This window comes from Sphingomonas sp. T1, assembly GCF_902506585.1.
Taxonomy (GTDB): Bacteria; Pseudomonadota; Alphaproteobacteria; order Sphingomonadales; family Sphingomonadaceae; genus Sphingomonas; species Sphingomonas aerolata.
The window spans coordinates 3,632,844-3,832,886 of record NZ_LR733875.1; the positions used below are offsets into that span (position 1 = coordinate 3,632,844).

Here is a 200,043-nt window from a genome sequence, read left to right on the forward strand (position 1 = left end):
CGATCTGAACGAGCGGTTCGAGGCTCCGGATATCGACATCATCATACAATATAATCTGGCTGAGATTATAATCATCCGCACCTGACAAAAGCTAACGCGCACTGCTCTGCCGAGTTGGTGACGTTCCTCTGGAACGCACCCAGTGATGTCGTTGGTGGTGTGGACTCTCAAGCGTGAGGTAAGGGCAATTCGTGGATGCCTTGGCATGTACAGGCGATGAAGGACGTGGCACGCTGCGATAAGCGCGGGTGAGCTGTGAGCAAGCTTTGACCCCGCGATTTCCGAATGGGGAAACCCACCTATCCCGATTAATCCGAACTGTGTGGTAACGCGCAGCTTGGGTTAATTAGGTTAGGTATCACTTAGCTGAATAAAATAGGCTTCGTGAAGCGAACCCGGCGAACTGAAACATCTCAGTAGCTGGAGGAAAAGACATCAACCGAGATTCCGTTAGTAGTGGCGAGCGAACGCGGACCAGGCCAGTGCCTGAATTTCAACTAGTAGAAGTCTCTGGAAAGTGACGCCATAGCGGGTGACAGCCCCGTATACGAAAGTGAGAATTCAGGACTCGAGTAGGGCGGAACACGTGAAATTCTGTCTGAACATGGGGGGACCACCCTCCAAGCCTAAATACTCGTACATGACCGATAGCGAACTAGTACCGTGAGGGAAAGGTGAAAAGCACCCCGATGAGGGGAGTGAAACAGTACCTGAAACGGATTGCCTACAAGCAGTTGGAGGGCTTTTATGGCCTGACAGCGTACCTCTTGCATAATGGGTCTGTGACTTAATGTATCAAGCAAGCTTAAGCCGATAGGTGTAGGCGCAGCGAAAGCGAGTCTGAATAGGGCGCCAGAGTTTGATGTATTAGACCCGAAACCCGGCGATCTAGGCATGACCAGGATGAAGGTGCAGTAACATGCACTGGAGGTCCGAACCGATTAACGTTGAAAAGTTACCGGATGAGTTGTGTTTAGGGGTGAAAGGCCAATCAAGCCGGGAAATAGCTGGTTCTCCGCGAAAACTATTGAGGTAGTGCCTCGCACGAACACCTTAGGGGGTAGAGCACTGGATGGGCTAGGGGGTCGCGAGATCTACCAAACCTAACCAAACTCCGAATACCTAAGAGTGATATGCGGGAGACAGACGGCGGGTGCTAAGGTCCGTCGTCAAAAGGGAAACAGCCCTGACCTACAGCTAAGGCCCCCAAATCGTATCTAAGTGGGAAAGCATGTGGGACTTCCAAAACAACCAGGAGGTTGGCTTAGAAGCAGCCATCCTTTAAAGAAAGCGTAACAGCTCACTGGTCTAAACAAGAGGTCCTGCGGCGAAGATGTAACGGGGCTCAAGATACGTGCCGAAGCTTAGGGTGTGCCACTTATGTGGTACGCGGTAGCGGAGCGTTCCGTAAGCCTGTGAAGCGATCTGGTAATGGGTCGTGGAGGTATCGGAAGTGCGAATGCAGACATGAGTAGCGATAAAGAGGGTGAGATGCCCTCTCGCCGAAAGACCAAGGGTTCCTGCGCAAGGCTAATCCGCGCAGGGTGAGCCGGCCCCTAAGACGAGCCCGAAGGGGGTAGTCGATGGGAACCACGTTAATATTCGTGGGCCTGGTGGTGTGTGACGGATCATGTGTGTTGTCATCCCTTATCGGATTGGGATGGCTTCGAAATGGTTCCAGGAAATAGCCCCACCGTATAGACCGTACCCGAAACCGACACAGGTGGTCAGGTAGAGTATACCAAGGCGCTTGAGAGAAGTGTCCTGAAGGAACTCGGCAAATTGCCTCCGTACCTTCGGAAGAAGGAGGCCCTCACTATGCGCAAGCACTTTGAGGGGGCACAGGCCAGGGGGTAGCGACTGTTTAGCAAAAACACAGGGCTCTGCTAAGTCGGCTTCAAGACGACGTATAGGGCCTGACGCCTGCCCGGTGCCTGAAGGTTAAGTGGAGGGGTGCAAGCTCTGAAATGAAGCCCAGGTAAACGGCGGCCGTAACTATAACGGTCCTAAGGTAGCGAAATTCCTTGTCGGGTAAGTTCCGACCTGCACGAATGGCGTAACGACTTCCCCACTGTCTCCAGGACATGCTCAGCGAAATTGAATTCTCCGTGAAGATGCGGAGTACCCGCGGTTAGACGGAAAGACCCCGTGCACCTTTACTGCAGCTTCAGAGTGGCATTAGGAAGAAACTGTGTAGCATAGGTGGGAGGCTTTGAAGCATCGGCGCCAGCTGATGTGGAGCCATAGGTGAAATACCACCCTGTTTGTTTCTGATGTCTAACCTCGTTCCGTAAGCCGGAACAGGGACCCTCTGTGGCGGGTAGTTTGACTGGGGCGGTCGCCTCCTAAAGAGTAACGGAGGCGCGCAATGGTGGGCTCAGGACGGTCGGAAACCGTCTGTTAGAGTGCAATGGCATAAGCCCGCCTGACTGCGAGACTGACAAGTCGAGCAGAGACGAAAGTCGGTCATAGTGATCCGGTGGTCCCTCGTGGAAGGGCCATCGCTCAACGGATAAAAGGTACGCCGGGGATAACAGGCTGATAACCCCCAAGAGCTCATATCGACGGGGTTGTTTGGCACCTCGATGTCGGCTCATCACATCCTGGGGCTGGAGCAGGTCCCAAGGGTTTGGCTGTTCGCCAATTAAAGTGGTACGTGAGCTGGGTTCAGAACGTCGCGAGACAGTTTGGTCCCTATCTGCCGTGGGCGTCGAAATTTGAGAGGAGTTGACCCTAGTACGAGAGGACCGGGTTGAACATACCTCTGGTGTACCAGTCGTTCTGCCAAGAGCGCAGCTGGGTAGCTATGTATGGACGGGATAACCGCTGAAAGCATCTAAGCGGGAAGCCTCCCTCGAGATAAGATTTCATAGAGCCGTCGGAGACCACGACGTTGATAGATCGGATGTAGAAGTGCGGTAACGCATGGAGCTAACCGATACTAATTGCTCTATTCGCGCTTGAGAGTCTCACACCATCAATGACAACACTGGGGTAACCCAGCGTCATGACGGTGCGGATGATTAAGACGACGCCAGATTGCCAATCCCCTCGCCGTCGAGGGATTGGTTACAAATACCACTATACCCAAGCACGGTATCGATTTTAAAACCCTCAAGACTCGCCGCAAGGCTAGCCTCGAGGGACCCAGATATCACAGTGACGCATGTCGCACCGGCTCCATTGCCTGGTGGCTATAGCGTCGGTGTCCCACCCGATCCCATTCCGAACTCGGCCGTGAAACCCGCCTGCGCCAATGGTACTATCGCTCAAGCGATGGAAGAGTAGGTCGTCGCCAGGCATTGAAGCCCGTGCGACATGCATCACACGATATCAAAACCCATTCACAATCTCATCTACCCACGTCCCTAACCGGACCGTCGCGGGGTGGAGCAGCCCGGTAGCTCGTCAGGCTCATAACCTGAAGGTCACAGGTTCAAATCCTGTCCCCGCAACCATCTTGATTTGCAACACCTCCGAGGGAATACCCGCGGAGGCTTTTTGCGTTTCTAGACACACGCATAGCTCGAGCATTGACGCTAACTCGCCGCGAAGGTTNGCGGGGTGGAGCAGCCCGGTAGCTCGTCAGGCTCATAACCTGAAGGTCACAGGTTCAAATCCTGTCCCCGCAACCATCTTGATTTGCAACACCTCCGAGGGAATACCCGCGGAGGCTTTTTGCGTTTCTAGACACACGCATAGCTCGAGCATTGACGCTAACTCGCCGCGAAGGTTGATCGTCAACTTACTGTCCTCCAGTGTCAGCACTACCATCTCGGTGCGCTGAAGGCGCAGTCGCTCAAATGCCTGCGCCTTCAGCGCATCGATCGGAACGCCAGGGTAAGCTGTTCTACCTTGCCGCAATATCCGCGGCTGAGGTCGGGGTGCAGCAGTTCGGCCCCCGTGGACATGGCCTGCGTAGCGTTCTGTTCGGCGAACAGAAACTGGCGCCGCTCGTTTCAGACTTTCATGTCTCCGACCAAAATGGCCGCATCGACGCCTTTCAGGATGGCTGCCTTGGCAAAGACGATCTGCTGGTCGAGATTCGCGAGTTCGACTTCACGCTTCGGACGGGTGCTGACCGTCTCGGCCGCCAAGCGCCGGGCCTCCGCCTCATACGCTGTACAATGAACCGATATTTCCAACGACGGCGAATAGTTGCCGGGCTGCTGGCCGTCGTGGCCGGGATCGCGGCGATAGCCGGTGCTGGCCTAAGCTCGGCGGTATCGGCCCTACGCGGGTTACCTGGCCAATCGGCAACAGCGGATCCTGCGGTCATCGACGCGCCCTTCGACGAAATTCTGCCTGACGGCACGCCCAAGCAAAGGGCCCAGCTGAAGCTAATCGCCAAATCCGGTCCATACTGATCTGGATGCCTTTCACGCACAGTTCCGGAACGCACACTAACGTTCATACGTCCTGGTGTTGCTGCCGTCGATCGACCGCGCGGGGTTGGAGGCATTGCGTGTCGAGCAGGTGAAGCAGGCAGACCGTGCCTCGCGGCGGATCGTCCAGGGGCTGGCCGACGCGGCTGAGGCGCTGACACCATCACAGCGCGTCCGATTGGCTGCTCATCTCAAGGCGGTCCATCACAAGGGGGCAGGACTGTGAGCCCCTTTTTGGTTGGCGTATGCATACTGGCCGTCTCAGGCGACGCCAGCGCAGCGCCGCGCCGCTGACGTTGCCATCAAGCCAGCCCCCGATACAACGCGTCAGCGTTGCATTGCCGCGATGAACAGCTCTGCCGCAATGCCGCCCGAAAAGAGGCCGGGAATCTAAACGAACGGACGACCGAAGTTTGGGGAGCACATAGGGCGCGAACGCCCGCTTGTCGGTCAAATTTGCGAAAACGACGCCGGACTTAGGATCTGGTTGTCTATTCCGGTGGTGATTTCGCGGTCGGTAAGCCCCGGCGTCGAGATGAGCCGGCGCCAAGCGGGATCCGACCCGAAGGTACGCCAGTTTCGCTCGCGGGTCGCAAGGTCGGGAAAGGTCAGCAGGTAGGTCAGGCTCGGCAGGCGGGCTCCGGTAAGGTCCTGGGCGAAAAAGATCGGCGTCAGGCCAGTCCGACGGAATATCTCGATCTCACCGCCCGTGTCGAACATCCCGATCTTGGTCATTCCTGCCGCGTCGCTATGGCTGAAATACGTCCGGAGTTCGAATATGCGCGGCGTGTTGCTGCTCGAGGCGTCGGTCAATTCGAGCCGAGGAAAGTGAGGGAACGCGCGCATCAACTTCACTTCAAGGGACGTGTATGGCGGCGCGTCTGGCGTCGCCTTCAAAAACGACCCGGCAGCCTTCGTGTAGCTCGGATCGGCGGTGAGCCTGCCGGGCAAAGCCACGAAATCCTCGATCGAGGGATAGGGGACGAGAACATGGACGCTTGGACTTGCGGACCCGATCGCCACCGTAAATACACCCACCGGCCCGCAACCCGCGCGTCGTGCTGCTGGTATAAAGGCGTTCCTGAGATAAGCGTCCAGACGGTCCTTCATGGGGCCGTTTACCAGCCGATAGGTCCGCAGCTCATAGATCTCCAGGGTTGCTGCCGCGTCGCGGGGCTGAGCCTGAGCCTCGACAGTTGCAAGCGCAACGCCGCCCATAGCGGCACCTGCGAGCAACGAACGTCGATCAATTGGATATGCCATCATGCCCTCGCAAAGCCGTCCGGGCCAGTCGAGCGCAAGCCGCAACCGTCGTCAATCCGCGATGTCTGCCTGCTGGTGATCGACCTACGCCGACTTCGCGGCATTCCTGCGTCAAATGTGCCAGCTGGGTGGCGTCAACTGGTTCAGCGCCTTGATATAGAGATAGATGCTGACAGCGCTTAATCATCGAAAGTAGCTGTCCAGCTAACATGTAAGTGCGACCAAAGTTGGGGATCTGGGACTGGTTACCGAATGGCCGACCTCGGTCATCGCATGGCAGCGATTGGCAAGAGCCGCTGTCGAGCGCGCGGCGCAGCGGTCCCCCCTGTCGGCATAGGCGGCCAGCCGGCTTATGCAGCTGGCAGCCGATAGGGTGTACGGTAGCGGGGCGTGATTAGTCGGTTCGCTTCTGCGTCATCCCTGAACTGACCTGATGCAGCATCCCAATTCACCTTGCGGCCTGTGCGCAATGCGATGTTTCCCATCTGGCACACGATGGCGGTGTTGGACGCCGCCTCAATCGTACACGCTGGCGTGCGCGTGCGATCTTTAACGCAGGCAATGAAGTCGGCTGTGTGCCGGTCGAGCCCCTCGTCCTTGGCTTTCGTGACCGGGATCTCCCGAGTCATGGCTCTGCCATCGCTTGTTTCTGGCGTGACACGCCACTGGCCACGATCGACGACAAGGGTGCCGGTCTCGCCGACGAAGGCGACGCCGTGGTCGCGACCGCCATAGGGGCCCTGACTGATGCCGACCGCATGCTCCCATTCCACGGAATAGTCGCCAAAGTCGTAGATGGCGGTCTGCGTGTCCGGAGTTTCCATCGCAGAGCCCGGATAGCCATAGGCACCGCCAAGCGAACTGACCGAACGAGGTGCCTCTGCCTTCATGCCCAACAGCGCGATGTCCATCAGATGGACGCCCCAGTCGGTCATCAGGCCGCCCGCATAGTCCCAGTACCAGCGCCAGCTGAAGTGGAAGCGATTGGAGTTGAAGGGGCGCAGCGGTGCGGGGCCCAGCCAGCTATCATAATCGACGCCGGCGGGTGGGGCCTGATCCGGTTGGGGAACGACGCGCTTCATCCATCCCATGTACGCCCAAGCCTTGACCTTTCGGACCCGACCGATGCCGCCGGACTGAACATGCGCGATCGCGTCTGCCCAGTGCTGGTTGCTGCGTTGCCACTGACCAACCTGAACCACACGATTGTGACGCTGTTTGGCGGCGACCATGGCACGGCATTCGGCAATGGAGTTTCCGAGCGGCTTTTCGCAATATGCGTCCTTGCCCGCGGACATGGCATCGACCAGCTGAAGCGCGTGCCAATGGTCGGGCGTAGCAATGATCACCGCGTCTATCGACTTGTCGTCCAGCATCCGACGATAGTCGTCGTAGAGCTTCGGCGTGCGGCCTGAGACCTTCTTCAATTCGGCACCGCGTGCCGCAAGGACCGTAGCGTCGACGTCGCAAAGGGCTACGGGCGCCACGTCGGCCCGCTTGCACATGGCTGATAGATCCGACCAGCCCATGCCCTTGCAACCTATCAGACCCACCTGGACCTTGTCGTTCGCCGAGACTCGGCCGCGGCGCTGGGCAAAGGCCTGGCCAAGCGGCACCACGGTAGCAGCTGAGGCTGCAAGGCCGCCAACCAAGAGGGCGCGGCGGTCGAAGCTGGTGGTCATGTTGGTCCTCCCCAATCTGTCCTGACGGTATTGGTAGCGCCCAACCGCCCCTTCGCAAGACCACAGACGCAAAGGGAGTGCGCCGCAAAACGCAGTTCCAGCTCCTGAGCAGGGTCATCCAGACGAAAAGCAGTGTTCGGTCGGCCATGACCAAGAGCGTCACGCATCGTCGAAAGAATGACCCGAATGATAGATCAGTGCTCAACCTCTTTGATGGCAGTTGGGCACCCGCAAGATCTGATGCATGTTGGCCTGGTCGATGAGAATGATACCCTTCCTGACGAAGCCGCGCCTGCATTGGCGCTCCTCGCCCACGCCGACACTGACCGTGCTACCTGTAATGACGTGCTCTAAGCCATCTCCGTCTGGCTGGCGGCCGTTGCCGGTGGTTCGACGGCAGCGTTGGATCAGGCCGCCGCGCTTGCGACGGCCCTTGTCGAGGAGTTCGAGGTCGCGACGCTCACTTTCACACCAGGATTGCGCGCAAGGTGCCCAGTTCGGCGTCTTAACTTAAAACGCTACCTTGAACTGGCCGCCGATGATCCGCGGCTCGTTGATCATGCCCGTCAGGTTGTTGAAGTCGATCGCGCTGATGCTGCGATACTGGTTGGTAATGTTGCGCACGAACGCGCCGACCTCATACCCCTGCGGCGATTTATAGCCGACCTTGAGCCCGCCTTCGAGCGACGACTTGCCGGTGAACTCTACCGCTTCATACAGGAAGAAGTTGACGCGGCTGCGATAGACCCAGTCGGTATAGGCATAGACCTCGCCGCCATTGGCGAGCGGGATCCCGTAGCGCGCGGTCCAGTTGGCGATCCAGCGTGGCGCCTGGGGCAGGTCGTTGCCGTCGATCATCGCAAACCCGTTCACGATCGGATCAAGCACGGTGCAGGTCGCGCAGACCCCCACGCCGATCGAGCGATCGCGGATCTCGGTGAAGTTGTAGCTGCCGCTTGCGGTCAGCGACAATTCGGGCACCGGCCGTGCCTCGAACTCGCCCTCGACGCCATAGCCGATCGCCTTGTTCGCGCTGATCAGACGGGCCGAGTTGCTGCTGCCGCCGACCGCAGTGATCTGAAGGTCCTTGGTGTTGTACCAATAGGCGTCGAGCGAGAAGTTCACCTTCCGGTCGAGCAGCGTCCCCTTGAAGCCGCTCTCGCCCGAGAAGGTCGTCTGTTTCGGTGCGGTGCTCTGGACGCTGCCGAACGTCACGCGGTCCTGGATCGCTGGCCCTTGATAGCCGGTGGCAAGCCGCGAATACACGTTGATCGCGGGGGTCAGCTCATAGGTCGCGCTCGCGTCCCAGGTCACGTTCGAGCCACGGACTACCGCACGCGCGGGCAGTGTGTCGCTGATCCCGGTCCCGGGGATCGGTGCGGTCACGAGGTCGTTGCGATAGTCGTGCGAGTAGCGGACGCCCGCGCGCAATGTCAGCAGCTCGGTCGGCTTCGCCTCGATCGATGCAAACGCACCGTAATTCTCGTTGCGATTGTCGTGGAAGATGTCCTGCGTCAGGTCGGTCGCACGCGATCCGGTACCGCCGAACGCATAGTCATATTGATGATAGCGCAGCGTCTGGTAGAAATAATACAGCCCGCCCTGCAAGCGGATGCCGTTCATGTCCTCGCTGGCGTAGCGCAGTTCCTGGCTGAACTCCTTGGGCTTGGTGAGGCCGCCGGTGTTCGACGGGAACAGCCCGACGCCGATCGCGCCGATCGTGCCGCCCGTGAACGGGTAGCTGTTGCCGCCATCGACGTCGCCAGTGCTCTCGACCTTGGCCTGTTCATAGCCGGTGACCGAATAGAAGGTGCCGATGCCGTCGAGGTGATAGTCGAGCCGCAGGTTGGTGCCCCATTGCGTCAGGCTCTGGCTGGTATAGCCGTCGAGCGTGACGTGCTTGGGGTCGAAGCCGGTGTTGAAGTCGTTGGTGCCGGGCTTGAACAGCCCGGCGCGGAAGATGCGCGGCGAGCCCGTGAGATCACGGACGTGGACGTTCAGCAAGGCGTTGAAATCGCCGCTGGTATAGCCGAGCTGGAAGCGGCCGGCGACATCGCGGTACCCTTCGAGCTTGCGATCGGCATTGCCCGTCGTGGAATCGTTGGTGACCCAATCGTCGCGCGACTGGATCAGGCCCGATGCACGGAATGCGAAGCCGTTGCCGATCGGCAGGTTCAGCGCCGCCTCGCCGTTGATCGTGTTGTAGGTCGCCCAGGATCCGGTCGCATAGCCCGAGGCCTTGTCCGGATCCGGCTTGGCGGAATTGATCTTCACGACGCCGGCTGGCGTGTTGCGCCCGAACAGCGTGCCCTGCGGCCCGCGCAGCACTTCGACGCTTTGCAGGTCGAACACCGGGAAGGATTTCAGCATCGGATTTTCGAGCGCGACGTCGTCATACACCACCGACACCGGCTGTGCGGCGTTCGGATCGAAATCGGTATTGCCGAGCCCGCGGATGTAGAAGCGCGGGAAGGTGCGGCCGAACGAGGATTCCACCTGAAGGCTCGGCGTGCGACCAGCGAGGAACCGGATATCGAGCCCGCTTGAGTTAAGGACGTCGAGTTTCTCGCCGCTGATCGCGGTGACCGCGAGCGGCACGTCCTTCGCCGATTCGCGACGGCGGGTCGCCGTGACGACGATGTCGCCGACGCCCTGTTCGCCGGCCGGATCGCCGACGGCTTGCCCCGTCGGCGCCTGGTCCTGCGCGACGGCGGGTGTGGCACAGACGAATAACGGCGCGCTGGCGGCCAGCAGTCGGGCGATGGCAGACGTACGAACGGGCAAGCGAATCATGGATGGTCCCCCCTTGGGCTTCGAACATCCTCCTGCGTCGATCCGTGTGGCCCGGATCCGTCCCCGACCGGTAACATCACTGCAACGTGCGGCAATAGACACGATCGGTGGCGATGCATTTTTGCGGCGCACCGCGACATCTTTGCCCCAGTTGGCGCCGCAGTCATCCCCGACGATTGGTTGCGGGGAGCGCAATGGCGAAGCTATTGCGGCCCGGCAGACGCGGCGATCGTGCCGGACCGGGGAATAGATATGCGCGTGCTTCTCATCGGGCTGGGTGACATCGCTCGCAAAGCATATCTTCCGGTTCTGTCGACGCGAGCTGATCTCGACATTCACCTGGCGACGCGCGATGCAGGCGTCCTCGACGAGGTCGGCCGCTCGTTTCGTATCGGGCATCGGCACACCAGCGCTGCAGATGCGCTTTCCACCACATCCTTCGACGCCGCCTTCGTCCACGCGTCGACGCAGGCACACGGCGAGCTCGTCACGCTCCTTATCGAGAGAGGCGTCCCGACCTTCGTCGACAAGCCGCTCGCCGATAATCTCGGCGAGGTCGAAGCGCTTGTCGCCTTGGCCACGGACCGTGTCGTTCCGCTCATGGTCGGCTTCAACCGGCGGTTTGCGCCAGATTATGTCGCATTGCGAGGCATCGACGCGAACCTCATCATCCTCGAAAAGCACCGCTACCGGCAACCCAACGAACCGCGGAAGGTCGTCTTCGATGACTTCATCCATGTCGTCGATACGCTGCTGTTCCTGGCCCCAGGACCGGTCTGCCGACGCAACATCGAAACCCATGTCGTAGACGGCATGCTCCACACGATCACCCTCACGCTGGCAGGCGACGGGTTTACCGCCATCGGCACAATGCATCGCGACAGTGGGCTCGATGAGGAACGCCTGGACGTCATTGGCGGTGGGGCCCGTCACACCGTGCTGAACCTTGCTGATCGCGTCGAGACAAGCGGGACACAGCGCTTACATCGACGAGGCGATTGGGTCTCGGTAGGACAGCAGCGCGGCTTTGCGGCGATGTGCGACGACTTCCTGCTTGCGGCGCGTGAGCGAAGGCCGGTCGATGCAGCCGCAATTCTCGCAACGCATGAAATTTGCGAGGCCATCGTCCGTCACACGGAGGCGTGATTCCGGGACACGCCTCCCGGAATTTGAAGGCGTCGGCGCACAGCCCGCATCGCACCGATAAGGTCGCCCCCACTTATGTACGCCAGTGCCGACAACCGCCTAAATGGCGGCATGCAGTGGCTTAGCCGGAAACCTCATTGAATGAGTGTCCGCAGCTCGGCGGGGGAAGGCCCTGCAACGTCTGCTTGTGGGTCGTAGGTGAAAGAAGGTCGTGCGTGGCGGCAGTCCCTCGGACTGCCATGGGCCAGGTCTGTAGCGAATTGCGTTGCAGAACGACCCAAGGGTTATTGGCCGGCATTTGGACGACGCGAGTGATCGTGGTGGACCCGTCAGATGCTACGATCACCGTCACGCCGTCGCGTAAGCCCCAGAGCGGGTTGCGTGTCTTCAGGGAAGCGTCGAACGAGTCGTTGGGCGGCCCGGTCGGCTGACCTGCACGGTGTAAGGGGCCGTGCAGGAACAATGGATCGCCCTCTCGAAACAGGCGGGCGGCCCCGGCGAGCGACCCGAGCATCGCCGACCACAGGCCGATATAGACCATGTTGATGCACGATATCGGCCCCGCGCTTGCGATCGGTCAGTCTTCGACGGCAGTGTCGAGACCGCGGTCGAACATTGTCTGCCTTGTCGCACCACGCAACGGTCGAGAGGCGGGCGGCTGACTCCGGATCGCTTGGTCGCCATCGGCGTCACAATCCTGCAACAATATCATACTAATCTAATGGGGTATGGAACCGAACAGCCCCGCGCATATGGCGCGAAGGATTCTCATTGGGAGGATCGAGACCCTGAGCATCGGCCAGCCCGGTGCAGCCCTCAGCTTCGAAGGGAGGCTGGCCGCAGAGAACGGATGGACCGGGTCGTTTGCAGACCGGGTCGCGATGGAATATCGTCACTTCCTCGCGCTGGTCGCGATCAGCGATGAGCAGCTTACGCCGTCGGACGCAATTGATCAGGCGTGGCATCTGCATCTAGCCTATACCCGCGATTATTGGCACGGCCTCTGCCGCGATATCGTCGCGCGCGATATTCATCACGAGCCGACATCGGGTGGCCCCGAGCAATGCGAGCACTATCGTGACCGGTATGCGCGTACGCTCAATATATACCGGGACACCTTTGGTGCTGCGCCGCCCGCAGATGTTTGGCCCGATCCCTCCGAACGATTCTCGGGAAATTTCCAGCGGATCGACCGGACCAGAAAGGTACTTCTGGGCGCGGAAGAGGCGACGTTGGTCGGGTTCACTTGCGCCGGCCTGGTTGTCCTGATCGTTCAAGATATGGTGGCGCTGGTTGCCGTTTTCCTCCTTGCCGTCGCGATCGTCACTTGGATCCAGGGTGCGCGACTAAAGGCCGGCAGAGCTGGTCGTCGTTTCGATCTGAACTTCGACGGTGGCGCTTGCGGGTCGGACGGGTGCGGTAGCGGCGATGGCGGGTGCGGCGGGGGGTGCTCATGATCCCCCCCCCCTCTTGCAACGGGCGACGAGGAGGGGCGCGCCGCCGCCAAGCGAGACATGCGCGTCGACGGCGGTGCACGCCAGCACCAACCCGAATACTGTAAAGCTGTTCGCACTATCTTTGCTCCGGAGTGGGGCCCGCGGGATTTGCCGCCATGCGCACTGCGTCCTGATTCGCGCACGAGCGGCAGAGGTGAACGGACGTCCGCTTTCGGCTGCTCAAAGACACTGCTCCAGGAGTGGCTCTGGGTCTTTGGGATGCCGTCTTTCGAGCGGGAGTGAGCTGCAAGTTTCCAGCTGTGCAAGCGCTGGGGGGCTCGAATGCGCGCAGGTGAGGCGACTGGCCTCCTTCCGAAATGTGATCCCTAGCTTTGGGTGTCGACGAAGCTACGCTGACCGTCATGGATCTGGTCTTTGGCTGGCGCACGGCTGTCCTCACGGTGGCAGCGGCAATTTTGCTTCCGCTGGCGGTCGGCTTGTCGGCGTCGTTTCACAACCGGCTGGCCGCGCGCGCGCTCGCCGCGCTGCTGATCGTCATGACCGGCGTCTTCGTGCCCTGGCTGATCGGGTTTGCCGGCTTTTACGATCGCTGGTGGTGGCTGACCTTCGCGCCTTTCTCGAACGCGCTGCTGGTCCCGCCGCTCCTCTATCTGCACGCTTATGCTCTCGTCACCGGCCGCTGGTCGCCCGCGGCATGGCGACACCTGCTGCCGGGCGCGATCCAGTTCGCCTATCAGGCTGCCGCCTTCCTCCTGCCGACGCCGCTGAAGCATTACTGGGCGGATCTTGCTTTCACGACCGGCAATGCGATCGTCGCATCGCTGCTCGCGATCAGCTTCGTCGTCTATGGCGCGTGGACGATCCGGCTGTTGCACGGCTACCGCGACGCTCTGTCGCAAAAGCGCAGCGACGACGCGCGGTTCGCGACGGCGTGGCTCAGCCGCACCGCCGTCGCCTATCCGTTGCTGGCGATCGTCTGGGCGGGCTGGCTGCTGGTCGATGAAGCCGCTCGGCTATAGGGGGCTGATGCCGCTCTACGCCGCGATCGCGGGGTTCGCATTGTATCTCGGGATCGCAGGATGGCGGTATCTCGCGTTGCCGTTTCCGGCGCTCGACACACTGGAGCATCCGGAGGTGCGATCACCCGCCGTTCGAAACTGGCAGGCGCAAGGGGAGGAATGGGCGACGCGGATCCGCGATAACGGGTGGTATCGCGACGACGCGCTGACGCTGCGGCGGCTGGCGAGCCTGCTCGCGACCAACGAGACCTATGTGTCGCGGGCACTCAATGAGGGGCTGGGCGTCGGCTTTTCGGACTTCGTCAACGGTCTTCGCTGCGAGGACGTGGCCGCGGCACTGGCGGCGGATGATTCCCGGCCGGTCTTGGCGATCGCGCTCGACGCCGGGTTCTCGTCGAAGGCGAGCTTCAACCGCGCCTTCCAGCGGCGCTATGGTCGCTCACCGAGTGCGTATCGGGCGTCTCGCAAACGATAAATCGCATGGCATGGGCGATGATGAGGCGACGCGTACGCGCTCGGCCATGCTTGAAGGGGGTATCCATAACGTCGGAGCCGACATGACCGCATCGCCACCGTCCCGCCGCACCGTGCTCGGCGGCCTCGGCGCCACCTTTGCAGCCTCGCCGCTGCTCGCCCGGACCTCATCCAGTCCGACGCTCCTCCGCGCCGCGGCGATGCGCGAGGACGTCGCGTTACTGCGCAGGGCATATGCCGAGCTCCACCCCGGCATCCACCGTTACAATACGCCCCGGGAGATCGATGCCCGCTTCGCAGCGCTGGACCGAGCGGCGGCCATTCCCATGACGCTACGGGCGTTCTACCTCACGCTGTCGCGCTTTCTCGCGACCGTGCGATGCGGCCATAGCTATGCCAATTTCTACAACCAGCGACGCGAGATCGCCGTCACGTTGTTCGAAGCACCGGATCGGTTGCCGTTCGACTTCCTCTGGATCGGCGGCGCGATGGTCGTCACGGCCGATCCATTCGCCACGGGGATCTCGCCGGGAAGCCGCATCCTGGCGGTCAACGGCCGATCCGCGAGCGCCATTCTCGCCGCGCTCATGCCGCTCGCGCGTGCGGATGGGCACAACGATGCCAAGCGTCGCCGCCTTCTCTCGGTCCAAGGAGACGACCGCTACGAGACCTTCGACATCTTCTTCTCGATGCTGTTCGGGCAGGACCGCTATCAGCTGACGGTGGAAGACCCCTCCGGACGGCGACGTACCGCGACCGTTGCCGGCGTCTCGCTCGCGCAGCGCCGTACGACCGCGCACGCCGGCGTCGATGCGAGCGGCGAAACACCGGTCTGGACGATCGAGCGGCGCGGCGACGCCGCGCTTCTGTCGATGCCGAGCTGGGGTCTCTACGACAGCAAGTGGGATTGGCGCGGCTGGCTCGATCAGGCGATCGACCGGCTGGTCGCCGAGCGGGTGCCGCGATTGGTCGTCGATCTGCGCGCGAACGAGGGGGGGCTCGACTGCGGTAACACGCTTGCCGAACGGCTTGTGAACCGCGAGACGCCGTTCGAGGAGGTCCAGAGGCTCGTCCGCTACCGCACCGTGCCCGGGGACCTGCGGCCTGTGCTCGACACGTGGGACCGCAGTTTCGACCATCTGGGAGAGAATGCGACCAGGATCAACGACCGGTTCCTCCGGCTCGATACGCAAGGCGACCGGGTGGACCCGATCAGACGGCGCGGTACGCGTTATGAGGGCGACGTGCGCGTTCTGATCGGGCCGCAAAACAGCTCGGCGACGTTCCAGTTCGCGGATTTCGTCCGCCGCAATCGCCTTGCAACGCTGATCGGTGAGACGACCGGCGGCAACCGGCGCGGGATCAACGGTGGCTGCTTCTACTTCGTGCGACTGCCTGCGACCGGGCTGGAAGCCGACCTGCCGCTGATCGGCCGGTTTCCGACGACCCCGCAACCCGACCGGGGTGTTACGCCGGACATAGCAATCCCGATCACGCGGGCGGACATCGCGAAGGGCACTGATGGCCAGTTGATCCGCGCACTTGCGTGACGAATGGCGACGGCTCCGAGCGCCTGCGTCCGAGATGAACGAACGACCGGTGTTGGTAAGCCGGAATCACTGCGAATGTCCGGGTCTGGGGTACCGCTGCCGTAGTCGTCGCGAGGTCGACCAAGATAGAGGTCTCAGCTACCTTCATCATCATGATTGCGTGATCCGATCAGACCGCCAATCTCTGCCTCGATCAGGACAGGACCGAACTCATCGACTAGGCGCTGGATGACGCCGCGCAAACTTACCTTGAGGGTGCCTTGCTGCGCTTCCGACGGACGGGCCGGGCGTTCCGATCGGGGAGAGACGCAAGCTTAAGCCGTTTCTAGAAGTCGCTGGACCGATCGGTGGGAGAGCCGCCACCGCGTTCGGACGCGACGCGCGTCCTAAACATGACGCTGAGAACTCGCTCCTGGCTGAAATGATCAGCCGGGTCGAAGGCGCAGCGGAGCAAGCTCCAGCTTCAAATCCGGGCGGCTCTTGCAGGCAAGAGCGCGATTTGTTTGACGTAATGAACAGTTTTGAATTTATGCAGCCGGAACTGGTCCGGCTGCTCGCGACGACGGTGAGCAGTCACCTACCAGCATGCGCCATGAAAACCGAGAAGCGATCAAACTTAGAACATGAATTAGCAGCGATTTGTGGGAAGCGGGTAGGCTGATCTAAGTGTCATCTATTGGGTCTTACCAGCTGCAAAGCGGACCGGTAGCTAGCGCCCAATGCCGGACGTTCAGAGTGGCTATACGGGCAACCCATAACGGCCATTCGTTAAGCGCCATCTCTCCCGCTTCTTGTCGCCGACAGGCCATTCGCGAATGCGCAATTGGGACAGGCATTGGAAGTACGGCTGCGTCTACGGACGACTTCGCTAGGCGGCCAGCCGCATCCTGTTGCGACCCTCGTTCTTTGCACCATACAGCGCATCATCGGCTCGCCTCAGCAGCGCGTCGCAAGTCTCCCCAGGCGCCATTTCAGCCACGCCAATGCTCACCGTGACGCCCGGCGTACAGTTGTCCGTGCCGATCGCATGACGCACCCGTTCGGCGACCTTGCTTGCCGCATCCGCTGCGGCATCCGGTAACACGATCACGAATTCCTCACCGCCGAAGCGACCGAGCGTATCGCCGCTGCGCAGTTCCGCGGCAGCGCCTGCTGCCACCCTCTTTAGCACCTCGTCGCCTGTGTGGTGCCCGTAGGTGTCGTTGATGCGCTTGAAGTGATCAATATCGAACATCGCGACGGACATTGGGTGCCCGGTTTCGCGGGCGAGCAGCAACGTCTGCTCAAGCACAAAGCTGGTACGGCGCCGGTTTGCAATTCCGGTAAGCTGGTCTGTTTCGGCAAGAATTATCGCGTTGCGGGCGGCGGTCTCAGCACGAGTGCGGGCCCGTTCGATCTCGGCTTCATGCGCAACCTGGGTCGTTATGTCCTGGATAATGCCGAACAGGCCAATCGACTCATTGACGCCGTTTCGGTCAATCTCACCCTTCGAAAACACATGGCGTACCTCCCCGTCGGGGCGGACGATGCGAGCGGTGAATTCAAAACCCACGCAGTGTTCGAGGGAGCGCCCGATATGTGCCGAAACCGCATCCCTATCGTCAGGGTGATAGGCGTCTATCGCGGTGTCGAGTGACGGCGGAACGCGGTTCTCCACACCGTGAATGCGAAAGACTTCGTCCGACCATGTTATAAGCTGGGTCAACAAATCCAGGTGCCAATGACCCACGTGCGCCGCACCTTCGGCAAGCTCGAGCAACCGCAGCTTGTTCGCGTTGCTATCGATCAGCTGTTGTCTAGTCGCAAGCAAGGCGGCAATCGGCAGGGCAGCCGCGAACAGGGCCAGCAGATAGAATTGCAGAAAGATGCTACGTGCATACGCCTGACCATCAGCGATTGCCTGCGGATCAGAGCCGAAAATATGGGCCAATGAGCTGGCCGTGGCAACGATCAGCACACTTCCGGCGGCGCCAAACGGACCCATTCGCAACGCTGCCAGAAGGACTGCAAGCATCGGCAGGAAAAGCAGCGAGTAGTTGACCTGAGAGAAAGCGATTATCGACACGCTGGCCACGAGCAGAAATATCGCGATGGCTTGCGGGGCTGCTGCCAGGCCATCGCGAAACCTTTTGCGATAGAAGGCTCGGCCCGAGATCAGGATGAGCGGGGCAACGATTAGAATTCCCAGCAGATCAGTCGTGAACCACGAAAGCCAGAAGCTGATCCCGACAGCCGTTGTCGCGCAGGCGGCGATCGTCGCGCTCAACGCTGCCGCGGCCGCTGCGGCGATGCAGAACCAGACCAAGCCCTTTGGATCGGTGAATGAATCACGACGCCGCGTTCGGTTTCGTAAAAGCCATGCCGCAAATCCGGACTCGGACACGTTAGCGAGCGTGAAACCGATCGAAAGCAGGACGCCATTCCCGCCGCCGAGGTTGGCAGCGAGACTGGCCATTGCTGCGGCGCCTATGTGCCACACGATGCGATTCCGAGGTTCGACCAGTAAGGCTGCGAACAGAATGCCGCTGGGCGGCCACAGCATCGCGATCCCGTCAGCACCGCGGGTGAGGTAGAGGGACGCGAAGGCCGCCAGATAGTAACCAACGCCTGTGGCGATCGGTAGCGCTGCAAAACGTGTGAGCTCGGTTACACGGTGGGCTATTCGGTTCATGCGCAAAATGTAGGAGGCGACGGTTAACGGATCATAAGGACTGGTGTATTTTCAATCGGTTGTGAAGCCTGCTCCAAATTTGGCTCCATCGCCGATAGCGAGGTTCGGCCGGCGCGATGCGAAACAGAGCAGGCCGTCTGATCTGCGCACCCGCCCTTGGGGATGCCAACGCGGCGTTATGTAAAGATTGCGGCGCAGAACCCGCCCGCCGCGGATCTTCAGCGTCTCAAGTTGATCCAGGGCAGCGTGGGTTTCGCAAAGCGTGGGGCCACGACGGCTTCCAACTTGTTTGCTAGAAATCTAGGCAGCACGGTTGGGGCGGCGGTGCCGGGCACCGTGCTCGATGCCCGCCTCGCACGCGGACACGCTGGGGCGCCGCAACAGATTTAGCAGATGCTCGTGGACCAGGGGTCGGCGGCAAGCGCAGTGACGAGCCGGGCAGGGCTAGCGCACGGCCGGCCCCTGACGTCCCGGGGCATCCTTATGATCGCAGGCGTCACGCTGGCGTTCTCGGTGTTCGTACCGCAAGCGACGGAGGAGCACGGCGCGCCAACCTAAAGCGATGTCTGAGCGCAAGCAGCTGAAGCAGCGGCATCAAAGTCTGCCTGTGGGTCAACATCGCAAAGGCGCGCGGGCACATTCCTCCCAAGCCTATCCCTCTCGCTACCGCTCAAACAGACGCCGCAGGAACACGGTTTCCACCTCGCGCCGCAGATCGTTGTTCGGCTTTTTGAGAAAGCCGTGCCCTTCGTCGGCGAACACCACATACCAAGCGTCGTTGCCGTTTGCGCGCAGGCTCGCCACGATCTGGTCCGATTCCGATTGGGGTACACGCGGGTCGTTGGCACCCTGCATCACCAACATTGGCTTGGTGATCCGCGCGACATTCGTGAACGGCGACACCCGCGTTAGTACCGCGCGCATCGCCGGATCGCGCTCGTCGCCATATTCTGCGCGGCGATTGTCGCGACGATAGGCCTCGGTGTTCTGGAGGAACGTGTTCCAGTTGCTGATCCCGTAGCGCTCGACCCCGCCGACCAGCCGGTCCGAATAATGCGTCATGACGGCAAGGCTCATATAGCCGCCATAGGACTGACCATAAACCGCGACACGGCCTGCATCGAGGCCCGGCTGCGTGCCGATCCAGTCGAGCAGGGCGCCGATATCCTTGACCGAGTCCTCGCGCTTCACGCCATTGTCGAGGTTGAGGTAGCGCTTGCCATAGCCGTCGCTGCCGCGGACGTTGGGAAGGATCACCGTCGCCTTCAACACATCGGCAAAATATTGCGCGCCATAGTTCCAGATCGGGCGCGTCTGCGCCTCCGGGCCCCCATGGATGTCGATGATCACCGGCGTCCGCGTGCCTGCCGGCAAGCCCTTGGGCCGATAGACGAACGCCGGGACAGACAGGCCGTCGAAGGACTTGAAGCGTACGAGCTCGGGCTCGGCAAGCGTGGCGGGATCGAGTTCGCCCAGCTCCGACACGGTCCAGCGTGTCAGGCCGCCTCCGGTCACGCCCCAGCTCCACACGTCACCGGCGGAAGTGGCCGAGGTCAGGCCAATCGCCAGATTCCTGCCGTCGGGCGAAAAACTGAGCGCGGTCAGGACGCCGCGCGGCAGCACCGGTTGCGGTAGCGCGCGGCGGGTGACCCGATCCTGCACCACCACGCGCGAGAAGCCGTCCTCGTTCACGGAATAGGCGAGCACGCGCCCGTCATCCGTCAGGTCAAAGCTCTCGACGTCCCATTTCAGGTCCGGCGTCAGGACCGTCTGCGCGCCGCTGGCGATATCGATCTCGACCAGTCGGCGCGTGTCGCTGCCGGAATCGGAGATGGCGATCAGCTTTCGTCCGCCCGGCAGATAGCGTGGGTCGGCATAGACGGCAGCGTCTGCCTTCGGCGCGATCCGGTCCGCCTTGCCGGTCTTAAGATCCAGCTCGAACAGCTGGTCCTCACGGTTGGAAACGCTGCGCACAAATATCAGCCGCGCAGCGTCGGGCGCGATATCGGCGGGCGCCACCGCGCCGTCGGACTGGTAAAGCGAGCGCGGGTTGCCGCCCGCCTTTGGGTCGACCCCCAGGATTGCATAAGCGGCGCTTCCCTTGGTCGCCCGCGCCCATGCCATCAGCGCGCCATCCTTGCTGAAAACCGGCGACTGGTTGCGGGTGCCGGCTTCGGTCACCGGCGTGGCTACACCGGTGAGGCCGCGCGTATAGAGTTGAAACCACTCGTCACCGCCCGTGTCGCGCGTCATCACGAAACGATCGCTGCGGGGGATCGTCGTCGCGGCGGCAATCGGCTCGGCGCCGAACGTGATCTGTGTGCGTGCGCCACCGAGGGTTGCGACGTGATGCAATTGCTGCGTCGCGCCAAAGCGCGTGGCGATCAGCATCGAGCCGTCCGGCAGCCAATCCTCGAACTGCGCCGCCCGACTATTCTGATAGCGCTGCACCGCCTCGCGCACCTCGACGGGGATATTGGGCACGCCAGAGAGCGTGGCGCTGCCGACCTGCTGCGTCGGCACGGTCTGCGCTGCGGTTCCGGTAGCGAGCGCGAACAGCGCGACGGTTGCGACGAGAGGCTTGATCATTCGCCGGTTGTCGGTCGCCGGGCACCGTTAGGTCAAGGGCGGGTACAGCGGGTCCGCTGAATTGCTAGCGGTCTCGCGTGATCGACATCGTGATTTATCGCCCCGATTCTATCCTCAGCCGATCGGCGAACATCTCGCGTCCATCGCAGGGAGTGCGATTTGCGTCTCAACAATAGAACGCTCGATGATCGCAAGCGTCGCCTACAGCTTGAGCCAAAAAATGGTCTTTATCGCAGTTCCAGTCGCTTCTCGACGCAAGCCGATATAGTTAACTGCTAACTTCAGCATCGATGGAATGCGTAGCCATGGCGGCGCTTCTCCTCCATATATCTAGGACGCCCATGCTGCTTGAAGCAATGTGACCCAATGCAAGCTTTGACGGCAGAACCACGCTTAAGACGAGGCACATCGACGTGCCGCCTTCGCTTACCGCTTAGGAGTGTCTAGACAGGTCGTGACCGGACCGACGATGGCGCGAACAACCGAGCGCGATCCGTGTCCGGTAAGCCCGGAGGTGGGCATTGGGGTCGGTACCGGATGGGCGACCGGCGCCAACTTCTATTTCAGCACATAGCGCGGTATCAATCTGCATGGCTCGTGCGCAAAAGCTGAAGGTTTACAGGACGGTCGCTGGCTTCAATGATGCCTATGTCGCTGCAACGAGTCAGAAGGCTGCCCTCGAAGCCTGGGGCAGCGAGCGAGACCTGTTCGCGCGAGGGATAGCTGAGCTCGTCACAGACCCCGCGCTGACCGCAGAGCCTTTGACGTCGCCAGGCGTGGTCGTGAAGCATTCTCGGGGCACGACCGCGGAGCAGATCAAGGCCATGCCGGCCCCCGAACCGCGGACGGCGCGGCGAGATGTTACGGGTCATCCCGAAGCGTCCAAACAGCCGCAAAAACCGAAGTCTGCACCGAAACCGAAGCCCAGCAGCGCGAAGCTCGAGGCGGCGGAGGCTGCGCTGGAGACGGTGGCGGCCGATTACGGCGGCAGGATGAAGGGGTTGGCGGACCGGGAGGCCAAACTGGCCCGCGAGCGACGTGAGCTTGAAGAGCAACACCGCGCAGACGTCGGCGCGGCAGCGGCTGCAGTTGAAGTTGAGCGTCAACGATATGACGCCGCCATACGACAATGGCGAAAAGCAAAAAGCGACACTTGAGTCGCAGCTGCCTACGGGCATGGTCTATCACGCCCGCAGCGTCCTGTGTCGCGACGCTGCTATTCATGGTTACCGCTTCGCTAACCCTCAATATCCGGAACGATCATCCTTCGACACGGCTTCTGGATCCGTGAGCAAACCGAACTGTCGACAGGAATCATCATGAGCACGACCCTCGTATCAGCCGTTTTCGACAATCACGCCGATGCAGAGCGCGCCGTTTCAGAGCTGCGCGCTGCGGGCATTAGCGACAGCGCGATTTCGGTCGTGGCGCAGCACAATGGCAAGAACACGACCACAGACGGCAACGGCGACACGCAGGAGTTTGTCGGCAAGGTCGCAGCCGGCGCTGGTATCGGGACCCTGCTCGGTATCGCGGCGCTCGCAATACCCGGCGTCGGCCCTCTCGTTGCAGCGGGCGCGATCGCGTCGGCAGCGATCCCCGGTGCAGCCGTCGTCGGTGCGGCGCTCGGTGGCGCCGTCGGGGGGCTGGAAAAAGTCATGACGGATCATGGCGTCAGCCGGGTCGATGCCAGCTATTATGAGGGGCGCATCAACGAAGGTGGCGTGTTCGTGTCGGTCGATACCGCCGGGGCAGGGGTCGCTCCCGAGGACGCAGCCGATGTGCTGCATCGCTCCGGCGGTCACACATCGACGCGTGCCAAGGTCGCGTCGGCGTAATCCTCTCTGATTTGCTGGCTCGAAGAGACGGGGCGTTCCGAACGGGGCGCCCCGTCTCGGCATTGGACAGCATCGAAGGCGAGCATCGCGGTGCCTGAGCTGAAGCTGTGTGCGCATCCCGCCATTTGCCAATGTGACCAGGCCCGCTACAGGCCGCCCCGCAATGGCGCATGTCAGGACCTCATGATGATCAGTACACCCCGCTCGATCGACGACCGCATCGCAGAGGTAGTCACGCACGGGGACGCGGCTTGGTTCGACAATAATCCTGATCGACGCATCCGGATACGCCAGGCCGTTGCAGGGGAGTTCGCCGAAAATATCGGACAGCCGCCTGTCGGAATGCGGTGGTTCGTACTCGTCCTCGAGGCGCAGCCCGGTGCTCGCCTTCGTCAGCCCATTGCCTTGTCGATCGGGTTTGACATCAGCGGTTTGGACGATGGCGCGCTGTTCAGCCTGTTCAAACAGGCGGCCCCCGTGGAATCACGCGATCTGCTCAACAAGCTCCGCGCGGCGAAGCTACCAGGGATCGCAAAGCCGGCGAGCTGAAGGTATCCCAGGGCTCGACGATCTTCTCGCGGGCAGAAGCCTTCCCAAAGGGCGCTTGGGGTAAGGGCAGTCCACCGCTACGTTCACGAAGGCGTTGGCCGGGGAAGGGCATCGAGCGCTGCCGATACCTGCAGGCGCAAATCGTCGTCCCGGGAAATCTCGAGCATCGCGCTAAGACTGTTGCGGGCGCCGGCAACATCTTCTGCGACCAGCTGAAGTCTGGCTCGCTCCCACCAACCATGGGCGTGCGTGGGCGCCACGATCGTCATGCGGTCGTACAGGACTAGCGCGCGCGCGGGATTGCCGGCCTGCTCGGCACGCGTCGCCTGGTTGAGCAGCAGTCGAACAAGCGCCGATCGGTTCGACAGGGGCAGCATCCCGTCGGAAAACCGTGTCTGGCCCGTCATCTGCTCCAACAAGGCTTCCACCTGTTCGGGGGCGACGATGCGACCGTCATTGAAGGGATCGATGATCAGCGCATCCGGTGCGTCGCCAAAGCGGACCAGGACGTGACCGGGGGTGTTGAGCGGCATCGCCGACCATCCAAGGCGTCGGGCCATTGCCACATAGAGGATCGACAGACTGATCGGCAGACCGAGCCGTCGATCGACAACAGCGATCAGGTCCGCGTTCTGGGGATCGTCGTAGTGCGTGCGGTCGCCGGAGAATCCGAAATCCTCAACCATGACGCTGCGCAGGGCCTGGGCCTGAGCGACGCTTCCTGCTGCGTCGCCGTCCGCAGCGCGCAGGGCCAATTCTATGCCAGCCAGTTCGTCGATATATTCATCGAGATCGATACCGGGATGATCGAGCGCTGCGAGTTCCAGGGCGGCCAGATCGAGCTCGATCTCGCCGTCTTCCATGAGCCCGAGATGAAGAATGCTATTGGTCATGCGACGCTAGATGGGGACTCTTCTAATCGTTCCTATGCCCGACTTGACAGCCGGCATGATCAGCCGAGCGACAACCGGAACGGCGTCGAGGATTACACGCCGCCACCGATCGGACTGGCGTGAAGGCTGCGCCGACCCGAACGAAACTTACCCCGGAGCCGGCGCGTTGCGGCGGTGCCGGAGCAGTCTGCTTCGCAGCCATTTGCTTAGCGAGGATACTATCATGGGCCTGTTTTCCAAAGACATCGTGACGTTCGACGACCTGTTCCTGCACCAGTTGCAGGACGTGTATTACGCGGAAAACCAGATCACCAAGGCGCTGCCGAAGATGGTGGCCAAGGCAACGGCGCCAGCCCTGAAGCAGGGTTTCGAAACCCATCTGCGTGAGACGGAAGGCCAGATCACGCGCCTCCAGCGGATTTTCGACCTGCTTGGCGAGAAGGCGAAGGCCGTGACCTGCCCGGCGATCGACGGCATCATCAAGGAAGCCAACGAAGTCGCCGGCGAGATCGAGGACAAAGCCGTTCTGGATGCCGCGCTGATCGCGTCGGCACAGGCTGTCGAGCATTACGAGATCACGCGCTATGGCACGCTGATCGCTTGGGCGAACCAGCTCGGCCGCGCCGATATCGCTGCGATCCTGAAAGAAACGCTCGATGAGGAATATGCGACCGACGACAAGTTGACCGCGATGGCAACGTCGAGCGTGAACGTCAAAGCGGAAGCGGTCACCGCATAAGCGTTTCGGTGTCGGGGGGCCAATGCCCTCCGACCATATTTAAACCATGAAAGGCACGTTCGATGGCTGATGATATCGCGTTCACGCTTCCCGAAGCCTTGCGTGCGCAAAAACACATGCGTGATGCACTGGGCCTGGGTGAGGAACGGTTCCCGGTCCCCGCCTTCATCAACATGGTAAGCGACGAGATCGAGCAGCTGCGCAACGCCGGGAAGACCGATGGCGAAATCGCCGCGCTTGTTGAAGAGTCGAGCGGTCACGCCCTCACCGAAGCGGAGATCGCGCGCTATTACACGCCGGCCGAAGACCGGCATTCCAACGAGCACTGAAACCGCCCCAACCAGCTCGGGAATTGTGCCTCTTGTTGAGGGCAGGGGACACAGATTTTCTGTCCTGAACAAGACCGCCACTTCCAGCGTCGAGCGTCCTACCGGTCCTGATACTGTGATCTACGCGTGGGTGGGCGATCATGAGCAACGGCGATGCGACCCATCTCAGGGCGATACGCCATAGGCTGCGAACTCGTCGGCGGGTGCGCTTCGCGGTGAACATGCCGCCCTTTAACGTGACACGGCGGCGATATTCGATGCCCGCGACTGTTCTGGCGATATCGTTCTTGCGGCAACAGGACCGTGTCCACCGTGCGCGTATGCTGTGGATAGGGGACGGCGTACGGTGCGTCACCGTCGAGCCCGGCGTCGCGGGTGAAAGCAGCACGATAGCCGGTCCCCATCCCGTCGGTTGGATACCAGTCTGAGGTCCAGTTCGTGCGCGCCTTACCCGTCATCGAAAGGCGTCGCTCGCCCGTCTTCGGATCGAAGCTTCTGGCGGTCGAATCGACATCGACAAAGTTGGATTTGCTCTTCCAATAGTCTCGCAACGCCCGGTCGCGCGCATCGCCGACCAGCCTGTGCTGGTGATCATGGCGAAGATGATCGGGTCGCACCCCTTGCCGGACCTGGTACCCGATGGGCGGCAGGCTCAAGACCTATCCAGGCTATCCACATGACACGCCGACGTCATCAACGCTGACATGCTGGCGTTCATCCGCGGATGAGCGACGGGCGCAGGCGGGATACGTATCGCGCCTGCCAACCCTCTACCGAAACAGGTCGATGCCGGCGATGGCCATATACGTCTTGGGGGATGCAAGACCGATGAAGGTCATGCGGACGTAGACGGCGTCGATTTTCGTGTCGAACACGATGCGTTGCGGCGAGAGCGCGTTGGCGATGTTCGAGAACTCGTCGGCAGCCGCCTTGACCCATGTCCTCCCGTCGAGGCTTGTCTCGACAAGGAATCGCTTCGGTGGCGCGGTATCCGTCATCACCGCGCGCGAGGGCGTCAGGATAAAGCCAGCCAAATGCTGAGGCGTGGTCAATTTGAATGTGACGGTCGGCCGATCCGCAGTCGACGCAACGGGAACCTGCCAGACTGTGTTCGAATCATTGTCGAGCACGGCGCCGGCAGTCTGTCCCGATGCCGAGACGATCGATATCTCGGAGGGCTGCAGCACATCGCGGCTACGCGCGGCGGGCAGCGCGACTGCGATCGGGGCGATCTGGCGGAACAGCGCGATCTCGCTGATCGCCGGGCACGCCTGCGCTGCGACGATCCGCAGGCGCAGCCGTCGTGCGACGACGGGCGCGGGCAGGCGGACGACACGCTGTGCGGCGATGCACGTGCCCGATGCGATCTCCGACCACCCCTTGCCGCGATCGACATCGATCGCAAACCGGTCGACGCGGACGCCAAGCGGCAGGAACTCCCGGATCCGGACGAGATCGAAGCTGCGGCCGGGCGGAAGGTCGAGGACAAGGGTCGGCGTATGGACGGCGTCGGGGGTCGACCAATAGCTTTCAGGACTCCGATCGAGCACATTGGCCGCCGCAAAGCCCGGTCCGCGAATGTGATCGGCTGACGCGATCGCGCCGGTCGCACGATTGTCCGCGAACGTCGCGCGCTGCGCGATACCGAATGCTTGCAGAACGGCGACGTCGGGATCGGCCAGACGCCCGCGCCGGTCGGGTGGCAGGTTCAGGATCAGATTGGTGCCACGCGCGATCGATTCGTCGAACAATTGCAGCATCCGTTCGGGATCCTTGACCTTCGCATCCTCGTCGGCGTGGTAGAACCAGCCCGGGCGGATCGAGGTGTTTGTTTCGGCGGGCCACCATAAGGGGCCGTTGCGAAGACCGGCGTTGCCGTCCGCTTGGCTCGGCTTGCGGTTGGCCATGGTCGGCCAGCACGGATCGCCGGCGACACCATCCTCGTTGCCGACCCACCGCACGTCGGACCCTAGCGGTTCGAAGGTGCAGGCCATGGGCTGATGCTGATGCACCAGGGCGAAGATCGACGGCCAGTTATAATAGGTCTCGGAGTTGATCTTCCGTGTCTCGCGGGCGCCGCCATAATAGCCGTCGCCGCCGTTGGCGCCGTCGAACCAGAACTCAAACAGCTGGCCGTAGCGCGTACAGAGTTCGACGATCTGTTTGCGGTAATAGTCGAGATAGCCGGGGCGGCCATATTCGGCGTGATTGCGGTCCCAGGGTGACAGATAAAGGCCGAAGTCTAGGCCGGCGCGCCTAGCCGCTTGCTCGAATTCGCGGACCACATCGCCTTTACCATCACGAAACGGGCTGTTCCTGACGCAATGCTCGGTCAGCATCGTCGGCCACAGACAGAATCCGTCATGATGCTTGGCGGTAAGCACGATCCCGCGCAGGCCGCCGGCCTTGGCCGCTCCGACGATCTGATCCGCCGAGAAGTCGGTTGGTGCGAACAATTTGGGGTCTTCGTCTCCATAGCCCCATTCGCGATCGGTGAAGGTGTTGATCGAAAAATGGACGAAGGCGTATTGCTCGCGTGCGTGCCAGGCCAGCTGGCGCGGGGAGGGGGTTGCTCCCCAGGGCGCGGGTGAAGTTCCGGGCGATGGCTTGCGCGCCCAGCCGCTAGACGACGCTGTCGATGCCAGGCCGGAGGCGAGCCCCGAGGCAAGCATAGCGCGGCGGGTGATGATCGACATGGAGACTCCTGGAACGTTTCGGGTCATGTGGCATCGCTCTGGCGTGGCGTGCTGCTGGCGGCGCCCGGAGCGGTTCTGCGTAGCGCGACGTCGTAGCGTCGGCCCTTCACAGTCTCGAACGTGATAGACTGTGCATCCTGCTCGAACCGGACGATCGTCCCCCGCTGAACAACCTTGAGCGGTTCGAACCCTGACGGCAATCGGACTGAAAGGCGCGTGTCGCCGGCAATTACCGTCGCGTCGACATGGCCATCGCTCCACGCGATCGCAACCTCGTGACCGCCCCGCGCGCGGAGCCCGACGACGCGACCGTTGGTCCATTGCGGGGGCACCGCAGGCAGCAGCGCGATCTCGGTTTCGCGGCTCTGTAGCAGGATCTCCGCGATCGCCGCAGTGATGCCCAGATTGCCATCGATCTGGAATACGGGCCGTGGCTTTGCCGGATGCGTGTCGAGCAGGTTCGCTGCGACGCTGTCGGCGATGAACGCGGAAAGCGATCGCCCGGCCTGCGCGCCGTCACCCAGCCGGGCCCAGACCGCGGTCGCCCAGGCACGGCTCCAGCCCGTGCTGGCACCGCCATGCGCCTCGCGGCGCGCGATCGACACGCGCGCAGCCCGGGCGAGCGCGGGCGTCCGGACGGGGTCGATCGCATCGCCAGGATAGAGCGGATAGAGATGCGAGATGTGTCGGTGGCCCGGGTCCTGCTCGGCGAAGTCGGTCGCCCATTCCTGAAGCTGGCCATATCGGCCGGTGCGATAGGGCTCGAGTTGCTTCAGCAACCCGGCGAGGCGCACCGTGAGCCCGTCGACATCACCGATTACCGCCATCGCTGCGATGCAGTTCGTGAACAGTTCGCGGATCAGCGCGAGGTCCATCGTACAGCCTGCCGAGATCGCGGCGGACTTGCCGGCCGCGGTCAGAAACAGGTTCTCCGGCGAGATCGACGGGGCGGTCGTGAGATGGCCGCTTCGCGGATCGCGAACCAGCCAGGCTGCACAGAATTCGGCGCAGCCTCGCATCAATGCAAAGCCGCGCGTCTTGAGGAAGTCGCGATCGCCGCTGAAGCGGTAATGATCCCAGACGTGCTGTACCAGCCATGGGCCCGCCATTGGCCAGTTCGCCCAATTGGGATCGCCGACGCCCGCGCCGACGGGGTTGCTCATTGCCCACAAATCGCTGTTATGATGCACACACCAGCCCGGCATTCCGTAGAATTGCCGCGCGGTGCGGGCGCCGGTGACCGCGAGTCGTTCGATATGATCGATCAGCGGAAGATGGCAGTCTGCGAGATTGCAGCTCTCGGCGAGCCAATAGTTCATCTGCAGATTGATGTTGGTGGTGTAGTTCGAGCTCCAAGGCGGGCGCACCGCGGCATTCCACACGCCCTGAAGATTGGCGGGCATCGTATCGGCACGAGAACTGGCGATGAGGAGATAGCGGCCGAGCTGGAACAGGCGTTCGGCACGCGGTGTATCCCCGTCCCCGATCGTGCCGTTGAGTTCGAGTGAGGCGCGGCGGTAGAGCGCCTGATGATCGCTGACGTGACGCTTTACTAGTGTCGTATAGTCATGGCGTCTGGCAGCCGCGAGGTCGCGTTCGGCCGAAGCGCGGACCGCGGCGACGGGTGTGTCGGGCGCGAGGTCGAAGCGGCGAAACCCTGTGGCGGCGGCGATGCGGACGATCGCGGTTGTGGCGCCGCGGATGTGCAGCGCGCCCTCCGACGCGGTGATCGTGCCGCCATCTGCTTCGACCGACAGGATCGTCGCGAACGCCATGCCCCGACCGGGGCTATCCGAATATCGAATGGGATCGGGAACGTCGCGGTAATCGGGCTCGCTCTGCGTCGGCGCCTTGCCGAGCAGGGTGATCTGGTTGCTGCCTGATTGTGCGGTAGCCGTCGCCGTCGCGCGCAGCTTGCTCGTCAGCATCAGGCGGCAATTGATCATGCCGCGCCGATCCGCGGTAAGCCGCAGCACGATCACGCCATCGGGGTGCGAGGCGAACAGGTCGCGGCCGAAGCCTGTCCCGCCAGAGCGATACGTGACGGATGCAACCGCGCGATCGAGGTCGAGCATCCGGCGATAGTCCTGCGGGGCTTCGCGATGGTCCATCTCGAGGTGGAGATCCGCCATCGGTGCATAGCTCGCACTGAATGGCCCCTGGAGCGCATGGCTCAGTTGATCGGCGCTGACCGGATCATCGGCGAACACGGCGCGGCGAACTGCAGCGAGTGCGTAAAGGTTGCGAGGATCGGCATGGTCTCGATCGACGCCCGCCTGCCCGGGGTTGACGTCGGGCTGGCCGCTCCACAATGTATCGTGATTGAGCGACAATATGTCGCGTACGACCCCGCCGCCCATCATCGCGGCGAGCCGGCCGTTACCCACGGGGTGCCCGAGCAGCCACTCGCTCGCGGGCTCGGTCGCCGCAATCCGGTTGCGCTCGTCCGCGCCGAGGGCGTTGGCTTCGGCGGCGCCCAGCCCAGTGAAGAGCCCGGCGAACATGGAACCGGTCCCTGCTGCCATGACGCGGCGACGTGATACGCTGGCGAATGCGTCGGCGACGCCCGGTGGTTGACCCGTCATGCTTTCCCTTCCCGCATGGCGGCGCGTCCGGTGGCGCCGCCATGCCTGGCTACGGCCCTAGAAATCCAGGGTCGCCCCGATGTTGATAGACCGGCCGAGCGCATCATAGACCGAAGGCGAGGTGTTGACGCGCTCCGCCGCCTCGAGCGGGGGGCTGGGACGAACCGGCGCCGCCCGGTTGAGCACGTTGTTGACGACCATTCTCAGCGTCAGCGCCCGCGATACGGTGACGCTCCCGCTCAGGTCGAACACGTCATAGGCGGGCAGATACTTATATGCATCAGGCACGCTCGGATCGTCCTCGCCGAAGATCGGATTTCCATCGAGGCGCGAGTTCTTCAGCCCCGAATTATGCCTCCAGTTGACCGAGACCAGCGCCTGGGTCTGCGCAGCTTCGGGCGAGCTGAGCGTAAACCGGAAATTGTGCTGATACCGGCGATAGCCCTGCCCGGCATAGGGCCCGAACAGCCCGACCACGTTGAAGTCGGTGTCGGGGAGGCCGAGATCACCGCCCTTGGCGGTCTGCAGCGTCGCGACATAGCTGGTGGAGAACCGCGCCCAGTTGCCCATCCGCGTGTCGTAATTGGCAGAGAAGTTGAACCCGCGGGCATTCGTTCGGCCAAGGTTGCTGTATCCCTGGTTGATATAGCCCGTTGCTGCTCCGGCGTTGCTGAACAGCGTCCCGTCGGCGTTGCGCTTCAACTGTCCGCAGAAGAAATCATAGCCGGTGTTCGCGCAGGTCTGCAGGAAATCGATTGCGCGGTAATAGCCGATGCCGTTCTGGATCTCGATGCTGTAATAATCGGCGGTCGCGGAAAAGCCGCGCAGCATGCGGGGCGTCAGGACGAGGCCGTAGGTGTAGGTGTGCGCGACTTCGGGCGTCACCAGACCTTCGGAACCGTTGCGGACAGTGCACAGGAAATCCGGACATTGCTGGATCGCGCCATATTGTGCGGCGGTCACGCCGGTGCTTGCGCAGACCTCGCGGCTCGCAACGGGGCTCGTCCCTGCGCACGGATCGCCCAGCGTGTTCGTGTCGAGCACGCCGTAACTGGCGTTGGCGTTCGACGAAAGTTCGTAGATGCTCGGTGCGCGGGTTGCCTTGTTGTAGCTCGCCCGGAACAGCAGGTCCTCGATCGGCCGCCAGCTGCCGTCGATCTTGTATGTCGACCGCACCCGCTCGACGCCGGAATATTTCGATCCACGGATCGCGGCGCCGATACTCAGGTCGCGGATCAGGGGGCGGTCGCTAACCAGCGGCACGTTGACCTCACCGTAGAGGTCGACCGCGTTGTTGGACAATGTCGAAGGCGTCGACCCGAACGCAGCCTGATAGGCGGCGTCGGGGCGCGAACGATAGCCGCTCGACCGATATTCCCCGCCAACCGCGATGTTGATCCCCTTGGTCGAAAACGGGCTTCTGATGCCATATTCGCCGAGGTCGCCGGTGACGTTGGCATTGCCCACCCATTGCTCATACCGCTCGCGGAACACGCCGCCGCCCTGCGCGAACGACAGATAGTCGACGGCCGCGGCGCTTGGCCCGTTGGTAGAGAAAATGTCGAGCGGGACGCAGCTCGGGTCGGATCCGCTGACCACCGCGGCGCAGGTCGGCGTGCCGTTGACGTCGACCACCTGCAGTGCGGTGGCGACCTTGGCGGGGTCGATGCGGCCGAGCTGTTGCTGGCGGTAGAGCGTGGTCGAATAAACGCCGCCTACGTCGTAATGCCATGCGCTGCCCAGATCGCCGCGAAACCCCGCCACCGCGCGATAGATCTCGTTGGACGACAGCGTCGACTGCGCGTCGGTAAAGCGGTAGCGGACATCGGTGCGGACGTTCGTTGCCGTCCCCGCGGCAGTACCGCACAACGCGCCTGCCTGCTGCTGCGATAGAAGCGGGTTGTCGCAGTTGATGTCATAGGGGATCGAACCGGGCTGGATGGTAGCGGGATCCGACTGGCTCCGCGACTCGGACCTCAGATAGAGCCCGTTTGCGTAGAGCTGCAGCGCGGGGGAAACCTCGTAGTTGAGGAAGACGGCGCCGTTGTATCGCTTGTTCTCGCGCTGGAAATAGAAGCTGTCGTTGTAATTGTAGCCGTTGGCCCCCGTGAACGGGACGAATTCGCGACTCCCACCCGCCGCGTTCGTGAGGACGGAGCCGTTCTGCGCCGGCCCGGACAGCGCTTGGAAATAGCCAGCCGGCGTTGCCGAGGACGGTGAGGCGCAGACGACCGACTGCCCCGACAAGGTGATCGGGCAGACGGAAAACGACCTCGACGATGCGAGGACCGGCTCGACCTGGCTATAGGCCCCGAAGAGCGAGATGTTGCCGCGGCCGCCGGCGAAATTTTTGCCCATGCTGATATTGGCGTCGAACCGGCCGCCATCATTGGCCATGCCGCTGGGCACGGCGAAGCCTGCGGCACGCGCGGCCTGCGCGGCGATGTTGTCGCGATTGTCGGCGTTGTAGAAGCCGTAATTGACGTTCGCGTTGACGCCCTCGAAATCCTTGCGGAGGATGAAGTTCACCACGCCGCCGATAGCGTCCGAGCCATAGACGGCAGATGCGCCGCCGGTCAGCAGATCGACGCGCTCGATCAGTCCGACCGGCACGACGGACGCATCGATGCCCTCGGTGACACCGATCCGCTGACCGTCGATCAGGGTTAGCGTCCGGTTGGTCCCGAGCCCGTGGAAATCGAACTGCTGGCGTCCGTTGCCGTTCGATAAATTGGTGTCATTGTTCTTGATCGCCGGAACGCGGTTCAGCACATCCTGGACGCTGAAAGCTGCCTGCAGCTTGATGTCCGCCTGGCTGACGCTGGTCACCGGCGCGGTTTCGACGAGATTTTTCGAGCGGATGCGCGATCCCGTCACGACGATGTCGCCACCAGGCGGCGTCGGACCCGTCGTGTCGTCCTGTTCCGTGTCGGGCTGGTTCGCCGGGCGTTGCGGCAAAACCTGTGATTGAGACCCCGTCATCGACACGCGCATCGGAGCGGCGGGGCGTGCGATCACATAGACGCCCTGTCCCGTTCGCGACGTGACGAGACCACTGCCCTGCAGGAGCCGGTCGATCGCCACGTCCGGTGTCATCGATCCGCTGATTGTCGGGGATACGCGGTCGGCGAGGAGGGTTTCGTCGAACACCATCTGCACGTGCATCTGGCGGCCGAGCAACCGCAGCGCCGGGCCGAGTGGCTGGGCCTTGATGTCGACGCGAACCACCCGCTGCGCCTGTGCCGGAGAGACCGCCATCACCGTAGCGATTGCCACGCAGCTTACGCCAAGAATTCGTCGGTCCCTTAACATCATCGATCGCCCCTCTTCCTCTGTTATACTTTTGTGACGTACGAGGGTGTCGAACACTCACTTCATTACGAAAATTATCTTATAATTTCGCTTTATCTCGGTTTCAGCGACGGCGGCTCAAGCGGATCCCCTCGCCGTCAACGGCAGCATCGACCGGGAAGGTTGTGGCGATTGCGTCGGCAAAGGCATCGACATCGCCATTGTTGAAGACCCCGCTGACGCGAATGTCCGCGGCACCCGGATCGACGATGATCCGGCGGCGCTGGGCATAGCGGTTCATGCGTTCGGCGGCGGCGACGAGTGTCTCCGACGTGAAACTCACCTGCTCTGCGCCCCAGCCGTCGTTTCCAATCGATGAGCTCACGGATCCGACGAACCCCGATACCGGCAGGCCGATCTCATGACCCGGGGTCAGCGCACGCTCTGCGGTCAGTTGGTGCCCACCCAGCCGGACGACCTCGTTCATCTGCCCCTGGGGGGTATCACGCAACACCGCGACCCGACCCTCGAACAGCGCGACCCGCACTTCGCGGCTGAGCCTTTCAACCGAAAACTCGGTCCCGGTTGCGATCACCACGTTTCGCCCGCTGCGTACGGCGAACGGGCGCAGCGGATCCTTTGCGACCTTGAAGCGCGCGCGACCCTTCTCAAGGACGATGTCGCGGCGTTGCGGGCTGAAGGCGACCGTGACCATGCTGTCGGCGTCGAGCGACAGACGCGAGCCATCGGCCAGCGCGATGACACGTCGTTCACCGATCGCGGTGCGATATTCGTCGCGGCCGCCGTGGCGCCACGCCAGCGAGCCCAGCGAAAGCGCAAGCAGGAGCACAGCCGCGATCGCCCAAGCCACAGGTCGGGACACCATCGGCGTCCGGATCCAGCGACGCTGCCCCGCGCGATGTACGGCACCGAGCGCTTCGCGGCGTAGCGCGAGCATCTCCGGAGCGTCGGCATTTTCCTCAACCGCGTCCCAGGCGGCAAGCGCTGCGCCCAGGCGCTCGCCCCGGCGCGGGTCGTCGGCCAACCATGCGTGCAGGTCGGTGCGCTCCTGCGGAGACAAGGGGCCGTCGGACAACCGCAGGCACCAGTCGATGACGGGGTCCGCATCGGATTGCGGCGCGGTCATTACGAGTCTCCCATGGCGGCAAGCAGCGCGCGCATTGCGTTCGCGATATGTTTCTCGACCGCGCTCACGGAAATGCCGAACGCATCGGCGATCGCCTTACGCTGCATGCCTTCCAATCGGTAGAGAATGAAAATCTGGCGAGTCCGGTCAGGCAGGCCGCCCAGCGTGCGCGCGACGCACCCGACGCTCTGCCGCGCGGACAGCAACCGCTCGGCGTCGATCGGATCGACGCCGAGGTCAGCATCGGTCGCTCGCGATTGCTGATACCGGTACCGCGTCGCGTCACGTCGATATTGATCGCGCAACAGGTTGGCGGCTGCCTGAAAGATATAGCCTTCGGGATTGTCGGTGGCCGGCCCCCTCATCGTCGCCATGCGGATGAAGAGATCCTGGATCAGATCTTCCGCCTGCACGGGATCGCTGAGACGACGGACGAAGAACGCCATGAGCGCCGGCCGCATGCGTTCCATGGCCGCCGACAGATCGCGTGCCGGCATCGCGCCGGCCGGAGGCCTATGCTTCATCATGCTAGATAGACGGGCAGGCGCGCGATGTGCACAGTTTAAAAAGCCGCTTTGGTTATGGGGTTCGTCAGGCAACTCCACGATCAGCAGCGCGTACCGCGGGCGGGGTGGGTAGATACATATTGCCAGCTCGGCGAGAACGGCCGAACGCAACGTCTTGGCGCGAGAGCGTGACCGCGGACTGAGAGCCCTGCGGCGCATGCGACGACGAGGATGGCGATGAAGCAGAGGATGATCCCGGTTCCCCGTCTGACGACTTTCGTTGCAGTGCCGCTTGCGCTGCTGCCGTGCGCCTGCGCGGGTGGACCGAGCACCGCGTCGATCGCCGCGCAACCGGCCTTTGTCGCTGAACGGTTCTTCGCCGGGCGGCTGGACGGAACGGGCGTGCTCAAGATCGCATTTCGGGCGCCGGTCCGGACGCATGTCGCGAGCGTCGGTCGCGTCGCTCCCGACAGAACATTGATCCTGGACCAGCATATCGAGCAGCAGGGCAAGCCGCCGCGCGATCGGCAATGGCGGATCGTTCCGCTCGGGCACGGGCGCTACACGGGCACGCTGACTGACGCGTCCGGACCGGTGATGGGCGAGGCGGTCGGCAATCGCCTGCATCTGGCCTTTCGTATGCGCGGCGGCATGATGGTCGATCAGTGGCTGACGCTGTCACCCGATGCCCGGGTCGCGCAGAACCGGCTGATCGTCCGCAAACTCGGCATGACGGTGGCGACGCTCGGCGAAACCATCAGGATACTGCCATGAGCGCGCATCGCGAACGTCATCTCGTATCGCGGAGCGGCTGGCTTCGTGCCGCGGTGCTCGGCGCGAATGACGGGATGGTGTCGACCGCGAGCCTGATCGCGGGCGTTGCCGCATCAGGTGCAACGACTGGCGCCGTGTTCGTGGCCGGCGCGGCGGCGATGGTCGCGGGGGCAATGTCGATGGCCGCGGGCGAATATGTGTCGGTCAGTTCGCAGGCCGACAGCGAGGCTGCCGATCTGGCGCGCGAGCACGGCGAACTCGCAAGCGACTGGATGCATGAGCATGACGAGCTCGCGCAGATCTACGTGGCGCGCGGTCTCGATGCGACGATCGCGAGCGAGGTCGCGCGGCAATTGATGGCGCATGATGCGCTCGGCGCGCATGCCCGTGACGAACTCGGCATCTCCGAAATCGTCATGGCACGCCCGCTCCAGGCGGCATTCGCGTCCGCTGTCAGCTTCGTCGTCGGCGCGATACCGCCGCTGCTGGTGGCCATCCTGACGCCTGCGCCACACCGGCTGCTAGCGGTGACGGCAGCGACTCTGGTCTTCCTCGCGCTGCTGGGGATTGTCGGGGCGCGGACGGGTGGCGCAAGCCCGTGGCGGCCGGCGCTTCGCGTCCTGTTCTGGGGTGCGGCGGCGATGGCCGCGACGGCCGTGATCGGGCATCTCGTGGGTCGCGCGGTCTGATACCTGGCCCCGAGCCGGGTGCGGATTTCCGCGGCTCGCGTGAAAGTGCGCGCGGCGGCTTCGACGAAAGGGCGCCAATAGCGGCGTTTTTGATCGTGGGTGCGACTGGTAACCGCCTCCTATCGGCGTATACGACCGGATCGTAGACGGAAGGGCCGGCGATCGGCCCGCAAGGAAAGATGCTGCTGCACCCTTATGGATTCTGCTGATCAGACCCTGGAACAGCTTGGCTGGGACGCACATTTCGAGAGCCAGGTCTCGGCGACCGAAGTTGCCTATTGTCATCCCGCCAGGGTCATGGCCGTCCACCGCGGCCAGATCGCCGTGGCAGGGGCGGGCTGGGCTGGCGATCTGTCGCCCTATATTGCCGGTGCCACGCCGTCGGACGATCACCCGACCGTGGGCGACTGGCTGCTGACCAGCGCGGACAGGGCGCAGGCGCTGCGTGTGCTCGGTCGCAAGAACCTGTTCAAGCGCCGTGCGCCGGGTGATCCGCGCGGTGAGCAGATGATCGCCGCGAATGTCGACACGGTCTTCCTCGTCGCGTCGTGCAACCAGGATTTCAGCGTTGCGCGGCTGGAGCGGTATCTCGTGCTGGCACGCGAGGTCGGGGTCGATGCGGTCGTGATCCTCACCAAGATCGACCTGACGGACACGCCGGAGACCTATGTGGACGCGGTTCGCGCGATCGAGCCCGGGCTGATCGTCGAGACCGTCGACGGCCGCGAACCTGACGCTGTGGCGCGTCTCGCCGCCTGGTGCGGTATCGGCAAGACCGTCGCCTTTCTCGGGTCGTCGGGCGTCGGCAAGTCGACACTCGTCAACACGTTGCGCGGATCCGCCAGTATCGCCACCCAGGCGATCCGCGAACATGACGGGACGGGGCGGCATACGACCACGGTGCGCCAGATGCACCGGCTCGACCAGGGCGGTTGGCTGCTCGATTTGCCGGGCATGCGCGAATTGCAATTGTCCGACGCGGCCGCGGGCATCGCGGAAGTGTTCGATGACTTTACCCTCGCAGCGCAGGAGTGCCGGTTCTCGAACTGCGCGCACGGCGGCGAGCCGGGCTGTGCGGTGCGCGCGGGGATCGACGCGGGCATTTTGACGCCCGAACGCTTTGCGCGCTGGCGTGCGCTGGAAGCGGGCGAGACCGCCGCCACCGCACGCACCTCCCGACGGCGTTCTCGCTAGCGCCGCGTCGGGGGGCTTGAAACCGCGGTAGAGCTCGAAAACGGTCGCGACGATGCGCTCTTCCCCCATTGCCGGTTCGGCCGGGCGCTCATCACGAACCGCAATTTGCCGCCCTGTCGGATCTCATCATCGCGAAGATAGGCACGGGTGAGGGGCTGGCCGTTCAGGGTGACCGACTGGACGTAGCGATTGGCGGTCGAAAGGTTGTCCGTGCTGATCACGAACCGCTTGCCGCCGGGCAGCATCAGCGTCGCCTTGGGCAGGAAGGGGCGGCCGATGACATATTCGTTCGCGCCCGGCGCGACGGGGTAGAAGCCGAGTGCGGTGAAGACGAGCCAGGCGGACATCTGTCCGAGATCGTCATTGCCGCTCAATCCCACCGGCGTGTCGGCATATTGGCTGGCGACGATCTGCCCCAGCCGCTCCTGCGTCCGCCAGGGAGCCCCGGCATAGCTGTAGAGATAGGCGACATGATGGCTCGGCTCGTTGCCGTGGATATACTGGCCGATCAGCCCGGCGATGTCCTCGGCATGGCTGTAGTCGATCTTCGACAGGTCGAAATCGAACATCGCATCGAGCTTCCGGATCGTCTTGGCGTCGCCGCCCAGCAGGCGGAACAGCCCCGCCTGATCCTGCGGCACGAACCAGCTATATTGCCAGGCATTGCCCTCGGTATAGTCGGAGCCGTAGTTGATTGCGGTCGGGTCGAAGGGGGTGCGGAACTGGCCGTCGGTCTTGCGCGCGCGGAGCCAGCCCGAGGACGCGTCGAAGCTGTTGCGCCAGTTGCCCGCCCGCTTCTCGAAGCGCCCGGCGATGTCCGCCCGGCCGAGTTTCCGCGCCATCCGCGCGATGGTCCAGTCGTCATAGGCATATTCGACGGTCTTGGAGGCGGCTTCGGGTTCCTTGTCGATCGGGACATAGCCGCGCGCGATATACTCGCCGAGCCCGCCATAGGCGGCGTGATCCGCGCTCGCGACCATCGCGTCGAGCGCGGCGTTGGCATCGAAGCCGCCAATGCCCTTCATATAGGCATCGGCGATGACGGGGACGGCGTGATAGCCGATCATCGTCCACGTCTCGCGCCCGGCGAACTGCCAGACCGGGAGGATGCCGTCGGGGCTGTGCGTCTGGCTGGCGAGCAGCGAGCGGACGATGTCGGTATTGGTCTTCTCCGGCTGGATCAGGGTCAGCAGCGGGTGTTCGGCGCGGAACGTGTCCCAGAGCGAGAAGGTCGACCGGACCGTGAAATCGGTCGCCTGATGGATCTGGTCGTCGGGCCCGCGATAGCGGCCGTCGCGGTCGCTCCAGATGCTCGGCGCGAGCAGGCTGTGGTAGAGCGCGGTGGCGAAGATGCGGCGCATCGGTGCCTCGGCCTCGAACGTGACGGCGCCGAGCGCGGTGTCCCAGGCAGCCTGCGTCTGCGCATGGATATCGTCGAAGCCGCCCGCTTCACCGTCGAGATTGGCGAGCGCGCCGGCTTCGTCGACGCCCGAGATCCCGACCTTCACCTCGAGCGGTTTCGTCAGGACGCCGAAATCGAGACGGGCCTCGAGCGCCTGGCCGAGCTTTTCCGCGAGCGCGTCGCTGTCGCGGCCCGGCCCCTGGAAACCCTTGTACGGGATGGCGGTCTCGCGGTTGACGAGCGCGTGGCCGGTCAGGGGGGCGGAGAAGCGCATCGCGAAAAAGAGCTTGCGCCCGGGTGCCCATCCGCGGGTTTCGCGAAAGCCGGTCAGGACACCGTCGTCGCGCAGGTGCAGCCCCGACCACAGGATCTTGCCGGGATAATTGTAGAGCGACGAGCGGAGGTCGAGGACGAGATGCGCCGCCTTGCCCGCGGGAAAGCTGTAGCGGTGCACGCCGACCCGCGAGCCGGCCGTCATTTCGGCGCGGGTTCCGCGATCGGCGAGCGTGACGGCGTAATAGCCGGGCTTCGCGGTTTCGGTGGCGTGCGAGAAGCGCGATCGGTAGCCGGGGGCGGCGGGCGTGCCCGGGTCCATCGGCACGTCGTCGCCGGCGACCGGCATCACCAGCACGTCGCCGAGATCCGAATGGCCGGCGCCGGAGAAATGGGTGTGGCTGAAGCCGACGATCGTCGGGTCGTCGTAGCGATAGCCGGCGGCGTGCGGATAGCAGTCGCGGAGGACGCAGGACGTGTCGGTGTCGGGCGAGAGCTGGACCATGCCGAACGGGGCGACGGCGCCGGGGAAGGTATGCCCCTCACCACCGGTGCCGATCAGCGGATCGACCGAGTCGCTCGGTCGCGGCGCGGTCTGGGCGAGGGCGGGGGCGGTGGCGAGCAGGGCGAGCGCCGATCCGGCGAGGCAGAGACGCTTGAGCATTGGCATGGCGGTCACCCGGTCTGGGAGGGGAAGGGGCTCCGGAGTCTGGGGCCGGAGCGGCAAGGCCGGGTGCTGATACCGGCCAAGTTGAAGACGACAGCATTCAGTTTGCGGGGCGATTTGGCAAGACGGCCCGCCGCCGGCGAACCGCTCGGCAGGATTAGTGCCGGTTCGGCCAAGTTCCGAGCCGCGGCGAATGTTGCGAATGTTGAGACCGAAACGGCATAAATCTGCTCCGCATAATCCATTTGACAATTTACTTTTATAATTGGCAAATAGGCAAGCAAAGACGACGTACCGTGATGATCCGATGAACCGGACGTCCCACCCGAATACGGGGGCAGGCACGCGATCGGCAGGGAGACGTGAGGGGGCAAGGACGTCCCGCACGCCGAAAAGGGGAAGTCTGATGAGCGCAACCAAGACAATATATGCCGTTCCGTCGCATCGCCGCCGCGCGCTGCGGTTTCTGCTCGCGGGCGCAAGCCTGAGCGCGGCGCTGGCCGGGACGGCGGGCGCGCAGGATGTCGCGCCGCCATTGCCCGCAGCCGCCACGACACCGCAGACCGGCGACACGACCGGAGCGCCCGACGCGGTAACGCCCGCATCGACGGCGACCGCGCCCTCGGGCCAGACGGCGGACACCGCGTCGGCCGTTGCGGGTGAGCAGGATATCGTCGTCACCGGCTATCGCCGCTCGATCGAGAAGAGCCTGAACCAGAAGCGCGAAGCCAACGCGTTCGTCGACGTCATCACCGCCGAGGATATCGGCAAGTTCCCCGACAAGAACGTCGCCGACGCGCTGCAGCGCGTGCCGGGCGTGGTCATCACGCGCGACGGCGGCGAAGGCGCGCGGGTCAGCATCCGCGGGCTCCAGTCCGACCTGACGCTGACGCTGCTCAACGGCAACTTCCTGGCCGGCGCGGACAGCGGCGATCCACAGCGGTCATTCAACTATGTCCTGCTGCCGTCGAGCTTTATCGCCAGCACCGAGGTCTACAAGTCGCCCGAGGCACGGCTGGAAGAAGGCGGCGTCGGCGGCACGATCATCCTCAACACACGCAAGCCGTTCGACGTCCCGGCCTGGTCGGGCTTCGTCTCGACCGAGGGCACCTATTCGGACACCACCGAGAAGTTCGAGCCGCAGCTCGGCGGACAGCTGTCGTGGAAGAACGAGGACGAGACGTTCGGCCTGCTGGTCGGCGGCGTGTGGCAGAAGCGGACCAACCGCGAACTGCGCAGCAGCTCGGAAAGCTGGCTGTGGTGGAGCGACCGCGACGCGCAGGGCAATGTCCTGACGCCCGCGACCGACGTCAACGGCAAGCCCTTCGCCAATGACGACGCAATCTCCTATTGGCCGGGGCAGGGCACGACCGCGCGCGACGGCACGCATTATTCGGGCTATTGGGCGCCGCAGTCGGTCAATGCGCAGGTGTTCGACCAGGAACGCGAACGCTATGGCATCCAGGCGACCGCGCAGTTCCGTCCGTTCGAGAATGTCACGGTCACGTCGAACTATTTCCGCTTCGGCTATAGCAGCGACTATACCGCCAATAATCTGAAGATCCCCGAATGGGGCTATAACGACTTCTTCACCGGCGCGACGCTCGACAAGTCCGGGACGATCTTCCAGTCGGCCAATTTCGCGGTCCCGGCGGCGGGGACGGGCTGTCTCGCGCGAGCGACCCCGTGCACGATGGAGACGCCGCAGATCGGCGGCACGTACAGCCGCGAAAAGCAGGTCTCGAACACGTTCGAAACCGAAGTGAAGTACAGCCAGGACCGGTTCGACGCGGTGCTGAAACTCGGGAAGACCAAGTCGAGCGGCGGCCCGTCGGCGCGGTTCAGCGTCGCTTCGAAGCCGCGGCTGACGATCCCCGGCCAGGAGCAGAACGGCAATCTGGTCAGCAACTGGGACATTTCGAACGGCATCGCCGATTTCACCTTCTCGCCCGAATTGCAGCAGAACATCCGCAACGGCATCGCGCAGATCGACGTCGGATCGACCAATTCGAGCTTCACGAACAGCGATCTGGCGCAGCGGTATCTCCAGCTCGACCTGACGCGCCGGTTCGACGGGTTCCTGAAGTCGGTGCAGATCGGCGGCAAATGGCGTGACCTGAGCATCCACCGCGAGACCGGACGCAATGAATGGTATGCCGATGCGGCCAACGAGATCCGCTATCAGGATACCGCGGCCGGCGCGGTCGCGCGGCCCGAATTCTTCTATGAAAATCCGATCGGCAACATCAACGGCGGGTTCAACGCCAACGTCGTGCCGGGGATCAATTTCGACAAGTATCTCAGCTATCTGAACGCGACCTATGGCGACGCGGTCCGCGTCAACGAGCGCGACTTCGTCTATGATTTGGGTGAGCGCGTGTTCGCGGGGTATGCGCAGGCGAACTTTGGCACTGGCGGTCTGCGCGGCAATATCGGTGTGCGCATGGCCAATACGCGTCAGTCGGGCAACACGTCCGACCGGCTCCAGTATCTGAACGACTATTGCGTCAACGGGCCGAACGGGTCGTTCGATCCGAACCGCCCGCTGGGCGCGGACGGCAATTGCCAGGTCCTGCCGCTGAGTGTCCGCGAGACGATCGTCAACACGCGGGCCGACCAGACCAAGACCTACACGGACTGGTTGCCGAGCTTCAACATCTCGTACGAGATCACCCCGGACCTGCTGGTCCGCGGTGCGGTCGCCAAGGTCATTTCACGGCCGTCCTTCGCCAATCTCGGGTCGGAACGGTCGCTGACCTATCGCTCGCCGCAATATGCGTTCGATCGCGGCCAGTTCGGCGAATTCGAGGGCTGGTCGGGCAGCGGCGGCAATTCGGAGCTCAACCCGTTCTCGGCATGGCAGTATGACGCCGGCATCGAATGGTATTTCCATCGCGGCTCGGTGCTGGGCGCGACGCTGTTCCGCAAGGACGTGTCCGATTTCGTCGTGCCGCTGGTGCTGAACGTCACGCGCGAGGTGGCGGGGGAGCAGGTGCTGATCCAGCCCTATTCGACGGTCGCGAACGGATCCAACGCGCGGTCGCAGGGTGTCGAGCTCTATGCGCAGCACACGCTGTCCTTCGGGCTGGGTGCGCAGGTCAACTTCACCTATAACGACACGTCGGTCGCCGACGTGACGCTCGACGGCCAGTCGGTCGGCTCGTCCGCGCTGGTCGGGAGCGCGAAGACGCAGATGAACGCCTCGGTCTTCTACGAGCATGGCAAGGTGCTGGTCCGCGCATCGTACAACCGCCGCGGCGAGGTCGTTGGCGGGCTTCAGTCGGGGCTGAACGTCTATACCAGCCCGTATGAACAGGTCGATCTCAACGCCGCCTATGCGCTGACCGACCGGCTCAACATCACCGCCTCGATCATCAACCTGACCAAGTCGGAAGAGAGCCAGCATCTCGGCAACGATACCAAGGATCGCTTCGTCTATCGGAATTACTTCGGGCGCCGTGCCTATGTCGGCGTGTCGTTCAACTTCTGATGGCGGGGACAAAACCTTCCTCTCCCCTGGTGGCTCCTTCGCGGAGCCACCGTTCTTTTGATAGATATCCCCGCGTCCTGCGCCGGGCTCTGACGCTGGCGGGCCTGCTCGCCTGTGGTGCGGCGACCGCGTCTAACCCGATCGTGCCGGGCTGGTATGCCGATCCCGAGATCCGCGTGTTCGCGGGGCAATACTGGATCTATCCGACCTATTCCGACCATGCCGGAAAGCCGGTCGCGCCGAGCCGCTTCACGCCCGCGCAAAAGGCCGCCCGACTGCGCAAGACGGTTCGCCCGTCCTATGGCATGCAGACGTTCTTCGACGCGTTTTCCTCGCCCGACCTGGTGCACTGGACAAAGCATTGCCGCGTGTTCGACGTGCAGGATGCGGGCTGGGCCGCCTATGCGATCTGGGCGCCGTCGGTGCTCCAGGCGAACGGGCGCTATTACATGTTCTTCAGCGCGAACGACATCCAGAGCGATGCCGAGCTCGGCGGGATCGGTCTGGCGGTCAGCGCGACGCCGGGCGGTCCGTTCAGGGATGCGCTCGGCAAGCCGCTGGTCGGCGCGTTCCATAACGGTGCGCAGCCGATCGACCCGTTCGCGTTCCGGGATCGCGACGGGCAGGTCTATCTCTTCTACGGCGGCTGGAAGCATTGCAACGTCGTCCGGCTGAGCCCTGACCTGAAGCGCGTCCTGCCGTTTCCCGACGGGACGATGTTCAAGGAGATCACGCCCCCCGGCTATGTCGAGGGGTCGTTCATGATCGAACGTCGCGGGGTCTATTATCTGATGTGGTCGGAGGGCGGGTGGACCGGGCCGGACTATAGCGTCGCCTATGCGACTGCGCCGAGCCCGACCGGGCCGTTCACGCCGAAGGGCAAGATCCTGTCGCAGGACCTGCGCATCGCGCGCGGCGCGGGGCATCATTCGGTCGTCAACGTGCCCGGCACCGACGACTGGTACATCGCCTATCACCGGCGGCCGCTCGACACCGATCGCGGCGAACACCGGCAGATCGCGGTCGACCGCATGGTCTTTGCCGCCGACGGTACGATCGAGCCCGTCGTCATGACCGATACCGGCGTCGCGCCGCGGCCGATCCGTGCCGGGTCAACCGCTTCAGGGCGCGACGAACATTCATCTGGGAGAGCGATGTGAGACACAGGGTAATCGCCGCATTGCGCGGCACGGTGGCGGCGGTCGCGTCGATCGCGCTCGTCGCACCGGTGCCGCTGTCGGCACAGGCTGCGGCCAGCGCCGACGCGCAGCCGTCGGTCGACCTCGTCAACCCGCTGATGGGCACCGATTCCGACTATACGCTGTCGTACGGCAACACCTATCCCGCGGTCGCGGTACCGTGGGGGATGAACTTCTGGACGCCGGTGACGGGCAAGCCCGGCAGCGGCTGGGGCTACACCTATGACGGCAACAAGATCAACGGCATCAAGCAGACGCACCAGCCCAGCCCGTGGATGAACGATTATGCCGCGTTCGCGCTGATGGCGACCACCGGCGCGCTGAAGGTCAAGGCGGACGAACGCGCCTCGTGGTACAGCCACAAGGCGGAGGAGAGCCGGCCCTATAGCTACAAGGTCTATCTCGCCGATTACGACGTGACCGCGGAGGTCGCACCGACCAACCGCGCCGCGCAGTTCCGCTTCACCTTCCCCGAAAGCGACGACGCGCACATCATCCTCGACGGCTATGCGGGCGGATCGATGGTGTCGGTCGACCCGGTCAAGCGCCGGATCACCGGCTATGTCCGCAACAATCACGGCGGCGTGCCCGGCAATTTCCACAATTATTTCGTCGCCGAATTCGACCACGCCTTCACGGTCAGCCGGACCTGGGACGATAACGGCCAGATCGCCGCGACGCCGGTGCGCGAGGGCGATCATGTCGGCGCGGTCGTCAGCTTCAAGACGCGCAAGGGCGAGCAGGTCGGCGTCAAGGTCGCGTCGTCGTTCATCAGCCTCGAGCAGGCCGAGCGCAATTTGCGCGGCGAGATCGGCGGCGATGGCTTCGAGCAGACCAAGGCGAAGGCGAAGGCGGTCTGGCAGCGCGAGTTCGACCGGATCGAGGTGAGCGATCCCGACATCGACAACCGACGCACCTTCTACTCAGCGCTGTACCGGATGCTGCAGTTCCCGCGGATGTTCCACGAGGTCGATGCCAAGGGCCAGACGGTCCATTACAGTCCGTATGACGGCAAGGTGCATCCGGGCTTTCTCTATACCGACAACGGCTTCTGGGACACGTGGCGCGCGGTCTTCCCGTTCTTCGCGCTGATGTATCCCGAGCGCGACAGCGAGATCATGCAGGGGCTGGTCAACACCTACAAGGAGTCCGGCTGGCTGCCCGAATGGGCGAGCCCCGGCCACCGCGACGTGATGATCGGGTCGAACTCGGCGAACCTGATCGCCGACGCGTATCTGAACGGCGTGCGCGGGTTCGACGTCGAGACGTTGTACGAGGCGATGGTCAAGAACGCGACGACCTCGCAAGGCCGCCCGGTCGACAAGAAGGGCGAGGTCGTCGGCGCGGTCGGGCGCGAGGGCGTCGAATATTACAACCGGCTGGGCTATGTGCCCTATGACGTCGGCATCAACGAGAATGCCGCGCGCAGCCTCGAATATGCGACTGCCGACTTCTCGATTTCGCGGCTGGCGAGTGCGCTCGGGAAGACCGAGGATGCGAAACTCTATGCCGCGCGGGCGCAGAATTACCGCAAGCTCTACGACACGCAGAGCGGGTGGATGCGCGGGCGCAACCAGGACGGCAGCTGGTCGACCCCCTTCAACCCGTATAAATGGGGCGACGCGTTCACCGAGGGCAATGCGCTGCATTACAGCTGGTCGGTGATGCAGGACGTGCAGGGGCTCGCCGACCTGATGGGGGGCAAGGACGCGTTCGTGAAGCGGCTCGATTCGGTGTTCACCACGCCGCCGATCTTCGACGACAGCTATTACGGGCAGACGATCCACGAGATCCGCGAGATGCAAATCGTCGACATGGGCCAATATGCGCATGGCAACCAGCCGATCCAGCACATGCCCTATCTGTATGACTGGGCGGGGGCGCCGTGGAAGACGCAATATCATGTCCGCGACGTGATGAAGAAGCTCTACGCGCCGACGCCCGACGGCTATCCGGGTGACGAGGATAATGGCCAGACCTCGGCCTGGTACGTGTTCTCCGCGCTCGGCTTCTATCCGGTCACACCGGCGGTCGGCCAATATGCGATCGGCAGCCCGCTGTTCCGCACCGTCAAGCTGACGATGCCGGGCGGCAAGAGGCTGACGATCGAGGCGGCGAACAACGGGCCGGGCAATGTCTATATCCAGTCGGCGAGCTTCAACGGGACGCCGCACGACAAGCCGTGGCTGACGCGCGAGGCGCTCCAGAAGGGCGGTACGCTGCGCTTCGTGATGGGGCCGACGCCGAACCGCAAATGGGGTGCGGCCAGCAGTGCTGCGCCCTTCTCGATGAGCGCACCGGTGGCCAAGCCATGAGCGGCGCGCGCTTCACCCCCCGCCGCCGCGACGTGATGACCGGCGCGGCGGCGCTCGCACTGACGACCGCGCTGCCCGGCGGGGCGCTCGCCGCGCCGCTGGCGAGCAAGCGCCCGCCGCGTGGCGAGCGTCGCTTCGTCAGCGCCGCGGTCGAGACCGAGATCGCGCGCGTGAAGGCGAAGATCGCCGACCCCGAGCTCGCCTGGCTGTTCGAGAATTGCTACCCCAACACGCTCGACACCACGGTCCGGCTGGGCATGGTCGACGGCAAGCCCGACGCGTTCGTCATCACCGGCGATATCGAGGCGCTGTGGCTGCGCGACAGCTCGGCGCAAATGCAGACCTATGTCCATCTCGCGCCCAAGGATGCGGGACTGCGCCGGGTGTTTGTCGGGCTGATCGCACGGCAGGCGCGCTGTATCCTGATCGACCCGTACGCCAACGCGTTCATGGACGATCCGACCGCGAAATCGAACCTGGGCGCGCGGACCGACCAGACCGAGATGAAACCCGGCGTCGCCGAGCGGAAATGGGAGATCGACTCGCTCTGCTACCCGATGCGGCTCGCGCACGGCTACTGGACCGCGACGCGCGACAAGACGCCGTTCGACGACCTGTGGGCGCAGGCGATGGTCCGTGCGGTCGCGACCTTCCGCGAACAGCAGCGCAAGGACGGCAAGGGCCCGTATCATTTCCAGCGGCTGAACGTCTCGCCGACCGAGACGCTGATGTTCGAGGGATACGGCGCACCGACGCGCAAGGTCGGGCTGATCCATTCGATGTTCCGTCCGTCGGACGATGCGTGCCTCTACCCCTTCCTGATCCCGTCCAACCTGTTCGCGGTGTCGGCGCTGCGCATGCTGGCGACGGTCCAGCGCGAGGCGCGCGGCGATACCGCGGGCGCGGCGGGCAGCGAGGCGCTCGCGACCGAAGTCGAGGCGGCGCTGCGCGCACATGGCCGGATGCCCGACGGGCAGGGCGGTGAGGTCTGGGCCTATGAGGTCGACGGCTTCGGCAATGCGATCTTCATGGACGACGCCAACGTGCCGAGCCTGTCGGGCCTGCCGCTGCTCGGCGCCGCGGACCGCGCCGACCCGCTGTTCCGCCGCACCGCCGCGCTCGCCTGGAGCGACCGCAACCCCTATTTCTTTGCGGGCAAGGCCGCACAGGGAATCGGCGGGCCGCATATCGGCCTCGACATGATCTGGCCGATGTCGATCGTCACGCATGCGATGAACAGCGATGACGACGCCGTGATCCGCCAGTGCCTGACATGGCTGAAAACGACGCACGGCGGCACGGGCTTCATGCACGAATCCTTCCACAAGGATGATCCGACGAAATTCACGCGCAGCTGGTTCGCCTGGGCCAACGGGCTGTTTGGCGAGCTGATCCTCGACCTCGAGCGGCGCAAGCCCGGCTTGCTCGCCGCGCGCTACTGACATGGACCCACGGGAGAGACACATGACCACCGCCAACCGCCGCCAGGTGCTCGCCACCACCGGGCTTGCCGGCCTTGCGGGCGTGCTGCCCGCCGCCGCTGCCACCGCGCAGGGCCAGCGCCCGACCGCGGGCAAGCCCGATCTGTTCATCGGCACGGGCGGGCACGGCCACACCTATCCCGGGCCGTCGCTGCCGTTCGGGATGGTCCAGCTCGGCCCCGATACCGACAACAGCCGCTGGGACGCGTGCTCGGGCTATCACCAGGATGACGGCTCGATCATGGGGTTCAGCCACACGCATCTGTCGGGGACGGGAATCGGCGACATGCTCGACGTCCTCGTCGTGCCGACGCGCGGGCCGCTGAAGCTGAAACCCGGTGCGCTCGACAAGCCGCAGGACGGCTATCGCCAGCGCTTCTCCGACGAGCTGGCCGAGCCCGGCTATTACCGCGTGAAGCTCGAATCGGGCGTGCTCGCCGAGCTGACCGTGACCGAGCGGACGGGGCATCACCGCTATACCTTCCCGCAGGGCGCGGGGCACATCCTGATCGACTTCGCGCACATGATCCTCGACGTCTGGGACAAGGGTGTGCTGATCGACGAGGCGTCGCTGGCGCTGTCGCCCGACGGGATGCTGACCGGCAGCCGCCGCGTCCACCGCTGGGCGAAGGGTCGGCGGATCCATTTCGCGATGCAGCTGTCGCGCCGTCCCGACCGGGTCGAGTTCTTCGGCGACGACGACACACCGGCACCCGCGGGCGCGAAGGCGATCACCGGCAACCGGCTGAAGGTCGCGCTGTTCTTCGACCAGGCGGGCGGCGAACCGATCCTGATCAAGACGGGCATCTCCGCGGTCGACGTCGCGGGCGCCAAGGCCGCGCTGGCGGGCGAGGCCCCTGGCTGGCAGTTCGACAGCGTGCGCCGGTCGGCGGCGCGGACCTGGCAGACGCAGCTCGACTGTATCCGTGTCGAGGGCGGCACGCCCGATCAGCGCACGATCATGGCGAGCGCGCTGTATCATACGTTCCTGTCGCCGACTCTCTTCACCGACCGTGATGGCCGCTATGTCGGGCTCGACCGCAAGGTGCACATAGCGGCGGCGGGCGACACCGCGTACAGCACCTATTCGCTGTGGGACACGTACCGCGCGCTGCACCCGCTGCTCAATCTGGTCCAGCCCGACAAGGCCGCGCAGTTCACGCGCGATCTGGTCCGCCAGACGATCCAGAGCCCGGCGGGTTCGCCGGTCTGGCCGCTCCAGGGTGTCGAGACCGCGTGCATGATCGGCTGGCATTCGGTGTCGGTGCTCGCCGAGGCGTGCGTGAAGGGCGTGAAGGCGGACTATGCCGCCGCCTGGCCGCAGATCCGCCGGCGCGCGTTCGACCGCAGCTTCCGCGATCTCGAAAGCACGCTCGGCCGCGGCTATTATTACGACCTCGGCTTCATCCCCGCCGACAAGGTCTGGGAATCGGTCAGCCGGACGCAGGAATATGCGTATGACGACTGGGCGATGGCGGTGCTCGCGGACGCGGCGGGCGCCTCCGCGGACGCGCAGGCGTTGCGCAAGCGCAGCCTCAACTATCGCAACGTCATCGATCCGAAGATCGGCTTCGCGCGGCCGCGTTTCGCCGACGGGACGTGGTGGGCGGACTATGATCCGATCCAGCTTGGCCACAACCCCGACAAGCACCGCGATTATACCGAGGCGAATGGCTGGCAGGCGACGTTCCTCAACCAGCACGACATCTATGGACTGATCGACCTGTTCGGCGGCGATGCCGGGTTCGTGAAGAAGCTCGACGCGCTGTTCGCGGCGCCCTCGACACTCCCCAAGAATGCGCCGCCCGACATTTCGGGGCTGGTCGGCCAATATGCGCATGGCAATGAACCCGACCAGCATGCCGCGTACATGTATGCCTATGCCGGTGCGCCGTGGAAGACGCAGGCGATGGTCCGGCGCCTGTGCACCGAGATGTACAAGGCGGATCCCGACGGCGTCATCGGCAATGACGATTGCGGGCAGACGAGCGCGTGGTTCATCTTCTCCGCGCTCGGCCTCTACCCGGTCGATCCGGTCAGCGCGGTCTATGTCTTTGGCTCGCCGCTGTTCGATGCCGCGGAGGTCGCGCTGGGCGGCGGGAAGACGCTCCGGATCACCGCGTCGGGCAATGGTCCGCAGGCGCCCTATGTCCAGTCGGTGCGGTGGAACGGCAAGCCCTGGACGAAGAACTGGATCGGGCATGCGGATCTTGCCCAGGGTGGCGAGCTCGCCTTCGTGATGGGGGACAAGCCGTCACGGTTCGGCACGGCGAAGGCGGATCGTCCGCCATCGTACCACCCCGGACCGCGCCCGACGCGGGCTTGAGGGCGACCGCGCCGCGCCGGGTGCTGCTGCACCGGGCGCGGCGCGGGGGTGCGTCAGCGGACGACCAGACGCGTATAGAGGTGCCAGGTCGCATAGCCGAGCCAGGGCAGCACGACCGCCAGCCCGATCGCGAGCGGGATCAGCCCGAGGACCAGCAGCCCGGCGACGCGCGCACCCCAGCCGAACACCGCACGCGGGTTGCGTCGCGCCGCCGCGAGCGAGGTGCGCAGCGCAAGGCCTGCATCGACCGGCTGATCGACCACCATCGGGAACGCGACCAGCGCGAAGACCAGCGTGGCGATCGCGAAGGGTGCGCCCGCCAGATTGCCGAGCAGGATCAGCGTCCACCCCTCCTGCGTGGTGAACAGGCGGCCCGCGACGTCGCCGATCCGCAGCGGCGCGGTCGCACCGAAGGTCAGGTCATAGACCGCATAGGCCGTCGCCAGCCATCCGACCATGAGGGCGGCGAGGCCGGCGGTGAGGATCGCGAGCGGCAGGCGGCTGCGCCCGTTGAGCGGATCGAGGAAATGCCACCAGCTCGAGTCGCGCCCCTCTTCACGGCGGCGCGCGAGTTCGTAGAAGCCCGAGGCGGCGGCGGGGCCGAGGATCGAGAGCCCGGCGACCAGCGGGAAGAACAGCGGGAGCAGTGGCGCGTTGTACGTCACCACCGCGGCGACCAAGCAGACGATCGGGTAGAGCAGGCCGATCACGATCAGGTCGCCGCGCTTGGCGAGAAAGTCCTTCCACCCCTCGGCGAGGGCCCAGCGCAGGTCGGCGGTGCCGATCTCGCGGATCTCGGGGATGGCGGGTGCTGGCGCGATGAAGCTGTGCGGATGGGTGGCCATGATCTGCTCTCCGTTCAGGGGGTGGCGTATATCCTCGTCATGCGGGGTATCGTTGGGCGGCGAGTCCGAACGGCTGGTTCAGCCGCACGATCGCCCAGTTGAGCCAGGCCGCAAAGCTGACCCACAAGAGATAGGGCGCGATCAACAGGCTCGCGAAGCGGTCGATCGGCCACAGCCCGACGACCAGCGCGACGAGCGACGCCCAGAGAAACACGACCTCGATCAGCGCCCAGTCGGGGCGCCGGGCGCGGAAGAAGAGCGGGCTCCACAGCAGGTGGAAGACCGCGTTGACCGCAAACAGCGTGACCACCTCCGCGCGGGTCGCGGCGTCGGGCGCGGCGGTCCAGGCGATCGACGCGGACCAAGCGGCCAGGCCGAGGATGATCGTCCAGGCGGGACCGAACAGCCAGTTCGGCGGCTGCAACCGCGGCTTGCGCAGCGTGCGGTACCAGGGGCCGATCGGCGTCATCAGTCCGCCGACGACGCAAAGCGCGATGGCGGCACTGCCGCTCACGACAATCGGGTTAAGCATCACATTGTCCATCTTGCCGAGTGTCCAATGCGTGTTACACCTTTGGCATGCGCGTGTCTTTCCCCTTTTCGGCGATCGTCGGTCAGGACGAGATGAAACGCGCACTGCTGATCGCGGCGGTCGATGCGCGGATCGGCGGGGTGATGGTGTTCGGCGATCGCGGCACGGGCAAGTCGACCGCGGTGCGCGCGCTCGCCGCGCTGCTGCCGCCGGTGCGCGCCGACCAGGCGGGGTATCAGGACGGAACGCCGCGCAGCGGGCAGGTGCCGGTGCCGTTCGTCGACCTGCCGCTCGGCGCGACCGAGGACCGGGTGGTCGGCGCGCTCGATCTCGAACGCGCGCTGGGGGCAGGGGTCAAGGCGTTCGAGCCGGGGCTGCTCGCGCGCGCCAATGGCGGTTTCCTGTATATCGACGAGGTCAATCTGCTCGAGGATCATATCGTCGACCTGCTGCTCGACGTCGCCGCCTCGGGCGAGAATGTCGTAGAGCGCGAGGGGCTGAGCGTCCGCCACCCGGCGCGGTTCGTGCTGGTCGGGAGCGGCAATCCCGAAGAGGGCGAATTGCGGCCGCAATTGCTCGACCGGTTCGGGCTGTCGGTCGAGGTTCGCACCCCGCAGGATCTGGACCAGCGCGTCGAGATCCTCCGGCGCTGCGACGCGTTCGAGCGGTCGCCGGCGGCGTTTGTCGAGCACTGGGCGGCCGACGAGCGCGCGACGCTGGCGGCGATCGCGCGGGGGCGGGCGGGGTTGCCGATGGTCGCGCTGCCCGACGCGGTGCTCGCCTTCGCGTCGCGGCTGTGCATCGCGGTGGGGGCTGACGGGTTGCGCGGCGAACTGACGCTGATGCGGGCGGCGCGGGCGCTCGCGGCGCTCGAGGCGGTGTCGGAGGTGACACAGGCGCATGTCGCGACGATCGCGCCGATGGCGCTGCGCCACCGGTTGCGGCGTAACGTGCTCGACGAGACCGGGTCGACCGCGCGGATCCTGCGCGCGCTGGAGGAGGTGGCGGGGTGACCGGGCGGGCAGCGGGGGCGCCGGATCCGCTGGCCGATGCGCTGATCGCGGCGCGGCTCTGTGCTGCCGATCCCTGGCTTGGCGGCATCGCGCTGCGCGGCGGCGGCGAGCTGCGCGATGCGGTGATCGCCGCGCTGCGGTCGCATCTGCCGGCCGATGCGCCGCTGCGGCGGGTGCCGGTCCATGTCGACGACGACCGGCTGTTCGGCGGGCTCGATCTGGTCGCGACGCTGGCCCAGGCGCGCGCGGTGCAGCGCGCGGGGCTGCTCGTCGAGGCGGCGGGCGGGGTGCTGGTGCTGGCGATGGCGGACCGGCTGTCCGATGCGGTGGCGGGGCGGATCGTCGCGGCGATGGACGGCGGCGGCGTCGGGCGAGCCCTTGTCGTGGCGCTCGACGACGGGGACGGTCCCGACGAAGGGCCGCCCGCGGCGCTGCTCGAACGGCTCGCGTTTCGCATCGACCTGCACGACGCGAAGCCCGTGGCGGCGATGCAGGACGATGCTCGGTTCGAGGACGCGGGCACGCCGCCGACGCCCGACGCGGTCCTTGCGACGCTGGTCGCGACGGCGGCCGCGCTCGGGATCGAGACCGCGCGCGCGCCGCTGTTCGCGTTGCGCGCGGCGCGGGCTGCGGCGCGGTGTGCGGGGCGCGATGCGATCGGCGACGAGGATCTGATGCTCGCCGCGCGGCTGGTGCTCGCGCCGCGCGCGACGCGGCTGCCGGCCGAGCAACCCGACGACTCGCCGCCGCCCGAGCCGCAGCCGCCTGACGCGCCGCCGCCGGACGCGGGGGATCGCGACCAGCCGGACGGAGAAACCCGGCCGCTCGACGACGTCGTGCTGGAGGCCGCGCTCGCGGCGCTGCCGAAGGATGTGCTGGCGCAGATCGCGGCGGGTGGCGTCCGGCGCGGCAGGACGCGCGCGTCACGCGGCGCGGGCGAGCGGCGTCGATCGCCGGCGCGCGGCCGGCCCGTCGGGGTGCGCCCGGGCGTGCCGGGCGGGGGGCAGCGCCTGAGCCTGATCGACACGCTGCGCGCGGCGGCGCCGTGGCAAAGGTTGCGGCGCACGGCGGACAGCGCGTCGCGGGTGCTGGTCCGCCGCGACGACCTGCGGATCCGCCGGTTCGAGACGCGCGCGGAGTCGGTCACGATCTTCGTCGTCGACGCGTCGGGATCCGCCGCGCTGTCACGACTCGCGGAGGCGAAGGGCGCGGTCGAATTGCTGCTCGCCGATTCCTATGTGCAGCGCGCGCAGGTCGCGCTCATCGCGTTCCGGGGCAGCGGCGCGACCGTGCTGCTCCCGCCGACCCGGTCGCTGGCACGCGCGCGGCGGTCGCTCGCCGAGCTGCCGGGCGGCGGTGGCACGCCACTTGCGGCCGGACTGCGCGCCGCGATCGACGTCGCCGATGTGGCACGCGCGCGCGGCCAGACGCCGTTCGTCGTCCTGCTGACCGACGGGCGCGCGAACATCGCCGCGGATGGGCGGGCGGTGCGCAGCGTCGCCGCCGCGGATGCGAGCGCTGCCGCCGCCGCGCTCGGCCGTGCGGGAATCGCTGCGGCATTCCTCGACATCTCCGCACGGCCGGGACCCGAGGGCGCGGCGCTCGCCGCGGCGATGCAGGCGCGCTATCTGCCGCTGCCGCGCGCGGATGCGACGCGGATGCACGCGGCAGTCCGCGCGGTGCAGCCCGCATGAGCGCGCCGCGCTGGAGCGTCGAGGGACGCGACTGGCCCAATCGCGCCACCAGCCGGTTCGTCGCGGCCGGCGGCCTGCGCTGGCATGTCCAGACCTTCGCGCCCGAGGCGCCCGAGGCCCGCGACGCGCCTGCGACGATCCTGCTGCTCCACGGCACCGGCGCGGCGACGCATAGCTGGCGGACGCTCGCGCCGTTGCTCGGCCAGCACTACCACGTCGTCGCGGTCGACCTGCCCGGGCATGGCTTCACCACCGGCCACCCGGTCGGCGGCCTGTCGATCGCGGGAATGGCGGGCGCGGTCGCGACGTTGCTCGGCACGCTGCAGGTCACGCCGCAGGTGATCATCGGCCATTCGGCGGGGGCGGCGATCGCGGCGCGGCTGGCGATCGACGGCAGGGCGTCCCCCGCGGCGATCATCGGGTTAAGTGCGGCGCTGCTGCCCTTTCCGGGGTTGGCCGCGACACTGTTCCCGACGATGGCGCGCGCGCTGTTCGTCAACCCGATCGCGCCGCATCTGTTCGCGCGGATCGCCCGCACCCCGGGCGAGACGGGTCGGTTCCTGTACCGGTCGACCGGATCGCGGATCGATGACGCGGGCGTGGCCTGTTATGCGGCATTGCTCGGCACGTCGGCGCAGTGCGCGGGCGCGATCGGCATGATGGCGGCCTGGGATCTGGTCGGGTTGCGGCGGGATCTGGCGCGGTTGAAGACGCCGGTGCTGCTCGTGCATGGCGACGCCGACCGGGCGATCCCGTTGTCGAACGCGCGCGAGGCGGTGGCGGCGGTCGGTGACGGGCGGCTCGAGGCGCTGCACGGGCTCGGCCATCTCGCGCATGAGGAACGCCCCGAAGAGGTTGCGGCGATCATCCGACCGTTCATGGAGGCCCGTATATGACCGGCGTTCTCGGCCTGCTCGACCTGATGATCGCGGGCGCGCCGGTCATCATCTTCTGCGTGTGGCAGCTCGTCTCGGTCAATCGGGCGATCGCGAAGGACCGGACCGCGAAGGACCGGTCGCCGCCGCCCGCCCCCGCTTCACCAGAAGGCGCGGGGCATCCGGTAGGGGAGCATCGACTGGACGATCGGTGATCGGAAGCGGCCGAGCGCGAGGCTTTCGTGCACGGCGCGCACCTCCTCGCCGAACAGCCGCGTGGCGAGCGCGGAACGGGCATAGAAGGGGGCATCGATCCATGTCTTCACCACGCGCGGGCGATGTCCCGCGTCGGCTCGCGTCGCGCGCTTGATGAGCCAGCCGGTCCGGGGCAGGGCCGCCGGGGCGGGCTGGACGACGTCGTGCCACCGGCCCTGCGCATCGAATTTGAGCGCGAGGTCGAACGGCGTGCCGTCGCGCCGTCGCCCTTCGTACAGCACTGCGACGTCGCTTTTGAGATGCGCGCGTGACCAGTGCCAGTCGTCGAACCCTGCCTCGAGCGGTTCGTCGCCGAAGTTCGAGTCGAAATAGCCGGGGCCCGACCAGCGGACGCCGGGATGCGTCATCGCGACCTCGACCTGGGCGCGCGGTGCGACCGGATGCCAGCGATGCCGCCCGCCCGGATCGAGCGCGAAGGCGGTGGTGCCGATCATCGCGGGGCTGACGCGGATCGTGCCGCGCACAGGGTAGGGCAGCGGCGCGGATCGCTCGCGGATCTCGATCACCAGCGTGTCGCCGTCCCAGCTGAGGCCGCTCGGGCCGACGACGAGATGATCGGTGCCCCGGTCGACGCGGTGCGCGGGACGTTCGGTCATCGCCCAGGCGCTGCCGCGCGGGCCGGTCAGCGCGACGTTGATCGCGCAGTGGTTTTCGGGGGTCTTCCGGCCGCTAAGCTTGTAATAGGGCGAGAAGACGCTGCCGATGAAGGCGATGATCGTCAGCCCGTGGGCGCCGTCCGCGCTGGTCGCGTCGACATACCACCAGGCATAGCCCTGGGCATCGACACGAACGTCGAAGCGTGGTCCCTGAGCAGGCAGTCGACGGCTAGCCGGCCGGAAAGCGCCGCCATCGGGACGCCCGCGCCGGGGTGGGTGCTCCCGCCCGCGCAATAGAGCCCAGGGATCCGAGTCCGGCTGCCCTGCCGGCGGAAGGACGCCGCCCACCCGTGCGAGGCCCGTCCATAAAGGGCTCCACCCGTCGAGGGACACAGTGCCTCGAACGCGTGCGGCGTCGTCATGACGGTCGAGGGCGCCAGATCGAGCGAAAGTCCCGCCTGCGAAACGCCCTCGAGCATGCGCCTCGTCCATGTCGCGATCTCCTCCTGGCTGGTGTCCGGTCCGTCGCCGGTGGGCGGCGCGTTGACGATGATCTGCACGCGTTCGGGGCGGGCCGGGGCGCGCCCGCCGCGGCGGTCGTCGTCGCCGCTGTCGCTGCGATCCTGCGCGCAGACATAGACGCTCGGCCGGGCGGCGGCGCGACCCGCCGACAGCGCGGCGAATTCTGCCGGATAGTTGTCCGAGAAGAAGACGGTGTGGCGGGCGAGCGGAAAGCCCTCGGCCTGCACGTGTCCGGTCCACACCATCGCGCTGAGCGATCGGTGCGCGGCTGGGACGGGGGCGACCGCGTGACGGACCGCGGCGCCGAACCGGCCGACGGCGATCGCGGCGGGATCGGCGTTGCAGATCACCGCCGACGCGGCGATGCGCTCGCCGTCCTCGAACATGACCCCGGCGGCGCGGCCCCGCTCGATGAGGATCGCGCGAACCGGCGCGCGGTAGCGGAAGCGGACGCCGTTCTGCCGGCCAAGCGCCTCCAATGCGAGTGCGAGCCGATACATGCCGCCGTCGATCAGCCACACGCCGCTCGCCTCGACATGCGCGATCAGCATCAGCGTCGCCGGGCACTGCATCGGCGATGCCCCGCAATAGGTCGCATAGCGCGCGAACAGCTGGCGCAGCCGCGGATCCGCGAAATAGCCGCCGAGCGCGTGCCACAGCGACGTATAGGGGCGCAGCGTGCAATAATCGCCAAGGCCGCGCAGGCCCATCCGCCAGCCCAGCGTCAGCGGCCCGGGGCGTGTCGCGTGGAGAAGGGGCTGGTCGAGCGCGGTGAACAGCCGTTTCGCCTCGGCCCGGAACGCGCGATAGCCGCGGGCATCGGCCGCGCCGGCAAAGGCGCCGATCGCGTCCTCGCTCGCGGCGGGATCGGCGAACAGGTCGAGGCGGGCGGGACCCCAGGCATGGCGGGCGAGCAGCGCGGCGGGGCGCATCGTCACGTGCCGGTCGAGCGTGTCGCCGCATGCCGCGAAGACATCCTCCATGACCGATCGCAGCGTGAACACCGTTGGTCCCGCATCGATCGCGTCGCCATCGACCGCGATCGTGCGCAGCTTGCCCCCCGGCCCGGGTTGCGCCTCGACGACCGTCACGGTGCGGCCCTGCGCGGCGAGCAGCGCGGCGCTGACCAGCCCGCCGACCCCCGCCCCGATCACCACCACGCCCGCATCCGCCACCGGCATCCTCCAATTGACGCGATGCTAACACCTGTCCACAAATATGGACACATGAAAACGTATCATCATCTTTTCGCCCGGGTGCGGGAGCGGTGGCTGGACTGTCGCAACCGCCTGCTCGCCGATCCGCGCGTCCAGCACGCGGCGCAGCGCTTTCCGATCAGTCGGCCGATCGCGCGTCGTCGGGCGGGCGCACTGTTCGATCTGGTCGCAGGGTTCACTTACTCGCAGATCCTTGCCGCCTGTGTCGAAACCGGGCTGCTCGCGCTGCTGGCCCGCGGCCCGGCGGACGCGCGGACGATCGCGGATCAGCTCGACCTGCCGGTGGCGGGCGCCGAACGGCTGTTGCGCGGTGCGGCGGCGTTGCGGCTCGTCGAGCCGTGCGGGGCGGACTGGGCGCTCGGCAGCGACGGCGCGGCGCTGCTCGGCAATCCCGGCATCACCGCGATGATCGCGCATCACCGTCTGCTCTATGCCGATCTGGCCGATCCCGTCGCGCTGCTGCGCCGCGGGGGCGGGGGCGGGGCGGTGTCGGATCACTGGCATTATGCCGAGTCGGCGGGGCAGGGCGATGCCGCCGCGGTCTCTGCCTATTCGACGTTGATGGCGGCGTCGCAACCGATGGTCGCAAGCCAGACACTCGCGGCCTATCGGTTCGACCGGCATCGTCGCGTGCTTGACGTCGGCGGTGGCGAGGGGGCGTTTCTCTGCGCGCTCGGGGCGCGGTTCGCGACGCCCGGTCTTGGGCTGTTCGACCTGCCCGCGGTCACCGAGCGCGCGCGCGGGCGGTTCGACTCGGCAGGGCTGGGGACGCGCGCGACGCTGCACGGCGGCGATTTTCTCGCGGATCCGCTGCCCGAGGGCTATGATCTGATCACGCTCGTGCGCGTCCTGCATGATCATGACGACGCGGTGGCGCTGACGTTGCTGCGTCGTATCCATTTCGCGCTGCCCCCCGGCGGGACTTTGTTGATCGCCGAACCGATGGCGCAGACGCCGGGTGCGGAGCGGTCCGGCGATGCGTATTTCGGCTTCTACCTGCTCGCCATGGGCACCGGCCGACCGCGCAGTGTCGCGGAGATTCGCGCGATGCTGCACGTCGCGGGTTTCGGCCAGGTCCGCACCCGGCGCACCGCGCTGCCGCTGATCGCCTGTGTGATCACCACGACACGATAATGTGTCCAATCAAGTTGACAACATGATCTGTCTAGAGCAGATTACGACCATGATCTGATGGAGGACGGAGCGGTGGGCAACGGACGTATGGACGCACTGGCGGTCATACTGGAAGCGCCGGAAAGGCTTGCGCTCCGCACCCTCTCGCTCACGCCCATGGGCGACGCCGATCTGTGCGTCGAGATCGACTGGAGCGGGATCAGCACCGGCACCGAACGGCTGCTGTGGAGCGGCCGGATGCCCGAATTTCCGGGCATGGGCTATCCGCTGGTGCCGGGATATGAATCGGTCGGGCGGATCGTCGATGCCGGCGTCGAGGCGCGCGCGCGGATCGGCGAATATGTCTTCGTCCCCGGCGCGAATTGCTATCGCCAGGCGCGCGGCCTGTTCGGAGGGGCGGCGCGGCGGGTGATCCTGCCCGGCGCGCGCGCGGTGCCGATCGACGCGACGCTCGGGCGCAACGGCGTGCTGCTCGCGCTCGCCGCCACCGCGCACCACGCGATCGCGGTCGGCGGCGCGCCCGACCTGATCGTCGGGCATGGCATATTGGGGCAGCTAATCGCGCGGATCGCGGTCGCCTCGGGGGCGGGTGCGCCGACGGTGTGGGAGGTCCAGCCGGCGCGTCGGATCGGATCCGGCTACCGCGTGATCGACCCAGCCGACGACGAGCGCTGCGACTATCGCACGATCTGCGACGCGAGCGGGACCGCCGATATCCTCGACCTGGCGTTCGCGCGGCTCGGCAAGGGCGGCGAAGTGGTGCTGGCCGGCTTCTACGACCGGCTGTCCTTCGCCTTCCCGCCGGCATTCCTGCGCGAGGCGCGGATGCGTGTCGCCGCCGAATTCACGCCTGCGGACATCGCCGCGGTGCTCGCGCTGATCGAGACCGGGCTGCTCGAACTCGACGGCCTGATCAGCCACACCCGACCCGCCGGTGAGGCGATGGACGCCTATCCACAGGCCTTCACCGACCCCGATTGCGTCAAGATGGTCCTCGACTGGAGAGCGCTATGAGCATGTTCGATCCCGGACCCCTGCGGCGCGAAGCCGAACAGGAGCCGGATCCGGTCCCGACCGGCCCGGTCACCAAGGAGACGCAGATCATCGCGATCTACGGCAAGGGCGGCAGCGGCAAGTCGTTCGCGCTCGCCAACCTCAGCTACATGATGGCGCAGCAGGGCAAGCGCGTGCTTCTGATCGGCTGCGATCCCAAGAGCGATACCACGTCGCTGCTGTTCGGCGGCAAGTCGACCCCGACGATCATCGAGACCAGCTCGCGCAAGAAGCTCGCGGGCGAGGAGATCGGGATCGAGGACGTCTGCTTCCAGCGCGACGGCGTGTTCGCGATGGAACTCGGTGGGCCGGAGGTCGGTCGCGGATGCGGCGGGCGCGGGATCATCCACGGGTTCGAGACGCTCGAGAAGCTCGGGTTCCATGAATGGGGCTTTGACTATGTCCTGCTCGACTTCCTGGGCGACGTGGTGTGCGGCGGCTTCGGCCTGCCGATCGCGCGCGACATGTGCCAGAAGGTGATCGTCGTCGCGTCGAACGACCTGCAGTCGCTCTATGTCGCGAACAACGTCTGCAAGGCGGTCGGATATTTCCGCAAGATGGGCGGCAATGTCGGCGTTGCGGGGATGATCCTCAACAAGGACGACGGCACCGGCGAGGCGCAGGCGTTCGCCGCTGCGGTCGGCATCCCGGTGCTGACCGCGATCCCCGCGAACGAAGACATCCGCAAGAAGAGCGCGAACTACCAGATCATCGGCAAGCCCGGCGGGCAATGGGCGAGCCTGTTCGAAGAGCTTGCGGTCAATGTCGCCGAAGCCCCGCCGCTGCGGCCGACGCCGCTCGACCAGGACGGGCTGCTCGGGCTGTTCTCGGCGGATGTGACGGGGGCGGATTATGCGCTGAAGCCCGCGAGCCAGGCGGACATGCGCGGTGTGGCCTATGTGGCGAAGCCGACGCTCGAGGTCGTGTACGATGCCGTCTGAGCTGGGCCTATCTTCCTCTGCTTCGAAGCCCCTCCCCTTCAGGGGAGGGGTTGGGGGTGGGGCCGTGCCTGCTTCCGGCGGCGTGTCTGCTGAACTGCCCCACCCCAACCCCTCCCCTGAAGGGGAGGGGCTCAAGTGCAGTAGCTCGCCAACCCTCCGCGAAGCCGCTGAACTGGCCGGAAAATCCGACATCCTAGCCCGCTACGACGCCGACTACCCAAAAGGCCCGCACGACCAGCCGCAATCGATGTGCCCCGCGTTCGGCTCGCTCCGCGTGGGGCTTCGGATGCGCCGCACCGCCACGGTGCTTTCGGGCTCGGCCTGCTGCGTCTACGGCCTCACCTTCACCTCGCATTTCTACGGCGCGAAACGCAGCGTCGGCTATGTGCCCTTTTCGTCCGAGACGCTGGTTACGGGTAAATTGTTCGAGGACATTCGCGACGCGGTCCACCAGCTCGCCGATCCGGCTTTGTACGACACGATCATCGTGACCAATCTGTGCGTGCCGACCGCGAGCGGAGTGCCGTTGCAATTGCTCCCCGACCAGATCAACGGCGTCCGCATCATCGGCATCGACGTTCCCGGTTTCGGCGTGCCGACGCATGCCGAGGCGAAGGACGTGCTGGCGGGCGCGATGCTCGCCTATGCACGCAAGGAGGCCGAGAGCGGCCCCGTCGCCGCGCCAAAGCAACGACCGGACCGGCCGAGCGTGACTCTCCTTGGCGAGATGTTCCCGGCTGACCCGCCAGGAATCGGGCTGTTGCTCGAACCGCTGGGCCTTGCGGCCGGCCCGGTCGTCCCGACGCGTGAATGGCGCGAGCTCTATGCGGCGCTCGACTGCGCGGTGGTGGCAGCGATCCACCCCTTCTACACCGCCAGCGTGCGCGAATTCGAGGCGGCGGGGCGGACGGTGGTCGGCTCGGCTCCGGTCGGCGCGGAAGGCACCGCGGCGTGGCTCGACGCGATCGGCGCGGCGTGCGGGATCGCGCAGGACAGGGTCGATGCGGCGAAGAACCGTGTCCTCCCGGCGATCCGCGGCGCGCTTGCGGCACGGCCGATCAAGGGGCGGATCACCGTGTCGGGCTATGAAGGCTCCGAACTGCTCGTCGCGCGGCTGCTGATCGAGAGCGGTGCGGACGTGCCCTATGTCGGCACCGCCTGCCCGCGCACGCCGTGGTCCGAACCCGATCGCGACTGGCTGGTGAGCCGCGGCGTGCAGGTCCAGTATCGCGCGAGCCTCGAACAGGATCTGGCCGCGGTCGACGCGTTCGGCCCCGATCTCGCGATCGGCACCACGCCGGTGGTCCAGCATGCCAAGCAGAAGGCGATTCCGGCGCTGTATTTCACCAACCTCATCTCGGCGCGGCCGTTGATGGGGCCGGCGGGGGCGGGGAGCCTCGCGCTGGTCGTCAACGCGGCGCTCGCCAACCAGGCGCGGTTCGACCGGATGACCGCTTTTTTCGACGGTGTCGGCACGGGCGCGACCGCGGGTGTGTGGGAAGACACGCCGGTCGACCGGCCCGAATTCAAGGCGAAATACGCCGCCAAACGCATCGCTGCGGCGAAGGCCGAAGAAAGCGTCGGGGTATGACCCTCATCCTCGATCATGACCGCGCGGGCGGCTATTGGGGGGCGGTCTACGCCTTCACCGCGATCAAGGGATTGCAAGTGATCATCGACGGGCCGGTGGGGTGCGAGAATCTCCCGGTCACCTCGGTGCTCCATTATACCGACGCGCTGCCGCCGCACGAACTGCCGATCGTCGTCACCGGTCTGGGCGAGCAGGAGCTTGGACGCGACGGCACCGAAGGCGCGATGAAGCGCGCTTGGGCGACGCTCGATCCGGATCTGCCCGCGGTCGTTGTGACGGGGTCGATCGCCGAGATGATCGGCGGCGGCGTCACCCCTGAGGGCACCAACATCCAGCGCTTCCTGCCGCGCACGATCGACGAGGATCAATGGCAGTCGGGCGACCGCGCGCTGACCTGGCTGTGGACCCAGTTCGGCCCGAAGAAAGTGCCCGCGCCGCGTCCGCTCAAGGACGGCGAGCGCCCCAGGGTCAACATCATCGGGCCGATGTACGGCAGCTTCAACATGCCTTCCGACCTTGCCGAGATCCGCCGCCTGATCGAGGGGATCGGCGCGGATGTGGGCATGGTCTTCCCGCTCGGCAGCCATCTCGCCGATGTCCGCAAGCTCGCCGACGCACAGGTCAATGTCTGCCTGTACCGCGAATTCGGGCGCGGGCTGTGCGAGATACTCGAGCGCCCGTATCTGCAGGCGCCGATCGGGCTGGAGAGCACGACGCTGTTCCTCCGCAAACTCGGCGAGCTGCTCGGGCTCGATCCCGAGCCGTTCATCGCGCGCGAGAAGCACACGACGATCAAGCCGCTCTGGGATCTCTGGCGCTCGGTCACGCAGGATTTCTTCGGCACCGCGAGCTTCGGCATCGTCGCGACCGAAACCTACGCACGGGGTATTCGCAACTTCCTCGAAACCGACATGGGACTGCCCTGCCACTTCGCGTTCGCGCGCTCGGCGGGGGTCAAGCCCGACAACCAGGCGGTGATCGAGGCGATCCGGAGCAATCCGCCGCTGATCGTCTTCGGCAGCTTCAACGAGCGGATGTACATGGCCGAGGCCGGCGCGCGGGGCGTCTATATCCCGGCGAGCTTCCCGGGCGCGGTGATCCGCCGCCATACCGGCACGCCGTTCATGGGCTATGCCGGCGCGACCTATCTGATCCAGGAGGTGTGCAACGCGCTGTTCGACGCGCTGTTCACCATCCTGCCACTCGCCGGACAGCTCGACCAGGTCGAGGCGACGCCGGCGCGGATCGACCGCGACGTGGCGTGGGACGACGATGCCAAGGCCGCGCTCGACGCAGTGATCGAGCGCGAGCCGGTGCTGGTGCGGATCTCTGCCGCCAAGCGCATCCGCGACGCGGCCGAACGCGGCGCGCGGCGCGCGGGCGAAGCGTCGATCAGCACGGACCGCCTCGCGCACGCAATCACCGAAAGCCGCGGGCAATGACCCCGGCGCTGCCTTTCCCGTCCGGCCCGAGCGGTGCCGATGCGGGTGACTCCTTCCTCGCGGGCATCCGGTCCGCCTGGATCCAGGGAGCGCGATTCACGCTCCCCTTCTCCTCGGGAACAACGGAGACGTCATCATGAGCGACCTGAGAGACAAGGACGAGAGGATGGGGCTTGGCACCTACCTCACGCCCGAAGAGGCCAAGGAATTTCACAAGCTGTTCATCACCAGCTTCCTGATCTTCACCGTCGTCGCGGTCATCGCGCATTTCCTGGTCTGGAACTGGCGCCCCTGGTTTTGAGCCGCACGCCCTAATCGCAAACCAATGAGAGGAACCACGTCATGTGGAGAATCTGGCTGATCTTCGATCCGCGGCGTTCGCTCGTCGCTCTGTTCACGTTCCTGCTGGTGCTGGCATTGCTGATCCACTTCATCCTGCTCAGCACCGATCGCTTCAACTGGCTCGATGGCCCGCACAAAGCGCCCGCCGTCACCGCGCCCGCGGGCAGTTGATGCGACGATCGGCGGTTGCGGAGGACGGGGGCAGACCGAACCCGTCCTCCCATACCCCCTGGCTCCACCGCAGTCCCGACCCCGGCTGATCGGCACGGGGTGATGGGACGGCGTGACGGGATGCCGTGACGAAACGGGGAAACGGAGACGTGCCATGGCGCTGTTGAGCTTCGAGCGAAAATACCGGGTGCGCGGCGGGACGCTGCTTGGCGGCGACCTGTTCGACTTCTGGGTCGGGCCCTTTTACGTCGGCTTCTTCGGCGTCACGACCGCGATCTCCGCGTTGCTCGGCACGTTGCTGATCTTCTACGCCGCCTCGCTCGGGCCGAGCTGGAATCCCTGGCTGATCAGCATCGCGCCGCCCGACATCGCCTATGGTCTGGGGCTGGCGCCGTTGCGAGAGGGCGGGTTCTGGCAGGTCATCACGATCTGCGCGATCGTGGCCTTCGTGTCCTGGGCACTGCGCGAGGTCGAGATCTGCAACAAGCTCGGCATGGGCTATCACGTGCCCTTCGCCTATGGCTTTGCGATCTTCGCCTATGTCTCGCTGGTCGTCGTCCGACCGTGGCTGCTCGGCGCATGGGGCTTCGGCTTTCCGTACGGGATCTTCAGCCATCTCGATTGGGTGTCGAACACCGGCTACCAATATCTCCACTTCCACTACAATCCCGCGCACATGCTCGCGGTGAGCTTCTTCTTCACGACCGGGGGCGCGCTGGCGTTCCACGGCGCGCTGGTGCTGTCCGCGGTCAACACGGCGGAGGGCGAACCGGTCAAGTCGCCGGAATATGAGGACGCGTTCTTCCGCGACACGATCGGCTATTCGATCGGGACGCTCGGCATCCACCGGCTGGGCTTGTTCCTTGCGCTGTCAGCAGGGTTCTGGAGCGCGATCTGCATCATCATCTCGGGGCCGCTCTGGACGCGCGGCTGGCCCGAATGGTGGACGTGGTGGCTCAACCTGCCGATCTGGTCCTGAAGGGGGTATGGCGATGGCGCGCTATCAGAACATGTTCACCCAGGTGCAGCTGCGCGGTCCGCTCGAGGCGGGACCGCGGCTTCCCCCGGGCAGCTTCCCGCGGGTCGGCACGGGGACCTATAATTACTGGATGGGCAAGCTCGGCGCGGCCCAGATCGGTCCGATCTATCTCGGCAGGCTGGGCCTGGCCTCGCTGATCTGTGCGTTCCTGTCGTTCGAGATCATCGGGCTGAACATGGCCGCCAGCGTCAACTGGGATCCGGTCCAGTTCGCGCGCCAGCTGCCCTGGCTCGCGCTCGAGCCGCCCGGCCCGCAATGGGGGTTCAAGCTGCTGATGCCGCTTTCCGAAGGCGGCTGGTGGCAGATGGCGGGCTTCTTCATGAGCGCGTCGCTGATCCTGTGGTTCGTGCGGACGTACATACGCGCGCGCGCGCTCGGCATGGGGACGCATGTCGCCTGGGCGTTCGCGGCGGGGATCCTGCTGATCCTGACACTCGGCTTCATCCGGCCGATGCTGATGGGCAGCTGGGCGGAGGCGGTGCCGTTCGGCATCTTCCCGCATCTCGATTGGACCGCCGCCTTTTCGATCCGCTACGGCAATCTGTTCTACAACCCGTTCCACTGCCTCTCGATCGCGTTCCTCTATGGCTCGACGATGCTGTTCGCGATGCACGGCGCGACGGTGCTGGCGATCGGCCGCTATGGCGGCGAGCGCGAGATCGAGCAGATCACCGACCGCGGCACCGCGTTCGAGCGCGGCGCGCTGTTCTGGCGCTGGACGATGGGGTTCAACGCGACCGCCGAGTCGATCCATCGCTGGGCCTGGTGGTTCGCGGTGCTGACCCCGCTGACGGGCGCGATCGGGATCCTGCTGACCGGGACCGTGGTCGACAACTGGTATCTCTGGGCGGTGCTGCACGGGTATGCGCCGGGCTATCCGGACACCGGCGTCGTCGATCCCGCCTTGCTTCCGGGAGGTCTACGATGACCGCATTACCCACCAAAACGCCCATACAGATGATGGTGCTCGGCGTGGCGCTCGTCCTGCTCGGGGGCTGCGAGATCGGCCCCAAGACAGCCACGCAGACGGGCTATCGCGGCGCCGGACTGAACCAGATCATCAACCCCAAGCTGATCGCGGCGGCCAGTGCGATACCCGAAGCGCCCTATCCGTTGCCGCCCGAGGGCGGTCCGACGGCGGGCGAGAGCTATGAGAATGTGAAGGTGCTCGCCGGGCTGGGTCGCGAACGGTTCGACCATCTGATGGCCGAGATGACGCAGTGGGTCGCGCCGCCCGAACAGGGGTGCAATTACTGTCACAACCCGGAAAACATGGCGTCGGACGAGAAATACACCAAGATCGTCGCGCGCCGGATGCTGCAGATGACGCAGGCAATCAACGGTCGCTGGGCGAGTCACGTCAAGCAGACCGGGGTGACCTGTTACACCTGCCATCGCGGCAATGCGGTGCCCGCGTATAAATGGGCGATCGCCGAGGGGACGCCCGAACCCGGCAAGGTGCTGGGCAATCGGCATGGCCAGAACGCGCCGAACCCGAATGTCGGCTATGCGTCGCTGCCCTATGATCCTTTTGCCGAATATCTCGGCGGACGGGCGCAGATCCGGGTCGCCAGCAGCAGCGCGTTCCCGAATGCCAACCATATCGTCTCGATCAAGGCGGCGGAGAAATCCTATGGGCTGATGATGCATGTCAGCGGCGCGTTGGGGGTCAATTGCACCTATTGCCATAACAGCCAGTCGTTCCGTTCGTGGAACCTCAGCAGCGCGCAGCGGGGCACGGCCTATTACGGTATCCGCATGGTCCGCGACATCAACCAGACCTACATCACGCCGTTGCAGCCGATCTTCCCGGCCAATCGCAAGGGGCCGCATGGCGATCCCTACAAGGTCAACTGCACCACCTGTCACCAGGGCATCAACAAGCCGCTGGGCGGGGTCAGCATGATCGACCAGGCGCCGATCCTGAGGGGCGCGTTGATCGCCCGCGCGGTGCCCGAGGGCGGACCAGGTGCCGGCGTCGCGGTGCCGGCCGCCTTTGCCCGGCCGGCGGCGATGACGGACACAAAGTGATGTGGTCCGCGCCGCCGGGGGCGCGGATCTCACCGCCATCGGCCGGGCGGGCCTGACGATGCACAATCACCCGCTGCGCGCCGCGCTGGCCGAAGAGATGCATCTTCGGCGACTGCCGCGCTTTGCCGCGCCGTGCCGGCTGGTGCAGATCGTGACCGTGCTCGAGGAGGCGGCGGCGGACGCGGCGCGCGCGCATATCGCGACGCTGGCCGAGCAGGGCCGCGAGATCGTCCCCGTGGCCGGAAAATATGGCGTGCTGGGCCTGGGGCCGGTGGCGCTGGTGTGGGAGCGCCATACGGAATTCGCGACCTATACGCTGTTGCGAGGCGGTGCGGGCGATGCAGGGGCTGGGACAGAGGCTGAAGCAGAGGCTGAGGCCGCCGCCGGCACGCCGTCGCGATACGCGCCGTCGCTGTTCGATCCAGGCGCGTTCGAGCCCGCGCTGTCGGCCATATTCAAGGACCTGCCCGGTGCGATCATCCGGGCAACGCAGATCGCGCTGGTGCCGCGCGCGGCGGGCGATCCGACACCCGACGATCTCGAACGCTGGTTTGCATCGGAAGCGACGATCCTGTGCGATGTCGCGGACGGCGCAGCGCGGATCGTGTCGGATTTCCGGCTTAACCCCGACGGCTATGGGCGGCTGCTGGTGCTCGACCGCGGACTCGAGCGGGACGAACCGGCGCAGCTCGTCATGCGGCTTCAGGAACTGGGCAATTACCGGAACATGGCGCTGCTCGGCCTGCCGCTGGCGCAGCGGCTGACGCCGAGCGTCACGGATCTGGAATCGCGTCTGGCGCATCTGACCCAGGCGGTCTCCGAACGGACATCCGAAGACGACCGGCTGCTCGACGAGCTGACGTACCTGTCCGCCCGTCTCGCGCGGCTCGTCGCGGAGACACGCTATCGGATGAGCGCGACGCGCGCCTATGCGCAGTTGAGCACCGACCGGCTTGCCAGCCTGCGGATCGGCGGGGTGCGCGGCTATCAGACACTGGGCGATTTTACCGAACGGCGGCTGGTGCCGGCGGTCCGGACCTGCGATTCCTTCTCGGCCCGGCTCGAGGATCTGTCGCAGCGCGCGGCCTGGACGAGCGAGCTGCTGCGGACACGCATCGACATCGCGCTCAGCAAGCAGAATCGCGACCTCCTCTTGTCGATGGATCGCCGCGCGACGGTGCAGCTGCGGCTGCAACAAACGGTCGAGGGGCTGTCCGTCGTCGCGATCAGCTATTATCTGGTGTCGCTCATCGGCTATCTGCTGACCGCCATTCCAGGCGTCCATCATGACGTCGCCACGGCGGCGGCGGTGCCCGTGGTAATCGCGCTTGTCGCGCTGGGGCGCTGGCGGATGCACAAACACCTGGCGGCGTGACGCCCGCCGGCACCGGAGGCGGTCCCGTGCCGTCGGCGCCCCTTAGACGCCGACGGCACCGGGTCAGGCCGCCATCGCCCGCCGCGCCAGCGCGCATTGCGACCAGATCTCGCTGAGCGCGGTCACCAGCGTGTCGATATCGGCATCGCTATGCACCGGCGACGGCGTCAGCCTGAGCCGTTCCGTGCCGACGGGGACGGTCGGATAATTGATCGGCTGGACATAGATGCCGTGATGTTCGAGCAGCCAGTCGCTGATCCGTTTGCACTTGTGCGCATCGCCGACCATCACCGGGATGATGTGGCTTGGATTGTCGACCGTGGGAATGCCGGCGGCGTCGAGCCGGCGGCGGACGGTCGCGACGCGATCGCGGTGCCGCGCACGCTCGACCTGGCTCACCTTGAGGTGGCGGATGCTCGCGGTCGCGCCCGCGGCGAGTGCGGGGGGGAGGGCGGTGGTGAAGATGAAGCCGCTAGCGAAGCTGCGGACGAAATCGCACAGCGCCGCCGACGCCGCGATATAGCCGCCCATCACGCCAAAGGCCTTCCCGAGCGTGCCCTCGATCACCGTGACGCGGTCCATCAGCCCCTCGCGCTCGGCAACGCCGCCGCCGCGCGGACCATAGAGACCGACGCCGTGCACCTCGTCGAGATAGGACAATGCGCCATGCGCCTCGCACACGTCGAGCAGCTCGGCGATCGGCGCGATGTCGCCGTCCATCGAATAGACGCTTTCAAAGGCGACGATCTTGGGCCGCGACGGATCGAGTTGCGACAGCCGGCGATCGAGATCCGCAGGGTCGTTGTGCGTGAAGACCTGCACCTCGGCGCGGCTGTGGCGGATGCCCTCGATCATCGACGCATGGTTGAGTGCGTCGGACAGGATGACACAGCCGGGCAGCCGCGCGCCGAGCGTACCCAGCGCGGCCCAATTCGAGACATAGCCCGACGTGAAGAGCAACGCCGCCTCCTTGGCGTGGAGATCCGCCAGTTCGGCCTCGAGCAGCACATGGCTGTGCGTCGTCCCCGAGATGTTGCGCGTCCCGCCCGCGCCCGCCCCGCACCGGTCGATCGTCGCATGCATCGCCTCAAGCACCGCGGGGTGCTGGCCCATGCCGAGATAATCGTTCGAGCACCACACCGTCACCGGTCGCCGGGTCCGGCGGATGACCTGTTCGGCGGCGGGAAAGGCGCCCGCGGTGCGCTCGAGCTCGGCAAACACCCGGTAGCGCCCATCGTCGCGAAGCGCCGCGAGTTCACCTTCGAAAAATGCCTCATAGTCCATGCGATCGTCCCCGTCCGTCGGTGATGGCGGCCTGTGCCGCTCGTGTGGAGGAAGCGGCCCAGCGCCAGAGGCGCGCATCGCGCATCGGCAGGACCAAAAACAGATGCTCGACGAGCCCGAGAACCGCCAGTCCTGCGAGCAGCGTACCCGCGGCCGCAGCGCCGCTGCCGGCGGGGGCGGCCTCTGCGGCCGTCCAGGCCCACGCCGCGATCGCGCCACTGGCGAGGATCGAGACCGGGAACAGCGCGTTCAGCCGGCGCTTGCGAAAATAGCTTTTGAGATAAGCCAGATGCGCGGGAAACACCTCGTCGCTGAGATTGGGCACGCCCAAGTAGAGGTTGAACTTGGCCGACAGCCGCAACACGAACAGCAGCAGGAAGGTGAGCGGCGCGGCCTGGTTCGGCCCGCCCCAGCTGACCGCGAAGAGCAGGATCGCGGTCGCGGCGATCGCGAGCTCGTGATGGATCACGGTGGCGGTCGCGGCGCGGAAGCGGGGCCAGCCGGTCGCGTCGGGGGGACATTCCGTCCGGCGCGGGCCCGCGACCGCCCCCATGAGAAAGCTCATTTCGTGCCACCCCCAGATCAGGATCGCCGCGGCGAACCCGGTATAGGCGGCGCCGGCGCTCGCATCGTCGGCGATCGACCCGACCAGCGCGACCGCGGCGATCGCGACCAGCCCGGCCAGCGTCAGGCTGGTGCGGAAGGTCGCCGCCGGACGGCTGTCGAGCCAGACCACGGCGGCGGTCCCGATAAACCACATCAGCAGCGCGAAAAGCAGCGGGGGGATGCTCACCACGCCGGGACCAGCCGCACCGTCGCGGGCGCGGTGTTGCGCTTGACCGGCGTGAGATACAGCCAGGCGAAGCTGACAGCGGCGGCCGCGGTCAGGCCGAGGCTCTGGATCCCCCCGAGCACCCCGCCGCGCGCCTTGGCCGCGTCGATCGCCCCCGCGATCCGCCGCATCCGCTCGAGCCCGGCGCGAAAGCGCGGGCTGTCGGTGTCGAGCACGACCGGGAACACCTGCCGCGTGATCGCCGAGCAGATCGCGAAGACGCGCATGTCATAGCCGGTCGGGTCGATCCCCAGCGCCTTGTGGAAGGCGGGCCGGTTGTGATCGCGCACGTACATCGTCGCATAGACCGCGACGAGGAAGAAGCGGATCCACCATTGGTTGACCCCGCGCAGCAGCTTCGGATCGGTGCGCATCAGGATCGCAAAGGCGTCGCCGTGGCGGAACTCGTCATTGCACCAAAGTTCGAACCAGTCGAAGATCGGGTGGAAGCGCAGCTCGGGATGCCGGGCGAGATGCCGGTAGATGGTGATGTAGCGCGCATAGCCGATCTTCTCGCTGAGATAGGTCGCGTAGAAGATGAATTTCGGCCGGAAATAGGTGTATTTCTTCGTCCGCGTGAGGAAGCCGAGATCGACGCCGATGCCTGCATCCTTGAGCGTGTCGTTGATGAAGCCGGCATGGCGGCTCTCGTCGCGGCTCATCAACTTGAACAGCTGTTTGACGTCGGGGTTGGTCACGCGCTTGGCGATCTCGGCATAGAGAATGCAGCCGGAGAATTCGGCGGTGAGCGAACTGACGAGGAAATCGGTAAATTCTTCGCGGAGGCCGTCGGGGAGGCTTTCGATCACGCCGTCGAATGCGGCGGTGCGCTTGAAATGGAGGCGGTTGGGGTCGCTCGCCATCTCGCCGATCAGCGCATCCCATTCGCCGCGGACCGCCGAGACGTCGATCCGGTCCATCGCGGCGAAATCGGTGGTGTAGAAGCGGGGTGACAGGACGGTGTCGGCGCGGGCGATCGCGAGTGTATCGGGCAGGGGCGTATCGGGCAGGGGCGCGGGCGACGCGGCGGGGGCGGCGGCGAGTGGCGCGGGGGTATCAAAACCCATTCACAATCTCATCTACCCACGTCCCTAACCGGACCGTCGCGGGGTGGAGCAGCCCGGTAGCTCGTCAGGCTCATAACCTGAAGGTCACAGGTTCAAATCCTGTCCCCGCAACCAAATCCTACGACAGCCCCAAAGCGAAAGCTTCGGGGCTGTCGTCGTTTGTGGACTTCTTTTTCTCCCTCGACCGACCGTGTGACAAGGACGCCAAACCAGCCGTGCCGGTGGGAGGTGTTCGTTTGTGCCCTCCCGGTATCAGGGTACTGCGCGTCGGTATCGCTCGACTGCAGGCCCAGGGGGCAGATGATGCGCCTGATCGGTGAAGGGCCACGCGATCTTGGTGCGAGGGGCAGGCCGGCCACCGGCCTGCCCCTGTGCTCGTTCAGAAGCGCATCGTCCCGCCGAACGCGACGGTGCGGCCGCTGACGGTGTTGGTCATCACCCGCTTGGCGGTGCCGTCGGCATATTGGACGATCGGCTCGTCGGTGATGTTGATCACGTCGAGCGTCAGCTTGAACCGCGGCGTCAGATTGACATAGGCCGAGGCGTCGAGGTTCGTGGTGCCCTTGATATACTCGCCGATATTGCCGTTGCCGCCATCGCCCCAGCGATAGCGCGAGCGCGTCGCGATCGAGCCACGCGCGCCCCAGCGATCGGTGTCGTAATAGAGCGTCGCGTTCGACGAGAATTTCGACAGCGTCGGCAGCGGCAGGCGAACCGGCACGCCGGCATAGAAGACGTCGGTCGACCCGCTGGCGACCGTGACGTTGCCGAGTATGCCGAGCTTGTCGAACGGTGCGGGCAGGAAGTCGAAGTCGCGCTTCGCGGCGATCTCGATCCCCTTGATCGACGCGCCGGGGCCGTTGATCGGGCGCGTATAGTTTACCAGCACCGCAGGGTCGACGCCGACGGGCAGCAGCGCCGCGGGATAGCCGGTCGAGGCATAGGATACGAGCCGCGTCTCCGACGTGATGTACGAGTCCATGTGCTTGTAGAAGGCACCGATCGCGAGCGATCCGCGCGTGCCGTCATAATATTCGAGCGAGGTTTCGATCGAATCGGCGATGAACGGCTTCAGATTGGGGTTGCCGGCCGCGATCGTGCCGCCGAACGAGGCGAGGTTGAGCGTCCCGGCCGCGCGCATGTCGCTGAGCGCCGGGCGGCTCAGATTGCGATTGCCGCTCAGCCGGAAGACGATCGACCGGCTGAGGTCGAAGGCAAGGTTCGCCGCGGGCAGGAAACCATCATAGCGGTTGGTCACGCTGACCGGGACGAGTGCGCTGCCGACCAGCGCGGTCCCCGCGGATCCCAGATCGGTATGGTAATAGCGCACGCCGACATTGGCGCGCAGGCCGATCGCGCCGAGCCGGGTGGCGAGGTCATATTGCAGATAGGCGCCATAGGTCCGTTCGGTCAGGTCATAGGCGGTGCCCGCGACGGTGCTGTTCGCGTCGACGGTCATGCTCTGGCCGAGCAGCGCATAGGTGCCGGCGACATCGCCAATCACATAGGGGGCGAGCGTGCTGTCGGTCAGGACGCTGGTCGGGACGTCGGGCACGCCCGGCTTGTTCTCGTAGCTGGGCGCGACCTTGCGCTGCCAGCCGCCATTGGTGAAGCGCTTGAACCCCGCGCCCGCCTTGATCGTCGACCCCGTGGCGACGGTCCAGGCAAGCTCTGCCTTGCTGTTGTAGAATTCGCTCTCGATCCGGTCGGCGCGGGTTTCGAGGCCCTGCAGGTCCCATTGCGATGCGTCGGTGGTGTCGAAGCCATAGTCGGTCCGCGGCGAGGCGGTGTTCAGACCCGAAAAGGAATAGCTCTTGCCGACCGCCTCGAGATAGACCTGGGCATAGCGCGACGCGAAGGTCGATCGCGACCAGCCGCCCAGGACGTTGAGCGTCAGGTTGCTGGCGAGATCGGTATGCGCGTTGAGCGCGGCCTGCCAGAAGGTCGTCTGGTCATGCGTCACCTTGGATTCGGTGCGCATGTCGACACGGTCGAACGACGCGCCGACGATGTCGTTGAAATCGTCGAAGGTGACGCCGGTCAGCAGCTGCGTGCCGGTCACGTTGTTCGCGGCGACACCGTTGGTCCCCGCGGCGCCGATCACCCCCGAGCGCCGGTCATTGTTCAGCCGGCCATAGAGCAGGTCGAGCGAGACGTCGGTGCGGTCGTCGGGATGATATTGGAGCGCGGTGGTGACGCCGAGGCGTTCGCGCTTGTTGAAGAAGGTCGCATAGGTCTGCGCACGGCTGTTCCAGACGCGCGCGGCGCCGGTCGCCCCCACCAGGAGCGCACGGTCCGCCGCGGAGACGGCGGGCCCGACATTGGCCGCGCCGAAATTGATCTGCGACCAGTTCCAGTTGCGATAGCCGAACTCGACGGTCTCGGCGGTGCTGTACGCGACCGACGCGAGGACGCCGAAATCCCCCCAGCGATCGGATATCAGCCCGACGAGGCGCGGTGTGACGGTCTTGGTATATTGGTTCGCCTGGCCGCGGGCAGACGCGACGACGGTGAGCCCGTCATAGTCGAACGGCTTGGCGGTGTGCAGCCCGACCGTGCCGCCGATGCCGCCCTCGTCCTGCTGCGCCGCATAGGATTTCTCGACGACGACCTTGTTGAACAGCTCGGATGCGAAGATGCTGTAGTCGAACGCGCGCGACCGGCTGACCGACGAGCGGCTGTCCAGCCCCGACGAGGTATTGGTGAGCACCTCCATGCCGTTCAGCTGCGTGCGGGTGAAATCCGCGCCAAGGCCGCGTAGCGAGATCTGGCGACCCTCACCGCTGTCGCGGGTGATCGCGACGCCGGGGATGCGCTGGAGCGCCTCGGCGAGGTTCTGGTCGGGAAACGCGGCGATGTCCTGCGCCAGGATCACCTCCTGCGACCCGGTTGCGGCCTTCTTGATCTGCTGCGCCTTGGCGACGCTCTGGCGGTAGCCCCGGACGACGATGTCGGCACCGTCATCGGCGAGCGGGTCAGGCTGCGTGGCCTGCGCGATTCCCTGGGCTTCGGTCCCGCCGGGGGACGCGGCAGGAGCGTATGCCGTCGTCACCGGCCCCATGTGCCGCGCGACGGTGACCGTGCCGCCGACGATCCTGCCGTCGACCGCGCTGCCCGCGGTGATCCGCGCGAGCGCCTGTTCCGCGGTCATCCGCCCGCGCAGGCGCTGGCTGCGTGCGCCCTGTAGCAGCGACGGCGACGTCGCGAGCTGCAGCCCGGTCAGCCGCGAGAAGGCGAGGAGCGCGTCGGCGAGACCCTGTGCGGGAACGTCGAAGCTGAACTGGCGTGGTGCCGGTGGTGCGGTCTGCGCAATCGCAGGCGCGCAGACAAAGCCGGACAGTGCGACGGACGCGAGCAGACGCCGCGCCAGACGAATTCTATGAAACATGATTTCCCCCCGAGATGGTTCGAGGACAAGACGGGCAGGCGCCCGGAAACCCGACAAAGTATCTGGTTTCAGTTATATGACAGAGAAGTCTGATGCAGGTCGGTGTTTATACTGACGGTGGTGCTGCGCAATTTGGGGGATCGGGCAGCGTCCGCGCGAACTCCTTGTCGCACCCTCTCCGAAATTGTCACAAACGCGGCCTAGGTCGCCGGGATCAACAACCCGGACGAGCCATGCCAGCGACGCTTCCCCAGATCGACACCCGCGCGGGCGAGCCCGCGGTCGAGGACTGGCGCGCGATCGCGGCGACGCTGAGCCGCTATGTCCGTGCGCGCACCAGCCGGGTCGATGTCGTCGAGGACGTCGTGCAGGAGACGCTGTCGCGGCTGGTGCACCAGGGGCGCGTGCAGAAGCTGGTCAGCATCTATGCGCTCGGCTTCCGGATCGCCGCGAACCTGCTGGTCGACCATCATCGCAGGGACCGCCGCTATGTCGCCGAACGCGCGGAGGAGCCCGTCAGCCAGGCGCCCCTGCCGGACCGGGTGCTGGTCGGCCGCGAGGCGGTCGCGATCCTCCGGGACGCGCTCGACGCCATGCCGCCGCTGCGCCGCGACGTGCTTGTCCGCCGCCGTTTGCAGGGGCAAAGCTGCGCGGCGATAGCGAGGGATCTGGGGTTGAGCCCGAAGGCAGTCGAGAAACACATCACCCGCGGCCTGGCAGACCTTCACAAGGCGATGCCGGGAGAGGCGATCGCGTGCGGACGCGGGCGATGAGCCGCGAAAGCCAGATCGCCGAGGACGCGGCCGCGTGGATCGACCGGCTCAACCAGCCGGCGTTCGATGCCGCGGCGGGGCCGGATTTCGATGCGTGGATGGCAGCGTCGCCGCGGCACCGCGCGGTCTTCGCCGAGATGCAGGCGCTCTGGCAATCGGAGGCGCTGGTCGAGGCGCTCGGGACCGCGGCGTGCGCCCCTGCGGCCGCGATCCCGCCGGCCCCGCGGGTCGATCGCGCGCGTCGGGGGCGGCGATCGGCGCCGTGGCTCGCCGCTGCGGCCTGCGCGATGCTGCTTGTGATCGCACTGCTCGGGCCGATGCTGGCGACGACGCGCTATCGCACCGGCCCTGGCGAAAGCCGCACCGTCGTGCTCGCGGACGGGTCGCGCGTCGACCTGAGCGGCGACACCGAGCTGCGCGTGCGAATTCTGCCGTGGCACCGCGGTGCCGAGCTCGTCCGCGGCGAGGCCTATTTCGATATCCGCCACGAACGCAGCCGGATGTTCCGGGTCGCGAGCGGCACCACGTCCGTCCGCGTGCTGGGCACCGCGTTCAACGTCGATCGCCAGTCGCCGACGCGCACCGCCGTGGTCGTCTACCGCGGTGCGGTCGAGGTCGGCGTCGCCGGGGAAGCGGATCTGGTGCTGCACAAGGGCGACGGCGCACGCGTCGTCGACGGGCAGGTCACGGCGCAACCGCGCATCGCGGCGAGCGCGCCCGAGTGGAAGTCGGGGTGGTTCGAGGCGTCCGACGTTCCGCTCGCGGTGCTGATCGGCAAGGTTCAACGTTACTCGGCGCGGCCGATCCTGTTGGAGGATCGCGGCCTGCAGGCGCTTCCGATCAGCGGCCGCTTTCATATTTCCGATACCGACCGCGCATTGCAGGCGGTGCAGGCGGCCTATCAGGTCGATGTCGCTTACGGGAAAGACGCGATCGCCATCCGCCCGGCGGGCGGGCCCGGAAATCCCTAGGATCGCCACCGCCCGTTCTTTTGTTTGTCGGGTTTTGCCCGGCTGCTCCGTCTTTCCGGCATAGCAGGTCGCGCTGCGACGCCGGTCGGGCGCTGCAGGCGGGCGCTGCCGCAGGGAGTGTCCTTATGGCTCAGTTCGATCGCCGCAATCTGGTCAAGGCCGGCCTCTCGCTCGCAATGCTGGGCGGGGCGGGGGCGCCGCGGTTGCTGGCGAAGGCGACGTTCACGCGCGATCCGTTCACACTGGGTGTCGCCTCCGGAGACCCCTGGCCCGACGGGTTCGTGATCTGGACCCGGCTGGCGCCCGAGCCGCAGACCCCGGACGGCGGCATGCCGCCGCATGATGTTCCGGTCCGCTGGGACATCGCCGAGGACCCCGGTTTCCGCAAGATCGTCCGGACGGGATCGGCGGTCGCCGACGCGACGCTTGCGCATTCGGTCCATGTCGAGGTCGACGGGCTGCGATCGCACCGCCCCTATTGGTATCGCTTCCTCGTCCAGGGCGCCGGATCGAGCCCGGTGGGGACCGCGCGCACCGCGCCTGCGGCGGGCGCGTCGCTCGATCGGCTGCGGCTGGCGATGCTGGGGTGCCAGGATTTCGAGACGGGCTTCTTCACCGCCTATGCGCATGTCGCGCGCGAGCCCGATCTCGACGCGGTCTTCCATTATGGCGACTATATCTACGAGATGGCGACCCGGACCGAGCCCAGTCCGCGCAAGCATCTCGGCGCCGAGACCTATACGCTCGACCAGTATCGTCGCCGCTATGCGCAGTACAAGGCGGATCCCGACCTGCAGGCGGCGCACGCGGCGGTCGCGTTCATCATGTCGTTCGACGATCACGAGATCGACGACAATTGGGCGGGTGAATTCGACAAGGACGGCAACCCGCCGCCGGTATTCGCCGCGCGCAAGGCCGCGGCGTTGCAGGCCTGGTACGAGCATGTCCCCGTCCGTCGCGCGCAACGGCCCGGGACCGGGCGCGCCTATCGCCGGTTCGATTACGGCACGCTGGCGCGGATGCACGTGCTCGACACGCGCTCGGCCCGCAGCGACCAGCTCTGCGAGCGGCCCGGGATCGCGCGGGGCGAACTCGACGCCTGCGTGCCCGTCGACCGGCCGGGGCGCACGATGCTGGGGGCCGCGCAGGAGCGCTGGCTCGACGACGGGCTCGCCAATGACGCCCGGTGGAACTTCATCGCGCAACAGGTGCTGTTCATGCCCTATGACGCGCGCAAGGACGGCGCGACGACGCCGGTGGTCGGCAAGGACAATTGGAACGGCTATCCGCTCGCGCGGCAGCGGCTCGTCGACGGCATCGCGCGGCGCGGGCTGACCAATGTCGTGATCGGCAGCGGCGACCTGCACCAGAATGTCGTCGGCTCGGTCCCGCGCGACGCGAACGACCTGGACGGTCCCGCGATCGCGACCGAGTTTCTCGCGACCTCGATCTCGTCGGGCGGCACCGGCGGTGCGCGCTATGCGGGCGAGACGCGCGCGCTCGACCATAATCCGAACGTCAGCCTGCTCAACAACCAGCGCGGCTATCAGCTGTTCACCGTGACGCCGGACCGCTGGCTTGCCGAGGTGAAGGTGATGGATCAGGTCGATCGGCCGGGCGGGTCGATCTCCACTTTCGCCAAGTTCGTGGTGGATCCGAAACAGCCCGGGCCACAGCCGGCCTGACGCGGTTGCGCGACCCCGTGCGGACGCTCAGGGGTTTTCGATCGAAGCCTGCGTGTCCGTATGCGGCGCCTCGAACGTCGCCCAGTCGCCTTCGCCATCCGGGTCGGGGCGGGGCGGTGGCCCCGCAATGCCGTCGTGATCGGGGCGGTCGCCGGTCCGCGCGCGGTGGAGATGGACCTTGGCGATCATGTTCGCCGAAATCGGTGCGGTGATGAACAGGAACAGCGAGATCAGCAGCTCGTGCGCGGTCCAGACGCCGAGCCGGACCTGGAAGAATACGACCGACGCCAGCAACAGCCCGCCGAGCCCGAGCGTCGTCGCCTTGGTCGGGCCGTGCAGCCGCTCCATCGTCGAGGGGAGGCGGACCAGCCCCCAGCTGCCGATCAGCACGAATGCCGCGCCGAGCAGGATCAGGCCGGCGATGACGATCTCGACGATGCCGCTCATTCGACGATGTCCCCGCGCAGGAGGAACTTGCAATAGGCGATGGTGCTGACGAACCCGACCATCGCCAGCAGCAGTGCGGCCTCGAAATAGGTGTCGTTGCCGCCCATCATGCCGATCACGACGATCACCGCGATGACGTTGATCACCATCGTGTCGAGCGCGAGGATCCGGTCGGCGAGCGCGGGCCCGCGGTACAGCCGCCAGCCGTTGAGCAGCAACGCGAGCGCGATGGCGATGGCGGCGATCTGCAAGGCTATGGCGATCATGCGAAGATCCTTAGCAGCGGCGCCTCGTAGCGGGTCTTGATCCGCGCGATCTCGGCGGCCGCGTCCGCGACGTCGAGGGCGTGGACCAGCAAAAAACGACCGTCGGCGGAGACGTCGGACGAGACCGTCCCCGGCGTCAGGCTGATCGTCGCGGCGAGCACGGTGATCGCCTCGGGCGACGACAGCGCGACGGGCACGACCAGCCAGCGCGAGCGGAGATCGCGGTTGCGCCGGAACAGGATCAGCCGCGCGACCTCGAAATTGGCGACGACGATGTCGTAGAGGACGAGGCCGACATAGCCGAGCAGCGCGCGGCCGAAGCGGACGCGCGGGCGATCGGGCCAGAAGGGCTCGGTGAACTTGGGCAGGACGATCCCGAAGACCAGGCCGAGCAGGATCCCGCCGACCGTGATGCTGTTCGCCATCAGCAGCCAGACGACGACCAGCATCGCGGTCAGCGCGGGGTGGGGGAGGAGGCGCTTGATCATCGCGTTTCCTCCGTCAGGACCGCCGCCGCATAGCGATCCGGGGCATAGATCTGCGCGGCGGTCGCCTCGGCCTGCGCGGTCGCCCAGCCGGCACCGAGCGTCAGCAGCGCGAGCAGCGCGAGCAGCGTCGCTGGCGCAATCAGTTCGGCCCGCGACCGGTCCGCGCCGGCGATCGGGTCGGCATCGTCGGCCGCCTTCCAGAACAGCGTGCTGCCGCTGCGGGCAAAGCCGACCACGCCGATCAGCGTGGTGCCCAGCACCGTCGTCCAGATCAGCGGCCATGGCGCGGCCGTGACGCTGGTCTGGAGGATGAACAGCTTGGCGACGAACCCCGACAGCGGCGGCAGGCCGACCGCGGCGATCGTCGCGGCGAGGAACAGCAGCCCGGTCGCCTGCTGGCCCGCGAAGCGCGGACTGGGGACGATCGCATCGCCATATTGGCCGCGTCGGCGCAGCGTCACGTCGGCGACGAGGAACAGTGCCGCGCCCGCCAGCGTCGCGTGGACGAGATAGTAGAGCGCGGCGGCGGTCGTCGCCTGCGTCCAGCACGATACCGCGAGCAGCAGCGTCCCGGTCGAGCCGAGGATCGCGAACGCCGCCTGTTCGCGCATCGCGCGCGCCGCCAGCACGCCGACGAAGCCGATGATCGCGGTCAGCACGGCGGCGGGCAGCAGCCAGGGCGCCGGCACCCAGGCGGCGGCGCCCGCGGCATCGCCGAAGATCAGCGGCACGACCCGGATCATCGCATAGACGCCGACCTTGGTCATGATCGCGAACAGCGCGGCGACGACCGGCGCGGTCGCGGCATAGGTGCGCGGCAGCCACAGGTGCAGCGGCACGACCGCCGCCTTCAGCGCGAACACCGCGAGCAGCAACAGCCCGGCGAGCCGGATCAGCCCCTGGTCGGCCGCGCCCAGTGCGGCGATGCGCTGGCCGAGATCGGCCATGTTGAGCGTGCCGGTCAGCCCGTAGAGCAGCCCCAGCGCGATCAGGAACAGCGCCGAGCCGACGATGTTAACGACGACATAGGCAACGCCCGCCTTCAGCCGCGCCGCGCCCTGACCGTGGAGCATCAGCCCGTAGGAGGCGATCAGCAGCACTTCGAAGAACACGAACAGGTTGAACAGGTCCCCGGTCAGGAACGCACCGTTCAGTCCGAGTAGCTGGAACTGGAACAGGGGGTGGAAATGCCAGCCCTTGCGGTCGACCGCGGTGACGACCGCGTGGAGCATCACCACCAGCGCCAGCACCGCCGCGAGCACCAGCATCATGGCGGACAGCCGGTCGAGCACCAGCACGATCCCGAACGGAGCGGGCCAGCCGCCGAGCGGATAGGCGCGGATCGCGTCGTCCTGCGCGATACCGAACAGCGCGAGCGCCACGACGAGCATCGCGACGCAGCCGGCGAGCGACAGCGCGACGCCGACATGCCGCCGCCGCCGCATTACCGTCAGCGTCAGCGGCGCGATGATCGCGGGGATCACGACCGGCGCGATCACGAGATGGTCGAGCAGCGTCATGCGCGATCCTGCTCCGGGCCGGGGACGGCGTCGGCGATGCCGTCGACCTGATCCGATCCGCTTTCGAGGAAACTGCGCAGCGACAGGATGACGACCAGCGCGGTCATCCCGAAGGTGATCACGATCGCGGTCAGCACCAGCGCCTGGGGCAGCGGATCGGCATGGTCGGTCACGCCCTTGGCGAACAGCGGTGGGCGGTCGACGACGAGCCGGCCGATTGCGAACAGGAACAGGTTCACGGCGTAGGACAGCAAGGTCAGCCCGAGCACGACCTGAAAGGTGCGGCCGCGCAGCGCGAGATAGACGCCGCCTGCGGTCAGCACCGCGATTCCGCTGGCGATCAGGAATTCCAGGCTCATGCCGATGTCTCCTCGTCGGCCTGATCGCGGTTGCGCGCCGCGCGCTGCGCGACGTGGCTGAGCTGGGCGAGCGCCATCATCACCGCGCCCACGACGACGCAAGCAACGCCCGTATCGAAGAACATCGCGGTCGCCAGCTCGACCTCGCCGACCAGCGGAATGTGGAAATAGCCGAAGCTGCTCGTCAGGAACCGCGCGCCGAACACGAGCGAGCCGAGACCCGTCGCGGTCGCGATCAGCACGCCGACCGCGATCAGCGGATGTTCGCCGATCCGGCGGCGGCCGTCGGTCCAGTCGAAGCCCGAGGCGAGATATTGCAGCAGGATCGCAATCGAGACGACCAGCGCGGCGATGAACCCGCCGCCGGGCTGGTTATGCCCGCGCAGGAAGATGTAGAGGCCGACCAGCAGCGCGAGCGGCAGCAGCAGCCGCGTCGCCATCACGAACATCATCGGGTGGCGCTCGGGCGAATGCGGCATGTCGTGCCGCCATTCGCGCAGCCGCCGCCCCGCCGTGCCGCGCGCCGCGGGCTCGAGCAGCGCATAGATGGTCAGCCCCGCGATCCCGAGCACGACGATCTCACCCAATGTATCGAACGCGCGGAAATCGACCAGGGTCACGTTGACGACATTGGTCCCGCCGCCGCCCGGATAGCTGTTCGCCCAGTGGAAGGACGAGACCGTGTCGCGCAGGTCGCGCGTCATCACCGCCCAGGCCGCCCAGCCGGTGCCGATCCCGGCGACCGCCGCCAGCAGCGCATCGCGGCTGCGGCGCGGCAGGCTCGAGAGTTGCGGCGGAACCTTGGGCAGCAGGTGCAGCGCGAGCAGCATCAGCAGGATCGTCACGACCTCGACCGCGATCTGGGTCAGCGCGAGGTCGGGGGCGGAAAGATGGACGAAGGCGAGCGCGATGACGAGGCCGATGACGCTGATGAAGACCAGCGCGAGGAAGCGCTGGCGTTGCATCGCCACGACGATGCCGGTCGCGACGACCAGCGCGAACCAGGCGACGACCGCGACCGGCGACGCGGGCAGCGTCGCGCGCGTCCCCGCGGGCAGCCCGCCGGTCGTCAGCGCGGCGTCGATCCCGAACAGCACCGCCACCGCGAACAGCACGAACAGATAGCGTTGCAGCGACGGCGCGTGGATCGCGAGCGAGGCGTCGCGGCTGCGCGCGACGATCGCCGCCATCGCGCCGTCGAACAGCCGCTTCGCATCGAGCGTTCGCCGCCCGTCCAGCCAGCGCGCGACCGGCGCGCGCCGCCACAGCAGCAGCGCACCGATCACCACCGCGAGCGCACTCATCCCCAGGGCGGGGTTGATCCCGTGCCACAGCGCCAGATCGAGCGCGGGCGGGCTCCCGCCGATCACCGCCCCCGTCGCGGCGCGCACCAGCGGCCCGGCGATCGTCATCGGCAACAACCCGAAGCCGAGCGCGACGAGCACGAGCACGATCGACGGTCCGATCATCGCCATGCCGGGATCATGCGGCGCGGCGACATCCCCCGTCGCGCGAGGCCCGAAAAACTGTGCGGTGGCGTAGCGCAGGGAATAGGCGACCGACAGCGTCGCCGCGATCGTCGCGAGCAGGGGCACGAGCCAGGACCGGCCATCGTGCGCGGCATGCAGGCTCTGTTCGAGCATCATCTCCTTGGAGATGAACCCGCCGAGCGGTGGCAGCCCCGCCATCGCCGCGACCGCGAGCGTGCCGAGCGTCGCGGTCAGCGGCATCAGCGCGGCGAGCCCGCCGAGGCGACGGATATCGCGCGTCCCCGTCTCGTGATCGACGATGCCCGCGTTCATGAACAGCGCCGCCTTGAACGCGGCATGGTTGAGGATGTGGAATACTGCCGCCGTGGCGGCCGCGGGCCTGCCGAAACCGAGCAGCATCACCATCAGCCCGAGTTGGCTGATCGTCGAATAGGCGAGGATAGCCTTCAGATCGTTGCGGAACAGCGCGACGCCCGCGCCGAACAGCATCGTCACGAGCCCGGTCGAGGCGACCAGATAGAACCACAAGTCGCTGCCCGCGAGCACCGGCCACAGGCGGGCGAGCAGGAAGACGCCCGCCTTCACCATCGTCGCGGAATGGAGATAGGCGCTGACCGGCGTCGGCGCGGCCATCGCGTGCGGCAGCCAGAAATGGAACGGGAACTGCGCCGATTTGGTGAACGCGCCGAGCAGGACGAGCGTCAGGATCGCGGGATAGAGCGGCGACGCCTGGACGGCGGCGCCGCGCGTCAGGATCGTCGCGAGCTCATAGGATCCCGCCGCCTGGCCGAGCAACAGCATCCCCGCGATCAGCGCGAGCCCGCCGCCGCCCGTCACCGCGAGCGCCATCCGCGCGCCCTGCCGCGCGTCCGCGCGGTCGCGCCAGAAGCCGATCAGCAGGAACGACGACAGGCTGGTCAGTTCCCAGAATATCAGCATCAGCAGGATGTTGTTCGACAGCGCGATGCCGATCATCGCGCCCTGGAACAGCATCAGGAACGACAGGAACCGCCCGGTCGGCTCAGCCTTGGCGAGATAGCCCTGCGCATATATCACGACGAGCAGGCCGATGCCGAGGATCAGTCCGGCGAACAGCAGCCCGAGCGGATCGAGCCACAGGCTGAGATCGAGCCCGAGCGCCGGGATCCACGCGATCCGCGCGGTCAGCGGGGTTCCCGCGAGGACCGCGGGCGCGGCCAGAAGCAGCAGCGCGAGCCCCGCCGCGCTCGCACCGGCGGCGATCCCGACATGCATGCGACGGCCGCCACGTGCGCCGAGCGCCAGCATCAGCGCCGCCGCGAACGGCAGCACCATCAGGAGCATCAGGGGCATGGCAGATCGTTTCCCGGCGACGTCACGAGACTTGCCATCGCACGATATGGCTTCCGGGTCGACCGGACTACGCCCAGCGGCCCTGACGATATCCCGGGGGCATCGACCCGCGATGCGCGTTGGTGCCGCATCGGGACTCACGCAGACCCGGAATAGCGGAGCGACCATGCGCACGATCGACTTCAGTTCCTGGCAGACCACGTTGCTGACGCTGTTCGGGCTCGCGCTGGTGACGGCGATCGGCGTCGGCATCCGCCTCGTCACGATGATGACGATCCAACAGCGCCGCGAGCGGATCAACCGGCAGATCAACGAACGGCTGCGTACGCTGATCGCGGCCTACAAGACCTTGGGCGGCTCGTTCACGGGCACGCTGACGGTCGACCCCGCGCATCGCCGCGACCTGCGTCGCCGGGGCGAGGCGGTCCCTGCCGATGCCGCGGATGTCGCGATCGACACCGGATCGGACCGCGGCCGGCGGATCCGCGACGCAGTCGAGGCGGCGCTGTCGGACATCATCCTGCTCGGCACCGACGAGCAGGTCCGGCTGGCGGCGCAGGCCGCGGGCGAACTTGCGGCAGGCCGCCCGGTCCCGACGCATGCGCTGGTCGTGTCACTGCGCGATTTCGTGCGCGCCGCACTCGATCTGGCGCCCGTCCCGACCGACCTGGTCCTGCCCGCGCAGGGCCCGACGCGGCCGGCCGCCGGCGGCGGACGCGGCAAGGGCGAGCGCGAGGGGGCCGCTGCAGGCCGGGGGGCGGGCGACCAGCCTCGGCCTCCTTCAGGATGCCGATGATCTGCTCTTCCGAAAACTGCTTCCGCTTCATCTGTCCGTCCCTTTCCGGGGTCGGACTCTAGCTCCAACTGGAGGAAAAAACGGGGGTCACGTCAACTAACCACGTCCGCAGCACTGCCGCATCGACAAGGGTCGTCTGCCAGAACGCTTGCGCCACATTGGGGCGATCAAGCAGCAGGGCTGTCAGGCGTTCGCGTGTTGCAGTGCCGATTGTCACCGGCGTGAGCGCGACTACGCTATGATCCAAGCGCTTTAGAAGCGTTGTTTCGCCGTTGCAAAAATCACCAGGCATTAGGAAGGCGGTGGTTTGCCGCGATCCGTCTACTAGAGTCACGCAGTGCGCTGCCCACCCGTCGATTATGATATGCACATGTTCGGGTTGTTCACCTTCGCGTAGGATGTCTCGGCCTCTTTTAAAATAACGCGTATTGCTGAAGATCGCTAGCAGGCTTGATCGATCATCATCTGATAGGGCGATAACCCTCTGCAGCTTGGCAATTAATTGGTCCATGCTCAGTTCAGAGCTTCATTCACTTTAACAAGCAAGCTCATTCTAGCGGGTTGGGATTTAGCAGCCTTATAGCCGACGGCCACTACCGCGGTCGTCAGCGTCAGGCGACGGCCGCTAACGCCCTCAGGCTCCTCAATAGCGGATGGCCGCTTCTCTCCATTATCGCCATTCAGCGGTCAGATATGTGAAACCCAGTCGCAATCACGACTGTGCGATAAATAGGTGTTTTCAGACGGCAGCCTCCCGACCGTCGCAAAACGCCGTCGCCAACCACCATTGGCGACTACCATGTGTTTGTCGTGTAGTCGCGATTGAGACCGTATTTCTTACATACATACTCGTTGAACGGGGATAATGGAGAGGGAACCGCAGCGGCGGGTTTCGTGCGGCCGAATCGCGTTAGCCATATTGCGGCACTATTGTCGGGCGGTAGGATTCTGGGCAAGCAAATCGCTATGCGCTCGGCTGAATGCAAATTAGTCGAGCTCGCCTTCTATGATCAGTGGGTTACTCCAGATGTGATCATCATTGACTATTGCTGGCGAAGAGCGCCACTCTGCACGGCAACGACGTAGAATGTTTCCGTTTCAAAGCGGACGCGCTCGGTTAAGCGTCCCAAGATCGACCTTGCAGATATAGCAAATCCGGCGCGCCGGCGCTCGATAGTATCTAAGTCCCATTCCGCGAGGAATGACAGCCAATCAGAACGCAAGCGGTCAAAATCGTTAGCCGCAGCTATCCATAATTGTAGTCGGGAATCATTGATTTGACCCTGGCTGAGGCCGCCTAGTAACGCCTCCTCGTTGTGGAGGTGGGCTTTGACAAGGTTATTCAAATTATCCAAGCCAGTGAACAGGGTCCGGCTCAGAGTTTCCGTACCTTCAAGGCTGTCGCATATCAAAATAGCCGCGGCTTCGATGTCTAGATGCTCGGTGACTAGGTGATTGTAGGTAAGCTTAGTGTCCATAGCTAATCACCTTCCTCGTCACGTTACGGTCCGCGAATCGCGATAGAACCCTACTCTAGCCCAATTGCCTTTGCTCGATAAAAAGTCGCCACGCCGCCCGCGTCGTTTGCGATGAAAAAACTTAAAAGGTTTGTATCCCCACATAGAGGGCAGCTGGCGGGCGGGACGCGCGCAGATGCTGCTAAACGTAGGTTAGTACTCGTAGGACGAGATCAAGAGTGTTGTCCGGCACCAAGGGTTATCCCAATGCTACACTGACATATATCATGGGAACCCAATTCGAGGTCAGACACTTCTATCTTTAGAATATTTCTTAGGAGACAAGAAATGCGCATTCTGACTTCGATCGCCGCTATTTCCCTCATCATCCCAAGCGTTGCCATGGCCCAGGCCGGCGGCACGTCCGGTAGGGCCGAGAGCACGACATCCGGCGGCACTATGGGTAGTTCCACTACTAGCGGCAGCATGGGCGGCGGCCAGTTGGGGACGTCAGGTTCGATGGATCAATCGGGAGCCTCGACAAGCGGTTCCAGCACGGCCAGCAAAAACACAACCCGTTCGTCACGCGGTAAGTCGTCAAAAAGCCGCACGCGCGGTACGTCGGGGGCCGGCAGCACAACGAGCGGCACCAGGAGCATGGGCACCGATGGCACGGGCGGTAGCATGGACGGCACGTCGACTATGGGTTCAATGGGTGGCACCGGCACAGACACTTCTACAACTGGCGGCACGATGAGTGGCTCGGGAACGACAGGCTCGCCCCCCAGCGGCGGTACGACGCCGAACTGACACAGCCTAACAACTGTCCAAGGGGGCCGGGCGAGCGATCGTCCGGCCTTTCTTTTTGTTCGACGCGTTGACCATTCGTCCGGTTACGTGGCGTTGTATGTCATTGCTAAGCGAGGCACAGCATGCCTCCATCTTCATAATGCAGAAATCACTGATCTTGCATCAGCGTGTGATATGTTTGCGAAGCAATTCGGCGGACGATCGTAGGCCTGTCTAGATGTTAACCATATTTCGGTAGGAAGGCCTGGTTGTGTCAGGCAGCAATGTCGAAAGGTGCCTCCGTAGTTGGCGCATCGCGCAACACGTAGCCGCGTCCCCATACCGTCTCGATGTAATTGTCACCGCCACATGCCAAACTGAGCTTCTTGCGCAGCTTGCAAACAAAAGCATCGATAATTTTGACTTCAGGCTCTTCTATCCCGTTATAGAGATGATTGAGAAACATATCCTTTGTTAGCGTCGTGCCCTTGCGTAGCGACAGCAGTTCCAGCATCGCATATTCCTTGCCGGTCACGTGGACACGGCTACCGTCGACTTCCACCGTCTTCGCATCCAGGTTCACCCCCAGCTTGCCGGTGCGGATAACCGATTGGCTGTGTCCCCTCGAACGACGCACGACGGCTTGGATGCGGGCGATCAGTTCCTCGCGGTGAAACGGCTTGGTAATATAGTCGTCGGCACCGAAGCCGAGCGCGCGGACCTTGGAGTCCATCTCGCCGATACCGGAGAGGATCATCACCGGCGTCAGAACCTTAGCTGCACGCAGCTTCTTCAACACGTCGTAGCCGTGCATGTCCGGCAAGTTCAGGTCGAGGCAGATGATATCATAATCGTAGAGCTTCCCAAGATCGACGCCTTCCTCACCCAGATCGGTCGTGTCGACGTTATACCCTTCGACCGAGAGCATAAGCTCAATGCCCTTTGCGGTCGTCGGCTCGTCCTCGATCAGTAAGATACGCATTGTTCTCTCCTCGAAGGCCCAGTTTCGCCGGGTAAACCCTTTATGTCCCGAAACAGTTAACACGGCCGTAACTTTAAGCCAAAAGCCAACGACGCGTAATATTTCTGCTCGGACGGTTTGCGTAGCCGTAGCGATCGCGTGACGAGTTTGTCACAAACGACTTTCTTTCATTCAAATGAAGGATCGCACCATCAAACCGTGGGATCAAACACCTAGGCTTCTAGGGGGCCAACTTCGAAATGCTCATCATCCGGGGAATGGTCTACAATACCGACAGCGTGCCGTGGTGAAGGCTGTTCGTTGTTACTTGTCTTGCCGAGGACATCATCCCGACCGCGCCGATCGCGGTCCGCACGACGGTTAACGTTTATTCGATAAGCGGATGACTTGAGGGCTTTAAGACTTAAAGCTTAAGTCAAACTCCCTGCCCGTCCCAGCTGGGGCGGCATCGTGACGAGCAGGGAACCCTTCACGGGGAGGCAGGGCCTCGTCTACCGAATAAGGCTTTGTGGTTAAGATTTAGTTAACGGCCTGTATCGAAGCGCCGTGTAAACACACGGCGGGCAGGCCAGAGCGGGCGAGGAGCCGTCCGGCCTTGGGTAACAACCGAACCTCAGAATTGCTTCATTGCTGGAGAAGCATAATGATGACGGCATCAGAACCGCCTTGGCTTTGCCATTCGGGCAAACTGTCAACTCGAACTGCACCGGCCTGCCGGTTTTTGCCTGCACGACGATCGCCGGGTTCGGACATAGCCACCAAGGACGATGTCGCCGATCCTCATCTTCACTACATCACAACTACGCAGTTTGCTGTCGATCGGCAGGTCGAGCACCGCCCAATCCGTAGTCGCTGATGCTGATCGAGGAAGAAGCGAATGGCCCAGACCTGTTGCGGCTTGAGCGCACACTTGGCACCCACTTTGCGCCCGCCGTTCCAGGGGCGGCGTCCGCCTGCAATTGGATCGAACTCTGACGTACCCATACCCGCTTCGCCTTCCAGCGGGGGGTAACTGCTCTGAATTGCTTGATACATCGGGGTTGAACTGTGGCATTCGAAAAGCAACCGTTCCGCAGCCGCCCAATGGCGGATATTTGGCTTTTATTGTATGAGTTGCGAATGAAACCTGATCGATATGAATGGCTGAACGACGAGCGCGAACGTTTCGCACCTGAAGGTACGGGGGCTCGGCACGTCAGCTATGTATACGCCGAGCATTTAAAGCGCGCTGGTGGCATGATGCTCGCGATGCTCCTTATAATCTTCATTATAACGGGACTTCCCCAAACTCCTGACGGTCCTGTGCAGCGTCGGGCGGCACTTGTAACCGGCATCGTCTTCGTGGCATTCTCAAGTGCGGTTTTAGGTTGGCTGAAACCTGCCGGAATTATGTCAAACTGGGCACTATGGACGACCTTAGGGATGGGGTGCTTAATGGTTCTAATAGGGCTTCTGACTTAAATAGCCTCTGCTTTTGCCCGACGTGTTGAAATAGTCGGCTTTGCAGTAGTGTCGGCGGTCTGACTCAATCTTCGCAAGGTGATCAAAGACGAGCCGATGATAAGCGAGCGAACGGTAGCGCAAGAAGCGCTGTTCTACAGCTTCAGTTTGGAGCGGCATGTTCCTGCGGACCACATGCTGCGTTCAATCGACCGGTTCGTCGACCTGTCGGGAATCCGCAAACATTTCAAGCCGTTCTACAGCGAGACGGGACGGCCATGGCGCGGTCATAGCACCGGATGAAGTCGCATAGCTGATCTGCTCGATCACGACGTCGGCCAGACGCTCGTGACCGTCCACCAGTAGCTGCTCATGCTTCGCGATGTTGAAGCGCGCCCTGCGTCTTGTCGACGCCGAAGTGCTGGCCATTAACCTTAACCGCTTTATTTGCGGCAAGGTTGGCGCGTATGCCGCATCATCTCGGTACAGCTCACGCGGCTTGGGGCGGTTCAAAGCTATCGCAACGATATCGTAACGGTGGTGCGGATACGCTTCCTTTCATGAGCATAGTTGCCGCCCGTAATAACGCCGTATCAGCCCTTCGCGGCATTGCCATAGCGATGGTTGTTCTCGGACATATCAACAGAGGTTTGTTGGAAAAGCGTGCCGGAGCGCTGGAACTATCGCTCAACACCTTAGACTTCGTTCTTTATACCGTTCATATGCCAATCTTCTTTTATCTGGCGGGATATTTTACCTCGCAATCACTCGCGAACCGAACGTCAGCGATCTTTACAAAAAGCCGATGGCCCGCAATCGTTTATCCTTATCTGCTCTGGTCTGTCATCATTGTAGCCACGAATTTCGTGCTCTCGAGTGTCGTCCACATCAATCATATTGTTCCGCCGGCTGCGCTTTCGCGGATAGCCTGGAATCCGATAAATATTCTTTGGTTTTTGTATGCTCTGCTTTGTATGCAGTTGGTCGCTATCGTGTTTCGGAAGTACCCATATCTGCTTCTGGTCATAGCGCTTGGCGCATCACTCGTTGCGACGCTGGGTGCTTCGTTCTTCCAGGCCAACGTTGCCAGCAAAGTTGGAGCCCATGCTCCGTTTTTTGCCCTCGGTTTCGCGCTAGCCGCTGCCGGGATCCAACCAATCCCGGTTACTATAAGGACAAAGTGGTTCGCTGCGGCGGCGCTCGCCGGATGGATCGCTACGTGTTTGGTCGCTTACACGTATGGGATGCAAAACCCGACGACGTTCGCTTTGCTACCAGTCTCGATACTGGGCATCGCTGCGCTGGCGTCGTTCAGCCTGATCGTTACCGGGTCCGGTAAATCCGTAGTTGGGAGACATCTCGCACGAATGGGCGATGCGTCACTGCCGATCTACCTCCTCCACTCTTTTGCCCTCGCTCTTATTCCGCGTACCCTGAGGGTGCTCAACGTCCAGTCACCGTTGCTCGAACTCGCTGCAGGGTTCGCGATCGGCGTGTACCTTTCTTGGGGCATTTATTGACGTCCCCCCTGTTTTTTAGTCCATTTTGAGCGAGAGTTTTCCGGCCTTGAGAAGCCTTCGGGCAAGGAGCTGGAAATGAAGAAATCTAGGTACACGGACGAGCAGATTGCCTTCGCGCTGAAGCAGGCGGAAACCGGCACACCGGTGGCCGAAGTCATCCGGCGGATGGGGATTTCGGAGCAGACGTTCTACCGCTGGAAGAAGGTGTACGGCGGTCTCGGGGTTGGCGAGCTGAGGCGCCTGAAGCAACTCGAGGATGAGAACCGGCAATTAAAACAGCTGGTTGCCGACCTGAGTCTGGACAAGCACATTTTGCAGGATGTCCTGTCAAAAAAGCTCTGACGCCTGGACGACGACGCGAACTCGTCGCGTACGTCCAGGCGTCCCATGCCGTGAGCGAACGGCGCAGTTGCTCGGCGCTGGGCGTCGAGCGGTCGTCGGTGCGCTACATCTCGCACAAGCCGGACCAGACACCGCTGGTGATGCGCATCCGTGATCTGGCGGCGACGCGGACGCGCTATGGCTATTTCCGGATCTACATCCTGCTGCGCCGGGAAGGATGGGTCGTGAACCACAAACGCGTCTATCGGCTATATCGGAATGATGGACTGAGCCTTCGGCTCAAGAGGCCAAGGCGCAACGTCAGCGCTGCCAACCGCGAACGCCAACCTGCGGCACTGGCGGCGAACGAGATGTGGTCGATGGATTTCGTCTCGGACGCCCTGTTCGACGGCCGGCGGTTAAGAGCGCTGACCGTGGTCGACGCCTTCACCCGCGAAGCGCTGGCGATTGACGTCGACCAGGGGATCAAGGGCGAACAGGTCGTCGCCGCGATGGCACGGATCTCGTCTATCCGCGGCGTGCCCAAGACCATTCGCGTGGACAATGGTCCGGAGTTCATCTCGAAGGCGCTCGACCGCTGGGCGTACGAGAACGGCGTGACGCTGGACTTCAGCCGACCAGGCAAACCGACCGACAATGCCTTCGTGGAGTCGTTCAACGGCCGCCTTCGCGACGAGTGCCTGAACGTGCATTGGTTCCTGTCCATCGCCGACGCCCGAGCCAAGATCGAGGCCTGGCGACAGGACTATAACGAGAGCCGTCCTCACACATCGCTTGGCTGGATGACGCCGGTCGAATATGCTGCTGCAGCGGCCGCAAAGGCGGCCGAATGAACGCTGGAAACTCACCCTCAGGTTGGATGAGAAACCGGGGGACCCTCATTATCTGCTGATCAGGAAGGTAGGGGTGGATGGGCTACTGGGGTTTGACTCAAAAAAGGTGCCTCGGCTTCGCAAGGCGTGATAGCTCACTTCGTCAAATGCTGGGCCGGCGCGATTTGCACCGAACCGTTGCGTATCGACACCTCAATGCGGCCTAGGTGTTTAGTCCCGGCATCTGGTGGATCGGGTCAACGATGAACCGGTCTGGTTCTGAAGTCCAGATTTTGGCGATGTATTCGTAGGGTGTGAGACCGCTGAGCGTCTTAAGCCGGCGGGCAAAATTATACGCAGCCATGAAGTCGGCGAGGTGCGTCTGTAGCTGCTCGTGGCTCTCGTAGTGGAAGCGTTTAACGGTCGCCTCCTTGATGGTGCGGTTCATCCGCTCGACCTGACCATTAGTCCAAGGGTGGTTCGGCTTTGTGAGCCGGTGCTCGATGTCGTTCGCCTCACAGATCATGTCGAAGCGCATCTGCCGCGACCAGCCGGTGTTGCGGTTGCGCGGCTGCTCAGCGAACTGGACGCCGTTGTCGGTCAGGATCGTATGGATCCGGTACGGCACCGCTTTCAGCAAGTGTTCAAGGAACTCCCACGCCGTTCGCCTGTCAGCCTTTTCGACGAGCTGGGTGACCGCGAACTTACTCGTGCGGTCGATGCCGACGAACAGGTAGAGTTTGCCTTCGGCTGTCTGAACCTCGGCGATATCCATGTGAAAGAAGCCGATCGGGTAGCGCTTGAAGCGCTGTCGCTTTGGCTTGTCGCCCTCAATATCTGGCAGACGGGATATGCCGTGCCGCTGCAGGCAGCGGTGCAGCGTTGGCCGTGTCAGATGCGGGATCGACGGCTGCAATGCGTAGAGGCAGTCGTCCAGCGGTAGCAACGTGTGACGCCGGAATGCGACGACCGCTGCCTCCTCGGCTTCGGTCAGAGTCGTGGAGTGAGGGGCCTTCGGCCCGGTCTTTAGATCCTCGACCGTCGCCCGCTTGCGCCACTTCGCCACCGTCTTCGGGTTGATCCCGAGCTCTCGGCTCAACGTCGAGAGCGAAGCTTGCGATCGCTGTATTGCTGCTCTGACGGCGTGCGTGGTCGTGGCGCTCCCGTGACGTACCTGTCCCACATGGCTTCCTTCCATTCTAACGAAAGGATCGCACCATCAAACCGTGGGATCAAACACCTAGCTGGCCTCCGCCCTTGGAGGCGAAACATTGCCGGCGTGGCCTTCCAAGAACCGGCACGGCCGCTTCTGCGCTTGCGACCTGCATCGCATGCTATTCGAGCAGGTGGGGGACATCGCAGAATGTCTTTCCGGGCGCACGCTAAGGGCGATTGGCTGATCCCGGCCAAAACCGCTCCCGAGGTTTGTTGATCTCGCTCCACAGATAGTCGCCGGTGAGGATGATATGCTCCCAGCCCAGCGGGGCGACATGGGTGAATAAAGTGTCGGGCACGTCGATGACCGGTCGCGCAGGTGGCGGGCGGCACGATCAAGATAGTCAACTCGCGGCCATCCACTGATCCAGAGCGCAAGCCTGTTAAGACAAGCGGACCCTCCTTTCTACTGCCAGCGTTGGTAGAGAATTACATAGCGCCGAACTACCTGTAGCGCTTTAACAATTTCCAGGCTTACGAAACACATCGACAGCGCTGACTGTCCTATCTAAGAAGCCACGAGCAACGCTCTGATACAAAACTTTCACTATCTAACAGCGATCTTCGCGTTCCCGTCACTGGGATGAAAGGTAACCGGATTTGGACACGATATGCGCGGAGAGCAGTGAGTTCATAACCCCACGCCGAGTGCTCATCTCCTCTAATTATCGTGCATGGCCCGAGGTCTACAATGGACAGTCATACGGCTTTCTAAACGTCATATCGCAGATCGAGACCTGCGACTCAGTACAACCCGAACCGGCCTCATATTCAATTGGACGAGGCCTTAGGCCCAATGCCCCATTCTTGGTTGGCGAGCTACGGCATCGTATTGCATCACAGACTAGGCGCGCTCTTGGACGCCCACGCACTTCCAACTGTGCAGTAACAGAGATTGCGCAGGATTATGACGTATTTATGTTCATGTGCCAATTTCCGCTTGAGCTCGGGGCGCTAGAACGGCTTAAGGGTTGGAGAAAGCACTCGAAGATTGCGGTTGCATATGTTTTGGAGACATGGTCTTATGCGCTTCATGAAACACGTCACGAGTTGGCACTTCTGAACGACTTTGATCATGTCTTTGTTTTGAACGCTCAAAGTATTGAAACCCTAAGTCGCTATGTTACGGTCCCAATCTCGTTTCTGCCGTCGGCAACCGATTGTCTTCTCGCCACGCCTCCCATCCCAAGCGTAGAGCGTGTAATTGACGTTTTTAGTTTCGGCCGCCGCGCAGCGCCTATCCATCGGCATCTCCTCGGACTTGCAAAAGCCGATCCCGAATTCTTTTATATATTCGACACGGCTAAAGGTGGAGAAATTACAGACTTTGCGGAACACCGCATGCAAACCGCCAATCTGCTTAAGAGATCCAGGTATACCATAGGCTATAACCCTCGAGATCTCGGCGTATATCATAGGGAGGGAGCGCCCCGTGAGGATGCGCTATCGACGCGCTACTTTGAAGCGGCAGCCGGAGGCGCTATCACGCTTGGATCTGCTCCGCTTTGTGACGAATTCAACGATCTATTTGACTGGCCAGACGCCGTTATTAATCTGCCGACTTCAACGAAGAACCTAAAGGAATTTTTAGACGAACTTGAGCAAGAGCCGGAGCGGCTTTTGGCGGCTCGCCGCAATAATATATACCAATCTCTTCGGCGTCATGACTGGTCACATCGATGGCGTGATATTCTCACAACTATTGGCTTGTTACCTACGTCTCAACATGTGGAACGCATTGCAAAACTTGATCGGCTTGCGAATCTCTTTTTAAAAAGCGAGCAGCCCCACCAAGTAGCTCGGGCTGATAGTTAGTGCATTTCAGGCAGAACAGTTTTAGGCCAAAAGCCGCTCCTTGACAAGTTGAGCGATAGCTAATGAGGCAGTAAGCCCGGGTGACTCTATTCCAAATAAGTTCACTAGTCCTTGCAAGCCATGTACTTCTGCTCCTTGAATTGCAAAGTCTGCGGCTGGATCCTCGGGGCCGCTTAGCTTCGGGCGAATGCCAGCGTAACCAGGTGTAAGACGGGAAGCATCAATATCGGGCCATATCAATCTTGCTGCTGCCAGGAAGCTTGCGCCTCGTGTTGGGTCAACGTGATAATCAGCTTCATCTATCCATTCGACATCAGGCCCAAAGCGCCCGGAGCCTGCCATATCGAGAGTGAGGTGGGTTCCAAGACCGCCGGGAACTGGCACCGGATAGATAAGTCGGCGAAATGGAACCGGGCCATAATTAAAGTAGACGCCACGGGCAAAGCGTACTTGCGGCACCGTTTCAGCCGCTAAGCCTTCTATAGCACGCGCAAGAACGTGTGCAGTCAGCCCGGCTGCGTTGACTATACGGCCTGCAGTGATTACCGGCTCGCCCTCACCGCGCATATAGACACTCCAGCCTTTTGCGTGCTTCGCTAAATGTGAAATCGAAGTTTGTGCAACGAAGGTGGCGCCTGCAGCTTCTGCATCTCCGAGCAGCGCAAGCATATAAGCATGCGAGTCAATAATGCCAGTAGACGGCGATAAGATTGCCTCGTGGCACGGCAAAGCCGGCTCTAAACTCAACACCTCATTTCCGTCTATTCTAATGAGGTCGTGTACACCTGCAGCCTTTCCCCGATCCATGATCATGTCGAGGGAGGTTGACTGTTCGGGAAGGTTGGAGAAGATCAGCTTTCCCGTTCGTCGGTGGGGCACCCCCTTATCGGCACAGAAGGCATAAAGCATCTCGCGTCCCGCAGTACACAGACGCTCCTTCAAAGTCCCTTGTGGATAGTAGATGCCGGCGTGAATGACCTCGCTGTTTCGCGAGCTGGTCCAAGTCCCAAATGTAGCTTCCCCGTCAACGACAAGAGTATTTAGCCCTGATTGAGCAAGCTCCCGCGCGACGGCGAGCCCGATAACACCTGCGCCGATGACAACGACCTCAACGTGCTCCACCAAAGCCTCCCAAACACGATCGGATTGTCGAGAATATTTCGACGGTCAAGGATTTACGCATCTTTTAGCCGAGCTTGTTCTGCCCCACGTGGAGCCACCGGTTGGAGGAAAACTTAGATAAAAAGTCGTCAGAAGAGCGATGGGTTATCTGGATCGAGAAGGGGCCAATTTTCGTCCTTGTCTGAAATCACCGAAATAGGAAGAGGCCACTTAATCGCCAGCAATGGATCATTGTAACGTACCCCTCCCTCGGCAGAGGGTGTGTAAGGAGCAGACACCAGATACGTTACTTCAATATCGTCAGCCAGCGTCTGAAAGCTGTGAGCAAAGCCCGGAGGTACGTAGAGTTGCCGGCGGTTATCGGCCGAGAGTTCGAACGCTTCGTGGCGCAGATAGGTTGGCGAGCCGCCGCGTAAATCTACGATCACATCCATGATTGATCCGCGCGTGCAACGAATAAGCTTAGCTTCAGCATGTTGCCCTCGCTGGAAATGCATACCGCGCACCGTGCCCTTCTGGGCAGATACAGACATGTTCTGCTGCACATAATTTGCAACCATACCGCGTGAACCGAACTCGTCGTGGCAGAAGGTTCTGGCGAACGAGCCTCGGGCATCACCACGGGGCTCTATATCGATAAGCCACGCGTCTTTTAGGCGAGTTTCAGAGTAAATCATTTTTAGGTCTCTCAGGAACTGCGAGTTTCGCTTGAGAAGCGATCACGCTGCTCAGCATAAAGAAGGTCTATTAGTCGTCCCTCAGGAAGCAGAATGTCATCGAATACAAGCGCACGGTCTTTCAGGACAGGTCGGATCACTTTGGCGCCGAGGGCAAGCCCTAAAGGCAGCAAGTTTTCCGCATCGATAACGTCGCTGTTTTCTGCAACGCCGTAAGCCTCGTAGCCGCCTAATTCACTGATCACCGTTTCCGGTGCTAAGTCCATCTTGGCAACGGCGATTACACCTACGCGTGGCCCGCCGATCGGCGCTAGCACCGCGTCACCGAAAAGCGCTGCGCGAGCTATCGACGTGGGAACTTCAAAATGACACAGGTGGTACGGGGTGTAGAAACAGTAGTATGGCCCTGTGCCCAACTTATAGAGGTTGAGAAAATGCTGCTGCCGTGGGTCGTCGTGCGTACCTAATACAAACACGCCAGGTCCGGGCCGTGCGCCCACTACATAATCGACGAGTCCTCGATCAGCTGTAGCAAGGACGTCCGAGAAAGAAGCGACCGTCTCCTCAAGTGGGACTAGCGGCGCCGTGGGATCGCCGCCTGAAAAGTCCGGACCGAGCATGCCCCGTTTTGCTACCTGGAATCCCGTTCCATTGGCTACGATAGCCTGCTCGAATGAAATCTTCGTACCGTCGGCGAAAGACGCGACCATCGCAGGCTTCTGGCCCCATTTTTCCGCAAAGGAGCGCTGGGTCGTCGGGTTTCGATAAGGGTCATGCAGACCTTTTATGTTGCCGCACAAAACTGGCTTAACCCCGAGACCAGCAACGAACCGATACAAATTCATCTGCACGCCAGGCTGATCACCATCAGAAAAAGTGTAAATGACGCCCGCGGCATCGGCTTTGGCCTTTAGTATCGGACCAACTGTACCGTCCAGTTCCGCGTTCATGTGCACAACGTGCTTACCAGCCTCGATTGCGGCCACTACAACACGTGCTGCATACTCAATTGAACCGGTTACTTCGACAAGAACATCAACGCCGTCCGCGCATGCCATCCCGATCGCATCCTCGGTCGCAATGCATTCGCCCGCTGCGATCGCGTCTTCAATGGAAACCTGGCCCGTTCGGATCGCAGGCTGAATTCCCACGTCGGTCAGTGCGCGAACCGCCGCATCTACATGGCGGTTGACGACGCCAACAATTTGCATTCCTCTCGTCGCGGTGACGATCTGGCGAACAATCGCCGCCCCCTGAAAGCCAGCTCCGACGAGTGCAACTCGGATTGGCCGCCCCTCCGCTTCCCGGCGGATCAGTGCTGTATCGACAAGTATCACCCGACTACTCCCAAACTTTCCATGGAGCGCCCGCTATCCATTGTTCCTCGAGCAGGTGGCGGTCACGAAGCGAATCCATGCTTTGCCAGTAACCGTCATGTGGATGGCTTGCCAGCTTCCCTCGCTGAATAAGTCTTTCCATTGGCTGACCTTCCAAAACGGTCTCGTCACCGTCAATCAGGTCAAGCATCGCCGGCTCACAAACAAAGAACCCGCCATTAATTAGCCCGCCGTCATGAGCACCCTTCTCCCGAAATCCCTCCACATGCGCTCCATCATCACTCAACCTGAGGGACCCATAGCGGCCGGGCTGGACCACCGCAGTCATCGTGCACCAGGCGTCGGTGGACCGGTGAGTTTGCAGGAGGGTCGGAATGTTAACATCGCTCAGGCCATCACCATAAGTGAGGCAGAAAGTGTCGTCCGCAAGCAGATGCCGAGCACGACGTAGTCGTCCCCCTGTCATTGTCTCACTTCCGGTATCGATCACGGTGACACGCCAGTCTTCCGCAACGGCCTCTGCCCATTCAACACCGCCGGACTTTAGGTCGATCGTGAAGTCACACTCATTCGCCCTATAATTGAGAAAATAGTCTCGGATATACTCGACCTTGTAACCGCCCAGTATTACAAAATCTCGCAATCCATAGTGTGCATAAAACTTCATAATATGCCACATTATCGGGCGACCGCCAATTTCAACCATAGGCTTGGGCTTTATTGTTGTTTCCTCGCTCAGGCGAGTACCAAAACCACCTGCGAGCAGTGCTACCTTCATGCGTCAGCTGCCTTACCCGAGAACCGACTCCAAAAAAGATCCTCTGTTAAGCGCTGTTTCTCAAGATGGTCCTGCAGCACCCGGAGGCGGATCATCGAAGACGTCCGGAAATTCTCATCACCGAATTGCAATTCCCGCAGGCCCTTGATCAAATTGCGAATAGAGTCATCTAGTGCCATTATCGGCTGATGTTGCGGTGCGAGTTGCGCATATTTTGCGAAATTAACCTGATAGGAGCGACTGTCAGCCGGCGCGTCAGTAGCAATGCTGACTTCGGTCCCGGGAAGTGCCTCTGCAACCGCAGCCGCAAGGTCACGGACCTGGTAGTTTGCTGAATCTGTTCCTGCATTCACGACTAGGAAGCGGCCACCATTCGCGACGGAGCGAGTTGCCGCCCACTCGATCGCACGTGCCATGTCTTCAGTATCGATCAGTGGGCGCCATGGCGTGCCGTCGCTAAGGACGCTAATTCTGCCAGACGTAAGCGCCGCAGCAACAAAATCGTTAAGCACAAGGTCAAGCCGCAGGCGACTAGACATGCCACATGCCGTGGCAAATCGAAGACAGGTGATTGTCATCCCCCCCTCGACTCTACCAAGACCTTGCTCGGTTCCGATCTTCGAAGCGGCATAAGCAGTTATCGGATTGAGGGGATCTTCTTCCCGGCGAGGGCCTCCGTCGGCAACGCCATAGACACTGCAGCTAGATGCGAAAACAAAGTTCTTGACACCGGACTTGCTCGCCAGTTCTGCAAGAGAGATCGAAGCATCTTGGTTTATGGCCTGCGTGACATCTGAAAAACGACTCCCCATGGGATCATTTGAGACCGCTGCAAGGTGTACAACAGCGTCAAACCCTTCTAGGGCATCTGGACTGATTGACCGGATGTCACCAAAGCTTTGATTGTTCAGCAAGCGCTCAGGCAGCGCTTCAACGTCAGTCAGGCAGTGGGCGAAAAATGCGGAATCGAAGCCATGCAAATATGCGTTAGGCATTGTTGCCCGCAACCTACGGACAACAGCTGGCCCGACATAGCCAAGGTTACCAGTGATCAATACTCGCATTTTTGTCCTTGCCCTTACCCAAGACTGACCGCTCGGAAGCGGTAAATGAATGAAACACATCCAGCACTATCGGATACGCCACCCAATAGCGAGCAGCAGATGCTCGCGTATAATCCGCTCTGATCGTCTCGAACTTGCTCCCCAGTTTGAGGTGCTATGCCTCCGTAAAAGGTGCGCGCGCGCAAAAGCCACCACTCCAGCTTTCCCAAGATGGAACACAAATTGTAAGAAAACTCGCTGGCCCGCCGCCACCTGACGTTCTTTTCGTGAAAGCGGATCGGAGGGCGCCGAAAAGTGGCTCCGCTTGTCTGAAGAGGCTCGCGCTCTGGATAAGTGAATGGGCGCGGCTGATATCGAGCTGCTGCGCTTGGCGGGCCAGCGGCAGCGCATGGTCACGGTCGATCATCGCTTTGCGCTCCGGCAACAGACCGGCTTTCCCGAGCGCACCGGCCAAAAAATCGTTCGCCAGCGTCAGCTCGCCAATCTTGGCGTGCAGCACGGTTATATCGACTGCGGGTTCGCTCGTTGCCGGCGCCGCGCCGAACACGTCTGCCGCCCCCTCCAGCAGCTGCGCCCGCCACTGGTTGATGAGGTTGGGATGTACGTCATACTGCTGCGCGAACTCGGCTAGCGTCTTCTCGCCTCCCACGACAGCCAGCGCCACCTTGGTCTTGAATGCCGGGCTGTGGTTCCGACGGGGTCGCTTGCTCATCTTGCTTCCTCTTCGCGGCCAGCATGGCCGCTGTCAGATCGGCAATCCACTTATCCCCGCTATTCAGATCCTAGAGCCGGCAGGCGTTCGCACGGCGTGGTCGTGATCTGACGTCGGATCAGGTCGAACGGCTCGATGCCCTGCTGCGCATCGGGGGAAGACCCACCCGCTCGTCCCTGGCCTGGATACGCGACTGGCCGGAAGCCCCCGGTGCCGCCAACCTCAACAAGGGCGAAGCCCGCAACGCGCTCGCCCGCGCCGTCTTCTTCAACCGGCTCGGCGAACTGCGTGACCGCAGTTTCGAGAACCAGCGGCACCGTGCCTCCGGCCCCAGCCTCATGGTCTCGGCCATCATCCTGTGGAACACCGTCTATCTCGATCGTGCCGCCCGTCACCTGCGCGACCGCGGCATCGACGTGCCCGACACTTTATTCACCCACGTCGCACCGCTGGGCTGGGAGCATATCAGCCTCACCGGCGACTATCTGTGGAGCGAGATCGACAAACCCTGGGAGCGGTTCAGGCCGTTGCGAACTACGGGATCAGCTAATCGCCCTTAGCGTACGCGTGGAAAGACAGTCTGCGATGACACCAGGAAGATACTGCGCATCATGGCCCACACGCTTCGCAGCAGCCAATCGGCACGCATCGCCCGTCAGCGGGATTCAGACGGCCACCCGTTCGCCGCGCGCAAAGCGCAGCCCGCCGGCCGGCTGCGGCGAGGCGGGACGATCAAGCGCAAAGCCATGTTTCGCAAACTTCGCAACACGACCAACCTGAAGGCTGGGTCGACCGACACCGAGGCGTGAGTCGGGTTCAGCGGACGAGCTGCGCGTATCGCTCGCGTGCACCAAGAGGGGCTTGAAGATGCGCCGACGAAAGGCACGAAACCCGTCCGATACGCGCAACGTGTACTGCTTGGCGACACCGATGCGGAGCGGCAAGAATTATTCGACATTCTGCTCAATTATTGCGCCGGCAGAAATGCCTATCAAAAAGATGATGTCAATTTGCCTGCTGAAAACTTGAAACGTACTACTGAACGGCAATAACGGCCCGTTTATGCGTAACCAGGCACAAAAATCTATCTGCTTACTTGCTTGGTCAAATCACTTGAGGGTAATTTGCTGAGGCAAGCTATAAACGACCATAGCAAAGCGGCAGTTTTTATTGAAAATGTAGCTGTCCCACCAACAGTAAGCCAAGCCAAAATATAGATTGCGGCACTCCAAGATCCCCTGCGCTGCTCCTCCGACCCGTAACGTGGATAATAAGTCAGGAAAAGAAGATAAACAAAACCTCCAAAGAGGCCGATTGATGCCAAAATAAAAGCGTATCCGCTATCGAATGTTTTCTCTACCTTCAACGGATTTCCAGCAATTATTTCTGAAAGGTTAAATGTGTTGAGGAGGCGATATGTAACGCCTAACCGACCAGTTAGATCATCTCCAACGGCGTTTTGAAGGTGAGATCCTAATGCGAATATGGCGCCTACGATTATGAATGGTATTGCAAGAACGATATTCCTATTAATCCACGGAAATATGAAATACCCTATTGGCATAAGAATGCACATAAGAGCGCCCATTCTCGCGTTGTTACTCGCAATTATCAGACCAATTGTTGAAATCTGAATGGCCTTTTCTTTCCAATTAAGACGTAGCCAAGATCCATTCAGAAACGCCATACAAACAATTGCGTATGAGTTGATCGAAACCTGCTCAAGAAATATTGAGGAGGTTCGGCGCCCCGAAAACAGTCCCAAACTAAAACGGCCTTCAAAAACGATTGTCCCGACACTCAGGCCTGAGTCATCAAACTCATTTCTTGCAGTCCCCCGTGTCAGCTCATAGTAGCGCGCAGGCGAGAAAAAGGCAGCATAACTCTCTACGGAAGTTATCTCCCAAATCAAAACGACAAGCGTCATTGTTGATGCTATAAAGAATGCACGCCGGATAAACTTGTAGTCCATCCTTTGTCCAAGCATACTAAAGACGGTTATCAGGGCAAAATTTCTGATACTGCCAATGTAAACTTGGTCAAAAGATATTGACGCAACTAGGGCTAGCGCCCCAATAAACCAGAGCAGGGCCAGCGGCATCACGTCACGGCCAGAAATACCAGTTGAGAGTGATAAGCCCAGGCAACCGAACGTTATAATGACTTCGACTGCCGCTACGCTAGAATAGCCTAGCGTGATTCCCCGCGCCACCAGAGCCGCTAATATGGCATTGTATAAGACGGCTACCACAATCAAAGCTAAAGCAATTCTATTGCCAGTAACATTGAAAGTCTTGGAGGTTGCACCAGGCAAACCACTGACGAACGCGGTTGGGCGAACCCGCCGCCCTGCCATCACCATGCTTCGCACTCGCTACAAAGCCTTTTACCCTCCGGTTTTTTTCTACCACAATAGCAGGTATCTGACGCAAGTTGGATGCGATTATCCAAAGCGTTCTTGTCGTAGAGCTTTCCGGGCCATAGAAAGACTTTTCTGAGCACTTCTCGAACTAACATGCCGGTCTCCAGCTAGCCCTGCAGTCCGCGAGGCGCTCTTTGCCCCTATGCCGTCCTCGCCGGCAGATCAACGATGCAACTCAAACACGCTAAGCTAGACCCCCTGCCCACCACCCCGCCGGCGTGTGAGATGGGGCGAAATGCTTGCAGGCGGAAGGCTGACAAGATCACGTGCGCGGCCGGGAGGGGTGACTTCACGGCCGGGCAAACAGATTTCGTTGGCGGTGCCGACACCGTCGGGATGGGGTGCCCGTCCTTGTTACAGCTACAGACAGGGCGACCAGCTCGTGACGCATACCAGCAATCTGCAGGTGGCAGATAGCCAATGAACGACTGCGCCGATTTGAAGGCCTGCTACGCTGGCGCTCCTCGTTGATGCCGGCGAACGCCATAAGATACCTGCGTGCCATGGAGTCACGCTCCGCCGAAACCACGTCGCACATATCGAGCGTTAGCGGAATTCTGACGATGGGTATTTGGCGGCTCGCAAGGCGCAATCTGCTTGCCGCTGCGGCGGGACGATAAAGGGGACGGCCGCGTTCCGAGAATTGTGCAACACGCCCAGACCCAACCCTGGGTCGGTCAGCTTCAACATACGAGCCCGGTTCAGCGGGAGGACTCCGCAAATAGCATCTTCAGTTAAACGCTTTATTGAAAAGGTTAGATCCCCATATCTCTATAGTCTTTAAACTTATAGCAGCGGCTGTAAATGAGATACCAATGCCGCCAATTAACATACTGTATGCCAGTATAGAGCTATTATTACCGATAGATATTGTATCCTGGTTCAAAAGTTTTGGTACCAATACGCGAAACAACACGGTAGCTATCACGCCATGCCATAGATACACGCCGAATGAGTATGTGCTTATTCTCGTAAGGGCTTTTGCCGATAAAGGACTATTTATGTTGTTGCTATCTGCCATTACTATTGCAGCTATAAATACGTAGATCAATACAAGCCTGATAAAACCATGTAGAGGCGTATCAAATCCAAATAATAAAACAAAGGCTGTTATCATAGACGCGATAATGACAGTTTTCGGCGTTTTAGTTTTATCAATTTTCCCTATAACAAGCCCTACAACAAAAGATGGTAACACTCGCACGATGCCTATACCAATAAATTGAGACCTTGTGATATCAATGTCATTATAATCAGCAATAATCAGGCAAATAGCCATTGTAAAAATCGCAAATGTTACCAACAAGAGGCGGGAGCGCCTAAACGCCATCGCAGCGAATGGCAGTACTAAGTATGAGGTTGCTATCGCACTGATCATCCACGATGGATAATTCATGGCCATAGCAGGTCCGAAACCCCAAGAATGCGTTAGAGTCAAATGAGGAAGCACGGCTGAAAAGTCGTATCTCGACCTATCTTCCACCTTTACAACGTTTAATACTAGAAGAGCGGAGACAGATATATAAAAAGCTAAAGTTGCTAAATGCAGAGGATATATTCTGGATAATCTTTTAACCAAGAAGCTTTTAAGGTATGTTATTGTCCACACATCTTTGAGATATCTAGCCGAGAACAGACCCGCTAATACCGCAAATACGTCAGTGAAATAAGAGAAGTATCTAGATGCCAGATATTCGGGGTCGTTTCCGCTAAAGAAGTATGGTATGAAATGGTAAAGCGCGATACCGACGCACATAATGTTACGCAGCCCGTCTATACTTCGGAGTCTCGTCTCTTGACTAATCACCGTCATAACGTTCGCTCCGAAGCACTTAGCTATTATTTGTTTCGGTCAAATGACGAGCGTGTCGCTCATCGCCGGCCGTACAAGAAATTCGGCCCGTATCAAATCGAGACGATGTCGACTTGTAAATAAAAGTGGGTTCTCGCTACTTCACATTTCTGACGGTGGACCGAGTGTGAAACCCGATCCCACACCTAAGCATGATGGCGCTGCCGTGACCTGACCGACGACATGACGGCGTGACCGAGCAGTCAACCTTCACCGCTGTCAATCTATCGCGCCTGCCTGCGCCGGCCATCGTTGAGACCCTAGATTTCGACACGATCTACGGCCAGATGCTCGCCGCGCTGCAGGCGCTCATGCCGGCGTTCGATGCGACCGTCGAGTCCGATCCCGTCATCAAGCTGTTGCAGGTCGCCGCGTACCGCGAGTTGCTGCTTCTCGCGCGGGTCAACGATGCCGCCCGCGCCATCATGCCGGGCTATGCAAGTCGGTGCAGACCTCGACGATCTGGCGGCGTTAATGGGCGTCGTGCGCCTGCTCATCACCCCCCGCGAACGCCCAGACCAACGCCCCCGCGGTCTACGAAAGCGACGAGGACTTCCGGCGCCGCCTGGTGTTCGCGCCTGAAGGCCATTCTGTCGCCGGCCCCGAGGGCACCTACATCTTCCACGCGCTGTCCGCCGCGTTGGGCGTACGCCCAACGAAATCATGCGAATGTGCCCCGACCAGCTCCTGCTGCTGCGCAGGGCGAACACCCACTCGCGGCCGAGAAAATCCGCTACTACGATCAGCGTGAGTTCGCTGCGCTGTTTGACCATCGAAGGCTTCGTCGACGATCCACCCCTCGCTGCCCCGACTGGCCTCGGTGACAAGCTGCTCACCGGTCAGCACAGCCTTGGCGACCGTCTCACCCCTGGCGCCGATCGCATCACCCAGCACGCTTGCCGCGGCAGCCGTGGGCGCAAAGGCCCGGACCTCATAGCCTGCGCTGCGCATCCCTTCAGCATAGGTAGCGAGCACGGTGGTCGTCTTGGCGGTGCCGGCATAACCCTGCACGCCCGTTACCTGGTCCTGCCCCGTCAGCAGTCCGACCGTCGCCGACTGCTGGCCTTCCGTCCACTTGTGCCCCCGCGCCTCCGCGCCTCCGCGCCTCCGCGCCTCCGCGAAGAACGCAGTGGTGGTGACGATGCGCGCCGGCTCCTGCCGATCGTGCGACATGTCGGCAGCGCCGCGTGCGCTGTGCTCGATCGCCAGCATCCGGCGCTCAGTCGCGACCGCCTCGCGCGTAGTGAAGCCCTGCCCCGCCGCCCCGCGATGCCGCCCGACCAGCTCGCCGCCTGCCCGTGCCCGGTCGACAGCTGCGGCGATCTTGGTCGCGCTTGCCCGCCCGGCCGCATGCTCACCCTCGATCTGCTGCCAACCGTTCAGGGGCCGTTGCTTCCGTAACGGAGCATATGCGCAATGTCGGCTGTTAGGCGTTCCTGTCGTCGCAAAAGGGACCCCTTTTGCGACGCGGCCCGAGTAGCTTCGATTCTCGAAATAGGATCGATTCCGGGAATGCCCCGGCTTTCTCGATCGCCGTTCGTTTGTGGGAAACGCGGCACCAGTTCCCCTGGCAGGATGCCCGATTAGGATGCCCCTACTTAGCATCCGTATCTAATCTTAACGTTTCGAAAGCATAGCGGCAGGATCATATCCACGTCTGACGGCCAAAGGCCGATCCAAGTTAATGGTCCTATCGCCAAGTAGAATATAGGGAGCCATTGGATTCTTTTTGGCTGCGGCCGCAGCCACCTGGAGAGCCTCATCAAAACCCATAGGATCCTGCCTGATCCGCTTCTCATCCCAGCCGGGAAGTCCGCCATTGGTAGGATCAGCATAAGGACTAACCAATGCAGTAGTCTGCTTACGCTCTTCCCTTTCAACCTTTTCAAGTAATTCTCGTTTCTCTTTTTCGGTTGCCTCACCTTTCTGCGCTTTGTCCTTTAGTTCATGGAACCGGGATCGCTCGGCGTTACGATCCTGCCGATCACGAGCCTCTTGCCTTTGATCGCTTCGACGCTGCTCAACTCGGCTTTGACTTGTAGTGTCTGCACTACGAAGCTGCGCACTCGTGATGGTCTGGCTCTGCCCACCGCGTGAGATGTACCTGCCGTACCGCTCCGTTACGGGGCCGCTGCGGATATCCTCGTGATAGCTGCCACCTCTTGCAATCCGAAGAGTGTCCTTCAGACTGCCCATGCCGCCGATATCAACGGTATGAATCGACGTGGTTCCAATTCCGCGCCGCTCAATAACCATGAGGACACCCGCTTTCTCGCGATTGGCTGCCAATAGTGCGTTAGCTCGCTCATATACTTGCGTCTGGGTACGTTCGCGAGCGTGAGCCGCTCCAAATGCGTTTGCAGTTTCAATGACTGCTTTTGCAGCGCTGCCAGCAGCTCGACCATTATTCGATGGTCCGCTAGTGCTCGGCCGAGTGTCGATCAAACTTCCGGCATTTTGGGCGGATGCGGCACCACTGATTGTTAGCAAAGCAACAACTGCTACACGGCGGAAAGCGTTATAAGTCACGGCAACCCCCTATCCGCGCTAGACCTGTCAGATCTGCGACGAATCACCTTTTACATGCGGCGAGATGAATGGCGGTGGACCCTTTCATTCATCTGAGAGAAATATTTGAAGCATTCCGCATTCCGCATTCCGCATTCCGCATTCCGCATTCCGCATTCCGCATTCCGCATTCCGCATTCCGCATTCCGCATTTAATTGGGCCTTGAGACCGGCAACTTTGTTAAGTCAAGATCGTATGCAGCATATTTCCAAATAACCGGTCGACTAGTGAGTAAAACATGACGGACGAGTCCGAGATATCATGCGTAAAATGTCACGCTTCCACTGTTTTCGTCGAGATTGGTCTGACTGACTCTATCTACTAGATGCTGCTTGCGTCGAACGTACATGCTTAGTGAATGGGCATCGACATCCTTTCACCACTTGCCCGCTCTCCTTATCGATGACGTCTTTTCCGTCTCGATTCACCATCGGCTCCGAGAACGCCGCTGCCTTCTCGCCCGTCGTTCGTTTGTGGGAAGGAGCGGCGCATTGCTGCTATTCAATCTTCGCCCTGATCGTCATTCCCAGAATGACTGATCCTCCCATATCGCGGCGTGCGAAGCGGCGATTTTCGGCGAGCGATCTGCATGCAGTTTATCACCAATAGATCGCATAACAATCCGCGATTTGACTGGCATAAGTCGATGTATTCTCCCGCCCGCCGTTGCACCGGCGAGGAGAATGCGGCCGGGTTTCAAAAGCGCTGTCTGCTTCGAACTCACCTTGGCCCAAGCGGAAGCGTATATGCCGGCCAAACTGGCGTTGTCCGCGACGCGGAACGGGACGGCATGGATGTACGCCACTGTTGCGGGATCGACCTTGGCGCTCTTCAGCAACGGTAGAAGGTTGTTCCGCCAAATTGGCCATGATGGGTACAGCTTCGCCGCGACCGAGTTGAGGCGGTCGAACGCCTCAACGCTGCCGTCGTCTCTTATTGCAACGAGCGTATCCCGTTCTTCCCTATTCGGGGTGTCGGTCCCGCCGCCAGGGTTCATGCCGATCACGAGTGTCCCCGTGCCGTCAATTGGATAGTCTAGGCCAAGAAATCCCGGATGCAGCAATGTTGCCGTAGATTGGGCCGCCAAGTCCGCGAGATCGGGATTCCGGCATACATTTGAGACCCAATGCCACAGCGATGCCGCTTCCTTCCGAAACTCCTGATCCTGCATATGGACGCTCCTTTCAGTTACTTCGTCTATTCGCTATCATGAGGGGGAGGTCAGGTGGCAAGCTTGGCCATTGCCAAAACTCGCTTCCAGTCGAGATAACGCCGGTCGTCTTGACCGCCGTCCCTTATGGGAACGGCAGCCGCGCTGCGCATTGTCTTATATGCCTTACACAGGCAGTTCGCTTGCAATCGCGGTGTGCAGCTTTACCCATCGTTCGGACGGGGAGTGAGTATGACACCGAAAATCATTACGATCTTTAACAACAAGGGTGGAGTCGGAAAAACCACGCTCACTTACCATCTCGCACATGCGCTCGGTGAAATTGGCCGCAAGGTTTTGCTGATCGACCTAGACCCTCAATGTAATCTTACCATAGTTTCAATGGATATGGAGAGTATCCATGACATATGGGCAATAGAAGATCCATTCATTGAAGACTTTGCCGCAACTCGTGCGAAAAACGGCGAAGTCGCATTCGCAGGTATAACGGCGTCACCTAGATCGATCCACTTCTTGTTGAAGCCGACGGAAGACGGGACGGCCGAACTGGATCGGCTACCGCCGCCAATTAGCTTGGACCCAAACGTCGACTTGATTCCCGGACGCCTTACTCTCCATTTATTCGAGGCTAAGATAGGCGAGCGGTGGAGCGGTATTTACCAAGGTGACCCCCTGGCAATTCGCACGGCGACCCGCGTCCGCACTATGGCCTATGAATATGCAGCACGGAACGGGTACGAGATCGTCATATTCGACACTTCGCCGAGCCTTGGCGCACTTAATCGACACCTTCTATCTCTGGCTGACGGCTTTATCATTCCATGTGCGCCAGATCTCTTCTCCGTATACGGCATTCGAAATATTGGCGATGCGATGCGCACTTGGCGGAAGCAATTCGAAAGTATATTTCACTTTATATCTGACGAGAAGCGATCGAACTTTCCTTCCTCCTTCGTCAAGTTTATGGGATACACGCTTTATAATGCTAAGCGTTATAGCAAATTTGATGATAGTCTGAACCTGGCTAAAGCTCATCAGAATTACGCCATTCAAATCCCTACTACAATCCACGGTGCTATAGCAAAGAATAATATGATTCCGATGGAAACTGTCGCTGATAAATCAATAGGCGACAACGCTATTATTCATAGTCATAACACCTTTCCGAGCATGTCGCAAAAATACCATATGCCGATGTGGAAGTTGCCTGATAGCGGCGTTTTAGAACCTGCGGATCGTAGTACCATTGGCGGCAACCAGCATGCTTTCCGGGAGACAAAAATTGCGTACCACAAGTTTGCGGGCGACTTCCTTTCGAGAGTCGCCCTCCTGTGACCGCCGATGGAGTCACACCTGCTGATCCGCAGACAGTCGAGATCGACGTCGTAATTTTGGATGAGGAGACCTTAGTTCGTTTCGACAGTATGAAGCACGAGCTGGGCATCTTTATGGATGGCGTCCTCCGGTATTTGGGCGACCATCCAGACCTCCGAATTGGCGGAAAGCAGATCGTCCACTCCTACAAAAGTCGTTTGAAAGATCGAGAACATCTGCGATCGAAGTTAGCCAGAAAACGTGCAGAGGGCCGACCAGTTGCACCGGATGATTTGTTCCGGCGCGTTACTGACCTAGCTGGTGTCCGCATTATTCATCTATTTCAAGAGCACTTCTCGCAAATTGATCGGCTGATTAGGGGTAAGGTGGTGGCCGGTGACTGGGTCTTAGATGAACGAGCTACTGCGTACACTTGGGATCCCGAGGCAGCGGACTACTTTGGCGCATTCGACTTGAGTGTCGTGCAGAAGCCCACCTCGTATACAAGCGTACACTACCTCTTACGCCCTAGAGCTGATTCTCCTCTATGTTGCGAAGTTCAGGTTCGCACGTTGTTTGAAGAAATCTGGGGCGAGGTGGACCATCAGATCAATTACCCTGTACCCACTAAGAGCCTTGCCTGTGGTGAGCAAATCAAGGTTCTTTCAAAACTCGTAGGCGCGGGTAGCCGCCTTCTGGATTCCCTCCATCGGGTGCATCAATCATCAATAAGTGAGGAAACCGCTCCGCGGTAATTTACATTGAGGTGCTGGTTAACGAAAATGGCTTTCAACTACGACGCTAAGGCCAAATGCGAGACGCTATGGTAGCGGCATCCCCCCTTCGGATTGGCCACGTGCCGCCACTTCCAAACATTCCCTAAACTCGTTCCAGAGCGTGCGAAAACTCGGCTGCCAGATTCCCTCGGCATGCTGACGGGTGTATGCTTTGGTGATGGCATATATCGAGGGTCATGCGCGTGAGCAGGCGCTGCTACTACCGGCGTCGGTCGAGGATTACGTGGCGGCGGACAATCCGGTGCGGTTCATCGATGCCTTCGTTGACGATCTCGACCTGGGTGAGGCTGGTTTCCTTCGATCGCGACCGAAGGCGACGGGCCGGCCAGGCTTCGATCCGGGGGATCTGCTCAAGCTATACCTGTACGGCTATCTCAACCGGGTGCGATCGAGCCGGCGCCTTGAGGCAGAGGCGATCCGCAATCTCGAGGTGATCTGGCTGCTGCGCGGGTTACGGCCGGACTTCAAAACTATCGCAGATTTTCGGCGTGACAACCGGGCGGCGTTCAGGACCGTATTCCGTGCGTTCGTGGCTCTGTGCCGCAAGCTCGATCTGTTCGGGCGTGAGCTGCTGGCGGTGGATGGCACGCGGCTGAAGGCGGTGAACAGCCAAACCCGTAATTTCACACGGGCGAAACTGGAGACGTACCTCAAGTCGGCTGACGAGCGGCTTGAGCGATATCTGACGCAACTCGACGACATCGACCGCGGCGAGGATGACGGTGTGAGCGGACCTGCCGAGGCGCTTGCGACCAAGATCGCCAAGGTGCGTGAGCGGCGCGAGGTCAGCGAAGCGATGCTGGACCAGCTGAAGGCCAGCGGCGAGAGCCAGATCTCGCTGACCGATCCCGACGCGCGCGCGATGGTGACGCATGGCAAGACGACCGTCGGCTACAATGCGCAGGTGGCGGTCGATGCGAAACACAAGCTCATCGTCGAGCAGCATGTTACTAACGCCGGCAGCGACCTCGGCTTGCTGGCCCAAACCGCTGGCGTGGCCAAGGCCTTGCTCGGCGTCGAGCGTATCGATGCCGTGGCAGACATGGGATACTACAAGGGCGAGGACATCGAAGCGTGCGAAGAGAACGGCATCACGCCCTATGTCGCACGTCCCCAGCGGGGCATCGCAGTCAGCAACGGCCACTTCCCCAAGGAGCGGTTCCACTATGATGCCGGAGAAGACGCGTATCGCTGCCCCGGCGGGCAGCGTCTCGACACCCGCTACAACTCCGTCGTGCGCGGGCATGTCACAGTGCAATACTCCAACCCGAATGCCTGCGCCGCCTGTGCCATCAAGGCCCGCTGTACCGGCGGGCGCTACCGTCGCATCAACCGCTGGGAGAACGAGGCGGTGCTTGACCGCATGGCGGAGCGGCTGGCCGCCCGCCCGGATATACTGGCGGTGCGGCGCGAGACGGTCGAGCATCCGTTCGGCTCGATTAAACAATGGATGAACCAGGGCGCATTCTTGACGCGCGGCCTCGAAAAGGTGCGCGCCGAGTTCAGCCTGACCGCGTTCGCCTACAATCTCAGACGGGCGATCACCATCATCGGCGTGCCGGGGATGATACGGGCCGTTCAGGCCTGATTTCGCTCGAAATAACCGCCTCGCACGGTCAATAAATTGGCGTTCGCCTCTACCCGTCGGTTATTGGCCTGATGGCCCGACCTGCGCGTATGCGCGCCCAGCTCGTCGTCGCCGCTCAAGCGGCCCTTATCTAGCCCACAGCGAGTTTTCGCACGCTCTGGTTCCTTTTCGGGAAGGGCGGGATCGGCAGAAAGCGCCCATTAGCCGACATTGACATCAATCATCGATCGAGGTGATCTTTGGGTCAGGAGGACACATGCCCATGACAATTTCACAGCCTATCAAGGGATTGTTGCTTGGTGTCGGAGTAGTTGCGCTCGCACTTTTCGCGTATTCTTCGGGGTACGGCGTCGGCAAGGACATTGCCGTAAGAGAACGGACAGCCAGCGCAAACGTCCCCTAACCACGGTGGGTTCAACGGGTGGTCGCAACACTTCATTCTTTGAGGAGAAGGAGTGTGGGGATGAAGCAGCGTCAGCGGATTTATTACTCGGCGGCACAGCGATCCGAGATTTGGGACCGGTGGCAGCGCGGGGAGTCGATGAGTTCGATCGGCCGGCGGTTTGATCGGCAGTCGTCGTCGATTTTCTCGGTGCTGTCGCCGTCTGGCGGCATTCGTCCGGCGGAGCGCAGGCGGTCGGGCCGATCCCTCAGCCTGAGCGAGCGCGAGGAGATATCGAGAGGTCTTATCGTCGGCCGCTCGCCCAGAGCGATCGCAGCCCAGCTTGGTCGGGCGCCTTCGACGATCAGCCGCGAGGTCGGCCGGGGTGGCGGTCGGGATCGGTATCGCGGGACCGTCTCGGATCAGGCAGCGTGGGATCGCGCGCTGCGCCCCAAGCCGTGCAAGCTGGCTTGCCATCCCGACTTACGCCGAACAGTATCACGCAAGCTGCGCCGCAGCTGGTCGCCCGAGCAGATCGCTGGCTGGCTCAAGCGCAGCTTTCCGGACGAAGAGCAGCACCGCGTGTCACACGAGACGATCTACAAAAGCCTGTTCATCCAGGCGCGTGGCGTCCTGAAGAAGGAGCTGCTCGAGCATCTCCGGGCGAAGCGCACGATCCGCCGCTCGCGCCACGCCAGCCTGAAGCGTGACGGGCTTGGCCAGATCAAAGATGCGATATCGATCAGCGAACGGCCGGCGTCAGTCGAGGACCGCGCCGTGCCCGGACATTGGGAGGGCGATCTCATCTCGGGCACGCGAAACAGCCATATCGTGACGCTGGTCGAACGCCAGTCACGCTATGTGATCCTGGCCAAGGTGGCGAACAAGGAGACCGCCAGCGTCGTCTCGGCCCTGATCAAGCAGGCGCGCAAACTGCCTCGCGAGCTCTATCAGTCACTGACCTGGGATCGCGGCAAGGAACTTGCCGATCACAAGCGCTTCACCCTGGCGACCGAGGTCGACGTCTATTTTTGCGATCCGCAAAGCCCGTGGCAGCGCGGTACCAACGAGAACACCAATCGCCTGCTGCGCCAATATCTGCCCAAGGGAACGGATCTGTCGCTCCACAGCCAGGCCAAACTCAGCGCCATCGCTCGCCAGCTCAACGAGCGCCCCAGAAAGACCTTGATGTATCAGACACCGGCTGAAATGTTCGCCGAGCGTGTTGCGGCGACCCGTTGAACCCACCACCAAACCCGGCCATTCCCTGAATCCGATCGATTCCGGGAATGCCCCGGCTTTCTTGATCGCCGTTCCCGACCGGGAAGGCAGTCAGGATGAGAGGAATGCTGCCAGTGACGCTGCGTCCGTAGCGCAGTGCCCGCCATAGAGCGGGTGCCACTCCGTCTTGACGCCGTGCTTGCGCGCCATGTCGACAAGCCGCTGCGTGCCGTCGAAATTGCCATAAACGTCGTACAGGCCGTTCGAAAGGTAGAGCGCCGGATAGGCCGGACCCGCCCGCTCGATCAGGGCGAGCGGCGAGACACGCTGCCACTCGGCATCGTTCGCCGCATATTTCCGCGCCATCATCCATACGCCGAAGATGATCTTGGGGTTCGCACCCGTGCGCTGCATCGTTGTGCGGATCGTGGACAGCGATGCGAACGGCGAGGTCGAATATACGCCGGGGCATAGCGCCGCGACCTTGGCGAACCGCGACGGATAGGAGAGGCCGGCGATCAGGACGTTGAGGCCGCCCATCGACTCTCCCATCAGGAGGCGACGACGTGGACGCCCGACTTTCCCCTCGATCGCCGGCAGACGGGCCATCAGATCATCCAGCAGTCCGCTGTCGGGTGTCTCCCCTTTCGGCGTTAGCAGCCAAGTCGAACCATAGGATACGGTCACAACGGTGGGCGGCAGCTCGGGGCGGCGCTGCCATTCCGACTGGATTAGCGCGGTGAGATAGGTGTCGTCGTTCCAGATGCGCTCGTCGAGGTTGCGACCATGCATATGATAGACGACATCGCCGTTCGTCCCCCGCCGATCGCGATAGACGCAGTAGCGCAGCGATCCGGACGTGCCGCACGCTTGCTCCGCTGGGCGGAACAACACCTTTTGAGCGCCCCGAGTTCGAGTGATTTCTCCCCATGCGTAGTAGATCAGGGCGGCAATGAGCGCCGCGACGAGCCAGTATCGATAGGGGCGCGTCAGTATAGACCCCGCCCCGCGACGGAGCCTGTCGCCAGCAGAAGCCCCCAACACGCGCTTAGGCCAGTGCGACGAGCAGATGCCGGTCGGACGGCGATCCATCCGTTGTGCCGGATGTTCTGGGACCGACCCCGGCGGAGGCTCCTACCAGCTTCGGCAGCGCCAAGAGGCTCAATGCATAACCAATGATGGCGCTGCCGCCATAACCGACGATCGGCGTCGGGTAGTTACCAAGGGCAGCCGCCATGATAGCGGCGAACCAGACTGCGCCGAAAGCGGCGTAGGTCGCGCGGTTTTCGGCATCGCGAGCCCAACCGACGATGGCTGGGACCAAGAGCAGCGCCAAGCCCCCCAACACCGCGAGACCGGCGCCGGCGTGAACGTCGAAGGACGAGTAGAGGATCTGGTCGACGTAAGGGGCTGCTGGCAGCGTATCGGCACGAGCCAGCGTTGCCCCGAAGCCGGCGACACTGGCGGCAAGCGCAACGGCGACATGCCTGTCACGGCGTACGACCAGCAGGGCAGCGAGGCATAGTACGAGCATCCCGGCCATCGCCCGGTCGGGTTGAAGCGCCATTGCGGCAGCGGCAGCGATGACGCCGGCGGTCGCCAGCACGCTACGGGTTCGGCAAAAGGCGACGAGCATCACCGGCAACAGGATCAGGCTCGGTTGGATGGCCAGTCCTCCGAGGCTTACCCAGCGCGCCGCGCCTTCGACCTCGGAGCCGAGAAGAGCGGTCGCGAGCAGAGTGCCCGCCATCACGATGATCGCACCGCCCGTCCATCTTTGACCCGCCGCTACTGTGCGGCCGAGCAGCACCAGCATCGTCAAGCCGATCACCAATGCGCCGGCGTTGATCCCGAGATAGCGCATCGGCGCACCGGCGATCGCCATATAGGCAACGCCGAGAACTACGGCACTGATCGCACAGATAATGCCAAGAGCGCGAGGGCGACGCATCGTGGCGTCCAGGATGTGCATGGTGGTCGATCCTTTGGAGAACGGAGCGCCATCGCCGATCAGCGAAGCGAAGGGTTGAAGAAGGTGCGACGCGACCGCGCGCGGCATGAGCCCGCACAGGCTATCGAGCGTGAACAGGAGCGCCTTGGTATCGTCCGGGATACTGGCCGCCTCGCAGCGAACCGCCCATCCCCACGCGTGCAACGAAGGCGGCAACGTCGCTTGCAGGGCGCGGCAGGCCAAGTCGGTAAGACCCCGGCGAAGGCCCGCGCTCATATAGTCGCCTGCCGGCGTGGCACGGCAGATGTCGCCGTCTGTCTCGGGGGATTGGCCCGGGCGAGCTGCACGCCGCTAGCCGTCAGCCGGTAAGCATGTCGCGGCGGTCGCCCTCCTTCAGCTGGCTGCTGCCATTCCGCTTCAAGGTAGCCTTGTGTCTCCAAGCGGATCAGGAGCGGATAAAGGGTGCCGGTTTTTACATTGGCGAGCCGTGCCAGTTCATATCCGTGAGACCATTGGCCTCCGGCATCGAGCAGGACGGCGAGAACCATCCGGGCATGGGGTGAGAGCGCACGTGTTCGAGACATTCACACAAAATCTATCTAGATAGACTTATAGTCAAGCGTTGATTTCGATCCAGTCTGGGCGGTGCGGGCTAGGCAAATTTCTCACGACGTCGGCTTTCAAGAAGCGCTTTCCGTTCTCGATTAAGCATCCTTTCCGAGAAAGCGGGAGTGACCAGAAGTATCATTTACGGCCGTTTGAGTGGCTACTGCTGTTCACTCCAAGCGGGCACGCTCCCAGGCCACACGAACGGAAGCGAGCCTAATACGAAACCTAAAAAAGTCGCTTGAAGAGAAACCGCCAAGCCAAATGCAGGTATGGCTAGGACGACTAGTGCATACGTATTCGCTATGACGTCGGAGATCATTATCGCTGCCGCTAAAAGCAGACCCGATCGCCTAAATCTAGATAAGATCAGAGCGATAGCTAACAGGTCCAGTAAGATCAACGACGTCCAAAATGCTTCAAGAAGAAGCGGCCCCCAACTGTAGGGTCGCCAGCCATATACTAGAAAGTCGCGGGCATGGTTGGACGCGCCTACTCCGAAGCAGGCGACATAAATCGCTAGCACCACCCGGCTGCGGACGTTCGAGCGTGATCCCATAGCAAATGATATTATCGACTCATTCAACCGTTTCATCCGCGAAAGAACAATGTCGCGATCCAGGCGAGCAGCACCGATCCGATGATCGCAGTCGGGACGGCGAACCGACGACGCCGCTCGGCGGCCGCATAATGTGCCTTGAGACTGAAGTAGAAGCGGCCGGTGGCTGCTTGGCGGACGATGCCGCGTGCGCGCAAGCGATTGAACGCTGACTGCTCGCGGGGATCGCGCGGGACGAAGGCGATTGCGTCTTCCGCGTGGATCGCATGCTGCGCCAGGAACAGCCCAGGGATGATCCCGCGTATCCGGTGCGGGCGGGTCTCCATCGCCAATGGCGCAGCGGCATTAGGCCGAGGCCTACGCTGGTCCTGGGGTCGCGCTTCGGGCAATAGCCTATTTAACAAGCGCGAGCACCGTGGCAGCGGCGACCGCACTGGCGACGACACCCGACGTCGCCGTAATCGTTGTCGCACGCCGCCGTACCGTGCCGCGAAACGCACCGAGCTTGCCTGCATCAAGACAATAGGGCCCCACGCCGTTGTCGATGGTCGCGCCATAGCCGCATAACCGTCTAGACGTCCGCGCATTGATGGCTTCATAGGCGATCGCGCGTTCTGCCCCCGTCGCCTTGGCTGCAACGAAGTCGTTCACAATCCGTCTAGACCCAGTACCCATGGCAATCCCCCCGCGTCGATTTTGCATAAAGCGTGGGGGTACGCAAATCCTACCGCCACTTGCCCGAATAGCCAATACCTACCGGCCGACCACGATGCTTAATCTTGCGAGGTCACACCAGCTTTTCAACGAGCATCATGGCGATGCTCGACATCGTCACGACCGAAGCCGATAGCGGCGTGACTGTCGGCGGCTTGTCGCCATCGCGTCGAGGCTGGGCCGCATTCTTCCCCATGGGCATCTCCAAACGATTCCGAGAACGCCTGTGCCATGTCGCGCCATGACATTTACCGCTGACAAAGGGTGCCAATTAGCGCTGACATCTACAACCAAGGCGTCGGTTATGAGCCTCATAAAACGATCCTTTTCGAGAAAAGGCAGCTGAGCCACACGATGGCAGCTATCGAACATTCCTCCCCGAGAACGGTCGGATCGCTTCTCACCAAGTGTCGCCGTTCACTATCCGCTCGCTCCTAACGTACGCAAAATCCACTTTCGTGTTGTGATCCCTCGTTGACGGTTTCGCCGCGCTCAACAAAGTTCAAAAGGCGCCTTCCAGTTATTTACCGGTTCAATTCAGCCTTTTGCCGGACGGACCACGGTCATCGACCTTTCAGGAGCCGCTCCAGCACGATCTGCGCCTCGGTCACGGGCACAAAGATGCGCGTCTTGTAAGCGATGATCTCGGAGAAGCAGCCGATCGACTTCAGCCATGCGTGTTGTGGCTGCGGCGCATCGACGATCTCGACCCGCTGCTTGCCGTTCACGATCGCCCGCCGGATCGTCATCGGGAAGGGCCGGACCACGTCGACGGCGCGCCCAGACAGAACCGAACTGGCAATGGCGTCGATCGGCAGGTCGTCGGTCTTGGCGATGCCGAGCTTGGTGTAGAGCTGGACGACGTGCTTGTCGAAGACCAGGCGGCCGAGCCAGGAATTGCCGTGTTGATCCGCGATGCGGTTCACCGCGAGATGATCCGACGGCAGCGCCGACCAGATCGGTAGCAGCAGGCCGGTCGCGAGCCGGATCGTCTCGGTATCGACCTGATCCGCCGCCTCGGTGACCTCCGCCGTCCATTTGGCGATGAAGGTCGCCTCGTCGACGACGTCCCATGCGCTTTCCAGCAGGTCGGCTGCGTGCATGTACTCGCGCCGGCAGGGCCGCTGCAGCTCGATACGGGCGATCGGCTGACCCTCGTTGTCCATCCAGGACGGTGCCTTGCTCCTGAGCGCCACCCGGCCGGAGCGGGCATTGACGACGAAGGCGGCGTCACGCTGCCATGTCGCCATGTTGAGGATGCGCTCCAGCGAAATCGGGCTGCGACGCCGGGCGATCTCGATCGTCAGCAGATGCGACGTCGCACCTGATAGCGGATCGGTGCGCAGCAGTGTGTCATCGATGACGGTCGCAGTATCGGCGATGATCGTCTCGACCCCGACATCGAGCGTGCCGGCCTCGCGTGCTGCGGCGACGCGGGTTTCAACCAGCGCCAGGAACTCGTCGAAGATCAGGTTCTGGATGCCGATCGGCAGCGCCAGCAGCCGGTTCAGCCAACGCTGGATGGGCGGCAGGTCCTCCTTCAGGACGCCGTCGTTATCGTACAACTCCAACCCGGTGCGCGAGCAGAAGTCCTCCATCGTCGTGCTGGTCAGCTTGCCGGCGTCGAGCAGCGCGAACCAGGTCAGGAGCGCGTCCTTGGCGTACTCGCTTTCGAGGTTGTCGGCGGGGTCAAACAGGTTCTGCCCGCCGGTCTGGCGCTGGCCGCGAGTGAGCGCACCCAGGCTGTCGAGGCGCCGCGCGATCGTCGAGGTGAAGCGCAGCTCGCCCTTGCAGTCGGTGGTCACCGGCCGGAACAGCGGTGTCGACGCCTGATGGGTACGGTGGGTGCGCCCCAGCCCCTGGATCGCGCGATCGGCACGCCAGCCCGGCTCTAACAGGAAATGGACGCGCTGCTGCTGGTTCTTGGCATCGAGGCTGGCGTGGTAGGAACGCCCGGTGCCGCCCGCGTCGGAAAACACGAGCACCCGCTTGGTCCCGGCCATGAACGCCGCGGCTTCGACCTGACTGGAACGGCCCGAGCGCGTCTCGATCTTCTGGCGGCCGTCGGAGGTCGGCACCAGACGCCGCGAGCGGCCAGTCACCTCGGCGACCATGTCGGTGCCAAAATGCTCGATCAGCGCGTCGAGTGCGGATTTGATCGGTGGCAATGCGCAGATGTGTTCGAGCAGCTGGTCACGCGCCGCGATCGCGTCGGGGTTGTGGACCGGATTGCCGTCGAGGTCGCTCATCGGCGCCGAGCGCGCGGTGCCGGTGTCGTCGGTGTAGGTTTTCATCTGCCGGGTCGGGAAGGCGCGCATGAGGTAGTCAGCAACATACTCGACTGGCGATAGCTCGATTTCTGGATCGGCGCGCTCTTCTGCCGACATCTGCGACAGGCGGCGATCGAGAATCGCTTCGGCGGTGGTGACCAGCTGCAGCACGACTGACTGGTCGGCTTTTAGATGCTGTTCGACTGCGGCGATGACGGTCGGCAGCTTCATCGAGAGGAGGACCTGGCCGAAGAAGCGCTGCTTGGTCGATTCAAGGCGCGAGCGTGCCGAGGCCTTGGCGCCGCTATTCAGCGTCTCGTGCTTCAGGCCGTCGACGACGCCGGTGAGTTCGAGCGCGGCTTCCATGTTCTGATGGATGACGCTCCATGCGTTGGCATAGGTGTCGTAGATCTCGATCTGCGCAGGCGTCAGCGCGTGGCGCAGCACGTCGTACTCGACGCCGGCGAAGCTGAGCGCGCGCGAGGTGTAGAGCCCCAGTGCCTTGAGGTCGCGGGCGACCAGTTCCATCGCGGCGATGCCACCTTTGCGGATCTCGGCGATGAAGGCCTCGCGGTCGGCAAAGGCGGTTTCCGGACCCCACAGGCCAAGCCGCACTGCGTAGGCGAGGTTGTTGACGTCCGACGCCCCGGTCGCCGATGCGTAGAGGACGCGGGCGCCGGGAAGATTGTTCTGGAGGAGGACACCGCAGATGCCCTGCTGCGACCCCTCCTTCTTGCCCATCGCGCCTTCGCCGCCAGCGACGCCGCCCATCTCGTGCGCCTCGTCAAAGGCGATGACCCCGTCGAAGTCGGTGTCGGCCCAATCGAGGATCTGCTGCAGCCGGCTGTTGTCCGAGCGCATCGAGCGCAGCATCGGATAAGTGACGAACAGGACGCCCTCGGCAAGGCGGATCGGCTCATCGATCTTCCAGTTCGAGAGCGGCTGCACGTCACCGGTCATGCCGCCAAGCGCGGTCCAGTCACGCCGCGCGTCTTCGAGCAGCGGCTCGTTCTTCGACACCCAGATGTGCCGGCGCCCGCCTTGCATCCATTGATCGAGGATGCAGGCGGCAACTTGCCGGCCCTTGCCGGCACCGGTGCCGTCGCCGAGGAAGAAGCCCTTGCGGTAGCGGCTGCCCGCCTCGTCGAAGCTCAGGCCAACGCCATTCTCGGCCGGCTTGAAGGTGCCCGGCAGCAACTGGCTCCAGGCGTGGCCGGCATAGACCACCGTCTCCAGCTGCGACGACGACAGCATCCGCTCGGCAACGGTGCGTTCCGGCAGGTGGGCGATATGGGTCGGGATCGGTGCCGGGATCGAGCCCATCGCCACGGACTCGACCAGTGCGGTCGGATGGTCGCCGGCGGTGTCGAAGACTATCCGGCTCGGTCGGTAGGGCAGGTAGCAGCCGATCTGATCGGCGAGCGGTGCCGGCGTCGACAGCGTCCGGTAGCCGACCGGCAGCACGTTGTTGCGGATCGGTGCGTGATAGGTCCGGGCAACCGTCGCCTTGGCTTGGCGCATCGTGCCGAACAGGCTGGGCTTGCTCACCGGCAGCGTGGCTATCGTGGTTTCGCCCACCAGCGCGGCGCGCGGGGGCACGGTCACTGCATCAAGGAACTCCGCGACCGAGCTGCGCTGGATGACGACGTGGCTTGTCCCGCCCGCCACCTTGTCGATGACGTAGAGCCGCACCGCGATATCGGTGCCGTGCTTGCGGTAGCAGTGTTCCAACCGGAGCGAGGTCCGCACCGTGCAGCCGGTCAGCACCGCCTCATAGGCCGCCTTCAGCCGGGCGGAGGCTGCGAACCAGTCGGGCATGACCGCCACCACCCGGCCACCTTTGGCGACGCGCCGGATCGCCGCCTGCAGATGACGAAGGGCGGCGAGGTCGTCGTCCCCGCGGCCTATGCTGCGCGAGAACGGCGGGTTCATCACCACCACCGTTGGTTTGGGCAGGCGGGCGTGCAGGCTGACCAGCGCCGCGCCGTCGTGGCCGGTGACGACGGCATCCGGGAAGATGCCGGCGAGGCGTTCACGGCGCTTGGCGTCGATCTCGTTCAGCTGCAGGCTGGCGCACGCCGGGGCCTGGACGATCAGCAGGCCATTGCCGGCGCTGGGTTCGAGGACGATGTCGTCCGGACCGATCGCCGCCATCAGCACCGCGATCGCCGCGATGTCGACTGGGGTCGAGAATTGCTGGAGATTGATCTGCTCCTCGCTGCGCACCGTCTGGGTCGGCAGCAGCTGCATGATCGCGGAGGCGGCGTGGACGTCGGCGAGGTTCGCGATCTGGTATGGCCGCGCCGCCAGGTGGAGGGCGATCGCATGTTCGAGCATCTCGAAGCTGTCGCGCTGCGTCCAGCGGCCATCGGCATCCGACCCAACAAACGCCGCAGTCATTGCCTCATTTAGATCGCGGCGTGCGACCGGCGTACCGGCTGCGAGCAACCCGGCAATTTTTGCCGCAGCGGCGCGATCGGTGACGGGTGGAATATCGAGAAGGTCGAACATGGCAGGGTTCCTTCGGCTTCGCTGCCAATCCGACAGCTCACCGCCCCCTTCCCCCTCCCCTCTCCTTGGCCTCGAGTGCCCCGGCCCAGTCCTTGTGGCCCACGGGGAAGTCGACCTGGATCACCCGGTTGTCGCCTGCGTAGCGGGCAATGCTCCGCGACACCGCCCGGCGTCCGGCCAGGTCATTGTCGCCGGCGAGGATCAGCTTGGTGACGCTGTCGGGGATGGTGATGATATCGAGCCGGCGCGAGCCGAGCGTTGCCCAGCAAGGCAGGCCCCGGATCTGTGACCATGCCCGCGCCGTCTCGAAGCCCTCGGCGAGCCCAATCGTCGGTCCTAGCCCGCCGCCCCGCCATGCGCCGGTGCCAAGCGTCCCGAGCGTCGCCTTCTGGGTGTAGCCACCATCGGGATTGAGGAAGATGCGCTGGAAGGCGACCAGGCGCTGACCTTCACGTACCCCGACCAGCAGCGCCGGCTTGAACACCGTCGTCGGTTTGGGACCAAGCGGGCAGCGCGGATGGAAACGGACATCCGTCGGCGCCGGCAGCAGGCACCGCGATGCCAGATAGCGCTCCGCGAGGTTGCCGGACACGCTGCCCGCCTCGCTCCATAGCCGATCGATATTGGCGGTGCCGGTCGCCTGGGCCGGGGCTGGTGGTTCATAGCGGCGACCGAGCGGGATACGATCGAGTTCGCGGAGGATGTCGCTGGCGTTGCAGCCGGCAAAGCAGGTCACCAGCAGTCCGCGGTCACCCTGCCGGATCGACAGGCTCGGCGTGCCATCGGCATGGGCGGGGCACCGGCACGTCGCGGTATTGCCGTGCCAGGTGCCGCCAAGCGCGCCGACCAGGTCGACCATGTGCTGGGATGGTCGATTGGCGATGAGTGTCATGGCCGGACCAATCAGCGTTCGTCGCCGGCGACGCCGACGATGGCGTAGTCCGCGGACTCGCTGGCGAAATAGGCTTCGATCGCGCCGTCATCGTTGGCGGCGTGTCGGGTGGTGAGAAGTCCTGTCCGTTCCCGGACATAGGCTGCGAGGGCCCGGCGCGCGGTGGCTTCGTCGGGATGGACGTCTGCGATGGGCACGTCGGTGCCGTCCCGAATGACAAGGATGACGCGTTGCATGGCGGAGGCCTTTGGTTTCGGGACGCCTTTACCGGCTGTCCCTGGTGCGAAGGGTTGAGGCCGCTCAACACGACCCTTCTCTCACCCTCCCTCTCCACTCCATTTTGACGGGCCAACGATGCGCGCCGGTCGTTTACCGGGCGCTAAAGCGTGCCTGTTAATCTGTCCGGGAACTACAACCATTCTGCGCTGGTTTCTGGCCAGTGCTCCTTAAGATGAGGTGTCCGTGAACCAGTTTTCGCAAATCGAGATTGCCAACTGGATCGCCATCTATCTGTCGGCGGGCATGTGCTGCGCGATCGCGATGGTAATGTCGGTCAGCGTGACAGTACATGGCCTGTGGCAGGACAAGGCGTGGCAGGACGTTCGCACCGTCCGTGGCGCGGTTTTGTTTCTGCCGAAGGCGTGGTGGCGCTGGCAGAAGCTCTATCTGCTGTCGACGCCGGTGACGCTTGGCATCGTGAGCTATTTCGCCGCTACGATGACCTGGGCCTGATCGCTTAGTCCGATCGCTAAAAAGCTAGAAATGCCCGCTAAATAACTGGAAATGGAGCGCTGTAGGTTGGTTACTGCGAGTGTAGGTTCCCGCCTATTTCGGGCGTACGGTCATTGCTAGATGGGGGCGGCATATAGAACGGACCAGCGGCCACCGCTCCTTCCGCGAGCCGTTGTGCGTCCCGATTGGGATTGAATTTTGGGAACGAGCAGGTTGCCCCAAATGGCAGGAAGCCAAGCCAGCTTGCCGCGTGAGGACGGCGCTTCTACCGGCTTGGCACCGCTACCCAAGCACCGCTATCAGGGATCCTGAGCTAATGGTGGGGTAAGCGGTGGCGATCGATTTTGCATTTAGAAGAAAAGCAGTTCGATCGCTCGTCAATCAGATCGGTGTCTACGTCCTGTGCGATCTCAACAAAGTTCCGATATACGTTGGGCAGTCTACGGACGGCATTCGCAGCCGCGTCGCTCGACATTTGACCTCTGCCCGTTCTGATATCATTGCCAATCGACAAATCGACGTTTGGGAAATTGCTTGGGTGCTCACGTATCCCGTCGAAACAAAGGCCGAAATCACCCCCCTTGAAGGACTTCTTTTTCACCATTTCAATGCGAAGTCGCAGCTTATGAACGGCTCGATTCCGCCGGCCCCTGCCAAGGGCACCAAAATTCCTAAGCCAGCTCAGGCAATCCAAGTCATGTCAGACGAGGAAATCGTCGACAAAATCGATCCGTCCCAACGGCTGCCACGCCAAGCTGGGCACTATACTCAGATTGTGGGCCACTTTCTGACCGTCAAAAATTCACCGCAGGTAGCGCGGGCGATGGACGCCCATTTTAAGCGTCTGGCGCGCTACCACGGCGAACTTCTTGGCCTCACTGGTGAGTCAGACCCTGGAGACGAATAAACGGCTTGGCCTAAATTTAGAACATATCTAGAACACTATAGACAAGGTGAAAAGGTGGCGCCAGAATGGCGCCATGACAATTTCTAAACCTGCGACGGTTCGTGATCTCGACCGTATCAACCTGCGGCTCTCAGCCGACACGTTTGCAGCGATCGATTCACGGCGCGCCGATCGCCCTGGCAATGTCTCGCGCAACTCCTGGATCACAGAAGCAATCGCGGAGAAGCTTGCCCGTGAGGCAAGCGCGAACGATCTTCGTGAGGAAAGCCGGGTCTCCCATGGCTGAGTTTTACGAGTTTTTTGCCGGCGGGGGCATGGCACGAGCCGGGCTAGGCGCTGGCTGGACGTGTCTGTTTGCTAACGATTTTGATCATAAAAAGGGTCTGACCTATCAGGCAAATTGGGGGACAAAAGGCGAACTGAAGGTAGGCGATGTGAAGCAGCTCACTGCCGCTGATCTGCCCGACTGCGCTGATTTGGTCTGGGGATCCTTCCCCTGTCAGGACTTGTCGCTAGCCGGCGGCGGTGCCGGCTTGCGTGGCGAACGCTCGGGCACTTTTTACCCTTTCTGGGACATAATTAGAGGGCTAATCGCGGACGATCGCGCGCCTAAGCTGATCGCGCTCGAGAACGTGTGCGGCACGCTGACTTCACACGGCGGTAAAGATTTTGAAGCGATCTGTCAGACCTTTGCGGACGCGGGCTATCGCTGCGGCGCGCTAGTCATCAACGCCGCTCTGTTCCTTCCGCATTCGAGGCCACGGCTCTTTGTGATTGGCATTCATGCCGATGTTGAGGCGGACCCCGCGCTGATTTCGCCCGGTCCGATCGAGCCTTTCCACACGCGAGGGCTCCGAAGCGCCGTGGAGCGCTTGCCCGCAAAGTTGCAAGAAACGATGCTGTGGTGGAACGTGCCTACGCCTGACCGGCGCAACTCGACATTCGCAAGCATGATCGAAGAGAATCCGACAAGCGTATCCTGGCATACACCTGCGGAAACCCAACAACTTCTCAGCATGATGTCTCCGCTCAACCTCGCCAAGGTGAACGCCGCCAAACGCGCTGGGCATCGCATTGTAGGAGGGGTCTATAAGCGCACACGGGTCAACGAGAAGGGCGTGAAGGTGCAGCGCGCCGAGGTCCGTTTTGATGACGTATCAGGATGCCTTCGCACGCCTGCAGGAGGATCGAGTCGACAAGTGATTGTCGTCATCGACGGTGCTAAAGTTCGATCTCGCTTGATCTCCGCACGCGAGACGGCGCGCCTGATGGGCCTCGATGAAAGCTATAAGCTGCCCCGCAACTACAATGAGGCTTACCACCTCACCGGCGATGGCGTAGCAGTTCCGGTGGTCCGACACCTTGCTCATCATATTCTTGAGCCGCTGTTGGGCATGGCGGAGGCGGCCGAACGAACTGCCGCATGAGCGTTATACCCTGTAAGCAGAACGAGAATCTTCGCGCGCAAATCGAGCGGTTCGCCGAGGTATTAAAGACTGAGGCGCATCGGCTTGGCGATCACGGGTTGGACGAACGCGACTTCTACAATTCAGGGCTTTTCCGTGGCGCTGTCGAACGGGTCAGAGGCCAGTTTTCGGCAACGATGCGCGCAAAACGTGAGTTCGTTCAACACGTCCTCAACCATATGGAGGACGAAGGTTTTATTGCGGGGTGGGATCTAACTGAGGATTCTAGCCGCAACGACTATTCGGTTCGCCTCCCTAGCGGGCGCAGCGCCGTAATCGACTTGAAGGGGTGCCTAGACGGAAACAACACCAACATTTTCGAGCGTCCGGCCGGTGCCGACGAATTCATAATTTGGAGCATCTGCACAAACCTAGGCGCCGATCCCCGACGCAATGCTTGGTCCGGGATTCATACCCGCCTCAGCGCTGAGATGATCTCGCGAAACCAACGTGTGGATGGCCTGATAGTATGGGACATGGTGTGCGGCACCATCGGTCGTCCATGTCCGAAAATTGCCGGCGACGCCAACGAAGAACGGCTTACAGATATTGGGCCATTCCGCGTTCCGCCAGTGTGCATCTACTTATTTCCCAAGACCGTGCCGTCGATCGCCATACCAGCGGTTTCCTCGCAACCGATCGATACCGTCGAGCTGTTGTCGGCCTTTCACCGGTGCTTCAAAGGCCATGATGCCGAACTGAACCATGTTGATTTCAAGCTGCACACCGGCCCCGAGTTAATGCGACAAACGACAATCCGCCGCGCTGGCGTTGTTCAGAAAGTCTCAGAAATGACTCCTATTCGGCGGGTCTAACTGATCGCGGATCATAGCTGTTGGCCCTCGTAATCTTAGCGACCCCGGCCAGAAATCAACGTTTCCTGCTCAGATAGCCTCTCATTTCGACTTCTGAATGTAGCGTTCAGACCGCGTTGGGGCGCTACCTGCCCATTATCAAAAACGAACCGCGATCGAGACGGCCAGCGCTGTCCCGAATGCGATGGTATGTTGGGAACGATAGCATGGCGCTCTGATGAACGGATGTCCGGACTATCTCGCAATTCTGGCGGTCAAGATGTTAGCCTGCCTGATAGCGTCAGGGAGACGTTTGGCCGTCAAACGGCCCGCAAAGGCCGGGCCGTCGTTCCACCGCGCGGCTGTAGACACATCGGGAACGACCCCTCCAACCTCGTTGCTGCCGTCCTTACGGAAGCGAGCGCAGTTTGGCATCGAAAGCTCGGCTGTGCTGTGGGAAAGCACGATAGGATCATCGCCATAGAGATGTCCGCATCCTGCGCCGCCAGTTCGCGTCCCCATGACTATCGCAGCGGCATTGTCCTGGAGCAGCGCCGCGAATTGTTCGGCAGCGGACCAAGTCTCGTCGTCCACGAGGACAACGACCGGCCCTTTCCAAACGCTATCCCGATAGGGAAACTGGGCAGCACTGAATACTTCCGGTGCCCATGTCCTGCCGTCGAGCCGCCCCGCGGGAAGTTCGGCGATCAGGCCACTGGCGAAACCCGCCGGCACAAGGCGAGAGCAGGTCGACGTCGGGCACGACATCGAACTCTCGGCGAGTGCGTCCGCCTGCCCTGCCAAGACCAGCAACATTGACCGATCGGCGCGGGACGACCGCTTGGCCTGCTGTCGCAGCTTATCTGCCAAGGTGTGCCAGCGCCCGCCCCATGCCTCGTCGCGGATCACGCTGATCGCCGCAGAGTGCAGGGGCACGGGTGATACGATCCGAGCCGCTGCTTCGGCCCATTCTGTGCCGCCACCATTCCGCGACAGATCGACGAGCAGCGTCTGCGCGCCCAAGTCACGCAGCCGCTCAACAGCCGCCATGAGGTTGCGGGTCATCAGGACAAAGACCTTCGTGAGCAGACGGTCCTCGCAATCGGCTTCGCAGAGCGCGGAGGGCAAGATTTTCAAGCTCGTCGCGGCTTGCTCGCACAGAATCGGGTACGATTGCGGCGCAAAGGAGCCTATCCGGATGATCCCAACCGCGGTGCCACCGGCATCGATCAAGCCGGGCCGGAACGGGTTCTGGTCGTCGATGGCTCGGTAGCCCGGCATCGAGGCCGCCGTACCGCGCGTAATCTGTCCGCCCTGAAAGCCTCGCGCTGCGCAGAACGCGTCAACAGTCGCCGGTTTTGCTGTCGTGACGGTTACTTGATCGCTATTCCGTCCCGCCACCGGCTTGGGCCATCGCAGTTCGAGATGGCCGTCCTGGAAACGCCTGACCAGATTGTCCATCGCGAGCCGTGCATCGGCGTCATTGCCACCAGCCCGGATGGTCGCCGCAGCGCTATCGAACCATCGATCAAGCGAAACCTCCCGCTCGTTCGTCAACCAGTCGCGGTTGGGATAGCGCCGATCAATGGCGGATCGGAATTGCTGGAGGTCGCCTAGCCACGCGGCCGCGTCATAGCTCGGTCTGTCCTCGGCAGGTGCGGCTGCCGGAGCAACGACGAGGACTATCAACGCAGTGACGACGGAAGCCCGTCGGGAGGCGGCGCGGATGGAGTGGATCACGCGCTTTAGCGGAATGAGCATACAGGTGTCCTAACCGCCCGCGTGAGGCAGGCCGTTGCAATAAGGTAATTCTGGCCAGTGGATCAGGGGCGAGGTGGCCCTTGCCAGTAGGTCACGAACGACAGACGCCCATTAGGACCGTCATCACTGCTCGTATTCAGTCCACGGTTAACCAGCCCGGCTTCCTCCAGGTTTCTGAAGATCGGTGCGCCCAATGCCTGCTTCAGCCTCACTTCTTCTGTCGACGAGGACGGTTGATGATGAACGGCATAGACCTCGCACAAGGTACGTCCGCACTGGACACGGACCGCACCAGCCAAACTCGTCTTGGTGAGGGCAGGCGCGTAGGTTCTGGTGAGCAAGGTTTCCATGCGTTCCGCCCAGACCGGATCGAGCTGCTCGGCCTTCAGCGCCGCGTGCAGGGTGCGTGGATCCTGGATGGACGAGCCGAGAGCCTCGATAACTAGATCGGTCGTTGCCGTAATCGCCGGATCGAACGGGTTGACCTTGGAGTGTTGATGCCAAGCGATAACGCTCAGGGCGAGGATGACTGCTGGAACCACGATGACCGCCTTCCGACGAATGGACCGGGCCGTAGGGAGGCCGGCTTCCGGATGCTCGGTCTGGTCAACGGGAGCGCCGGACGGAACCTCAATTTTCTCGGCCCAATTTTCTTGGGTGGCGATCAGTCGAGCCAGTTCACGGCTGCTTCCTACCCCGGTCTTGCGGCGCGCTTCGCGCAAGCGGTCGTTGACAGCATTGACGGATAACCCGCTTCGCTCCGCGATGCTCTTGGCCGTGTGACCGCTCGCTAGAAGGCGGAGTACGTCCAACTCATGCTGGTTCAGCACGAGCGATGGGTCTTGTTCGGTTCTCAAAGGCCGTTTCCGCTATGGACCTGCAACATCTCCGCATGACGATAGCATCATGACGTGCAGTCACCATTGAGAATGCCGCAACGGTCGTTGGTCGATGCTGCACAGGAGGTGGTGCCCCGCTTCCCGACTGGGAAGGATGGTCAGGACGGCTGACGGTCGCAAGGCACGCCGGACGGCAACAAGGTGGCCGTTTTCTCAAAATCTGTTCCTGATTGCTCTTTCCTGAAATTGACCGTTAGAGACGGAGAAACGGGACGGTCAAACGTATGAGAAGAAGCCACCTTTGGCACATCTGCCGGAACGCTGATGTTGGCAGTCAATTCGAGCCGGGTGCCATCCGCCAGCGGTAAATAGCGGGATTAGGAAATTGTGCCGACGGCGAGCGGACGTTGCTATGTTTCGAGCTGCGACACCTACGTGATGGCCACTGTTTCCATTTTTTGGTGACAAATTTCTAATTTAAAAATGATTTAGAACCGCCGCTCCGCCGTAGCATTTCCAACTATCTCGCGGACGGACCATCGCTTTTCCCGGGAAGCCACGAACCAGAGCCGAACAATCAGATATCGAGCGTCCGCAAGATTTTCCGGACGGCAAGATCCTGCTCTACTTCGGATGGATCAAGGGTCATGAGGTCGCCAAGCGTCTTCATGCGGGGATGGGTGACCGCCTTTGCCGCCTCATAGTCGTCACTATCGAACCCCATTGCCTCTACCACCAACGTCTTCACCTCGCCGGTCATCCGCGACCTCGCCTCCAGCATGAAGTCGGGTCGGCAGGGACCATCCGGCGTCATCATATCGAACAGCGGCTTGCCGATCGCGACGTCGACGCCCTGGACGTGAAGCTCGCGCTGGGCGGCGAGGATGGCGCGCAGGGTCTTGCGTTCGAAGTCGGATTCGACCGGCACGAACATGCGACCGTTGTGGATCGGCTGGGCATAGGCGCGCAGCGGCGCATAGCCACGCGCCTCCGGATACTCGCCGGCGACGACCAGGACGATGAAGGGGCCGGTGATGCGGTTACCCCGTATCGAGGGTGACTGGACCCGGGTGGCGATCCGGATCGGGTCGCCGTCGGGGACATGGATCTCGTTACCTTTGATCGTCTTGGCGTAGAGCGCCACGAAGCCCTGCGGTGCGTGGGTCTTGGGCCATTTCGGGGCCAGCACGCGGAGCGTGCCATAGACCACGTTGGTCTCGAGCGGTCGCGCATGTGTCCAGAAGGCGCGGGCCAGCTCGATGCCGGGGGCGATCTCGATCTTGGCGGCCGCGCGACCGAGCGCAGCAAACTCCTCTTTGATCGACCATTCCTGACCGATCATGAGCGGCGCGATCTGGTTGCAGCCGGCATTGTCGAGCAACCGCCAGAGCAGGCGGGCAAGGCGCGGCGTCGAGGCGTTGCGGGTGCGGTCATCCTGGCTGTCGTCCTCGGGACGTTGCGCGAGCTTCTCCGGCGCCGGCCGCAGCACCTCGAAGAACCCCGCAGGCGGATCGGTCGGCATGTTGCGCGTCCGGACCTCGGTGAGGCGGTTGGTGGCCTGATCGCGGAAGAACGGGCAGTCGGGACGATGCTCGGGACGCTTGGTGCTGGTCAGCCGACGGAGGTAATAGGTTTCGGCCTCGGAGAGGTAGGCCGGCGTCAGGATCGGGGGTGCCTCGTCGGTGCCAAGGCAGTCACAGGCGATCCAGCGTTCGCCGACCCGGGCGTTCTGGACCAGCGTCACCCCAGCCTGTTCGTCGTGATACGAGCCCTCGCCGACGTACCAGCGCACCAGCGCCTCGCGCAAAGGTGGCGGTAGCCGGATTCGGTCTCGGCTGTTTCCGTCGGTATCGCGGTGGATCAACCACATGTTCGAGTGACCTTGAGGCGCTGATTTGAGGCAGTTTCGGCAGGTCCGGTGGTCTTGACAAGCGCTAACTACCGGACCTCAACTCTTGAATACCACGTCGTTTGGGGGTTTTCCGTGCGTTATCCAGTCGCTGTTGTTGGCCTTTGCGCCGGTCTGATCGTCGGCTCGCAGGCGCTTGCCGCGCCGAAACGTGGCCTCGTCCGCAAGGTGCAGCTGATCTCCATGATGGGCAACGCTCCGATCGAGGACGAAGCAATAGAGCCAGACAGTGCAGCGCCGCTGCAGGCGGTCGATGCCCCGCCCCTGCCGGCGTCCTTCGCGGTCCATGATCTCAGTCGCCGGTATGTGCAGTTTCGCATGCAGCAGGAGATGGCGGCAGCGGTAGCTTCGCCGGTTGCGACCACCAGAGAGCCAGCGATCGTGGCGGCGTTCTCTTCGATCCCGGTGCCGGGTTGGCTGCGTGGCGGCATCGGCGCCATTCAGCAGGTGCCCTTCAAGCCCGGCTGCGCGCCGCTGGCGTATCAACCGTCGGGTTTCCTTGGCCGCGGTGCGGAGGCACGCCGGGCAGCCTATTACGGGATGATGAGCGCGGTCGCCTGCGAGCAGGGCATCCCGACCGGATTGTTCGACGCGATGATTATTCGGGAAAGCGGCTACAATCCGATCGCGACGTCTACCGCCAACGCCTACGGCCTCGCGCAGCTGATGCCCGGCACCGCGGTCGGGCTCGGCGTCGATCGCTACGATCCCCTCCAGAATATGCGCGGCGGGGCCCGCTATCTCCGCCAGCAACTCGACCGCTTCGGGCAGGTCCACCTCGCCCTGGCCGCGTACAATGCGGGTCCGGGGAGGATCAGGAATGGACTGGTGCCGCGTATCACCGAGACGCAAGCCTATGTGACCAGCATCATCGCCAACTGGTCACGCCTGACCTCGCCACCGGGATCGCCCTCGACGATCTCGACCTTGCCACGAGGGTACACGCGGATAGCTGCGATGACGCAGTTCTGATCCAGAGATCGCCGCGATCGCAACAGGTTGGAATAAGCACAGCAGAATCCGCATGCTCCACTCGGGGAGCATTGTGGCGGCGTAAGCCGACACTCCTGGCGTTTCGTCTGGTTGCCAGCGGTTGTTGTTTTGGTCCGGGGTGGCGGTCTCCTCCAATAAGTTACGCGTTGGCCGGCTTAGGCCAACTCTGTTTGACGTATATTTAATGAATCCATTAGCGGTTCCGAACCATTGTGAGCCTCACGTTCAGCACGATCGACGCCAGCACCGAGCCGAGCCAGCATCTGGCCGAGTGGGCCGCTGACCGTGGCTTCCGCCAGCTCCTTGCACGACAGCGTGTCGAGCATCGCCTTCGTTACTTCGATCTGTTCGATCTGGCGCTCCTCGGCGTCGACCGGAACCGGTGCCGCCCGCATCCAGCGGGGCAGGATCGCCAGTACGCGGGCGGGCAACAGCGGCCGGTAGGCATTTGAGGTCTGCACGTAGCGGGGACCACGGCCCTCGCCAGCGATGCGCTTGAAACGGCGCTGGCGTACGATGAAGCCGATATCCTCCAGCACCGACAGGGCGCGGGTGATGGTCGCACGGCCGTAGTTGGTCCGCTCGGCGAGATACTCGTAGGTCGGAAAAACCTTGCCCTTGTTAAGGCGGGCCAAGGTCAACAGCTCCTCGAACACGCGAACCATGCTTGCCTGCAACGCGGCGATCGCGCGCTCTGCGACGCTGAGCTTGCGTTCACCCTTGCGTGCCACCCGGCGCAGCCCCCTCGCAGCGTCGAGGGTCTTGCGGGCGGCATTCAGCAAACGGTCGGTTTCACCGGCGCCGGGGATCGCGAAAAAGCTCTCCTCGAACGTACCAGCTTCCATGCTGCCCCGCAGGACGGGAACGCCAGTGCGACGCACCGCACCAGACCGCGCAGGCTTCGACCTGACGGGCATTCCGGACAGGGCGCTCGTAAGCGCCCCTCCAAAGGTAATAGCTTCCATTGCCTTCCTCCTTGATGGAGGCCGGACCAGGCAAAGCGATAGCGTGGCGCGAAACGCGCATCCTTGATTCTTGGGTCAGGAGCGGTTATGTCTGGCTTTATTGAGGAGCCGTTGGCGTTTGGCGACGCTGACATAACCGGTAGGGACTCGTTCCCAACCACTGACTTGGGGATGCCCGGCTTCGGCCGGGCTTCTCTTTATTTGGTCACAGCCAAAAACTCCTGCTGCAGAAACATGTCGGTGCCGATGCGCTCGAGTATGGCGTTGATCGTGGCTTCACGAGAATCCAGACCGAGCCGTTTTCGAGCGCGATCGAGCACGTCTACGGCATCGGGCGTCAACCAGAAGCTGTTACGCTTCCATCCCTGCTCACGGCGATTGTCAGCCTTGCGGCGCATCGATTTTGCAGCGTGGGTGTTTGAGACCGATTCCATAAGAATCGCAGGCTTAACGCACATATTTGGAAAGCGCAATTAAGCGCTTAAGCCTCGTAGGGATTGTGCGTGTTCCGGCGACGGCCCTGGCACCTCGCCTCCGGGCTCGCCGCAAAAAGTCAGCGGCCAAGCCCTGGTGAAATCAAAATTTGGTGTAGTCGATCCGCGCATCTTTCCGTTCGGTAAGATCGGTATAGAGCGACTTCAACATGTCGTAGATTGCATTGTGTAGCTTAATGCCATGTTCTTTCCGAATATCGGACGATTCAAATCCGTCGATCACGTCCAACAAAGCGGCAATCTTTATTGGCAGGCCATCTACCATCACTGCAACCAGCGACAACACAATCCCCATTTCATCAGCATTTATCGAAGTGTTCTTGTTGATTACCTCATTGGCGAGTGCCACCTCCAGTGGCCCGACGCCCATCGATGCAAGGATCGTGTTAGCCTCTACGAGGCTGATCGGTCGTCGATCTTCGTCGCGTAGTATTCGGTTTACCCTGCTTCTGCTGTAGCCCGTGTTTGCTGCAATCGTGCGCTGGCTGAGGCCATCCGCACGAGCTCGGGCATTGATATAGTCGGCGATTGTATACGGACCTCTGGACACCTTTGTGTCCGATCCGATCTCATGATCTAGAGCCCCCACGCCGTAACCTCCCGGAAATACGCGTTAAGGGTTATTCAAAAAACAGCGCTTTGCAACCTTCCGTTAGCGGAAGGTTAACCATCTGACGGATTTACAGTCGTTTCGTCTGCGTTATCTCTTGAAAGGAATGACGTTCGACGGCGTTCTTTTTAGTATTCGTCGGTATTTCTCGGCTTGCTCAGATGATAGGCCAAGCTTTGTCAGAACCTCTGTCTTCGCTTCCTCAACTATAAAGTCATACATCATTAGCGAAAGGGCATCGGCAAATTCGATTGATCGGCCTAGCGCCTCCTGCAGGATAGTCGCTGCCTGATCTATGCTTGACGCACTTGTTTCAAGAATGGTAAATTTTAAAGAAATATCTCCATCGGTCGGAATAACAAATAGATGCTCCTGCATATCGTCAGCAGCATAATAATCCTTTAGCTCTGCCGCCAAACCCGCTCTATCTTCGATTACTTGCCGCAGCTCGCATAGGGCCAGTGACTTGTTGGAGAACAAGCGGATACTCTCCGTCGTTAACCGGAAATAGAACTCCGAGACGTCAAGTTCGCAATTTCTCTCTTCAGCCAGCATGGATGTATTACCCGATCTTCTCAAAATCACTCGCGTTCCACACGATGCCCTTTGATAGGCTACGTTCGCTATGGGTAAACAGGGCGAGCCCGAACACCGAAGCGGGATTTGTATAGAATTCCATCTTGGTCGCTCTGCAACACCTCTGGCGCAAATGCGAGACACCGTGACCCGGATATGAGCCACCGTGTCTCATATCCGGGTCACGGTGGCTCATATCCGGGTCAGTGTGGCGCATATCCGGGTCAGCAACGCTCAGAAGCGGCGAAAATATGCGGGCTAACGTCAAAAATAACGGCCGGCGCTAAAGTTCCCGCCGATCTCGATTGCCGCTCGGCAGCTGAACATCCAGCCTTCTTTTGGGCGCGCCGAAATGCGCTCGATCGAAGGAGACTCCTATCATGAAGACCATGCTCAAGATCGGCCGTCGCGCCGAGACGACCGCCCTGGCGGTCATCGGCGCCGCAGCCGCGGCCGCTGTCCTTGCCACCCCGGCGCTGGCCGGTGCGGACGCCACGTTCAACACCGCCCTGAATGCCTTCACCGGCTTCCTGGAAGGTTCGGGCGGTAAGATCATCACCGTCCTGTCGCTGGCTGGCGGCGTTGTCGGTCTGGCCTCGGGCCGCTTCTCGCTCGGCCAGGTCGCGATCCCGGTCGGCGTGGGCGTCGGTGCCGGCACCGGTATCCCCATCGTCACCTCGACCGTCACCGCAACCATCTGACCCGACCCGGTGCCGGCGTTGATAGCAGCTTCGCCGGCACCGTCCTTGAAGGTGGCGTGATGTCAGCCGATAAGTACGTGATCCCATCGCATCTCGACGACCCTGAGCTGATCGGGTTCTGGACGCTCGACGAGTTCCTCGCGATGGTCATCCCCTTCACCTGGGGGATCCTGTCCCAACACATCGTCATCGGGATCGGCCTCGCCGTCCTGGGCTGGTGGGCCTTGCGAAGGGCCAAGGCGGGACGGGCGACTTCGTGGTTGATCCATCTGGCCTATTGGCATCTGCCGGGCGGCTTCCCGTCGCTCAAGGCGACGCCACCTTCCTATCTTCGACTGATGGTGGGCTGACATGGACTTCTCCTACCAGCACGCGCAATCCCAGCGCGTCCTCCGCCAGCGTAACCTCCTCGGTATCGCCGCGTTGGTCCTCGCCGGGGTCGTTGCGCTGCTATTGCTGATGTCGGCGACCCGCAGCCGCGAGATCGTGTTGCAACCGGTGCTCGGCTCGCCGGTCACGCTGTCGACCTCCGGCGTCTCGCGCGAATATCTCGAACTCATCACCCGCGATACCGCGGTGCTGACCCTCAACCGCACGCCGTCGAGCCTCGACTATTGGATGAAGTCGGTCCTCGCGATCGTGTCGCCCAAGTCGCAGGGCGCGATCAAGGCCGACCTCCTCAAGATCGTCGACGAACAGCGCGGCTCGAGCATGTCGCAATACTTCACGCTGGAAGGCATGGAGATCGATCCCAAGGCGCTCCAGTCGACCGTGTCCGGCAAGCTCAACACGGTGATCGGTCAGAAGATCGTTTCATCCGAGCAGCGCACCTTCGTCTACGACTGGGAATATGCCGGCATGACCCTGAAGCTCGTCGGCTTCAGCATGGTCCAACCCAAGACCCGACCGGGAGCCGCGATGTGACCGCGATCTACGCTTTTGGCAGTGCCGCGCTCGGCACTGCCCTCTCCACCCGCACCTTCTGCTGGCTGAGCCGCATCGCGGGCTTGGCCCTCATCGCGGTTGCGGTCTTCGTCTTCGCAGCGCCGGCCTTTGCCGCTGGCGATCAGACGTTGATGGCTGCTGACGGCGCGCAGGTGTCGTGTACTGCGTCCTCAAAGGACCTCACCCGCATCAGCCTCGTCGGCGATGAGTTTGCAGGCGTCTCCAAGATCAATACCGGCAATCCGTCCGACGACTTCTCGGTCGTCAACGAGCCGGTGCGCGGCGACATTTACCTGTCGGTCCCGGAAGGCTTCGGCCGGCAGGTGCTGTCGTTCTTCGGGACGTCGAAGCGCGGCTACGTCTACAAGTTTCAGTGCCGGATCAGCGGCGACCAGGCAGTACAGGTGTTCGTCTCGAACCCCGCGATCGCCAAGGCCGATGCAGCGGAAGCCGGCACCACCACCAAGGTCGCACAGACGTCCACGCCGGAAGAAGCCGCGGTGACGCTGGTGCAGGCGATGTACGCCAACAAGAGCGTGGACGGCTTCGAGATGCGTCAGCGCTCGCTGAAGCCGGTCTATGTCGGCAACCTCAAGGTGCAGATGATCGCGGAGTATCGCGGCGAGGCGATGACCGGCCGCGTCCTGCGCATCGAGAACAAAGGCACCGTTGAAACCACGCTGACCGAATCCACGGTGGCACCGGCCAGCGCGCTGGCGGTGTCGATCGCCGAGCCCAAGCTCGCGCCGGGTCGGGTCACGACCGCCTACCTCGTCTCGCGGAACGGAAACTAAGCCATGGGCCTCAAGAACATTTTTTCACGCGAGCGTAAGCCGCTCGACGCACCGGAAGCGGTCGACGCAGACGGCGTCTCGCCGGTCGCATCGGAACTCGATGGCAATATCGAGACCCGCAAGAAGCAGCAGATGAAGCTCGCGGCCGGCTGCGGCGTCGTCCTGGTGGCGTCGTCGTTCTGGATCTTCGGCGGTGATGACGCGGTCAAGAAGATCGACCCCGATAGCGCGGACAAGAAGACGGTCTCGGTCAGCGACATGACCAACAAGACCAAGTCCGAGCAGGAGTGGATGGCGCAGTCCGAGAACCGCTTCCAGTCGACCGAGAACCAGCTGAAGGGCGTCGACGGCACCAATGCCCGTGTCGCGCAGCTGTCCGAACAGATCGATGCGCTCCGCGCTCAGAATACTTCGATGTCGTCCGATGGCCAGCGGGTTGTGTCGGCTTATCAGGCCGAGAACGATCAGCTGCGCCGGCAGGTCAACGAGCGTGCTGCAGCACCGGCACCGATGCCGGGACCGCAGGCGATGTACGGTCCGGGCAGTGCTGCCATGTACGGCAATCCCGGCGCTTCCGGCCCCGGGATTGCGCCCGCGCCCGCCCGGCTGAGCGAGGTCAAGATGGTGTCATTTGGCACGACCGAGACCGGCAACGCCTCCAAGGTATCGAAGGGCAGCACGGTCTATACCGACAGCCCGAACTATCTGCCGGCGAACAGCTTTGCCTCCGCCAAAGTCGTGGTCGGCGTCGATGCCTCGGCCGGGGTCAACAGTCAGGCGGATCCGCTGCCGGTGGTGCTGCGCATCACCGGGCCAGCACGCTCGGTGCTGCAGAACGGCAAGCTGCTGACGACGAAGATCCAGGGCTGCCTCATCAATGGCGCGGCACGCGGCGATCTGTCGAGTGAGAAGGTCTACATCAAGCTACAGAAGATGACCTGCCCGCAGCCGGGCGGGCGGTACGCGGAGTCCGAGGTCAAGGGCTTCATCGCCTTTGGCGGCAAGACCGGCGTGCGTGGCCGCGTCGTCAGCCGCGAAGGCTCGCTGGCGATGCAGGCATTCTTTGCCGGTCTCGTCGGCGGTGCCGGCACGGCGCTCAACTCGGCGTTCACGATGCCCGTCGCGACCATTGGCAGCGGTGCGAACGGTGGCATCAACCAGACGCCGAACCTCGGCAATGTTGGCCTGCGGGCGATCGGTGGCGGTGCGCAGGAGTCCGGCAAGGACCTCTCCAAATACCTGATCGAGCGCGCCGAGCAGTACCAGCCGGTCATCGAAATGCCGACCGGCGTCGATGTCGAAATCGTCTTCCTGGAGGGTGTCTATGTCCGCAACTGATAGCGCGCCGAAATGGCACCGGAGCAAGGGCGCGATCGCCGTCGCGTTCGCCGTCTCCGTTATCGGTGGTGTCGCCTTCCCCACTGATCGCAGTCCCGAGACAAGCACGATCGAACGTCTCAAGACTCGCCTGCCAAAAACGCAGGTGAGCAAGGTTGACTGCAAGGTTGTCGACGGCCTGTGTGAGGTCACCGCCGGTAACAACCTGTTCTACGTCGATCGTAGCGGCCGCTATCTCGTCATCGGTCGGGTTTACGACATGGAAACGCGTCAGGACCTGACCGCGACCCGTTTGCTCGAGATTAACCCGGATACGCTGGTTGGCGGGGCCGCCAAGGCCAACGCTGCCCCCGATCGTGGCGACGCGCCTCTGACCAGCGCCGATCGGCCCGCAGTGCCGACCACGCCGAAGCATCTGTCGTTGGCCGGCCTGCCCAAGGACGGTGCCATCGTCTGGGGCAACCCACAGGGCAAGACGGTCACCGTCTTCAGTGATTTCGAGTGCGGCTACTGCAAGGCGCTCAGCAACGCGCTGGTGTCGCTCAACGTGCGGGTGGTCGAGCGGCCGATCTCGGCGCTCAACACCCGTGCGCTGTCCAACCAGGTCTACTGCGCCAGGGACCGGGTGAAGGCGTTGCATAGCGCTTATGCCCGCGAGCCGCTCGGCACCTCGGCAAGCTGCAACACCTCCGGCCTCGACGCCAATGAGCGGTTCGCCAAGGCGAACGGGCTGCAAGGGACGCCGGTGCTGGTGCGCGGCGACGGCGCCGTCATGGAAGGCTTCCGCTCGGCCGAGCTGACCGCTGCCTTCATCGCGGGCAGCAAGTCGTGAGCCGCGCCCGCCTCCTCCTCGCCGTTCTCGCGGGCGGCTCCGCGGTCACCGGTTGCACCACGCTCGACGGCAACGTGAAGGGCAGCTTCAACTGCACCGCACCGGATGGCATCTGCGCGCCAAGCTCGTTCATCGACGATCGCGCGCTGGCGATGATCTCTGGCGAGGACGGCGATCGCCTCATCACGCCGGCGGGTCCCTACCCCGCGCCGCGTTCCGAAGGCCGTGGCTTCCAGACCGCGGCGGTTGCACCCGCCCGTAGCCAGGAGCGCGTGCTGCGTATCGTCTTCCCGGCGCAGATCGATGGTGCCGGCCGGCTCCACGAGCAGACCGCAGTTCATGCTGTGGTCGAGCGCGGTGACTGGCAACAAGCGCTTGCTGATAACGCCGTTGCAACGACGCCGGCAGAGGTTCGTGCAGCGACTGGCGGCGATACGTTGCTGGCCGCGATCGATCGCGCCGATCAGCCGCTGGTCGCGGATGGCGACACCTTGGTCGATCCCGACCTGCCGAGCGCTGCGGCGGTTGCTGCCGCCCGCGCGCAGGCGGACCCGGTCGGCGACATCAAGGATCAGGTGGCGCGCCGGCTGTCGCGGACCGCGCGTCGCCCGGCGCCGTCGGCATCCGCCGTACAAGCGCCAATCGCAGTGCCCGGGACCGTCCGGCCTGCCACGACCACCCCCGTCGCGGTCGGCATGACGACCGCGCCCAAACCCCTACCCTCATCCGCGCCTGTTCGCTCGGTCACGCCCACTGTCTCGGCACCTGTGGCGATTTCAGCGACCTCGGGCATCGTTGTCCCGAAGTACGCAACGCCGGCAGGCCGTGCTGCGATCGCATCGATAGCCCGCAACCCTGCGATCCGCTCGGGCCTTGCCCGTGCCGAGCCGGAGGCGCGCGAGGCGGCCAAGGCTGCCAGCCCACTGCCAGTGCTGCGCGCATCCTCGTTCCCCGGAGTAGATCAGTGAGCATCTTCAGCGGCCTGCTATCGACCGTCCTTGGCGACTCCAAGAAGCCGGAGAACAGCCGCCCGGACACTACCGTCCCGCGGTTCGTCCACTGGCTGCCTTACCGTAGCTACGACCCTAAGACGCACATCTATTACAACAGTGCCTCGCGCGGCTTCTTCCTCGAAGCGACGCCGATGACTGGCGCAACCGACCAAAGCCATGAGATGCTGGCGCAGCTGCTGTCCGAAGGCATTCCGACACCGGGGGCCTTGCAGGTCCATGGTTGGATGAGCCCGCGGATTAGCGAGAAGCTCTCGCAGTGGTATCTGCCGCGCTATTCTGCGTCCGGCATCTACGAGCGGATGGCCCGGCACCGCACCGACTACCTGATGGGTGGTGTCTGGAAGTCGCTGTCGGCATCGGCTCCCTTCTGCCTGCGCAATCACCGTCTCGGCCTGTCCTACTCGACGCCGGAATCGAGCCGCGTATCGAACGAGGAAATCACCTCGGTCATGGAAGGGCTGATTTCGGCGCTTGAATCGCTCGGCGTCCATGCGCGTGCCGTCGATCCCAAGGGGCTGATCTCGTGGATCGATGACATCACCTCGCCGACCACGGCGCCCGGTGATGACATGATTACCTACAATCCTTTCGATGCGATCGCCGACCAGGCAGTGCGCCACGATCTGGAAATGAAGATCGAGCCCGACCGCATCCTGCTGCGCACCGAGCGCTTCCGGCCGACTGGCAAGATCGTCGACAACGCGCCCGAGATCGGCGAAATCTACCCGGACACGTTCGATGTTCGGTCCTTCTCGGCGCGCAACTTGCCGAAGCGCTGGGCACCGTGGGACATGGCCAAGCTCATCGGCGATATGTTCGCCGACAAGCTGCGCATGCCCTGCCCGGTTTCGACCAACCTGTGCCTCGACTTCCCCGATGCAGAGGCTTCCGGGCAGCGCGCCGGCCGCAAGTTCATGCGCACCACCAGCCTCGCCGACAGCAAGTCGGCACGGATGCTGCCGCAGCTGCACGACCAGTCGAAGGAGTGGCGCCACGTCAAGGACGAGCTGAGCCAGGGCCGCAAGCTGGTGCAGGCGTTCTACTCGGTCACCTCGTTCAGCCCCAAGGGCAAGGGCGACGCCAATGAGCGCATCCTGAAGTCGGTGTACCGGGCGGCGGGCTGGGACCTGCTCGACGATCGCTATCTGCAGATCCAGGGCCTGCTCGCGGCGATGCCGATGACGATGGCCAATGGCTTGTCCTTCGACCTGAAGAACATGAAGCGGCTGCGCACCGTGCTGACCACGACGGCCGCCAGCCTCATGCCACTGCAGGGCGAGTATCTCGGCGGCAACAACCCGCACCTGATGCTGATCGGCCGGCGCGGCCAGCCGTTCTTCTGGTCGCCGTTCGAGAACACCGCCGGCAACCACAACGTCGCCGTGTTCGGCAAGTCCGGCTCCGGCAAGTCGGTGGCGCTGCAGGAGCTTTGCTCATCGATGGTCGGCGCCGGTGCCAAGGTCGTGGTGATCGATGACGGCCGCTCGTTCGAACACTCATGCAAATTGCAGGGTGGCGCATTCGTCGAGTTCACGATGGCGTCGGGGTTCTGCATCAATCCGTTCAGCATGATTGATCCGGTCCAGGCGGAAGCCGACGAGGATTATCGTATGGATTGCTTTGCGATGCTGAAAAGCATCGTGAACCAGATGGCGCGGCATATCGACAAGCTGAACGACACCGAGCGCGGCCTGATCGACGGCGCGATCAACGAGGTCTGGGCAGAGCATGGCCCAAAAGGGTCGGTCAATGATGTCATCACCGCGCTCGATACCACCGGCAATCAGATCGGCATCGATCTCGCGATCGCGATGCGACCCTTCTCCTCAAAGGGCACCTATGGCCGCATGTTCGAGGGCCAAGTGTCGTTCGAGCTAAAGAACAACCTCACCGTTTTCGAGATGTCCGACCTCTCGTCGCGCGAGGAGTTGCGTTCGGTCGCGCTGACCGCGATCATGTTCCTCGTCAGCCAGTCGATGCGCCGCGACGATCGCTCGATCCGCAAGGCGCTGCTACTCGATGAGGCATGGCAGATGCTGAAGGGCGGCTCGATGGCCGACTTCATCGAAGCGTATGCCCGGACCTGCCGCAAATATGGCGCGTCGCTCGTCACCGCCACGCAGAGCCTCAACGATTATTATAAGTCGGACGGGTCCAAGGCGGCGCTCGAGAACAGCGACTGGTTCGTCATCCTTCAACAGAAGGAAGAGACGATCGCGGACTTCAAGAAGCATGATCGCTTTCAGATGGACGACCACACCGACGCTCTGCTCCGCTCGCTGAAGCGGCAGGGCGCCGAGTATTCCGACGTGATGATCAAGGGCCCGGAGACGTTGGCGGTCGGCCGCCTCGTTCTCGATCCCTATTCCGCGACGGTCTACTCGTCCTCACCCCTCACGTTCGCCGCGATCCATGATCTGCTTGGCCAGGGCCTGACCATGGAAGAGGCGATCGAGCGGGTCGCCTACCCCAACAACCCCGAGAAGTGGACCGATCCCAGCGTCGATGACGCGCTGCCGATCGCCGCGGAGTGACCAGCATGGCAACCGTTCTCCCAATGCCCCGTAGCGGCCGCAAGGTCGACTATGGCTATGGCCTCTACTTCGGCCTGCACATGGCGGGCTTCCTCACCACCACGCTGCTGATGACGTGGGGCCTGTTCCTGTTGTTCTTCCTCGCGATCGGCGGCTTCTCGCTGGATGGCATGATGAACCACGTCCAGAACCTCACCAGCCGCTACCTCGCCGCGGACGCTGGTCGGGTCGACCAGTTCAAGCTGATCGTCGGCGGGGTCCACCTGGCGCTGAGCGCCGCGATCATCTTCTTCCGTCGTCACGCCATCCTGCCGCGTGACGCTGGTTGCCAGGAGCGCACCGCATGAGCGACACCGTCGATACTCCCGTGGTGGCCCCAGTCACCGCTCCCGTAGCTGTTGCGGCGAGGCCCAAGGCCGTATTCGCTGGCTATACCGCCGGTCAGCTTTTCATCGGCGCAGCAATCCTCTTCGCGCTGGTATGGGCGATGTGGGTGACCCGGACGGTAACGGCCGACAAGCCACAGCACATCGTCAAGGCAGACTTGTCGCGGATCGTCGGCGACTACGTGCAGGCACAGGCGCGCAGTGCCACGCCGCCCGATCAGGTGCAGGCGCAGATGCGCGCCTTCATGGCGTCGCTCGACACCGAGCTGCAGCGCCGCGGTGCCGATGGCCAGGTCATCCTCGTCGGTGAGGCAGTGCTTTCCAAAAGCGTGCCCGATATCACCTCCGACGTCGCCAAGGCGGTCTATGCCTCAGGGCTGAAGGCGCCGGTGCCGGCGACGCCGACGCAGATGGGCGCGATGATGCAGGGTCAGGTGCCGACCGCGCCCGCGATCGCACCGGTTGTGACCGCGCAGGTTGCTCCGGCCGCACCGGCTGCCAACCCCTTCGCTGGCATGCCAGTCCCGGCCGCAGGGCAGGACGTGGCAGCGGTCGATCCGGCCGCAGGCGGCGCGTCGGTCTCGACGTTTGGAGGCACCGGTGTCCAGTAACGCCACCACCCTCCCGGCACCCGCCGAAGGCTTCCGGCCGCGCAAGCGGCTGTGGGCGGCGCTCGGCCTGTTCATCGCTGGTGGCATGGCGTTCAACACCATCACCGAGTGGCGTGACACCCACGGGCTGCTCATCAACGCCTCGGAATCGCTGCCGAACTGGGCGTTCGTGATCCACAAGACCGCCGTGCCCAAGCGCGGCGAGTATGTGTTCTTCGTGCCGCCAGCCGTGCCTCTGGTCATCAAGCATTTCGGTGCGAAGAAGCAGATGTTCGGCAAGATCGTCTACGGCATGCCGGGCGACACCGTCGTCCACCGCGGCGCCGACGTGTTCGTCGCCGGCAAGCTGGTCAGCCACATGAAGCCGGTCACCAAGTCGGGAGAGACGCTGGTGGCGGGTCCGACCGGCGTGATCCCGCAAGGGTGCTACTATGTCGGCAGCCCGCACAAGGACGGCTTCGACAGTCGCTATGCCGCGATCGGCTACGCATGCGCCGACAAGATCGTCGGCGTCGGGCAGCCGATCCTGTGAACCGGACGCTGGAGTCCTTTGCGATCGTCGCGCTGCTGTCGGTGTCGCTGACCTCGGCGACCCGCGCGCGTGACCATGGCGTGGTCGGACAGGCGTTTCCGATCATCGAGCCGGATTTGCTCGCGACGATGGAAGCTAAGCTCCAGCATCTGCAGGCCACCGGCGGCATCGACCGCATGAATACCGAGTTCGCGCGCCGTGCCGAAGCCCGCGTGCGCCGGCCCAAGCCGGTCGACGGCATCACGGCTGCGACCGAGACGCGGGAATGGGCCTATGACCCAACGATCGTGATCGAGCACGACGTGCAGGACCAGAAGGGCAATTACATCGCCCGTCGGGGCCAAGCGGTGAATCCGCTCGACTTCACCGTGGTCCGGCAGGTGCTCATCTTCGTCAACGGCGACAGCGCCGCGGAGATGGCCTGGGCGACCAGCCAGTACAGCGACCTGAAGGCCAAGATCATCCTCGTGAACGGCTCGCCGATCGAGGAGATGACCGCCCGCAAGCGCCGCTTCTACTTCGACCAGGAAGGTCGGCTCACCGGCAAACTCGGCATCCGCCACACCCCCGCGATCGCGGTCCAGGACGGCCGGGTGATGAAGCTCTCCGAAATCAAGCTCAAGGGAAACAGCTGATGCCGCTCTGGCTCGACCTGCTGCGCACACCGATGGCAGCACCCGAAACCGACGACCTGCGCGTGATGCGCCGGACCTTTCAGGTGCTCTGCGTCCTCTCCGGGCTTGGCGTGTTGGCGATCTCGCCGCTGGTCGCCCTGTTCGGTCGGCCAGCGTCGTTCGTTGTCGCAGCACTGCTCATCACCACGGCGTTGCATACCGCTCTGTACGTCTTTCGGAAGAACCGCGCCGATAACGCCTTCCTCGACGCTGCGGTGTCGGAGGAGGCGTGAGCCAGCTCGCTGACTTTCAGACCGTTCCGGCTACCGGATGGGGACGCGGCTTGAAGTTTCTCGCTTCATGCCTGCTCTGGCTGAACGTCGTTCATCTGTTCTTTGTCGCCCTCGTCATTCGCTGCGCGATCGCGGAATGGCTCGATCCGACCGATGTGACGATCACCGCCCGTGATCTGCACTTTGTCGCACTGAATATCGCCGTGCTGGCTGGCGTCTATGTCTGCGTTGCCAAGCTCGCTGCCTTGAAGGTCCGGTCATGAAGACGCTGCGCCTGCTGGCGGTAACGCTGGCCTTCCTCCTCGTATCGGTTCTGCTCAGCCCGCGCGCCGATGCGCAGGCGCCCGCACCCGCGGTGCCAGCGGCGAAGTCGACCTGCACCGGCAAGTTCGTCAATCCGATCACCGACGTCTGCTGGTCTTGCATGTTTCCGCTCTCGGTCGGCGCGCTGAAAATCTGGCCAAGCACGCGACCCGACACCGACAATCCGGACTTGCCGGTCTGTGCCTGTGGCAGCCCGGTGCCGCGCATCGGCATCTCCGCCGGCTTCTGGGAGCCGGTCCGTCTCGCCGACGTCACCACCAAGCCGTGGTGTTTCGTGAATCTGGGCGGCACCAAGATTTCGCCCGGTTTCGATATCGGCCAAGGTCAAATGTCCGGTCCGTCGCAGACGGGCGGAAATGGCCAGAACACCAGCAAATGGCACGTCCACTGGTACGTCTATCCGCTGCTCTACTGGATGGAGATCCTCGCCGACTTCGCGTGCTTCGAGGCGTCGTCGTTCGACATCGCCTACATGACCGAGGTCGATCCGCTCTGGCAGGATGACTCGCTGACCGCGCTCATCAATCCGGAGGCGGTGCTGTTCTCGTCGCCGATCGCGCAGGCTGCGTGCGCCGGCGACTGCATCGCGTCCACCGCCAAGCTGCCGCTCGATGCGACCTTCTGGTGCGCTGGCTGCCAGGGGCCGATGTATCCGGTCAACGGCAACATTGCCGCCTCGATCGGCCATGTGCAGGCGTCGCGCCTCGCGCTGGCTCGCTTCGCCTTCAAGATCCACCGCGAAGGGCTCGCCTGGGGCACGATGGGCGCCAAGGGCCTGTGCAACAAGTACCCGATGCCCGTGCTGCGCAAGCAGCAATACCGCACCCAGATGGTCAACCCGATTCCGACCGTGAACGGCAAGGCCGCCTGCCTGCCGCTCGGCGCCTCGACCATGCCGCCCCAGGCCGGTCGTGCCTTCCCGGTGAAGGGCGAGGACATGGGTTACCTCGTCTGGCGCAAGCGCAACTGCTGCGTGCTTTGAGGAGACACTGATATGCGCCGCCTCACCATTGTTATCGCCGCTCTTGCCGGTTTTGCCGGTATCCAGGCGATCGCGCAGACCGTCGACGGCCTCGACCTCGAGGCGATCAAGCGCCGCGCGGCCGCTATGCAGGGCGATGCCGACGTCTTCGCCGATCATGTCCGCAACCGTGGCGATGCCTTCCGCGAGGAAGCTGTCGCGGTTCAGGCCAAGGCGACGGGCAACCTCGTCAATCTCGCCAAGGCCGATCTGCCGATGAACGGTGATGGCGCGTTCGACTTCGACGAAATCATCAAGGGCGCCAGCCAGAACGTGTCGTCGACCGGTCGCGGTGAGGCCCCGCAGTTCATCGCGTTCGCCAGCCTGTCGATGCCGATCCCGGCGTTGCGCCAGTTGATCGCGGACACCTCCAAGGCAGGCGGTGTCGTCGTCTTCCGCGGCTTTCCGGGCAACTCGATGAAGCAGTTCAGCGCGATGCTGGCGAAGGTCGTCAACGAGAAGGACCAGCTCGCCAATGTCGGCATCGATCCGCGCCTGTTTCGCGCCTTCGATGTCCAGGCGGTGCCGACCTATGTCGCGGTATCCAGCGACTTCGATCTCTGCTCCGGCCTCGCCTGCAAGACTGTGGTGCCGGCGCATGATCGCATCACTGGCAACGTGTCGGTGCGCTACGTGCTGGAGACCTTCGTCGCCGGCCGTGGTCCCGGTGCCGGCGTTTCGTCGGTTGCGCTGCGCAACATGGCCAAGGGCGCTTAGGTGAAGCGCGTGGCCGTCTCCTTGCTGCTCGCTGTCCTCGCCGGCGCCACCAGTGGCGTCGTCGCGCAGACGACGATCGAGGAGGCGCGCAAGCAGGGCGCGGACCTCGGCAAGACGATGCGTGCTGACGCGAGCCTGGGGCCGAGCGAGGCGAAGCTCTCCGAGCTCCCCGGTTATGGCGGCACCGACCTGCCAGAGAAGGTCTATTTCGACGATCCTGACCGGCTTGCTGCCGATGGGGGCATGAAGGCGGGCACCAACGACGCGTTCGGCACCGTCACTGATAAGGGCCGCACCCGGCCGACCTTCAGCAACGCCGAGATCTTAGCTGCCACCTCGCGCGGCACGATGATCGAGAAGGACCCGGAGGCTTATCTGGGCGGTCAGAGCATCGGTGGCACTGAGGGCACTTGCACGCCGCTCCCGCCATCGGTCGGCTCGAAGGGTTATTACGAGGCGACCTGCAACAAGGGGTCGAAAGTTACCGACACTGTCGAGGCCTGCCGCGGAAACCTTGTGCCGACGGTCATCAACACCGCGCGCTGGTTCTACTACGGCGTTCTCGACAAAAACGATGGCTACGGGTTCGCCAAAAACAGCGTCATGCAGGCGAAGGTCAATGCCGGCGTTTGCCGTGCAGAGCCGGTCTCCAAGCACATCTGCGACGCACAGATCGATCTTGGGGCCGGTGGGAATGACGTCGAAGGCTACCGCAAATATTGCAAAAAGAATGTCAGCGGCACGGCGCAGCTGTATTCCTGCAATCCCGAATTGTCGGCCCCTGAGATCGGGACCCATCAGAACTATGCGACTGGTACTGTATATCTGAAAAAGGAAGGGACGGTCAGCGTTACCGTCGCCCGCAACGAGGGCACCTGCCCGGCGCTGGCTGCCGACACAACGTGCGTCCCGCAAGCGACAGAGGTCTGCACCGAAGGCCCTGAGACCCGCGTCATCGAGGGCGTGCCGGTCACGCAAGCATGCTGGGCCTGGTCGCGCACCTTCACCTGTCAGCGCCTGACCCCGGCGAGCGATTGCAGCGCCCTCGATGGCAACCGCCTGTGCAGCTTCCTGCGCGACGAATGCCTCGACGAACCGCAAAGCGGGGCCTGTCAGGTGTCACAGCGCGTCTACAGCTGCCCGTTGCCCGACGATAAGGCGCCGACCGATAAGCAGTATGTCTGTGGCGGCGACGTCTATTGCCTGAACGGCAACTGCGAGACGATCGAGCGCGAAGCGTCGACCGAGTTCAAGGATGCACTGGTCGCACTCCACGCAATCGGCGACGCCGGCAAGCAGTTCGATCCCGCCAACCTCACCGTGTTCTCGGGCGAGCGCGGCACCTGCACCAAGAAGATCTTCGGTGCGTCGAATTGCTGCTCGGGCAGCGGCGTGCCGCTGCTGACGCCGTGGCTGTGCAGTTCGGCCGAGAAGCAGCTCGATGAGAAGGACGACAAGGGGCTCTGCCACAAGGTCGGCTCCTACTGTTCCGACAAGGTGCTGGGCGTCTGCGTTACCTCCAAGGATGCCTATTGCTGCTTTGGCAGCAAGCTCAGTCGCATCCTTCAGGTCGAGGGCCGCAAGCAGATCGGCAAGGCGTGGGGCAAGCCCAAGGATGAGACCTGCAAGGGTTTCACCATTGAGGAGTTCCAGCGCCTCGACCTTAGCCAGATGGATTTCTCCGAAGTCTACGCCGAGTTCATGGATGCAGCCAAACTGCCCGATGAAGTCTCGGTGATGGCCGACATTCAAACCAAGATTCAGGGGTATTATGACCTTCACGGGCGCTAACGATGTGGAAGGCCCGGGGGGGCCGTGCGCGATCGACATGTCGGTGTTCGAGCTCGCGATATTTCTTCGCATCCACCGCTCGGCACGAGGGACCTCGGCCGGCGAGGTTTCGTCGACCATCTCGCACTGGTTCCAGTGCGACATCGATCCTCAGGCTATCGAACGTGCCTTTCCGGACATGGTCGAGAAAGGTTGGCTGGTCCGCCGCGAGACGGGGATGCGCGCGACCATCAAGGGCCGCAAGCACGGCCGTAGTCACCTGCGGGGCATCGTCCGCATGCTCGATCAGGGCACACGGATGCTCGATGTCGCCGCGATGATGTCAGTTCTCAAACTCGCAATGATTGAGCTCGACGGGGAGCATGATGATGAAGACGATCAGGATTAAGCGTAGCAGCCGCTTTGCTGCCTCCCTCCTCATGTTGCTGGCGGCGACCGCACCAGCCTCGACGCCGGCGATCGCGCAGACAATGGATCTGCAAAGTGCCGCGATGGCTGAGGCGATCGACGACGGCGCGCAAGCGAGCGAGGCAGTCGTCCAGCCCGCATTCGCGGCAGATGCCGGCGAGCAACAGCGCGGCGACGACTTTTACTGTGGTGAGCGCCGTCTCGGCCAGTGGTTCTACTGCGAACGTCCGAAGGCCAAGCCGTCGACACCGCAGACGCCCGCGCAGCCGCAACAGTCGTCGACGGCACAACTGAAGGCTATCACGCGCCAGCTCGACGAGTTGAAGGCGCGCGCGATCCTTGAGCCGACCGAGGCGAATGTGATCGCCTATGTCCGCTACCAGCGCGAACAGCTCGATCGTGCGTCCACCTTTTCGGACACCTGGCAGCGCGCGCTCTGGCAGAACCCGGATATCGACTATACGCTGCAGCGGCCGGTCTCGACCGTCGGGAAGCGCGCATGGACGGACAATCGGTCGGCGACCCGCGACCAGGTGCTGTCGCGCCTCGGCCAGCGCTACGGCATGTTCTACTTCTTCGCTCAGTCCTGCGCGGCGTGTGAGGTCTTCTCCCCGATCCTGCGTTCGGTCGCCGACAGCCACCGGATCACGGTAATGGCGGTATCGACCGATGGCGGTCCTAGCCGGCAGTTCCCGAATTACGTCGTCGACAGCGGCCAGCGTCAGCGCATGGGCGTGCCGCTCGCAACGCCGGCCCTGGTCCTGTTCGATACCGTCACCCGCAAGACGGTGCCGGTCGGGTTCGGCGTCATGTCGGCCGACGAAGTGATGGAGCGGATCTTCATGCTCACCAATTCCAAGGTCGGGAGCGATTTCTGATGAACACCCCCTCCCCTCGCCCTTCCCCTCTCCGCGCCCTTCTTCGTCGGACCGCTGCGATCGCCATGACGCTGGGTGCCGCCAGCATGGTGCCAGTCGGCATTGCACGCGCGGACGTCGCTGGACAGATGAACAGCTTTTTCCAGGATGCGGGCGGGGCCGCCAACGTCACTGGACCGAGCGCCTATCAGGGCCAAAGCGCTGGCTATTACTCGATGGGCAACGTCTGGACCCGCTTTCCGCAAAAGAGCGTGCAGCCGTTCAACCTGCAGATGCCCAAGGTCTCTGCCGGTTGTGGCGGCATCGACCTTTTCACCGGCTCGTTCAGCTTCATCAACGGCGCCGAAATGGTCGCCATGTTGAAGGCGACGGCCAACAATGCGCTGGGCTTCGCCTTCCAGCTCGCGATCGACAGCGTGTCGCCCGAGATCGGCAAGGTCATGGATACCATGGCCAACAAGGCACAGCAGATGAACCAGATGAACATCTCGTCGTGCGAGGCGGCGCAGGGGTTGGTCGGGTCGGTTTGGCCAAAAATGGCAGGCGCGCGATCGACGGTCTGCGCCGCGGTCGGCAATTCACAGGGCAAGTTCTCTGACTGGGCACGGTCGCGTCAGGGCTGCGGTAATGACGCTGAGGCGCAGGCAACGCTCGACGGCAACACCGATCCGGCGATGGCCGATAAGATCCCCGGCAACCCGCGCAATTACACCTGGGATGCCATCAAGAAGTCTAACAAGTTCGGCAGCGACCGTGAGTTCTCCGAGTTCCTCATGACGCTGGTCGGCACGATCGTCATCAACCCGAAGGCGACGGAGGGCGCGATCGTCGGGTTCGTCGGACCGGCCGAGGATGCTGTCGTCACCGCGCTACTCGACGGGCCGGGCACTGGTACGCCGGTCAAGATCCTGCACTGCGACGATGACGAGAAGTGCCTCAACATGACGGAGCAGACGCTGCGGCCGGGGCCGGGGTTGCGCTCCAAGATCAAGACGATGATCGATTCGATCAACGCCAAGATCCGCACCGACAGCGCGCTCGACGCGCAGGAGCAACAGCTCCTCAACATGACGACGTTGCCGCTCTACAAGATGCTGGCGGTGCAGGCGATGGCGCACCAGACGTTCTCGCCCGGCGAGACCAGCGCGCTTGCCGAGATCGTCGCGGTCAACCTGCTGTCCGCCATGATCGAGAACATGCTCGATCGGATCAGCCAGTCGACCGTCCAGGTCCAGCCGGCCGATGCCGAGATGGGCAAGATGTGGCGCGATCAGCTGACCGAGGCGCGCACGCGTTACTCGCAGCGCAACGTCGAACTGAAGGCGACGCTCAATCAAACGCTCGCCCTCATCAACCAGTCGGTGATGGTGGAATCGACGCTTCAGAACTCGATGTCGCCGGCGATGGCGGCATCGCTCAACTTCTCGCGGGGCCTGAGCGCCCAAGGCCTCAACTAAGGACGATTGGCGATGGTCGAGGTTTTCACGATCGGCGGTGGCGAATACATCGTCAACACGTTCAACGCGGTCGCGGCGTGGACAGGCGGGGGCGGTTATCGGGCGCTGCTGCGCGTCGTCATGGTGCTCGGCCTGATCTACGCGCTGCTCGCGGTCGCCTTTACGATGAACGTGCGCGCGTGGCTGAACTGGTTCCTCGGCTCGAGCCTCATCTACATGTGCTTGATGGTGCCGACGGTCACGGTGAAGGTCACTGACAGGATCAATCCATCCTTGGGGCCGGCGGTCGTCGCCAACGTGCCGCTGGGCCTGGGAGTCATCGCCAGTTTCACCAGTCAGGTCGGCGACTGGCTGACGCGGACGGCTGAAACCGTCTTCACGATGCCCAGCCAGCTGTCCTACTCGACCAACGGCATGGTCTACGGCGCGCGTCTGCTCGATGCGACGCGCAACTTCCAGATTCGCGACGCCGAGTTTGCAACCAACCTCTCGCTGCATTTCAAGAACTGCGTCTTCGGCGACATCATGCTGGGTCAGAAGTCGATGACCGATCTCGCGGCCTCGAAGGATCTGTGGGTGTCGCTCGCACCCGGCTCGGCCGCTCGTTCTCAGCCTTGGGTCGAGCGGTCGGGTGCCGCAACGACCAGCAGCATCGTCCCCTGCCGGCAGGCCTACGGCATGCTCGATGGTCTCTGGCATACCATGATCGAGGCGCACACGTCGCTATGGGCGAAGGAGACGTATCCGAAGCTTTCGAACTCGGTCGCGTCCGCCAAGCTGCGAGCCGACGTGCCGATCGTCAATCAGGCTTTCACCGCGTCCAGCGCCAACTACGAGACGATCGTCCGGCAGAACACGGCAATCAACGCGTTCATGCAAGCCCGCGACGGCATGGCCGGTGGTCCGGGCGCTGCGTCGATCGACACGTTCGCGACCACGCGGGCGGATATTCAGGCGCGCAACACGTACAACTCGATTGCGCAGCAGGCCATGAGTTGGGTGCCGATCCTCAACATCGTCCTGACCGTCGTGTTTTACGCGATGTTCCCGGTGATCTTCCCGCTGTTCCTTATGCCGCAGACCGGCGTCGGCGCGCTCAAGGGCTATGTGACCGGGTTTTTCTACCTTGCCGCCTGGGGGCCGCTCTACGTGATCCTCCACATGATCTGCATGACCCGCGCTACGGCAGCGGCGCAGGGCGTCGCGGAGGGGGGCATGTCGCTTGGCACTTATGCCGGCATTGGCGCGGTCAACGCCGAGACCGCGACGATCGCGGGCTTCATGCTGATGTCGGTGCCGTTCCTAGCTGCGGGTCTGGCCAAGGGTGCTATGAGCATCTCCGGGCAGGCGACGTCGGTGCTTTCGCCGGCTCAGAATGCGGCCGAGGCCGCGGCAGCCGAGCAGACCACCGGCAACTACAGCTATGGCAATACCAGCTTTGCCAACTCGACGTCGAACATGCGCCAGAGTGACCAGTGGCAGAACGCGCCGACCGTCTCGTCGGGCGGGTTTGCGTCGAGCTTCCGCCACGACAATGGCGCGACGACGACCGCCTTCGGTAACGGCCAGTCCGTTATCGATGTGACGCCGGGCATGAGCCGACTTGGCGTTCAGCCGACAATGAACAGCAGTTACGTGTCCGAGATGCGGCAACAGGCCAGTCAGGCTGAACGCGCATCGCAGAGTGAACTTGAGGCGGCCGCAGCGATCCGTACTGCAACGCATACCGATCGCAGCAGCGTCGGTCGGTCTACGAGCGTATCGTCCGGGTTCGAAACGGGTATTGGCGGACAGTCTGGCACGTCGTCGGAGAGTTTTGATCGCAACACCGGGTCGAGTTCTACAGGGACAGAGAATCGCTCGTCGACTGGCCAATCGCTTCGCTCAAGTGATGGGCATAGTCGTGGCGCTGAAACGATCGATCAGATTTCGGGGTCTATTAACGCATCTACTTCACCGGGAAGTAGAGGTGCAGCCGGTCAGGGTTCTCAAGACGGGTCTGTGGGTGGTGGAAATCCGATTCCAAGAGGAACTGGACGCCGAATTCTGGATGCGGTGCCAATGCCCGTAGCGAGCGGCGGCATAACAAAAACTGGTACGCAGCGTGATGGACTGACCCATTCCTCTGACAGATCCAGAACCGACGACTATAATAGCAGCCAGACGACTGGGTCGCGCGACGAGCACGCTAATGGCGATAGTGCAGGTACGTCGAGTAGCACCTATAACCGCAGCGGCACGTTTACTCGTGCATCTAGCGATTCCACCTCGAGCGTTGGCCAGGATGACGCACTTTCGCAGGCCTATTCGCATGAGCAACGTGCGCAGAAGCTCCATGAGCTGTCTCAAGCACTGACTCGCGATGCAAATTATGCCGAGTCTCATAGCCTGCAGATGAGCGAGAACCTGAGTCAGGAACTAGCACAATGGTATGCTGGGGAGCGGAGTTCGAAACTTGGCCTCAATGCCCCGGAACTTCACCAAACGACGTTCACCGACCAAGAGCGAATTACACGCGACGGCATGATTGCCCAATTCCTGACACAGCGCCGTCAGGCAATCTATAACGAGGTGGCGCCACAGCTTCACGAGCCGGACTTGGTGAAGGTTGCAGCCCCGCCGGTATCAACGGACGCGGATGTTACAGCTCGTTATCATCCTCATGGCCTCTCCGCGCTACCAAGCGCGCCGGCTATGCCTGATGGTTCAGCGGCTCGCGATAGGGTCTCGTCCGGTAAGGATACGCTAACGGCTGAGCAGGAGGCTCAAGGAGTGATGAGGTCCGGAGCCGTTCAAGCCGGTTCACAAGTGCAATCGGACGTAAACAAAGACCTCAACCGGCAGTTTTTTACCGACCCTGATCTTAGAAAGTAGATTGATGTGCTTGCGTCACAGATATAGAAACAGCGCGACTAAAATGACGAAACCAATCAATTGGCCGATACGACCTCCAATTGTCGGATTACCATTTTCGTCACGAGCCACATGGTCTACGTATGCCGGATCATCCGGCTTCAGTATGACTATTGGACCGCCTGGGCTATCCAAGGTCGCGTAATACAGCGGTAAATCGATCTTGTGCATGACAACACCCTTCGGTTTTAGGGTATCTCACGGAGGCCGGTTTGGCAATCACAAGCATACGTCCGCAGCTATCTGCTAAGTCGAGCATCGGCGGAAGTCTGATACTCGGTTTCTCGTGGATGTTGATGATGGCAATCGGTTTGATGCCGATTGCTGAGGGAGTGTTGAACCGCTCCTGACGTGACCCCCGTTTTTTCCTCCAGTTGGAGCTAGAGTCCGACCCCGGAAAGGGACGGACAGATGAAGCGGAAGCAGTTTTCGGAAGAGCAGATCATCGGCATCCTGAAGGAGGCCGAGGCTGGTCGTGACGGGGGCGGACCCGGTGGGCGGGGCGGGGGCTGCGCTATCCTGCGCCGCCACCACGAACACGCCCTGCGTGGTCTGCGAGACCGCAAGACCAGTGTCGCGCAACAGGCGCTGAAACGCGTCGGCGGCGGTCATCGACCCGGCCAGCGCGGTCGACCGGCGGGTGCCGACCCGCGCCTGATCGAACACGACCTGGACACGGGCCTGCTGCGCCAGCGTCTGCAGCGCCTGGGCCAGCGGCTGCGGCGCGACGTCGACGCGGACCATCGCCGACTGTGCAGCGAGCGGCGTCGCTGCCACCGCGGCGATTGCGACGACGCTGGTCCGCACCAACATCGATCCGAAAGAATGCCCAACCATGATCTCGCCCCCCTGTTATTACGCTAATAGGACGGGCGACATTGCGAAACGCTCACCGGCATTGATATTTTTATAATCTTTTTATCAAGATGAGTCGATCTAGTATTGTTTATGTCTGTTGTTGGTCTTTTTGGGTGCGCTTGGCGGAAGATGCATTCGCATGGATGAGGATGGGGTTCACCCTCCCGATACTGTCACGTCTGGCACATCGGACGATCGTTAGCGTGCCACCCTATTTTCCGAACCTTCGAGGCGCGTCTAGCCCCTGGAAAGGCCAACCGCGCGCCGCAGCGGACTGAACATATCTAATCCATGTTATGTATCGACGACACGCTGCAAGCCGCTCACAAATAAGGTTAATTCCGGGCAACTATCCGATGCAGGGTACCAATATATTACCAAAAAAGCCTCAAAAGACGGATATAAATATAAAAAGACATTTTATGAAACTTATGTTGCGCAGGGAGATTGATCGACTTAAGCCGACCCCCGAAACGACATTGGTCCAGCAAGCGCCCCGGTTTCTGTGGGGAGTATGTGATGCGCCAAGTGATCAATTTTGCAGTGCTGCGCTCGGTTCTGGCGGCATCGACGATGCTGGCGACACCGGCCTTTGCGCAGGACGTGCTGCAGGACGCGGCACGGCCAGTGCCCGCCGAGAGCCAGACCCCCGCGGCGCAGGCGGCCCCGACACCGGACGCCGCGCCCGCAACCGAAGCGGCTCCCGCGCCCGCCACCCCGCAGTCCGACATCGTCGTCACCGGCTCGCGGATCATCTCGTCGGGCTTCACCGCACCGACCCCGACCCAGGTGCTGAGCGCCGAGTCGATCGCCAAGAACGCGCAGCCCAACGTCTTCACGACCGTCGCGCAATTGCCCTCGCTCCAAGGCAGTACGGGCGCCACCGTCGGCGCCAACGGCACCTCGACCGGCGTGCAGGGGCTGAGCGCGCTTAGTCTCCGCGGCCTTCAACCGATCCGCACGCTCACCCTGATCGATGGCCAGCGGGTCGTCGGCGCGAACGTCACCGGCGTCGCCGATGTCAGCCTGTTCCCGCAATTGCTGATCGAACGGGTCGACGTCGTGACCGGGGGCGCCTCCGCCTCCTACGGCTCCGACGCGGTCGGCGGTGTGGTGAATTTTGTGACCAATACCCGCTTCACCGGCTTCAAGGCCAATCTCCAGTCGGGCATCAGCACCTACGGCGATGACGGCAACTACACGGTCCAGGCCGCGGTCGGGAAATCGCTGTTCAACGACCGGCTGCATCTCATCGGCAGCGGCGAATACAGTCACGAGGACGGGATCGGATCGGCCGGCTTCGGTGTCGGATCGGACCCCGACGGCAGCGGCCCGGGCGGGCGCAACTGGCTGGTCTCGCGCAACCTGATCAACCGCGGCATCACCAATGACGGCGGCCCGCAATATCTCGATCGCAGCTTCACCCAGGCGAACAATACCGCGCTCTACGGGCTGATCACCGCTGGCCCGCTTCAGGGCACCGCGTTCGACGTGAACGGCAATCCGCGGCAGTTCGAATATGGCTCGAACGGCGTGCCGCTGAAGGATGCGAACGGCAACGTGCTCGGCTGCTACAACGGCGTGTGCGAAGGCGGCGACCGGTCGGGCAACGTGACCAACGCCAATTCGCTCAAGTCGACGATCACGCGGCTCAGCGGCTATGGCCGGATCGGCTTCGACATCGATCCCGACAATGAACTCTACACCACCGTCAACGTCGCCCGGGTGACGACGGGCAACATTCCCAATGTCGGATCCGCGCAGTTCGGCAACCTGACGCTCCAGTGCGCCAACCCCTATGTCCCTACCTCGGTCCAGGAGGCCTGCGCGGCGAACGGGATCACCCAGTTCCGCTACGGCGTCGACAACGCGATCTTCCCCGACTCGATCAGCGTCCGTACCGAGCGCGAGCAATATCGCTTCGTCGCCGGCGCGAAGGGCAAGATCCAGGCGTTCGGCGGCGACTGGCGCTATGATGCCTATTATCAGCACGGCACGGGCATCACCGACATCACCGTCCGCGATATCCCGCTGATGCCGCGCTACAATGCCGCGATCCAGGCGGTCCGCGCGCCCGATGGCAGCATCACCTGCGCCAATCCCGCCGCTGTCGCCAGCGGCTGCGTCCCGCTCAACATCATCGGCGGCCAGACGCCCAGCGCCGCGGCGCTCGCCTATATCCTTCCGGGCAACGGACCGTACCAGCATACGCGCCAGACCCAGGACGTCGCGAGCTTCTCCGTCAGCGGCGAGCCGCTGCAGCTGCCAGCCGGCGCACTGTCGGTCGCGTTCGGCAGCGAATATCGGCATGAATTCTATCAGGTGAATGCCGATCCCTACGGCAACGGCGTCGTGACCAGCGGTGCCTACGACGCGCAATATCCCAGCGACCCGCTGCTGAACCCGCAGGGCGGCAACTGGTATGCGGGCAATTACCGCGACGGCCGCGGCGCCTATAGCGTCTATGAATCCTTCCTTGAGGTGAATGCCCCGCTGTTCAACTCGGACGGGGTCGGCAAGGCGAACCTCAATGCCGCCGGGCGCGCGACCAACTACAGCACGTCGGGGACGGTCTATACGTGGAAGGTCGGCGCGACCTGGGACACGCCGGTCGACGGCATCCGTTTCCGCGGCGTAACCTCGCGCGATATCCGCGCGCCCAATCTGAGCGAGCTCTTCGCCGCGCCGGTCACGAGCAATCGCACGGGCACGACCGATCCGTTCAATCCGGGTCGCACCCTCACCGTGCTGCAGACGACCACGGGGAACACCGCGCTGCGCCCCGAAGTCGCGCGCAATACCGAATTCGGCGTGATCCTGTCGCGTCCGTCCTGGGCGCCGCGGCTGAACATCTCGGTCGATTACTACCGCATCAAGATCAAGAGCGCGATCGCGGCGCTCGATGCGCAGACCCAGATCAACCTCTGCTTCGCCGGCGTGACCTTCACCTGCAACAGCTTCGACATCAGCGATCCGAACAACGCGTCGGTCACCGTCCAGCCGTTCAACTTCGCGTCGATCTTCACCGACGGCTTCGACATCGAGGCGAGCTACCAGGTTCCGTTGTCGGGCATCGGCCTGCCCGGCCAGGCGTCGCTGCGCGGTCTGGCGACGCATGTGAAGAACTTCGTCTCGGATCGCGGCCTGCCCAACACGATCCCCATCCAGGGCGCGGGCGTGAATCTGGGGCAGGGTGCAACGCCGAGCTGGAAGGTCCTCGCGGTCCAGGACTGGACGACCGACCTCTTCAGCATGACGCTGCAGGAGCGGTGGATCAGCGCGGGCGTGATCAGCAACGAATATATCGTCTGCCAGACCAACTGCCCGGTCTCGACGATCGATCACCCGACGATCGATCGCAATCACCTCGATAGCGCCTTCTACGTCGACATCAGCGCCTCGTACAAATTCACCGACGCGGTGCAGGGCTATGTCAAGGTGGACAACATGTTCAACAAGGACGCCGCCACCGTCCCCAGCGATATCACCAACCCCGGTCTCTACGACGTCGTCGGACGCGCGTTCCGGGTCGGCATGCGCGCGAACTTCTGATGACCCCGGCCCGGTATGCCGTTGGGCATGACCGGGTCGGTCATCGGATCCGATTAACTGGGGAAAGCCGATGCTGCCGTTCCTGCTGATGGCCGCCGATGTCCAGGCGCCTGATCTTCAAGCGACGCCACCCGCGGTCGAGACGGCGATCGCGGCGATGACGCTGGAGGAGAAGGCCGCGCAGCTCGGCAGCAGCGCGCCGGCGCTGCCCCGGCTCGATCTGCCCGCATATGATTACTGGAGCGAGGGGCTGCACGGCCTCGCGCGCAACGGGATCGCGACCGTCTTTCCACAGGCGATCGGTCTGGCGGCGAGCTGGGATACCGCGCTGCTCGATCAGGTCGGCACGGTTGTCTCGACCGAGGCGCGGGCGAAGTACAACGGCGTGCGCTCGACGCGCGACCGGCGGCGTTTCGCGGGGCTGCACATCTGGTCGCCCAACCTGAACATCTTCCGCGATCCGCGCTGGGGGCGGGGGCAGGAGACCTATGGCGAGGATCCCTATCTGACGGGCAAGCTGGGCGTCGCGTTCGTTCGCGGCATCCAGGGGCCCGACGCTGCGCATCCCAGGGCGATCGCGACGCCGAAGCATTTCGCGGCGCATTCGGGGCCGGAGGCGGGGCGCAACAGCTTCGACGCGGATATCTCCCCGCGCGACATGGCCGGGACCTATACGCCGGCCTTCCGCATGGCGGTGACCGAAGGCCGCGCGCAGTCGATCATGTGCGCCTATAACTCGCTTCACGGCGTACCCGCCTGCGCGTCGTCCGCGTTGCTGACCGATCGCGCGCGCGGCGACTGGGGGTTCGACGGCATGGTCGTGTCGGACTGCGATGCGGTCGGCTATATCTCCGTCTTCCATTATTACCGCCCCGATCTGCCCTCGGCGGCCGCGGCGGCGTTGCAGGCGGGCACCGATCTCGATTGCGGGCCGAGCTATGATGCGCTGCCCGCCGCGGTTCGCAAGGGTCTGGTACCCGAAGCCGCGATCGACACGTCGCTGCGTCGTGTCCTCGCGTCGCGCGCGGCGCTCGGCATCGCCTTTGGCCAGCGCAGCCCCTGGACGCGCATGGCGCCGTCGCAGGTCGACACGCCCGCGCACCGCGCGCTCGCGCAGACCGCGGCGGAAAAGTCGCTGGTGCTGCTCACCAACAAGGACCGGCTGCCGCTCAAGCCCGGGACCCGGATCGCGGTGATTGGGCCCAATGCCGACTCGCTCGACGTGCTCGAGGCGAATTACCACGGCACCGCCAGCGCGCCGATCACGCCGTTGCAGGGCATTCGCGCACGTTTCGGCGCCGATCGCGTCACCTATGCGCAGGGCAGCGGGCTGGCGGCGGGCGTCGCCTTGCCCGTGCCCGAAACCGCCCTGTCCGCGAACGGCAGGCCGGGGCTGACAGGCGAGTATTTCAGCGACGGCGCGATGACCCGGCGGGTCGCGACCCGGCAGGACCGCACGATCGACTTCGACTGGGATCGCGCGCCGCCCGTTCCAGGACTGTCGGGCAAAGGCTACGGCGTCCGCTGGACCGGGCAACTGACGCCGCCGGGCCCCGGCCGCTACCGGCTGCGGCTCGACGTCCCCCGCTGCTTCGACTGCGAAGGCCATGATCCGGTGAAGCTGTGGCTCGACGGCAAGCCGCTGATCACCGACGACGGCAGCGATACCGCAGTCGAGGCGGAGGTCACCGTCACCGACGCCAAACCGCACGACCTCCGCATCGACTATGTGCACGCAAGCGAGGATGGCGGGATCGGCCTGCGCTGGGTCGCACCGATCGACGCGCAGCGCGGCGAGGCGCTCGCCGCCGCCGGCGCAGCGGATGTGGTCGTGGTGTTCACCGGCCTGTCGCCGACGCTCGAGGGCGAGGCGCTGCGGCTCGACGTGCCGGGCTTCCTCGGCGGCGACCGCACCGCGATCGAACTGCCCGAGCCGCAGCGCGCGCTTCTGGAAACGCTCGCCACCGCCGGGAAGCCGATCGTGGTCGTGCAGCTGACCGGCTCCGCGATCGCCGATCCGTGGAGCAGGGACCATGCCGATGCGGTCGTCGCCGCCTGGTATCCGGGCCAGTCCGGCGGGACCGCGATCGCGCGGATGCTGGCGGGCGATATCAATCCGGGCGGGCGCCTGCCGGTGACGGTCTATGCCACGACGCGCGATCTGCCCGCCTATATCGATTACAGCATGAAGAACCGGACCTACCGCTTCTTCAACGGTACGCCGCTTTACCCGTTCGGCCACGGCCTCAGCTACACGCGCTTCGCCTATGCCCCCAGGACGGCACCTTCAGCGAGTGTGACCGCGGGACAGCCGCTGGCGGTCAGCGTCACCGTGACCAACACCGGCAAGCTCGCCGGCGACGAAGTGGTCCAGGCCTATCTCGCACCCGTCGACCCGCAGGAACAGGGGCGGACGATCCCCGTGCTGCAACGCCAGCTCGTCGGGTTCCGCCGGATCCCGCTGCGCGCCGGCGAAGCCAGCACCGTCGACTTCGCCATCGATCCGCGCAGCCTCAGCATGGTCGAGCATGACGGCACGCATGCCGTCGTGCCGGGTCGCTACCGGCTGTTCGTCGGCGGCGGGCAGCCCGGGGGCGCGGCGGGGATCTGGACGGACGTGACGATCACCGGGACGCGGACCGTGCTGCCGAAATAACGCGAACGACACCCAAGGGGAACCTGCGAGATGAGTGCCATCAGGATCTATACGGCGTCGCTGTGCGCCGGCGTCGCCGCCATGCAGGGGCCGGCGCAGGCGGCGGCACAGCAGGTCGACTGGCCGTCGTCGCGGATCGCGCACCCGAAGCGGGCGGCGATCGGGCCGTATAACGCGGTGTTCCTCGCCGGGTCCGACGGTCTCGAACGTCCGGTACAGGGCTATGCCGCCGACGGGGCGCTGCCGCCGATGCCGCAATGGACGATGCGCGCGTGGATCAACCCGACGCTGCTGCCCAAGGGGCGCGTGCCGGTCGCGGCGATCGGCAACCCCGCCGACGCAGCCGCCCGCCTGTTTGCGCTCGACGACGGCAAGCCCGTTTTCCAGATGGGCGCGACGACGCTCCGCGCCACTGCGGCGATCACTCGCGAGTCCTGGCACCTGCTGACCGCGACCGCGGATGCGGGGCGGGTGCGCTTCTTCGTCGACGGGCGGCTCGTCGGCACCGCCACTGCCGAGGCGATGCCGCCGGCCACCGGCGTCGTCGCGCTCGGACCGCGCCTGCCCGGTCAGCCCGGGTTTGCGGGGCGGATCGCCGCGTTCGCGCTCGATCCCGTGCTGCTCGGCGCACCCGCGATCGCCACGCTCGCCCGGCGTCAGCCCGACGCGGCGCTGATCCGGTTCGAGGATGCCAGCCCGTCCTGGCCGCTGCAGGTCAAGACGCAATATGGCCTGACCGCCCCGCAACCGGCCTGGGAGCTCCCAACCGGCAAGGCGCCCTTCTCGAAGCCCGTCGCAAGCCCCGTATCGACCGCCCCTGCGCTCGCGCCGACGCGCGAGGGGCATTATGCCGTCAATGCCTGGCGCCTGGTCGCGGCGCCGACCGTGGCGGCGAACGGGGCCGCGATCTCGCAGCCGGGGTTCGATGCCTGCTCATGGCATGCCGCGACCGTGCCGGGCACGGTGCTGACGACGCTCGTCGATCGCGGCGTCTATCCCGATCCGACGATCGGCCTGAACAACATGGCGATCCCAGAAAGCCTGTCGCGGCAATCCTGGTGGTATCGCAGCGAATTCACACTGCCCGCGACCCCGGCCAAGCGGCTGACGCTGACGTTCGACGGCGTCAACTATGCGGCGCAGGTGTGGGTCAACGGCACCGCGATCGGCGACGTGAAGGGCGCCTTTATCCGCGGGCGGTTCGACGTGACCGACCGGCTCCGGCCCGGGCAGCGCAACAGCATCGCGGTGCTGGTCGCGCCGCCGCCGCATCCCGGCATCGCGCACGAACAGTCGCTCGCCGGCGGGCGCGGCGACAATGGCGGCGCGTTGATGAGCGACGGTCCGACCTTCGGCGCGAGCGAGGGGTGGGACTGGATCCCCGGCGTGCGCGATCGCAACACCGGGCTGTGGCAGGGGGTCGATCTCGCCGCGACCGGGTTCGTGACGATCGGCGATCCGGCGGTCTCGACCCGTCTGCCGCGGCCCGACAATGCGGTCGCAGAGGTGTCGATCGAGGTCCCGGTGACGAACCACGGCACCGCGCCGGCCTCGGCGACCGTGCGCGCGGCGTTCGACGATGTCGCGGTCGAACAGCGTGTGACGCTTCCGGCCGGTGCCAGCCAGGTCGTGCGCTTCACCCCGAGCAGCTTCCCGCAGCTCGCGGTGCAGAAGCCGAAACTCTGGTGGCCCAACGGCTATGGCGATCCGGCGCTGCACCGGCTCGATCTGACGGTGGCGAGCGACCGGGTCGTGTCCGACCGCCGCAGTCTTGATTTCGGGATGCGCAGCGTCACGTATGAACTGTCGTCGCTCGACACCACGGGGGCGTTGCGGCGTGTGCTGGTCGATACCGCGCTCGCGCATGATCTCGGCACGCCGGTGATCGACGAACGCCACCCGGCGTTGCGCAAGGTCCGCGGCGGCTGGGCGAATTCGCTGATGCCGGGGGCGGAGACATCACCTGCGGTCACTGCATTGCCCGACGATCCGCTGTCGCCGCAGATGGTGCTGCGCGTCAACGGCGTCCGCATCGCCGCGCGCGGTGGCAACTGGGGCATGGACGACATGATGAAGCGGGTCGGCACCGACCGGCTGACCCCCTATTTCCGGCTCCACCGCGAGGCGGGGATGAACATCATCCGCAACTGGATGGGGCAGAGCACCGAAGAGGCGTTCTACGCGCTCGCCGACCGCCATGGGCTGATGGTGCTCAACGACTTCTGGGAATCGACGCAGGACAATGACGCGGAGGCGCAGGACGTGCCGCTGTTCGTCGCCAATGCGCGTGACGTGGTGCGGCGCTATCGCACCCACCCGTCGATCATCCTCTGGTTCGGCCGCAACGAAGGCGTGCCGCAGCCGATCCTGCAGACCGCGCTGCAGGACATGGTCTGGCAGGAGGACGGCACCCGGCTCTACAAGGGCAATTCGCGGGTCATCAATCTCGGCGGATCGGGGCCTTATGAATGGCACCCGCCGGAGGATTATTTCACCGGCTATCCGCACGGCTTCGCGATCGAGGTCGGCACGGCGAGCTTTCCGACGCTGGAATCGTGGCAGCGCATCGTCCCCGTCGAGGATCGCTGGCCGATCAGCGACACCTGGGTCTATCACGACTGGCACCAGGAACGCGGCGTCTCGATGGCGAGCTTCGTGCGCGCGATGGACACCGAATTCGGTCCGGCCCGGGATCTCGCGGATTTCGAGCGCAAGGCGCAGATGCTCAACTACGAATCGCACCGCGCGATCTTCGAAGGGTTCAATGCCGGGCTGTGGACCACCAACAGCGCCCGGATGCTGTGGATGACGCACCCCGCCTGGCCCTCGAGCGATTTCCAGATCTACTCGTCGGACTATGACACGCACGCCGCGTTCTACGGCACCAAGAAGGGGGCGGAGCCGGTTCACATCCAGATGAACCAGCCGGGCCGTCAGGTGGTGATGGTCAACACCACGCGCCGGCCGCTGACCGGTGTCAAGGCCACCGCGCGGGTCACCGATCTGACCGGCGCGACCGTCGCGACCCACGCGCAGACCGTCGACCTGCCTGCGAACGCCACCGTCGCGCTCTTCCCGCTGGCGCTCGATGCGGCGCTGGCGAAGGGGCCAGTGCTGGTCCGGCTCGACGCGTCGGCCGCCGACGGGAGCCGCGTGTCGGAGAATTTCTACTGGCAGGCGGCGAACCCCGCGGATCTGCGTGCGCTGTCCGCGATGCCGCAGGCCACGCTCCGGGCTGATGTTGCGGCAGGGACGGCGGCGGCGGGCGAGCGATCGCTCCGGGTCACGCTGTCCAATCGGGGCACGACACCCGCGTTGCAGACCAAGCTGACGCTGTTCGACGGCAAGGGCGTGCAGATCCTCCCGGCCTATTTCAGCGACAATTACGTCTCGCTGCTGCCCGGAGAGACGCGTGACGTCACCGTCGCCTATCCCGGCGACCGCGGCGTCGCCACGGTGCGGCTGCGCGGGTGGAACAGCCCCGCGACGACGATCGGGGGCAGATAGGCTAGACGACCAGCGACAGCAGCAGCGTCAGTGCCAGCCCGACCACTGAGATCAGCGTCTCGCACACGGTCCAGCTGCGGATCGTGTCGGCGACGCTCAGCCCGAAATACTCCTTCACCAGCCAGAAGCCGCCATCGTTGACGTGGCTGAGGATCACCGATCCCGCACCGGTCGCGAGCACCAGCAGCTCGGGCCGGATACCGGGATTGGCCGCGGCCAGCGGCGCGATGATCCCGGCGGCGGTCGCCATCGACACCGTCGCCGACCCGGTCGCCACGCGCATCAGCGCCGCGATCAGCCAGGCGAGCAGGACAATCGGCATATGGACGCTGGTCGCCGCGGCGACGATCGCGTCGGATACGCCGCTATCGATCAGGACGCGGCCGAATCCTGCGCCCACGCCGACCACCAGCGTGATCATCGCGGTCGGCGCGAGGCAGTCGTTGGTGAACTTCTGGATCGTCCCGAGGTTCATCCCGCGCGCGAGCCCCAGCGTCCAGTAGCTGACGAGCACCGCGGCGAGCAGCGCGACGACCGGCGTGCCGACGAAGCGGAGGATGCCGTCGAGCCGCGATCCGGGCAGCGCGATCATCGTCGCGAGGCTGCCGGCGAGCATCAGCACGACGGGCAGCAGCAATGTCGCAAGCGTGATGCCGAAGCCGGGCAGGCTCCGCGTGTCCTCGGCCTCGACGACCGCTGCGGGGGCGATCGGCTGCGGTGCGAGATGCCGGATCACCAGCCGGCCATAAAGCGGTCCGGCGATCGCGGCGGTCGGGATGCCGACGATCAGCGCGAACAGCACGGTGAGCCCGACATCCGCATTATACGCCTGCGTCGCTAGCAACGCTGCGGGGTGCGGCGGGACCATCGCATGCACCACCGACAGCCCCGCCGCCATCGGCAGCCCCATCCGCATCGGATGCTGCCCGAGCCGTCGCGCCAGCGTGAAGACGATCGGCATCAGCAGCACGAAGCCGACCTCGAAGAACACCGGCAGGCCGACGATCAGCGCGACCGTCATCATCGCCCAGTCGGCGCGTGCAGGGCCGAAAAAGCCGATCACGCTGTCCGCGATCCGCTCCGCGCCGCGGCTTTCGACCATCATCTTGCCGAGGATCGTGCCGAGCCCGACGACCAGCGCGATATGCCCGAGCGCACCACCGACGCCCGCCTCGAAGCTCTTGACGATCGATCCGAGCGGGATGCCGACGACCAGCGCGAGCGCGAGCGACACCAGCGTCAGCGCGATGAACGGGCTCAGCCGCACCCGCACGATCAGCACGATGAGCGCGGCGACCGCGATCGCCGCCTCGGTCAGCAGCATGCCGCCCGGCTGCATTTACGGTTTCTTCCAGGCGACGCAGTCGACCTCGACCTTGCAGTCGACGACCATCTGCGACACGACGCAGGCGCGCGCGGGGGGATGCGCGCCGAAATACTCCTTAAACACGCGGTTGAACGACATGAAGTCGCGCGCGTCGTCCAGCCATACGCCACAGCGCACGACATGCTCGGGGCCATATCCGGCTTCCTCGAGGATCTTCAGCACGTTGCGGATCGCCTGATGCGTCTGCGGGATGATGCCGCCGTCGATCACCTCGCCATCGACCATCGGCACCTGGCCCGATACGAACAGCCAGCCATCCGCGCCGACCGCGCGCGCGAACGGCAGATGCTGGCCGCCGGTGCCGCTGCCGCCTTCGACGCCATAACGCTTGAGTCCGTCCGTCATCTGATCATTCCTTCACTGGGTAATGGGGTTTGCGCGGCGCAGCAGGCGGCCCGCGCGGGCGCCGGTCGGTCGGCCGAGCGCGAGCGTCGCGACGCCGTTGACCCAGACACCGACCACGCCATCGGCTGCGGTCGTCGGCTCGTCATAGGTCGCACGGTCGGCGATGCGCGCGGGGTCGAACAATACGAGATCCGCGGCGAGCCCTTCGCGGACATAGCCGCGGTCGTGCAGGCCGAAGCGATCGGCGGGAAGCCCGGTCATCTTGCGGATCGCGGTCGCCAGCGGGAACAGGCCGCGGTCGCGCGCATAATGGCCGAGCACGCGCGGGAAACTGCCCCATAGCCGCGGATGCGGCCGGGGATCGCAGGGCAGGCCGTCCGACCCGACCATCGTCAGCGGATGCGCGAGGATCCGGTCGACATCGCTGTCGGTCATGCAGTGATACACCGCACCCGCCGGTTGCAGCCGCGTTGCGGCGGCGCGCAGGTCGACGCCCCAATCGGCCGCGATGTCCGCGAGCATCCGCCCCGCCTGGGCGGGCTCGGCGTCCGACCAGGTGATCCGGATCGGCGTCTCCGGCACGACCTGCTTCAGATCGAGCGTCGAGGAGCTTGCCGTATAGGGGTAGCAGTCGCACCCGACCGGCTGATGCGCATCGGCGTCCTCGATCATCGCGAGGATTTCGCCGCTGCGACCATATTGCGGTGCGCCCGCGCATTTGAGATGCGACACGATCACGCGTGCGGCGGCGTGCCGGCCGATCGCGAACGCCTCGTCCAGCGCGGGGACGATCGCCGCCGCCTCGCTGCGCAGATGCGTGCAATAGAGCGCGCCGGTACCGCGCAACGCCTCGGCGATCGCCATCACCTCCGCGGTCGAGGCGGCGTTTGCATTGGCATAGGCGAGCCCGGTCGACAGCCCGAACGCGCCCGCCGCCAGCCCGTCCTCCAGGTCGCGGCGCATCGCCGCGCGTTCGTCGTCGCTCGCATCGCGGTCGAACCCGTCCATGTGCCGCGCACGCAGCGCGGTATGGCCGATCAGCGCGACGACATTGGTGGCCGGGACCGCGGCGTCCACCGCCTGCGCATAGGCCGCGAAATCGGAATAGCGGAATTCGTCCGCACCACCGAGCAGGACCAGCGGGTCGGGCAGGGGGGCATGCGCGCTCAGATCACTGCCTGCGCTGATCCCGCAATTGCCGACCACCACCGTCGTCACGCCCTGCGTCACCTTCGCGGTCATCGCGGGCGCCGCGATCACGACCAGATCGTCATGCGTATGCGCGTCGATGAACCCGGGTGCGAGCGCCAGGCCCCGCCCGTCGATCGCGCCTGGCGGCGGCGACGCGGCGGCTGCCGCGACCCGCGCGATGATCCCGTCGCCTATCTCGACGTCGGCGCGGAAGGCCGCGCCGCCGCTGCCGTCATACACGTCGACACCGGCAATGACTGTCGCCATCATTTCACCTCCCAGAGGTTCCAGAGGTCAGTGCCACGCGTCTGTCGTGGCCGGGCTGGATCGACACTGTCACCGCGGGTCGAAATAATGTAAACAATTTTCTTTATCTGGGAGGTCTGCCGTGAGCGACGTCGGTGTGAAGCTGCACAAGGGTATCGGTCGGGATGCGGCCGCGCGCTGGAACCTGCTCGCGGGGGACGTCATGTTTCCGGCGGCGGTGCTCGATGCGCGGCGGATGCAGCATAATCTCGACTGGATGCGCGCGTTCATCGATGCCTATGGCGTGTCGCTCGCCCCGCACGGCAAGACGACGATGGCGCCCGCGCTCTTCAAACGCCAGATCGATGCCGGCGCGTGGGGTATCACGGTCGCCACCAGCCAGCAGGCGCAGGTCGCGGCGGCGCACGGCATCGACACCATCCTGATCGCGAACCAGATCGTCGGCGACGCCAATATCGCCGCGATCGTCGATCTGCTCGCCGATCCTGCGCTCCGGCTGATCTGCATCGTCGATTCCGCCGCCGGGGTGGCGCTGCTCGGGGAGGCCTGCCGCGCCGCCGACGTGTCGCTCGACCTGCTCGTCGAACTCGCCCCCGAACCCGACCAGTCGGGCTTCCGCACCGGCGTCCGCGATGCCGCCGCGCTTGCCGGGGTGCTCGACGCGGTCGCGCACTGGCCGGGGCATCTCCATCTCGCCGGGGTCGAATTCTACGAAGGGGTGCTGAGCGACGAGGCGGAGGTCCGGCGGTTCATCCGTCGTGCGGTGACGATCACGCGCGATCTGCTCGCGACGGGGCGGATCGCGCGGACGCCCGCGATCCTGTCGGGGGCGGGCTCGGCCTGGTACGACGTCGTCGCGGAGGAAACCGCCGCGCTGGCAAAGGCCGGCGATGTCCAGGTCGTGCTGCGCCCCGGCTGCTACATCAGCCATGACGACGGCCTGTACCGCATCGCGCAGGAACAGATCCTCAAGCGCAATCCGGTCGCGCCGAGCTTTGGCGACGCGCTGCTGCCCGCGCTGCGCGTATGGGCGGTGGTGCAGTCGATCCCCGATCCGGCGCGCGCGGTCATCGCGATGGGCAAGCGCGACGTCGCCTTCGATGCCGGGCTCCCCCGGCCCGCGACGCTGTTCCGCAAGGCGCGCGACCGCCGCCCGGTCGACGCCCCCGCGCACTGGGCGGTGACCGGGCTGATGGACCAGCACGCCTATCTGGCGATCACCCCCGGCGATGACATCGCGGTCGGCGACGTCATCGCCTTCGACATCTCGCACCCCTGCCTCACCTTCGACAAATGGCGGCGGGTGCTGGTCGTCGACGACGATTTCACCTGCGTCGAGGTGGTCGAGACCTTCTTCTGATCCCGCCCCCGGCAGCGGGCGTCAGCGCGGCGCCGAGGGCGGACGGTCCTCGGCGCGCGTGCCGAAGCGCGACGGCTTCGCGCCCATCGTGAATTCCAGCTCGCCGCCCTGGATCAGGTCGGCATGCGCGATCCAGTTGCGGGTCCAGGGCTTGCCGTTCCAGCGCACCGACTGGACATAGGGCCGGTCGGGCGCATTGCCGATCGCGCGCACCCGGAGCGTCTTGCCCGCGCCGACGCGCATCTCGGCGCTGTCGAACAGCGGCGACCCGAAGACATAGATCCCCGTTGTCGGATCGACCGGATAGAAGCCGAGCGACGACAGGATGAACCACGCGCTCATCTGGCCGCAATCGTCGTTGCCGATCACGCCGTCGGGATCGTCCTTGTACATCTCGGTACACAGCCGGCGGACCATCGCCTGGGTTTTCCACGGCGTCCCGACATAGGCATAGAGATACGCCACATGATGCCCGGGCTCGTTGCCGTGCGCATATTGCCCGACCAGCCCGGCGATGTCGGGTGGCGCGTTGGCGGGCAGCGTCGAGGGTGCGTTGAAGAAGGAATCGATCTTCGCGTCATACGCCGCATCGCCGCCGAAATGCGCGATCAGCCCGTATATGTCGTGCTGGTTCAGGAAGGTCGCCTGCCAGCCATTCGCCTCGGTATAGTCCCGCCACCGCGGTTGCGGCATGTGGCCGAGCTGGATCGGATCATAGGCCGCCCACCAGCTTCCGTCGGCGAAGCGCGGCCGGGCAAAGCCGATCTTCGGATCGATCACGTTGCGCCAGTTGCCGCTGCGCTTGCGGAGCAGCGCCGCATCGTCGGTCTTGCCGATCGCGTCGGCGAGCAGCGCCATCGCATGGTCGTCATAGGCATATTCCTGCGTCCGGCTGACCGACTCCTTGATCTTGTCCGCGGGGATGTAGCCGAGCCGCATGTAATGATCGCGGCCGAGCGTCGCGAGGCTGTCCTTGTATTGCGGGTCGAAGGCACGCCGGCGGATATTGGGCCAGGCCGCCGCATAATCGGCCTTGATCCCCTTGGCATGCGCCTCGGCGAGCACCGCGACCGAATGCCAGCCGTTCATGCACCCGGTCTCGAACCCCTGCAACGGCCAGGTCGGCGGGCCATAGGGGCTCTGCTGCGTCTGGCGGATGAGATCGTGGACGAAGCGCTCCGCCATGTCGGGACGGACCAGCGTCATCAACGGATGCAGCGCGCGATACGTGTCCCACAGCGAATAGGCGCTGTACGCGCGTTCGGTCGCGGGCAGGGTGTGGACCTGCTGGTCGAGCCCGACATAGCGACCGTCGCGGTCGCTGAACAAGGTCGGGCCCATCAGCGTGTGGTAGAGCGCGCTCGCCATGATCGTCCGCTGCGCCGGCGTCCCGCCCGCGACCCGGACCATGTCCAGTTCCTTCGCCCAGATCCGCCGCGCGGCGGCGCAGGTCGCGTCGAATGTCCAGCCCGGTGCCTCGGCCAGTGCGCCGCGCGCCCCTGCGACGTCGACCGCCGAGATGCCGGTCTTGACCAGGATCGGTGCCGCGCCCGCATCGTCGAAGAACAGCGCGACCTTCAGCCGGTGCCCGGTCACGCCGCGCCCGCCGCCTGCGACCGGCGTGTCGCCGTCGCCATAGAATTGCACGCGGTCGGGCTTGCGCGACAGCTGCATCGCGAAATGGATGCGGCGCCCCTCCGCCCAGCGGAAGACCTGGCGGCTGCCCGTCAGCAGGCCGTCCTCGCCGATCGCCAGCGACGCGTCCTCGATCCGGATCGCCTCCTCCGCGGTCTCCTGCTTGCAGTGCGTCAGGTCGATCAGGATATGCCCCGGACCCTTGGCAAAGGTGTAGCGGTGCAGCCCGGTCCGCTCCGTCGCGGTCAGCTCCGCGAGCACGCCCGACTCGAGCTTGACGCGGTAATAGCCCGGCTCGGCATGTTCGTCGGTATAGCGCTGGCGATAGCCGTCGGACGGCGTCTCGCGCGGCCCCGCGACGAGCTTCAGCGGCTTGCGCGTCGGCACCAGCAGCACGTCGAGCATGTCGCCGATCCCGGTCCCCGACAAATGCGTGTGCGAGAAGCCCATGATCGAGCGGTCGGACTGGTGATAGCCCGAACAGGCATCCCAGCCATGATTGTTGGTATCCGGCGAAAGCTGGACCATCCCGAACGGCAGGGTCGCGCCGGGGAAGGTATGGCCATGCCCGCCCGTGCCGATGAACAGGTCGGGTCTGGTGACTGCCGGCGACTGCGCGCGTGCGGCAAGGGGAAGGGCCGTGCCGAACGCGGCAAGGGTCGAGCCGGCAAGCAGCTCGCGACGGGTGGCGCGGATCACGCGGTGGTCTCCTAAAGGTAGGACGGTCGGGGGAATCAGAAGGTCTCGCGCAGCAGGGCGGGTCGGCGGCGCTCGAGATCGAGGATCAGGTCGCCGAACAGCCCGTTCGCCCAGGCGAACCAGGGCCGCGAGAAGCGTTTGGGGTCATCCTTGTCGAACGATTCGTGGATGAAGCCGGTGCCCGCGTCGGTCGTCTTGAGCCAGCGCAGGCATTGCCGGATTTCCGCATCGTCGTCGCTGGTCATCGCGCGGACGATGATCGACATCGGCCAGATCATGCCCAGCCCCTTGTGCGGGCCGCCGATCCCGTCCGCCGCGCTGCCGGTGAAGAAATACGGATTGCGCGCGCTCCAGGCGGCCGCCCGGGTCCGACGGTACAGTGGATCGGTGCGCGACGCGGCGCCGAGCAGCGGCAGCGCCGACAGGCTCGGCACGTTCGCATCGTCCATGAAGATCGCATTGCCGAACCCGTCCACCTCGAACGCCCAGACGTCCCCGCCCGTGCCCGTGCCGCCCGTGCCGCCTGCGCGATCCGCCATCCGGCCATGCGTGCGCAGCGCCGCGTCGACCTCGTCGGCGAGCGCAATGCACTCGGCCGCCGCCGCGCTGTCGTGCCGCGCCTCGACATGAACCTTGGCGAGCATGCGCAGCGCCGACACCGCGAACAGGTTCGACGGGATCAGGAAGGGCAGCGTGCAGGCATCGTCCGAGGGGCGGAACATCGAATGGATCAGCCCGACCTTGCGCGTCGGCGCACCGACGCCTTTCAGCATCAGCGTTTCGGTCGCGTGGCGATTGACGCGCTCGAACCGGTACGGGCCGTCATCGGTCTTGCGCTGCTGCTCGCGCATCGTCGCCACCGCCCGCGCCATCGCCTTGGCCCAGAGCGCGTCGAACGGCGCGGTATCGCGCGTCTCGCTCCAGTAGCCATAGGCGAGCCGCATCGGATAGCAGAGCGAATCGAGCTCCCATTTGCGTTCGGCAACGCCCGCGCGCATCTCGGTCAGGTCGTCGATCGCGCCCAGGTTCGACTTGGCCTGCGGATCCGCCATGAAGGCATTGGCGTAGGAATCGATCAGGATGCACCGCGCCTGGCGCTGGATGACGCCGTGGAACAGGCGGCGCAGCGCCGGGTCGCGGCGGCAGAGATGGACATAGGTCTGCATCTGCGCCGAGCTGTCGCGCAGCCACATCGCCTCGATATCGCCGGTGATGACGAACCCGTCCGGCTTGCCGTCGACGATCCCCAACCGGACCGTCGTGTCGAGCGTGTTGGGATAACAGGTCTCGAACAGATGGCGCAGCGCGGGATCCGCGATCCTCGCCTTCACCCGCACGATCTCCTGCTCGACCACCGGGCTGACGAAGCGACGCTGATCGCGCGGCGGCCGGGCACCGCCAGCGACGGGCGCCGCCGCCGCGACCCCGAACGCGGGCGTCGCCGCTGCCGTGCACAGCACCGCGGCGCCGGCCTTCAGCATGTCGCGGCGAAGTAGTGCAGAAGATGACACCCCGATCATGCGGCCGACATCTTCGCACACGCAAGTCCGGGAAGAACATTGCTCCGTACACGCTTCACCAATCGCCCGGTTTCCTTGCAGGGGATGCCTCGTGATGCTGCCAATGCGCCTCTCCAATACACGTCCGTGGCCGGCGTCCTCGTCGGGATTGCCGGAAAGATACTGTCGCACCATTGAGCGGCGGCGCGACCTGATGTGCTGGGGTCAAGGCTAGGGGGCGACGTACAGGGGCGCAAGCAGATTAAGAAATTTAATTTTCTTTCACGCGGTCGGTTTTCCATGCGGTTGCAGCGGGGTGGTGCGTGATAGGGCCCGGGCGGATCGATGAGCCCGGCCGGGCCCATCGACTTTTCTTTCGCCGGACGTGTAAGAATACGTCGGAGGGGCATATCACGATGGACAAGCCGATACGGGAAGCGCGCGGTGCGCGCCTCGCAGTGTCGTTGTCGGGCACGAACCTGGCGCGTGCGAGCGACTATAATCAGCGCGTGGTTCTGCAGGCCATCCGGCTCAGCCCGGAGACCAGCCGTGTCGAGCTGAGCCGGACGACCGGGCTGACCGCGCCGACGATCGCCAATATCACGCGCCGGCTGATCGACGCGGGTCTGGTGAAGGAGGTCGGTCGCCTCCAGGGCCCGCGCGGCCAGCCCGCGATCCAGCTGACGATCGAGCCGCTGGGCTGCGTCGCGATCGGCCTCAACATCGATCGCGATCACCTGACGCTGGTCGCGCTCGATCTCGCGGGTCAGGTGCGCAGCCGGATCGCGCAGGATATCGCCTTTGCGATGCCCGAGGACGTCGTCGCGTTCGTCGCGCACAACCTCGAATCGCTGCTCGCGGAGGCCGGGGTCGGACGCGACCGCGTGATCGGCGTCGGGGTCGCGGTGCCCAATGATCTGGGCGTCATCACGCTGCCCGGGAGGCCGTCGGACTATGATCGCTGGGCGGGCCTCTCGATCCCCGCGCTGCTCGCCCCGGTCATGCCCTGGCCGACCGTGATCGAGAACGACGCCGCGGCGGCGGCGATCGGCGAGGCGCAGGCGGGGGCGGGGTCACCGCTGGCGAGCTTCTTCTATATCCTGATCAATTCCGGGCTTGGTGGCGGGTTGATGATCGACCGCCATTTCGTCGAGGGCGCGAACAAGCGCAGCGCCGAACTGGGATTGCTGCCCGACGCGACCAACCCGGCGCCGGGCGCGGTCGTGCAGGACATCGTCTCGATCTCGGCGCTGCTGCAGATGCTGAAGGACGCCGGCCTCGATGTCGAAAGCCAGAAGGACATCCGGCCCGCCGATCCGCAGACCGACCGCGTGCTCGAACGCTGGGTCGATCTCGCCGCCAAGGCGCTGATCGCGCCGCTGATCAACATCACCTGCCTGATCGATCCCGACGCCATCGTCATCGGCGGCCGGCTCGACACCGCGCTGCTCGACCGTCTGATCGCCCGCCTCGCTGGCGCGTTGGCGGTCACCGTACAGCCCCCGATGACCACGATCATCCGCGGCGCGCTCGCCGCCGACGCACCGGTCATCGGCGCCGCGCTGCTGCCCTTCCTCGACAAGCTGCTCCCCTCCGACGCCATCCTGATGCAGGTCGGCCGGTAGGGGCGTGAAGAGCCGGAATACGGCCCTTCACGCAGCGTCTGCGGGGAAGGTGCCCCCGCGGCTTACTGGCCCGCGATCAGCTTCGTGTAGGCGGCCACCGGCACCGATTCCCGCGTGCCCTTGGTCGGTTCGATCTTGAAGAAATAGGATTCCGTCCACGCGCGACCGCCGCCCCAGGCCATCGCATCGAGCCAGACGTCACTGTCGGTCTTGATCGACTTGACGACGTTCGCCGCGATCGCGGTGCAGGATGCGGGCAGCCCCTTCGAGCTTCCCAGCGCATATTCGCCCAGGATCGCCCGATATCCCCGCTTCCGGGCAGCGGCGGCGAAGATCTTCAGTCCGCCGTCGCCCGCCGGTTCGCTGACGCACTCCGCATTAGTACCGCTGGAGCCGGTGTCGAAATAGCGATGCGGCGACAGGACGATGCGGTTCAGCGGATCGATGAGGCCGCCGGAGCGATCGATCGCGCATGCAGCGCTCTCGCAGTCCCGGCTGGCCGGTTCGTTCTTGTCGAACCGGAATGACGCGGACCATTGCGGCCACTCGACGAGGATGCGGTGCTTGAACCCCGCGTTGCGAATGCCTGCGACGATCTGGTTGGTATCGCGAACCCATTGCATCCAGTCGTTCGTCACCACGGGATCGGTGAAGAAGCGCGGCTCGTTCATCAGGTCGATCATGACCATTTCGGAATTGTCGAGCTTGCGCAGGATCGGCAGCCAGAATGCGATCTGCTCCGCCGGCGTCGGCCATTTATAGTCATGGCGGTCGAGGATCACGGGCACATTGCGCGCGCTGGCCGCCTTGACCACGTCGATCACCCGCTGGAGGACGACGGGGTCATTCATCTGGCTGCCGTTGAACGGTAGGCGGATGCTGCGGAACCCGGCCTTGTCGACGTACCAGGCGACGTCGGCCACGGTCGGGCACAGGGCGCCGTTCGCGACGAACGAACATCCCGCGAGATTGACGCCGAACCGCGGCGCGGCCTCGGCGGCGGTGGCGAAGGACAGCAGGGCCGTGGCAGCGGCGATGACGCGAGGAAGAATCATCTTACTTCACCTACGAGGTTTGGATGGAATGCCGTGCTCTCGATGTGAAGCACAGTGCGATCCTTCAAATAGCCAATTTGTGTTAAATTTTTCTTCCGCAACAAGACGTTGGCGATGAATAATTATTGGGAGCGTCACACTTACTGACAGAGTTCGACAAATGCCGTCATGTCGTGTGACACAGGTGACGCGTGTTCGGCATGAGCATGGCCGAGATCATCGGCAAAGTGAATCGCCCGGTAACCAAATGCTTTGATGCGACGACATGCCTGTCCGCCGCGGTCAGTGCCATTCCGGGTCGCGCGGACGCCGGGAATCCCGTGGAAGTCGGCGCCATTCTATGCCAGAAGCCCGCTCACGACACCGGATGGGGACCAGCGTGCGGTCAGATATGCCCTCTATCTATCTGATAATGCGGTTTTAAGCCCGTCGACATGGCGCTGAACCGCCGACGTGGTTCGACGAGCACCCTATGACTCTGAGGTTGTACCCCCGTCAGATGCCGAAATCGACGCGTATAATAGTTGAATATCCTGTCCTGCAGCACCGGTCGCGTGCCGCAGGGCCCGTAAACCTGTTTAAACTGTAAGGCGGACAATCAGTGACCTCCGTACCAAAATCCGGGATGCACCTGTCGTCCTTGCAATATCTGCGCGGTATCGCTGCATTGGCCGTCGTCTATTTCCACGCGGTCGTACAAGTCGAGCAGGTGGCGAATATTCGCGAACTTCCCATGTCTGGATCGTTCGGCGTCGACATATTCTTCGTCCTGAGCGGGTTCGTCATGTGGTGGACGACCAGGGACCGCAAGGTCGGCATCGGCGACTTCCTGGTCAAGCGCCTGATCCGGATCGCGCCGCTATACTGGGTCCTGACGATATTCGCAGCGATGGTCGCGCTGTTCTTCGGCGATCTGTTGCGGTCGACCAAGTTCGACCTTCCGCATCTCGGCTTCTCGCTCCTGTTTCTCCCCTATTGGAACCCGGCCGTTGCCGCGACCAATGCGGAGATCCTGACCCCGGTCATCGTTCCGGGCTGGACGCTCAATACCGAGATGATGTTCTACGCGGTGTTTGCGTGCGCGCTGGCCGTCAGGCAGTCGCTCAGGCCCCTGTTCGTCGCCGTGCTGCTGGCGCTCGTGTACGTATCGGCCAAGACGTGGCTCTCCGGGACGACCGCGGCCTTCTACGGCACGGACCGCCTCGCCGAATTTCTCGCGGGGATTGTCCTGGCGTGTACGATCCGCCGTGTTCCGCGCCTGTCGCCCGGCATCTGGGCGCTGATAGGGCTCGCCGCCTTCGCTACGCTGTTCTGGATGGATCTTGAAAGGCCTTCCATCTCGCAATTCATTGTCCTCGGCATACCCGCGGTCATTCTGCTGTGCGCGGCGCTGCAGATCGAAATCTCGGGCCATTTGCCCGACCTCCCGAAACTGTCCCTGCTCGGCGACGCGTCCTACAGCATCTATCTCAGCCATATCTTCGTGATCGCGGGCACCCGCGTCGCGGCCCATGTCGTCGGTCTCGATCTGGGCATGGCGAACGGGGCCGTCTTCGTCATCCTCGCGCTCGTTGTCAGCAGCGTCGCCGGGATCGTCGTTCACCGGACCATCGAACTCCCGCTGCTCAAGGGCATGAACAGGCTGCTGCGCGGTGGCCGCAAGCCGCCCGCCGCCGCCGAACTGGGCACATCCTGAGCCGGGATTTAGGGCTGGCCATCGACGCGCAGCCGTAGAATGTTCCTCGAGCGGCGCGTCGGCCTCGATTATCCGCACCAACTGCAAACGGTGACATCATGAAGACTTCACAACCTATCACCGGGGTCAGGGCGCGGCCCAAGACGGCGACGCCATCCGGCGGCAAGGCGCTGATCAGCGATCACAGGTTCGGGATCCTCGCGGTCACGCTCGTCGTCTCCGCGAGCTTGTACAATGCGATGCTCGCGATCATCAGCGCGCATGTGAAGGGCCTAACGTCCGCAGCGCCGATCGCGATGGAGGGGCTGCTGCTGGGCGGCGCGATGGGGCTGGCGCTGCTCAAGCGTCGTCCAGACGGCGAAGACGCTCCGGCGATCGGCTTGCTCTACCTGTTTGCACTCCTCGCGGTGTTCACGTCGCTCGCGAGCGATGCGGTGTTCCCCGATGCCTTTCGCAACGTCGCGATCATCGCGTCCTTCTTCCTGCTCGGTCGTCGGTGCAGCTTTCCCCAGGTGCATCTCGCCTTTGCGCTGCTGACGATCATCACCCTGACGGTGCTGATCTTCGAGATCGCCTTCCCGACCGCCTATGTGTCGGTATTCCAGCCGGGCAATTACTATGCGGCAACGCGCGGCATGGAGGTGAGCGAGTTCAACGAGACCGGCCTGTTCAACAATGCGGCGGGGTTCGAATCGCGCTTTTCTTTCGGGGTGTTTTCGGGCGCGCGGACCTCGTCGGTGTTCCTGGAGCAGGTTTCGAACGCGAACTTCGCCGGTATCCTCTGCGTCTTCCTCGTCGCCACATGGGGGCGGCTGAGCGTCGCCATCCGGACGACGATGGTGGCGGCGATTCTGCTGATCCTGCTCTCGAACAACACGCGGACGTCGTCGGCGCTGGCGGTGGTGACGATGATGGGATATTTCATATTTCCCCATCTGTCGCGGTGGTTCACCCTCCTGATTGCACCGGTCCTGGTCCTGCTGGCGTTTCTCGTCGTCGGTGACAATGTTGAGCATACCGACGATCTGATCGGCCGGCTGGGGATCACGACCGAGGCGCTGCGCAAGCTCGACATTCCGACCATATTCGGTGCGAATGCGATGAAGGCGCGGCATCTGATGGACACCGGCTTCGGTTATGTCACCGCGTCGAGTTCGATCTTCGGGCTCATCGCGATCTGGCTGTTCTTCTCGCTCGGCCAGCGTGCGACGGACACCGCCTCGAAGCGCTGCGCCTGGGCGACCGCGGTCTATCTCTTCGCCAACATGATGATCGGCGGCACCGCGATCTTCTCGATGAAGGTCGCCGCCCCCTTGTGGATGCTGGTTGGCTATATGGCGGCCACCGCGCCCAAGCCCCAGGCGTCGCGACCGAATGGCCCCGCGCCACGAGGATCGATCGCGGCCTGAAGCAGGACCCGGCCTGCCATCCGGGGAGTATAGGCGTCGGTGTGCTATGTCGGGACCGATTGGCTGCATAAAACCTAATTCAATCTGATACGTAGCTTTTCCATGGCAAGCAGCGAATCTCCCTCAACGGCAGCCCGGTCTGCGGAAACACTCCCCGACGATCCTCCCCTGCAACCGCCGGCCATCGAGCCGGCCGATCGAGAATATCTGGTCGCCGCGAGCACGATTCCGGGTTCGCACTACGGCGCAAGGATCGGGAGCAACGCGGCGCTCTGGGCGCTCGCGAACCAGCGTCAGGACATCGACAACCGTTTGGCGGTCCTCACGGCCCGCAACCAACGAAGCATCCGTACGGCACGATATTCGGCGATCGCCGCGGTCGTTCTGGGGATCATGAGCACGGTTGGCGCAGCCTATTACACCCGCCAGGCAGATCCCCGCCCGGCCCTGGTCAAGGCTCCCGTCGCCCGAACCCCAAAAGCCCCCATCGCACCGCCTGTTACGCCGCAGCCGGCCGCTATCTCGACCGCAGTTCCAGCTGAAGGTGGCAACATTCCGGTGGCGCCAAAGGCCAATGCCGCACCGAGCCAGGCTCGACCACCAATGCCCAAAAAGGCACGGAGGCTTTCACCCGCGAAACGTAAAGTGCGGCCGACTCGCGCGCGGTCGTCAAGGTGGATTGCACAGCCTCTGCACGGCGCCGCTCTTCGGCGGGCGTTGATCGCAGATCGCAAGCGGACCCGGGAACTCAATCAGGCCCAGCTGAGAAAATTGACACGCCGACGTCGCGACTGATCGTGCGCTGTTGGAAGCATGGCACGCTGGCGTCTGCGCCTGTTGTCGCCACGCTGCTCGATACCTTAGGGGATCTCCACCATATTGATTGGACGCGCATCGCGGCAGCGGTTGACGCGATCGATGAGGGGCGACTGCAGTGGTTGATCCCGCCCCCCCCATGAACCTCGAAAACATGCGGTCCCTCGATATCCGGACCATAGATCTGATCTGTGGCTTTGAACGGCATACGGAGGTCAACCTGGACGTCTATCGGGGGACCGAGGCCGGCCCGGTTCTTCCGTTGCGGTGAGTGCGGGAAGCGGCCGAAGACCGCGCTGCCGGGGCGGCTGCACCGCGACGCGGCCAGGTCGTCGACAGTCCGGTCACTGGACCTGACCGAAGAGCGCTACCTGCCTGGGGACGAGGCGCTGCTGCCCCGCTAGGGGGTGCTCACGACCTTGACTGCTGGCTCGACAAGATGAGCCGGTGCCGGTTGGGCCCAGCCCAACGCCAGCTTGACCCTGACAATGATGGCATAAACCAGCTTTGCAATCGGGGCCCTCAGCGCGTCCTGGACCGGACGTTCGAACCAATGGAATGAGATTGCGGCTACGACAAGTGACAGCAAAATCCCGATGGCGATCACGATGCTGCCTGGCAGCACGTCAGAGGTCAGGTATCCAGTTCCCGCAAGGATCGGCTCATGAAGAAGGTAAAGAGAGAAGCTGTACCCACCGATCCGTCGCATAGGCTTGTTTGCGAATATGGCAGATCCGAAGCGGTTAGGAACCGTGCTTGCCAGCAGGAATGCGCCAAAGCATATTACTAGGCCAATATTGCCGTAGACGACTGCGTTATCGTCCCAACCAATGGATTCGATGAATTCTTTGTTCGGCCAAATCCGCAGCGACGCCATAAGTAGCGCGATGATCGAGACAGCTTGAATGAAAGCCGCGATCTTGGCGCTGATTATAGCAGTGACGCCACTGCGAACCATCACCGCCAACGTGACGCCCAGGAAAAATATGTGAAAGTGCGAGGGGAGCGATATTCCGGGAAAAATCGGGCGGAAGAGCATCGTGACGCCGGCGAGCAGGATGACCGCTGGCACTGCAAGGCCGGCGTAACCGCGCCGGACAGCATACCAGAAGGCGGCGAATGCCACATAGAACTGCACTTCCGGTGGGATTGACCAGAAGATGTGACTGCTGCCGGAGAAGGCGAGAAGGCGGATAAAATCCCGGCCGTTTATGTAATACACGAATTGGGGGCCGAGTAGGGCTGACGCGATGTAGGCCAAAGTCACAGCCAAAAGATATATTGGCGCGATCCGGGCGACGCGGGCAGCGACGTAGTGCGCGACCGAGGGCGCATCCAGCGGCTTGTGAAGGTACAAATACCCCATCAAAAACCCGCTTAGCATGAAGAACAGCAAGACACCGAAACCGCCTGTAAGGCTCGGAAAAATCAACGGAAGCCCAATCTGGCCGGTATGCGAGCCGACAACTAAAAGAGCCGCGAACGCGCGCAGGCCATCAAGCTGCGGTATAATATTTGGCTGTTTCTTATCTACTTCGCTCGTCGTCATCTGTTGATTCCCCCTTAAGTCGCCGTAAGCGGGAATACGGTCGGTCGCGAACGGTAAGTTCATCCAAAATGAATGTGATATGTATCAAAAGCATACATTGCCGTGGCGAAGTATCATGCGGTTTCCGATGTGAAGCAGCCGCTCCTTTCGAGCCGGCCGGTCATTCACACTACGTCGAAATAGCCCGCGTACCTCTCCGGCCATTCCGCCTCCGACCCCAATGCGCGCATCGGTCAAATCCACACCGCGGACACCTTGCCACCAATCCCGCTAACCTATCGAACCACCGAGCGCGTCCGGACCAGTCTGAAGGGAACCTCGTTCGTCGTGCCCTTTTCGGTGATCCTTACCCACATAGTGAGCGCGCTCGGGCTCGTGCGTTCGATCGTCATGCCGTCGAAAAACCATCGATCCTTTTCTACCGCCACCAGCGGGAAGATTACGGGCTTGCCCGTCCCATCTTCCCAGCCCGTCATGTCCGGGCTGAAGTGACGAACTCGATAGGCCAGCGATCCCCGGAGCGGGACGTAATCCACGAGTTCGGTAAACGATACGCCGCCCTTGCCGTCGGCCATCGCGAAATGGCCCGTGATCCGGCCTCCCAGCGGCGCGGAGTAGGTTTCCGTCACGTCGGAACCCATTCCCGTGCCGACCCAGCTGCCTGCCAGCCAGGCCAGTTGATCGATTGACGCGGGTGGCGACGTGCCGGTCCCCAGTGAGCGCGTGTGCTGCGCGGTCGCTGGAACGGCCATCGCAAGACCAATTGCGGCCAAGGTCCGTATCACGGCACGTCTCCCTGTGATCAGGCGCAGCCTAGCGGCTCGGCCGACGGAATCCACCGTGTCTTTCGTGCCTGGAACGCGGCCGCGTCGACCAGCACGATCACGCGAAAATTTGTCCCCGGGTCGATCGCGGCATGCTCGGCCTGCTCAAACAGGCGCTCGTTGCGACCTTTCGGCCATGCCCGGCCCAACCCGTCCTCGGCCCTGGGTATCACGGCACCAAGGGCACTATGGTACTTTGGTTGCTCGCAAAATTTACCGGAATTTTGGGTCGGAACCAATGCGCCGCTCAGTTCTTGGACTCTCACGAACTCAGTTACGTCGCAATTAACGCGAATGTGAAAAGAGTTAAACAATAGGGTTAATAGGAGTTCACGATGCGCGACAAGGCCTCGACACCACATGGTGCTGGATCAGCAAACCAGGATCGTGGTTACTGCCAGCGGATGCCGAGCAGTGTGAAGGCGGGCAACCGAGATCTCGGCATGTTCAATCGCAGCAGCGTGAAAGGCGAGAAATACCAGGGCCATGGTACGACGCCAGCCTATATATAATTCAACGTCAAGCTCGGTAGTCACTGGCGACAGACGTCAACTGCACAGCTGAGAGGTCGGCAAGGTCAGCGATGGCGAACCGCAAAAGCGGTTCAGCCATCGCAGCTGCCGAACACGAACGCATGCTTGCAACCACCCGCAAGGCGTGGCCGATGTGCTATGCGGAAGAGCTATAGCTCCACATCATTTGTCCCGTCATGGTCGGGACATCACCGAAGTCGATCCGTGCCGAGGTGCCGTGGCCTTCGACCAGCCTCGTTATTCGTACAAACGACGCCACGATCCACGGCGTTAACCATTTCTTAACCACAAAGCCTCACCCGGCAGATGAGGCCTCGCCTCCCCGCAAGGGTTCCCTGCTCGTCACGATGCCGCCCCAGCTGGGACGGGCAGGGACTGTTGATCAATGAGCGCGTCTGGCGACCGCTGCCGGCGCGTCTGGGACGTATTCGGCTCCAATGATGCCAGAGGCGCCGGGTACAGCGCGATCGCGCGGGCAGGGGCTCAGCTAGGCGAGCAGATCGCCCTGATACAGTAGAAGACGGGCAACCCGGTCGTGCGGCCGATCTCCGGTCACGCAATGCTCAACGTCATGCGAACCTGCAGCGAGCCAATCGCGAACAACGCGTGAGAAATCGCAGTCGCACGGCGGGCGCATATCATCCGGTTGGGAGAGAAGCTGTCGGAAGACGGATCAAACCATGTCGAACAGACATGACTCCGCCGCACTGAAAAACGTTTGTTTTCTGCGGTGGAGAATGGTGGACGCACTTGGGCTCGAACCAAGGACCCGCTGATTAAGAGTCAGCTGCTCTACCAACTGAGCTATGCGTCCATTCCGGGGCGGTTTTGAGTGGCGCCCTGGTGTGGCGCCCCGCTGCTGGAGGCGCGCTGTTAGCAGACTCATCGGGGGCCGCAACCCCCTTTCGTCCAAATTGCTGTCTTTTTCTGCTTACCAGCGTGTCGTCTTGCGATTTTCCCGGTCGATCGACATCAGGATCCCGAGGCACAACAGCACGGTCATCTGCGACGACCCGCCATAGCTGAACAGCGGCAGCGGGATGCCCACCACGGGGGCAAGGCCCATCACCATCATCAGGTTGATCGCGACATAGAAGAAGATCGTCGTGGCGAGCCCCGCAGCGGCCAGCCGTGCGAACCGCGACTGCGCGCGCTGGCCGACCTCGATCCCCCAGCGGATCACCAGCAGGAAGGCGAGGATCAGCAGGCAGCCGCCGACCAGCCCCCATTCCTCGGCCATCGTCGCGAAGACGAAGTCGGTATGCCCCTCGGGGAGATAGTCGAGATGGCTCTGCGTGCCGTTGAGGAACCCCTTGCCCCACAGCCCGCCCGATCCGATCGCGATCTTCGACTGGCTGATGTGATAGCCGGTGCCCAGCGGGTCGCTTTCGGGATCGAGGAAGATCAGGATGCGGTTGCGCTGATAGTCGTGCAGCGCGAAGTTGATCGCGAGCGGGATCGCGACCGACGCGGCCACCGCGCCGCCGACGAACAGCCGCAGCGGAATGCCCGCCAGGAACATCACCGTCGCGCCGCCTGCGCAGATCATCAGCGCGGTGCCCAGATCGGGCTGTTTCATCACGATCGCCGCGGGGATGCCGATCAGCACCGCGGCGGGCCAGACGGCCGCGAACCGCCGCGTCTCGTTGGGCGGCAGCATGTCGTAGAAGCGCGCACAGGCGAGCACGATCGCCGGCTTCATCAATTCGGACGGCTGCAGCCTGATGAAGCCGAGGTCGAGCCAGCGCTGGCTGCCCCCGCGCACCGCGCCGAGCAGCTCGACGAGCACCAGCGCGAGGACGAGCGCACCATAGGTCGGCCACGCCGCCGCCTTCCAGACGCGCTCGGGGATGCGTGAGAGCACGACCGAGCCTGCCAGGAGGATGAAGAAGCGGATGCCCTGCGGCAGCGTCCAGGGGCGCAGCGAGCCGCCCGCCGCCGAATAGAGCACGACCAGCCCGAAGGTCCCGATCGCCGTGACCAGCAGCAGCGTCCGCCAGGGCAGGGTGGCAAGCTGTTCGGGGATGATCCGCGATGTCATTGGCCGCGCTCCGTCGTTCCGTCTTCCGCGACCCCGCCGCCGCCGCCTGCGAGATCCGCCTGGGTCCGGTTGGCGACGTCGGTGGCGTTCTCGACCGCCGGGGCGTCGCTCGGCACGGTCGCGTCGGTCTTGGTCGCGATCGCGGCGGGCGGGGCGCTCTGCGCCGCGCGATAGCTCGCCGCGGTCGCCGCCATCCGCGTCCTGATGTCGCCGCCCCAGGTCGGTTCGACCTCGGCGAGCGTCTTCAGCGCGCGCTCGCGGTCGAGCATGTAGGTCATGATGTCGCGCCCGATCATCGGCGTGTCGAGGTTGCGCACCGTATGCCCGTTATGCTCGAGCACCACGGCAAGCGCGTAGCGCGGGTTGTCCGCGGGCGCGAAGCCGATGAACAGCGCATGGTCGCGCAGCTTGAACGGCAGCTGGCCGTTCTTGAGCACGCCCGAGCGCCGCTCCGCCATGGTGATGCGGCGGACCTGCGCGGTGCCGGTCTTGCCCGCGATCGCGACGCCCGGGATCAGCAGCTTGGCCGCGCCGCCGGTGCCGCCCTGGTTGATCACCCCGAACATCGCCTCGCGCACCCGCGCCAGATTTTCCGAATCGATCGCCAGCGCGGGCGCGTCGCGGTGGACCTGGCTCGCGAGAATGCTCGGCTGCAGGTCGCGGCCCGATGCGATCCGCGCCGCCATCACCGCCAGCTGCAACGGGTTGGCGAGCACATAGCCCTGGCCGATCGACGCGTTAAGCGAATCCGCGACCGTCCAGGGCCGCTTGTACTTGGTGAGCTTCCAGTCGGGGTCGGGCATCGTCCCGAACCGCTGCGTCGAAAAGGGCAGGTCGAACTTCTGCCCCATGCCCAGCGTCCGCGCGATCGGCGCGATCGCGGCATAGCCGACCCGCCGCGCCATCTCGTAGAAATAGATGTCGCAGCTCTGCATGATCGCGTTCTTGAGGTCGAGCGGCCCGTGCCCGCCGCGCTTGTGGCAATGGAACACGCTCGTCCCCAGCCGCATCGCGCCCGAACAATTGACCCGCGCGTCGGCCGGGACGCCGGCATGGAGCAGCGCGAGCCCGTTCATCGGCTTGACCGTCGAACCCGGCGGATACAGCCCCTGCGTGACCTTGTTCATCAGCGGCACGTGATCGTCGTCGCTCAGCATCTGCCATTCGAGATGGCTGATCCCGTCCGAAAAGCTGTTGGGGTCATAGGCGGGCATCGACACCATCGCGAGCATCTCGCCGGTGCGACAGTCGATGACGACGACCGACCCCGAATTGGTGCCCAGCCGGCGCGCGGCATATTCCTGCAGCCCCGCGTCGATCGTCAGCCGCGCGGTCTTGCCCGGCACGTCGGGCTTGGTCGCGAGTTCGGCGACCAGCTTGCCGCGCGCGGTGACCTCGACCCGCTTCGCGCCCGCCTCGCCGCGCAGCGCGGGTTCGAGCATCTTCTCGAGCCCGTCCTTGCCGAGCTTGAAGCCGGGGGTGACGAGCAGCGGGTCGCGCGTCTTCTTATACTGTTCGGCATTGGGCACGCCGACATAGCCGGTCAGGTGCGCGACCGCGGCGCCTGCGGGATAGTTGCGCGCAAAGCCGCGCGTCGGCGCGACGCCGGGCAGCTCGGGCAGCCGCACGCTGACCGCGGCGAACCGCTCCCAGTCGAGATTCTCCGCGACCTGGACCGGCTGGAACCCGGCGGCATGGTCGAGGTCGATCGCGATCCGCTCGATCTCCTCGGGCGGCAGCTGGAGGATGCGGCCGAGCAGCGGCAGCACGCGCTCCTTGTCGCGCAGCCGGTCGGGGATGATGTCGACGCGGAAATCGGTGCGGTTGTTCGCGATCGGCACGCCGTGGCGGTCGACGATCCAGCCGCGCCGCGGCGGCAACAGCGTCATGTTCACGCGGTTGCTCTCGGACAGCATCGTGTAGCGTTCGTTCTGCGCGATCGACAGCCATGCCATCCGCCCGGCCAGCATCAGCCCGACGCCGCCCTGCACCGCGCCCAGCATCCAGGCACGACGCGAGAAACTATAGGCTTGCGACATCTCGGTCACGACACGCGGCGGCCGTCTCATTCGGAAACCCGCTTCATTCCTGAACCCTGCGTCGTTCGATCGTCGCGACGATCCGTGCCGCCAGCGGGAAGAGCATCATGGTGATCACGATCTGCGCCAATAGCACGGTGTCGACATGCGTGCCGACCCGTACGCCCAGAAATCGCCCGCCGATCACGCAGCACGCGATTCCGCCGCTCGCGATCAGCCAGTCCTGCCAGAAATCGCGGTACACCAGCCGCTGCTCGATCATGTCGATCGCCACGAACGCGAGCGACCAGAGCAGCACCGCGCTGCCCAGCGGCTGCCCGCTGAGCAGGTCGTCGAACAGCCCGAGCGGTGCCGCCGCCCAGGGGCGCAGCGCGTAACGCGCGAGCAGCCGCCATGCGAGCAGCATGACGAAGCCGAACGGCGGCAGGATCGGGATCGTCGCGATCAGCGGCACGATCGTCATCAGCGATCCCGCCATGACGGTCAGCCACGGGATCGCCCGCGCCCGGCCGCCTGCGACCTTCGGTTCGAACGGCTTGTAGTCGACGCTGTTGCGGGTGGTCACGGCTGGTCGATCATTTGGGGGAAGACGGGATAGGGTGGTTTGGCAGTCACTTGGCGCTATTGTCGGACGGCGCAAGGGCGCGCGGCGGCGGTACCGGCATGAAGCCGGGCTCGACCACCGCGAAATCGAAGGTGTCGGGATTGGCGAAGGTCCGCGCCATCACCGAATCCGCGCCCGCGGTCATCACCCGCGCGACCGGGATGCCGGGCGAATACAGCCCGCCGACGCCCGACGTGACGAACAGGTCGCCCGCATTGAACTTGACGTTGGTCGCGTTGACCGACCGGACGTCGAGCATGCCGTCGCCGCGCCCGACCGCGATCGCGGGCAGGCCGTCGCGCGTCCGGCGGATCGGCACGATGCTGTCGCCGTCGGTCAGCAGCATCACCCGCGCCGCATTCGGGCCGGTCTCGACGACGCGCCCGACCAGCCCGTCGGGGCCGCGCACCGCCATGCCCGGCCGCACCCCGCTCCAGCGGCCCGCGTTGAGCAAGGCGAAACGGCGCCCGCTCGACGCGCTCGAACTCACCAGTCGCGCGGTGACGACCGGTTCGGCGATCCGGTCGCGGACCTTCAGCAGCGATCGCAGCCGGCGATTGTCATAGGCGATCGTCCGTGCGCGCATCAGCAAAGCGCGCGTCTGGTCGCGCTCGCGGCGCAACGCGACATTTTCCTGGCGGACGAAGAAATAGGTCCCGATCGCCTCGGGCACCGCGGCGACCCCGCCCACGACCCAGGCGAGACCCGACGAGACCGGCGCGGTGAGGCCCGCCACGCCCATCCGTGCGCCGGCAAAGGCGGGCGGGTTGAAGGTCGAGACGACGAGCAACGCTGCGCCCACCACCGCACCGGCGATGGCGAGCACATAGCCTACGAACACCCCATATTGACGCCGTCGGGAAAACCCCGTCCGGCGGTCGCGGGCTGGCGCCATGCGCCTGTCCCCTCGTTCTCGGGCATCGCCGGGTCCGGGGCCCTATCCCCGCGACTCGGTCGATGCGATTTCCACTGACCCGTTTCCCACCTACACGCTTCTCAGCCGCTCATCAGCACGCCGCGGAACAGCGGGTCCTCGAGCGCGCGACCGGTGCCCAGCGCGACGCAGGTCAGCGGGTCCTCGGCGACCGTCACCGGCAGCCCGGTCTCGTCGCGCAGCACCTCGTCCAGCCCCTGCAGCAGCGCGCCGCCGCCGGTCAGGACGATGCCCTGGTCGACGATGTCCGCGGCCAGCTCGGGTGCCGTGTTCTCCAGCGCGACGCGGACGCCCTCGACGATCGTCGCGACCGGCTCGCTCAGCGCCTCGGCGATCTGGCCCTGGTTGATCTGGATTTCCTTGGGCACGCCGTTGACCAGGTCGCGGCCCTTGATGTGGATGATCGTGCCGATGCCGTCGACCGGCGGCTTGGCGATGCCGACCTCCTGCTTGATCCGCTCGGCGGTCGCTTCGCCGATCAGCAGATTGTGGTTGCGGCGGACATAGCTGACGATCGCCTCGTCCATCTTGTCGCCGCCGACGCGGACCGACGTCGTATAGGCCAGCCCGCGCAGGCTCAGCACCGCGACCTCGGTCGTGCCGCCGCCGATGTCGACGACCATGCTGCCGATCGGCTCGGTCACGGGCATGTCGGCGCCGATCGCGGCGGCCATCGGCTCCTCGATCAGCCACACCGTGCTCGCGCCCGCGTTCGACGCGGCGTCGCGGATCGCGCGGCGCTCGACCTTGGTCGACCCCGACGGCACGCAGATCACGATTTCGGGCCAGCGGGCGAAGCGGCGCGGGCCGTGCACCTTCTGGATGAAATATTTGATCATCTGCTCGGCGACGTCGATGTCCGCGATCACGCCGTCGCGCAGCGGGCGGATCGCCTCGATATTGCCCGGGGTCTTGCCCATCATCAGCTTCGCGTCGTCACCGACCGCCTTGACGCGCTTGATGCCGTTGATCGTCTCGACCGCGACCACCGACGGCTCGTTCAGGACGATGCCGCGGCCACGGACATAGACAACCGTGTTCGCGGTGCCGAGGTCGATCGCCATGTCGTGCGACATGAACTTGAAGAAACGCGAGTAGAAGGCCATTCAATCAGGGTCCCGTAATCCTGGCCGCCGGACGGGCGGCATTTCGCACATCATCTCGCGGGCCCCGCCGGTGTTTTCGAGCACCGGGTGCCTAATAAGCGGGCGTTTGCGGGTCGCGGGATGCCGTCGCTTGGTCTAGACGCAAACCCATGTCAATACGGCGTCTCCCCGAGCATCTCGTCAATCGTATCGCCGCCGGTGAAGTGGTGGAAAGACCCGCCAGCGCGTTGAAGGAGTTAGTCGAGAACGCCATCGATGCGGGCGCCGGACGCATCGCGATTCTCCTCGTCGAAGGCGGCACATCGCGCATCGAAGTCGCCGACGACGGATGCGGCATGACGCCCGCCGACATGATGCTCGCGCTCGAACGGCACGCGACCTCGAAGATGCCCGACGAGATCATCGAATCGGTGGTGACGCTCGGCTTTCGCGGCGAGGCGCTGCCCTCGATCGCCAGCGTCGCGCGGCTGACGATCGAAAGCCGGGTGAGGGGGGCCGAGGGCTGGTCGCGGATCGTCGACAATGGCCGCGTCGAGCGCGAGGGCCCCGCCGCGCTGCCGCCCGGCACGCGCGTCGTCGTCGAGGATCTGTTCGCGCGCGTCCCCGCCCGCCGCAAGTTCCTCCGCTCCCCGCGCGCCGAATATGCCGCCTGTCTCGACATCGTCCGCCGGCTCGCGATGGCGCGTCCCGATATCGGCTTCACGATCGAGCATGACGGCCGCCGCACGCTGGCGGCGACGCAGGTCGAGGACCGGCCGGGCCGCGTCGCGACGCTCACCGATCGCGCGCTCGCCGACAATGCGGTCACGATCGACCTCGAACGCCCGGTCGACTCGGGCATGCTCGTGCTCGGCGGGGTCGCGAGCCTGCCGACCTACAATCGCGGCATCGCCGACCACCAGTATCTGTTCGTCAACGGCCGACCGGTGAAGGACCGGCTGCTGATGGGCGCGATCCGCGGCGCCTATGCCGAAATGCTCCCGCGCGACCGGCATGCGGTCGTCGCGCTGTTCCTCGACGTCCCCACCGACCAGGTCGACGTCAACGTCCACCCCGCGAAGACCGAGGTCCGCTTCCGCGACCCGGCAATGGTCCGCGGCCTCATCGTCTCGGGACTGCGCCGCGCGCTCGACGCCGCCGGCCACCGCAGCCAGCGCGCCAGCGACACCGCCCTTGCCATGTGGCAGCAGGAAAACTCCTCTCCCCCCGGGGGAGAGGAAGGGGCCCGCCCGCAAAGCGGGTGGGAAGGTGAGGGCCCGCCCCAAAGACTGCCGCTGGAATCCCGCAGCTACGCCAGCGTCAACGACGCCCGCCCCACCTTCTTCGCCGCCCCCCCGCAGGCCAGAGCCGAACCCGCCTGGACACCCCCGCCGCAAACCTCATCCTTCCCGATGGGCGTTGCGCGCGGCCAGGTCGCCAAGACCTATATCGTCGCCGAGGCGGAGGACGGTCTCGTCCTCGTCGACCAGCATGCCGCGCACGAACGCCTCGTCCTCGAACGGATGCGCGCGGCGCTCGCCGGCGGCACCGTCGCGAGCCAGGCGCTGCTGATCCCCGAGGTCGTCGAGCTCGACGAACCCGCCTGCGACCGGCTCGAGGCGCGCGCCGCCGAGCTGTCCGAGTTCGGGCTCGACCTCGAACGCTTCGGCGCGCGCGCGATGCTCGTCCGCGCGACCCCCGCCCTGCTCGGCCAGAGCGATCCCAAAGGCCTCGTCACCGACCTCGCCGACGAACTCGCCGCGTTCGACGAGGCGCTGTCGCTGAAGGAACGGCTCGACGCGGTCGCGGGCACGATGGCCTGCCACGGCTCGGTCCGCGCCGGCCGCATCCTCTCGGTCCCCGAGATGAACGCGCTGCTGCGCGAAATGGAGATCACCCCCCATTCGGGCCAATGCAACCACGGCCGCCCCACCTGGGTAAAACTCGCACACGGCGACATCGAGAAGCTGTTCGGCCGCAAGTGAGTGGCGGAGCGCCGCTAACAGCGCACCCGCCGGGCTTTATTACAGTCGTAATTCGGTCCCGCCGCCCGGCAATCCTGCTGAAACCTCGTGCGTCGAAGGACCAGGCTTCGACACTCGAAGGGTATTTTCATGAGCGTGCAGGTCCAGGGCGCCGATATCGGTCTCAGCACGGTGATGGCCCGCATGTCTGTGGCCGCTGTACCCTTCAAGAAGATCTTCGACGTCACCCCTGTATTTAATCAGTTTAGTGCCGAAGGGCGCCGTTACATATCGATGCAGCATATGATCACCGGAATCTCGGATGGGATAGTGATCGCCAAGACGACCGCAATACGGCTCTCGCTCGTCAGTCGCTCGATGATCATGAACGGCAAGCCGAACACGGTAAAATTCGATAGGATTGAAAACCATCTCAAGAATCACGTGCGAAATGTCATATCCCTGTCCGAAGCGCTCTATAACTCGCCACATATGACCGATCCGATGACGGGGCAGCGTGCGGCAGGTGGCGTATCTGTTCGGGAATATTATCTGCCGAATAGGCAAGGGGGGCGGATGACGAAAAGAAGCGAACAAGGTAGGATCTCATTCTACTATAGCAACGGGCCGCATGGGAATAATCAATATTACTACGCGTTGGTCGTAAACGATCTGAGCTACCCGATTGTTCGCGGAAACTATAATGCCGCGCTCCAGTTTGTCGTTTAGGCCCAGCCCCTGACCGACACCGTACCGCCCCACGGCGCATGGCAGGACGAAAAAAAAGGGACCCGCGCCAAGCAATAACGCTACCCGATTCCGCCCTAACATCCGCGTCGGTCACAAAAAAAAAAGCCCCCACCGTCAGGTGAGGGCTCGTGACGTCAGGCGAAGTCTTACTTCTCGCCATTGTCCTTGACGCCCACGGTGGGCACGTCGACCGTTTCGGTTTCGGTCTTGACCTTGGGGACCTCGACTTCGGTCTTCTTCGTGCCGACGACGACCGCTTTCGAGTCGAGATCGACGTTCGGCATGTCGCCGCCCTTGACGGAGACCTCCGGAAGCGAACCTTCCTTCACGTTGGCGCTCCAGAACCCGGTCGCAAAGAGGACACCGACGATGGCCGCAATGACGACAAGGACGATGACGATCGTCTTGCCTGCGCCGCTCTTCTGACGAATTGGCTCGCCGCCCCGATAATCTGACATTTAACTCTCCCTGTACTTACAACAGGTTCGAACACTCTCGACGCAGTCTTGTTCCGTTTGCGTCATGACGTCGAAAATGCCGGCGCCCGGCACGCGGATCTTAACGCGTTTTGAGGGCGGAGCGACGGGCGGACGTCGCCGGCTCCCGCACCAAAAAAAAGGGCCCGTCGCGAACGACGAGCCCCCCGATACGCCCCGGTTCGATCAGAACCGCACGGTCGCCCCGACCGCAAGGTTGCGGCCCAGCGCGTCGTAGCGCGCGGGGATCGTGTTGCTGCGCGCCAGGCTGATGTCGTAGGAATTCGCCAGGATCGGCGGCGTCTTGTCGAGCAGGTTGTTCGCGATCAGCCGGAGCGAGAAGTCGCGCGACACGGCGAAGGTCAGCGCCAGGTCGAAATAATTCACCGGCGCGACCCTGTAGAAGGTCGTCCGCGCGCGGTCGGGCGTGCCGCCGATCGCCGGATCGCCCGAATTGTCCGCACTCGTCAGCGACCCGACATAGCGCCAGTTGAACGAGGTGCTGAAGATGCCGTCGCTCGTCGTATAGGTCGTCCGCAGCCCGTGCGACCATTTCGGCAGCAGCTGGCCGCAGCCATTGCCGTAATAGCCCGCACAATTGCGCTTGGGCTGGAGCGGCGAATCCTGCCCGCCGGCAAAGGTGGTCAGCGACCCGTTGAAGTTCCAGTCGATCTTGCCGGCCCCGCCGAGACCCAGCGTATACTGGCTCTGGAAGTCCCAGCCGCGCGCGATCGAGAAGTAATAATTGGTCGTGCCCGCGCGGATGAAGCCGCTGGTCGGGTTGTTCGCGGCGGCGGCGTAGAGGATGCCTGTGCCGGGCTGGCGGACGATCCCCGAGCAGAAGAACGGGTCGCCGTTCGAACGCTGGCAGCCATCGGTGTAATAGCTGTCGTCGTTATAGCCGAGCGAGTTGTTGATCTTGATCCGGTAGCGATCGACCGAGAAGACCAGCCCGCGCAGGAAGCTCGGCTTCACGACCAGGCCATAGGTCTGGGTATAGGCGGTTTCTGGATCGGCGGTGAACCCGCCCGATCGCACCGTGCACTGGTCGTTCGGGCACAGCAGGGTCGCGCTGCCATAGAGTGCGTCGGACAGCCCGGTCGCCGCGCACACCTCGCGCGAGGCGATCGGCGTGGTCGTGGTGATCGTGCGGCCGGGATTGGCGGGGTCCGCGATCTGGCGCGGCACGGGCGCGCAGAAGTCGTTCTGCGATCCGCCCTGCCGGCTATAGTTGATCGCGGTCGCCTGGCGGATCTCGAACACCGTCGGTGCACGCTGCGCCTTGTTGAACGATGCGCGGAACGTCAGGTCGCTGACCGGGGCATAGGTACCCTCGAGCTTCCACGTGTTGAAGGTCTTGGGATTGCTGCTGTATTTCGACACACGATAGCCGCCCGTGACCTGCAGCAGATGCGCGAAGCGGCGCTCCTCGATCAGCGGCGCCTGGACCTCGATGTTCGATTCCCACACGTCCTGGCTCAGGTTGAAATCCTCGCCGCCATTCTGCTCGCGGTAGATCGCATCCGCGGACGAGGCATAGCTGTCCTTGCGATATTCGCCGCCCAGCGCGATCGCGACGCCCTGGTTCGCAAAGGGCGAGGTGATCCCGTATTTGCCGAGGTCGCCGGTCACCGACGACACGATGTCCCACAATTTGGCGACGCCGGTCGAGGTGCCGCTGCGCGCGGTGAAGAGGTAATCGGCGAGCGGTCCGCCGAGCGTCCCTGCGCTGAACGCGTTGAACGGGACACAGGCCGGGTCGACCCCCGACACGGTCGCCGCGCAGGTCGGCGTGCCGTTGACGCTGACGACGTTGAGCGAGCGGTTCACCCGGTCGAAATCGGCGAAATTGCCGAAGGTGATGTCCTGCTGGTTGCGCGAGAACACGCCGCCCAGATCATAGGTCCACGCGTCGCCGACGGTGCCGCGGATGCCCGCGGTCGCGCGGATCCCCTTGTTCAGATAGACGTCGGGCGAGAAGGGCAGGTCGTTGAAGCGATAGCGCACGTCGAGCGGCGCGAGCGCCGACGTCCCCGCCTGCGCACCGCAGATCGTGCTGGCCTGCGACGTCGACAGGAACGGGTTGTTGCAGTTCACCTGGTACGGCGTGTCGCCATAGGCGGTGTAGCTGTAGACGCGCGTCGGATAGGGGTTCACCGACCTGTCGCGGAACCAGATCCCCGAACCATAGAGCTCGAGCTCGGGCGCGATCTTCGCGCTGACGAAGCCGCCCGCCGTATAGCGTTCGAATTCACGCTGGTAGGAATAGCCGTCATAGGGGTTGGCCGCGTTGCCCGCGCCTGCGCCGTAGGGCACGAACGTCCGCGTGCCGGCGGGATCGTTGACATAGCCGACGCCGCTGTTCGCCCCGCTGCGCGGCGAGATATAGCCGCTCGGCGAATAGGTCGACAGCGAGCAGGACAGCGGGCCGTCCTTGCCGGTCTGGACCAGCTGGCATGCCGAGCTCGACCGTGCGTCATAGGGGACGTCATTGGCCTGGCGGTAATTGACGAAGCCCGACACGCGCAGCGCGCCGTCGAACAGCTTGGTGCCCGCGGTCAGCGTCACGTCGGACCGGCCGCCGTCATTGGTCAGCCCGCGCGGCGCCTCGAACGCGTTCGCGCGCGCCAGCGGCGACACGATCGTGTCCTTGTTCTCGTGATTGTAGAAGCTGTAATTGCCGTCGAGCTGGATCCCCTCGAAATCCTTCTTCAGGATGAAGTTCACCACGCCCGCGACCGCGTCCGATCCATAGACCGACGACGCGCCGCCGGTCAGCACGTCGACGCGTTCGAGCAGCGAGGGCGGGATGATGCCGACGTCCTGGCCGTTCTGCGTGCCCAGCCGCTTGCCGTCGACGAGCACCAGCGTCCGCTCGAAGCCGAGGCTGCGCAGCTTGATCCGCTGGCGGCCGTCCGAATCCTGATAGGTCTGCTGGCTGTCGGGCGACACCTGCGGCAGGCGGTTGAGCACGTCCTCGACGGTGATCGCCGCCTGCGCGCGGATGTCCTGCGCGGTGACCGAGGTGATCGGCGCGGCCGATGTCATGTTGGGGCGCTGGATCCGCGATCCGGTGACGACGATCATGTCGTCGGACACGGTCTTGGCCGTATCGCCCGCGGTGAACGCGGTCTGCGCATCGGCCTCGACCTTGGCCTGGGCCGGCGTCGCCGGGCTGTCCGTCGCGGTCTGCGCCACAGCGGGGATCGCCGTCAGCAACAGCGATCCGGCAAGTGCAATATAGGACGTGGTATGTCTGAAGTTCATGAAGGCCCCCTTGTCCGGCTGCGCGATCGCGCTTGGTCCGGTTCCGGGGACATGAATTCTCCATTCTGACTTATATGACAATACCCAAATATGACCTCTTCATACGAATGTTGCGAGCATGTTCAGAATAGGCACTATTTCGGTTATCGAGAGCCATCGCCGTTCACCGTGGCGCCGCACATTGGCAGGCCGCCCGCCGACGAATCGTCGCGGGTGGCACGTTGGCGGATTGTGAGAGGGCCGTACCGCTACCGGTACGGCGGACAGGCTAGCGTTTGGCGTTCCGCTTGCACGCAAAGGACCGGCGCAGCGCGTCGCGGACCACGAAGATCGGTGCGGCCTTCGCCTTCTTCCCCTTGGTGCGCAGATATTTGCGCGTCGTCGCCACCGCGTCGATCGTCGAGCCCTTGGTCGCCGACGGGCAGATCTCGCGCGCCATCGACAGCGTGTCGAACGCGCCGAGGATATAACCCGTGCAGAAGCTCGGCGCGGGGTCCGCATCCTTGCCGCGGCACTGCGCGATCAGCTCCTCGGTGGTCAGCGCGCTCACCACCACGGGGCGGTCGGCGCGAGCGGGGGTGCGGGGAGTGGG

162 protein-coding genes, 4 tRNA genes, 2 rRNA genes and 5 pseudogenes are annotated in these 200,043 nt (G+C 63.7%); 94 read left to right on the forward strand and 79 right to left on the reverse strand.

The features are described from left to right. Nucleotides 1-168: 168 nt before the first annotated feature. The 6 genes from GV027_RS16695 to GV027_RS16720 all read left to right on the forward strand — a co-directional run bounded on the left by GV027_RS16695 (nt 169) and on the right by GV027_RS16720 (nt 4,611). Nucleotides 169-2,965 (forward strand): 23S ribosomal RNA (locus tag GV027_RS16695). A 221-nt stretch (nt 2,966-3,186) separates the two neighbouring features. Beyond that, nucleotides 3,187-3,301 (forward strand): 5S ribosomal RNA (gene rrf / locus GV027_RS16700). Between the two features lie 80 nt (nt 3,302-3,381). Continuing rightward, nucleotides 3,382-3,458, forward strand: a tRNA-Met gene (locus tag GV027_RS16705). Between the two features lie 101 nt (nt 3,459-3,559). Then, nucleotides 3,560-3,635, forward strand: a tRNA-Met gene (locus GV027_RS16710). Between the two features lie 249 nt (nt 3,636-3,884). Next, nucleotides 3,885-4,367 carry a hypothetical protein gene (locus tag GV027_RS16715; RefSeq protein WP_159512527.1) on the forward strand — a complete coding sequence of 161 codons (483 nt, stop codon included), beginning with the start codon at nt 3,885-3,887 and terminating at the stop codon, nt 4,365-4,367. A 55-nt stretch (nt 4,368-4,422) separates the two neighbouring features. Further along, complete coding sequence (locus GV027_RS16720; RefSeq protein WP_159512528.1) at nt 4,423-4,611, forward strand: hypothetical protein; 189 nt, start codon at nt 4,423-4,425, stop codon at nt 4,609-4,611. 224 nt (nt 4,612-4,835) lie between these two features. Here GV027_RS16720 and GV027_RS16725 read toward each other — a convergent pair whose 3' ends face one another. The 3 genes from GV027_RS16725 to GV027_RS16735 all read right to left on the reverse strand — a co-directional run bounded on the left by GV027_RS16725 (nt 4,836) and on the right by GV027_RS16735 (nt 10,123). Continuing rightward, on the reverse strand, nt 4,836-5,648 hold the full coding sequence (locus tag GV027_RS16725; RefSeq protein WP_236559272.1) for an NIPSNAP family protein: 813 nt from the start codon (nt 5,646-5,648) through the stop codon (nt 4,836-4,838). A gap of 350 nt (nt 5,649-5,998) precedes the next feature. Next, nucleotides 5,999-7,330: a Gfo/Idh/MocA family protein gene (locus GV027_RS16730; protein ID WP_159512530.1), complete on the reverse strand. Its 1,332-nt coding sequence runs from the start codon at nt 7,328-7,330 to the stop codon at nt 5,999-6,001. 510 nt (nt 7,331-7,840) lie between these two features. Continuing rightward, the gene (locus GV027_RS16735; RefSeq protein ID WP_236559273.1) at nt 7,841-10,123 is read right to left on the reverse strand and encodes a TonB-dependent receptor; all 2,283 of its coding nucleotides are present in this window, start codon (nt 10,121-10,123) and stop codon (nt 7,841-7,843) included. 252 nt (nt 10,124-10,375) lie between these two features. On the opposite strand from GV027_RS16735, the gene GV027_RS16740 reads away from it, so the two are divergent. Continuing rightward, entirely contained in the window at nt 10,376-11,269 is an 894-nt protein-coding gene (locus GV027_RS16740; RefSeq protein ID WP_031393870.1) for a Gfo/Idh/MocA family protein, read from the forward strand. A gap of 121 nt (nt 11,270-11,390) precedes the next feature. On the opposite strand, the gene GV027_RS21925 is transcribed toward GV027_RS16740, so the two are convergent. After that, a complete protein-coding gene (locus GV027_RS21925; RefSeq protein ID WP_443029560.1) occupies nt 11,391-11,843 on the reverse strand; it encodes a DUF938 domain-containing protein in 453 nt (150 codons plus the stop codon). 154 nt (nt 11,844-11,997) lie between these two features. Between GV027_RS21925 and GV027_RS16750 the strand changes: the two genes are divergently transcribed. From GV027_RS16750 to GV027_RS16765, 4 genes are all read left to right on the forward strand, one after another. After that, the gene (locus tag GV027_RS16750) at nt 11,998-12,726 is read left to right on the forward strand and encodes a glycine-rich domain-containing protein (protein WP_159512531.1); all 729 of its coding nucleotides are present in this window, start codon (nt 11,998-12,000) and stop codon (nt 12,724-12,726) included. A gap of 401 nt (nt 12,727-13,127) precedes the next feature. After that, the gene (locus GV027_RS16755; RefSeq protein WP_159512532.1) at nt 13,128-13,745 is read left to right on the forward strand and encodes a hypothetical protein; all 618 of its coding nucleotides are present in this window, start codon (nt 13,128-13,130) and stop codon (nt 13,743-13,745) included. Nucleotides 13,746-13,752: 7 nt separating this feature from the next. Beyond that, complete coding sequence (locus GV027_RS16760; protein ID WP_159512533.1) at nt 13,753-14,220, forward strand: helix-turn-helix domain-containing protein; 468 nt, start codon at nt 13,753-13,755, stop codon at nt 14,218-14,220. A gap of 82 nt (nt 14,221-14,302) precedes the next feature. Continuing rightward, nucleotides 14,303-15,769, forward strand: a complete 1,467-nt coding sequence (locus tag GV027_RS16765; protein ID WP_159512534.1) for a S41 family peptidase — start codon at nt 14,303-14,305, stop codon at nt 15,767-15,769. An 868-nt stretch (nt 15,770-16,637) separates the two neighbouring features. Here the strand turns inward: GV027_RS16765 and GV027_RS16775 are convergent. Then, nucleotides 16,638-18,440 carry a GGDEF domain-containing protein gene (locus GV027_RS16775; protein WP_107934433.1) on the reverse strand — a complete coding sequence of 601 codons (1,803 nt, stop codon included), beginning with the start codon at nt 18,438-18,440 and terminating at the stop codon, nt 16,638-16,640. Nucleotides 18,441-19,103: 663 nt separating this feature from the next. Beyond that, nucleotides 19,104-21,029 carry a S9 family peptidase gene (locus GV027_RS16780; protein WP_159512535.1) on the reverse strand — a complete coding sequence of 642 codons (1,926 nt, stop codon included), beginning with the start codon at nt 21,027-21,029 and terminating at the stop codon, nt 19,104-19,106. Nucleotides 21,030-21,619: 590 nt separating this feature from the next. Here GV027_RS16780 and GV027_RS16785 point away from each other — a divergent pair. The 3 genes from GV027_RS16785 (at nt 21,620) to GV027_RS16795 (ending at nt 23,416) form a co-directional block, all read left to right on the forward strand. Then, complete coding sequence (locus tag GV027_RS16785; protein ID WP_159512536.1) at nt 21,620-22,186, forward strand: hypothetical protein; 567 nt, start codon at nt 21,620-21,622, stop codon at nt 22,184-22,186. Between the two features lie 162 nt (nt 22,187-22,348). Next, nucleotides 22,349-22,867, forward strand: a complete 519-nt coding sequence (locus tag GV027_RS16790; RefSeq protein WP_159512537.1) for a general stress protein — start codon at nt 22,349-22,351, stop codon at nt 22,865-22,867. A 90-nt stretch (nt 22,868-22,957) separates the two neighbouring features. Next, nucleotides 22,958-23,416, forward strand: coding sequence for a hypothetical protein (locus GV027_RS16795; RefSeq protein WP_159512538.1), 459 nt, complete (start codon nt 22,958-22,960; stop codon nt 23,414-23,416). Nucleotides 23,417-23,499: 83 nt separating this feature from the next. Here GV027_RS16795 and GV027_RS16800 read toward each other — a convergent pair whose 3' ends face one another. After that, nucleotides 23,500-24,309: a SirB1 family protein gene (locus tag GV027_RS16800; protein WP_159512539.1), complete on the reverse strand. Its 810-nt coding sequence runs from the start codon at nt 24,307-24,309 to the stop codon at nt 23,500-23,502. Nucleotides 24,310-24,343: 34 nt separating this feature from the next. On the opposite strand from GV027_RS16800, the gene GV027_RS16805 reads away from it, so the two are divergent. Next, complete coding sequence (locus GV027_RS16805; protein WP_236559274.1) at nt 24,344-25,048, forward strand: YciE/YciF ferroxidase family protein; 705 nt, start codon at nt 24,344-24,346, stop codon at nt 25,046-25,048. Nucleotides 25,049-25,110: 62 nt separating this feature from the next. Then, nucleotides 25,111-25,377, forward strand: a complete 267-nt coding sequence (locus GV027_RS16810; protein WP_056678619.1) for a hypothetical protein — start codon at nt 25,111-25,113, stop codon at nt 25,375-25,377. A gap of 98 nt (nt 25,378-25,475) precedes the next feature. Here GV027_RS16810 and GV027_RS16815 read toward each other — a convergent pair whose 3' ends face one another. From GV027_RS16815 to GV027_RS16840, 6 genes are all read right to left on the reverse strand, one after another. Continuing rightward, nucleotides 25,476-26,033, reverse strand: a complete 558-nt coding sequence (locus tag GV027_RS16815; RefSeq protein ID WP_159512540.1) for a hypothetical protein — start codon at nt 26,031-26,033, stop codon at nt 25,476-25,478. Between the two features lie 114 nt (nt 26,034-26,147). After that, nucleotides 26,148-28,073, reverse strand: a complete 1,926-nt coding sequence (locus tag GV027_RS16820) for an alpha-L-fucosidase (protein ID WP_159512541.1) — start codon at nt 28,071-28,073, stop codon at nt 26,148-26,150. Between the two features lie 23 nt (nt 28,074-28,096). Continuing rightward, nucleotides 28,097-30,658: a glycoside hydrolase family 95 protein gene (locus GV027_RS16825; RefSeq protein WP_159512542.1), complete on the reverse strand. Its 2,562-nt coding sequence runs from the start codon at nt 30,656-30,658 to the stop codon at nt 28,097-28,099. Nucleotides 30,659-30,715: 57 nt separating this feature from the next. After that, nucleotides 30,716-33,934, reverse strand: coding sequence for a TonB-dependent receptor (locus GV027_RS16830; RefSeq protein ID WP_159512543.1), 3,219 nt, complete (start codon nt 33,932-33,934; stop codon nt 30,716-30,718). A gap of 139 nt (nt 33,935-34,073) precedes the next feature. Continuing rightward, entirely contained in the window at nt 34,074-35,096 is a 1,023-nt protein-coding gene (locus tag GV027_RS16835; protein ID WP_159512544.1) for a FecR family protein, read from the reverse strand. Further along, nucleotides 35,096-35,773 (reverse strand): RNA polymerase sigma factor, encoded by a 678-nt coding sequence (locus GV027_RS16840; RefSeq protein ID WP_201302637.1) that lies wholly within the window; start codon nt 35,771-35,773, stop codon nt 35,096-35,098. The genes GV027_RS16835 and GV027_RS16840 overlap by 1 nt, the downstream gene beginning before the upstream one ends. A gap of 66 nt (nt 35,774-35,839) precedes the next feature. On the opposite strand from GV027_RS16840, the gene GV027_RS16845 reads away from it, so the two are divergent. The 3 genes from GV027_RS16845 (at nt 35,840) to rsgA (ending at nt 38,259) form a co-directional block, all read left to right on the forward strand. Next, a complete protein-coding gene (locus GV027_RS16845) occupies nt 35,840-36,376 on the forward strand; it encodes a DUF3833 family protein (RefSeq protein WP_159512545.1) in 537 nt (178 codons plus the stop codon). Beyond that, nucleotides 36,373-37,065, forward strand: coding sequence for a VIT1/CCC1 transporter family protein (locus GV027_RS16850; protein ID WP_159512546.1), 693 nt, complete (start codon nt 36,373-36,375; stop codon nt 37,063-37,065). Before GV027_RS16845 ends, GV027_RS16850 begins: the two co-directional genes overlap by 4 nt. 195 nt (nt 37,066-37,260) lie before the next feature. Next, on the forward strand, nt 37,261-38,259 hold the full coding sequence (gene rsgA / locus GV027_RS16855) for a ribosome small subunit-dependent GTPase A (protein ID WP_201302638.1): 999 nt from the start codon (nt 37,261-37,263) through the stop codon (nt 38,257-38,259). On the opposite strand, the gene GV027_RS16860 is transcribed toward rsgA, so the two are convergent. Then, complete coding sequence (locus GV027_RS16860; RefSeq protein WP_236559275.1) at nt 38,256-40,604, reverse strand: GH92 family glycosyl hydrolase; 2,349 nt, start codon at nt 40,602-40,604, stop codon at nt 38,256-38,258. The two genes, rsgA and GV027_RS16860, sit on opposite strands and share 4 nt — an antisense overlap. Before the next feature lie 403 nt (nt 40,605-41,007). Here GV027_RS16860 and GV027_RS16865 point away from each other — a divergent pair, with 403 nt between their 5' ends. Genes GV027_RS16865 through GV027_RS16885 form a run of 5 tightly spaced genes read left to right on the forward strand, consistent with a single transcriptional unit; the run spans nt 41,008 to nt 51,412 of the window. After that, a complete protein-coding gene (locus GV027_RS16865; protein ID WP_159512547.1) occupies nt 41,008-44,091 on the forward strand; it encodes a TonB-dependent receptor in 3,084 nt (1,027 codons plus the stop codon). A 29-nt stretch (nt 44,092-44,120) separates the two neighbouring features. Then, the gene (locus GV027_RS16870; RefSeq protein ID WP_236559276.1) at nt 44,121-45,251 is read left to right on the forward strand and encodes a glycoside hydrolase family 43 protein; all 1,131 of its coding nucleotides are present in this window, start codon (nt 44,121-44,123) and stop codon (nt 45,249-45,251) included. Further along, on the forward strand, nt 45,248-47,605 hold the full coding sequence (locus GV027_RS16875; protein WP_443029545.1) for a GH92 family glycosyl hydrolase: 2,358 nt from the start codon (nt 45,248-45,250) through the stop codon (nt 47,603-47,605). Before GV027_RS16870 ends, GV027_RS16875 begins: the two co-directional genes overlap by 4 nt. Continuing rightward, nucleotides 47,602-49,047 carry a glycoside hydrolase family 125 protein gene (locus tag GV027_RS16880; protein ID WP_159512549.1) on the forward strand — a complete coding sequence of 482 codons (1,446 nt, stop codon included), beginning with the start codon at nt 47,602-47,604 and terminating at the stop codon, nt 49,045-49,047. The genes GV027_RS16875 and GV027_RS16880 overlap by 4 nt, the downstream gene beginning before the upstream one ends. 22 nt (nt 49,048-49,069) lie before the next feature. Continuing rightward, complete coding sequence (locus GV027_RS16885; RefSeq protein ID WP_159512550.1) at nt 49,070-51,412, forward strand: GH92 family glycosyl hydrolase; 2,343 nt, start codon at nt 49,070-49,072, stop codon at nt 51,410-51,412. 53 nt (nt 51,413-51,465) lie between these two features. Here the strand turns inward: GV027_RS16885 and GV027_RS16890 are convergent, their stop codons facing one another. Further along, a complete protein-coding gene (locus GV027_RS16890) occupies nt 51,466-52,257 on the reverse strand; it encodes a DUF2189 domain-containing protein (protein WP_107934391.1) in 792 nt (263 codons plus the stop codon). 37 nt (nt 52,258-52,294) lie between these two features. Beyond that, entirely contained in the window at nt 52,295-52,789 is a 495-nt protein-coding gene (locus GV027_RS16895; protein WP_159512551.1) for a TspO/MBR family protein, read from the reverse strand. A gap of 47 nt (nt 52,790-52,836) precedes the next feature. Here GV027_RS16895 and GV027_RS16900 point away from each other — a divergent pair, with 47 nt between their 5' ends. Genes GV027_RS16900 through GV027_RS16915 form a run of 4 tightly spaced genes read left to right on the forward strand, consistent with a single transcriptional unit; the run spans nt 52,837 to nt 56,586 of the window. Continuing rightward, nucleotides 52,837-53,802: an ATP-binding protein gene (locus GV027_RS16900; protein WP_159512552.1), complete on the forward strand. Its 966-nt coding sequence runs from the start codon at nt 52,837-52,839 to the stop codon at nt 53,800-53,802. Continuing rightward, nucleotides 53,799-55,496 (forward strand): magnesium chelatase subunit D, encoded by a 1,698-nt coding sequence (locus GV027_RS16905; RefSeq protein ID WP_236559277.1) that lies wholly within the window; start codon nt 53,799-53,801, stop codon nt 55,494-55,496. The genes GV027_RS16900 and GV027_RS16905 overlap by 4 nt, the downstream gene beginning before the upstream one ends. Then, the gene (gene bchO, locus GV027_RS16910; protein ID WP_159512553.1) at nt 55,493-56,392 is read left to right on the forward strand and encodes an alpha/beta fold hydrolase BchO; all 900 of its coding nucleotides are present in this window, start codon (nt 55,493-55,495) and stop codon (nt 56,390-56,392) included. Before GV027_RS16905 ends, bchO begins: the two co-directional genes overlap by 4 nt. After that, nucleotides 56,389-56,586: a hypothetical protein gene (locus tag GV027_RS16915; RefSeq protein ID WP_159512554.1), complete on the forward strand. Its 198-nt coding sequence runs from the start codon at nt 56,389-56,391 to the stop codon at nt 56,584-56,586. The genes bchO and GV027_RS16915 overlap by 4 nt, the downstream gene beginning before the upstream one ends. On the opposite strand, the gene GV027_RS16920 is transcribed toward GV027_RS16915, so the two are convergent. Together GV027_RS16920 and crtD are read right to left on the reverse strand one after the other, a co-directional pair. Next, nucleotides 56,533-57,465 carry a hydratase gene (locus tag GV027_RS16920; RefSeq protein WP_328799501.1) on the reverse strand — a complete coding sequence of 311 codons (933 nt, stop codon included), beginning with the start codon at nt 57,463-57,465 and terminating at the stop codon, nt 56,533-56,535. The genes GV027_RS16915 and GV027_RS16920 overlap by 54 nt on opposite strands. Then, complete coding sequence (gene crtD, locus GV027_RS16925; protein ID WP_236559278.1) at nt 57,366-58,940, reverse strand: 1-hydroxycarotenoid 3,4-desaturase CrtD; 1,575 nt, start codon at nt 58,938-58,940, stop codon at nt 57,366-57,368. The genes GV027_RS16920 and crtD overlap by 100 nt, the downstream gene beginning before the upstream one ends. 51 nt (nt 58,941-58,991) lie before the next feature. Between crtD and GV027_RS16930 the strand changes: the two genes are divergently transcribed. The 11 genes from GV027_RS16930 (at nt 58,992) to GV027_RS16980 (ending at nt 70,101) form a co-directional block, all read left to right on the forward strand. After that, nucleotides 58,992-60,116 (forward strand): methyltransferase, encoded by a 1,125-nt coding sequence (locus tag GV027_RS16930; RefSeq protein ID WP_159512557.1) that lies wholly within the window; start codon nt 58,992-58,994, stop codon nt 60,114-60,116. 87 nt (nt 60,117-60,203) lie between these two features. After that, nucleotides 60,204-61,130 carry a chlorophyll synthesis pathway protein BchC gene (gene bchC / locus GV027_RS16935; RefSeq protein WP_159512991.1) on the forward strand — a complete coding sequence of 309 codons (927 nt, stop codon included), beginning with the start codon at nt 60,204-60,206 and terminating at the stop codon, nt 61,128-61,130. Further along, nucleotides 61,127-62,110 carry a chlorophyllide a reductase iron protein subunit X gene (locus GV027_RS16940; RefSeq protein ID WP_159512558.1) on the forward strand — a complete coding sequence of 328 codons (984 nt, stop codon included), beginning with the start codon at nt 61,127-61,129 and terminating at the stop codon, nt 62,108-62,110. Before bchC ends, GV027_RS16940 begins: the two co-directional genes overlap by 4 nt. 82 nt (nt 62,111-62,192) lie before the next feature. After that, nucleotides 62,193-63,701, forward strand: coding sequence for a chlorophyllide a reductase subunit Y (bchY, locus tag GV027_RS16945; protein WP_443029561.1), 1,509 nt, complete (start codon nt 62,193-62,195; stop codon nt 63,699-63,701). Then, nucleotides 63,698-65,143: a chlorophyllide a reductase subunit Z gene (gene bchZ, locus GV027_RS16950; RefSeq protein WP_159512559.1), complete on the forward strand. Its 1,446-nt coding sequence runs from the start codon at nt 63,698-63,700 to the stop codon at nt 65,141-65,143. Before bchY ends, bchZ begins: the two co-directional genes overlap by 4 nt. Nucleotides 65,144-65,279: 136 nt before the next feature. Continuing rightward, a complete protein-coding gene (gene pufB / locus GV027_RS16955; protein WP_081874172.1) occupies nt 65,280-65,444 on the forward strand; it encodes a light-harvesting antenna LH1, beta subunit in 165 nt (54 codons plus the stop codon). Between the two features lie 41 nt (nt 65,445-65,485). After that, nucleotides 65,486-65,656, forward strand: a complete 171-nt coding sequence (pufA, locus tag GV027_RS16960; protein WP_081874173.1) for a light-harvesting antenna LH1, alpha subunit — start codon at nt 65,486-65,488, stop codon at nt 65,654-65,656. 154 nt (nt 65,657-65,810) lie between these two features. Further along, complete coding sequence (gene pufL, locus GV027_RS16965; RefSeq protein WP_159512560.1) at nt 65,811-66,635, forward strand: photosynthetic reaction center subunit L; 825 nt, start codon at nt 65,811-65,813, stop codon at nt 66,633-66,635. Between the two features lie 13 nt (nt 66,636-66,648). Further along, nucleotides 66,649-67,623 carry a photosynthetic reaction center subunit M gene (pufM, locus tag GV027_RS16970; RefSeq protein WP_159512561.1) on the forward strand — a complete coding sequence of 325 codons (975 nt, stop codon included), beginning with the start codon at nt 66,649-66,651 and terminating at the stop codon, nt 67,621-67,623. Next, nucleotides 67,620-68,726, forward strand: coding sequence for a photosynthetic reaction center cytochrome PufC (gene pufC / locus GV027_RS16975; protein WP_236559280.1), 1,107 nt, complete (start codon nt 67,620-67,622; stop codon nt 68,724-68,726). The genes pufM and pufC overlap by 4 nt, the downstream gene beginning before the upstream one ends. Before the next feature lies 1 nt (nt 68,727). Next, nucleotides 68,728-70,101: a DUF3422 domain-containing protein gene (locus GV027_RS16980; protein WP_236559281.1), complete on the forward strand. Its 1,374-nt coding sequence runs from the start codon at nt 68,728-68,730 to the stop codon at nt 70,099-70,101. Nucleotides 70,102-70,164: 63 nt separating this feature from the next. On the opposite strand, the gene hemA is transcribed toward GV027_RS16980, so the two are convergent. Genes hemA through acsF form a run of 3 tightly spaced genes read right to left on the reverse strand, consistent with a single transcriptional unit; the run spans nt 70,165 to nt 73,284 of the window. Then, nucleotides 70,165-71,385 carry a 5-aminolevulinate synthase gene (gene hemA / locus GV027_RS16985; RefSeq protein WP_159512562.1) on the reverse strand — a complete coding sequence of 407 codons (1,221 nt, stop codon included), beginning with the start codon at nt 71,383-71,385 and terminating at the stop codon, nt 70,165-70,167. Continuing rightward, a complete protein-coding gene (puhE, locus tag GV027_RS16990) occupies nt 71,375-72,145 on the reverse strand; it encodes a putative photosynthetic complex assembly protein PuhE (RefSeq protein ID WP_236559282.1) in 771 nt (256 codons plus the stop codon). Before puhE ends, hemA begins: the two co-directional genes overlap by 11 nt. Nucleotides 72,146-72,174: 29 nt before the next feature. Beyond that, nucleotides 72,175-73,284 carry a magnesium-protoporphyrin IX monomethyl ester (oxidative) cyclase gene (gene acsF, locus GV027_RS16995; RefSeq protein WP_159512564.1) on the reverse strand — a complete coding sequence of 370 codons (1,110 nt, stop codon included), beginning with the start codon at nt 73,282-73,284 and terminating at the stop codon, nt 72,175-72,177. A gap of 37 nt (nt 73,285-73,321) precedes the next feature. Between acsF and GV027_RS17000 the strand changes: the two genes are divergently transcribed. Continuing rightward, a tRNA-Met gene (locus tag GV027_RS17000) sits at nt 73,322-73,398 on the forward strand. A gap of 265 nt (nt 73,399-73,663) precedes the next feature. Here the strand turns inward: GV027_RS17000 and GV027_RS17005 are convergent. Then, entirely contained in the window at nt 73,664-76,672 is a 3,009-nt protein-coding gene (locus tag GV027_RS17005; protein WP_159512565.1) for a TonB-dependent receptor, read from the reverse strand. Nucleotides 76,673-76,905: 233 nt separating this feature from the next. Here GV027_RS17005 and GV027_RS17010 point away from each other — a divergent pair, with 233 nt between their 5' ends. The 3 genes from GV027_RS17010 (at nt 76,906) to GV027_RS17020 (ending at nt 80,101) form a co-directional block, all read left to right on the forward strand. Beyond that, entirely contained in the window at nt 76,906-77,445 is a 540-nt protein-coding gene (locus GV027_RS17010) for an RNA polymerase sigma factor (protein ID WP_051916211.1), read from the forward strand. After that, complete coding sequence (locus tag GV027_RS17015) at nt 77,442-78,416, forward strand: FecR family protein (RefSeq protein WP_159512566.1); 975 nt, start codon at nt 77,442-77,444, stop codon at nt 78,414-78,416. Before GV027_RS17010 ends, GV027_RS17015 begins: the two co-directional genes overlap by 4 nt. 125 nt (nt 78,417-78,541) lie before the next feature. Next, nucleotides 78,542-80,101: an alkaline phosphatase D family protein gene (locus GV027_RS17020; RefSeq protein ID WP_159512567.1), complete on the forward strand. Its 1,560-nt coding sequence runs from the start codon at nt 78,542-78,544 to the stop codon at nt 80,099-80,101. Between the two features lie 27 nt (nt 80,102-80,128). On the opposite strand, the gene GV027_RS17025 is transcribed toward GV027_RS17020, so the two are convergent. The 6 genes from GV027_RS17025 to GV027_RS17050 are packed head-to-tail and all read right to left on the reverse strand — an operon-like array spanning nt 80,129 to nt 86,003. Further along, nucleotides 80,129-80,548, reverse strand: coding sequence for a Na+/H+ antiporter subunit G (locus GV027_RS17025; RefSeq protein WP_159512568.1), 420 nt, complete (start codon nt 80,546-80,548; stop codon nt 80,129-80,131). Continuing rightward, nucleotides 80,545-80,814 carry a K+/H+ antiporter subunit F gene (locus GV027_RS17030; protein WP_037531531.1) on the reverse strand — a complete coding sequence of 90 codons (270 nt, stop codon included), beginning with the start codon at nt 80,812-80,814 and terminating at the stop codon, nt 80,545-80,547. Before GV027_RS17030 ends, GV027_RS17025 begins: the two co-directional genes overlap by 4 nt. Continuing rightward, nucleotides 80,811-81,302 (reverse strand): Na+/H+ antiporter subunit E, encoded by a 492-nt coding sequence (locus GV027_RS17035; RefSeq protein WP_056408796.1) that lies wholly within the window; start codon nt 81,300-81,302, stop codon nt 80,811-80,813. Before GV027_RS17035 ends, GV027_RS17030 begins: the two co-directional genes overlap by 4 nt. Continuing rightward, nucleotides 81,299-82,822, reverse strand: coding sequence for a monovalent cation/H+ antiporter subunit D (locus GV027_RS17040; RefSeq protein ID WP_159512569.1), 1,524 nt, complete (start codon nt 82,820-82,822; stop codon nt 81,299-81,301). The genes GV027_RS17035 and GV027_RS17040 overlap by 4 nt, the downstream gene beginning before the upstream one ends. Then, the gene (locus GV027_RS17045) at nt 82,819-83,181 is read right to left on the reverse strand and encodes a Na+/H+ antiporter subunit C (RefSeq protein ID WP_031440531.1); all 363 of its coding nucleotides are present in this window, start codon (nt 83,179-83,181) and stop codon (nt 82,819-82,821) included. Before GV027_RS17045 ends, GV027_RS17040 begins: the two co-directional genes overlap by 4 nt. After that, nucleotides 83,178-86,003, reverse strand: coding sequence for a monovalent cation/H+ antiporter subunit A (locus tag GV027_RS17050; protein WP_159512570.1), 2,826 nt, complete (start codon nt 86,001-86,003; stop codon nt 83,178-83,180). The genes GV027_RS17045 and GV027_RS17050 overlap by 4 nt, the downstream gene beginning before the upstream one ends. 166 nt (nt 86,004-86,169) lie before the next feature. Between GV027_RS17050 and GV027_RS17055 the strand changes: the two genes are divergently transcribed. Beyond that, nucleotides 86,170-86,799 carry a hypothetical protein gene (locus GV027_RS17055; protein WP_159512571.1) on the forward strand — a complete coding sequence of 210 codons (630 nt, stop codon included), beginning with the start codon at nt 86,170-86,172 and terminating at the stop codon, nt 86,797-86,799. Nucleotides 86,800-86,857: 58 nt separating this feature from the next. Here the strand turns inward: GV027_RS17055 and GV027_RS17060 are convergent, their stop codons facing one another. The 3 genes from GV027_RS17060 to ctrA form a co-directional block, all read right to left on the reverse strand. Next, on the reverse strand, nt 86,858-87,310 hold the full coding sequence (locus GV027_RS17060) for a Crp/Fnr family transcriptional regulator (RefSeq protein WP_159512572.1): 453 nt from the start codon (nt 87,308-87,310) through the stop codon (nt 86,858-86,860). 532 nt (nt 87,311-87,842) lie between these two features. Then, nucleotides 87,843-88,277, reverse strand: a complete 435-nt coding sequence (locus tag GV027_RS17065; RefSeq protein ID WP_159512573.1) for a hypothetical protein — start codon at nt 88,275-88,277, stop codon at nt 87,843-87,845. Nucleotides 88,278-89,319: 1,042 nt separating this feature from the next. Continuing rightward, nucleotides 89,320-90,027 (reverse strand): response regulator transcription factor CtrA, encoded by a 708-nt coding sequence (gene ctrA, locus GV027_RS17070; protein WP_159512574.1) that lies wholly within the window; start codon nt 90,025-90,027, stop codon nt 89,320-89,322. Between the two features lie 1,047 nt (nt 90,028-91,074). Between ctrA and GV027_RS17075 the strand changes: the two genes are divergently transcribed. Then, nucleotides 91,075-91,488, forward strand: coding sequence for a hypothetical protein (locus GV027_RS17075; RefSeq protein WP_159512575.1), 414 nt, complete (start codon nt 91,075-91,077; stop codon nt 91,486-91,488). A gap of 96 nt (nt 91,489-91,584) precedes the next feature. Beyond that, a pseudogene (locus tag GV027_RS17080) lies at nt 91,585-91,746 on the forward strand (IS5/IS1182 family transposase); the annotation flags it as partial. On the opposite strand, the gene GV027_RS21500 reads toward GV027_RS17080, so the two are convergent. Further along, nucleotides 91,672-91,896: a hypothetical protein gene (locus GV027_RS21500; RefSeq protein WP_236559357.1), complete on the reverse strand. Its 225-nt coding sequence runs from the start codon at nt 91,894-91,896 to the stop codon at nt 91,672-91,674. The pseudogene GV027_RS17080 and the gene GV027_RS21500 sit on opposite strands and share 75 nt — an antisense overlap. Nucleotides 91,897-92,027: 131 nt before the next feature. On the opposite strand from GV027_RS21500, the gene GV027_RS17085 reads away from it, so the two are divergent. After that, the gene (locus GV027_RS17085; protein WP_159512576.1) at nt 92,028-92,987 is read left to right on the forward strand and encodes an acyltransferase family protein; all 960 of its coding nucleotides are present in this window, start codon (nt 92,028-92,030) and stop codon (nt 92,985-92,987) included. Nucleotides 92,988-93,062: 75 nt separating this feature from the next. Then, nucleotides 93,063-94,162 (forward strand): IS3 family transposase gene (locus tag GV027_RS17090; RefSeq protein ID WP_159512577.1). Its coding sequence is split into 2 segments (ribosomal slippage): nt 93,063-93,315 and nt 93,315-94,162, totalling 1,101 coding nucleotides; the frame shifts between segments, so codons are not numbered across the junction. A 202-nt stretch (nt 94,163-94,364) separates the two neighbouring features. Here GV027_RS17090 and GV027_RS17095 read toward each other — a convergent pair. After that, entirely contained in the window at nt 94,365-95,324 is a 960-nt protein-coding gene (locus tag GV027_RS17095; protein WP_159512995.1) for an IS481 family transposase, read from the reverse strand. A 950-nt stretch (nt 95,325-96,274) separates the two neighbouring features. Between GV027_RS17095 and GV027_RS17100 the strand changes: the two genes are divergently transcribed. Beyond that, nucleotides 96,275-97,171 carry a glycosyltransferase family protein gene (locus GV027_RS17100; protein WP_159512578.1) on the forward strand — a complete coding sequence of 299 codons (897 nt, stop codon included), beginning with the start codon at nt 96,275-96,277 and terminating at the stop codon, nt 97,169-97,171. A 21-nt stretch (nt 97,172-97,192) separates the two neighbouring features. Here GV027_RS17100 and GV027_RS17105 read toward each other — a convergent pair whose 3' ends face one another. The 6 genes and pseudogenes from GV027_RS17105 to GV027_RS17130 all read right to left on the reverse strand — a co-directional run. Beyond that, the gene (locus GV027_RS17105) at nt 97,193-98,293 is read right to left on the reverse strand and encodes an NAD(P)/FAD-dependent oxidoreductase (RefSeq protein ID WP_159512579.1); all 1,101 of its coding nucleotides are present in this window, start codon (nt 98,291-98,293) and stop codon (nt 97,193-97,195) included. 128 nt (nt 98,294-98,421) lie between these two features. After that, the gene (rfbC, locus tag GV027_RS17110; RefSeq protein ID WP_159512580.1) at nt 98,422-98,970 is read right to left on the reverse strand and encodes a dTDP-4-dehydrorhamnose 3,5-epimerase; all 549 of its coding nucleotides are present in this window, start codon (nt 98,968-98,970) and stop codon (nt 98,422-98,424) included. An 11-nt stretch (nt 98,971-98,981) separates the two neighbouring features. Beyond that, nucleotides 98,982-100,307: an NAD(P)H-dependent oxidoreductase gene (locus GV027_RS17115; protein WP_159512581.1), complete on the reverse strand. Its 1,326-nt coding sequence runs from the start codon at nt 100,305-100,307 to the stop codon at nt 98,982-98,984. 4 nt (nt 100,308-100,311) lie between these two features. Next, the gene (gene rfbF / locus GV027_RS17120) at nt 100,312-101,085 is read right to left on the reverse strand and encodes a glucose-1-phosphate cytidylyltransferase (protein ID WP_159512582.1); all 774 of its coding nucleotides are present in this window, start codon (nt 101,083-101,085) and stop codon (nt 100,312-100,314) included. Beyond that, nucleotides 101,082-102,149, reverse strand: coding sequence for an NAD-dependent epimerase/dehydratase family protein (locus GV027_RS17125; RefSeq protein WP_159512583.1), 1,068 nt, complete (start codon nt 102,147-102,149; stop codon nt 101,082-101,084). Before GV027_RS17125 ends, rfbF begins: the two co-directional genes overlap by 4 nt. Before the next feature lie 343 nt (nt 102,150-102,492). Then, nucleotides 102,493-102,861: pseudogene (locus tag GV027_RS17130) on the reverse strand (transposase); the annotation flags it as partial. Nucleotides 102,862-103,001: 140 nt separating this feature from the next. Here GV027_RS17130 and GV027_RS17140 point away from each other — a divergent pair. After that, nucleotides 103,002-103,421, forward strand: a pseudogene (locus GV027_RS17140) (Tn3 family transposase); the annotation flags it as partial. Nucleotides 103,422-103,454: 33 nt separating this feature from the next. Further along, a pseudogene (locus tag GV027_RS21505) lies at nt 103,455-103,913 on the forward strand (phage virion morphogenesis protein); the annotation flags it as partial. 32 nt (nt 103,914-103,945) lie between these two features. Here the strand turns inward: GV027_RS21505 and GV027_RS17155 are convergent. From GV027_RS17155 to GV027_RS17180, 6 genes are all read right to left on the reverse strand, one after another. After that, the gene (locus GV027_RS17155; RefSeq protein WP_159512588.1) at nt 103,946-105,223 is read right to left on the reverse strand and encodes a hypothetical protein; all 1,278 of its coding nucleotides are present in this window, start codon (nt 105,221-105,223) and stop codon (nt 103,946-103,948) included. A gap of 790 nt (nt 105,224-106,013) precedes the next feature. Then, entirely contained in the window at nt 106,014-107,096 is a 1,083-nt protein-coding gene (locus GV027_RS17160; RefSeq protein ID WP_159512589.1) for an acyltransferase family protein, read from the reverse strand. Nucleotides 107,097-107,395: 299 nt separating this feature from the next. Then, on the reverse strand, nt 107,396-107,632 hold the full coding sequence (locus GV027_RS21510) for a hypothetical protein (protein ID WP_236559283.1): 237 nt from the start codon (nt 107,630-107,632) through the stop codon (nt 107,396-107,398). 115 nt (nt 107,633-107,747) lie between these two features. Next, the gene (locus GV027_RS21520) at nt 107,748-108,347 is read right to left on the reverse strand and encodes an AAA family ATPase (protein ID WP_159512590.1); all 600 of its coding nucleotides are present in this window, start codon (nt 108,345-108,347) and stop codon (nt 107,748-107,750) included. 405 nt (nt 108,348-108,752) lie between these two features. Continuing rightward, a complete protein-coding gene (locus tag GV027_RS17175; RefSeq protein WP_159512591.1) occupies nt 108,753-109,664 on the reverse strand; it encodes a hypothetical protein in 912 nt (303 codons plus the stop codon). A gap of 560 nt (nt 109,665-110,224) precedes the next feature. After that, nucleotides 110,225-110,875: a hypothetical protein gene (locus GV027_RS17180; RefSeq protein WP_159512592.1), complete on the reverse strand. Its 651-nt coding sequence runs from the start codon at nt 110,873-110,875 to the stop codon at nt 110,225-110,227. A gap of 231 nt (nt 110,876-111,106) precedes the next feature. Between GV027_RS17180 and GV027_RS17185 the strand changes: the two genes are divergently transcribed. The 4 genes from GV027_RS17185 to GV027_RS17200 all read left to right on the forward strand — a co-directional run bounded on the left by GV027_RS17185 (nt 111,107) and on the right by GV027_RS17200 (nt 116,198). Next, nucleotides 111,107-112,210 (forward strand): ParA family protein, encoded by a 1,104-nt coding sequence (locus GV027_RS17185; protein WP_159512593.1) that lies wholly within the window; start codon nt 111,107-111,109, stop codon nt 112,208-112,210. Further along, nucleotides 112,207-112,944 (forward strand): RelA/SpoT domain-containing protein, encoded by a 738-nt coding sequence (locus GV027_RS17190; protein WP_201302641.1) that lies wholly within the window; start codon nt 112,207-112,209, stop codon nt 112,942-112,944. Before GV027_RS17185 ends, GV027_RS17190 begins: the two co-directional genes overlap by 4 nt. Nucleotides 112,945-113,143: 199 nt before the next feature. After that, a complete protein-coding gene (locus GV027_RS17195) occupies nt 113,144-114,574 on the forward strand; it encodes an IS1182 family transposase (RefSeq protein ID WP_159512594.1) in 1,431 nt (476 codons plus the stop codon). Between the two features lie 463 nt (nt 114,575-115,037). Further along, complete coding sequence (locus tag GV027_RS17200) at nt 115,038-116,198, forward strand: IS30 family transposase (protein WP_159512997.1); 1,161 nt, start codon at nt 115,038-115,040, stop codon at nt 116,196-116,198. 90 nt (nt 116,199-116,288) lie between these two features. On the opposite strand, the gene GV027_RS17205 is transcribed toward GV027_RS17200, so the two are convergent. The 5 genes from GV027_RS17205 to GV027_RS17225 form a co-directional block, all read right to left on the reverse strand. Beyond that, the gene (locus tag GV027_RS17205) at nt 116,289-117,071 is read right to left on the reverse strand and encodes an alpha/beta hydrolase-fold protein (RefSeq protein WP_201302642.1); all 783 of its coding nucleotides are present in this window, start codon (nt 117,069-117,071) and stop codon (nt 116,289-116,291) included. A 154-nt stretch (nt 117,072-117,225) separates the two neighbouring features. After that, nucleotides 117,226-118,404 (reverse strand): hypothetical protein, encoded by a 1,179-nt coding sequence (locus GV027_RS21525; protein WP_236559284.1) that lies wholly within the window; start codon nt 118,402-118,404, stop codon nt 117,226-117,228. Beyond that, the gene (locus tag GV027_RS17215) at nt 118,401-118,712 is read right to left on the reverse strand and encodes a PadR family transcriptional regulator (RefSeq protein WP_159512596.1); all 312 of its coding nucleotides are present in this window, start codon (nt 118,710-118,712) and stop codon (nt 118,401-118,403) included. Before GV027_RS17215 ends, GV027_RS21525 begins: the two co-directional genes overlap by 4 nt. A 613-nt stretch (nt 118,713-119,325) precedes the next feature. After that, complete coding sequence (locus tag GV027_RS17220; protein WP_159512597.1) at nt 119,326-119,619, reverse strand: hypothetical protein; 294 nt, start codon at nt 119,617-119,619, stop codon at nt 119,326-119,328. 67 nt (nt 119,620-119,686) lie between these two features. Beyond that, the gene (locus GV027_RS17225) at nt 119,687-119,944 is read right to left on the reverse strand and encodes a hypothetical protein (protein ID WP_159512598.1); all 258 of its coding nucleotides are present in this window, start codon (nt 119,942-119,944) and stop codon (nt 119,687-119,689) included. A 161-nt stretch (nt 119,945-120,105) separates the two neighbouring features. On the opposite strand from GV027_RS17225, the gene GV027_RS21530 reads away from it, so the two are divergent. Next, nucleotides 120,106-120,252: a hypothetical protein gene (locus tag GV027_RS21530; protein ID WP_236559286.1), complete on the forward strand. Its 147-nt coding sequence runs from the start codon at nt 120,106-120,108 to the stop codon at nt 120,250-120,252. A 318-nt stretch (nt 120,253-120,570) separates the two neighbouring features. On the opposite strand, the gene GV027_RS17230 is transcribed toward GV027_RS21530, so the two are convergent. From GV027_RS17230 to GV027_RS17240, 3 genes are read right to left on the reverse strand one after another with little or no spacing between them, the layout of a single operon-like run. Then, on the reverse strand, nt 120,571-124,788 hold the full coding sequence (locus GV027_RS17230) for a strawberry notch-like NTP hydrolase domain-containing protein (RefSeq protein ID WP_159512599.1): 4,218 nt from the start codon (nt 124,786-124,788) through the stop codon (nt 120,571-120,573). A gap of 37 nt (nt 124,789-124,825) precedes the next feature. Then, nucleotides 124,826-125,680 (reverse strand): DUF7146 domain-containing protein, encoded by an 855-nt coding sequence (locus tag GV027_RS17235; protein WP_159512600.1) that lies wholly within the window; start codon nt 125,678-125,680, stop codon nt 124,826-124,828. Nucleotides 125,681-125,691: 11 nt separating this feature from the next. Continuing rightward, nucleotides 125,692-125,916, reverse strand: a complete 225-nt coding sequence (locus GV027_RS17240; protein ID WP_159512601.1) for a hypothetical protein — start codon at nt 125,914-125,916, stop codon at nt 125,692-125,694. A 226-nt stretch (nt 125,917-126,142) separates the two neighbouring features. Here GV027_RS17240 and GV027_RS17245 point away from each other — a divergent pair, with 226 nt between their 5' ends. The 5 genes from GV027_RS17245 (at nt 126,143) to GV027_RS17265 (ending at nt 129,600) form a co-directional block, all read left to right on the forward strand. After that, nucleotides 126,143-126,412, forward strand: coding sequence for a hypothetical protein (locus tag GV027_RS17245; protein ID WP_159512602.1), 270 nt, complete (start codon nt 126,143-126,145; stop codon nt 126,410-126,412). A gap of 331 nt (nt 126,413-126,743) precedes the next feature. Continuing rightward, complete coding sequence (locus GV027_RS17250) at nt 126,744-127,319, forward strand: GIY-YIG nuclease family protein (RefSeq protein WP_159512603.1); 576 nt, start codon at nt 126,744-126,746, stop codon at nt 127,317-127,319. Nucleotides 127,320-127,392: 73 nt separating this feature from the next. After that, entirely contained in the window at nt 127,393-127,605 is a 213-nt protein-coding gene (locus GV027_RS17255; protein WP_159512604.1) for a hypothetical protein, read from the forward strand. Continuing rightward, nucleotides 127,598-128,746, forward strand: coding sequence for a DNA cytosine methyltransferase (locus tag GV027_RS17260; RefSeq protein ID WP_159512605.1), 1,149 nt, complete (start codon nt 127,598-127,600; stop codon nt 128,744-128,746). The genes GV027_RS17255 and GV027_RS17260 overlap by 8 nt, the downstream gene beginning before the upstream one ends. Next, on the forward strand, nt 128,743-129,600 hold the full coding sequence (locus GV027_RS17265) for a hypothetical protein (protein WP_159512606.1): 858 nt from the start codon (nt 128,743-128,745) through the stop codon (nt 129,598-129,600). Before GV027_RS17260 ends, GV027_RS17265 begins: the two co-directional genes overlap by 4 nt. A gap of 234 nt (nt 129,601-129,834) precedes the next feature. On the opposite strand, the gene GV027_RS17270 is transcribed toward GV027_RS17265, so the two are convergent. The 3 genes from GV027_RS17270 to GV027_RS17280 all read right to left on the reverse strand — a co-directional run bounded on the left by GV027_RS17270 (nt 129,835) and on the right by GV027_RS17280 (nt 134,049). Next, nucleotides 129,835-131,340 (reverse strand): S41 family peptidase, encoded by a 1,506-nt coding sequence (locus GV027_RS17270; protein WP_159512607.1) that lies wholly within the window; start codon nt 131,338-131,340, stop codon nt 129,835-129,837. 62 nt (nt 131,341-131,402) lie between these two features. Further along, nucleotides 131,403-132,197 carry a helix-turn-helix transcriptional regulator gene (locus GV027_RS17275; RefSeq protein ID WP_236559287.1) on the reverse strand — a complete coding sequence of 265 codons (795 nt, stop codon included), beginning with the start codon at nt 132,195-132,197 and terminating at the stop codon, nt 131,403-131,405. A gap of 559 nt (nt 132,198-132,756) precedes the next feature. Next, nucleotides 132,757-134,049: a hypothetical protein gene (locus GV027_RS17280; RefSeq protein ID WP_159512608.1), complete on the reverse strand. Its 1,293-nt coding sequence runs from the start codon at nt 134,047-134,049 to the stop codon at nt 132,757-132,759. Between the two features lie 54 nt (nt 134,050-134,103). Here GV027_RS17280 and GV027_RS21825 point away from each other — a divergent pair, with 54 nt between their 5' ends. Further along, entirely contained in the window at nt 134,104-135,060 is a 957-nt protein-coding gene (locus GV027_RS21825; protein WP_328799485.1) for a lytic transglycosylase domain-containing protein, read from the forward strand. A gap of 176 nt (nt 135,061-135,236) precedes the next feature. Here the strand turns inward: GV027_RS21825 and GV027_RS17290 are convergent, their stop codons facing one another. The 4 genes from GV027_RS17290 to GV027_RS17305 form a co-directional block, all read right to left on the reverse strand. Beyond that, on the reverse strand, nt 135,237-135,926 hold the full coding sequence (locus tag GV027_RS17290) for a helix-turn-helix domain-containing protein (RefSeq protein ID WP_236559288.1): 690 nt from the start codon (nt 135,924-135,926) through the stop codon (nt 135,237-135,239). A gap of 317 nt (nt 135,927-136,243) precedes the next feature. Further along, entirely contained in the window at nt 136,244-136,480 is a 237-nt protein-coding gene (locus GV027_RS17295) for a hypothetical protein (RefSeq protein WP_236559289.1), read from the reverse strand. A gap of 142 nt (nt 136,481-136,622) precedes the next feature. Then, the gene (locus GV027_RS17300) at nt 136,623-137,129 is read right to left on the reverse strand and encodes a helix-turn-helix domain-containing protein (RefSeq protein WP_159512609.1); all 507 of its coding nucleotides are present in this window, start codon (nt 137,127-137,129) and stop codon (nt 136,623-136,625) included. 111 nt (nt 137,130-137,240) lie between these two features. Then, nucleotides 137,241-137,705 carry a hypothetical protein gene (locus GV027_RS17305; RefSeq protein WP_159512610.1) on the reverse strand — a complete coding sequence of 155 codons (465 nt, stop codon included), beginning with the start codon at nt 137,703-137,705 and terminating at the stop codon, nt 137,241-137,243. Nucleotides 137,706-138,106: 401 nt separating this feature from the next. On the opposite strand from GV027_RS17305, the gene GV027_RS17310 reads away from it, so the two are divergent. The 21 genes from GV027_RS17310 to GV027_RS17410 all read left to right on the forward strand — a co-directional run bounded on the left by GV027_RS17310 (nt 138,107) and on the right by GV027_RS17410 (nt 157,789). Further along, nucleotides 138,107-138,427: a TrbC/VirB2 family protein gene (locus tag GV027_RS17310; protein WP_159512611.1), complete on the forward strand. Its 321-nt coding sequence runs from the start codon at nt 138,107-138,109 to the stop codon at nt 138,425-138,427. Between the two features lie 59 nt (nt 138,428-138,486). Continuing rightward, nucleotides 138,487-138,777 carry a type IV conjugative transfer system protein TraL gene (gene traL / locus GV027_RS17315; RefSeq protein ID WP_159512612.1) on the forward strand — a complete coding sequence of 97 codons (291 nt, stop codon included), beginning with the start codon at nt 138,487-138,489 and terminating at the stop codon, nt 138,775-138,777. Between the two features lies 1 nt (nt 138,778). Continuing rightward, a complete protein-coding gene (locus tag GV027_RS17320) occupies nt 138,779-139,351 on the forward strand; it encodes a type IV conjugative transfer system protein TraE (protein ID WP_159512613.1) in 573 nt (190 codons plus the stop codon). Continuing rightward, nucleotides 139,348-140,166, forward strand: coding sequence for a type-F conjugative transfer system secretin TraK (locus GV027_RS17325; RefSeq protein ID WP_159512614.1), 819 nt, complete (start codon nt 139,348-139,350; stop codon nt 140,164-140,166). Before GV027_RS17320 ends, GV027_RS17325 begins: the two co-directional genes overlap by 4 nt. A gap of 3 nt (nt 140,167-140,169) precedes the next feature. Further along, on the forward strand, nt 140,170-141,504 hold the full coding sequence (locus GV027_RS17330; RefSeq protein WP_159512615.1) for a TraB/VirB10 family protein: 1,335 nt from the start codon (nt 140,170-140,172) through the stop codon (nt 141,502-141,504). After that, entirely contained in the window at nt 141,491-142,336 is an 846-nt protein-coding gene (locus GV027_RS17335; protein WP_159512616.1) for a DsbC family protein, read from the forward strand. Before GV027_RS17330 ends, GV027_RS17335 begins: the two co-directional genes overlap by 14 nt. Next, nucleotides 142,333-143,304, forward strand: coding sequence for a conjugal transfer protein (locus tag GV027_RS17340; RefSeq protein WP_159512617.1), 972 nt, complete (start codon nt 142,333-142,335; stop codon nt 143,302-143,304). The genes GV027_RS17335 and GV027_RS17340 overlap by 4 nt, the downstream gene beginning before the upstream one ends. After that, the gene (gene traC / locus GV027_RS17345) at nt 143,301-145,883 is read left to right on the forward strand and encodes a type IV secretion system protein TraC (RefSeq protein ID WP_159512618.1); all 2,583 of its coding nucleotides are present in this window, start codon (nt 143,301-143,303) and stop codon (nt 145,881-145,883) included. Before GV027_RS17340 ends, traC begins: the two co-directional genes overlap by 4 nt. A 5-nt stretch (nt 145,884-145,888) precedes the next feature. Continuing rightward, nucleotides 145,889-146,230, forward strand: coding sequence for a hypothetical protein (locus GV027_RS17350; protein ID WP_159512619.1), 342 nt, complete (start codon nt 145,889-145,891; stop codon nt 146,228-146,230). Continuing rightward, the gene (locus GV027_RS17355; RefSeq protein WP_201302643.1) at nt 146,227-146,880 is read left to right on the forward strand and encodes a TrbI F-type domain-containing protein; all 654 of its coding nucleotides are present in this window, start codon (nt 146,227-146,229) and stop codon (nt 146,878-146,880) included. The genes GV027_RS17350 and GV027_RS17355 overlap by 4 nt, the downstream gene beginning before the upstream one ends. Continuing rightward, nucleotides 146,870-147,412: a S26 family signal peptidase gene (locus GV027_RS17360; RefSeq protein ID WP_443029546.1), complete on the forward strand. Its 543-nt coding sequence runs from the start codon at nt 146,870-146,872 to the stop codon at nt 147,410-147,412. Before GV027_RS17355 ends, GV027_RS17360 begins: the two co-directional genes overlap by 11 nt. After that, entirely contained in the window at nt 147,409-148,047 is a 639-nt protein-coding gene (gene traW / locus GV027_RS17365; RefSeq protein WP_236559290.1) for a type-F conjugative transfer system protein TraW, read from the forward strand. Before GV027_RS17360 ends, traW begins: the two co-directional genes overlap by 4 nt. Next, complete coding sequence (locus tag GV027_RS17370; protein WP_159512621.1) at nt 148,047-148,319, forward strand: hypothetical protein; 273 nt, start codon at nt 148,047-148,049, stop codon at nt 148,317-148,319. Before traW ends, GV027_RS17370 begins: the two co-directional genes overlap by 1 nt. Then, on the forward strand, nt 148,316-148,582 hold the full coding sequence (locus GV027_RS17375; RefSeq protein WP_159512622.1) for a hypothetical protein: 267 nt from the start codon (nt 148,316-148,318) through the stop codon (nt 148,580-148,582). Before GV027_RS17370 ends, GV027_RS17375 begins: the two co-directional genes overlap by 4 nt. Then, nucleotides 148,579-149,625 carry a conjugal transfer pilus assembly protein TraU gene (gene traU, locus GV027_RS17380; protein ID WP_159512623.1) on the forward strand — a complete coding sequence of 349 codons (1,047 nt, stop codon included), beginning with the start codon at nt 148,579-148,581 and terminating at the stop codon, nt 149,623-149,625. Before GV027_RS17375 ends, traU begins: the two co-directional genes overlap by 4 nt. A gap of 12 nt (nt 149,626-149,637) precedes the next feature. Beyond that, entirely contained in the window at nt 149,638-150,381 is a 744-nt protein-coding gene (trbC, locus tag GV027_RS17385) for a type-F conjugative transfer system pilin assembly protein TrbC (RefSeq protein ID WP_159512624.1), read from the forward strand. Between the two features lie 9 nt (nt 150,382-150,390). Then, the gene (locus GV027_RS17390; RefSeq protein ID WP_159512625.1) at nt 150,391-152,172 is read left to right on the forward strand and encodes a conjugal transfer protein TraN; all 1,782 of its coding nucleotides are present in this window, start codon (nt 150,391-150,393) and stop codon (nt 152,170-152,172) included. Next, nucleotides 152,153-152,560 carry a hypothetical protein gene (locus GV027_RS17395; RefSeq protein WP_159512626.1) on the forward strand — a complete coding sequence of 136 codons (408 nt, stop codon included), beginning with the start codon at nt 152,153-152,155 and terminating at the stop codon, nt 152,558-152,560. The genes GV027_RS17390 and GV027_RS17395 overlap by 20 nt, the downstream gene beginning before the upstream one ends. Then, a complete protein-coding gene (locus GV027_RS17400; RefSeq protein ID WP_236559291.1) occupies nt 152,541-153,458 on the forward strand; it encodes a conjugal transfer protein TraF in 918 nt (305 codons plus the stop codon). The genes GV027_RS17395 and GV027_RS17400 overlap by 20 nt, the downstream gene beginning before the upstream one ends. A 65-nt stretch (nt 153,459-153,523) precedes the next feature. Continuing rightward, the gene (locus GV027_RS17405; RefSeq protein WP_159512627.1) at nt 153,524-154,915 is read left to right on the forward strand and encodes a conjugal transfer protein TraH; all 1,392 of its coding nucleotides are present in this window, start codon (nt 153,524-153,526) and stop codon (nt 154,913-154,915) included. A 12-nt stretch (nt 154,916-154,927) separates the two neighbouring features. Continuing rightward, nucleotides 154,928-157,789, forward strand: coding sequence for a conjugal transfer protein TraG N-terminal domain-containing protein (locus GV027_RS17410; protein ID WP_159512628.1), 2,862 nt, complete (start codon nt 154,928-154,930; stop codon nt 157,787-157,789). A 15-nt stretch (nt 157,790-157,804) separates the two neighbouring features. On the opposite strand, the gene GV027_RS17415 is transcribed toward GV027_RS17410, so the two are convergent. Then, a complete protein-coding gene (locus GV027_RS17415) occupies nt 157,805-157,999 on the reverse strand; it encodes a hypothetical protein (protein ID WP_159512629.1) in 195 nt (64 codons plus the stop codon). A gap of 411 nt (nt 158,000-158,410) precedes the next feature. Beyond that, nucleotides 158,411-158,665, reverse strand: a pseudogene (locus GV027_RS21930) (hypothetical protein); the annotation flags it as partial. Between the two features lie 540 nt (nt 158,666-159,205). On the opposite strand from GV027_RS21930, the gene GV027_RS17425 reads away from it, so the two are divergent. The 3 genes from GV027_RS17425 (at nt 159,206) to GV027_RS17435 (ending at nt 168,401) form a co-directional block, all read left to right on the forward strand. After that, nucleotides 159,206-162,238, forward strand: a complete 3,033-nt coding sequence (locus GV027_RS17425) for a TonB-dependent receptor plug domain-containing protein (protein WP_159512631.1) — start codon at nt 159,206-159,208, stop codon at nt 162,236-162,238. Nucleotides 162,239-162,308: 70 nt separating this feature from the next. Then, the gene (locus GV027_RS17430; protein ID WP_159512632.1) at nt 162,309-164,894 is read left to right on the forward strand and encodes a glycoside hydrolase family 3 protein; all 2,586 of its coding nucleotides are present in this window, start codon (nt 162,309-162,311) and stop codon (nt 164,892-164,894) included. A 30-nt stretch (nt 164,895-164,924) separates the two neighbouring features. Continuing rightward, nucleotides 164,925-168,401 (forward strand): glycosyl hydrolase 2 galactose-binding domain-containing protein, encoded by a 3,477-nt coding sequence (locus GV027_RS17435; protein WP_159512633.1) that lies wholly within the window; start codon nt 164,925-164,927, stop codon nt 168,399-168,401. 1 nt (nt 168,402) lies between these two features. Here the strand turns inward: GV027_RS17435 and GV027_RS17440 are convergent, their stop codons facing one another. The 3 genes from GV027_RS17440 to GV027_RS17450 are packed head-to-tail and all read right to left on the reverse strand — an operon-like array spanning nt 168,403 to nt 171,594. Next, nucleotides 168,403-169,740 carry a GntT/GntP/DsdX family permease gene (locus GV027_RS17440; protein WP_159512634.1) on the reverse strand — a complete coding sequence of 446 codons (1,338 nt, stop codon included), beginning with the start codon at nt 169,738-169,740 and terminating at the stop codon, nt 168,403-168,405. Next, complete coding sequence (locus GV027_RS17445; protein WP_037531717.1) at nt 169,741-170,133, reverse strand: RidA family protein; 393 nt, start codon at nt 170,131-170,133, stop codon at nt 169,741-169,743. A 12-nt stretch (nt 170,134-170,145) separates the two neighbouring features. Next, nucleotides 170,146-171,594, reverse strand: coding sequence for an N-acyl-D-amino-acid deacylase family protein (locus tag GV027_RS17450; protein ID WP_159512635.1), 1,449 nt, complete (start codon nt 171,592-171,594; stop codon nt 170,146-170,148). 118 nt (nt 171,595-171,712) lie between these two features. Between GV027_RS17450 and GV027_RS17455 the strand changes: the two genes are divergently transcribed. Further along, nucleotides 171,713-172,951: an amino acid deaminase gene (locus tag GV027_RS17455; protein ID WP_201302645.1), complete on the forward strand. Its 1,239-nt coding sequence runs from the start codon at nt 171,713-171,715 to the stop codon at nt 172,949-172,951. A 21-nt stretch (nt 172,952-172,972) separates the two neighbouring features. Here GV027_RS17455 and GV027_RS17460 read toward each other — a convergent pair whose 3' ends face one another. Together GV027_RS17460 and GV027_RS17465 are read right to left on the reverse strand one after the other, a co-directional pair. After that, complete coding sequence (locus GV027_RS17460) at nt 172,973-175,285, reverse strand: GH92 family glycosyl hydrolase (RefSeq protein WP_159512636.1); 2,313 nt, start codon at nt 175,283-175,285, stop codon at nt 172,973-172,975. Between the two features lie 35 nt (nt 175,286-175,320). Next, entirely contained in the window at nt 175,321-176,805 is a 1,485-nt protein-coding gene (locus GV027_RS17465; protein ID WP_159512637.1) for a glycoside hydrolase family 125 protein, read from the reverse strand. A gap of 395 nt (nt 176,806-177,200) precedes the next feature. On the opposite strand from GV027_RS17465, the gene GV027_RS17470 reads away from it, so the two are divergent. After that, nucleotides 177,201-178,409, forward strand: a complete 1,209-nt coding sequence (locus tag GV027_RS17470) for an ROK family transcriptional regulator (RefSeq protein WP_042466829.1) — start codon at nt 177,201-177,203, stop codon at nt 178,407-178,409. Between the two features lie 62 nt (nt 178,410-178,471). Here the strand turns inward: GV027_RS17470 and GV027_RS17475 are convergent, their stop codons facing one another. Next, nucleotides 178,472-179,464 (reverse strand): glycoside hydrolase family 5 protein, encoded by a 993-nt coding sequence (locus tag GV027_RS17475; protein ID WP_159512638.1) that lies wholly within the window; start codon nt 179,462-179,464, stop codon nt 178,472-178,474. Between the two features lie 601 nt (nt 179,465-180,065). Here GV027_RS17475 and GV027_RS17480 point away from each other — a divergent pair. The 3 genes from GV027_RS17480 to GV027_RS17490 all read left to right on the forward strand — a co-directional run bounded on the left by GV027_RS17480 (nt 180,066) and on the right by GV027_RS17490 (nt 183,364). After that, nucleotides 180,066-181,160 carry an acyltransferase family protein gene (locus GV027_RS17480; protein ID WP_159512639.1) on the forward strand — a complete coding sequence of 365 codons (1,095 nt, stop codon included), beginning with the start codon at nt 180,066-180,068 and terminating at the stop codon, nt 181,158-181,160. Between the two features lie 98 nt (nt 181,161-181,258). Beyond that, nucleotides 181,259-182,569: a hypothetical protein gene (locus GV027_RS17485; RefSeq protein ID WP_159512640.1), complete on the forward strand. Its 1,311-nt coding sequence runs from the start codon at nt 181,259-181,261 to the stop codon at nt 182,567-182,569. 102 nt (nt 182,570-182,671) lie between these two features. Next, entirely contained in the window at nt 182,672-183,364 is a 693-nt protein-coding gene (locus GV027_RS17490) for a hypothetical protein (RefSeq protein ID WP_159512641.1), read from the forward strand. Between the two features lie 421 nt (nt 183,365-183,785). On the opposite strand, the gene GV027_RS17495 is transcribed toward GV027_RS17490, so the two are convergent. Both GV027_RS17495 and GV027_RS17500 read right to left on the reverse strand, forming a co-directional pair. Then, nucleotides 183,786-184,934: an acyltransferase family protein gene (locus GV027_RS17495; protein WP_159512642.1), complete on the reverse strand. Its 1,149-nt coding sequence runs from the start codon at nt 184,932-184,934 to the stop codon at nt 183,786-183,788. Between the two features lie 275 nt (nt 184,935-185,209). Further along, the gene (locus GV027_RS17500) at nt 185,210-185,719 is read right to left on the reverse strand and encodes a DUF6265 family protein (RefSeq protein WP_159512643.1); all 510 of its coding nucleotides are present in this window, start codon (nt 185,717-185,719) and stop codon (nt 185,210-185,212) included. Nucleotides 185,720-186,093: 374 nt separating this feature from the next. On the opposite strand from GV027_RS17500, the gene GV027_RS17510 reads away from it, so the two are divergent. Next, complete coding sequence (locus tag GV027_RS17510; RefSeq protein WP_156363390.1) at nt 186,094-186,270, forward strand: hypothetical protein; 177 nt, start codon at nt 186,094-186,096, stop codon at nt 186,268-186,270. Between the two features lie 759 nt (nt 186,271-187,029). Here the strand turns inward: GV027_RS17510 and GV027_RS17515 are convergent. From GV027_RS17515 to GV027_RS17540, 6 genes are all read right to left on the reverse strand, one after another. Further along, nucleotides 187,030-187,105 (reverse strand) — tRNA-Lys (locus tag GV027_RS17515). 117 nt (nt 187,106-187,222) lie between these two features. After that, nucleotides 187,223-188,332 (reverse strand): rod shape-determining protein RodA, encoded by a 1,110-nt coding sequence (rodA, locus tag GV027_RS17520; protein WP_031392826.1) that lies wholly within the window; start codon nt 188,330-188,332, stop codon nt 187,223-187,225. Further along, nucleotides 188,329-190,401 (reverse strand): penicillin-binding protein 2, encoded by a 2,073-nt coding sequence (gene mrdA, locus GV027_RS17525; RefSeq protein ID WP_159512645.1) that lies wholly within the window; start codon nt 190,399-190,401, stop codon nt 188,329-188,331. Before mrdA ends, rodA begins: the two co-directional genes overlap by 4 nt. Before the next feature lie 13 nt (nt 190,402-190,414). After that, nucleotides 190,415-190,936: a rod shape-determining protein MreD gene (mreD, locus tag GV027_RS17530; RefSeq protein ID WP_031440173.1), complete on the reverse strand. Its 522-nt coding sequence runs from the start codon at nt 190,934-190,936 to the stop codon at nt 190,415-190,417. A 46-nt stretch (nt 190,937-190,982) separates the two neighbouring features. Beyond that, the gene (gene mreC, locus GV027_RS17535; protein WP_159512646.1) at nt 190,983-191,870 is read right to left on the reverse strand and encodes a rod shape-determining protein MreC; all 888 of its coding nucleotides are present in this window, start codon (nt 191,868-191,870) and stop codon (nt 190,983-190,985) included. Between the two features lie 101 nt (nt 191,871-191,971). Then, nucleotides 191,972-193,015 carry a rod shape-determining protein gene (locus GV027_RS17540; RefSeq protein ID WP_031439534.1) on the reverse strand — a complete coding sequence of 348 codons (1,044 nt, stop codon included), beginning with the start codon at nt 193,013-193,015 and terminating at the stop codon, nt 191,972-191,974. A 149-nt stretch (nt 193,016-193,164) separates the two neighbouring features. Between GV027_RS17540 and mutL the strand changes: the two genes are divergently transcribed. Together mutL and GV027_RS17550 are read left to right on the forward strand one after the other, a co-directional pair. Beyond that, nucleotides 193,165-194,979, forward strand: a complete 1,815-nt coding sequence (gene mutL, locus GV027_RS17545; protein ID WP_159512647.1) for a DNA mismatch repair endonuclease MutL — start codon at nt 193,165-193,167, stop codon at nt 194,977-194,979. 129 nt (nt 194,980-195,108) lie between these two features. After that, nucleotides 195,109-195,687 carry a hypothetical protein gene (locus GV027_RS17550; RefSeq protein WP_159512648.1) on the forward strand — a complete coding sequence of 193 codons (579 nt, stop codon included), beginning with the start codon at nt 195,109-195,111 and terminating at the stop codon, nt 195,685-195,687. 167 nt (nt 195,688-195,854) lie between these two features. Here GV027_RS17550 and GV027_RS17555 read toward each other — a convergent pair whose 3' ends face one another. The 3 genes from GV027_RS17555 to GV027_RS17565 form a co-directional block, all read right to left on the reverse strand. Next, nucleotides 195,855-196,166: a hypothetical protein gene (locus GV027_RS17555; protein WP_031440198.1), complete on the reverse strand. Its 312-nt coding sequence runs from the start codon at nt 196,164-196,166 to the stop codon at nt 195,855-195,857. 204 nt (nt 196,167-196,370) lie between these two features. After that, nucleotides 196,371-199,451 carry a TonB-dependent receptor domain-containing protein gene (locus GV027_RS17560; protein WP_159512649.1) on the reverse strand — a complete coding sequence of 1,027 codons (3,081 nt, stop codon included), beginning with the start codon at nt 199,449-199,451 and terminating at the stop codon, nt 196,371-196,373. Between the two features lie 268 nt (nt 199,452-199,719). Beyond that, nucleotides 199,720-200,043 (reverse strand): Rap1a/Tai family immunity protein (locus GV027_RS17565; RefSeq protein WP_236559293.1); only part of this gene is annotated, 324 nt, incomplete at its 5' end.

What these genes read in the sequence shown, in the direction of transcription:
- bchO (WP_159512553.1), top strand. Translation starts at nt 55,493, where the DNA reads ATGAGCGCGCCGCGCTGGAGCGTCGAGGGACGCGACTGGCCCAATCGC.
- GV027_RS16765 (WP_159512534.1), top strand. Translation starts at nt 14,303, where the DNA reads ATGACCGCATCGCCACCGTCCCGCCGCACCGTGCTCGGCGGCCTCGGC.
- GV027_RS16750 (WP_159512531.1), top strand. Translation starts at nt 11,998, where the DNA reads ATGGAACCGAACAGCCCCGCGCATATGGCGCGAAGGATTCTCATTGGG.
- rfbC (WP_159512580.1), bottom strand. Translation starts at nt 98,970, where the DNA reads ATGATTTACTCTGAAACTCGCCTAAAAGACGCGTGGCTTATCGATATA.
- GV027_RS17185 (WP_159512593.1), top strand. Translation starts at nt 111,107, where the DNA reads ATGACACCGAAAATCATTACGATCTTTAACAACAAGGGTGGAGTCGGA.
- GV027_RS17060 (WP_159512572.1), bottom strand. Translation starts at nt 87,310, where the DNA reads ATGGACCAATTAATTGCCAAGCTGCAGAGGGTTATCGCCCTATCAGAT.
- GV027_RS17305 (WP_159512610.1), bottom strand. Translation starts at nt 137,705, where the DNA reads ATGCTGGCTGAAGAGAGAAATTGCGAACTTGACGTCTCGGAGTTCTAT.
- pufL (WP_159512560.1), top strand. Translation starts at nt 65,811, where the DNA reads ATGGCGCTGTTGAGCTTCGAGCGAAAATACCGGGTGCGCGGCGGGACG.
- GV027_RS17010 (WP_051916211.1), top strand. Translation starts at nt 76,906, where the DNA reads ATGCCAGCGACGCTTCCCCAGATCGACACCCGCGCGGGCGAGCCCGCG.
- GV027_RS17020 (WP_159512567.1), top strand. Translation starts at nt 78,542, where the DNA reads ATGGCTCAGTTCGATCGCCGCAATCTGGTCAAGGCCGGCCTCTCGCTC.
- rodA (WP_031392826.1), bottom strand. Translation starts at nt 188,332, where the DNA reads ATGACATCGCGGATCATCCCCGAACAGCTTGCCACCCTGCCCTGGCGG.
- GV027_RS17290 (WP_236559288.1), bottom strand. Translation starts at nt 135,926, where the DNA reads ATGGAAGCTGGTACGTTCGAGGAGAGCTTTTTCGCGATCCCCGGCGCC.
- GV027_RS16790 (WP_159512537.1), top strand. Translation starts at nt 22,349, where the DNA reads ATGAGCACGACCCTCGTATCAGCCGTTTTCGACAATCACGCCGATGCA.
- pufA (WP_081874173.1), top strand. Translation starts at nt 65,486, where the DNA reads ATGTGGAGAATCTGGCTGATCTTCGATCCGCGGCGTTCGCTCGTCGCT.
- GV027_RS17555 (WP_031440198.1), bottom strand. Translation starts at nt 196,166, where the DNA reads ATGTCAGATTATCGGGGCGGCGAGCCAATTCGTCAGAAGAGCGGCGCA.
- GV027_RS21525 (WP_236559284.1), bottom strand. Translation starts at nt 118,404, where the DNA reads ATGAGCGCGGGCCTTCGCCGGGGTCTTACCGACTTGGCCTGCCGCGCC.
- pufM (WP_159512561.1), top strand. Translation starts at nt 66,649, where the DNA reads ATGGCGCGCTATCAGAACATGTTCACCCAGGTGCAGCTGCGCGGTCCG.
- GV027_RS17540 (WP_031439534.1), bottom strand. Translation starts at nt 193,015, where the DNA reads ATGGCCTTCTACTCGCGTTTCTTCAAGTTCATGTCGCACGACATGGCG.
- GV027_RS17470 (WP_042466829.1), top strand. Translation starts at nt 177,201, where the DNA reads ATGGACAAGCCGATACGGGAAGCGCGCGGTGCGCGCCTCGCAGTGTCG.
- GV027_RS17055 (WP_159512571.1), top strand. Translation starts at nt 86,170, where the DNA reads ATGCGCACGATCGACTTCAGTTCCTGGCAGACCACGTTGCTGACGCTG.
- traU (WP_159512623.1), top strand. Translation starts at nt 148,579, where the DNA reads ATGAAGACGCTGCGCCTGCTGGCGGTAACGCTGGCCTTCCTCCTCGTA.
- GV027_RS17440 (WP_159512634.1), bottom strand. Translation starts at nt 169,740, where the DNA reads ATGCAGCCGGGCGGCATGCTGCTGACCGAGGCGGCGATCGCGGTCGCC.
- GV027_RS16890 (WP_107934391.1), bottom strand. Translation starts at nt 52,257, where the DNA reads ATGGCCACCCATCCGCACAGCTTCATCGCGCCAGCACCCGCCATCCCC.
- GV027_RS17395 (WP_159512626.1), top strand. Translation starts at nt 152,153, where the DNA reads ATGACCTTCACGGGCGCTAACGATGTGGAAGGCCCGGGGGGGCCGTGC.
- pufC (WP_236559280.1), top strand. Translation starts at nt 67,620, where the DNA reads ATGACCGCATTACCCACCAAAACGCCCATACAGATGATGGTGCTCGGC.
- GV027_RS17180 (WP_159512592.1), bottom strand. Translation starts at nt 110,875, where the DNA reads ATGCAGGATCAGGAGTTTCGGAAGGAAGCGGCATCGCTGTGGCATTGG.
- GV027_RS17410 (WP_159512628.1), top strand. Translation starts at nt 154,928, where the DNA reads ATGGTCGAGGTTTTCACGATCGGCGGTGGCGAATACATCGTCAACACG.
- GV027_RS17025 (WP_159512568.1), bottom strand. Translation starts at nt 80,548, where the DNA reads ATGAGCGGCATCGTCGAGATCGTCATCGCCGGCCTGATCCTGCTCGGC.
- GV027_RS17510 (WP_156363390.1), top strand. Translation starts at nt 186,094, where the DNA reads ATGCGCGACAAGGCCTCGACACCACATGGTGCTGGATCAGCAAACCAG.
- mutL (WP_159512647.1), top strand. Translation starts at nt 193,165, where the DNA reads ATGTCAATACGGCGTCTCCCCGAGCATCTCGTCAATCGTATCGCCGCC.
- GV027_RS16835 (WP_159512544.1), bottom strand. Translation starts at nt 35,096, where the DNA reads ATGACCGCGCCGCAATCCGATGCGGACCCCGTCATCGACTGGTGCCTG.
- GV027_RS17035 (WP_056408796.1), bottom strand. Translation starts at nt 81,302, where the DNA reads ATGATCAAGCGCCTCCTCCCCCACCCCGCGCTGACCGCGATGCTGGTC.
- GV027_RS17045 (WP_031440531.1), bottom strand. Translation starts at nt 83,181, where the DNA reads ATGAGCCTGGAATTCCTGATCGCCAGCGGAATCGCGGTGCTGACCGCA.
- traL (WP_159512612.1), top strand. Translation starts at nt 138,487, where the DNA reads ATGTCAGCCGATAAGTACGTGATCCCATCGCATCTCGACGACCCTGAG.
- GV027_RS17030 (WP_037531531.1), bottom strand. Translation starts at nt 80,814, where the DNA reads ATGATCGCCATAGCCTTGCAGATCGCCGCCATCGCCATCGCGCTCGCG.
- hemA (WP_159512562.1), bottom strand. Translation starts at nt 71,385, where the DNA reads ATGGACTATGAGGCATTTTTCGAAGGTGAACTCGCGGCGCTTCGCGAC.
- GV027_RS21510 (WP_236559283.1), bottom strand. Translation starts at nt 107,632, where the DNA reads ATGAGCAGGCGCACGACGCCCATTAACGCCGCCAGATCGTCGAGGTCT.
- GV027_RS17260 (WP_159512605.1), top strand. Translation starts at nt 127,598, where the DNA reads ATGGCTGAGTTTTACGAGTTTTTTGCCGGCGGGGGCATGGCACGAGCC.
- GV027_RS16775 (WP_107934433.1), bottom strand. Translation starts at nt 18,440, where the DNA reads ATGAACCGAATAGCCCACCGTGTAACCGAGCTCACACGTTTTGCAGCG.
- GV027_RS16730 (WP_159512530.1), bottom strand. Translation starts at nt 7,330, where the DNA reads ATGACCACCAGCTTCGACCGCCGCGCCCTCTTGGTTGGCGGCCTTGCA.
- GV027_RS16880 (WP_159512549.1), top strand. Translation starts at nt 47,602, where the DNA reads ATGAGCGGCGCGCGCTTCACCCCCCGCCGCCGCGACGTGATGACCGGC.
- GV027_RS17450 (WP_159512635.1), bottom strand. Translation starts at nt 171,594, where the DNA reads ATGATGGCGACAGTCATTGCCGGTGTCGACGTGTATGACGGCAGCGGC.
- GV027_RS21530 (WP_236559286.1), top strand. Translation starts at nt 120,106, where the DNA reads ATGGCGATGCTCGACATCGTCACGACCGAAGCCGATAGCGGCGTGACT.
- GV027_RS16725 (WP_236559272.1), bottom strand. Translation starts at nt 5,648, where the DNA reads ATGGCATATCCAATTGATCGACGTTCGTTGCTCGCAGGTGCCGCTATG.
- GV027_RS16900 (WP_159512552.1), top strand. Translation starts at nt 52,837, where the DNA reads ATGCGCGTGTCTTTCCCCTTTTCGGCGATCGTCGGTCAGGACGAGATG.
- GV027_RS17215 (WP_159512596.1), bottom strand. Translation starts at nt 118,712, where the DNA reads ATGTCTCGAACACGTGCGCTCTCACCCCATGCCCGGATGGTTCTCGCC.
- trbC (WP_159512624.1), top strand. Translation starts at nt 149,638, where the DNA reads ATGCGCCGCCTCACCATTGTTATCGCCGCTCTTGCCGGTTTTGCCGGT.
- GV027_RS17235 (WP_159512600.1), bottom strand. Translation starts at nt 125,680, where the DNA reads ATGACACTCATCGCCAATCGACCATCCCAGCACATGGTCGACCTGGTC.
- GV027_RS17220 (WP_159512597.1), bottom strand. Translation starts at nt 119,619, where the DNA reads ATGGAGACCCGCCCGCACCGGATACGCGGGATCATCCCTGGGCTGTTC.
- GV027_RS16895 (WP_159512551.1), bottom strand. Translation starts at nt 52,789, where the DNA reads ATGCTTAACCCGATTGTCGTGAGCGGCAGTGCCGCCATCGCGCTTTGC.
- GV027_RS21500 (WP_236559357.1), bottom strand. Translation starts at nt 91,896, where the DNA reads ATGGCCAGCACTTCGGCGTCGACAAGACGCAGGGCGCGCTTCAACATC.
- GV027_RS17445 (WP_037531717.1), bottom strand. Translation starts at nt 170,133, where the DNA reads ATGACGGACGGACTCAAGCGTTATGGCGTCGAAGGCGGCAGCGGCACC.
- GV027_RS17200 (WP_159512997.1), top strand. Translation starts at nt 115,038, where the DNA reads ATGAAGCAGCGTCAGCGGATTTATTACTCGGCGGCACAGCGATCCGAG.
- GV027_RS17195 (WP_159512594.1), top strand. Translation starts at nt 113,144, where the DNA reads ATGGCATATATCGAGGGTCATGCGCGTGAGCAGGCGCTGCTACTACCG.
- GV027_RS17155 (WP_159512588.1), bottom strand. Translation starts at nt 105,223, where the DNA reads ATGGTGATGGCAGGGCGGCGGGTTCGCCCAACCGCGTTCGTCAGTGGT.
- GV027_RS21520 (WP_159512590.1), bottom strand. Translation starts at nt 108,347, where the DNA reads ATGCTGGCGATCGAGCACAGCGCACGCGGCGCTGCCGACATGTCGCAC.
- GV027_RS17310 (WP_159512611.1), top strand. Translation starts at nt 138,107, where the DNA reads ATGAAGACCATGCTCAAGATCGGCCGTCGCGCCGAGACGACCGCCCTG.
- acsF (WP_159512564.1), bottom strand. Translation starts at nt 73,284, where the DNA reads ATGGGTTTTGATACCCCCGCGCCACTCGCCGCCGCCCCCGCCGCGTCG.
- GV027_RS16780 (WP_159512535.1), bottom strand. Translation starts at nt 21,029, where the DNA reads ATGATCAAGCCTCTCGTCGCAACCGTCGCGCTGTTCGCGCTCGCTACC.
- pufB (WP_081874172.1), top strand. Translation starts at nt 65,280, where the DNA reads ATGAGCGACCTGAGAGACAAGGACGAGAGGATGGGGCTTGGCACCTAC.
- GV027_RS16800 (WP_159512539.1), bottom strand. Translation starts at nt 24,309, where the DNA reads ATGACCAATAGCATTCTTCATCTCGGGCTCATGGAAGACGGCGAGATC.
- mreC (WP_159512646.1), bottom strand. Translation starts at nt 191,870, where the DNA reads ATGGCGCCAGCCCGCGACCGCCGGACGGGGTTTTCCCGACGGCGTCAA.
- ctrA (WP_159512574.1), bottom strand. Translation starts at nt 90,027, where the DNA reads ATGCGTATCTTACTGATCGAGGACGAGCCGACGACCGCAAAGGGCATT.
- GV027_RS17335 (WP_159512616.1), top strand. Translation starts at nt 141,491, where the DNA reads ATGTCCGCAACTGATAGCGCGCCGAAATGGCACCGGAGCAAGGGCGCG.
- GV027_RS17050 (WP_159512570.1), bottom strand. Translation starts at nt 86,003, where the DNA reads ATGCCCCTGATGCTCCTGATGGTGCTGCCGTTCGCGGCGGCGCTGATG.
- GV027_RS16735 (WP_236559273.1), bottom strand. Translation starts at nt 10,123, where the DNA reads ATGATTCGCTTGCCCGTTCGTACGTCTGCCATCGCCCGACTGCTGGCC.
- GV027_RS17560 (WP_159512649.1), bottom strand. Translation starts at nt 199,451, where the DNA reads ATGAACTTCAGACATACCACGTCCTATATTGCACTTGCCGGATCGCTG.
- GV027_RS17400 (WP_236559291.1), top strand. Translation starts at nt 152,541, where the DNA reads ATGAAGACGATCAGGATTAAGCGTAGCAGCCGCTTTGCTGCCTCCCTC.
- GV027_RS16940 (WP_159512558.1), top strand. Translation starts at nt 61,127, where the DNA reads ATGAGCATGTTCGATCCCGGACCCCTGCGGCGCGAAGCCGAACAGGAG.
- bchC (WP_159512991.1), top strand. Translation starts at nt 60,204, where the DNA reads ATGGACGCACTGGCGGTCATACTGGAAGCGCCGGAAAGGCTTGCGCTC.
- rsgA (WP_201302638.1), top strand. Translation starts at nt 37,261, where the DNA reads ATGGATTCTGCTGATCAGACCCTGGAACAGCTTGGCTGGGACGCACAT.
- GV027_RS16810 (WP_056678619.1), top strand. Translation starts at nt 25,111, where the DNA reads ATGGCTGATGATATCGCGTTCACGCTTCCCGAAGCCTTGCGTGCGCAA.
- GV027_RS17230 (WP_159512599.1), bottom strand. Translation starts at nt 124,788, where the DNA reads ATGTTCGACCTTCTCGATATTCCACCCGTCACCGATCGCGCCGCTGCG.
- GV027_RS17085 (WP_159512576.1), top strand. Translation starts at nt 92,028, where the DNA reads ATGAGCATAGTTGCCGCCCGTAATAACGCCGTATCAGCCCTTCGCGGC.
- GV027_RS16805 (WP_236559274.1), top strand. Translation starts at nt 24,344, where the DNA reads ATGCCCGACTTGACAGCCGGCATGATCAGCCGAGCGACAACCGGAACG.
- GV027_RS17255 (WP_159512604.1), top strand. Translation starts at nt 127,393, where the DNA reads ATGACAATTTCTAAACCTGCGACGGTTCGTGATCTCGACCGTATCAAC.
- GV027_RS17040 (WP_159512569.1), bottom strand. Translation starts at nt 82,822, where the DNA reads ATGACGCTGCTCGACCATCTCGTGATCGCGCCGGTCGTGATCCCCGCG.
- GV027_RS16865 (WP_159512547.1), top strand. Translation starts at nt 41,008, where the DNA reads ATGAGCGCAACCAAGACAATATATGCCGTTCCGTCGCATCGCCGCCGC.
- GV027_RS17415 (WP_159512629.1), bottom strand. Translation starts at nt 157,999, where the DNA reads ATGCACAAGATCGATTTACCGCTGTATTACGCGACCTTGGATAGCCCA.
- GV027_RS17425 (WP_159512631.1), top strand. Translation starts at nt 159,206, where the DNA reads ATGCGCCAAGTGATCAATTTTGCAGTGCTGCGCTCGGTTCTGGCGGCA.
- GV027_RS17160 (WP_159512589.1), bottom strand. Translation starts at nt 107,096, where the DNA reads ATGACGGTGATTAGTCAAGAGACGAGACTCCGAAGTATAGACGGGCTG.
- GV027_RS16820 (WP_159512541.1), bottom strand. Translation starts at nt 28,073, where the DNA reads ATGTCGATCATCACCCGCCGCGCTATGCTTGCCTCGGGGCTCGCCTCC.
- GV027_RS17370 (WP_159512621.1), top strand. Translation starts at nt 148,047, where the DNA reads ATGCCGCTCTGGCTCGACCTGCTGCGCACACCGATGGCAGCACCCGAA.
- GV027_RS16755 (WP_159512532.1), top strand. Translation starts at nt 13,128, where the DNA reads ATGGATCTGGTCTTTGGCTGGCGCACGGCTGTCCTCACGGTGGCAGCG.
- GV027_RS16915 (WP_159512554.1), top strand. Translation starts at nt 56,389, where the DNA reads ATGACCGGCGTTCTCGGCCTGCTCGACCTGATGATCGCGGGCGCGCCG.
- GV027_RS16885 (WP_159512550.1), top strand. Translation starts at nt 49,070, where the DNA reads ATGACCACCGCCAACCGCCGCCAGGTGCTCGCCACCACCGGGCTTGCC.
- GV027_RS17355 (WP_201302643.1), top strand. Translation starts at nt 146,227, where the DNA reads ATGAGCGACACCGTCGATACTCCCGTGGTGGCCCCAGTCACCGCTCCC.
- puhE (WP_236559282.1), bottom strand. Translation starts at nt 72,145, where the DNA reads ATGTGGTTTATCGGGACCGCCGCCGTGGTCTGGCTCGACAGCCGTCCG.
- GV027_RS16850 (WP_159512546.1), top strand. Translation starts at nt 36,373, where the DNA reads ATGAGCGCGCATCGCGAACGTCATCTCGTATCGCGGAGCGGCTGGCTT.
- GV027_RS17270 (WP_159512607.1), bottom strand. Translation starts at nt 131,340, where the DNA reads ATGCTCATTCCGCTAAAGCGCGTGATCCACTCCATCCGCGCCGCCTCC.
- GV027_RS16825 (WP_159512542.1), bottom strand. Translation starts at nt 30,658, where the DNA reads ATGACGGGTCAACCACCGGGCGTCGCCGACGCATTCGCCAGCGTATCA.
- GV027_RS17100 (WP_159512578.1), top strand. Translation starts at nt 96,275, where the DNA reads ATGTTCATGTGCCAATTTCCGCTTGAGCTCGGGGCGCTAGAACGGCTT.
- GV027_RS17430 (WP_159512632.1), top strand. Translation starts at nt 162,309, where the DNA reads ATGCTGCCGTTCCTGCTGATGGCCGCCGATGTCCAGGCGCCTGATCTT.
- GV027_RS17550 (WP_159512648.1), top strand. Translation starts at nt 195,109, where the DNA reads ATGAGCGTGCAGGTCCAGGGCGCCGATATCGGTCTCAGCACGGTGATG.
- GV027_RS16860 (WP_236559275.1), bottom strand. Translation starts at nt 40,604, where the DNA reads ATGCCAATGCTCAAGCGTCTCTGCCTCGCCGGATCGGCGCTCGCCCTG.
- GV027_RS17295 (WP_236559289.1), bottom strand. Translation starts at nt 136,480, where the DNA reads ATGGAATCGGTCTCAAACACCCACGCTGCAAAATCGATGCGCCGCAAG.
- GV027_RS16845 (WP_159512545.1), top strand. Translation starts at nt 35,840, where the DNA reads ATGAAGCAGAGGATGATCCCGGTTCCCCGTCTGACGACTTTCGTTGCA.
- GV027_RS17125 (WP_159512583.1), bottom strand. Translation starts at nt 102,149, where the DNA reads ATGCGAGTATTGATCACTGGTAACCTTGGCTATGTCGGGCCAGCTGTT.
- GV027_RS17065 (WP_159512573.1), bottom strand. Translation starts at nt 88,277, where the DNA reads ATGGACACTAAGCTTACCTACAATCACCTAGTCACCGAGCATCTAGAC.
- bchZ (WP_159512559.1), top strand. Translation starts at nt 63,698, where the DNA reads ATGACCCTCATCCTCGATCATGACCGCGCGGGCGGCTATTGGGGGGCG.
- GV027_RS17485 (WP_159512640.1), top strand. Translation starts at nt 181,259, where the DNA reads ATGAAGACTTCACAACCTATCACCGGGGTCAGGGCGCGGCCCAAGACG.
- GV027_RS17490 (WP_159512641.1), top strand. Translation starts at nt 182,672, where the DNA reads ATGGCAAGCAGCGAATCTCCCTCAACGGCAGCCCGGTCTGCGGAAACA.
- GV027_RS17280 (WP_159512608.1), bottom strand. Translation starts at nt 134,049, where the DNA reads ATGTGGTTGATCCACCGCGATACCGACGGAAACAGCCGAGACCGAATC.
- GV027_RS17435 (WP_159512633.1), top strand. Translation starts at nt 164,925, where the DNA reads ATGAGTGCCATCAGGATCTATACGGCGTCGCTGTGCGCCGGCGTCGCC.
- GV027_RS17405 (WP_159512627.1), top strand. Translation starts at nt 153,524, where the DNA reads ATGACGCTGGGTGCCGCCAGCATGGTGCCAGTCGGCATTGCACGCGCG.
- GV027_RS17465 (WP_159512637.1), bottom strand. Translation starts at nt 176,805, where the DNA reads ATGATCGGGGTGTCATCTTCTGCACTACTTCGCCGCGACATGCTGAAG.
- GV027_RS17240 (WP_159512601.1), bottom strand. Translation starts at nt 125,916, where the DNA reads ATGCAACGCGTCATCCTTGTCATTCGGGACGGCACCGACGTGCCCATC.
- GV027_RS17495 (WP_159512642.1), bottom strand. Translation starts at nt 184,934, where the DNA reads ATGACGACGAGCGAAGTAGATAAGAAACAGCCAAATATTATACCGCAG.
- GV027_RS16740 (WP_031393870.1), top strand. Translation starts at nt 10,376, where the DNA reads ATGCGCGTGCTTCTCATCGGGCTGGGTGACATCGCTCGCAAAGCATAT.
- GV027_RS17475 (WP_159512638.1), bottom strand. Translation starts at nt 179,464, where the DNA reads ATGATTCTTCCTCGCGTCATCGCCGCTGCCACGGCCCTGCTGTCCTTC.
- GV027_RS16760 (WP_159512533.1), top strand. Translation starts at nt 13,753, where the DNA reads ATGCCGCTCTACGCCGCGATCGCGGGGTTCGCATTGTATCTCGGGATC.
- GV027_RS17265 (WP_159512606.1), top strand. Translation starts at nt 128,743, where the DNA reads ATGAGCGTTATACCCTGTAAGCAGAACGAGAATCTTCGCGCGCAAATC.
- GV027_RS17350 (WP_159512619.1), top strand. Translation starts at nt 145,889, where the DNA reads ATGGCAACCGTTCTCCCAATGCCCCGTAGCGGCCGCAAGGTCGACTAT.
- rfbF (WP_159512582.1), bottom strand. Translation starts at nt 101,085, where the DNA reads ATGAAGGTAGCACTGCTCGCAGGTGGTTTTGGTACTCGCCTGAGCGAG.
- mrdA (WP_159512645.1), bottom strand. Translation starts at nt 190,401, where the DNA reads ATGAGACGGCCGCCGCGTGTCGTGACCGAGATGTCGCAAGCCTATAGT.
- GV027_RS17320 (WP_159512613.1), top strand. Translation starts at nt 138,779, where the DNA reads ATGGACTTCTCCTACCAGCACGCGCAATCCCAGCGCGTCCTCCGCCAG.
- GV027_RS16785 (WP_159512536.1), top strand. Translation starts at nt 21,620, where the DNA reads ATGGCTCGTGCGCAAAAGCTGAAGGTTTACAGGACGGTCGCTGGCTTC.
- GV027_RS17330 (WP_159512615.1), top strand. Translation starts at nt 140,170, where the DNA reads ATGGGCCTCAAGAACATTTTTTCACGCGAGCGTAAGCCGCTCGACGCA.
- GV027_RS16930 (WP_159512557.1), top strand. Translation starts at nt 58,992, where the DNA reads ATGAAAACGTATCATCATCTTTTCGCCCGGGTGCGGGAGCGGTGGCTG.
- GV027_RS17015 (WP_159512566.1), top strand. Translation starts at nt 77,442, where the DNA reads ATGAGCCGCGAAAGCCAGATCGCCGAGGACGCGGCCGCGTGGATCGAC.
- GV027_RS17005 (WP_159512565.1), bottom strand. Translation starts at nt 76,672, where the DNA reads ATGTTTCATAGAATTCGTCTGGCGCGGCGTCTGCTCGCGTCCGTCGCA.